The sequence below is a fragment of the Streptomyces sp. NPDC006739 genome, assembly GCF_042869815.1.
Lineage (GTDB): Bacteria > Actinomycetota > Actinomycetes > Streptomycetales > Streptomycetaceae > Streptomyces.
Window position 1 is genome coordinate 57,265 of the sequence record NZ_JBIAGM010000012.1, and the last position, 226,943, is coordinate 284,207.

At 72.1% G+C, this 226,943-nt stretch carries 212 protein-coding genes, 7 tRNA genes, 2 pseudogenes and 1 riboswitch (2 of these 222 only partly in view); of the genes and pseudogenes, 161 read left to right on the forward strand and 60 right to left on the reverse strand.

What is annotated here, in order from left to right; genetic code table 11:
- Together ACFYMM_RS23615 and ACFYMM_RS23620 are read left to right on the forward strand one after the other, a co-directional pair.
- Nucleotides 1-827, forward strand: partial view of a cytochrome P450 gene (locus ACFYMM_RS23615; RefSeq protein ID WP_388389675.1) — the 3' portion only. It extends 505 nt beyond the left edge of the window; only the last 827 of its 1,332 coding nucleotides appear in the window; its start codon lies beyond the left edge, outside the window; it ends in the stop codon at nt 825-827.
- Nucleotides 821-1,705: a hypothetical protein gene (locus ACFYMM_RS23620; RefSeq protein WP_388389677.1), complete on the forward strand. Its 885-nt coding sequence runs from the start codon at nt 821-823 to the stop codon at nt 1,703-1,705. The genes ACFYMM_RS23615 and ACFYMM_RS23620 overlap by 7 nt, the downstream gene beginning before the upstream one ends.
- On the opposite strand, the gene ACFYMM_RS23625 is transcribed toward ACFYMM_RS23620, so the two are convergent.
- Nucleotides 1,672-2,418: a serine hydrolase gene (locus ACFYMM_RS23625; RefSeq protein ID WP_388390074.1), complete on the reverse strand. Its 747-nt coding sequence runs from the start codon at nt 2,416-2,418 to the stop codon at nt 1,672-1,674. The genes ACFYMM_RS23620 and ACFYMM_RS23625 overlap by 34 nt on opposite strands.
- A 119-nt stretch (nt 2,419-2,537) precedes the next feature.
- Between ACFYMM_RS23625 and ACFYMM_RS23630 the strand changes: the two genes are divergently transcribed.
- Entirely contained in the window at nt 2,538-3,266 is a 729-nt protein-coding gene (locus tag ACFYMM_RS23630; protein ID WP_388390076.1) for an SseB family protein, read from the forward strand.
- Between the two features lie 21 nt (nt 3,267-3,287).
- Here the strand turns inward: ACFYMM_RS23630 and ACFYMM_RS23635 are convergent, their stop codons facing one another.
- Complete coding sequence (locus tag ACFYMM_RS23635) at nt 3,288-3,644, reverse strand: DUF1844 domain-containing protein (RefSeq protein ID WP_094216867.1); 357 nt, start codon at nt 3,642-3,644, stop codon at nt 3,288-3,290.
- Between the two features lie 354 nt (nt 3,645-3,998).
- Between ACFYMM_RS23635 and infC the strand changes: the two are divergent.
- From infC to ACFYMM_RS23685, 10 genes and pseudogenes are all read left to right on the forward strand, one after another.
- Nucleotides 3,999-4,710, forward strand: a pseudogene (gene infC / locus ACFYMM_RS23640) (translation initiation factor IF-3).
- Between the two features lie 111 nt (nt 4,711-4,821).
- A complete protein-coding gene (gene rpmI, locus ACFYMM_RS23645; protein ID WP_004933563.1) occupies nt 4,822-5,016 on the forward strand; it encodes a 50S ribosomal protein L35 in 195 nt (64 codons plus the stop codon).
- Nucleotides 5,017-5,114: 98 nt separating this feature from the next.
- The gene (rplT, locus tag ACFYMM_RS23650) at nt 5,115-5,498 is read left to right on the forward strand and encodes a 50S ribosomal protein L20 (protein WP_004002577.1); all 384 of its coding nucleotides are present in this window, start codon (nt 5,115-5,117) and stop codon (nt 5,496-5,498) included.
- A gap of 96 nt (nt 5,499-5,594) precedes the next feature.
- Nucleotides 5,595-6,434: a TrmH family RNA methyltransferase gene (locus ACFYMM_RS23655; protein ID WP_388389679.1), complete on the forward strand. Its 840-nt coding sequence runs from the start codon at nt 5,595-5,597 to the stop codon at nt 6,432-6,434.
- A 50-nt stretch (nt 6,435-6,484) separates the two neighbouring features.
- Nucleotides 6,485-7,624 carry an ATP-binding protein gene (locus ACFYMM_RS23660; protein ID WP_388389681.1) on the forward strand — a complete coding sequence of 380 codons (1,140 nt, stop codon included), beginning with the start codon at nt 6,485-6,487 and terminating at the stop codon, nt 7,622-7,624.
- 129 nt (nt 7,625-7,753) lie between these two features.
- The gene (gene pheS, locus ACFYMM_RS23665; RefSeq protein ID WP_388389683.1) at nt 7,754-8,902 is read left to right on the forward strand and encodes a phenylalanine--tRNA ligase subunit alpha; all 1,149 of its coding nucleotides are present in this window, start codon (nt 7,754-7,756) and stop codon (nt 8,900-8,902) included.
- Nucleotides 8,902-11,460, forward strand: a complete 2,559-nt coding sequence (pheT, locus tag ACFYMM_RS23670; RefSeq protein WP_388389685.1) for a phenylalanine--tRNA ligase subunit beta — start codon at nt 8,902-8,904, stop codon at nt 11,458-11,460. Before pheS ends, pheT begins: the two co-directional genes overlap by 1 nt.
- Nucleotides 11,461-11,648: 188 nt before the next feature.
- Nucleotides 11,649-12,767, forward strand: a complete 1,119-nt coding sequence (locus ACFYMM_RS23675; protein WP_388389687.1) for a PP2C family protein-serine/threonine phosphatase — start codon at nt 11,649-11,651, stop codon at nt 12,765-12,767.
- 245 nt (nt 12,768-13,012) lie between these two features.
- Nucleotides 13,013-14,353 (forward strand): transcriptional regulator, encoded by a 1,341-nt coding sequence (locus ACFYMM_RS23680; protein ID WP_388389689.1) that lies wholly within the window; start codon nt 13,013-13,015, stop codon nt 14,351-14,353.
- A 75-nt stretch (nt 14,354-14,428) separates the two neighbouring features.
- Entirely contained in the window at nt 14,429-14,965 is a 537-nt protein-coding gene (locus tag ACFYMM_RS23685; protein ID WP_388389692.1) for an NUDIX hydrolase, read from the forward strand.
- Here the strand turns inward: ACFYMM_RS23685 and ACFYMM_RS23690 are convergent.
- Both ACFYMM_RS23690 and ACFYMM_RS23695 read right to left on the reverse strand, forming a co-directional pair.
- The gene (locus ACFYMM_RS23690; protein WP_388389694.1) at nt 14,962-15,219 is read right to left on the reverse strand and encodes a hypothetical protein; all 258 of its coding nucleotides are present in this window, start codon (nt 15,217-15,219) and stop codon (nt 14,962-14,964) included. The genes ACFYMM_RS23685 and ACFYMM_RS23690 overlap by 4 nt on opposite strands.
- Nucleotides 15,220-15,415: 196 nt before the next feature.
- Nucleotides 15,416-16,291: a 3-hydroxybutyryl-CoA dehydrogenase gene (locus ACFYMM_RS23695; RefSeq protein ID WP_388389695.1), complete on the reverse strand. Its 876-nt coding sequence runs from the start codon at nt 16,289-16,291 to the stop codon at nt 15,416-15,418.
- Nucleotides 16,292-16,463: 172 nt separating this feature from the next.
- Here ACFYMM_RS23695 and ACFYMM_RS23700 point away from each other — a divergent pair, with 172 nt between their 5' ends.
- Nucleotides 16,464-17,708: a glycoside hydrolase family 10 protein gene (locus tag ACFYMM_RS23700; RefSeq protein WP_388389696.1), complete on the forward strand. Its 1,245-nt coding sequence runs from the start codon at nt 16,464-16,466 to the stop codon at nt 17,706-17,708.
- A gap of 21 nt (nt 17,709-17,729) precedes the next feature.
- On the opposite strand, the gene ACFYMM_RS23705 is transcribed toward ACFYMM_RS23700, so the two are convergent.
- Both ACFYMM_RS23705 and ACFYMM_RS23710 read right to left on the reverse strand, forming a co-directional pair.
- Complete coding sequence (locus ACFYMM_RS23705; protein WP_388389698.1) at nt 17,730-17,924, reverse strand: DUF1918 domain-containing protein; 195 nt, start codon at nt 17,922-17,924, stop codon at nt 17,730-17,732.
- Between the two features lie 19 nt (nt 17,925-17,943).
- On the reverse strand, nt 17,944-18,861 hold the full coding sequence (locus tag ACFYMM_RS23710) for a DMT family transporter (RefSeq protein ID WP_388389700.1): 918 nt from the start codon (nt 18,859-18,861) through the stop codon (nt 17,944-17,946).
- Here ACFYMM_RS23710 and ACFYMM_RS23715 point away from each other — a divergent pair.
- From ACFYMM_RS23715 to ACFYMM_RS23765, 11 genes are all read left to right on the forward strand, one after another.
- Nucleotides 18,860-20,302 carry a PLP-dependent aminotransferase family protein gene (locus tag ACFYMM_RS23715; RefSeq protein WP_388389702.1) on the forward strand — a complete coding sequence of 481 codons (1,443 nt, stop codon included), beginning with the start codon at nt 18,860-18,862 and terminating at the stop codon, nt 20,300-20,302. The genes ACFYMM_RS23710 and ACFYMM_RS23715 overlap by 2 nt on opposite strands.
- Nucleotides 20,303-20,362: 60 nt before the next feature.
- Nucleotides 20,363-20,800, forward strand: a complete 438-nt coding sequence (locus tag ACFYMM_RS23720) for a GNAT family N-acetyltransferase (protein ID WP_388389704.1) — start codon at nt 20,363-20,365, stop codon at nt 20,798-20,800.
- 168 nt (nt 20,801-20,968) lie between these two features.
- Nucleotides 20,969-21,562 (forward strand): histidine phosphatase family protein, encoded by a 594-nt coding sequence (locus tag ACFYMM_RS23725; RefSeq protein ID WP_388389706.1) that lies wholly within the window; start codon nt 20,969-20,971, stop codon nt 21,560-21,562.
- A gap of 32 nt (nt 21,563-21,594) precedes the next feature.
- Nucleotides 21,595-21,984, forward strand: coding sequence for a GtrA family protein (locus tag ACFYMM_RS23730; protein ID WP_388389708.1), 390 nt, complete (start codon nt 21,595-21,597; stop codon nt 21,982-21,984).
- Nucleotides 21,985-22,029: 45 nt separating this feature from the next.
- Entirely contained in the window at nt 22,030-23,058 is a 1,029-nt protein-coding gene (argC, locus tag ACFYMM_RS23735; protein WP_388389710.1) for an N-acetyl-gamma-glutamyl-phosphate reductase, read from the forward strand.
- Nucleotides 23,055-24,206, forward strand: coding sequence for a bifunctional glutamate N-acetyltransferase/amino-acid acetyltransferase ArgJ (gene argJ / locus ACFYMM_RS23740; RefSeq protein WP_388389713.1), 1,152 nt, complete (start codon nt 23,055-23,057; stop codon nt 24,204-24,206). Before argC ends, argJ begins: the two co-directional genes overlap by 4 nt.
- The gene (gene argB / locus ACFYMM_RS23745) at nt 24,203-25,117 is read left to right on the forward strand and encodes an acetylglutamate kinase (protein WP_388389715.1); all 915 of its coding nucleotides are present in this window, start codon (nt 24,203-24,205) and stop codon (nt 25,115-25,117) included. The genes argJ and argB overlap by 4 nt, the downstream gene beginning before the upstream one ends.
- Entirely contained in the window at nt 25,114-26,319 is a 1,206-nt protein-coding gene (locus ACFYMM_RS23750; protein WP_388389717.1) for an acetylornithine transaminase, read from the forward strand. Before argB ends, ACFYMM_RS23750 begins: the two co-directional genes overlap by 4 nt.
- A 7-nt stretch (nt 26,320-26,326) precedes the next feature.
- Complete coding sequence (locus tag ACFYMM_RS23755; RefSeq protein ID WP_388389719.1) at nt 26,327-26,866, forward strand: arginine repressor; 540 nt, start codon at nt 26,327-26,329, stop codon at nt 26,864-26,866.
- A 114-nt stretch (nt 26,867-26,980) separates the two neighbouring features.
- Nucleotides 26,981-27,577, forward strand: coding sequence for an RNA polymerase sigma factor (locus tag ACFYMM_RS23760; protein ID WP_388389721.1), 597 nt, complete (start codon nt 26,981-26,983; stop codon nt 27,575-27,577).
- Nucleotides 27,567-28,331 carry a hypothetical protein gene (locus tag ACFYMM_RS23765; RefSeq protein ID WP_388389723.1) on the forward strand — a complete coding sequence of 255 codons (765 nt, stop codon included), beginning with the start codon at nt 27,567-27,569 and terminating at the stop codon, nt 28,329-28,331. The genes ACFYMM_RS23760 and ACFYMM_RS23765 overlap by 11 nt, the downstream gene beginning before the upstream one ends.
- Nucleotides 28,332-28,343: 12 nt before the next feature.
- On the opposite strand, the gene ACFYMM_RS23770 is transcribed toward ACFYMM_RS23765, so the two are convergent.
- The 8 genes from ACFYMM_RS23770 to ACFYMM_RS23805 form a co-directional block, all read right to left on the reverse strand.
- On the reverse strand, nt 28,344-29,282 hold the full coding sequence (locus ACFYMM_RS23770; RefSeq protein WP_388389724.1) for a serine/threonine-protein kinase: 939 nt from the start codon (nt 29,280-29,282) through the stop codon (nt 28,344-28,346).
- Nucleotides 29,279-31,105 carry an ABC transporter ATP-binding protein gene (locus tag ACFYMM_RS23775; RefSeq protein WP_388389726.1) on the reverse strand — a complete coding sequence of 609 codons (1,827 nt, stop codon included), beginning with the start codon at nt 31,103-31,105 and terminating at the stop codon, nt 29,279-29,281. The genes ACFYMM_RS23770 and ACFYMM_RS23775 overlap by 4 nt, the downstream gene beginning before the upstream one ends.
- A 77-nt stretch (nt 31,106-31,182) precedes the next feature.
- A complete protein-coding gene (locus tag ACFYMM_RS23780) occupies nt 31,183-31,347 on the reverse strand; it encodes a hypothetical protein (RefSeq protein WP_388389728.1) in 165 nt (54 codons plus the stop codon).
- 119 nt (nt 31,348-31,466) lie between these two features.
- The gene (locus tag ACFYMM_RS23785; protein ID WP_388389730.1) at nt 31,467-32,267 is read right to left on the reverse strand and encodes an FAD:protein FMN transferase; all 801 of its coding nucleotides are present in this window, start codon (nt 32,265-32,267) and stop codon (nt 31,467-31,469) included.
- Nucleotides 32,260-33,108 (reverse strand): FMN-binding protein, encoded by an 849-nt coding sequence (locus tag ACFYMM_RS23790; protein WP_388389732.1) that lies wholly within the window; start codon nt 33,106-33,108, stop codon nt 32,260-32,262. The genes ACFYMM_RS23785 and ACFYMM_RS23790 overlap by 8 nt, the downstream gene beginning before the upstream one ends.
- 51 nt (nt 33,109-33,159) lie before the next feature.
- The gene (locus tag ACFYMM_RS23795; protein WP_388389734.1) at nt 33,160-34,542 is read right to left on the reverse strand and encodes a ferric reductase-like transmembrane domain-containing protein; all 1,383 of its coding nucleotides are present in this window, start codon (nt 34,540-34,542) and stop codon (nt 33,160-33,162) included.
- A 61-nt stretch (nt 34,543-34,603) separates the two neighbouring features.
- Nucleotides 34,604-35,065, reverse strand: a complete 462-nt coding sequence (locus tag ACFYMM_RS23800; protein WP_388389736.1) for an FMN-binding protein — start codon at nt 35,063-35,065, stop codon at nt 34,604-34,606.
- A gap of 64 nt (nt 35,066-35,129) precedes the next feature.
- The gene (locus ACFYMM_RS23805; RefSeq protein WP_388389738.1) at nt 35,130-36,482 is read right to left on the reverse strand and encodes a ferric reductase-like transmembrane domain-containing protein; all 1,353 of its coding nucleotides are present in this window, start codon (nt 36,480-36,482) and stop codon (nt 35,130-35,132) included.
- 245 nt (nt 36,483-36,727) lie between these two features.
- On the opposite strand from ACFYMM_RS23805, the gene ACFYMM_RS23810 reads away from it, so the two are divergent.
- On the forward strand, nt 36,728-37,468 hold the full coding sequence (locus tag ACFYMM_RS23810; RefSeq protein WP_388389740.1) for a response regulator transcription factor: 741 nt from the start codon (nt 36,728-36,730) through the stop codon (nt 37,466-37,468).
- Nucleotides 37,465-38,958, forward strand: coding sequence for a sensor histidine kinase (locus ACFYMM_RS23815; RefSeq protein WP_388389743.1), 1,494 nt, complete (start codon nt 37,465-37,467; stop codon nt 38,956-38,958). The genes ACFYMM_RS23810 and ACFYMM_RS23815 overlap by 4 nt, the downstream gene beginning before the upstream one ends.
- A gap of 66 nt (nt 38,959-39,024) precedes the next feature.
- On the opposite strand, the gene ACFYMM_RS23820 is transcribed toward ACFYMM_RS23815, so the two are convergent.
- Nucleotides 39,025-39,609: a pyridoxamine 5'-phosphate oxidase family protein gene (locus ACFYMM_RS23820; RefSeq protein ID WP_388389745.1), complete on the reverse strand. Its 585-nt coding sequence runs from the start codon at nt 39,607-39,609 to the stop codon at nt 39,025-39,027.
- 113 nt (nt 39,610-39,722) lie between these two features.
- Nucleotides 39,723-40,643, reverse strand: a complete 921-nt coding sequence (locus ACFYMM_RS23825) for a hypothetical protein (RefSeq protein ID WP_388389747.1) — start codon at nt 40,641-40,643, stop codon at nt 39,723-39,725.
- A 212-nt stretch (nt 40,644-40,855) separates the two neighbouring features.
- Here ACFYMM_RS23825 and argH point away from each other — a divergent pair, with 212 nt between their 5' ends.
- From argH to ACFYMM_RS23845, 4 genes are all read left to right on the forward strand, one after another.
- Nucleotides 40,856-42,283: an argininosuccinate lyase gene (gene argH / locus ACFYMM_RS23830; protein ID WP_388389749.1), complete on the forward strand. Its 1,428-nt coding sequence runs from the start codon at nt 40,856-40,858 to the stop codon at nt 42,281-42,283.
- Nucleotides 42,284-42,361: 78 nt separating this feature from the next.
- The gene (locus ACFYMM_RS23835) at nt 42,362-43,333 is read left to right on the forward strand and encodes an aldo/keto reductase (protein WP_388389751.1); all 972 of its coding nucleotides are present in this window, start codon (nt 42,362-42,364) and stop codon (nt 43,331-43,333) included.
- 81 nt (nt 43,334-43,414) lie between these two features.
- Nucleotides 43,415-43,966: a TetR/AcrR family transcriptional regulator gene (locus ACFYMM_RS23840; RefSeq protein ID WP_388389753.1), complete on the forward strand. Its 552-nt coding sequence runs from the start codon at nt 43,415-43,417 to the stop codon at nt 43,964-43,966.
- On the forward strand, nt 43,963-45,513 hold the full coding sequence (locus tag ACFYMM_RS23845) for an MFS transporter (protein ID WP_388389756.1): 1,551 nt from the start codon (nt 43,963-43,965) through the stop codon (nt 45,511-45,513). Before ACFYMM_RS23840 ends, ACFYMM_RS23845 begins: the two co-directional genes overlap by 4 nt.
- Here ACFYMM_RS23845 and ACFYMM_RS23850 read toward each other — a convergent pair.
- The gene (locus tag ACFYMM_RS23850) at nt 45,510-46,181 is read right to left on the reverse strand and encodes a lysophospholipid acyltransferase family protein (protein WP_388389759.1); all 672 of its coding nucleotides are present in this window, start codon (nt 46,179-46,181) and stop codon (nt 45,510-45,512) included. The two genes, ACFYMM_RS23845 and ACFYMM_RS23850, sit on opposite strands and share 4 nt — an antisense overlap.
- A gap of 383 nt (nt 46,182-46,564) precedes the next feature.
- Between ACFYMM_RS23850 and ACFYMM_RS23855 the strand changes: the two genes are divergently transcribed.
- From ACFYMM_RS23855 to ACFYMM_RS23865, 3 genes are all read left to right on the forward strand, one after another.
- Nucleotides 46,565-47,734: a glycerophosphodiester phosphodiesterase gene (locus ACFYMM_RS23855; protein WP_388389761.1), complete on the forward strand. Its 1,170-nt coding sequence runs from the start codon at nt 46,565-46,567 to the stop codon at nt 47,732-47,734.
- A gap of 75 nt (nt 47,735-47,809) precedes the next feature.
- Nucleotides 47,810-48,316, forward strand: coding sequence for a sigma-70 family RNA polymerase sigma factor (locus ACFYMM_RS23860; protein WP_388389763.1), 507 nt, complete (start codon nt 47,810-47,812; stop codon nt 48,314-48,316).
- Between the two features lie 44 nt (nt 48,317-48,360).
- Entirely contained in the window at nt 48,361-48,858 is a 498-nt protein-coding gene (locus ACFYMM_RS23865) for a GNAT family N-acetyltransferase (protein ID WP_388389765.1), read from the forward strand.
- On the opposite strand, the gene ACFYMM_RS23870 is transcribed toward ACFYMM_RS23865, so the two are convergent.
- Both ACFYMM_RS23870 and ACFYMM_RS23875 read right to left on the reverse strand, forming a co-directional pair.
- A complete protein-coding gene (locus tag ACFYMM_RS23870; protein WP_388389767.1) occupies nt 48,848-49,273 on the reverse strand; it encodes a hypothetical protein in 426 nt (141 codons plus the stop codon). The two genes, ACFYMM_RS23865 and ACFYMM_RS23870, sit on opposite strands and share 11 nt — an antisense overlap.
- A 1-nt stretch (nt 49,274) precedes the next feature.
- Nucleotides 49,275-49,634: a hypothetical protein gene (locus tag ACFYMM_RS23875; RefSeq protein ID WP_388389769.1), complete on the reverse strand. Its 360-nt coding sequence runs from the start codon at nt 49,632-49,634 to the stop codon at nt 49,275-49,277.
- A gap of 393 nt (nt 49,635-50,027) precedes the next feature.
- Here ACFYMM_RS23875 and ACFYMM_RS23880 point away from each other — a divergent pair, with 393 nt between their 5' ends.
- From ACFYMM_RS23880 to ACFYMM_RS23915, 8 genes are all read left to right on the forward strand, one after another.
- On the forward strand, nt 50,028-51,071 hold the full coding sequence (locus tag ACFYMM_RS23880; protein WP_388389771.1) for a methionine ABC transporter ATP-binding protein: 1,044 nt from the start codon (nt 50,028-50,030) through the stop codon (nt 51,069-51,071).
- Nucleotides 51,068-51,805: a methionine ABC transporter permease gene (locus ACFYMM_RS23885; protein ID WP_388389773.1), complete on the forward strand. Its 738-nt coding sequence runs from the start codon at nt 51,068-51,070 to the stop codon at nt 51,803-51,805. Before ACFYMM_RS23880 ends, ACFYMM_RS23885 begins: the two co-directional genes overlap by 4 nt.
- Nucleotides 51,806-51,870: 65 nt before the next feature.
- On the forward strand, nt 51,871-52,701 hold the full coding sequence (locus ACFYMM_RS23890) for a MetQ/NlpA family ABC transporter substrate-binding protein (protein WP_388389775.1): 831 nt from the start codon (nt 51,871-51,873) through the stop codon (nt 52,699-52,701).
- A gap of 141 nt (nt 52,702-52,842) precedes the next feature.
- Complete coding sequence (locus tag ACFYMM_RS23895) at nt 52,843-53,481, forward strand: GNAT family N-acetyltransferase (RefSeq protein ID WP_388389777.1); 639 nt, start codon at nt 52,843-52,845, stop codon at nt 53,479-53,481.
- Between the two features lie 124 nt (nt 53,482-53,605).
- Nucleotides 53,606-54,826 carry a precorrin-6y C5,15-methyltransferase (decarboxylating) subunit CbiE gene (cbiE, locus tag ACFYMM_RS23900; RefSeq protein WP_388389779.1) on the forward strand — a complete coding sequence of 407 codons (1,221 nt, stop codon included), beginning with the start codon at nt 53,606-53,608 and terminating at the stop codon, nt 54,824-54,826.
- A 343-nt stretch (nt 54,827-55,169) separates the two neighbouring features.
- Nucleotides 55,170-59,129 (forward strand): nicotinate-nucleotide--dimethylbenzimidazole phosphoribosyltransferase, encoded by a 3,960-nt coding sequence (gene cobT / locus ACFYMM_RS23905; RefSeq protein WP_388389781.1) that lies wholly within the window; start codon nt 55,170-55,172, stop codon nt 59,127-59,129.
- A gap of 142 nt (nt 59,130-59,271) precedes the next feature.
- Complete coding sequence (gene cobA / locus ACFYMM_RS23910) at nt 59,272-60,516, forward strand: uroporphyrinogen-III C-methyltransferase (protein WP_388389784.1); 1,245 nt, start codon at nt 59,272-59,274, stop codon at nt 60,514-60,516.
- A gap of 63 nt (nt 60,517-60,579) precedes the next feature.
- The gene (locus tag ACFYMM_RS23915; RefSeq protein ID WP_388389786.1) at nt 60,580-61,398 is read left to right on the forward strand and encodes a TrmH family RNA methyltransferase; all 819 of its coding nucleotides are present in this window, start codon (nt 60,580-60,582) and stop codon (nt 61,396-61,398) included.
- Nucleotides 61,399-61,443: 45 nt separating this feature from the next.
- On the opposite strand, the gene ACFYMM_RS23920 is transcribed toward ACFYMM_RS23915, so the two are convergent.
- Nucleotides 61,444-62,802, reverse strand: a complete 1,359-nt coding sequence (locus ACFYMM_RS23920) for a serine/threonine-protein kinase (RefSeq protein WP_388390077.1) — start codon at nt 62,800-62,802, stop codon at nt 61,444-61,446.
- A 619-nt stretch (nt 62,803-63,421) separates the two neighbouring features.
- On the opposite strand from ACFYMM_RS23920, the gene ACFYMM_RS23925 reads away from it, so the two are divergent.
- The 3 genes from ACFYMM_RS23925 (at nt 63,422) to ACFYMM_RS23935 (ending at nt 65,236) form a co-directional block, all read left to right on the forward strand.
- Complete coding sequence (locus tag ACFYMM_RS23925; protein ID WP_388389788.1) at nt 63,422-63,619, forward strand: hypothetical protein; 198 nt, start codon at nt 63,422-63,424, stop codon at nt 63,617-63,619.
- Nucleotides 63,620-63,899: 280 nt separating this feature from the next.
- Complete coding sequence (locus ACFYMM_RS23930) at nt 63,900-64,847, forward strand: phosphotransferase family protein (protein WP_388389789.1); 948 nt, start codon at nt 63,900-63,902, stop codon at nt 64,845-64,847.
- Between the two features lie 80 nt (nt 64,848-64,927).
- Complete coding sequence (locus ACFYMM_RS23935; RefSeq protein ID WP_388389791.1) at nt 64,928-65,236, forward strand: zf-TFIIB domain-containing protein; 309 nt, start codon at nt 64,928-64,930, stop codon at nt 65,234-65,236.
- Between the two features lie 73 nt (nt 65,237-65,309).
- On the opposite strand, the gene ACFYMM_RS23940 is transcribed toward ACFYMM_RS23935, so the two are convergent.
- From ACFYMM_RS23940 to ACFYMM_RS23960, 5 genes are all read right to left on the reverse strand, one after another.
- Nucleotides 65,310-65,381, reverse strand: a tRNA-Val gene (locus tag ACFYMM_RS23940).
- A 12-nt stretch (nt 65,382-65,393) separates the two neighbouring features.
- Nucleotides 65,394-65,465: transfer RNA gene (locus tag ACFYMM_RS23945), tRNA-Val, on the reverse strand.
- A gap of 37 nt (nt 65,466-65,502) precedes the next feature.
- Nucleotides 65,503-65,574 (reverse strand) — tRNA-Val (locus ACFYMM_RS23950).
- Nucleotide 65,575: 1 nt separating this feature from the next.
- Nucleotides 65,576-65,649: transfer RNA gene (locus ACFYMM_RS23955), tRNA-Cys, on the reverse strand.
- 38 nt (nt 65,650-65,687) lie between these two features.
- Nucleotides 65,688-65,760: transfer RNA gene (locus ACFYMM_RS23960), tRNA-Gly, on the reverse strand.
- A 178-nt stretch (nt 65,761-65,938) separates the two neighbouring features.
- Between ACFYMM_RS23960 and ACFYMM_RS23965 the strand changes: the two genes are divergently transcribed.
- The 3 genes from ACFYMM_RS23965 (at nt 65,939) to ACFYMM_RS23975 (ending at nt 68,879) form a co-directional block, all read left to right on the forward strand.
- Nucleotides 65,939-67,018 carry a chorismate-binding protein gene (locus ACFYMM_RS23965; protein ID WP_388389793.1) on the forward strand — a complete coding sequence of 360 codons (1,080 nt, stop codon included), beginning with the start codon at nt 65,939-65,941 and terminating at the stop codon, nt 67,016-67,018.
- Nucleotides 67,015-67,836 carry an aminotransferase class IV gene (locus ACFYMM_RS23970; RefSeq protein ID WP_388389794.1) on the forward strand — a complete coding sequence of 274 codons (822 nt, stop codon included), beginning with the start codon at nt 67,015-67,017 and terminating at the stop codon, nt 67,834-67,836. Before ACFYMM_RS23965 ends, ACFYMM_RS23970 begins: the two co-directional genes overlap by 4 nt.
- 215 nt (nt 67,837-68,051) lie before the next feature.
- The gene (locus ACFYMM_RS23975) at nt 68,052-68,879 is read left to right on the forward strand and encodes a GNAT family N-acetyltransferase (RefSeq protein WP_388389796.1); all 828 of its coding nucleotides are present in this window, start codon (nt 68,052-68,054) and stop codon (nt 68,877-68,879) included.
- 27 nt (nt 68,880-68,906) lie between these two features.
- Here ACFYMM_RS23975 and ACFYMM_RS23980 read toward each other — a convergent pair whose 3' ends face one another.
- Nucleotides 68,907-69,431, reverse strand: coding sequence for a DsbA family protein (locus tag ACFYMM_RS23980; RefSeq protein ID WP_388389798.1), 525 nt, complete (start codon nt 69,429-69,431; stop codon nt 68,907-68,909).
- A gap of 254 nt (nt 69,432-69,685) precedes the next feature.
- Between ACFYMM_RS23980 and ACFYMM_RS23985 the strand changes: the two genes are divergently transcribed.
- Nucleotides 69,686-70,132 carry a hypothetical protein gene (locus ACFYMM_RS23985; protein WP_388389800.1) on the forward strand — a complete coding sequence of 149 codons (447 nt, stop codon included), beginning with the start codon at nt 69,686-69,688 and terminating at the stop codon, nt 70,130-70,132.
- A gap of 154 nt (nt 70,133-70,286) precedes the next feature.
- Nucleotides 70,287-70,439 (forward strand): hypothetical protein, encoded by a 153-nt coding sequence (locus ACFYMM_RS23990; RefSeq protein ID WP_190046070.1) that lies wholly within the window; start codon nt 70,287-70,289, stop codon nt 70,437-70,439.
- A gap of 95 nt (nt 70,440-70,534) precedes the next feature.
- On the opposite strand, the gene ACFYMM_RS23995 is transcribed toward ACFYMM_RS23990, so the two are convergent.
- A complete protein-coding gene (locus tag ACFYMM_RS23995) occupies nt 70,535-71,095 on the reverse strand; it encodes a CGNR zinc finger domain-containing protein (RefSeq protein WP_388389802.1) in 561 nt (186 codons plus the stop codon).
- Between the two features lie 260 nt (nt 71,096-71,355).
- On the reverse strand, nt 71,356-71,769 hold the full coding sequence (locus ACFYMM_RS24000) for an SsgA family sporulation/cell division regulator (protein ID WP_004002642.1): 414 nt from the start codon (nt 71,767-71,769) through the stop codon (nt 71,356-71,358).
- Nucleotides 71,770-71,969: 200 nt separating this feature from the next.
- Here ACFYMM_RS24000 and ACFYMM_RS24005 point away from each other — a divergent pair, with 200 nt between their 5' ends.
- The 9 genes from ACFYMM_RS24005 to ACFYMM_RS24045 all read left to right on the forward strand — a co-directional run bounded on the left by ACFYMM_RS24005 (nt 71,970) and on the right by ACFYMM_RS24045 (nt 80,500).
- Entirely contained in the window at nt 71,970-72,404 is a 435-nt protein-coding gene (locus ACFYMM_RS24005; protein ID WP_388389803.1) for a TIGR02611 family protein, read from the forward strand.
- 50 nt (nt 72,405-72,454) lie between these two features.
- Nucleotides 72,455-72,526 (forward strand) — tRNA-Val (locus ACFYMM_RS24010).
- A gap of 813 nt (nt 72,527-73,339) precedes the next feature.
- Nucleotides 73,340-74,626: an ABC transporter substrate-binding protein gene (locus ACFYMM_RS24015; protein ID WP_388389805.1), complete on the forward strand. Its 1,287-nt coding sequence runs from the start codon at nt 73,340-73,342 to the stop codon at nt 74,624-74,626.
- Complete coding sequence (locus ACFYMM_RS24020; RefSeq protein WP_388389807.1) at nt 74,626-75,597, forward strand: carbohydrate ABC transporter permease; 972 nt, start codon at nt 74,626-74,628, stop codon at nt 75,595-75,597. The genes ACFYMM_RS24015 and ACFYMM_RS24020 overlap by 1 nt, the downstream gene beginning before the upstream one ends.
- Entirely contained in the window at nt 75,594-76,472 is an 879-nt protein-coding gene (locus ACFYMM_RS24025; RefSeq protein WP_388389809.1) for a carbohydrate ABC transporter permease, read from the forward strand. The genes ACFYMM_RS24020 and ACFYMM_RS24025 overlap by 4 nt, the downstream gene beginning before the upstream one ends.
- A 12-nt stretch (nt 76,473-76,484) precedes the next feature.
- Nucleotides 76,485-77,075: a hypothetical protein gene (locus tag ACFYMM_RS24030; protein WP_388389812.1), complete on the forward strand. Its 591-nt coding sequence runs from the start codon at nt 76,485-76,487 to the stop codon at nt 77,073-77,075.
- 100 nt (nt 77,076-77,175) lie between these two features.
- The gene (locus ACFYMM_RS24035) at nt 77,176-79,911 is read left to right on the forward strand and encodes a Tat pathway signal sequence domain protein (RefSeq protein WP_388389814.1); all 2,736 of its coding nucleotides are present in this window, start codon (nt 77,176-77,178) and stop codon (nt 79,909-79,911) included.
- Between the two features lie 31 nt (nt 79,912-79,942).
- Nucleotides 79,943-80,389 (forward strand): SRPBCC family protein, encoded by a 447-nt coding sequence (locus ACFYMM_RS24040; protein ID WP_388389816.1) that lies wholly within the window; start codon nt 79,943-79,945, stop codon nt 80,387-80,389.
- Nucleotides 80,390-80,428: 39 nt separating this feature from the next.
- Nucleotides 80,429-80,500: transfer RNA gene (locus ACFYMM_RS24045), tRNA-Val, on the forward strand.
- A gap of 55 nt (nt 80,501-80,555) precedes the next feature.
- Here ACFYMM_RS24045 and ACFYMM_RS24050 read toward each other — a convergent pair.
- Nucleotides 80,556-81,281, reverse strand: coding sequence for a 3'-5' exonuclease (locus ACFYMM_RS24050; RefSeq protein ID WP_388389818.1), 726 nt, complete (start codon nt 81,279-81,281; stop codon nt 80,556-80,558).
- A gap of 168 nt (nt 81,282-81,449) precedes the next feature.
- Here ACFYMM_RS24050 and ACFYMM_RS24055 point away from each other — a divergent pair, with 168 nt between their 5' ends.
- From ACFYMM_RS24055 to ACFYMM_RS24070, 4 genes are all read left to right on the forward strand, one after another.
- Entirely contained in the window at nt 81,450-82,016 is a 567-nt protein-coding gene (locus tag ACFYMM_RS24055) for a DUF4365 domain-containing protein (RefSeq protein WP_388389820.1), read from the forward strand.
- The gene (locus ACFYMM_RS24060) at nt 82,013-83,245 is read left to right on the forward strand and encodes a hypothetical protein (RefSeq protein WP_388389822.1); all 1,233 of its coding nucleotides are present in this window, start codon (nt 82,013-82,015) and stop codon (nt 83,243-83,245) included. The genes ACFYMM_RS24055 and ACFYMM_RS24060 overlap by 4 nt, the downstream gene beginning before the upstream one ends.
- Nucleotides 83,246-83,337: 92 nt before the next feature.
- Complete coding sequence (gene thrS / locus ACFYMM_RS24065) at nt 83,338-85,314, forward strand: threonine--tRNA ligase (RefSeq protein ID WP_388389824.1); 1,977 nt, start codon at nt 83,338-83,340, stop codon at nt 85,312-85,314.
- 92 nt (nt 85,315-85,406) lie between these two features.
- The gene (locus tag ACFYMM_RS24070) at nt 85,407-85,964 is read left to right on the forward strand and encodes an HIT family protein (protein ID WP_388389826.1); all 558 of its coding nucleotides are present in this window, start codon (nt 85,407-85,409) and stop codon (nt 85,962-85,964) included.
- Nucleotides 85,965-86,000: 36 nt separating this feature from the next.
- Here ACFYMM_RS24070 and ACFYMM_RS24075 read toward each other — a convergent pair whose 3' ends face one another.
- Both ACFYMM_RS24075 and ACFYMM_RS24080 read right to left on the reverse strand, forming a co-directional pair.
- Nucleotides 86,001-87,647: a hypothetical protein gene (locus ACFYMM_RS24075; RefSeq protein ID WP_388389828.1), complete on the reverse strand. Its 1,647-nt coding sequence runs from the start codon at nt 87,645-87,647 to the stop codon at nt 86,001-86,003.
- A gap of 166 nt (nt 87,648-87,813) precedes the next feature.
- Complete coding sequence (locus tag ACFYMM_RS24080) at nt 87,814-90,015, reverse strand: elongation factor G-like protein EF-G2 (RefSeq protein WP_388389830.1); 2,202 nt, start codon at nt 90,013-90,015, stop codon at nt 87,814-87,816.
- A 228-nt stretch (nt 90,016-90,243) separates the two neighbouring features.
- On the opposite strand from ACFYMM_RS24080, the gene pgsA reads away from it, so the two are divergent.
- From pgsA to ACFYMM_RS24155, 15 genes are all read left to right on the forward strand, one after another.
- Complete coding sequence (pgsA, locus tag ACFYMM_RS24085) at nt 90,244-90,975, forward strand: phosphatidylinositol phosphate synthase (RefSeq protein WP_388390079.1); 732 nt, start codon at nt 90,244-90,246, stop codon at nt 90,973-90,975.
- Nucleotides 90,972-91,880 carry a phosphatidylinositol mannoside acyltransferase gene (locus tag ACFYMM_RS24090; RefSeq protein ID WP_388389832.1) on the forward strand — a complete coding sequence of 303 codons (909 nt, stop codon included), beginning with the start codon at nt 90,972-90,974 and terminating at the stop codon, nt 91,878-91,880. Before pgsA ends, ACFYMM_RS24090 begins: the two co-directional genes overlap by 4 nt.
- Nucleotides 91,877-93,040, forward strand: coding sequence for a glycosyltransferase family 4 protein (locus ACFYMM_RS24095; protein ID WP_388389834.1), 1,164 nt, complete (start codon nt 91,877-91,879; stop codon nt 93,038-93,040). Before ACFYMM_RS24090 ends, ACFYMM_RS24095 begins: the two co-directional genes overlap by 4 nt.
- Nucleotides 93,041-93,094: 54 nt before the next feature.
- Nucleotides 93,095-93,637, forward strand: a complete 543-nt coding sequence (locus tag ACFYMM_RS24100) for a hypothetical protein (protein WP_388389836.1) — start codon at nt 93,095-93,097, stop codon at nt 93,635-93,637.
- Between the two features lie 130 nt (nt 93,638-93,767).
- Nucleotides 93,768-94,682 carry a pyridoxal 5'-phosphate synthase lyase subunit PdxS gene (pdxS, locus tag ACFYMM_RS24105; RefSeq protein ID WP_388389837.1) on the forward strand — a complete coding sequence of 305 codons (915 nt, stop codon included), beginning with the start codon at nt 93,768-93,770 and terminating at the stop codon, nt 94,680-94,682.
- A 7-nt stretch (nt 94,683-94,689) separates the two neighbouring features.
- Nucleotides 94,690-95,301: a pyridoxal 5'-phosphate synthase glutaminase subunit PdxT gene (pdxT, locus tag ACFYMM_RS24110; protein WP_388389839.1), complete on the forward strand. Its 612-nt coding sequence runs from the start codon at nt 94,690-94,692 to the stop codon at nt 95,299-95,301.
- A gap of 48 nt (nt 95,302-95,349) precedes the next feature.
- On the forward strand, nt 95,350-96,102 hold the full coding sequence (locus ACFYMM_RS24115) for a YebC/PmpR family DNA-binding transcriptional regulator (protein WP_365708550.1): 753 nt from the start codon (nt 95,350-95,352) through the stop codon (nt 96,100-96,102).
- Nucleotides 96,103-96,240: 138 nt separating this feature from the next.
- Entirely contained in the window at nt 96,241-96,780 is a 540-nt protein-coding gene (gene ruvC, locus ACFYMM_RS24120) for a crossover junction endodeoxyribonuclease RuvC (RefSeq protein WP_388389841.1), read from the forward strand.
- Nucleotides 96,777-97,382, forward strand: coding sequence for a Holliday junction branch migration protein RuvA (ruvA, locus tag ACFYMM_RS24125; protein ID WP_388389844.1), 606 nt, complete (start codon nt 96,777-96,779; stop codon nt 97,380-97,382). Before ruvC ends, ruvA begins: the two co-directional genes overlap by 4 nt.
- A 26-nt stretch (nt 97,383-97,408) precedes the next feature.
- Complete coding sequence (ruvB, locus tag ACFYMM_RS24130) at nt 97,409-98,476, forward strand: Holliday junction branch migration DNA helicase RuvB (RefSeq protein ID WP_388389846.1); 1,068 nt, start codon at nt 97,409-97,411, stop codon at nt 98,474-98,476.
- A gap of 167 nt (nt 98,477-98,643) precedes the next feature.
- A complete protein-coding gene (yajC, locus tag ACFYMM_RS24135) occupies nt 98,644-99,141 on the forward strand; it encodes a preprotein translocase subunit YajC (protein WP_388389848.1) in 498 nt (165 codons plus the stop codon).
- 141 nt (nt 99,142-99,282) lie between these two features.
- On the forward strand, nt 99,283-101,112 hold the full coding sequence (secD, locus tag ACFYMM_RS24140) for a protein translocase subunit SecD (RefSeq protein WP_388389850.1): 1,830 nt from the start codon (nt 99,283-99,285) through the stop codon (nt 101,110-101,112).
- 3 nt (nt 101,113-101,115) lie between these two features.
- Nucleotides 101,116-102,225, forward strand: a complete 1,110-nt coding sequence (gene secF / locus ACFYMM_RS24145) for a protein translocase subunit SecF (RefSeq protein WP_388389851.1) — start codon at nt 101,116-101,118, stop codon at nt 102,223-102,225.
- Complete coding sequence (locus ACFYMM_RS24150) at nt 102,222-102,761, forward strand: adenine phosphoribosyltransferase (protein WP_388389853.1); 540 nt, start codon at nt 102,222-102,224, stop codon at nt 102,759-102,761. Before secF ends, ACFYMM_RS24150 begins: the two co-directional genes overlap by 4 nt.
- Before the next feature lie 218 nt (nt 102,762-102,979).
- Nucleotides 102,980-105,493: a RelA/SpoT family protein gene (locus ACFYMM_RS24155; RefSeq protein ID WP_388389855.1), complete on the forward strand. Its 2,514-nt coding sequence runs from the start codon at nt 102,980-102,982 to the stop codon at nt 105,491-105,493.
- 76 nt (nt 105,494-105,569) lie between these two features.
- On the opposite strand, the gene ACFYMM_RS24160 is transcribed toward ACFYMM_RS24155, so the two are convergent.
- On the reverse strand, nt 105,570-106,799 hold the full coding sequence (locus ACFYMM_RS24160; RefSeq protein ID WP_388389857.1) for a DUF349 domain-containing protein: 1,230 nt from the start codon (nt 106,797-106,799) through the stop codon (nt 105,570-105,572).
- A gap of 144 nt (nt 106,800-106,943) precedes the next feature.
- Entirely contained in the window at nt 106,944-107,774 is an 831-nt protein-coding gene (locus ACFYMM_RS24165) for a peptidylprolyl isomerase (RefSeq protein ID WP_388389859.1), read from the reverse strand.
- Nucleotides 107,775-107,955: 181 nt separating this feature from the next.
- Between ACFYMM_RS24165 and ACFYMM_RS24170 the strand changes: the two genes are divergently transcribed.
- From ACFYMM_RS24170 to nusB, 18 genes are all read left to right on the forward strand, one after another.
- The gene (locus ACFYMM_RS24170; protein ID WP_388389861.1) at nt 107,956-108,663 is read left to right on the forward strand and encodes an MBL fold metallo-hydrolase; all 708 of its coding nucleotides are present in this window, start codon (nt 107,956-107,958) and stop codon (nt 108,661-108,663) included.
- A 13-nt stretch (nt 108,664-108,676) separates the two neighbouring features.
- Entirely contained in the window at nt 108,677-109,939 is a 1,263-nt protein-coding gene (gene hisS / locus ACFYMM_RS24175; RefSeq protein WP_388389863.1) for a histidine--tRNA ligase, read from the forward strand.
- 193 nt (nt 109,940-110,132) lie between these two features.
- Entirely contained in the window at nt 110,133-110,789 is a 657-nt protein-coding gene (locus ACFYMM_RS24180) for a vitamin K epoxide reductase family protein (protein ID WP_388389865.1), read from the forward strand.
- 43 nt (nt 110,790-110,832) lie between these two features.
- The gene (locus tag ACFYMM_RS24185) at nt 110,833-112,242 is read left to right on the forward strand and encodes a replication-associated recombination protein A (protein ID WP_388389868.1); all 1,410 of its coding nucleotides are present in this window, start codon (nt 110,833-110,835) and stop codon (nt 112,240-112,242) included.
- A gap of 312 nt (nt 112,243-112,554) precedes the next feature.
- Nucleotides 112,555-113,169: a 30S ribosomal protein S4 gene (gene rpsD, locus ACFYMM_RS24190; protein WP_388389870.1), complete on the forward strand. Its 615-nt coding sequence runs from the start codon at nt 112,555-112,557 to the stop codon at nt 113,167-113,169.
- Nucleotides 113,170-113,374: 205 nt separating this feature from the next.
- A complete protein-coding gene (locus ACFYMM_RS24195; protein WP_388389873.1) occupies nt 113,375-113,821 on the forward strand; it encodes a DUF948 domain-containing protein in 447 nt (148 codons plus the stop codon).
- A 7-nt stretch (nt 113,822-113,828) separates the two neighbouring features.
- Nucleotides 113,829-114,185 (forward strand): hypothetical protein, encoded by a 357-nt coding sequence (locus tag ACFYMM_RS24200; RefSeq protein ID WP_388389875.1) that lies wholly within the window; start codon nt 113,829-113,831, stop codon nt 114,183-114,185.
- Nucleotides 114,185-116,857, forward strand: a complete 2,673-nt coding sequence (gene alaS / locus ACFYMM_RS24205) for an alanine--tRNA ligase (RefSeq protein ID WP_388389877.1) — start codon at nt 114,185-114,187, stop codon at nt 116,855-116,857. The genes ACFYMM_RS24200 and alaS overlap by 1 nt, the downstream gene beginning before the upstream one ends.
- Nucleotides 116,858-116,865: 8 nt before the next feature.
- Nucleotides 116,866-117,330, forward strand: a complete 465-nt coding sequence (ruvX, locus tag ACFYMM_RS24210; RefSeq protein WP_388389879.1) for a Holliday junction resolvase RuvX — start codon at nt 116,866-116,868, stop codon at nt 117,328-117,330.
- Between the two features lie 124 nt (nt 117,331-117,454).
- On the forward strand, nt 117,455-119,176 hold the full coding sequence (gene mltG, locus ACFYMM_RS24215; protein WP_388389881.1) for an endolytic transglycosylase MltG: 1,722 nt from the start codon (nt 117,455-117,457) through the stop codon (nt 119,174-119,176).
- Nucleotides 119,157-119,996 (forward strand): shikimate dehydrogenase, encoded by an 840-nt coding sequence (locus ACFYMM_RS24220; RefSeq protein WP_388389883.1) that lies wholly within the window; start codon nt 119,157-119,159, stop codon nt 119,994-119,996. The genes mltG and ACFYMM_RS24220 overlap by 20 nt, the downstream gene beginning before the upstream one ends.
- A 167-nt stretch (nt 119,997-120,163) precedes the next feature.
- Entirely contained in the window at nt 120,164-121,348 is a 1,185-nt protein-coding gene (aroC, locus tag ACFYMM_RS24225; protein WP_388389884.1) for a chorismate synthase, read from the forward strand.
- The gene (locus ACFYMM_RS24230) at nt 121,345-121,860 is read left to right on the forward strand and encodes a shikimate kinase (RefSeq protein ID WP_388389885.1); all 516 of its coding nucleotides are present in this window, start codon (nt 121,345-121,347) and stop codon (nt 121,858-121,860) included. The genes aroC and ACFYMM_RS24230 overlap by 4 nt, the downstream gene beginning before the upstream one ends.
- Nucleotides 121,857-122,948 carry a 3-dehydroquinate synthase gene (gene aroB / locus ACFYMM_RS24235; RefSeq protein WP_388389886.1) on the forward strand — a complete coding sequence of 364 codons (1,092 nt, stop codon included), beginning with the start codon at nt 121,857-121,859 and terminating at the stop codon, nt 122,946-122,948. Before ACFYMM_RS24230 ends, aroB begins: the two co-directional genes overlap by 4 nt.
- A gap of 166 nt (nt 122,949-123,114) precedes the next feature.
- Nucleotides 123,115-124,005, forward strand: coding sequence for a Pro-rich N-terminal domain-containing protein (locus tag ACFYMM_RS24240; RefSeq protein ID WP_388389888.1), 891 nt, complete (start codon nt 123,115-123,117; stop codon nt 124,003-124,005).
- A 74-nt stretch (nt 124,006-124,079) separates the two neighbouring features.
- Nucleotides 124,080-125,186, forward strand: a complete 1,107-nt coding sequence (locus tag ACFYMM_RS24245; protein WP_388389890.1) for an aminopeptidase P family protein — start codon at nt 124,080-124,082, stop codon at nt 125,184-125,186.
- Nucleotides 125,187-125,235: 49 nt separating this feature from the next.
- Entirely contained in the window at nt 125,236-125,802 is a 567-nt protein-coding gene (efp, locus tag ACFYMM_RS24250) for an elongation factor P (protein ID WP_037742222.1), read from the forward strand.
- Nucleotides 125,803-125,804: 2 nt separating this feature from the next.
- Nucleotides 125,805-126,239, forward strand: coding sequence for a transcription antitermination factor NusB (nusB, locus tag ACFYMM_RS24255; RefSeq protein ID WP_388389892.1), 435 nt, complete (start codon nt 125,805-125,807; stop codon nt 126,237-126,239).
- Nucleotides 126,240-126,364: 125 nt separating this feature from the next.
- On the opposite strand, the gene bldD is transcribed toward nusB, so the two are convergent.
- Nucleotides 126,365-126,868 (reverse strand): transcriptional regulator BldD, encoded by a 504-nt coding sequence (gene bldD / locus ACFYMM_RS24260; protein WP_010046440.1) that lies wholly within the window; start codon nt 126,866-126,868, stop codon nt 126,365-126,367.
- A 254-nt stretch (nt 126,869-127,122) separates the two neighbouring features.
- On the opposite strand from bldD, the gene pyrR reads away from it, so the two are divergent.
- The 14 genes from pyrR (at nt 127,123) to ACFYMM_RS24330 (ending at nt 143,834) form a co-directional block, all read left to right on the forward strand.
- Nucleotides 127,123-127,695, forward strand: coding sequence for a bifunctional pyr operon transcriptional regulator/uracil phosphoribosyltransferase PyrR (gene pyrR / locus ACFYMM_RS24265; protein ID WP_388389894.1), 573 nt, complete (start codon nt 127,123-127,125; stop codon nt 127,693-127,695).
- A 101-nt stretch (nt 127,696-127,796) separates the two neighbouring features.
- Nucleotides 127,797-128,777, forward strand: a complete 981-nt coding sequence (locus tag ACFYMM_RS24270; protein ID WP_388389896.1) for an aspartate carbamoyltransferase catalytic subunit — start codon at nt 127,797-127,799, stop codon at nt 128,775-128,777.
- A gap of 5 nt (nt 128,778-128,782) precedes the next feature.
- Nucleotides 128,783-130,069, forward strand: coding sequence for a dihydroorotase (locus ACFYMM_RS24275; RefSeq protein WP_388389898.1), 1,287 nt, complete (start codon nt 128,783-128,785; stop codon nt 130,067-130,069).
- Nucleotides 130,066-130,635 (forward strand): hypothetical protein, encoded by a 570-nt coding sequence (locus ACFYMM_RS24280; RefSeq protein WP_388389900.1) that lies wholly within the window; start codon nt 130,066-130,068, stop codon nt 130,633-130,635. The genes ACFYMM_RS24275 and ACFYMM_RS24280 overlap by 4 nt, the downstream gene beginning before the upstream one ends.
- Nucleotides 130,632-131,789 (forward strand): glutamine-hydrolyzing carbamoyl-phosphate synthase small subunit, encoded by a 1,158-nt coding sequence (gene carA / locus ACFYMM_RS24285; protein WP_388389902.1) that lies wholly within the window; start codon nt 130,632-130,634, stop codon nt 131,787-131,789. Before ACFYMM_RS24280 ends, carA begins: the two co-directional genes overlap by 4 nt.
- Nucleotides 131,782-135,090: a carbamoyl-phosphate synthase large subunit gene (carB, locus tag ACFYMM_RS24290; RefSeq protein ID WP_388389904.1), complete on the forward strand. Its 3,309-nt coding sequence runs from the start codon at nt 131,782-131,784 to the stop codon at nt 135,088-135,090. The genes carA and carB overlap by 8 nt, the downstream gene beginning before the upstream one ends.
- An 83-nt stretch (nt 135,091-135,173) precedes the next feature.
- Nucleotides 135,174-136,280 (forward strand): quinone-dependent dihydroorotate dehydrogenase, encoded by a 1,107-nt coding sequence (locus tag ACFYMM_RS24295; protein ID WP_388390081.1) that lies wholly within the window; start codon nt 135,174-135,176, stop codon nt 136,278-136,280.
- Nucleotides 136,277-137,122: an orotidine-5'-phosphate decarboxylase gene (gene pyrF / locus ACFYMM_RS24300; protein WP_388389907.1), complete on the forward strand. Its 846-nt coding sequence runs from the start codon at nt 136,277-136,279 to the stop codon at nt 137,120-137,122. Before ACFYMM_RS24295 ends, pyrF begins: the two co-directional genes overlap by 4 nt.
- A gap of 277 nt (nt 137,123-137,399) precedes the next feature.
- On the forward strand, nt 137,400-137,723 hold the full coding sequence (locus ACFYMM_RS24305; RefSeq protein WP_003977346.1) for an integration host factor: 324 nt from the start codon (nt 137,400-137,402) through the stop codon (nt 137,721-137,723).
- A gap of 60 nt (nt 137,724-137,783) precedes the next feature.
- Nucleotides 137,784-138,377, forward strand: coding sequence for a guanylate kinase (gene gmk / locus ACFYMM_RS24310; RefSeq protein WP_388389909.1), 594 nt, complete (start codon nt 137,784-137,786; stop codon nt 138,375-138,377).
- Nucleotides 138,378-138,415: 38 nt separating this feature from the next.
- Nucleotides 138,416-138,688, forward strand: a complete 273-nt coding sequence (rpoZ, locus tag ACFYMM_RS24315) for a DNA-directed RNA polymerase subunit omega (RefSeq protein WP_005319902.1) — start codon at nt 138,416-138,418, stop codon at nt 138,686-138,688.
- A gap of 143 nt (nt 138,689-138,831) precedes the next feature.
- Nucleotides 138,832-140,034: a bifunctional phosphopantothenoylcysteine decarboxylase/phosphopantothenate--cysteine ligase CoaBC gene (gene coaBC, locus ACFYMM_RS24320; RefSeq protein ID WP_388389911.1), complete on the forward strand. Its 1,203-nt coding sequence runs from the start codon at nt 138,832-138,834 to the stop codon at nt 140,032-140,034.
- A gap of 249 nt (nt 140,035-140,283) precedes the next feature.
- A complete protein-coding gene (gene metK, locus ACFYMM_RS24325) occupies nt 140,284-141,492 on the forward strand; it encodes a methionine adenosyltransferase (RefSeq protein WP_388389913.1) in 1,209 nt (402 codons plus the stop codon).
- Nucleotides 141,493-141,677: 185 nt separating this feature from the next.
- Nucleotides 141,678-143,834 carry a primosomal protein N' gene (locus tag ACFYMM_RS24330; protein WP_388389915.1) on the forward strand — a complete coding sequence of 719 codons (2,157 nt, stop codon included), beginning with the start codon at nt 141,678-141,680 and terminating at the stop codon, nt 143,832-143,834.
- 113 nt (nt 143,835-143,947) lie between these two features.
- Here ACFYMM_RS24330 and ACFYMM_RS24335 read toward each other — a convergent pair whose 3' ends face one another.
- Complete coding sequence (locus tag ACFYMM_RS24335; protein WP_388389917.1) at nt 143,948-144,493, reverse strand: hypothetical protein; 546 nt, start codon at nt 144,491-144,493, stop codon at nt 143,948-143,950.
- Between the two features lie 254 nt (nt 144,494-144,747).
- On the opposite strand from ACFYMM_RS24335, the gene fmt reads away from it, so the two are divergent.
- The 12 genes from fmt (at nt 144,748) to ACFYMM_RS24395 (ending at nt 155,825) form a co-directional block, all read left to right on the forward strand.
- Nucleotides 144,748-145,680 carry a methionyl-tRNA formyltransferase gene (gene fmt, locus ACFYMM_RS24340; RefSeq protein WP_388389919.1) on the forward strand — a complete coding sequence of 311 codons (933 nt, stop codon included), beginning with the start codon at nt 144,748-144,750 and terminating at the stop codon, nt 145,678-145,680.
- A gap of 52 nt (nt 145,681-145,732) precedes the next feature.
- On the forward strand, nt 145,733-147,151 hold the full coding sequence (locus tag ACFYMM_RS24345) for an RsmB/NOP family class I SAM-dependent RNA methyltransferase (protein ID WP_388389921.1): 1,419 nt from the start codon (nt 145,733-145,735) through the stop codon (nt 147,149-147,151).
- A gap of 67 nt (nt 147,152-147,218) precedes the next feature.
- The gene (gene rpe, locus ACFYMM_RS24350; RefSeq protein ID WP_388389923.1) at nt 147,219-147,905 is read left to right on the forward strand and encodes a ribulose-phosphate 3-epimerase; all 687 of its coding nucleotides are present in this window, start codon (nt 147,219-147,221) and stop codon (nt 147,903-147,905) included.
- Nucleotides 147,906-147,996: 91 nt separating this feature from the next.
- Complete coding sequence (locus tag ACFYMM_RS24355; protein ID WP_388389925.1) at nt 147,997-149,040, forward strand: sugar-binding transcriptional regulator; 1,044 nt, start codon at nt 147,997-147,999, stop codon at nt 149,038-149,040.
- Between the two features lie 56 nt (nt 149,041-149,096).
- Complete coding sequence (locus tag ACFYMM_RS24360; RefSeq protein ID WP_388389927.1) at nt 149,097-149,483, forward strand: ribonuclease domain-containing protein; 387 nt, start codon at nt 149,097-149,099, stop codon at nt 149,481-149,483.
- Nucleotides 149,480-149,839 carry a barstar family protein gene (locus tag ACFYMM_RS24365; RefSeq protein WP_388389929.1) on the forward strand — a complete coding sequence of 120 codons (360 nt, stop codon included), beginning with the start codon at nt 149,480-149,482 and terminating at the stop codon, nt 149,837-149,839. Before ACFYMM_RS24360 ends, ACFYMM_RS24365 begins: the two co-directional genes overlap by 4 nt.
- Nucleotides 149,840-149,940: 101 nt before the next feature.
- Nucleotides 149,941-151,383, forward strand: coding sequence for a GuaB1 family IMP dehydrogenase-related protein (locus tag ACFYMM_RS24370; protein ID WP_388390084.1), 1,443 nt, complete (start codon nt 149,941-149,943; stop codon nt 151,381-151,383).
- A 66-nt stretch (nt 151,384-151,449) separates the two neighbouring features.
- Complete coding sequence (locus tag ACFYMM_RS24375) at nt 151,450-151,902, forward strand: Lrp/AsnC family transcriptional regulator (protein ID WP_388389931.1); 453 nt, start codon at nt 151,450-151,452, stop codon at nt 151,900-151,902.
- A 42-nt stretch (nt 151,903-151,944) separates the two neighbouring features.
- Complete coding sequence (locus ACFYMM_RS24380) at nt 151,945-152,331, forward strand: hypothetical protein (RefSeq protein WP_388389932.1); 387 nt, start codon at nt 151,945-151,947, stop codon at nt 152,329-152,331.
- Nucleotides 152,321-152,785 carry a roadblock/LC7 domain-containing protein gene (locus ACFYMM_RS24385; RefSeq protein ID WP_388389934.1) on the forward strand — a complete coding sequence of 155 codons (465 nt, stop codon included), beginning with the start codon at nt 152,321-152,323 and terminating at the stop codon, nt 152,783-152,785. Before ACFYMM_RS24380 ends, ACFYMM_RS24385 begins: the two co-directional genes overlap by 11 nt.
- A gap of 443 nt (nt 152,786-153,228) precedes the next feature.
- Entirely contained in the window at nt 153,229-154,026 is a 798-nt protein-coding gene (locus tag ACFYMM_RS24390; RefSeq protein WP_388389937.1) for a carbon-nitrogen hydrolase family protein, read from the forward strand.
- An 83-nt stretch (nt 154,027-154,109) separates the two neighbouring features.
- A complete protein-coding gene (locus tag ACFYMM_RS24395) occupies nt 154,110-155,825 on the forward strand; it encodes a flavin monoamine oxidase family protein (RefSeq protein ID WP_388389939.1) in 1,716 nt (571 codons plus the stop codon).
- Nucleotides 155,826-155,840: 15 nt separating this feature from the next.
- Here the strand turns inward: ACFYMM_RS24395 and ACFYMM_RS24400 are convergent, their stop codons facing one another.
- Together ACFYMM_RS24400 and ACFYMM_RS24405 are read right to left on the reverse strand one after the other, a co-directional pair.
- Nucleotides 155,841-156,770: an LLM class F420-dependent oxidoreductase gene (locus ACFYMM_RS24400; protein WP_388389941.1), complete on the reverse strand. Its 930-nt coding sequence runs from the start codon at nt 156,768-156,770 to the stop codon at nt 155,841-155,843.
- A gap of 97 nt (nt 156,771-156,867) precedes the next feature.
- On the reverse strand, nt 156,868-157,554 hold the full coding sequence (locus tag ACFYMM_RS24405; RefSeq protein ID WP_388389942.1) for a DUF5995 family protein: 687 nt from the start codon (nt 157,552-157,554) through the stop codon (nt 156,868-156,870).
- Between the two features lie 173 nt (nt 157,555-157,727).
- Here ACFYMM_RS24405 and ACFYMM_RS24410 point away from each other — a divergent pair, with 173 nt between their 5' ends.
- The 3 genes from ACFYMM_RS24410 to ACFYMM_RS24420 all read left to right on the forward strand — a co-directional run bounded on the left by ACFYMM_RS24410 (nt 157,728) and on the right by ACFYMM_RS24420 (nt 160,808).
- On the forward strand, nt 157,728-158,864 hold the full coding sequence (locus tag ACFYMM_RS24410) for a glycoside hydrolase family 6 protein (protein ID WP_388390086.1): 1,137 nt from the start codon (nt 157,728-157,730) through the stop codon (nt 158,862-158,864).
- 82 nt (nt 158,865-158,946) lie between these two features.
- Nucleotides 158,947-160,212 (forward strand): alginate lyase family protein, encoded by a 1,266-nt coding sequence (locus ACFYMM_RS24415; RefSeq protein WP_388389944.1) that lies wholly within the window; start codon nt 158,947-158,949, stop codon nt 160,210-160,212.
- A gap of 137 nt (nt 160,213-160,349) precedes the next feature.
- Nucleotides 160,350-160,808: an acyl-CoA thioesterase gene (locus tag ACFYMM_RS24420; RefSeq protein ID WP_388389946.1), complete on the forward strand. Its 459-nt coding sequence runs from the start codon at nt 160,350-160,352 to the stop codon at nt 160,806-160,808.
- Here ACFYMM_RS24420 and ACFYMM_RS24425 read toward each other — a convergent pair.
- Nucleotides 160,768-161,982 carry an MFS transporter gene (locus ACFYMM_RS24425; protein ID WP_388389948.1) on the reverse strand — a complete coding sequence of 405 codons (1,215 nt, stop codon included), beginning with the start codon at nt 161,980-161,982 and terminating at the stop codon, nt 160,768-160,770. The genes ACFYMM_RS24420 and ACFYMM_RS24425 overlap by 41 nt on opposite strands.
- 107 nt (nt 161,983-162,089) lie before the next feature.
- Here ACFYMM_RS24425 and ACFYMM_RS24430 point away from each other — a divergent pair, with 107 nt between their 5' ends.
- From ACFYMM_RS24430 to ACFYMM_RS24475, 10 genes are all read left to right on the forward strand, one after another.
- Complete coding sequence (locus tag ACFYMM_RS24430) at nt 162,090-163,328, forward strand: ROK family transcriptional regulator (protein ID WP_388389950.1); 1,239 nt, start codon at nt 162,090-162,092, stop codon at nt 163,326-163,328.
- Between the two features lie 322 nt (nt 163,329-163,650).
- A riboswitch (FMN riboswitch) is annotated at nt 163,651-163,781 on the forward strand.
- Nucleotides 163,782-163,936: 155 nt separating this feature from the next.
- Nucleotides 163,937-164,542: a riboflavin synthase gene (locus ACFYMM_RS24435; RefSeq protein ID WP_388389952.1), complete on the forward strand. Its 606-nt coding sequence runs from the start codon at nt 163,937-163,939 to the stop codon at nt 164,540-164,542.
- Nucleotides 164,539-165,183, forward strand: a complete 645-nt coding sequence (locus ACFYMM_RS24440) for a nicotinamide riboside transporter PnuC (protein ID WP_388389954.1) — start codon at nt 164,539-164,541, stop codon at nt 165,181-165,183. Before ACFYMM_RS24435 ends, ACFYMM_RS24440 begins: the two co-directional genes overlap by 4 nt.
- A complete protein-coding gene (locus ACFYMM_RS24445) occupies nt 165,180-166,484 on the forward strand; it encodes a bifunctional 3,4-dihydroxy-2-butanone-4-phosphate synthase/GTP cyclohydrolase II (protein ID WP_388389956.1) in 1,305 nt (434 codons plus the stop codon). Before ACFYMM_RS24440 ends, ACFYMM_RS24445 begins: the two co-directional genes overlap by 4 nt.
- 25 nt (nt 166,485-166,509) lie before the next feature.
- Nucleotides 166,510-166,995, forward strand: coding sequence for a 6,7-dimethyl-8-ribityllumazine synthase (gene ribH / locus ACFYMM_RS24450; protein WP_388389959.1), 486 nt, complete (start codon nt 166,510-166,512; stop codon nt 166,993-166,995).
- 34 nt (nt 166,996-167,029) lie between these two features.
- Entirely contained in the window at nt 167,030-167,302 is a 273-nt protein-coding gene (locus ACFYMM_RS24455) for a phosphoribosyl-ATP diphosphatase (RefSeq protein WP_059248197.1), read from the forward strand.
- 45 nt (nt 167,303-167,347) lie between these two features.
- A complete protein-coding gene (gene hisG / locus ACFYMM_RS24460; protein WP_388389961.1) occupies nt 167,348-168,205 on the forward strand; it encodes an ATP phosphoribosyltransferase in 858 nt (285 codons plus the stop codon).
- 14 nt (nt 168,206-168,219) lie between these two features.
- A complete protein-coding gene (locus ACFYMM_RS24465) occupies nt 168,220-168,702 on the forward strand; it encodes a PH domain-containing protein (RefSeq protein WP_388389963.1) in 483 nt (160 codons plus the stop codon).
- 223 nt (nt 168,703-168,925) lie between these two features.
- A complete protein-coding gene (locus ACFYMM_RS24470) occupies nt 168,926-170,260 on the forward strand; it encodes a hemolysin family protein (RefSeq protein WP_388389965.1) in 1,335 nt (444 codons plus the stop codon).
- Nucleotides 170,257-171,342 carry a hemolysin family protein gene (locus tag ACFYMM_RS24475; protein ID WP_388389967.1) on the forward strand — a complete coding sequence of 362 codons (1,086 nt, stop codon included), beginning with the start codon at nt 170,257-170,259 and terminating at the stop codon, nt 171,340-171,342. The genes ACFYMM_RS24470 and ACFYMM_RS24475 overlap by 4 nt, the downstream gene beginning before the upstream one ends.
- Before the next feature lie 261 nt (nt 171,343-171,603).
- Here ACFYMM_RS24475 and ACFYMM_RS24480 read toward each other — a convergent pair whose 3' ends face one another.
- Complete coding sequence (locus ACFYMM_RS24480; RefSeq protein ID WP_388389969.1) at nt 171,604-173,469, reverse strand: AAA family ATPase; 1,866 nt, start codon at nt 173,467-173,469, stop codon at nt 171,604-171,606.
- A gap of 429 nt (nt 173,470-173,898) precedes the next feature.
- Nucleotides 173,899-174,519, reverse strand: a complete 621-nt coding sequence (locus ACFYMM_RS24485; protein ID WP_388390088.1) for a uridine kinase — start codon at nt 174,517-174,519, stop codon at nt 173,899-173,901.
- Between the two features lie 258 nt (nt 174,520-174,777).
- Between ACFYMM_RS24485 and ACFYMM_RS24490 the strand changes: the two genes are divergently transcribed.
- The 6 genes from ACFYMM_RS24490 (at nt 174,778) to ACFYMM_RS24515 (ending at nt 181,446) form a co-directional block, all read left to right on the forward strand.
- On the forward strand, nt 174,778-175,734 hold the full coding sequence (locus ACFYMM_RS24490; RefSeq protein ID WP_388389971.1) for a hypothetical protein: 957 nt from the start codon (nt 174,778-174,780) through the stop codon (nt 175,732-175,734).
- A gap of 64 nt (nt 175,735-175,798) precedes the next feature.
- On the forward strand, nt 175,799-177,340 hold the full coding sequence (locus ACFYMM_RS24495; RefSeq protein ID WP_388389974.1) for an amino acid permease: 1,542 nt from the start codon (nt 175,799-175,801) through the stop codon (nt 177,338-177,340).
- Nucleotides 177,341-177,545: 205 nt separating this feature from the next.
- Nucleotides 177,546-178,919: a peptidase C39 family protein gene (locus tag ACFYMM_RS24500; RefSeq protein WP_388389976.1), complete on the forward strand. Its 1,374-nt coding sequence runs from the start codon at nt 177,546-177,548 to the stop codon at nt 178,917-178,919.
- A 113-nt stretch (nt 178,920-179,032) separates the two neighbouring features.
- The gene (locus ACFYMM_RS24505) at nt 179,033-179,191 is read left to right on the forward strand and encodes an SCO1431 family membrane protein (RefSeq protein ID WP_388389978.1); all 159 of its coding nucleotides are present in this window, start codon (nt 179,033-179,035) and stop codon (nt 179,189-179,191) included.
- A gap of 112 nt (nt 179,192-179,303) precedes the next feature.
- Nucleotides 179,304-179,963 carry a TetR/AcrR family transcriptional regulator gene (locus tag ACFYMM_RS24510; RefSeq protein WP_388389980.1) on the forward strand — a complete coding sequence of 220 codons (660 nt, stop codon included), beginning with the start codon at nt 179,304-179,306 and terminating at the stop codon, nt 179,961-179,963.
- A 274-nt stretch (nt 179,964-180,237) separates the two neighbouring features.
- Nucleotides 180,238-181,446: an acyl-CoA dehydrogenase family protein gene (locus ACFYMM_RS24515; RefSeq protein WP_388389981.1), complete on the forward strand. Its 1,209-nt coding sequence runs from the start codon at nt 180,238-180,240 to the stop codon at nt 181,444-181,446.
- Here ACFYMM_RS24515 and ACFYMM_RS24520 read toward each other — a convergent pair.
- Nucleotides 181,409-181,651: a hypothetical protein gene (locus tag ACFYMM_RS24520; RefSeq protein WP_388389983.1), complete on the reverse strand. Its 243-nt coding sequence runs from the start codon at nt 181,649-181,651 to the stop codon at nt 181,409-181,411. The genes ACFYMM_RS24515 and ACFYMM_RS24520 overlap by 38 nt on opposite strands.
- 435 nt (nt 181,652-182,086) lie before the next feature.
- On the reverse strand, nt 182,087-182,524 hold the full coding sequence (locus tag ACFYMM_RS24525; protein WP_388389985.1) for a hypothetical protein: 438 nt from the start codon (nt 182,522-182,524) through the stop codon (nt 182,087-182,089).
- Nucleotides 182,525-182,792: 268 nt separating this feature from the next.
- Between ACFYMM_RS24525 and ACFYMM_RS24530 the strand changes: the two genes are divergently transcribed.
- From ACFYMM_RS24530 to fxsA, 4 genes are all read left to right on the forward strand, one after another.
- Nucleotides 182,793-183,233, forward strand: a complete 441-nt coding sequence (locus tag ACFYMM_RS24530) for an Lrp/AsnC family transcriptional regulator (protein WP_030951019.1) — start codon at nt 182,793-182,795, stop codon at nt 183,231-183,233.
- A 53-nt stretch (nt 183,234-183,286) separates the two neighbouring features.
- Nucleotides 183,287-184,900 carry an amidohydrolase gene (locus tag ACFYMM_RS24535; RefSeq protein WP_388389987.1) on the forward strand — a complete coding sequence of 538 codons (1,614 nt, stop codon included), beginning with the start codon at nt 183,287-183,289 and terminating at the stop codon, nt 184,898-184,900.
- A gap of 541 nt (nt 184,901-185,441) precedes the next feature.
- Complete coding sequence (locus tag ACFYMM_RS24540) at nt 185,442-186,242, forward strand: polyprenol monophosphomannose synthase (protein WP_388389989.1); 801 nt, start codon at nt 185,442-185,444, stop codon at nt 186,240-186,242.
- 93 nt (nt 186,243-186,335) lie between these two features.
- The gene (gene fxsA, locus ACFYMM_RS24545) at nt 186,336-186,890 is read left to right on the forward strand and encodes an FxsA family membrane protein (RefSeq protein WP_388389991.1); all 555 of its coding nucleotides are present in this window, start codon (nt 186,336-186,338) and stop codon (nt 186,888-186,890) included.
- A 141-nt stretch (nt 186,891-187,031) separates the two neighbouring features.
- On the opposite strand, the gene ACFYMM_RS24550 is transcribed toward fxsA, so the two are convergent.
- From ACFYMM_RS24550 to ACFYMM_RS24565, 4 genes are all read right to left on the reverse strand, one after another.
- The gene (locus tag ACFYMM_RS24550) at nt 187,032-187,406 is read right to left on the reverse strand and encodes an RNA polymerase-binding protein RbpA (protein WP_351492306.1); all 375 of its coding nucleotides are present in this window, start codon (nt 187,404-187,406) and stop codon (nt 187,032-187,034) included.
- A 278-nt stretch (nt 187,407-187,684) separates the two neighbouring features.
- Entirely contained in the window at nt 187,685-189,034 is a 1,350-nt protein-coding gene (locus tag ACFYMM_RS24555) for an MFS transporter (RefSeq protein ID WP_388389994.1), read from the reverse strand.
- Between the two features lie 68 nt (nt 189,035-189,102).
- Nucleotides 189,103-189,891: a glycerophosphodiester phosphodiesterase gene (locus ACFYMM_RS24560; protein ID WP_388389996.1), complete on the reverse strand. Its 789-nt coding sequence runs from the start codon at nt 189,889-189,891 to the stop codon at nt 189,103-189,105.
- On the reverse strand, nt 189,888-190,610 hold the full coding sequence (locus tag ACFYMM_RS24565; protein ID WP_388389998.1) for a YitT family protein: 723 nt from the start codon (nt 190,608-190,610) through the stop codon (nt 189,888-189,890). Before ACFYMM_RS24565 ends, ACFYMM_RS24560 begins: the two co-directional genes overlap by 4 nt.
- Before the next feature lie 64 nt (nt 190,611-190,674).
- On the opposite strand from ACFYMM_RS24565, the gene ACFYMM_RS24570 reads away from it, so the two are divergent.
- Nucleotides 190,675-192,186 carry a PLP-dependent aminotransferase family protein gene (locus tag ACFYMM_RS24570; RefSeq protein WP_388390000.1) on the forward strand — a complete coding sequence of 504 codons (1,512 nt, stop codon included), beginning with the start codon at nt 190,675-190,677 and terminating at the stop codon, nt 192,184-192,186.
- Between the two features lie 87 nt (nt 192,187-192,273).
- Here the strand turns inward: ACFYMM_RS24570 and ACFYMM_RS24575 are convergent, their stop codons facing one another.
- Both ACFYMM_RS24575 and ACFYMM_RS24580 read right to left on the reverse strand, forming a co-directional pair.
- A complete protein-coding gene (locus tag ACFYMM_RS24575) occupies nt 192,274-194,001 on the reverse strand; it encodes a hypothetical protein (RefSeq protein WP_388390002.1) in 1,728 nt (575 codons plus the stop codon).
- Between the two features lie 54 nt (nt 194,002-194,055).
- Nucleotides 194,056-194,250, reverse strand: a complete 195-nt coding sequence (locus ACFYMM_RS24580; RefSeq protein ID WP_388390004.1) for a hypothetical protein — start codon at nt 194,248-194,250, stop codon at nt 194,056-194,058.
- 265 nt (nt 194,251-194,515) lie between these two features.
- On the opposite strand from ACFYMM_RS24580, the gene ACFYMM_RS24585 reads away from it, so the two are divergent.
- The 5 genes from ACFYMM_RS24585 (at nt 194,516) to ACFYMM_RS24605 (ending at nt 199,916) form a co-directional block, all read left to right on the forward strand.
- Nucleotides 194,516-194,908, forward strand: a complete 393-nt coding sequence (locus ACFYMM_RS24585; RefSeq protein WP_388390006.1) for an ankyrin repeat domain-containing protein — start codon at nt 194,516-194,518, stop codon at nt 194,906-194,908.
- A 301-nt stretch (nt 194,909-195,209) separates the two neighbouring features.
- A complete protein-coding gene (locus ACFYMM_RS24590; RefSeq protein WP_388390008.1) occupies nt 195,210-196,640 on the forward strand; it encodes a HEAT repeat domain-containing protein in 1,431 nt (476 codons plus the stop codon).
- A 128-nt stretch (nt 196,641-196,768) separates the two neighbouring features.
- A complete protein-coding gene (locus ACFYMM_RS24595) occupies nt 196,769-197,896 on the forward strand; it encodes a glycosyltransferase family 4 protein (protein ID WP_388390010.1) in 1,128 nt (375 codons plus the stop codon).
- On the forward strand, nt 197,893-199,062 hold the full coding sequence (locus ACFYMM_RS24600; RefSeq protein WP_388390012.1) for a glycosyltransferase: 1,170 nt from the start codon (nt 197,893-197,895) through the stop codon (nt 199,060-199,062). The genes ACFYMM_RS24595 and ACFYMM_RS24600 overlap by 4 nt, the downstream gene beginning before the upstream one ends.
- Nucleotides 199,059-199,916 carry an SGNH/GDSL hydrolase family protein gene (locus ACFYMM_RS24605; RefSeq protein ID WP_388390014.1) on the forward strand — a complete coding sequence of 286 codons (858 nt, stop codon included), beginning with the start codon at nt 199,059-199,061 and terminating at the stop codon, nt 199,914-199,916. The genes ACFYMM_RS24600 and ACFYMM_RS24605 overlap by 4 nt, the downstream gene beginning before the upstream one ends.
- A 16-nt stretch (nt 199,917-199,932) precedes the next feature.
- Here the strand turns inward: ACFYMM_RS24605 and ACFYMM_RS24610 are convergent, their stop codons facing one another.
- Genes ACFYMM_RS24610 through ACFYMM_RS24630 form a run of 5 tightly spaced genes read right to left on the reverse strand, consistent with a single transcriptional unit; the run spans nt 199,933 to nt 204,350 of the window.
- Nucleotides 199,933-200,802, reverse strand: a complete 870-nt coding sequence (locus tag ACFYMM_RS24610) for a biotin-dependent carboxyltransferase family protein (RefSeq protein ID WP_388390016.1) — start codon at nt 200,800-200,802, stop codon at nt 199,933-199,935.
- Entirely contained in the window at nt 200,799-201,425 is a 627-nt protein-coding gene (locus ACFYMM_RS24615; RefSeq protein ID WP_388390018.1) for an allophanate hydrolase subunit 1, read from the reverse strand. Before ACFYMM_RS24615 ends, ACFYMM_RS24610 begins: the two co-directional genes overlap by 4 nt.
- Nucleotides 201,422-202,180 (reverse strand): LamB/YcsF family protein, encoded by a 759-nt coding sequence (locus ACFYMM_RS24620; RefSeq protein WP_388390020.1) that lies wholly within the window; start codon nt 202,178-202,180, stop codon nt 201,422-201,424. The genes ACFYMM_RS24615 and ACFYMM_RS24620 overlap by 4 nt, the downstream gene beginning before the upstream one ends.
- Before the next feature lie 23 nt (nt 202,181-202,203).
- The gene (locus tag ACFYMM_RS24625; protein ID WP_388390022.1) at nt 202,204-203,034 is read right to left on the reverse strand and encodes a putative hydro-lyase; all 831 of its coding nucleotides are present in this window, start codon (nt 203,032-203,034) and stop codon (nt 202,204-202,206) included.
- Nucleotides 203,031-204,350, reverse strand: a complete 1,320-nt coding sequence (locus tag ACFYMM_RS24630) for an MFS transporter (protein WP_388390024.1) — start codon at nt 204,348-204,350, stop codon at nt 203,031-203,033. The genes ACFYMM_RS24625 and ACFYMM_RS24630 overlap by 4 nt, the downstream gene beginning before the upstream one ends.
- Before the next feature lie 145 nt (nt 204,351-204,495).
- Here ACFYMM_RS24630 and ACFYMM_RS24635 point away from each other — a divergent pair, with 145 nt between their 5' ends.
- The 4 genes from ACFYMM_RS24635 (at nt 204,496) to ACFYMM_RS24650 (ending at nt 212,451) form a co-directional block, all read left to right on the forward strand.
- Entirely contained in the window at nt 204,496-205,191 is a 696-nt protein-coding gene (locus ACFYMM_RS24635) for a GntR family transcriptional regulator (RefSeq protein ID WP_388390026.1), read from the forward strand.
- Between the two features lie 154 nt (nt 205,192-205,345).
- Nucleotides 205,346-206,872, forward strand: a complete 1,527-nt coding sequence (locus ACFYMM_RS24640) for a hypothetical protein (protein ID WP_388390028.1) — start codon at nt 205,346-205,348, stop codon at nt 206,870-206,872.
- Nucleotides 206,873-206,921: 49 nt separating this feature from the next.
- Nucleotides 206,922-207,800, forward strand: coding sequence for a hypothetical protein (locus ACFYMM_RS24645; protein WP_388390030.1), 879 nt, complete (start codon nt 206,922-206,924; stop codon nt 207,798-207,800).
- A 37-nt stretch (nt 207,801-207,837) separates the two neighbouring features.
- On the forward strand, nt 207,838-212,451 hold the full coding sequence (locus ACFYMM_RS24650) for a hypothetical protein (RefSeq protein WP_388390032.1): 4,614 nt from the start codon (nt 207,838-207,840) through the stop codon (nt 212,449-212,451).
- 71 nt (nt 212,452-212,522) lie between these two features.
- Here ACFYMM_RS24650 and ACFYMM_RS24655 read toward each other — a convergent pair whose 3' ends face one another.
- Nucleotides 212,523-213,056, reverse strand: a complete 534-nt coding sequence (locus tag ACFYMM_RS24655; RefSeq protein ID WP_388390090.1) for a hypothetical protein — start codon at nt 213,054-213,056, stop codon at nt 212,523-212,525.
- Between the two features lie 421 nt (nt 213,057-213,477).
- On the opposite strand from ACFYMM_RS24655, the gene ACFYMM_RS24660 reads away from it, so the two are divergent.
- The 5 genes and pseudogenes from ACFYMM_RS24660 to ACFYMM_RS24680 all read left to right on the forward strand — a co-directional run bounded on the left by ACFYMM_RS24660 (nt 213,478) and on the right by ACFYMM_RS24680 (nt 218,117).
- Nucleotides 213,478-216,312 carry a nitrate- and nitrite sensing domain-containing protein gene (locus ACFYMM_RS24660; protein WP_388390035.1) on the forward strand — a complete coding sequence of 945 codons (2,835 nt, stop codon included), beginning with the start codon at nt 213,478-213,480 and terminating at the stop codon, nt 216,310-216,312.
- Entirely contained in the window at nt 216,309-216,743 is a 435-nt protein-coding gene (locus ACFYMM_RS24665; protein WP_388390037.1) for a roadblock/LC7 domain-containing protein, read from the forward strand. Before ACFYMM_RS24660 ends, ACFYMM_RS24665 begins: the two co-directional genes overlap by 4 nt.
- Nucleotides 216,744-216,752: 9 nt before the next feature.
- Entirely contained in the window at nt 216,753-217,148 is a 396-nt protein-coding gene (locus ACFYMM_RS24670; protein ID WP_388390039.1) for a DUF742 domain-containing protein, read from the forward strand.
- A 24-nt stretch (nt 217,149-217,172) separates the two neighbouring features.
- Nucleotides 217,173-217,361 (forward strand): annotated as a pseudogene (locus tag ACFYMM_RS24675) (hydantoinase/oxoprolinase N-terminal domain-containing protein); the annotation flags it as partial.
- Between the two features lie 150 nt (nt 217,362-217,511).
- Nucleotides 217,512-218,117 carry an ATP/GTP-binding protein gene (locus tag ACFYMM_RS24680; RefSeq protein WP_388390041.1) on the forward strand — a complete coding sequence of 202 codons (606 nt, stop codon included), beginning with the start codon at nt 217,512-217,514 and terminating at the stop codon, nt 218,115-218,117.
- Nucleotides 218,118-218,192: 75 nt separating this feature from the next.
- On the opposite strand, the gene glpK is transcribed toward ACFYMM_RS24680, so the two are convergent.
- The 5 genes from glpK to ACFYMM_RS24705 form a co-directional block, all read right to left on the reverse strand.
- Entirely contained in the window at nt 218,193-219,713 is a 1,521-nt protein-coding gene (glpK, locus tag ACFYMM_RS24685) for a glycerol kinase GlpK (protein ID WP_388390043.1), read from the reverse strand.
- A gap of 97 nt (nt 219,714-219,810) precedes the next feature.
- The gene (locus tag ACFYMM_RS24690; protein WP_388390045.1) at nt 219,811-220,548 is read right to left on the reverse strand and encodes an MIP/aquaporin family protein; all 738 of its coding nucleotides are present in this window, start codon (nt 220,546-220,548) and stop codon (nt 219,811-219,813) included.
- A gap of 382 nt (nt 220,549-220,930) precedes the next feature.
- A complete protein-coding gene (locus ACFYMM_RS24695) occupies nt 220,931-222,577 on the reverse strand; it encodes a GGDEF domain-containing protein (protein ID WP_388390047.1) in 1,647 nt (548 codons plus the stop codon).
- Nucleotides 222,578-222,683: 106 nt separating this feature from the next.
- A complete protein-coding gene (locus ACFYMM_RS24700; RefSeq protein WP_388390049.1) occupies nt 222,684-223,874 on the reverse strand; it encodes a lipid-transfer protein in 1,191 nt (396 codons plus the stop codon).
- Nucleotides 223,871-224,317, reverse strand: coding sequence for a Zn-ribbon domain-containing OB-fold protein (locus tag ACFYMM_RS24705; protein WP_388390051.1), 447 nt, complete (start codon nt 224,315-224,317; stop codon nt 223,871-223,873). Before ACFYMM_RS24705 ends, ACFYMM_RS24700 begins: the two co-directional genes overlap by 4 nt.
- A gap of 138 nt (nt 224,318-224,455) precedes the next feature.
- Between ACFYMM_RS24705 and ACFYMM_RS24710 the strand changes: the two genes are divergently transcribed.
- Nucleotides 224,456-224,992 (forward strand): NUDIX domain-containing protein, encoded by a 537-nt coding sequence (locus ACFYMM_RS24710; protein ID WP_388390053.1) that lies wholly within the window; start codon nt 224,456-224,458, stop codon nt 224,990-224,992.
- 9 nt (nt 224,993-225,001) lie between these two features.
- Here ACFYMM_RS24710 and ACFYMM_RS24715 read toward each other — a convergent pair whose 3' ends face one another.
- Nucleotides 225,002-226,943, reverse strand: the 3' portion of a protein-coding gene (locus ACFYMM_RS24715; RefSeq protein WP_388390055.1) for a glycoside hydrolase family 31 protein. 419 nt of this gene lie beyond the right edge of the window; only the last 1,942 of its 2,361 coding nucleotides appear in the window; its start codon lies beyond the right edge, outside the window — the gene reads right to left on this strand; the stop codon is at nt 225,002-225,004.

Below are 226,943 nucleotides of genomic sequence, written 5' to 3' on the forward strand. Positions count from 1 at the left end.
TCGCCGAGTTCACCACCCCGTTCCCGTACCGGGTGATCTGCGAGATGCTCGGCGTCCCGGTCGCCGACCTGGACCGGCTGCTGCCGCACGTCACCGTGATGATGTCCGCGGGCCGCTTCTCCGCCGAGGAGTCCGTCCGTTCCCACGCCGTCATGTACGAGTACTTCTTCCAGCAGCTGGCGGCGCGCCGCGAGGCCGTCGAGGCCGGGCGGCCCGGCGACGACCTGCTCACCCAGCTGCTCACCGCGCCCCAGGAGATCAGGCTCAGCGACGAGGAGATCGCCGTCTTCGGCTTCGGCCTGATGATGGCGGGCGGCGAGACCACCGCCTCCCACCTGGCGATGTGCGTGCTCCAGGTGCTGACCACGCCGGGCCTGGCCGGCCGGCTGCGCGCCGACCCCTCCGCGATCCCGGGCGTGGTGGAGGAACTGCTGCGCTGGGTGTGGTTCGCCGGCACCGGCGGCCAGCCGCACGTCGCCGTCGACGAGGTGGAACTGGCCGGCCGGGTCCTGCACCCGGGCCAGGTCGTCATCCCGCTGACCGACGCGGCCAACCGCGACCCCGCCGTCTTCCCCGACGGGGACGAGTTCCGCCCCGAGGGCCCGGCGGGCCCGCACATCGGCTTCGGCCACGGTCGGCACATGTGCCTGGGAGCCGCCCACGCGCGCGTGGAACTGCAGGAGGGCCTGGCCGCCGTACTGGACCGGCTGGACGGCCTGGAACTCGCTGTCGACCCGGCCGAACTGCGCTGGCGCGACCGCATGTTCATGCGCGGCGTGTGGGAACTCCCGGTCCGCCTGCGCCCCGCGCGGGAGGAGCCGTGCTGAACCGCTGGGCCCGCTTCGTCAAGGGCAGCTACCCGCCCTGGCCCTCGGTGCCGTTCGCGTTCCTGTGGGCGTACGGCGTCACCGGGCTGTTCGCCGTCGTCCAGCCCGAGGACCCGCCCTGGCGCCCCGGCACCGGCACCCTCGCCTCGGCCCTCACACTCACCGTCACCCTGCTGCTGATGCGCGCCGTGGACGACATCCGCGACCTCGCCTACGACCGCGCCTTCAACCCGAAACGCCCGCTGGCCGCCGGCGCCGTACGCGAGCGGGACCTGCTGGTGCTGTGCGCGGCCGGCGCCGCCCTGGTCCTGGCCCTCAACGCGGGCAGCCCGGCCGCGCTCGCCGTCCTCGCGGTCCAGCTGGCCTACTGCGCGCTCGTCCTGGCCGTCGACCGCGCCCTGGGCTGGCCGCCGGGCGACCGGCTGCTGCTGAGCCTGCTGATCAGCTTCCCGGCCCAGCTCCTCCTGCACCTCTACCTCTACGCCCGCTATCTCCACGACACCTCCGCGCCCGCCGGCGGCGGGGGAGTCCTGGCCATCGTGATCACCGTGCTGGTCACCGTGCACCTGGAGTTCGCCAAGAAGATCACCCGACGGCTGCGCCCCGGCGAGCGCAGCTACGTCACCACGCTCGGCCTCGGCGCCACGGTCGCCGTGGCCCTGGCCGCGCCCCTGCTGTCGGTGGTGCTGCTCCTGGTCCAGGCCCGCCCGGTGACCCTGCTGGTGCCGCTGGCGGTCCTGCCGCTGCTGCTGCCGGCCCGGGCGGCCTGGCGGTTCTGGCGCGGCCGCGCTCCCCGCTGGCCGGCCGCCCTGCCCGCCTACTACGTCCTGTCCACCTTCGCCTGTTACCTGGCGCTGAGCCTGGCGGCCCCCGGCTGACCCGCGGGCGGCGGTGCCGGCCGGGCGAACGACGACACCGCCGCCTTCGCCGCCGCCTCGACCAGCGCGATGCCCTCGGCCCGGCTCGCGTTGCCGTCCGACAGCACGGCGACCAGACAGCCGGTGCCGTCCACCGTCACCCGGCCGATGCTGTTGACGACCCACAGCCCGGTCGTGCCGCGCGGCAGCCAGCCGTTCTTCAGCGCACACGGGCTCCCGTCGCCCGCCGCCGAGACACCCCACCGCTGGTCCGGCCGGACGTTCTCCATCAGTCCGCGCAGATACGCCCGCGAGGCCCCGGTCAGCTTCGAGTCCTCCGGGCGCGCCCCGAAGACCTGCCGGAGCAGGGTGAGCTGATCGGCGGCGGTGGTCCGGGTCAGGCCCCACAGCGTCCCGTCGCCGCCGCCCGTGCCGGTGAGCCCGAACCGACGGTTCGCCGCGTCGAGCCCGTCGGCCCGTCCGATGGCGTCCCACAGCGCCGACGCGGACGCGTTGTCGCTGTCCTCGATCATCGCCGTGGCGTACGCCTCCTCGGCCGCCGTCAGCCGCCGGTCCGTGTCCTGCGCCCGCAGCAGCAGCGCGGCCAGGATGCCGACCTTGACGATGCTCGCCGTGTCGAAGGCGGCGTCGCCGTACCCGGCGCTCCGTCCGGAGCCCAGGTCCAGCACGGCCGCCGACACCCTCGCCGGCGGCGGCACGGTCACCGTGCTCATCGCCCGGCTCAGCGGCCCGTCCCGGTCCGCCGCCCTCCGCGCCACGGGTTCCACCGACGCCTCCTCGCCCGCCGGGCCGCGAACACGGCGCCCGTACCGGCGAGGATAAGGTCGTGAGCGTGGCGAACAAGAACATTCCCGACCCCGGGTTCTCCGACGACGACGGCTCCGCCGACCCCCGGCTGAGCGCCGCCCTCGCCGCCTGGGCCGAGGACCGCACGGCCGTCGGCCCGGTCCTGGAGGCCCTCAGGGGCGCCCGGCTGCTGGTACCCGTGGTGGCCGTGCTCGGGGAGGTCGAGGAGGACGAGAAGGGGCTGCGCCGCGAGAAGAGCAGCGACATGGCCGTCCCCACCCTGAAGGCCGGCTCCCGCACCGCCCTGCCCGCGTTCACCTCAACCGAGTCGCTGGCCCGCTGGGACCCCGCGGCCCGGCCCGTCGCCGTACCCCTGCACCAGGCCCTGCGGGCCGCCGCGCACGAGAAGGCGGACACGGTCGTCCTCGACCTGTCCGGACCGGTGCCCTTCGAACTGACCGGCCCGGCGCTGCTGGCGCTCGCCGAGGGCCGTACGACGACCGACCCGCTCGCCGACCCGGCCGTGGCCGCCGCGGTACGCGCCGCCGTCGCCGCCGAGCCCGCCGTCGAGCGCGCCCACCTCGGCCCCGGGCAGGCCGACGGCACCCTCTTCCTCGTCCTGGCCCCGGCCGCCGTCCCGGCCGAGACCGCCCGCGCCGTCGCCGGGCGGCTCGCGGCCGACGAGACACTGAGGGCCCGCCTGGTGCGCGGTCTCGACCTGGCACTGCTGCCGGCCGGGACGACGCCTCCGGGCGAGCCCCTGTACGTGCGATGAAGGGGTGTTGACACCCCGTGGTCAGCCGTAGACCGGGCCGGTGTACTTCTCGCCCGGGCCCTGGCCCGGCTCGTCCGGCACGATCGACGCCTCGCGGAAGGCCAGCTGGAGCGACTTCAGGCCGTCGCGCAGCGGGGCCGCGTGGAAGGAGCTGATCTCGGTCGCGCTCGCGTCCAGCAGACCGGCCAGCGCGGTCACCAGCTTGCGGGCCTCGTCCAGGTCCTTGTACTTGTCGCCCTCCTCGGTGAGACCGAGCTTCACCGCGGCGGCGCTCATCAGGTTGACGGCGACCGTGACGATCACCTCGACGGCGGGGACCTCGGCGATGTCGCGGGTCATCGCGTCGAAGTCGGTGTTCTCAGGAGGGGTCTCACTCATGCCCCACACGATAGGCGGTCCGCTGCGACGTCCTTCAATTAGCCCTTGTCAAGCGATGCTGCTAATCTGGTGGACGACCGGCCGGACGCGCCCAGACATCCGTCAGCGTGCTCGGCCCACAAGTGGAGGCTCCGATTCTCCCACCCGACCGTCCCCGGGACGGCGGGTCTCCGGTCAGACGGCCACCATCGTTCCGTACGGACGATGGAGCCGTCCGAGAGCGCGCCCCGCGGTGAACGCGGCGGTGCTCCGGTAGTCATTGGAGCCCCGCCTGTGATCGTCCGGGGCATTTTTTGTGCTTCGGCGCGGTTAGGTCTTGACGAAAAGACATACGCGGCTGTCCGCCAGACCGCCGTGTGGTGCTAACCGAGGAGGATCCATCAGCGCCGAGCCCCGCATCAACGACCGGATTCGCGTTCCCGAGGTGCGACTTGTCGGTCCCAGTGGCGAGCAGGTGGGCATCGTCCCCCTGGCCAAGGCACTGGAGCTTGCGCAGGAGTACGACCTGGACCTGGTCGAGGTCGCGGCGAACGCCCGTCCGCCCGTGTGCAAGCTCATGGACTACGGGAAGTTCAAGTACGAGTCGGCCATGAAGGCCCGTGAGGCGCGCAAGAACCAGGCGCACACGGTCATCAAGGAGATGAAGCTCCGGCCGAAGATCGACCCGCACGACTATGACACCAAGAAGGGTCACGTCGTTCGGTTCCTCAAGCAGGGCGACAAGGTCAAGATCACGATCATGTTCCGTGGTCGCGAGCAGTCCCGGCCCGAGCTGGGCTACCGACTGCTGCAGCGGCTCGCGGAGGACGTCCAGGACCTCGGTTTCGTCGAGTCGAACCCGAAGCAGGACGGCCGGAACATGATCATGGTCCTCGGTCCGCACAAGAAGAAGACCGAGGCGATGGCCGAGGCCCGCCAGGCGCAGGAGGCCCGCAAGGCGGAGGCGAAGGCCAACCCCGGCCGCTCGCAGAACCCCGCCGACGCCGACGCCGACGCCCAGGCTGTCGACGCCGAGGCCGCAGACACCGAGGCCGAGGCGCCCGCCGAGGAACACGCGGAGGCGTGATCCCGGGGGACGCGAGTCCCCAAGGATGTAACCGATACAAGAGCGACGCTCCACAGTGCCCGGTTTCACGACCGGGCACCGGAGCGCCACCGACGAGGAGATAACGGCGCTATGCCGAAGAACAAGTCGCACAGCGGTGCCAGCAAGCGCTTCAAGGTCACCGGCTCCGGCAAGGTGCTCCGTGAGCGCGCCGGCAAGCGCCACCTGCTCGAGCACAAGTCGTCCCGCGTGACGCGTCGCCTCACCGGCAACGCCGAGATGGCCCCGGGCGACGCCGCGAAGATCAAGAAGCTTCTCGGCAAGTGACGTCACGGCGCCGCCTGAGCGCCGTACGTCTGGACCGGGACCTCATCGTTTCCGGGCCGTGTGAGTCCACCCACGGCCCCGCTACAAGGAGTTAACAAGTGGCACGCGTCAAGCGGGCAGTCAACGCCCACAAGAAGCGCCGGGCGATCCTCGAGCAGGCCTCCGGCTACCGCGGTCAGCGCTCGCGCCTGTACCGCAAGGCCAAGGAGCAGGTCACCCACTCGCTGGTCTACAACTACAACGACCGCAAGAAGCGCAAGGGCGACTTCCGTCAGCTGTGGATCCAGCGCATCAACGCCGCTGCCCGCGCCAACGGCATCACCTACAACCGCTTCATCCAGGGTCTGAAGGCCGCGAACGTCGAGGTCGACCGCAAGATCCTGGCCGAGCTGGCGGTCAACGACGCGGGTGCCTTCGCGGCCCTCGTCGAGGTGGCCCAGAAGGCGCTGCCGTCGGACGTCAACGCCCCCAAGGCCGCGTGACGCGACTCACCGCGCCGGCCTGGCCGAGGTGACTGTACGGACCCGTGGGTTTCTGCCCGCGGGTCCGTTGCGTTGAGAATGCTGAGAGTGAATGCGATGACTGCCACCCCCGAGCTGATCTCCCCCCGTTCCCCCCGCGTCTCGGCCGCCCGCCGGCTCGCCCGGCGGAACTTCCGGGGCAAGGAGCGGCTGTTCCTCGCCGAGGGACCGCAGGCGGCCCGGGAGGCCGCCGGGCACGGCCTGACGGAGCTGTTCGCCACCATCGAGGCCGCCGAGCGGTACGCCGACATCGTGGGGGAGGCCCGGGACGCCGGCGCCCGTGTGCACCTCGCCTCCGAGCAGGTCATCGCCGACATCTCGACGACCGTCACCCCGCAGGGGATCGTCGGGATCTGCCGGTTCCTGGACACGCCCTTCGAGGAGATCCTGGCCACCCGGCCCCGGCTCGTCGCCGTGCTCGCGAACGTCCGCGACCCCGGGAACGCCGGGACCGTGCTGCGCTGCGCGGACGCCGCCGGGGCCGAGGCCGTCGTCCTGACCGACGCGTCCGTCGATCTGTACAACCCCAAGGCCGTACGGGCCTCGGTGGGCTCCCTGTTCCATCTGCCCGTGGCCGTCGGCGTCCCGGTGGAGGAAGCCGTCGCCGGGCTCAGGCGGGCGGGCGTCCGCATCCTCGCCGCCGACGGCACCGGCACCGACGACCTCGACGACGAACTGGACAAGGGCACCATGGGCGGCCCCACCGCCTGGGTCTTCGGCAACGAGGCCTGGGGGCTCCCGGAGGAGACCCGCGCGCTCGCCGACGCCGTCGTGCGCGTCCCCATCCACGGAAAGGCCGAGAGCCTGAACCTCGCCACGGCCGCCGCCGTATGTCTCTACGCGTCGGCCCGTGCGCAGCGCGCCTCCGGAGGGTGCCGTTCCGTCACCCAGAGCTAGTAGGGTGGCCAGCGCGGGGCCCTGCGCCGTCTGAGAGGTGGGGTACGGGGATGAGGTCGGTCGGCACGAGCACGGCGCCGCAGGGGCGGGACGTGCACCGCGAACCCGCGCCCCGGCACGGCGGCCTCGGCGAGCTGGGCATCGACCCCGACCAACTGCCCGACGGACTCGTCGTCGCCGACGAACACGGGCACGTCGTCTGCTTCAACGCCGCCGCCGAACGCATCACCGCCCGCCCGGCCGCCGACGCCCTCGGACAGCGCCTGGAGAAGGCCCTGCCGTTAGAGGACCTGGAGGGGCGGCGCTGGTGGCAGCTGACCGACCCGTACGGCGGGCTCGCCATCCGGGACCGGCAGCCCGAACGCAACCTCCTCCTGCCCGGCGGCCGGGAAGTCCTCGTCTCCGCCCGCTACGTACGCGACGAACCCACCGGCCCCGTCCGCCGCGTCGTCGTCTCCCTGCGCGACACCGAGGCCCGCCGCCGCACCGAACGCAGCCACGCCGAACTGATCGCCACCGTCGCCCACGAACTGCGCTCCCCGCTGACCTCCGTCAAGGGCTTCACCGCCACGCTGCTGGCCAAGTGGGAGCGGTTCACCGACGACCAGAAGCGGCTGATGCTGGAGACCGTGGACGCGGACGCCGACCGGGTCACCCGGCTCATCGCCGAACTGCTGGACATCTCCCGCATCGACTCCGGGCGCCTGGAGGTGCGCCGCCAGCCCGTCGACATCGGCGCCGCCGTCGGACGGCACATCCAGGCCTACGTCGCCGCCGGCCAGCCCGCCGACCGCTTCCTGCTCCGCATCGAGCAGCCGCTGCCCGCCCTGTGGGCCGACCCCGACAAGATCGACCAGGTGCTCAGCAACCTGCTGGAAAATGCCGTGCGCCACGGCGAGGGAACCGTCACCATCGACGTCACGCCCACGGCGTCCCCGCGCGAGAGCGAGGAAGCCGGCACGTCGGTCACGGTGAGCGACGAGGGACCCGGCATCCCGGAGGAGTCCATGAACCGCGTCTTCACCCGCTTCTGGCGGGGCAGCAAGCGCGGCGGCACCGGCCTCGGGCTGTACATCGTCAAGGGCATCGTCGAGGCCCACGGCGGCACCATCACGGTCGGCCGCGCCACCGGCGGCGGCGCCGAGTTCCGATTTACGTTGCCCGTGAGCACTCCGGCCTATCTGGTCTGAGCGGCCCGCGGGCGCATCCGCACACCTCCGCCCCGTTAGACTCGGCCATTGGCACCTTTGTGTCCTGCACACGGCCACCGGAGTCGGTGACGGGGACCTTCAGCCAGCCAACCGGAAGCACGGGAAGAGATGTCGGCACCGAATAAGTCGTACGACCCGGTAGAGGTCGAGACGTTGAAACCGGAAGAGATCGAGCGCATGCGGGACGAGGCGCTCGCCGCCTTCGCCGCCGCGGAATCCCTCGACGCGCTCCACGAGGCCAAGGTCGCCCACACCGGCCCCGCCTCGCCGCTGGCCCTCGCCAACCGCGAGATCGGCGCCCTGCCCCCGCACGCCAAGGCCGACGCCGGCAAGCGTGTCGGCATGGCCCGCGGCGCCGTCAACAAGGCCCTCGCCGCCCGCCAGGGCGAACTGGAGGCCGAGCGCGACGCCCGGGTGCTGGTCGAGGAGTCGGTGGACGTCACGCTGCCCTACGACCGCGTCCCGGCCGGCGCCCGGCACCCGCTGACCACCTTCATGGAGCGGGTCGCGGACGTCTTCGTGTCCATGGGCTACGAGGTCGCGGAGGGCCCCGAGGTCGAGGCGGAGTGGTTCAACTTCGACGCCCTGAACTTCACCCCGGACCACCCCGCCCGGCAGATGCAGGACACCTTCTTCGTCGAAGGCCCCACGACGCGGTCCGACAGCGGCTCCGCCGCGGGTCACGGCGAGTCCGGTGTCGTGCTGCGCACCCACACCTCGCCCGTCCAGGCCCGCACTCTCCTCGACCGTGAGCTGCCGGTCTACGTCGTCTGTCCCGGCCGCGTGTACCGCACCGACGAGCTGGACGCGACCCACACCCCGGTCTTCCACCAGATCGAGCTGCTGGCCGTCGACGAGGGCCTGACCATGGCCGACCTCAAGGGCACCCTGGACCACATGGTCCAGTCGCTCTTCGGCTCGGACATGAAGACCCGGCTGCGCCCGAACTACTTCCCCTTCACCGAGCCGAGCGCCGAGATGGACATGCTCTGCTACGTGTGCAAGGGCGAGTCCGTCGGCAACCCCGACCGGCCCTGCCGCACCTGCTCCAGCGAGGGCTGGATCGAGCTGGGCGGCTGCGGCATGGTCAACCCGCGGGTGCTGGTCGCCTGTGGCGTCGACCCCGAGAAGTACAGCGGATTCGCCTTCGGGTTCGGCATCGAGCGGATGCTGATGTTCCGCCACAACGTCGAAGACATGCGAGACATGGTCGAGGGTGACGTCCGGTTCACCCGGCCGTTCGGGATGGAGATCTGATGCGGGTCCCGCTTTCTTGGCTGCGGGAGTACGTCGACCTGCCGGCGACGGAGACCGGGCGCGACGTCCAGGAGAAGCTCATCACGGTCGGCCTGGAGGTCGAGACCGTCGAGCAGCTCGGCGCCGACCTCAAGGGGCCGCTCGTCGTCGGCCAGGTGCTGACCATCGAGGAGCTGGAGGGCTTCAAGAAGCCGATCCGCTTCTGCACCGTCGACGTCGGCCGGGCCAACGGCACCGGCGAGCCCCAGGAGATCGTCTGCGGCGCCCGCAACTTCGCCGTCGGCGACAAGGTCGTCGTGGTCCTGCCGGGCGCGGTCCTGCCCGGCGGCTTCGCGATCGCCGCGCGCAAGACGTACGGCAAGACCTCCCACGGCATGATCTGCTCGACCGACGAGCTGGGCATGGGCGACGACGGCACGCACGGCATCATCGTGCTGCCGCCCGAGCACGAGGTGGGCACCGACGCCATCGAGCTGCTGGAACTGGTCGACGAGGTCCTCGACATCGCCGTCACGCCCGACCGCGGCTACGCCCTGTCGCTGCGCGGTGTCGCCCGGGAGACCGCGACCGCCTACGGGCTGCCGCTGCGCGACCCGGCCCTGATCGACGTCCCCGCGCCGAACGCCTTCGGCCACCCGGTCCAGATCTCCGACCCCTTCGGCTGCGACCGCTTCACCGCCCGCACGGTGACCGGCCTCGACCCGGAGGCACACTCGCCGATCTGGCTCAAGCGCCGCCTGCAGAAGGCCGGCATGCGCCCGATCTCCCTCGCCGTGGACATCACCAACTACGTGATGCTGGAGCTGGGCCAGCCGCTGCACGCCTACGACCGGGCCCGCGTCCAGGGCGCGATCGGCGTGCGCCGCGCCGAGGCGGGCGAGAAGCTCACCACCCTGGACGGCGTGACCCGCACCCTCGACGCCGAGGACCTGGTCATCACCGACGACCGGGGCCCCATCGGCCTCGCGGGCGTGATGGGCGGAGCCAACACCGAGATCGACGACACCGAGGGCACCACCACCGAGGTCGTCGTGGAGGCCGCGCACTTCGACGCGCTCTCCGTCGCGCGCACCGCCCGCCGTCACAGGCTGTCCTCCGAGGCGTCCCGGCGCTTCGAGCGCGGCGTCGACCCGCAGGCCGCCTCGGCCGCCGCCCAGCGCACCGTCGACCTGCTGGTGCTGCTCGCGGGCGGCACCGCCGACGCGGGCGTCACCGAGGTCATCGCCCCGTCCGCGCCCCGCACCCTCGCCATCCCGGCGAACCACCCCGACAAGGTGGCGGGCGTCGACTACGGCCGCGAGACCGTCGTACGCCGCCTCCAGGAGATCGGCTGCGACGTCTTTGGAAATTCTGCCGCGTGGAACGCGCCGTTGGGGGGTGGTGGTCGGGCGACGGGCGGGCAGGACGAGCTGATCGTCACCGTCCCGTCCTGGCGTCCCGACCTCACCGACCCCAACGACCTGGCCGAAGAGGTCATCCGCCTGGAGGGCTACGAGAACCTGCCCTCCACACTCCCCAAGCCCCCCGCGGGCCGCGGCCTGACCGAGCGGCAGCGGCTGCACCGCCGCGTCGGCCGCGCCCTGGCCGGCGCCGGCTACGTCGAGGCGCTCACCTACCCGTTCATCGGCGAGCAGGTCTTCGACCAGCTGCACCTGGAGGCCGACGACCCGGCCCGCCGGGTGGTCAGGCTGGCCAACCCGCTCTCCGACGAGGAACCCGCCCTGCGCACCACGCTGCTGCCGGGCCTGCTGGCCGCCCTGCGGCGCAACGACGGCCGGGGCTCCCACGACCTCGCGCTCTTCGAGACCGGCCTGGTCTTCCACCCGCGCGAGGAGCTGAAGGTCGCCGTCCGCCTGCCCGTGGACCGGCGTCCGACCGACGAGGAGATCGCCTCCCTCACCGAGGCACTGCCCGTCCAGCCCCGGCACGCCGCCGTCGTCCTCGCGGGCGCCCGCGAGCAGGCCGGCTGGTGGGGCAAGGGCCGTCCGGCCGAGTGGGCGGACGCCATCGAGGCCGCGCGGTCCGTGGCCCGGGAGCTCGGCACCGAGCTGATCATCCGCAAGGGCCGGTACGGCCCCTGGCACCCCGGCCGGTGCGCCGAGCTGGTGGCCGTCGTCGACGGGGCGGAGCGGGTCGCCGGGTACGCCGGTGAGCTGCACCCCGGTGTCCTCAAGACGCTGGGACTGCCCGCGCGCACCTGCGCGATGGAGCTGAACCTGGACGTGGTGGAGGCGGCGACCGGCGGACCGGTGAAGGGCCCGCGCATCTCGTCCTTCCCGGTGGCCACGCAGGACGTCGCCCTGGTCGTCGACCAGTTCGTCCCGCACGCGGACGTCGAGGAGGCGCTGCGGGACGGCGCGGGCACGCTGCTGGAGTCCATCCGGCTGTTCGACGTGTACGAGAACGCGGAGCAGCTGGGGGAGGGCAAGAAGTCCCTGGCGTACGCGCTGCGGTTCCGTGCCGCCGACCGGACGCTGACGGTGGACGAGGCGTCCGCGGCCCGCGACGCCGCGGTCGCCCTGGCCGGCGAGCGGACGGGCGCGGTGCTCAGGGGCTGATCGCCGCAGGGGTGACCCGGCCCCCTCGGACGACCTGCGTACCTGCGGGCCGACCGAGGGGGCCTCACTCGTTCGGGTGGGAAGTGGCGGCGATCCGGCCCTTCGGGGCCAGGGCGTCGACAGAATCGGACCGGCCTTTCGGGGTCGGTCCGTCTGCTCTGTCAGGGCCCACATGGGGGACCAGAGGCATGATCCGCATCAAGCCACGGGCACCCACCCGGTGGCCATCCCCGGCCGCGCCCGGCCGCCGGCCGCCGGGCCGCGCGCTCTCGCTGGGGCTGCCCACGGTCTGGGGCGCCGTCGCCGTCACCTACAAGCTCGGCTGCCCGCTCGCCCAGCAGAACGGGCTGGGCGCGCGGGTCGTCACCAGCGCCGTGTTCTTCGCGGTCGGAACCGGCCTGATCCTGCACGTCCGCCGGGCCCTGGTGCGTGAACTCCGTCAGCTGCGCAAGGTCGCCGGCGCCGCGCAGAGCGTGCTGCTGCGGCCCCTGCCACCCCGGCTCGACGGCCTGAACGTGGCGGCCGCCCAGCTCTCCGCCGACCGCGGCGCGGCCATCGGCGGCGACCTGTACGAGGCCGTCGCCACCGAACACGGCGTCCGCGTGGTGATGGGCGACGTCCGCGGTCACGGCCTGCCCGCGCTCGGTACGGTGGCCGCCGTCCTCGGCAGTTTCCGCGAGGCGGCCCACGACGAACCCGGACTCGACCGCGTACTGCGCCGGCTGGACCGCGCCCACGCCCGCCATCTGCGCGAACGGGCCCGCGCCGAACACCCGTCGGCCGGCGCCGCGGACGTCGAGAACCCGGTCGCCGAGGAGTTCGTCACCGTCCTGCTGCTGGAGATCGCCCGGGACGGCGAGGTCCGCGCCCTCAACTGCGGTCACCCGTGGCCCTACCTGATCAGCGGGACGCGGGTCGGACTCCTGACCCGAGCGGACCCGCTGCCGCCGCTCGGCCCGTTCCCGCTCCCCGCCGACCTGGACCCCGTGCACTGCGGCCGCCTGCTCCCGGCCGAGTCCCTGGTCCTCTACACGGACGGCGCGGAGGACGCGAGGGACGCCCGAGGCCACTTCTTCTCCCTGCCCACGGCCCTGGCGGCAGCCGTACGCCACCATCCGGTGACCCCCCAGACCATGCTGCGCACGGTCTTCACGTCCCTGCTCCGGCACACCTCCGGCACCCCGACGGACGACGTGGCGGTACTCGTCCTGCGCAACGACCGGACAACGCCGGGGGCGGCTTCCCGAGGGGCGCCGGGGACGGCGCGCCAAGCCCCCACCGGCCCGCAGCCGACCACGAACCGATAGCCCACTCCTTGCCGGCACGCATCTGTGCCTTGCGCCTGCGCCGGCCAGCGCCGACGGCCAGGCCACCGCACTTTGTTCGAGGGGGAGCCGGCGGCCCGGCCGGCCTCTTGCGAGGCATCTCAGTCAACCGGACGAACACGGGGAGCGACAGCGCGCACACGCTGCGGATCCGGGCACTCCGTTCACACCCCGTGTGAAGCCGGACGCACTACGCTGACCGACACCAGGCCACCCGGGGGGCACTCATGCAGCCCAACACTCTGCTCGACGCGATCCTGGACGAGGCGGGGATCTCGCACGCCGGTCTCGCCGCCCATGTCAACCAGGCCGGTCGGGCGCGAGGTCTCGCGCTGCGGTACGAACACACCGCCGTGGCGCGGTGGTTGAAGGGCCAGCGGCCCCGGGGCCAGGTGCCGGACCTGATCTGCGAGGTGCTCGCCGTCCGGCTGCACCGTCCCGTCACCCTCGACGACATCGGCCTGGGCGTGCCCGGCGAGCCGGGTGTGCCGCACGGCACCTCGCTCAACGGGTTCGTCGAGCGGGCCACCGCCCTGTGGCGCTCCGACGAACAGCAGCGCCCGCACGTCCTCGGCGCCCCCGCCGTCACCGGTACCCCCGCGGTGATGCCCGTGTGGGAGTGGGAGAACCCGCCCGAGGACACCGATGTCTCCCGGGGCGGCCGGCACCGCGTCACCGCCTCCGACCTGGCGATGCTGCGCGCCGCCCGCACCCATTACGAGCAGATGTACCGCAAGGCGGGCGGCATCGCGACCCGCACCCGGATCGTCGGGTTCCTCAACGCCGAGGCCGCCCCGCTGCTGCGCGGCAGCTACACCGACGCCACCGGTCGCCAACTGCACCGGGCGACCGGCGGTCTGGTGGCGATCGCCGGTATCTGCGCCTACGACTCCGACGCGCACGGTCTCGCCCAGCGCTACTTCCACCAGGCGCTGCGGCTGGCGAAGGCCAGCGGGGACCGGGGACTTGGCGCGTACGTGATCGCGCTGCTGGTCAACCAGGCGCTGTTCATGCGGGAGTACCGGCAGGCGGTCGCCTTCGCCGAGGCGGCCCTGCGCGCCGCCGGACGGCACATCACCCCCGCCCTCGCCTCCGATCTGTACGCGATGCAGGCCAAGGCGTACGCCCACCTCGGCGACGGCACGAGCGCCCTGTCCTGCATCCGGCGCGCGGAGACCGCCGCCGACCGCATCCGGCGCGGACACGAACCGGACGAGACCGGCTATGTCCAGCCGGGACTGGTCAATGTGCAGGTGGCCGAGGCGCTGCTCAGCCTCGGTGAACTGGCCGCCGCCCGGGAGCACGCCGCGGCCGCCGTCGACAACCCTGCCCACGACCGGGGCCGGGTGCACCGGCTCGCGATGCTCAGCACCATCGAACTGCGCCAGGGGAACGCCGACAACGCGGTGGCGACGGCCGTGCAGATGGCCGAGCAGGCCCGCGGAATGGAGTCCCAGCGCCTGCGCGACAGACTCCGCGCGGTACGCGAGCACCTGGTGCGCAGCGGATCGGCCGGAACCGCCGAAGCCGCCGAACTGATCGACGGGGCACTGCGCGTACCGCTGTAGGCGCTCCGGCGCCCTGTAGGCCTGAGGAGCCGCTGCTGCGATATTGCCACTTACTCAGCGGAAGGTGGCAGAACCGTGCAGTGGACGAAACAGAACGAACAAACTGTGTATGAAAACCGCTGGTTCAGCGTCAATCTCGCGGATGTCGAGCTGCCGGACGGCCGGCATCTCGACCACTTCCTGATACGGCTGCGGCCGGTGGCCGTGGCCACGGTCGTCAACGAGGCGAACGAGGTCCTCCTCCTGTGGCGCCACCGCTTCATCACCGACAGCTGGGGGTGGGAACTGGCCGCGGGCGTCGTGGAGGACGGCGAGGACATCGCGACCGCGGCCGCCAGGGAACTGGAGGAGGAGACCGGCTGGCGGCCGGGACGCCTGCACCACCTCATGACCGTGGAGCCGTCCAACGGCCTCACCGACGCCCGGCACCACATCTACTGGGCCGACGACGGCGAGTACCTCGGACACCCCGTGGACGACTTCGAGTCGGACCGCCGGGAATGGGTCCCTCTCAAGCTCGTTCCCGACATGATCGCCCGTGGGGAGGTCCCGGCCGCCAACATGGCGGCCGCGTTACTCCTGCTGCACCACCTCAGGCTCGCCGATGATTAGTGGGCCAGCGCCTGCCAGATCGTGACGACGAGTGCGCCCAGTGCCGTGAGCGCGGCGACCGAGGGCAGGGGCCAGCGTGCGTGCTCCAGCGAGATCATGCGGGTGTTCAGCTCGTCCAGTTCCTTCGCGGTCTCCTCGGTGCGGTGACTGAGCAGTGCCAGCCCGCCCTCGACGCGGGCGTACGCCACATCGAGGCGGCGGCGTAACTCTGCGAGTTCTCCATGGACCACGGGATGCTCGGATTCGGCGGTCACGGGTCCACTCCTTTCCGTAGTCGAACGTGGTGGTTCCGCATCCCTTGCATGCGCATGAAGAGTGAACTCGCCTGGTGGGCGCGTGGGGAGCGTGTGCGACAGGCATATGCGAGCCCGGCGCGCACACGGGGAGTGAAACAGATGTGCCCGGCACCGAACGCGGTGCCGGGCACGCTCCGTGACGTCGGGTGCGGGATCAGCCGTAGGTGTAGAAGCCGGACCCGGTCTTCCGGCCGAGCCGGCCTGCCTCGACCATGCGCTGGAGCAGCGGCGGAGCGGCGTACAGCGGCTCCTTGTACTCGGCGTACATCGAGTGGGCGATGGAGACGATGGTGTCCAGCCCGATCAGGTCGGACAGCTTCAGCGGGCCCATCGGGTGGGCGCAGCCCATCTCCATGCCGTTGTCGATGTCCTCGCGGCTCGCGATGCCCGACTCGAACATACGGATCGCGGACAGCAGGTAGGGCACGAGCAGCGCGTTGACCACGAACCCGGAGCGGTCCTGGGCGCGGATCGCGTGCTTGCCGAGCACCTTCTCGGTGAAGACCTGGGCGCGGCTGAGGGTGCCCTCGGAGGTGGTGAGCGCCGGGATCAGCTCGACCAGCTGCTGCACCGGTGCCGGGTTGAAGAAGTGGATGCCGACGACGTGGTCGGGGCGCGAGGTGGCGACCGCGAGCTTGACCAGCGGGATGGAGGAGGTGTTGGAGGCCAGGATCGCGTCCGGACGGGTCACCACCTGATCGAGCACTTGGAAGATCTCAGTCTTGACCTGCTCGTTCTCCACGACGGCCTCGATCACCAGATCGCGGTCGGTGAACTGGCCGAGGTCGGTGGTGAAGCTCAGACGCGCCTGTGTGGCGTCCCGCTCCTCCTCGCTGATCTTGCCGCGCTCGGCGGCCTTGGCCAGGGAGTTGAACAGCCGGGTACGGCCGATCTCCAGAGCCTCGCCGGTGGTCTCGGCGACCCTGACGTCCAGACCGGCGCGGGCGCACACCTCGGCGATGCCCGCTCCCATCTGGCCGCAGCCGACGACTCCGACGCGCCCGATGTCTCCCGATGGGATGCCCGTCACATCGTTCCCTTCGCTGATCCACGACCGTATGCGGCAGGTTCTCCCGGGTCGGTGCCTGCTCCGATCGTGCACGTTACTCCCAAGTATCGATGATCGATCGTCCGGGTGCGGGCATCCTGGGCCACGAGACGATCCGCGACCGAGCGGATCCGGAGCGTGAGGGGGTGCGCGGATGGGGCGAGTGTCCCGCCGTACGTTCGCGATGGCGGCGCTGTCGACCCTTTCGGCACTGTCGGCGCCGGCCACGGCCCGTCCCGCGGCGGCCGTGCCGTGGTGCCGGGGCACGGCGGCCAGTGAGATGCGGGGCGTGTGGCTGGCCACGGTCGCCAACCGCGACTGGCCCTCGCGGCCCGGCCTGACGGCGTCGAGGCAGCGCGCGGAACTGATCGCCCATCTGGACCGGGCGGTCCGCGACCGGCTGAACACGGTGGTCTTCCAGGTGCGGCCCACGGCGGACGCGTTGTGGCCCTCGCCGTACGAGCCCTGGTCGCAGTTCCTCACCGGCACCCAGGGCAAGAACCCCGGCTGGGACCCGCTGGGCACGGCCGTCAAGGAGGCCCACGCCCGGGGACTGCAGCTGCACGCCTGGTTCAACCCGTACCGGATCGCCACCCACGCGGACCCCGGCCGGCTGGTCCCCTCGCACCCGGCCCGCAAGCACCCGGACTGGGTGGTGTCCTACGGCGGCCGGCTCTACTACAACCCGGGCCTGCCGAAGGTCCGGGCCTTCGTGCGGACGGCCATGCTCGACGCGGTGGCCAGGTACCCGGTCGACGCCGTCCACTTCGACGACTACTTCTATCCGTATCCGGTGCCCGGCCAGACCTTCGACGACGACGACGCGTACGACGCGTACGGTGGCGACTTCCCCGACCGGGCGGCCTGGCGCCGGGACAACATCGACCGGCTGGTGCGGGAGACGGCCGCCGGCATCAAGCGGACCAGGCCCGGCACCCGGTTCGGGATCAGCCCCTTCGGCGTGTGGCGCAACGCCTCCACCGACCCGCGCGGTTCGGACACCCGGGCGGGCGTGCAGACGTACGACGACCTCCACGCCGACAGTCGCACCTGGGTGCGCGAGCACTGGATCGACTACGTCGTCCCACAGCTGTACTGGCACATCGGCGACCCCGCCGCCGACTACGCCACGCTCGTGCAGTGGTGGGCGGACGTGGCCAAGGGCACCGGAACCCGGCTCTACGTGGGCGAGGCGCTGTACCGGGCGGGGGCGGCGGGGCAGCCGCCGGCCTGGCAGGACCCGGCCGAGCTGTCCCGGCACCTCACCCTGGCCGGCCGCCGCCCCGAGGTGCGCGGGCATGTCTTCTTCGCCGCCAAGGACGTGGCGGCGGACCCGGCGGGAGCGATGGCGCGGGTGGTCGCCGACCACTACCGGAAGCCGGCGACGGCTCCGCGCTGACCCGCTCCCACCCGATGTTCGCTACTTCTGCTCCTGCGGGTGGCGGACCTCGCAGTCGGGACCGGGGGACATGATGGCCTCACGTCCGTCCGGGAAACGGACCCGGTAGGGCGGGTTGCCCCCGGTGCCCATCACTTCGACGATTTCGGTGACCTGGTCGTGTTGGCCGACCACCCTGCCGTGCTGGACAAGCTGGTCGCCCTGGGATGCGCGCATCTTCAGGCCCTCCTTGCGATCACGACCGTTGAGTGACGGCGATGCACACGAGCACCGCGGCGGCCGTCAGGGGAGCGGCCGCCGTGAGGTGCTCGCCCAGCAGCAGCACCGACCACACCAGTGTGAGCAGCGGCTGGGCCAACTGCAACTGGCTGGCCCTCGGGATACCGACGGCCGCCATGCCCCGGTACCAGACGACCAGCCCGAGGAACTGGGAGCCCACCGCCACCCACAGCAGCCCGGCCACCGCGTGGGCGCCGAGGCGCACGGGCTCGTACGACAGGGCCAGCGCGGCGGCCGGCGCCGTCAGCGGCAGACACAGCACCAGCGCCCAGCCGATGACCTGCCAGCCCGGCATCACCCGGGCCAGCCGACCGCCCTCGGTGTAACCGGCCGCGCACACCAGGAGCGCCCCGAACAGAAAGCCGTCGGCGGCGGTGAGGGCGCCGCCGCTCTGGCTCACGGTGAAGGCGATGACAGCCGCCGCGCCGGTCAGGGCCGCCGCCCAGAAGGTGCGCGAGGGGCGGGTGCCCATGCGCAGCGCGGACAGCAGGGCGGTGGTCAGCGGCAGCAGGCCGACCACGACGGCCGCGTGCGCGGTGCTGGAGGTCCGCAGGGCCAGCGTGCTGAGCAGCGGGAAGCCGAGCACCACGCCGCCGGCCACGACGGCGAGCCCCGGCAGATGGCGGCGCTCGGGGGGCCGTACCCCCGTCGCCAGCAGGCAGCCGCCGGCCACGAGCGCGGCGAGAACGCTGCGCACGGACACCAGCGACCAGGGCCCGAAGCCCTCCAGGCCCCAGGCGGTGGCCGGGAAGGTGAGGGAGAAGGCGATGACCCCGAGCGCGGCCTGCAGCGTGCCCGCCGCACGGGGACGCTCTCCGGGGAGGGTGCTGACCGCTATCGGGGCGGAGATAGTAGCGCTACTCTGTGCTCTCATGTACGAGCGTAGCAGTGTGGCGGATCTGGCTGAACAGCTGCGACGAGAGCTGGACCGCTACTCTCCCGGTGGAAAGCTCCCGTCGAGCCGGACGCTGGTCGAGCGGTTCCGGGTGAGCCCGGTGACCGTGTCCCGGGCACTGGCGCAGCTGGCCGCCGAGGGGCTGGTGGTCACCCGGCCCGGCGCCGGAGCCTTCCGCGCCCGCACCCGTGCCACCGCCGCGCCGGCCGGGGACACCTCCTGGCAGGAGGTGGCGCTCAGCGCCGACGGCGCCGCCGACCTCGTACCGCGCACGGTGGACGCCACCGGCGTCACGGTGACCCTCGCCGCCCCGCCGCCCGGTGTGCTGGAGTTCAGCGGCGGCTATCTGCACCCCGCGCTGCAGCCCGAGCGGGCGATGGCGGCGGCACTGGCCCGCGCCGGACGGCGCCCCGGAGCCTGGGGGAGACCGCCGGTGGAGGGGCTGGCGGAACTGCGCGAGTGGTTCGCCCGGGGCATCGGCGGCACCGTCACCGCGGCCGAGGTGCTGATCGCGGCCGGCGGCCAGGCCGCCCTCGCCACCGCCCTGCGCGCGCTCGCCCCGCCCGGCGCCCCGGTCCTGGTCGAGTCGCCCACCTACCCCGGCATGCTGGCCCTCGCCCGTGCCGCCGGACTGCGCCCCGTGCCGGTGCCGGTGGACGCCGAGGGCGTCCGGCCGGAACTGCTCGCCGACGCCTTCCGGGCCAGCGGCGCCCGGGTGTTCGTCTGCCAGCCCCTGTTCCAGAACCCGACCGGCGCCGTGCTGGCCCCCGCCCGGCGCGCCGAGGTGCTGCGCATCGCCCGCGCGGCGGGGGCGTTCGTCGTCGAGGACGACTTCGTACGACGCCTGGTGCACGCGGACGCCGGACCGCTGCCGCCTCCGCTGGCCGCCGAGGACACCGAGAACGCCGACGGCGTCGTCGTCCACGTCGGCTCGCTGACCAAGGCGACCTCGCCCAGCTTCCGGGTGAGCGCGCTGGCCGCGCGCGGGCCGGTACTGGAACGGCTGCGCGCCATCCAGGTCGTCGACACCTTCTTCGTCCCGCGCCCGCTCCAGGAGGCGGCGCTCGAACTCGTCGGCTCGCCGGCCTGGCCCCGCCATCTGCGGGCCGTCTCCGCCGAGCTGAAGACCCGCCGCGACGCGCTCACCACCGCCCTCGCCCTGCACCTGCCCGAACTCACCCTGCCGCACGTCCCCTCCGGCGGCTACCACCTCTGGCTGCGCCTCCCCGACGGCACCGACGAGCAGGCCCTGGCCGCCGCCGCCCTGCGCGCGGGCGTCGCCGTCACCCCCGGCCGCCCCTACTTCAGCGCCGAGCCCCCCGCCGCTCACGTTCGGCTGAGCTTCGCGGCGGTCGCCGGGGTGACGGAGATCGCCGAGGGGGTACGGCGGTTGCGGGCGGCCTGCGACGAGGTGCTGTGAGGTGCGCGGCCCGGTGAAACCGGTTCGACGCCGGAGCCCCGTTCCTGTGAGGATCCCGGGATGAACGACACACCACGCCTGCCCGACGGCTACGAGTTCTCCGCCGACACCGGCCGCGTCGACGTGGACCGCGTCCACCGGTGGCTGTCGACCGACAGCTACTGGGCGGCCGGCCGCCCCCGCGAGACGCACGAGCGCGCGATGGCCTCCTCCCTCAACTTCGGGATCTACGAGACGGCCTCCGGCCGGCAGGTGGCGTACGCGCGCGTGGTGACCGACCAGGCGCTGTTCGCCTGGCTCGCCGACGTCTACGTGGACCCGTCGGTACGCGGCAAGGGCGTGGGCACCGCGCTGGTCGGGAGCGTGCGCGAGCACCTGCGGCCCTACGGGCTGCGGCGCGTCCTGCTGGCCACCCAGGACGCCCACGGCGTCTACGGGAAACTGGGCTTCGGGCCGCTCGAGCGCCCCGAGCACTGGATGGCGTTCCACTTCGAGTAGGACGCCCGGGTTCAGCAGGGCGCCCGGGTTCAGCAGGGCGCCCGGGTTCAGCAGGGCGCCCAGGTTCCAGCGGGACGCCCAGGACACTTCGGACAACGGCAGGCCGCCGCCGGTAACGCCCGGGTCGCACCCCTTGACCTGCCCACACGCGCGGCTCACCATCACCGCATGCCACTTCGGGTCACGTTCGTCGCCGCCGCGCGCAGCTCCTCGCTGCTCGCGGAGCGTTTCGAGGACGACCGGCCGCTGGACCAGGCGGGCTGGGACGAGGTGCAGCGCGTCGTACCGGACCTGCTGCCGCTGGCGGCGGCCGAGCTGCGCTACTGCTCGCCGACGCCCCGCAGCCGGGCCACCGGCGACGCACTCGGGTACGCCCCGCTGGTCCAGCTCGGGCTGCGGGACTGCGACATGGGCCGCTGGCGCGGGCTGACGCTGGGCGAGGCGATGGCCCGTGAACCGGAGTCGGTGGACGCCTGGCTCGCCGACCCGCGCTCCACCCCGCACGGCGGCGAGTCGCTGCTGGAGTTCGTCTCCCGGGTCGGCGGCTGGCTCGACACCCGCCCGGTCGACGACGGCGGCCGGATCGTGGCCGTGGCCGAGCCCTCGGTGGTCCGTGCCGCCCTGGTCTACGCGCTCAAGGCACCGCCGTCCACGTACTGGAACATCGACGTCCGGCCCCTGTCCACGATCGCGGTGACGGGCCGCGCGGGCCGCTGGAACCTCCGCTTCGACGGCACCTCGACGCAGCCCTCCCGTACATAGCCACCGGACCGGAAGAAGGACCTCATTCCCTGATGTCGCGTTCCCTGCTGTCGAGGCAGATCCTCACCTTTGCCGTGGTCGGCGTGATCAACACCGCGACCTACTACGGGCTTTACCTGTTGTTCCTCACGCGGTTGCCGTATCTGGCGGCGCACGTTCTGGCGTTCCTGCTCAGCATGGTCGGATCCTTTTTCCTGAACGCGCGCTTCACCTACCGGACCCGTCCGACCTGGCGGAAGTTCCTGTTGTTCCCGCTGACCAACGCCACCAACTTCCTGGTCACCACGGTGGGCGTGTATGTCATCGTGGACCTCCTGCACGCGGGGAGCCGCTTCGCCCCCCTCCTCGCCTCGGCGGCGGCGATTCCGGTGACCTTCGTCGTCTCCCGCCGGGTCATGCTCCCCGCCAAGGAGATTGCATAAACGTGCAGCGAAACGTATAGTCATGCCATCCAGAGGAGGGTGGACATGGCGGTACGTGCGGCGGTGGCCGGAGCGAGCGGTTACGCGGGGGGAGAGGTCCTGCGGCTGCTCCTCGCGCACCCGCGGATCGAGATCGGTGCCCTGACCGGCAACTCCAACGCCGGACAGCGCCTCGGGGCGCTCCAGCCGCACCTGCTGCCGCTGGCCGGCCGCGTGCTGGAGGAGACCACGCCCGAGGTCCTCGCCGGGCACGACGTCGTCTTCCTCGCGCTGCCGCACGGGCAGTCCGCCGCCGTCGCCGAGCGACTCGGTCCGGACGTCCTCGTCGTCGACATGGGCGCCGACTTCCGGCTCGAGGACGCGGCCGACTGGGAGACGTTCTACGGCTCCCCGCACGCCGGCACCTGGCCCTACGGCCTCCCCGAACTTCCGGGTGCCCGCGCCGCGCTGGAGGGGTCCAAGCGCATCGCGGTACCCGGTTGCTACCCGACCGCCGTCTCCCTCGCCCTGTTCCCCGCGTACAGCGCCGGCCTCGTCGAGCCCGAGGCGGTGATCGTCGCCGCCTCCGGCACCTCCGGCGCGGGCAAGGCCCCCAAGCCGCACCTGCTGGGCAGCGAGGTCATGGGGTCCATGTCGCCGTACGGCGTGGGCGGCGGCCACCGGCACACCCCCGAGATGATCCAGAACCTCAGCGCGGCGGCGGGGGAGCGGGTCTCGGTCTCCTTCACGCCGACGCTCGCGCCGATGCCCCGCGGCATCCTCGCCACCTGCAGCGCCAAGGCGCGCGCCGGGGTCACCGCCGAGTCCGTGCGGGCCGCCTACGAGAAGGCCTTCGCCGACGAGCCCTTCGTCCACCTTCTGCCGGCGGGCCAGTGGCCCTCGACCGCGTCCGTCTACGGTTCCAACGCCGTACAGGTGCAGGTCGCCCACGACGAGGCGGCGGGACGCGTCATCGCGATCAGCGCCATCGACAACCTGACCAAGGGCACCGCGGGCGGTGCCGTCCAGAGCATGAACCTCGCCCTCGGGCTCGACGAGACCACCGGGCTTTCCACGATCGGAGTCGCACCGTGAGCGTCACGGCAGCCAAGGGATTCACGGCGGCGGGCATCGCCGCCGGGATCAAGGAGAACGGCAATCCGGACCTGGCCCTCGTGGTCAACAACGGTCCGCGCCGCGCCGCCGCCGGTGTCTTCACCTCCAACCGTGTCAAGGCCGCGCCCGTGCTGTGGTCCGAGCAGGTGCTCAAGAGCGGCGAGGTGTCCGCGGTCGTCCTCAACTCCGGCGGCGCCAACGCCTGTACGGGACCCAAGGGCTTCCAGGACACGCACGCGACCGCCGAGAAGGCCGCGGCGGTCCTCGGCCGCGGTGCCGTCGAGATCGCGGTCTGCTCCACCGGCCTCATCGGTGTGCTGCTGCCCATGGACAAGCTGCTCCCGGGCGTGGAGACCGCCGCCGCCCAGCTCTCCGAGCACGGCGGCGAGAAGGCGGCCATCGCCATCAAGACCACCGACACGGTCCACAAGACCTCCGTCGTGGCCAAGGACGGCTGGACCGTCGGCGGCATGGCCAAGGGCGCGGGCATGCTCGCCCCCGGCCTCGCCACCATGCTGGTCGTCCTCACCACCGACGCCGCACTCGACGACGACGCACTGGACCGGGCCCTGCGCGCGGCCACGCGCACCACCTTCGACCGCGTGGACTCCGACGGCTGCATGTCGACCAACGACACCGTGCTGCTGCTCGCCTCCGGTGCGGCCGGCGTCACCCCGGAGTACGACGAGTTCGCGGAGGCCGTCCGGCAGGTCTGCGACGACCTCGGCCAGCAGCTGATCCGGGACGCCGAGGGCGCCAGCAAGGACATCAGGGTCGAGGTGGTCAACGCGGCCAGCGAGGACGACGCCGTCGAGGTGGGCCGCTCCATCGCCCGCAACAACCTCCTCAAGTGCGCCATCCACGGCGAGGACCCCAACTGGGGGCGGGTGCTCTCGGCGATCGGCACCACCGGGGCCGTCTTCGAGCCGGACCGGCTGAACGTCGCCATCAACGGCGTCTGGGTGTGCAAGAACGGGGGCGTCGGCGAGGACCGCGAGAAGGTCGACATGCGTTACCGGGAGGTGCACATCGTCGCCGACCTCGCCGCGGGCTCCGAGACCGCCACGATCTGGACCAACGACCTCACCGCCGACTACGTCCACGAGAACAGCGCCTACTCGTCATGAGCACCACGCGCAAGCACACCGCGCTCCCCAAGGCCCAGATCCTCATCGAGGCGCTGCCCTGGCTGGTCAAGCACAACGGCAAGACGGTCGTCATCAAGTTCGGCGGCAACGCCATGATCGACGAGGACCTGAAGGCCGCGTTCGCGCAGGACGTCGTGTTCCTGCACCACGCCGGCCTGAAGCCCGTCGTCGTGCACGGCGGCGGCCCGCAGATCAGCGCCGCCCTGGACAAGCACGGCATCGTCAGCGAGTTCAAGGCGGGCCTCAGGGTCACCACCGAGGACGCCATGGACGTCGTACGCATGGTGCTGGCCGGACAGGTGCAGCGCGAGCTGGTCGGGCTGCTCAACCGGCACGGGCCGCTGGCCGTGGGACTGACCGGCGAGGACGCGCACACCATCACCGCCACCAAGCACCAGCCGGAGATCGACGGCGAGTTGGTCGACATCGGGCGGGTGGGCGAGATCACCGCGATCGACACGGGCGCGATCGAGGCACTGCTCGCCGACGGCCGTATCCCGGTCGTCTCGTCGATCGCCCGTTCCGAGGACGACGGACATGTCTACAACGTCAATGCTGATACGGCGGCTGCGGCACTCGCTGCTGCTCTGGGCGCCGAGACCCTCATGGTCCTCACGGACGTCGAGGGCCTCTACGAGGACTGGCCGCACAGCGACGAGGTGATCAGCCGTCTCACCGCTTCCCAGCTGGAGAAGCTGCTGCCGGAGCTGAGTTCCGGCATGGTGCCGAAGATGGAGGGCTGTCTGCACGCCGTGCGGGGCGGTGTGACCACCGCCCGGGTCATCGACGGCCGGGTCCAGCACTCGATCCTGCTGGAGATCTTCACCGACGAGGGCATCGGCACGATGGTCGTGCCCGACGAGAAGCCGGACGAACAGGGGGCGTCATGAGCAACGAGGAACTGACCGCGCGGTGGCAGGGCGCGCTCATGAACAACTACGGCACCCCGCGGCTGCCCCTCGTGCGCGGTGCGGGCCTGAAGGTGTGGGACACCGAGGGCCGCGAGTACCTCGACTTCGTCGGCGGCATCGCCACCAACGCCCTGGGCCACGCCCACCCGGCCGTCGTGGAGGCCGTCACCCGGCAGATCGGCTCCCTCGGCCACATCTCCAACTTCTTCATGGCCGAGCCCACCGTCGCCCTCGCCGAACGACTCCTGCAGCTCTTCGGACGCGAGGGCCGGGTCTTCTTCTGCAACTCCGGCGCCGAGGCCAACGAGACCGCCTTCAAGATCGGCCGGCTGACCGGACGCACCCACATGGTCGCCACCCACGGCGGCTTCCACGGCAGGACCATGGGCGCCCTGGCGCTCACCGGCCAGCCCGCCAAGCAGGAACCGTTCCAGCCGCTGCCGGGCGATGTCACCCACGTCCCGTACGGCGACGCCCAGGCGCTGGCCGCCGCGGCCACCGAGGACACCGCACTGGTCGTCATCGAGCCGGTCCAGGGCGAGAACGGCGTCGTGGTACCGCCCGCCGACTACCTGAAGGCGGCCCGGGCGATCACCGCCGCCACCGGCGCCCTGCTGGTCCTCGACGAGGTGCAGACCGGCATCGGCCGCACCGGGACCTGGTTCGAGTACCAGGCCCACGACGGCGTGCTCCCGGATGTCGTCACCCTCGCCAAGCAGCTGGGCGGCGGGCTGCCGCTGGGCGCCACCGTCGCCTTCGGCCGGGCCGCCGAACTGCTCCAGCCCGGCCAGCACGGTACGACCTTCGGCGGCAACCCGGTCGCCTGCGCCGCCGGACTCGCCGTCCTCGACACCATCGACGGCGAAGGACTGCTGGAGAACGTCAAGCGGCAGAGCGAGCGGCTGCGGGACGGGATCGAGGCCCTCGGCCACCCGTTGGTCGATCACGTCCGGGGCGCGGGCCTGCTGCTGGGTATCGTGCTCACCGGGCAGCTCGCGCCGCAGGTGCAGCGCGCGGCCCAGGATGCCGGGTTCCTGGTGAACGCGCCCGCTCCCGACGTCGTACGGCTGATGCCGCCGCTGAACCTCCGCGACGACGAGACGGACGCCTTCCTCCAGGCGCTGCCCGGCATCCTTGGGGCAGCGGACCCGGCGAACGGGGACGGACGATCCGGAGAATGAGACGACGATGAGTCAGGCGCAGGACGACGAGCAGACCGCGGGGCCCGCCGTGCCGCAGACCCGCACCGCACGCCACCGCCGGATCGTGGACATCCTCAACCGGCAGCCGGTGCGGTCGCAGAGCCAGCTGGCGAAGCTGCTCGCCGACGACGGGCTGAACGTCACCCAGGCGACGCTCTCCCGGGACCTGGACGAGCTGAACGCGGTCAAGATCCGCAACACGGACGGCGACCTGATCTACGCGGTACCGAGCGAGGGGGGGTTCCGTACCCCGCGCGCCCCGCTGGGCGGGTCGGCGAAGGAGGAGCGGATGCGGCGGCTCTCCCAGGAGCTGCTGATCTCCGCGGAGGCCTCGGCCAACCTGGTCGTCCTGCGCACCCCGCCGGGGGCCGCGCAGTTCCTCGCCTCGGCCATCGACCAGGCCGAACTGCACGACATCCTGGGCACCATCGCCGGCGACGACACCCTGCTGCTGATCAGCCGGGATCCGTCCGGCGGGCAGTCGCTCGCCGCCCACCTGCTGCGACTGGCCCAGAACGGGCACTGACCGGCGCCGGGCCGGGGCCCGCATGCGAGCCCCGGCCCGGCGGCGGAGAATGGGAAGGTGATCTTCCGCAACCCGCGGGCAATCTCCTGGCGGCGGCCAGCCGTATACAGAGGTGTGTCGGGTTTCCGGTTCCCCGTGGGCCGTCTCCCGGACGAGGCTTTGCTGTCCGGGCTGGCCACCGGTGACGCGGAACTCGCGGTCACCTTCGTACGGAGGTTCCAGCACAGGGTCTTCGGTGTCGCCATGGCGGTCACCCGGGATCCGCAGCTCGCCGAGGACGTCGCCCAGCAGACCTTCGAGCGTGCCTGGCGTCACGCCCAGATCTACGACTCGCGCCGAGGCTCGGTCACGACCTGGCTGACGACCATCGCGCACAACCTCGCCATCGACGCCGTCCGCGCGCGGCGCTCGGAGCCGGTGGCGCCGGAGGACCTGGACGCGCTCCTCGGCATCGTCACCGAGACCCCCGAGCGGTGGGCGCTGGCCGACGAGGCCTCGTCCCGGCTGAGGGCGGCGGTGGCGCGGCTGCCGCGGGGACAGGCCCGTGCCCTGGTGATGGCCGGCATCTACGGAATGACGGCCCAGCAGATCGCCGACCGGGAGCGGATTCCGCTGGGCACCGCCAAGACGCGGATCAGAGCGGCGATGGCGAAACTGCGGACCATACTCGCGGCTGAGACGTCTCAGAACCGAGGCGATCATGATCAGTGACCTGACCTGCGGGAAGCTGAGGGAGACCGGTGCCGAGCTGGCGCTGGGGGTGCTGCCCGGCCGGGAGCGGGCCGACGCGGTCGCGCATCTGGACCGGTGCGCGGAGTGCCGGGAGTACGTCGGGCACCTCACCCTCGTCGGCGACGGGCTGGTCGGTCTGCTGCCGGACAGGGAACCGCCGCTGGGGTTCGAGACCCGGGTGGCGCGCCTGCTGATCCGGGACGTGATGACGCACGAGGGGCGCCCCAGGCCGGGCGGGGTAGGCCCCGCGCACCAGGGGCTGCGCGGTGGCGTCCGCAGGATGTGGCTGCGGGTCGCGGCGCTGGCGACCGCGTACACGGTCGCCACCGGGTTCGCGGGCTGGGCGGTCGGCGCCGCCTTCGAGGAGCTGACGGCCGGACCCCCGCCCGCCTCGGAGCCCATGCTGGTCGGTGACATGACCTCGGCAAGCAGCGCCGGGCAGCCCGTCGGCGAGGTCTACGCCCGCCCCGGCGACCACGGCTGGATCTTCATGGCCGTCGACCTCGACGGCTCCGGCACCCCCTACAGCGGCAGGGTCACCTGTGTCCTGGAGCGTCCCGACGGCACGACGGTCAGGGTCGGCCACTTCGCCCTGCGCGACGGGATGGGCCAGTGGGGTGTGACGGCCCACGTCAACCCCGCGGTCCTCGCCGCCCGCCTGATCTCGCCCGACGGCACGGTTCTGGCCAGGGCCCATCTGCAGACGGGCCATGTGATCACCCGGGAGGCGTGAACCCGGCAGGCCTCACAGGGGGGAGGCGGGCAGCGTCGCCCCAAGAGCGGCGGTCAGTTCGGCGACCGTGGGCCGAGCGGCGGGGTCGGTTCGCAGACAGCCGTCGACGGCGGCGGCGAGAGCGGGGGGCAGCCGTCGCCGGGACAGGACCGGCGGGGCGCTCCGCTCCAGCTGCGGATACCGGCCGGCGCGGCCACCGGTGGCCCTGGTGCTCTTCTCGTCCGCCACCGCCCCGGCCCCGTCCTCCGTCGCACCGGACTCGAACGCACCGGACTCGAACGCACCGGACTCGAACGCACCGGGCTCGAACGGACCGTCACCGCAGGCGGCCTCGAACAGCGTGATGCCGATGCCCCACACGTCGGCGGCGGCCGTGAGCGGCCCGCCGCGTGCCTGCTCCGGGGCGAGATAGCGGAACGTGCCCACCCCGGCGGGCGCCGGGCCCGGAGGCCGCGCGGTGCTCAGGTCCAGCACCTTCGCGTGGCCGCGCTCCACCACCACGTTGGACGGCTTGAGGTCCAGGTGCAGCAGGCCCCGGCCGTGGAGGTAGTGGACCGCGGAGCACAGCTGGACCCCGAGGAGCGCCACGTCCACGGCGGCGGGTCGGCGCCGCAGCCGGTGCAGCAGGTGGGACAGCGTCTCGCCGGTCAGTGTCTCCAGGACCACCAGGGGGTCGGGCGCCTCGAACGTCTCGTAGGCGCGGGTGAGGTGCGGGTGGGTGAACTCCCGCAGCCAGCGGCCCTCCTGCAGCAGCCGGTCGCACAGCCACCGTTCGTCACGGCGGTCGGGGCGCACCACCTTGATCACGCACCGGCAGTCCCGTTCCTCGCTCCAGGCGTCGTAGACGTCGAGCCAGCCGGTGCGCGTCAGGTGCGCCAGGACCTCGTAGCCCGGGACCGGCCGGGTGCCGGGAGGCAGGGGTGGGGTCGCCCGGGTCGCGAAGACGGTCACGACAGCACCGTCCGGTGTGCGGGCGTTCCGTTCAGCCGGTGGAGACGGGCGTAGGTCCCGTCGCGTTCGAGCAGCTCGTCATGGGCGCCGTGTTCGACGACCCGGCCGTGGTCGAGGACCACGATGCGGGTGGCGTCGCGGACGGTCAGCAGGTTGTGCGAGATGACGACGGTCGTCCGGCCGGCCATCAGCCGGCGCAGCGGGTCCATGATCCGCCGGCCCGAGCGGACGTCGAGCCCGGTGGTCGGTTCGTCGAGGAGCAGGACCGGCGCGTCCCTGATCATCGCGCGGGCGATCGCCAGGCGCTGGCGCTGTCCGCCGGAGAGTGTCCGGCCGCGCTGGCCGACCATCGTGTCGTAGCCCTCCGGCAGCAGCTCGATGAACTCGTGCGCGTCGGCGGCGCGCGCCGCGGCGACGATCTCCGCCTCCGTCGCCTCCGGCCGGCCGTAGGCGATGTTGTCCCGCACGCTGCCGTGGAAGACGAGTGTCTCCTGCAGGACCACGGCGACGTTCTCCCGCACGTCGGACAGGCACAGGTCCCGCAGGTCGGTCCCGTCGAGCCGGACCGCTCCCCGGTCGGGGTCGTAGAAGCGCAGCTGCAGCTTCGCCACCGTCGACTTGCCGGCCCCGCTGGCGCCGACCAGCGCCAGGGTCTCGCCGGGAGCGGCCTGGAAGGAGACGTCCGACAGGGCCCAGGACGCGGTGTCCGGGTAGCGGAAGCAGACGCCGTCGAACTCGACGGCGCCCCGGGCCCGGCCGGTGTGCCGGGCGCCCGGGGACTCGACGACCTGGGGCCGCTGGTCCAGCAGCTCGATGACCCGCTCGGCCGAGGCGGAGGCCGTGTAGAAGGTGGTGCCGAGGTGGGACAGACCCCGCACCGGGCCGTAGAGCTTGCCGATCAGTGCCAGGAAGACCAGCAGCCCGCCCAGTGTCAGCTGTCCCTGGGAGAGCTTCCAGGTGCCCAGGACCATCACCGCGAGACCGCCGGACACCTCGATGATCTCGACCACGGGGCCGTAGACGGCGCGGATCCGGGCCGAGGCCATCGCCGCCCGGAGCTTGCCGACGTTCTCCGTCTCGAACCGTCGCTCCTCCCACCCCTGCCGGTTGTACGCCTGTACCAGGGCGACGTTGCCCAGCGACTCCTCGGCGATCGCGCTGATCGAACCGCTGCGGCGCCTGCGCTCCCGCGAGGCCTCCTTGATCAGCCGGGAGAAGTGCCGGGCGGCACCCCAGAACAGCGGCACGATGACCAGGGCGAGCAGGGTCAGGTCCCAGCGCAGGTAGACCAGCAGGCCGAGGAAGACGCCCAGCCGGATCACGTAGTAGAGGGCGTCCGCCACGCCCGACAGCAGGAACGTCTCGACCGAGTCGACATCGCCCGTGACACGGGAGAGCACGTCCCCGAGGCGTCGCCGTTCGAAGAAGCCGAGCGACAGCCCCTGGACGTGCCGGAAGACGTCGGCCCGCAGGGAGAGCAGGAAGTGTTCACTGACCCAGGTGGACGTCACGTTGTCGGCGAACCGCAGGATGCCGGAGATGATGACGAGGCCCAGATAGGCAGGCGCGATCCACAGGAACGGCCGCAGATCCCGGGGGACCAGCACATCGTCCACGACGATCTTGAACAGCCAGATCTCCGCGGCGTCGACGGCGGGCCCGGCCAGGCTGAACAGGAGAACGGGGACGAACCAGCGTCGACGACCGCGGGTATAGGGCCAGAACCGCCGGAACACCTCGCGTGGGGACACCGCGGGCGCGGCCGCGACCACGGCGTCGGACGTCTCACCCACCGACAGCAGACGCCGCAGGACGTGGACCATGGCATGCGTTCCTCGGGGAGCGACGGCGAAGCGGACCGGGTCCCCCGGTCTCCGGTCCGCTCAGCCTCGGTGTGTGGTCAGTAGCCGCCGTGGTCTCCGTGGTCGCCGTGGTCTCCGTGGTCGCCGTGGTCGCCGTGGTCTCCGTGGTCGCCATGGTCGCCATGGTCTCCGTGGTCGCCGTTGTTCGACGAGTCTCCGTGGTCACGCCGCATGGCGGGCAGGAGACTGCTGAAGATAGCCATCACATTCCTCCTGAAATCTCGTTCCCTTTGGATACGTCTCAGGAAGGAAGTTGGATGGCGTTTCGGGATAAAAGGGGGAAATTTCTTCAACTTCGAGGCGGTGCTCCGAGGCCGTGCCCTCAGCCCAGCCGGGCCGCAAGCCCCCCGGTGCACCGCACCTCGTCACCGGCGGTGATCAGCAGCGCCTCCACGTCGGGCAGGGACTCCAGCCAGGCCAGCCCCTCCCGCGACCCCATCGCGAACGCCGCCGTCGCCCAGCAGTCGACCCACGTCAGACGCGGTCCGACCACCGTCACCGCCACCAGGTCCGTCACCGCCGACTTCCCCGTCCGGGGATCCACGATGTGCGTGCCCCGCTCGGCCGTGCCGGACGTGGCCACCGCCAGCTCGTCCGCCCCGGCCGCCGAGATCACCGCCGCCAGCCCGCCGGGCCGCAACGGGTCGGACACCCCCACCCGCCAGGACCGCTGTGGCTCGGGCGCGCCGACCAGCTGCACGTCCCCGCCGCCGTTCACGCTGACACCGCTCACCCCGACGGCGGCGATCACCCGTGCCGCCCGCTCGGCGGCCCAGCCCTTGACGATGCCGGTCGGGTCCAGCCGCCCGCCGTACCTCATGCTGAACCAGCCGCCGCTCGCCCGCTCCGCCTCGGCGCCCAGTCCGAGCACCTCGGCCACCTCGGGATCACAGTCGGCCACCGTCGTCTCGCCGCGTGCCAGCCGGGACACCTGACTGTCCTCGCGGTAGGTGCTGAACACCTCGTCGACCCGGTGCAGCCCGGCGACGGCGTCGCCGAGGGCCGCCCGGACCGCGCGAGGATCCCCGCCGCGGACGTCGAAGGAGAAGACCGTCCCCATGACCTCCTCCGCGTGACGCACCGCGGCGGGAGCTTCCGGTGTCGGGGCCACCGTGTCAGCCACCGGCCTGGTCCAGCGCCGACTGCAGCGACTGCTTGTAGCCGGTGCTGGTGTAGGTGGCCCCGGACACGGCGTCGATGTTCGCGGTGCCGGCCGTCACCGCCTCCTGGTTCAGCTTCGGCACGGCGAGCGCGGTCTTCTGGTCGCTGATCCCGCCCTTGGGCGCCTGCACCGCCTCCGCCTTGGTGATCTTGCCGTTGCTGACCGTGACGCGGACCTGGACCGGCCCGTACTGTGTCTGGGCGACCTGACCGGTCACGGTACGGGCCTGTGCCTGGGCGGAACCGGACGACGAACCGGAGCCGGTCGACGAGCCGGAGGACGAACCCGCACCCGCACCCGCACCCGAACTCGAACCCGACGCCGCACCCGAGGTCGAGCCGGCGGCGGTCTTCATCCGGTCCAGCGCCGACTGCAGCGACTTCTTGTACCCGGCGCTGGTGTACGTCGCCCCCGACACCGAGTCGATCCGGGCGCTCTGCGCCGCCACGGTCTCCTGGTTGAGCCTGGGCACGGACAGCGCGGTCTTCTGGTCGCTGGTCCCGCCCTTGGGCGCCTGCACCGCCTCGGCCTGGGTGATCCTGCCGTTGCTGACGGTCAGCCGTACCTGGACGACGCCGTACTGGGTCTGCGTGGCGTCACCGATGACCGTGCCGGCCCCGGCGGCCTGCGCGCCGCCCTGCGGCGACTCCTGTCCCGCGGCGGCCTGTTGGCCGGCCGGGCTGCCCGCCGCCGAAGCGGAGGCCGGGCCCGACGCCGGCTTCAGCGACAGCAGCAGGACGACGCCGGAGACGGTGGCCGCCGTCGCCAGTACGACGCGCCGAATGGGGTGACTCTTCCGCATCTCTTCTCTGCTCCCGTTGTCCCGTCGAGTTCCCGTTCAGGGCCCCGTCGCTCACATCTCGAACGACTCGTGATGGATACGGCGGGCGGGGACCCCCGCGCCGCGCAGTGCTTCGTACACCGACTGCGCGAACCCGGGCGGGCCGCACATGAAGACGTCGTGGCGGTCGATGTCCGGGATCTTCCGCTCCAGGTTCTCCGCGGAGATGTCCGGCCGCTCGCCGTCGGGGCTGTTGACCGCGTACATCAGCCGGGCCCCCCGCTCGTTGGCGATGGTCGCCAGCTCGTCCCACAGGGCCAGGTCCTGGGTGGTGTTGGCCCGGTAGAGCAGGGTGATGTCACCGGCCGCCCCCGGCAGCGTCTCGAACAGCGCCCGCATCGGCGTGATGCCCACACCGCCCGCGACCAGCAGCACCTTGCCCCGGCTGCGGCGCTGGGCGGTCATCGCGCCGTACGGGCCCTCGGCCCACACCCGGGTGCCGGGTGTGAGTTCGCGCAGCCGGGCGCTGTGGTCGCCGATCGCCTTCACCGTGATCCGCAGCATGTCCGGGCGGGGCGCCGCCGACAGCGAGTAGGGGTGGGAGCTGAACCGCATGCCCGGCGCCAGGAACCGCCACCGGAAGAACTGCCCGGCCTCCGCCCCCATCCGGTGCAGCTTGCGCCCGCCGATCAGCACCGACACGATGCCCGGCGTCTCCTCGATGACCGCCTCGACACGCATGCGGTGGCGGAGGTTCAGCCGGATCGGGGTGAGGATCCGGTACCACACCACCAGCGCGGTGACGGTGCCGTACAGGCCGTACCAGAAGGTCTTCGCGGCGGGTTCCAGCGCGAAGTCGTTGCCGGTGGTGATCTGGTGCCAGAACGTCAGGAACACCGCCGCGTACGTCAGTACGTGCACGTGGTACCAGGTGTCGTACGGCAGCCTGCGGCGGATCCCGCCGATCGAGGTCAGCCCGATGACCACCAGCAGACCGGTGCCGATGGCCGCCTTGCCCATGTCGGGCAGCTGGTTGATGGAGTCGATGGTCTGCTGGACGATGTCGCCGAGCGACTTGCCCGCCTGGAGCGCGTACCCCCACATGATGAGGAAGACGTGCGCGAAGACCAGGCAGAGCGTGTACCGGCCGCTCATGGCGTGCCAGCGGGCCACCCGGTCGGAGCCCACCCGCCGCTCCAGCGCGGGCACCCGCGCCATCTGCAGCACGACCAGCGCCATCAGATAGCCGGCGAGCAGACCGGTGATCCGGCCGGCGTTGAGGATCTTGCCGTTCTGGTCGGCGATGGATGGCGTGTTGTGCCACCACAGCCACAGCACGGCCGCCGCGCCCGCCCAGACGGCGAGCAGCAGCGGGACGGCCGGGGAGCGGCGCGGACGGATGCGGCGCATCGTCTGACGGCGGGCGGCGCGTCCGCCTGCGATCGTGGTGGTCACGGTTCCTCCGTGGGGACTTGACCCTTGGCGCCCACTCATACGTGCCCGGGCCGCGGTGTGTTCAGAAGCCCGCCGAGTCCAGTGCGGACTGGAGTGACTGCCGGTAACCGTCACTGGTGTAGGTGGCCCCGGAGACTGTGTCGATCTCGGCGCTCTGCGCGGCCAGAGCCTCTCTCCGCAGCTGGGGGAGTGCGTAGCTGTTGATCTCCTGGTCGCGCGGGTTCTCGTTCGGGTAGCTGACCGCGGTCACTTCGGTGAGCTTGCCGCCCTTCACGGTGATCCGCACCTGGACGGGTCCCCACCGGGTCTGGACCGTGTCCCCGGTGGCGGTCCTCGTCCCCGGGGTGGAGCCGGCCGTCGGGCTCGAACTGCTGCTGACGGCTGGCGACTTGCCGCTGCTCGCCGTGACCAGCCTGGGGCTCGCGTGCGGCTTCAGCGACAGCATCAGCACCATGCCGGAGACGGTGGCGGCACTCGCCAGCACGATGCGGCGCAGGGGGCGGTTCTTGTTCAACGCGTGCACTTCTACTGCCTCACAACTCTCGCGGCTCTCGGGGCCATCCGGGCTTTCACGGCTTTCGCGGCCCTCACAGTTCGAACGACTCGTGGTGGATCCGACGGTCCGGAACCCCGGCGGCGCGCAGCTCCCGGTACAGGTCCTGGGCGAAGCCGTGCGGGCCGCAGAGGTACACGTCGTGTTCGGCGAGCCCGGGGACGGTGGCGGTCAGCGCCTCGGCGGTGATGCTCGGCCGCTCGCCGCGCGCCCCGTTGAGCGCGTACAGCACCTTCGCTCCGCGCCAGCGCGCGACGGCCTCCAGCTCGCCGCCCAGGGCGAGGTCCTCGGCCGTCCGGGCCCGGTAGAGCAGGGTGACCTCACCGGGGAGCGTCTCGAACAGGGCCCGCAGGGGGGTGATGCCGACGCCGCCCGCGATCAGCAGCGAGCGGTGCGTGGTGGCCCGGCCGGCGGTCAGGGAGCCGTACGGGCCCTCCGCCCACACCCGGGTGCCCGGGCGCAGCAGCGGGACGGCCGCGCTGTGGTCGCCGAGCGCCTTGACGGTGATCCGCAGCAGGTCCGGGCGGGGCGGCGCGGACAGCGAGTACGGCGTCGACGCCCACCCCATCCCCTCGCCGAGGAACCGCCAGCGGAAGAACTGCCCCGGCTGCGCGCCGAGTTCGTCCAGCCGCCGGCCCCGTACGACGACCGAGTACACGCCCGGCGCCTCCTTGTGCACGGACTCCACGCGCAGCTGGTGGCGCAGGTTAAGCCGCACCGGCGCGAGGATCCGGTACCGGAGCACCAGCGCGGCCACCCCCAGGTACAGGGCGTACCAGGCGGCCGTGGCCACCGGCTTGCCGTTGAAGTCGTTGCCGAGGGCCAGCTGGTGGAAGAAGGCGAGGAAGACGGCGGCGTAGGTCAGCAGGTGGACGTAGTACCAGAACTCGTAGCTGGTGCGGCGGCGCACGGCCCGGGCCGAGGTGACGCCGACCGCGAACAGGACGACCGTGCCGGCCGTGGCCATCAGCATGTCCGGGTAGTCCAGGACCACCGTCACCGTCTCGTGCACCAGCGAGGCGTGGTCCTGGGCGGCGTACCCCATGAGGGTCAGCACGATGTGCGCGACCAGCAGACAGACCGTGTACCGGCCCGCCATCGCGTGCCAGCGGGCCACCCGGTCCGAGCCGATCCGCCGCTCCAGCAGCGGCACCCGGGCCATCAGCCCGACCAGCACCGCGCAGGAGTACCCGCACAGCAGCCCGGCGATCCGTCCGGCGCCGGTCAGCCAGCCCTCGGCGCCGACCACCGAGCCGGTGTCCGTCCACCACAGCGCGAGGACGGCCGCCGCGCCCGCCCACACCACGGCGAGCAGGGGGCCCGCCGGGGAACTCCGGCGAGCGGGCACCACACCCGGCGCCCTCCGCTGCTCGTACACGGTGGTCATGTGCGCGTCCTTCCTCTTCGTCCGGTACGCCACTGTGCGCGGCCAACCTCTGAGACAGCTCTGAGATGCCGGAACACCCAGCCCACTCAGAGGAAACTCAGAGCCCGGGCGGCCACCCGGCACCCCGCCGAGGGGCGATCCTGGAGGGGCGATCCTGGAGGGGCGAACAGCCCTGGAGAGACGACGACCGGCCCTGTGGGGCGATGAACGACCCTGGTAGGGCGATGAACGACCCTGGAAAGGCGATGACCACGACCCGCTCCGGCCGCCCGGCCCTCACCCGACCCGACGGCACCGCGCTGCGCGTCCTCGTCGTCGACGACGACCCCGACCTCGCGGAGGTGCTCACCGGCGCCCTGCGCTACGAGGGCTGGGAGGTGCGCGCGGCCGGCGACGGCGCCTCGGCGGTGGCCGTCGCCCGGGAGCTGCTGCCCGACGCCGTGGTCCTCGACGTGATGCTCCCGGACACCGACGGCTTCGCCGTGCTGCGCTCCCTGCACGCGGTGAAGCCCGACGTGTGCGTGCTCTTCCTCACCGCCCGGGACGCGGTGGAGGACCGGATCGCGGGCATCACGGCGGGCGGCGACGACTACGTCACCAAGCCGTTCAGCCTGGAGGAGGTAGTCGCCCGGGTGCGCGGACTACTGCGCCGCGCCGGCATGGCCCGGCAGCTGGAGGAGGGACCGCGGCTCGTCGTCGGCGACCTGGTCATGGACGAGGATGCGCGGGACGTGACCCGTGCCGGAGAACTGATCGAGCTGTCCCCGACCGAGTTCGAGCTGCTCCGATTCCTGATGCGCAATCCGCGCCGGGTGCTCAGCAAGGCGCAGATCCTGGACCGGGTGTGGTCGTACGACTTCGGCGGCCGGGCGCATGTCGTCGAGCTGTACATCTCCTACCTGCGCAAGAAGGTGGACGCGGGCCGCGAACCCATGATCCACACCGTGCGCGGGGCGGGCTACGTGCTCAAGCCGGTGGTCCCGTGAGGTTCCGGCGCCGGCCCCGGCTGCGCCGGCTGCCCCGCCCGCGCACCCTGCGGTCCCGGCTCACCGTGGGACTGGTGGTGCTGCTCGCGGTCAGCTGCGCGGCGGTCGGGCTGGCCGCGGTCGTCGAGCTGAACGGCTTCCTCACCCAGCGCCTCGACCAGCAGCTGAGCCAGGTCGGCACCCGGTTCCCGGAGAGCCTGGAACACAAGGGCAAGCTGCCCGACGACCACGACGGCGACGAGCACGGCGACGACCGCAGGCAGGCGAGCGGCACCTTCGGCGCGCGGCTGCTGAAGGGGACGGTGACCAACGCGGCGGTGGTCCGCCCCGGCGGCATCGAGAACCTGATCGGCCGGCTCAGCGACCGGGACCGCGGGCAGCTCGCGAGGGTCGCCACCGACGGCAGGGGGCACACCGTCGACCTCTCCCGGCCGCTGAACCACTACCGGGTCGCCGCGGTCCGGGGCATCGACGGCGACGTGCTGGTCTCCGGTCTGCCGCTGGAGCCGGTGCAGGCCGCCGTGCACCGCCTGGAACTGGTCGCCGGGATCGTCTTCGGCCTCGCCCTGGCCGCGACCGGCGTGGTCGGCGCCCTGTGGGTGCGCTGGTCGCTGCGTCCGCTGAGCCGGGTCGCCGCGACCGCCACCCGGGTCAGCGAGCTGCCCCTGGCCAGCGGCGAGGTCGCGCTGCCGCCGCGGGCCCCCGAATCCGATCCGCGCGGCGAGGTGGGCCGGGTGGCGGCCGCCTTCAACCGGATGCTCGGCCATGTCGAGGACGCGCTCACCAAACGGCACGCCAGCGAGGAACGGCTGCGCAGCTTCGCGGCCGACGCCAGCCATGAACTGCGCACCCCGGTCGCCTCGGTCCGCGGCCACGCGGAGCTGGCCCTGCTGCATCCGGGCCCGGTACCGCCGCAGGTCACCCGGGCCCTGGAGCGCATCGCCGCCGAGTCCTCCCGGATGGGCGAGATGGTCGACGACCTGCTCCTGCTGGCCCGGCTCGACGCCGGCCGGCCCTTGGAGCGCCGCCCGGTCGACCTCACCCATCTGGTGCTGGACGCGGTGACGGACGCCCGCGCCACCGGTCCCGGCCACCGCTGGACCCTGGAACTGCCGGAGGAGCCGGTCACGGTCACCGGCGACACCCACCGCCTCCACCAGGTGCTGGCCAACCTGTTGGCCAACGCCCGTCTGCACACGCCCGTGGGCACGAAGGTGACGGTCTCCCTGGACACCGACGGCACGACCGCGACCCTCGCCGTCCACGACGACGGGCCCGGCGTCCCCGAGGACGTCCGGCCCGGCGTCTTCGAGCGCTTCACCCGGGCAGAACACCGCCGCCGCACGGACGCGCCCGGCGGGGGAGCGGGCCTGGGCCTGGCGATCGTGGCAGCGGTGGTGGAGGCGCACTCGGGGAGCGTGGGACTGGAGAGCGCGCCGGGGGACACGACGTTCACGGTGCGCCTTCCGGCGGCCACGGAGGCCCCGTAGGACGGGGGGGTCCAAAGGGGTCTCGGGGATCCGGGGGATCTAGGGAACCTAGGGGATCTAGGGGATCTAGGGGGACGACGGCAGTGGCAGCGGGAGCCCGGGCAGGCCGTCCATGCTGGTCGCCACGTGCTCCTTCTTCCGGAAGTACTCGCTCAGCGAGGCGTCGTCCTCGCGTGCGAAGCGCTTGCCGTGCAGGTCGCGGTCCTCCTCGTACGCCATGAAGGGCACCGCGTACCCGCAGGTGTCCCGGACGAGTTCGGCGTGGACGACGATGATCGCGCGCAGTCCGTGCGGGCTGGGGTCGATGCCGGGGAAGTGGGCGAGCAGTTCCGTGAAGCGCGGGTCGTCGCGGAAGACCGGTTCGCCCCGGCCGTGTACCCGCACGATGTTCGGCGGACCCTGGAAGGCGCACCACATCAGGGTGATCCGCCCGTTCTCCCGCAGGTGCGCGATCGTCTCCGCGTTGGAGCCGGCGAAGTCCAGGTAGGCGACGGTGAGTTCGTCGATCACCGCGAAGGAGCCCTTGAGGCCCTTGGGGGAGAGGTTGACCGTGCCGTCACCGGACAGGGGCGCGGTCGCGGTGAAGAAGAGGGGCTGTTCCTCGATGAACGTGCGGAGCCGGCCGTCTATGCGTTCATAAGTCTTTCCCATAGCTCGTGATTATCGGCGCGATTCCTTCGCCTGTATAAGGAATTCACCTGTCCGGCTCCACCGCGGCCGCCCCGGCCGGCGCTTCCTCGGGGCGGCCGCGGCTGCCCGTCACGTCACTTGGTGAGCGTGCAGGCGGCCAGGGAGTCCAGGCCGGTCGGCTTGGTCCCCTTGCGGCCGATGGCGGTGGCGATCCGGTCGATGGTGGAGATGCGCTTGTCCTTGAGCGGGCCGAGGATGGCGTTGTTCACGAAGTTCGGTCCGCCCTGGCCCACGGTGTCGACCAGCCGCTTGTTGGCCTCGTCGATCTGCGTCTGCAGCAGGGTCAGGTTGCGGTCCACCTCCGCCTGCGCGGTGGCCGGGATCGCGGGGAGCTTCGACTTCACGTCGGGGCAGGTGATGGTGCCCGGCGAACCGGCGGCGGTGCCGTTCGCCTGCTGTCCGGCCGCCGCGCCGCCGTTGCCCTTGCCTCCGTTGCCGTTGCCCTTGTTCGCGTTGCCCGCGTTGGCGTTACCGGCGTTGGCGTTGCCCGCGTTGGCGTTGCCCGAGCCTGCCGCCGCACCGCCGCCCGCGTTGCCACCCCCCGCGTTGAGCGTGCACGGTGCCAGCGCGTCCAGCCCCGTCGGCTTGGCCGCCGTGCGCCCGATCGCCGTCGCGATGCGGTTGACGGTGGAGATGCGCTTGTCCTTGAGCGGGCCGAGGATGGCGTTGTTCACGAAGTTCGGTCCGCCCTGGCCCACGGTGTCGACCAGCCGCTTGTTGGCCTCGTCGATCTGCGTCTGCAGCAGGGTCAGGTTGCGGTCGACCTCGGCCTTCGCGGAGGCGGGGACCGCGGGTAGCTTCGAGGCGACGTCGGGGCAGGTGATCGTGCCGGGGCCGGCGGCGAGGGTGCGGGCGTTGCTCGTGCCGTTGTCGCTCTTGTCGGGCGTCCCGGCGAGCGCGGTGCCGGCGATGATCGCGCCGGACAGTGCCACTGCGGCAGCGCCGCCGATGATCGCCACGCGACGCTTGTTGTACTTCGGAAGAGCCCTGGACATGCGGATGCCTCACTAGGGTCAGGAGTGGGTTTACCAACGCGGCGCCAGCGTTCGGGGATGAGTACGCGAAAGCGGTTTCATCTGTTCAGCGCCCGCCGAAATTTCCGTCACGCCCGTCCCCTCCGTACCCAGATTGACGAATCATGCAGTGCACTGCATACTCATGCAGTCCGATGTGCGATACCGGCCGACTCTCCCGAGGAGCAACGCAAGTGAGCAGCAACAGCGGTGACGTACGGCTCTGGGGCGGTCGTTTCGCCGACGGTCCCGCCGAGGCCCTGGCGAAGCTGTCCGCGTCCGTCCACTTCGACTGGCGGCTCGCCCCCTACGACATCGCCGGTTCGCGTGCCCACGCGCGCGTGCTGCACAAGGCGGGGCTGCTGACCGGGGACGAGCTGGACCGCATGATCGCCGGGCTGGACCTGCTCGAAGCGGACGTGGCCGCCGGGGAGTTCGTCGGCACCATCGCCGACGAGGACGTCCACACCGCCCTGGAGCGCGGCCTGCTGGAGCGCCTCGGCCCCGACCTGGGCGGCAAGCTGCGCGCCGGGCGGTCCAGGAACGACCAGGTGGCCACCCTCTTCCGGATGTACCTGCGCGATCACGCCCGGATCATCGGCGGGCTGATCGCCGAGCTGCAGGACGCGCTGATCGCACTGGCCGAGGCCCACCCGGACGTGGCGATGCCCGGCCGTACCCACCTCCAGCACGCCCAGCCCGTCCTGTTCGCCCACCATGTCCTCGCGCATGTGCAGTCCCTGTCCCGGGACGGTGAGCGGCTGCGCCAGTGGGACGAGCGGACGGCCGTGTCGCCGTACGGCTCGGGCGCCCTGGCCGGCTCCTCCCTCGGCCTGGACCCGGAGGCGGTGGCGAGGGACCTCGGGTTCGAGCACGGCAGCGTCGGCAACTCCATCGACGGCACGGCCTCCCGTGACTTCGTCGCCGAGTTCGCCTTCATCACCGCGATGATCGGCGTCGACCTCTCCCGGATCGCCGAGGAGATCATCATCTGGAACACGAAGGAGTTCTCCTTCGTCACCCTTCACGACGCGTTCTCCACGGGCTCCTCGATCATGCCGCAGAAGAAGAACCCGGACATCGCCGAGCTGGCGCGCGGCAAGAGCGGACGCCTGATCGGCAACCTCACCGGGCTCCTCGCCACCCTCAAGGCGCTGCCCCTCGCGTACAACCGCGACCTCCAGGAGGACAAGGAGCCGGTCTTCGACTCCTGCGACCAGCTGGAGGTGCTGCTCCCCGCCTTCACCGGCATGATCGCCACCCTCACCGTCCACCGCGAGCGCATGGAGGAACTGGCCCCGGCCGGCTTCTCCCTGGCCACCGACATCGCCGAGTGGCTGGTCAAGCAGGGCGTGCCGTTCCGCGTCGCGCACGAGGTGGCCGGCGAGTGCGTGAAGGTCGCCGAGGCCGAGGGCAAGGAGCTGGACGGCCTCACGGACGAGCAGTTCGCGAAGATCTCCGCCCACCTCACCCCGGAGGTCCGCTCGGTCCTCAACGTCCCCGGTGCCCTGGCCTCCCGTAACGGCCGCGGTGGTACGGCGCCCAGCGCGGTCGCCGTGCAGCTCGCCGAGGTCAAGGCCGACGTGGCCGCGCAGCACGGCTGGGCCGACGCCAAGAAGTAGCAGGTCGTCACGCATGGAACGGGTCTCGCGGGTTACGTTGGTCGGCAGCCGTATGGAGCCGACCGAACGGAACCCGCGATGCCCTTCGCCCGACTGGCGTCAGCAACGACTCCCACCTGCCACCTCGGCCTGGGCCTCGCCGCCGTCGGCCGTCCCGGGTACATCAACCTCGGCCGCGACGAGGACCTGCCGCCCTCGCGCAGCGTGGAGGCGCTGCGCGAACGCACCCGGGAACTCCTCGACGCCGCCTACGCGCAGGGGGTGCGCTACTTCGACGTGGCCCGCTCCTACGGCCGCTCGGAGGAGTTCCTCGCCGACTGGCTGAGGGGCCGCCCCGACGCGGACGACGTGGTGATCGGCAGCAAGTGGGGCTACACCTACACGGCCGGCTGGTCCACCGACGCCGAGCGGCACGAGGTAAAGGACCACAGCCTCGCCACCTACGAGCGCCAGCGCGCCGAGACCGACGAACTGCTCGGCGGCCGGCTCGACCTCTACCAGATCCACTCGGTGACCCCGGACAGCCCGGCCCTCACCGACAAGGAACTCCACGCCCGGCTCGCCGAGGCCGCCGCCGGGGGCCTGACCATCGGCTTCTCCACCAGCGGCCCTGCCCAGGCGGACGCCGTCCGCGCCGCCCTCGCCGTGACCGTCGACGGCGAGCCCCTCTTCCGTACCGTCCAGTCGACGTACAACGCCCTGGAAACCTCGGCCGGTCCCGCCCTCGCCGAGGCGCACGACGCCGGACTCACGGTGATCGTCAAGGAGGGCATGGCCAATGGACGACTGGCCGCGCCGCACGCCCCGGACGTGCTGAGGGCGGTGGCCGAGGAGACCGGGCTGGGCTGCGACGCGGTGGCCCTCGCCGTGATCCTGCGCGAGCCCTGGGCCGGTGTCGTCCTCTCCGGCGCCGCGACCCTCACCCAGTTGGCCTCCAACCTGCACGCCCCCGTGGTCGACCTCGACGAGGACCAGCTCGCCCGGCTCGGCACGCTCGTGGAGGACCCGCGCGCCTACTGGGAGCGGCGCGGACAGCTGCCCTGGCACTGACCGACCCCACGCCCACCGGCCATATGATTCACACATGCCCATGATGAGACATCAATGTCTCACATGGGCTACCCTTGTCTCATGGCCCTCGATCGTGACCACGTGCTGCGCAGCGCGGCCGCCCTGCTGACCCGCAAGTCCACCGCGACCATGGACGAGGTCGCCAAGGCCGCCGGGATCAGCCGGGCCACACTGCACCGCCGCTTCGCCGGCCGCGACGCGCTCGTACGGGCGCTGGAATCGCTCGGCATCGCCGAGTGCGACGCCGCGCTGGACGCCGCCCGGCTCGACGAGGGCCCCGCCCGGGACGCCCTGCGCAGGTTCGTGCGGGAGATCGAGTCCGCCGCCGGACTGCTCGCCTTCCTCTACACCGAGAACCAGCTGTTCGAGGGCGAGGAGCAGAACGAGGGCTGGTCCCGGATCGACGACCGCATCTCCGCCCTGTTCCGGCGCGGCCAGCTGAGCGGCGAGTTCCGCATCGACCTCACCCCGGCCTGGCTCACCGAGGCGCTCTTCGGCCTGCTGGCCTCCGGCGTCTGGGTCGTACAGAGCGGCAAGGGCGCGCCGAAGGACTTCCACCACATGACCGTCGAGCTGCTGCTCGGCGGCGCACTACGGAGAGAGGAATCATGACCAGCACCCTGCGGCCGGCGTTCGTGACGCGGGAGGCGCGGGAGCGTCCGGGCCGCTGGCTCGCGCTGTCCGTCCTCGTGCTCGCCGTGCTGCTGGTGGCCGTCGACGCGACCGTCCTCGGCCTCGCGACCCCCTACATCAGCGAAGACCTCAAGCCGTCCGGCACCCAGCTGCTGTGGATCGGCGACGTCTACTCCTTCGTCATCGCCGGTCTGCTGGTCTCCATGGGCAGCCTCGGCGACCGCATCGGCCGCAAGCGCGTCCTGCTCGGCGGCGCCACGGCGTTCGGCGCGATATCCGTCCTCAACGCCTACGCCGGCACGCCCGAACTGATGATCCTCGCGCGGGCGTTGCTCGGCGTCGCGGGCGCCACCCTGATGCCCGCCACCCTCGCCCTGATCCGCAACCTCTTCCCCGACCCGCGCGAGCGCAGCCTCGCCGTCGGCGTCTGGGGCGCCACCGCCTCCGCCGGCACCGCCCTCGGCCCCCTCGCGGGCGGCTTCCTGCTGGAGCACTTCTGGTGGGGCTCGGTGTTCCTGATCAACCTGCCGGTCATGGCCGCCCTCGTCCTCGTCGGCAGCCGGCTGCTGCCCGAGTCGAAGAATCCCAGCCCCGGCCCCTGGGACCTGACCAGCGTCGTCCTGTCGCTGGTCGGCATGATCGGCACGGTGTACGCGGTCAAGGAGGCCGCGGCACACGGCGTGCGGTGGCAGGCCCTGGCCGTCGGCCTGCTGGGCGCCGGCGCCCTGTACGGCTTCGTCCGCCGCCAGCTCACCATGCCGGTCCCGCTGCTGGACATGCGCCTGTTCCGGCAGCGCGGCTTCAGCGGCGCCGTCCTCGCCGACCTGCTGACCGTGCTGGGCATGTCCGGGCTGGTGTTCTTCCTCTCCCAGTACCTGCAACTGGTCCAGGGATGGCGCCCGTTCCAGGCGGGCCTGGGTGAGCTGCCCGGCGGCGTCGGCGCGGTCGCGGCCGGTCTGGTCGCGGGCCGCGCGGCCCGCCGCTTCTCGGTCCGCGCCGTCGCCTCGGGCGGCCTGGCGGCGGTCGGCATCGCCCTGGCCGCGCTCACCACCCTGAGCCGGTCGACGGGTTACCCGGTCCTCGGCGCCGCGCTCCTGGTCGTCGGCATCGGCGCCGGCCTCTCCTTCACGGTCACCGCCGACGTGATCCTCTCCAGCGTGCCCAGGGAACAGGCGGGCGCCGCCTCCGCGGTCTCGGAAACGGCGTACGAACTGGGCGCCGCCCTCGGCATCGCCCTCCTCGGCACGATCGTGACGGGCGTCTACCGGGACTTCACGGGCCCGGCCGGCACCCCGGAAGCGGCACACGAGTCACTGGGCGCGGCCGTGCGGGAGGCGGCGGGCCTGCCCGCACCGACGGCCCAGGCCCTGCTCGACGCCGCCCGGGAGTCCTTCGTGCACGGCCTGCGACTCGCCTCCGGCGTGGGGGCGGCGGTCCTGCTGGCAACGGCGGCAGCGGCATGGTTCCTGCTGAAGGGCCAGAAACTGGAAACCGCCGCCGCCCAGGGGCGACACCCTGAGGTCTAGGCCGCCTTCGCCTTGGTCGCGTACATGTCCACGTACTCCTGCCCCGACAGCCTCATGACCTCGGCCATCACCGAGTCGGTCACGGCCCGCAGCACATAGCGGTCCCGGTCCATCCCCTCGTACCGGGAGAACTCCATCGCCTCACCGAAACGAACGGTGACCTTGCCCGGCCGGGGAATCCCCGCCCCGCCCGGCTGCAGCTTGTCCGTGCCGATCATCGCGAAGGGAACCACCGGCGCACCGGTCATCAGCGTCAGCCGCGCGATACCGGTGCGCCCCCGGTACAGACGGCCGTCGGGCGACCGGGTCCCCTCGGGGTAGATCCCGAAGACCTTTCCCTCCTCCAGGATCCGGCGTCCGGTCATCAGCGCCGCCACGCCCCCGCTCGCCCCGTCCCGGTCGACCGGGATCATGCCGACGCCGGTGAAGAACCACGCCATCAGCCGGCCCTTGAAGCCCTTGCCGGTGACGTACTCGTCCTTGCCGATGAAGAAGACCTGACGCTTCGTCACCACGGGCAGCACGATCGAGTCGATGAAGGTGAGGTGGTTGCCGGCCAGGATGACGGGACCGTCCCCCGGGATGTGCTCCGCGCCCTCCACCTGTGGGCGGAACATCAGGCGCATGATCGGTCCGAGCACTGCCTTGATGAGCGCGAAGCGGGACAACGGGTCCTCCGATGTCGAGGGTCGGTATGAGTCTGTGCAGGTGAGGACATTACTCGCGGCTCCGGGGGAAGCGCACATCGAGCGCCGCCGGTTCACCGAGGTCTTACGTACTGTTGACGCGGGTTTACCTGCGGTGGCGTGCCGGAGCCCACGGTGACACCCCGGCGGCGATGTGACGGACGTCGCGGGGAGGCCTCCCCGCGCGCCTACCCGCCGCACGCCGGCCGATGCCCCGCCCCGCCCGCCGATCCGACGGACCGTCACCTCTCGCCGCACTCCCGACACACGGCATCACCCGCGTGTTCGAACCTGGGTCTCCCGCCCGTCATGCGCGCGCCCCTACGATCGGCGCGCACTGGACGGGCGAACGGCAGGAGGCGCTCATGGACACCCACGAGTCGGACGAGCGGAAGCGGACCACCGGACGGCGGGCACTGCTCGGCGCCGCGGTGCTCGGCGCGGGCACGGCGGTCCTCGGGCTGCCCGCGACGGCCGAGGCCACGGCGGCGGCCGGCCACGGCGGACGGGGCCTGAAGAGCCTGCCGGTACCCACGGTCATCGGCCACCGCGGCGCCAGCGGCTACCGCCCCGAGCACACCTTCGGGTCGTACGACCTGGCCCTCGACCTCGGCGCCGACGTCGTCGAGGCGGGCGACCTGGTGCCCACCAGGGACGGCCACCTGGTGTGCCGGCACGAGCCGGAGATCGGCGGCACCACGAACGTCGCCGACCACCCCGAGTTCGCCGGCCGCAGGACCACCAAGGTCCTCGACGGCGTCTCCACCACCGGCTGGTTCACCGAGGACTTCACGCTCGCCGAACTGAAGACGCTGCGCGCGATCGAACGGATCCCGGCCAACCGCCCGCACAACACCCTCTACAACGGTCGCTGGGAGATCCCCACCTTCGAGGAAGTCCTGAAGTGGCAGGACGAGCAGACCCGCAGGCGCGGCAGGCAGGTGTGGATCTACCCCGAGACCAAGCACCCCACCTACTTCCGCAAGCTCGGTCTCGGCCTGGAGGAGCGGGTGGCGAAACTGCTGCACAAGTACGGCAAGGACGGCCGCAACTCGCCGGTCATCCTGCAGTCCTTCGAACCGACCAGCATCCAGAAGCTGAACCAGCTGGTCGACAACCCCCTCGTCGTCCTGCTCTCCACGGCCGACAGCCGCCCCTGGGACTTCGTCGAGGCGGGCGACCCGCGCACGGTGGCCGACCTGATCACCCCCAAGGGCCTGCGGGAGATCGCCGGTTACGCGCAGGGCATCGGCCCCACCCTCGACCTGGTCATCCCGAAGAACGCCGACGGCACCCTGGGCAGGCCGACGACACTCGTCGCCGACGCGCACAAGGTGGGCCTGGTCCTGCACCCCTACACCATGCGCAACGAGAACCCCTTCCTGCCCGCCGAGTTCCGCAAGGGCGCCGCCGTGGACGCCTACGGCGATCCCTTCGGCGCGTTCCGGACGTACTTCGCGACCGGCATCGACGGCGTCTTCACCGACAACGCGGACACCGCGGTGCTGGCCCGCGCCGACTTCGTCAACCGCTGAGCCCCGACCGACCCCGTTCGGGGTGACTGACGGCCGCCCGGCAACCCGGCCCCGGGCGGCCGCGTCGTTCCGCATATGACGCACCCCCTGGTCGCCACCCTGCGCCCCCTGCTCACCGCGGAAGCCGCCGCCGAGGCATATGCCTGCTCGGACGAGCCGGGCGACCTGGAACAGGCCGTCTGGCTGCGCCTGCTGGAGCGCCTGGAGAGCGACGGGCCGCCGCCCGATCCGCAGGAATGGCTGCGCCGGGCGGTGCGCGCCGAGGCCCGCCGCAGCCGTCGTACCACCCGCCTGGAGCGGCCGTACGGCACCGAGCCCGCCGACGACTCCCGCCCCGATCCCGAGCAGCTCGCCCTCGCCGCCGCCCGGCGCCGGGCCCTGCGCGACGCGGTCCGCCGGCTGCCCGGCCGCTGCCCCCGGCTGCTGGAGGCGCTGCTGTCCCCCCGGGACCTCACCTACCGCGAGATCGCGGGGGAGTTGGGTATCTCACAGGGCAGTCTCGGGCCGGAACGTTCCAGATGTCTGGGATGTCTGCGCCGATTGCTCACACCGGAGGTTGCGGCCCGCGAAGTGCGGGGATAGGAGTGGGGGACATTGGCGATCAGGTGAGCGGGAGGCGTGCGCACATGGGCATGAGCGTGACCATCTCGGTGGCGACCGAGCAGGACGCGGAGCAGATCTTCAAGCTCCAGTACCTGTGCTTCCAGAGCGAGGCGGCGCTGTACGGCAACTACCGCATCGATCCGCTCGTGCAGAGCCTCGACTCCGTCCGCCAGGAGGTCACCGCCGACTGTGTCTTCGTGGCCCGGCTCGGCGACGAGGTGGTCGGCTCGGTGCGCGGCCGGGTCGCCGAGGACGGCTCCGCCGCCATCGGTCGCCTCTGCGTCCACCCCCGTCTGCAGGGGCACGGCATCGGCGCGCGGCTGCTGCGCGCGGCGGAGGGGGCGCTGGCCCAGGAGCGGGGCGCCACCAGGTTCCGTCTGCACACCGGCCACCGCAGCGAGGGAAACCTGCGTCTGTACCGGCGGGTCGGCTACGAGACGGTGGGCACCTCCGAGGGCACCGACGGCGTACCGATGATCGTCCTGGAGAAGCCGGCGGGGACGTACGCCACTACGGCGTGACGGTCCCGCGCGCCCTGCGCAGCCAGTACAGGGCCGACAGCGGCAGCAGCACCGGGATGAACACGTAGCCCATGCCGTAGTCGGACCACACGGTCGCGTCCGGGAAGGCCGAGGGCTCCACCAGCGTCCACGTACCGACGATCAGCACACCCGCCAGCTCGGCGGCGCAGCACACCTGGGCCGCCCTGCGGGCCGTCTCGCCGCCGCGCACCAGGGTGTAGGTGATGAACCCGTACACCACGCCGGCCACCGCCGACAGCGAGTACGCCAGCGGTGCCCGGCCGAAGTCCGTGGCGATCTGGTACGCCGAGCGGGACACCGCGCCGACGACCATCACGCCGTAGAACCAGACGAGCAGCATGCCCGGCCCGCTGATCAGCCGGGTTCTGGCCGGCTTCTGTTCCGTGGTGCTCATCTCAGCCTCCCCAGATGTCGTACAGCCGCACTTCGAGCACCGCGAGCACCACACCGCCGGCGGCCGCCGTCACCGAGCCCCAGCGGGTCCGCTCGGCCAGCGACATGAGGCCCGCCGCCGGGACGCACGCGAAGGCGCCCAGCAGATACGCCACGAAGATCGTCGTTCCCTGCTCCGGCTTCCGGCCCCGGGCCAGCTGCACGATCCCGATCACCAGCTGCGCCAGGGCCAGCAGCGACACCACGGCCATCCCGATGAAGTGCCAGTCCTTGGTCGGCTGGTCCCGGTAGGCGGCCCAGCCGCACCAGGCGGCGAGCAGCAGCGCGGCGACACCGGTCACCAGTGTCAGGGCATTGAGCATGCGGCGACCTTAATACGGGCCAAAGGGGCCGAGGCCGCCGCCCCCGCCGCCGGGACGGCCACCGTGGCCTCGACCACAACCGTCCAGGACCGTCCAGCATGTGGACTTCGGGTTCTTGGTCGCTTCAATACGTCTGATTTACTGATCGCATGACCACGACGAGCTGCCGCATCCCTGCGACCGAGGCGACCCTGACGCCCGGTGCTCGTTGTACGTGTCGAATGCGCGCCTTCTAGAGGGCCCCCGCACCACCCCCCCGCTCGCGCCCCGAAGCGAGCCGCCGTGGCGCGTCCGTACGCCGTAGCCGTACGTGACCGAGCCGCCCGCGCATGACTTCCCTCCCGTACCAGGGCACACCCACGCCCGCGTACTCGACAGTGACGGAAACCCCCTGTGATCACGACATCAGGCCTGAGCAAGGTCTATCGCTCGCGCGGCCGTGAGGTCACCGCCCTGGACGGCGTCGACCTGCACGTGCGCGAAGGCGAGGTGTACGGCGTCATCGGCCAGTCCGGCGCCGGCAAGTCCTCCCTCATCCGCTGCGTCAACCTGCTGGAGCGTCCGACCGCCGGGACGGTCACCGTCGCCGGTCAGGACCTCACCGCCCTCGCCGGGCGCGGCCCCCGGGCCGGCCGGGAGCTGCGGCAGGCACGCAGCCGTATCGGCATGGTCTTCCAGCACTTCAACCTGCTGTCCTCGCGGACCGTCCAGGACAACGTCGAACTGCCGCTGGAGATCCTCGGCACGTCCGGCGGGGAGCGCTCGCGCAAGGCGCGGGAACTGCTCGACCTCGTCGGGCTCGCCGACAAGGCCAGGGCGTACCCCGCCCAGCTCTCCGGCGGCCAGAAGCAGCGCGTCGGCATCGCCCGCGCCCTGGCCGGCGACCCCAAGGTGCTGCTGTCCGACGAGGCGACCAGCGCCCTCGACCCGGAGACCACCCGCTCCGTCCTCCGGCTGCTGCGCGACCTGAACCGGCAACTGGGCCTGACCGTCCTGCTCATCACCCATGAGATGGACGTGGTGAAGTCGGTCTGCGACTCGGCCGCCCTGATGGAGAAGGGCCGCATCGTGGAGTCCGGCACGGTGAGCGAGCTGCTCGCCCAGCCCGGCTCCGAGCTGGCCTCCGCCCTCTTCCCGGTCGGCGGCGAGGCCACCGGCGAGGACCGCACCGTCGTCGACGTCACCTTCCAGGGCGAGGCCGCCACCCAGCCCGTCGTGTCCCAGCTCTCCCGCACCTACAACATCGACATATCGATCCTCGGCGCGGCCATCGACACCGTCGGCGGCCTGCAGATCGGCCGCATGCGCATCGAACTGCCCGGTCGCTACGAGGACAACGTCGTGCCGATCGGCTTCCTGCGCGAACGGGGCCTCGTCGTCGACGTCGTCGACCGCGCGGGCCGGCGGCCCGAGCCGGTGAAGGAGGGCGCCAAGTGACCTGGCCGGAGATGCAGCCCCTGCTGTCGCAGGCCTGTTGGGACACCCTCTACATGGTCGGCTGGTCCACGCTGATCGCCGTCGTCGGCGGGCTCCCGCTCGGCATCCTCCTGGTCCTCACCGACCGGGGCGGACTGCTCCAGAACGTCCTCGCCAACAGGGTCATCGGGCAGATCGTGAACGTCGCCCGCTCCATGCCGTTCATCATCCTGATGGTCGCCCTGATGACCTTCACCCGCTGGATCACCGGCACCACCATCGGCCGGGAGGCCGCCATCGTGCCGCTCGCCGTCGGAGCGATCCCGTTCTTCGCCCGCCTGGTCGAGACGGCTGTCCGCGAAGTGGACGGCGGGCTGGTCGAGGCCGTGCAGTCGATGGGCGGCAACACCTGGACGATCGTCCGCAAGGTCCTCGTACCGGAGTCCCTGCCGTCCCTCATCGCCAGCACGACCACCACGGTCGTCGCCCTCATCGGCTACTCCGCCATGGCCGGCACGGTCGGCGCGGGCGGCCTCGGCGACATCGCCATCCGCTACGGCTACCAGCGCTTCGAGACCCAGCTGATGTGGATCACGGTGGCCGTCCTCGCCGTCGTCATCTCCCTCATCCAGTTCGCCGGCGACTACGCGGCCCGCTCCCTGCACCGTCGCGGCGGCCGTTCCGGCCCGGCGCCGAAGCTCCGCCTCCTCAAGGCCGAGAAGCCGGCGACCGCGGACGCCGGCGACATCGCCTGAGCCCCCCACGAACGCCCCGCACCACCCACCGCGGGACCGCTCCACCCACAGGAAAGGCACTTTTCGTGCGTAACACCGCAAAGTTCAGCACCGCAGCCCTCGCCGCCGGAGCCCTCACCCTCGGGCTCACCGCCTGCGGCTCGGGCAGCGGCTCCGCCTCCTCCGACTACAGCGGACCGCTGGTCGTCGCCGCGAGCCCGACCCCGCACGCCCAGATCCTGGACTTCGTCAAGAAGAACCTGGCGAAGAAGGCGGGACTCGACCTGGAGGTCAAGGAGTTCCAGGACTACATCGTGCCGAACACGGCGACCGAGGACGGCTCGGTGGACGCCAACTACTTCCAGAACCAGCCCTACCTCGACGACTTCAACAAGAAGCGCGGCACCCACATCGTGCCCGTAGTCACGGTGCACCTGGAGCCGCTCGGCCTCTACTCCCACAAGGTCAAGAAGGCCGACGCGCTGAAGAGCGGCGCCACCGTCGCCGTCCCGAACGACGCCGTCAACGAGGCCCGCGCCCTGAAGCTGCTCGCGGCCGACGGGCTCATCACGCTCAAGGACGGCGTGGGCGACGAGGCGACCCCGCAGGACATCGCCAAGAACCCCAGGAACCTCAAGTTCAAGGAGGTCGAGGCCGCCCAGACGCCGCGCTCCCTGGACGACGTGGACGCCGCGGTGGTCAACGGCAACTACGCCATCTCGGCCGGACTCAAGCCCGCCAAGGACGCCCTCGTCCTGGAGTCCGCGAAGAACAGCCCCTACGGCAACTTCCTCGCGGTCAAGAAGGGCAACGAGAAGGACCCGCGTGTACGGAAGCTGGCCAAGCTCCTCACCTCCCCCCAGGTGAAGAAGTTCATCGAGGACAAGTACCAGGGCTCGGTCATCCCTTCCTTCTGAGCCCATACCACCACGCACCGGGTCCGCTCCCTCACGGGGAGTGGACCCTGTGGTGCGGTCCGGTGCCCGCATGCTGCATGCTGGGCAGTTCAGCAGGCCCTGACGGTCACCCAGCAAATCCAGAAGTCTACGGAGCGGCGCATGACTGGCACCTTCCCCAACATCTCCATCAGCACGGAGCGGTTGGTGCTGCGTCCCCTCGACGAGGACGACGCGCCCGCGCTGGCCGAGATGATGAACGACGAGCAGGTCGGGGCCTGGACCGCCGTCCCGCAGCCCTACACCGAGGCACAGGCCCACCGCTGGATCACCCGGTACGCGCCCGCCGAGCGGGCCGCCGGCCGCGGCGTCGACCTCGCCGTCACCGAGTTCCTCACCCAGCGCCTGGTCGGCATCGTCCAACTCGCCAGGACCGACTGGCACGTACGCTCCACCGAACTGTCGTACATCACCGCCCCCTGGGCCCGGGGCGAGGGCTACGCCTCCGAGGCCGCGCTCGCCACCGCCCAGTGGCTGCTGGGCGACCAGAAGTTCGAGCGCGTCGAACTGCGCACCGCCGCCGACAACACCGCCTCCCAGCAGGTCGCCCAGAAGATCGGCTGCATCAGTGAGGGCGTCCTGCGCGGCGCCTGTATAGCCCGGACCCGCACCGAGGACGGTGCCTGGACCGAGGTGCGCACCGACTACATCGTGTGGAGCCTCCTGCCGGAGGACCTGGAGGGAGCCGGCGACGAACTGGCCGACTCCGGGGGTTTTACGTCGTTCTCCGACTGGAACTGACGACACCGGGGCCCCGCGCCCCCACGGCCGCCGCGCGCCCAGCACCACCACCGGGTACGCTCACGAGGCCCGCCCTCGGGCCCGCTACCTGGACGACCTGAGAAAACCCTGGAGACTGACGACGATGGCCGATCGGGTCACGGTGATCGGCTGGGACGGCTCGCCGCTGACCGACACGGCACGCGCCGCCCTCGGCGCCGCCACCCTCGTCGCGGGCGCGGCCCACCACCTGGCGCTCCCCGAGGTACCACGCACCGCCGAGCGCATCCGCCTCGGCAGCCTCGCCCTGGCCGCCCGCCGCATCGCCGCCCACCGCGGCACCGCCGTCGTGCTCGCCGACGGGGACCCCGGCTTCTTCGGAGTCGTGCGGACCCTGCGCGCGCCCGAGTTCGGCCTGGAGGTCGAGGTCGTCCCGGGCGTCTCCGCCGTGGCCGCCGCCTTCGCCCGCGCCGGAATGCCCTGGGACGACGCCCATGTGGTCGTCGCGCACCGGCGCACCCTGCGCCGCGCGGTGAACGTCTGCCGCGCCCACACCAAGGTCGCCGTCCTCACCTCGCCGGGCGCCGGCCCCGCCGAACTCGGCCTGCTCCTGGACGGCGTCCACCGCACCTTCGTCATCTGCGAGGAACTGGGCACCGAGCGCGAACAGGTCAGCGTCGTCACCTCCGACAAGGCCGCCGACCACACCTGGCGCGACCCCAACCTCGTCATCGTCATCGGCGGCCCCACCGGACCCGGTGCCGCCGGCGAGGACGGCGGCTGGATCGCCGGCCGCGACCCGGGCGCGGGGCCGCGCGGCTGGGTGCTGCCCGCCGAGGTGTACGGCGGCGGACTCGGCGAGGGCGAGACGGACCTGCTCCGCTCCGCCCAACTCGCCCGCCTCGGCCCCCGCGTCGGCGACCTGGTCTGGGACATCGGCTGCCGCTCCGGCGCCTTCGCCGCCGAGGCCGCCCGTGCCGGAGCGGCCGTCATCGCCGTCGACCGGGACCCGGAGGCCTGCGCCCGCACCGAAGCGGTCGGCCGTCACTTCGGGGTCCAGCTCCAAGTCGTCCACGGCACCGCCCCGCACGTCCTGGAGGACCTGCCCGAACCGGACGTCGTACGCGTCGGCGGCGGCGGAGCGGCCGTGGTCCTCGCGGTCGCCGACCGGCGCCCGCAGCGCATCGTCACGCACGCCGGGACCCGCGACGAGGCCGAACGCGTCGGCCGTGACCTGACCGAGCACGGATACCGGGTCGAGTGCGCCCTGCTGCAGTCCGTCGAACTCGACACCCGGGCCTGGACGGAGACCGAGCGGAACGTCGCGTTCCTGCTCAGCGGGGTTCTGGCCGAGCGCGCCCCGTGATCCTGTTGTCGTACCGCGCGCGGTAGGCTGGCCGATCGTTGTACCGCACCAGGTGACCCGGAAGTTCGTTCGTCAATGTCCGGAAAACCCGCCTCTTTTGGGGTGGGTGTGGTACGGCAGAACCCGAGGACGCGCAACGTGGCGCAGTCCACAGCGGGCAGTCGCGGGTCACGCTGTCGCGACGGCGGAACGGCCGGGACAATGCCACTGAATGGCTTTGTCGCCATTTCCGGCGGGTCGTTCGTGCCGCTGGGCACGCACGCTCGTTCTTCACTGGGGCGGTCGGTGCGCCGTTCCGGGTGAGCTGGTCGTAGGAGCACTAACCGATGGGCGAGGGGTACGCATGACCGACACCGGCCAGGTCCCGGCCGAGGGGCTGCCGGAGAGCGCAGGCATGGTGGAACAGCCGGGCGTTGCCGCGCACGGCGCGTACACCTACCTCTCCGAGTCTCCCGCCGAGGACGAAGACCTGCTGCTGCCGGGCGCCCAGGGCGCATGGGGCAACGAGGTCCCGCCGCCCGCCCCGGAGCCGGTCGTCGAGACCGTCCACGAGCCGGGCGCGCACGAGGCGGGCGGCCGCGACAGCGGTTCCGTCGACCTCAGCGGCGTCCGCCTGCCCGACACGGGACCGGTGTCCGTCCCGCCGTCCCCCATCCTCTCCGCGCCGCACGACCCGACGGCGGCCCCGCCGACCCCGCGCCGGCCCCTGCACCTCGGCCCGCCGATCCCGGACGCCTCCGCCAGCCCGGTCCGCTCCCTCGCCGACCGCGGCCCGGCCGGCGCGCCGGTACGGCAGCCGGGCCCGCCGTCGGCCGGTCCCGAGTACCTCGACGTGCCCGCCCACCTCGCTCCGCAGAGCGCGGCACCCTGGGGTGCGGCGCCGGTGGCCCAGGTGGCCGTGCAGGCCCCGGCTGCCGAAACGGTTGCTCCAACGGTGCAGGCCGCTCCCGCTGTTCCGGCGGCTCCAGCGGCCGCGCCCGTCGCGGTCACGGAAGCGGTCGCCGACGCGGCCGGTGCCGCGCAGGCGGCCGTGGCACGGCTCGCCACGCAGACACAGACCACCGCCGCGGCGGCGCCGGCCGAGCAGGCCGCCCGGGCGCAGGAGGACGCGGCGCCGGCCGAGCAGGTCGTGCACGGCCATGACGGGGTGTACGCCGGGGCTGTTCCGACGCCGCAGGGCGCGCCGGCCGAGACCGCTTCCGTCGCCGTGGTGGCGGAAGCCGCCGACGCGTCGGCCGCGGAGGTCCCGGGCGTGCCCGAGACGCCGGTCGGCGGGGAGGGACCCGTGCCCGCCCAGGAGCCGGCGGAGCGGACCCCGCAGGCCGAGACCGGGCCGCCGCAGGCGGTACCGGAACAGGTCGTACCCGAGCAGGCGGTGTCCGAGCAGGCTGCGCCCGAGCAGGTCGTGCCGGAGCACGCGGTGCCGGAGCACGCGGTGCCTGAGCACGCGGTGCCGGAACAGATCGTGCCGGAACAGATCGTGCCGGAACAGGCTCCGCAGGTGCCGGAGGCCGTTCAGGTGCCGGAGGCCGTTCAGGTGCCCGAGGGCGCCCAGCCCGCCGAGGGGGGCCAGGTCCCGGCGCAGCCCGTCGAGGCGGTGCGACCGGAGGCCGTTGCAGAGGCTGTCGACGCGGGCCACGCGCCGGTGCAGACCGTGGAGACCGTGGAGGCGGTCGTGCAGGCCGCCGACGCCGTGCAGCCGGAGGCCGCCGCGCAGGTCGCCCCTGACCAGGTGCCGGTCGAGGCCCCCGCGGTCGCGCAGCCGGCTCCGGTGGGCGACGCCGGCCGGCCGCAGTCCCCCGACCCGGCGGTCCCGGCGCCCGCTCCGGAGGCCGTGGCAGCCCAGCCGCCCGCCGCTGAGGCCCCCCAGCACATGCCCGTCCCCGAGCCCCACGTGCAGCCGCAGGAGCCGGAGGCCACCGCGGCCGTACCGGCTGCGGACGCCGTACCGGCTCCGGACGCCGTACCGGCCGCACCCGACGCCGAACCCACCGCACCTCCCGCCGACGTCATCGCACCCCCCGCCGGTGGCGTCCCGCCCCAGCCCGTGGAGGTCGCCGACCCCGCCGCGCAGGCGCAGGGTCCGCAGCTCGGTCACGGTCACGTCGATCAGCACGCCCAGGCCGCCACCCTCGTCCCCGAGCCGGCGCCCACCGCCGAGGTGATCCCGGAGGCCGCCGTTCAGGCCGAACCGGCCGCCACCGACGTCACCGCGCAGGTGGCCGCCGAGGCCGCCCCGGCGAACCCGGCCCCGTCGGCGCCGGAGCCCGAGCAGCCGCTCGGTCAGTTCGTCGCCGTGGAGGGCTCGGTGCCGACCCCCCCGCAGCTCGCCCCGATCCCGCCGCAGCCCCAGGGACTGCCCGCGCAGGAGCAGGGCGAGGTTCCGCCGGAGGTCACCGCGACGGTCCCCGCACCCCGCGAGGCGGAACCCGCCCAGGCGGCGACCGCCCCGGCCGCGCCGGCCGAGGGCCCCGCCCCCGATGTCGTACAGCACGCGGAGGACCTGGACACCAGGGCCGCCGACCAGGAAGAGAGCACGGCCGCAGTGGCAGAGGCACGACAGTCCACCGGCCCGGCCGCACCCGGCTACGACGACGCCGAGCGCGAGGCCGTCCTGCGCGTGATGCGCGAGCGCCGTGACATCCGCAACGGCTTCCGCGCCGACCCGATCCCGCACGAGGTGCTGCTGCGTGTCCTGGAGGCCGCCCACACCGCGCCCTCCGTCGGCCACTCGCAGCCGTGGGACTTCGTGGTCATCCGGTCCGCCGACACCCGGCGCACCATGCACGAACTGGCCATGCGGCAGCGCGAGGCGTACGCCAAGTCCCTTCCGAAGGGCCGCGCCAAGCAGTTCAAGGAACTGAAGATCGAGGCGATCCTCGAGACGCCGGTGAACATCGTCGTCACCGCCGACCCGACCCGCGGCGGCCGCCACACCCTCGGCCGGCACACCCAGCCGCAGATGGCGCCGTACTCCGCCGCGCTCGCGGTGGAGAACCTCTGGCTCGCCGCGCGCGCCGAGGGCCTCGGCGTCGGCTGGGTCAGCTTCTTCGACGAGCGCGAGATGGTCCGCGCCCTCGGCCTGCCCGAGCACCTCGAGGTCATCGCCTATCTGTGCGTGGGCTACGTCGACGAGTTCCCGGACGAGCCCGAGCTGATGCAGGCCGGCTGGTCCAAGCGCCGGCCCCTGTCGTGGGTGGTGCACGAGGAGACGTACGGTCGTCGCGCGCTGCCCGGCGAGGACCCGCACGACCTGCTCGCCGAGACCGTCGCCGGCATCCGCCCGCTGGACGCCAAGGCGCTCGGCGAGGCCTGGGAGCGGCAGAAGCGGATGACCAAGCCGGCCGGCGCGCTCGGCATGCTGGAGATCATCTCCGCGCAGCTGTCCGGACTGTCCCGGCAGTGCCCGCCGCCGATCCCCGAGCCCGCCGCCGTCGCCATCTTCGCGGGCGACCACGGCGTCCACGCCCAGGGCGTCACCCCCTGGCCGCAGGAGGTCACCGCCCAGATGGTGGCCAACTTCCTCGGCGGGGGAGCGGTCTGCAACGCCTTCGCCGGCCAGGTGGGCGCGGAGGTGTGCGTCGTCGACGTCGGTGTCGCCGCCGACCTCCCCGCCACGCCCGGCCTGCTGCCGCGCAAGATCCGTGCGGGCACGTCCGACATGACCACCGGCCCCGCGATGACCCGCGAAGAGGCCAAGGCGGCCATCGAGGTGGGCATCGAGACCGCCCGTGACCTGGTGGCGGCGGGCAACAAGGCACTGCTGACGGGCGAGATGGGCATCGCCAACACGACGGCGTCCGCCGCGCTCATCTCCGTCTTCACCGGCGCCGACCCCACCGAGGTCACGGGCCGGGGCACCGGCATCAACGACGAGACCCTGGCCCGCAAGACCGAGGTCGTCCGCCGCGCCCTGGAACTCCACCAGCCGGACCCAGCCGACCCGATCGGCGTCCTCGCGGCCATCGGCGGCTTCGAGCACGCGGCCATGGTCGGCCTGCTCCTCGGCGGCGCCTCGCTGCGTACGCCGGTGATCCTGGACGGCGTCAGCGCCGGCGCCGCCGCGCTGGTCGCCCGCGCCATCGCCCCCGAGGTCCTCGCCGCCTGCATCGCCGGCCACCGCAGCGCGGAGCCCGGTCATGTCGCGGCCCTGAACAAGCTGGGCCTGCGCCCCCTGGTCGACCTCGACCTCCGCCTCGGCGAGGGTACGGGCGCGCTGCTGGCGCTGCCTCTGGTCCAGAGCACGGCGCGGGCCATGCACGAGGTGGCGACGTTCGACTCGGCGGGAGTGACCGAGAAGTAGGTGCCGCAGGGGAGGGCGGTCCGGCTGTTCAGCTGCCGGACCACCCGTGCCCCGTGCCCTGCCCACAGCTAAAATCCGCACGTCAGGGCCGCTCCGACGGTGCAGCGCGCCCACCACACAGCTGCACGAGGAGCCGCCCCTCATGGCCGAACACCCCGCCTATCCCGTAGGCCTCCGCCTCACCGGCCGCCGCGTGGTCGTCCTCGGCGGCGGCCAGGTCGCCCAGCGCCGCCTCCCGGCGCTCATCGCGGCGGGCGCGGACATCGTGCTCGTCTCCCCGGAGGCGACCCCCTCCGTGGAGGCGATGGCGGACGGCGGCGAGATCGCCTGGCTCAGGCGCCCCTACGCGGACGGCGACCTCGCCGAGGCCTGGTACGCGCTCATCGCGACCAGCGACCCCGAGGCCAACTCCCTCGCCTCCGCCGAAGCGGAGCGGCACCGCGTCTGGTGCGTCCGCTCCGACGACGCCGACGCCGCGACCGCATGGACCCCGGCCACCGGCCACAGCGAGGGCGTCACGGTCGCCGTCCTGACCACCGACGCGCGCGGTCGCGACCCCCGCCACACCGCCGCCATCCGCGACGCGGTCGTGGCGGGCCTGCGCGACGGCACCCTCGTCGCCCCGCACCACCGCACCCGCACGCCCGGCGTCGCGCTGGTCGGCGGCGGTCCGGGCGACCCGGACCTGATCACGGTGCGCGGCCGCCGGCTGCTCGCGGAGGCCGACGTCGTCATCGCCGACCGACTCGGCCCGCGCGACCTGCTCGCCGAACTGCCGCCGCACGTCGAGGTGATCGACGCGGCGAAGATCCCGTACGGCCGGTTCATGGCCCAGGAGGCCATCAACAACGCGCTGATCGAGCACGCGAAGCAGGGCAAGTCCGTCGTACGGCTCAAGGGCGGCGACCCCTTCGTCTTCGGCCGGGGCATGGAGGAGATCCAGGCGCTCGCCGACGCCGGGATCCCCTGCACGGTCGTCCCCGGCATCTCCAGTTCGATCTCGGTGCCGGGCGCGGCGGGCATCCCGGTCACCCACCGGGGTGTCGCGCACGAGTTCACCGTGGTCAGCGGCCATGTCGCCCCCGACGACGAGCGCTCCCTGGTGGACTGGCCGTCGCTGGCCAGGCTGACCGGCACCCTCGTGGTCCTGATGGGCGTCGACAAGATCGGGAAGATCGCCGAGACGCTCGTCGCGCACGGCAAGGCCCCCCAGACTCCCGTGGCCCTGGTCCAGGAGGGCACCACGGCCGCCCAGCGCCGGGTCGACGCGACCCTCGCCACCGTCGCCGAGACCGTCCGCGCGCAGGAGGTGAAGCCGCCCGCGGTCATCGTCATCGGCGAGGTCGTCGGAGTCGGGCCCGGCCCGTCCGGGCGACCGTCCGAGTAACCGCGGGTAACACAACCGTTCCGAGCCGTTGGCACCACACCCAGGACAAGGCAGTATCACCCTGTGGCCGATCTCATCACCGTTGAGGACCCCGCCGACCCGCGTCTGCGCGACTACACGGGCCTGACCGACGTCGAGTTGCGCCGCAAGCGCGAACCGGCCGAGGGCCTGTTCATCGCCGAGGGCGAGAAGGTCATCCGGCGGGCCAAGGAAGCGGGCTACGAGATGCGCTCGATGCTGCTGTCGGCCAAGTGGATCGATGTGATGCGGGACGTCATCGACGAGCTGCCGGCTCCGGTGTACGCGGTCAGCCCGGACCTCGCCGAGCAGGTCACCGGCTACCACGTGCACCGCGGCGCCCTCGCCTCCATGCAGCGCAAGCCGCTGCCCACGGCGGCCGAACTGCTGCGCTCGGCCCGCCGGGTGGTGGTCATGGAGTCGGTCAACGACCACACCAACATCGGCGCGATCTTCCGCTCGGCCGCCGCCCTCGGCATGGACGCCGTACTGCTCTCCCCGGACTGCGCCGACCCCCTCTACCGCCGCAGCGTGAAGGTCTCGATGGGTGCGGTCTTCTCCGTGCCGTACGCCCGCCTGGACAGCTGGCCCAGGGGCCTGGACTCGGTCCGGGAGGCCGGGTTCACGCTCCTCGCGCTCACCCCGGACGAGAAGGCCAGGAGCCTCGACGAGGCCGCCCCGCACCGGATGGACCGGGTCGCCCTGATGCTCGGCGCCGAGGGCGACGGCCTGTCCACCCAGGCCCTGGTGGCCGCCGACGAATGGGTCCGCATCCCGATGTCCCACGGCGTCGACTCCCTCAACGTGGGCGCGGCGGCGGCGGTCGCCTTCTACGCCGTGGCCACGGGCCGGCCGGAGGCCTGAGTCCCCTCGGGCCCCTGGACGCGAGGCGGCGCCGTACGGCTCTCCTCACTGCTGGTCCTGCGGGAACGGCAGCCGTGCCGGGGCGTCGACGCCCTGCGTCGGCTCGACGACCCTGGCCGGACCGCCCAGCCCGTGCGGCGGCCCCTGGCAGCCCTGGGCCAGCGCGATACCGAGGGCGACCAGCAGGGTCACCACGACGAACACGAACAACCGCTGCCGCAGCAGCCGCGGATTCGCCGGGCGCCGCCCGGTGCCCGTGGGGCGCGGTGCCGGACGCCCCGTGCCGCTGCGCGGACCGGGACGGGTGCCGTTGCCGGAGCGCGAGCCACCGCGCGGGGCCGGGGTGAGACGCGCCCCGGCCGGCCGGCCGCCGCCGGCTCCGGCGCGCGAGGCGCCGCCCCCGCGCGCGGGCGAGCCGCCACGCGCCGGACCGCCACCGCGCGGCACCGGAGTGCCGGGGGAGGACTGCGTACGCCGCTGGGTCCGCTGCGGATCCGGATAGGTCTCCATGAGCCGTCCGGTGGGCCGGTCCGCCTCCCCGGCACGCGGCGCGGGCGGCCGTACGTCGTTCAGGCCCTGGGCCTCGCGGGCCGCGATCTCCTTGAGCCGCAGCGACAGTTGGAGCGTGCTGGGCCGCTCCTCCGGGTCCTTGGCCAGACAGGCCCGCACGAGCGGAGCGAGCGCGTCCGGAACACCGAGCAGATGCGGTTCCTCGTGCACCACCCGGTACAGCATCACCTCGGAACTGCCGTGCCCGAAGGGCGAGTCGCCGGTCGAGGCGTACGCCAGGGTCGCGCCGAGGGAGAACACGTCCGTGGCCGGGGTCACCGCGGCGCCCCGCACCTGCTCGGGCGCGAGGAAACCGGGGGAGCCCACCGCCGTACCGACGTGGGTGAGGGTGGAGGCACCGGTCGACCAGGCGATGCCGAAGTCGATGATCCGGGGCCCCTTGGGGGACAGCAGGATGTTGGACGGCTTCAGGTCCCGGTGCACCACGCCGGCCTCGTGCACCGCGACCAGCCCCTCGGACAGGGCCGCGCCGATCGCCGCCGCCTCGGCCGCGAGGAGCGGACCCTCGTCGGCGACCTTGTCGTGCAGGGAGGGACCGGGGACGTACTGGGTGGCGAACCAGGGCCGGTCGGCGTCCAGGTCCGCCGCGACCAGCCGCGCGGTGCACCCGCCCCGGATGCGCCGGGCCGCCGAGACCTCACGGGCGAAGCGGGAGCGGAACTCCTGGTCCTCCGCCAGATCCGGCCGGATCACCTTCAGCGCGACCCGCTGCCCCTTCTTGTCGGAACCGAGATAGACCACGCCCATCCCGCCCGCGCCGAGCCGTCTGTGAAGCCTGAACGAGCCGACGACGCGCGGGTCCTCGCGCCTCAGGCGCATCATCGCCATGTTCATCCCCGCTGCCCGGTCCGTGTGACGTGGCACAGCTTACGTTTCCACGGCCCGCCGCGCGCAGAGGCCGCGCCCTCTCCGGCCGATGGATTGTCCGTGCGGGGCGGCGGACTTGAGGAGTGGTCAGGAAGGCGCCGTACACGGTGGCTTTGGGGCAGCCGTGGTTCCAACCGGCTGTCCGGGCAGGGGGATTGGAAACATGAGGGGTCGCGGCGTGGAGACGGTCGTGGACGTCGGCGGCATCGCCCGGACGTACCTGGTGGTGGCGGTCGTGGGCGGCCGCCGGGTGGCGTCGGCGGTGCGCCGTAGTGCGGTCGAAGTGAGCGAAGTCACTCGCCGGGGCCCCCAGCGGCCGGGGCCCGTGAGGGCGGCCCGGAAACACCCTGAGGGCCGGGCGGGCCCTCAGGGAAGACCCCGAGACCCGGGGCCGCGTCTCCACCCAGGGGAGTAGACCGCAGGTGGCGGCTCATCCTCCGGGAGGCCCGGCAATCGGTACGAGGGCATGACGACCCCCGCCCCCCACGAGCCTAGATTTGAGGTCAAGCGGCGGGTGCAGCACTCGTCCCCCGAGGTCAGACACTCGCCGCTGCCGACGACAACCGAAAAGGTCAGGAGAGGGACCATGGCCCACCCGGCACCGCGGACACTGCTTCGCACCCAGGGGCGCACAGCGCTCCGCCCCCGCCGTACGGGCCGCCGCCACCCCCTGGTGGCGACGCTCATGGCCCTTCCCCTGGCGGCCCTGCTCCTCGTCGTCTTCGACGGCTGGGACACGGTGGCCACACAGGCGTCGTCCGTGGGAGTGATGCTGGGGCGCTGAGCGGCGACCCCAGGCCCGGAAGAGCGGTCCGGGCGGGGACATCCATCCATGAAACCCCGTGGGGACGGGGGTACGGCGGACGGCACAAATGCCGGCGCAGCTGGGGAGCTGCGCCGGCATTAACCTTTTTCCGGCAGGGGCGGCGACGGGCGACGAGGTCCCGCCCGGGGGCGGCCAAGCCGTGGCAGGGGCGGTCAGGTCCCGGGCAGGGAAGGGCGACCGGGCGGGACGGCCGCCCCGCGCCCCCCTCCTCCCGCCGTCCCCCAGTCGAGAGACCCGAGTGACCCCAGACCTGCCGACGCGGCTGACCGCGAAGGTCCGAGCCGCCGCCCACCCCGGCGGAGCCGAGTGCGCCTGCGCCGCGGGGACCCTCGCCCACCGGTCCGACGTCACCGTCGTCCGTCACGCGGACACGGTCGCCAAGGCCCATGCCCCGGACACCGCCCCCACCGACCTGGCCCTCCGTCTGGCCACGGCCGCCCGCCTCCCGGACATCCTCCTGGCCCCGCTCTCCGAGACCCCGGCCTACCTCGACGACCGCCTGGTCACCCTCTGGCCGTACGGCACCCCCGTCGACCCCGACGTCCCGGACGCTGCCCCCTGGGAAGCCGCCGCCGTCCTCCTCGCCGGTCTCCACCGGGCCCCGGTCCCCGCCGCCTCCGCTCCGCCCGTCATGCGCGGCCCCCTGAAGGCCGCCCACGCCGTCGCCCGCCTCCGCACAGCCGTGACCCGGCACGCCCACCCCGCCGCACAGCCCGTCCTGGGCGCCTGGGCGGCCCTGCCGGCCTGGGCCCGCGCGGAGGCGCCCATGCCGGGCCCGGCCGCCCTTAGCCACGGCGACCTGCACCTCGGCCAGCTCGTCCGGCACCCGGCACCGTACGGCCCCTGGCGGCTGATCGACGTGGACGATCTCGGCACCGGCGTACCGGCCTGGGACCTCGCCCGCCCCGCCGCCTGGTACGCCTGCGGACTCCTCCCGCCCGACGAGTGGACCCGTTTCCTGACCGCCTACCGCGCGGCCGGCGGCCCGGCCGTACCGGCGCACGGCGATCCCTGGCCCGCGCTGGACGTCCCGGCCCGGGCCCTGACCGCCCAGACCGCGGCCCGCGCCCTCACCAAGGCGCTCACCGTCGGCCGCCCGCTGGACGAGGTGGAGCGGGCCCTGGTGGACGGCTGTGCCCGAATGGTGTCGGTACCCGCGCAGTTGGCGCCCGGATCCCCCGCGTAGGGTGCAACCGACCGGGTCCGGACGGAGTCTGTCCTGGGGAAACACGAAGCAGGACCGAACGGCGAGGAGTTGAGCCGAGCATGCAGTGTCCGAAGTGCCATGCGCCGATGCACACCTACAACCGCAACGGCGTCCAGATCGAGCAGTGCAGCGGCTGCCGCGGCATCTTCCTCGACTACGGCGAGCTGGAGGCGCTGACCCGTCTGGAGTCCCAGTGGTCCCAGCCCGTCCCGCCGCCCCCGCCCGCCCCGCAGGCGTACCCGGCCCCGCCCGCCCCCGCCTGGGGCGCCCCGCACGGCGGCCACCAGGGAGGCCACTACGGCGGCCATGGCGGTCACGGCGGACACCACCGCCACAAGAGCTTCGGTCACATGCTGTTCTCGTCCTGACGCCGACTCCGCCGCTGCCGCGGACACGACGAAGCCCCCGGCCGTGGGTACGGGCCGGGGGCTTCGGAATGCGTGGACGATACTGGGATTGAACCAGTGACCTCTTCCGTGTCAGGGAAGCGCTCTCCCGCTGAGCTAATCGTCCGGGGGTGCCGCGTGCGCGATACTGGGATTGAACCAGTGACCTCTTCCGTGTCAGGGAAGCGCTCTCCCGCTGAGCTAATCGCGCGGGTCCGGATCTTGACCGAAAGTACCGGAAGATCCAGTGGACGATACTGGGATTGAACCAGTGACCTCTTCCGTGTCAGGGAAGCGCTCTCCCGCTGAGCTAATCGTCCTTGGAGGTGGAGACGGGATTTGAACCCGTGTAGACGGCTTTGCAGGCCGTTGCCTCGCCTCTCGGCCACTCCACCAGGAGTGCAGGGGACCGGGAAGACCCCTTCTTCCTTCGAGCGGACGACGAGGCTCGAACTCGCGACCTCAACCTTGGCAAGGTTGCGCTCTACCAACTGAGCTACGTCCGCCTGTCGTTTCGGTTCGCTCACGCGTCCCGGCGACGTGTTGAACTCTAGCGGATTCCCGGGCCAGCACAAAAACGCGTTTGCGCAGCGTGCTGCGGTGCGCTCCGGGGACGACGTGGTCAGGGCCGCCCCGGGGACACGTCCGGGTCGCCCCGGGGACACCCGCCATAGACTCGACCACGTGCGCGACCTCCCTCTTGACGTCCCCTCCGGCCCCTCCGAAGGCCTGCCGCCCCTCGCCCGCTTCGGCGGCCGGGTCGCCACCGGCCTCCTCGACGTCACCGGTGACCCGGCCGCCCTGGAGTCCACCGGCTTCTGGGCGGTCTGCGCCGACTTCGAGGGCGGGCTCACCTGCGCCCGCTTCGCGGACGTGCGCGAGGAGCCGGTGCCCGCCCCGGTGCCGGGCTCCTGGCACGGCCCGGCCGTGGGCGACTGGACCTCCTCCCTCGACCGCGCCGCGTACACGGCGGGCGTCCGCCGCATCCGGGAGCACATCGCGGCCGGCGAGGTCTACCAGGCCAACCTGTGCCGTGTGCTCAGCGCCCCGGTTCCGCCCGACGCCGACGTGGACGCCCTGACCGCGCTGCTGGCGCGCGGCAACCCGGCGCCGTACGCAGGAACGATTCGCCTGCCGGGGTACGGCGTGGAGGCGGCCACCGCCTCGCCCGAACTGTTCCTGCGGCGCAGCGGCCGGAGCGTCGAGTCGGGCCCCATCAAGGGCACCGGACGGACCGAGGCGGACCTCCTGGAGAAGGACTACGCCGAGAACGTGATGATCGTGGACCTGGTCCGCAACGACATCGGGCGTGTCTGCGCCACCGGCAGCGTCAGCGTCCCCGACCTGTGCGCCGTCGAGAAACACCCGGGCCTGGTCCACCTGGTGTCGACGGTGCGCGGCGAGCTGCGCGACGGCGCCGGCTGGCCCGAGCTGCTCGCCGCCGCCTTCCCACCGGGCTCGGTCACCGGCGCGCCCAAGTCGAGCGCCCTCAGGATCATCGACGCCCTGGAGACCGCGCCGCGCGGCCCGTACTGCGGCGGCATCGGCTGGGTGGACGCCGACCGGGGCGTCGGCGAGCTGGCCGTGGGCATCCGCACCTTCTGGATCGACCGTGCGGACGGTGTCCTGCGCTTCGGCACCGGCGCCGGCATCACCTGGGGTTCCGACCCGGAGGGGGAGTGGCGCGAGACCGAGCTGAAGGCGTCCCGGCTGCTCGCGGTAGCGTCGGGAGAGTACGACGAGAGCGGAGGGGGTCCTTCATGAAGATCTGGCTGGACGGCGAGCTGCGGGACATGGAGTCCGCGCGTGTCTCCGTCTTCGATCACGGCCTGACCGTGGGAGACGGCGTCTTCGAGACGGTGAAGGCGGTCGACGGGAAGCCGTTCGCGCTCACCCGCCACCTCGACCGGCTGACCCGCTCGGCCCGTGGCCTCGGTCTGCACGACCCCGACCACGACGAGGTCCGCCGCGCCTGTACGGCCGTCCTGGCGGCCAATCCGATGCCGCTGGGCCGGCTGCGCATCACCTACACCGGAGGTCACGGTCCTCTCGGCTCCGACCGCGGCGGTCACGGCCCGACCCTGGTCGTCGCCCTGGGCGAGACCAGCCGCCGGCCCGACTCGACCGCCGTGATCACGGTCCCCTGGACCCGCAACGAACGCGGCGCGCTCACCGGCCTGAAGACCACGTCGTACGCCGAGAACGTCGTCGCCCTCGCCCGCGCCCACCAGGAGGGCGCCTCCGAGGCGCTGTTCGCCAACACGGTCGGGCAGCTGTGCGAGGGCACGGGCTCGAACGTCTTCGTCGTCCTGGGCGGCGAGATCCACACGCCGCCGATCGCCTCCGGCTGCCTGCCCGGCATCACCCGGGCCCTGGCCGTGGAGTGGATCGGAGTCCGCGAGAGCGACCTGCCGCTGGAGGTCCTGGCCGGGGCCGACGAGATCTTCCTGACCTCCACGCTGCGGGACATCCAGGCCGTGCACCGCGTCGACGACCGCGAACTGGTCCCCGCCCCCGGCCCGGTGACCGCCAAGGCGATGCGGATCTTCGAGGAGCGAGCGGGCCAGGACCTGGATCCCTGAGGATCGGGAGCGGGAGACGGGCGGTGCGGTGGCGGTGGTGCCGGTGCGAGTGCCCGGTGCCGTGCCGGTGCGGGGGCCGTTGCGGTCGGCGCTGCGATGGGGTGAGCGCCGTGGTCGGGTGAGCGCCGTGGTCGGGTCCGGCGCGGTCGGGGCGCGGCGGCCGTGACCGGGTGCGTATCCGGCTGATCGGATGCGGCGGTCAGGGTAGAACACTGATGATGACCACGACCCTGCGGCCGACCGAGCCGCTCCAGCGCGATGCCGGCGGGGCACTGTCCCGCCACTTCCAGGTGTGCGTGAACAGCCGTCCCGTCGGAGCGGTACGGCTCTCCACCCACCCCGACTTCGGGTCCGCCGTCGCCCGGATCCAGGACCTGCGCATCGAGGAGCCTGACCGCGGGCGGGGCCGGGGCGCCGTCGCCGCCCTCGCCGCCGAGGAGGTGGCCCGCGGCTGGGGCTGCCGCATGGTCGAGATCGCGGTCCCCGCCGACGCCCCGGCTGCCCTGCGCCTCGCCACGGCACTCGGTTACGTCCCCCGCAACCGCGGCATGCGCAAACATCTCGGCGGTACGGCGCCCGAACTGCCCCCGGGCACCCGGAGCAGACCGCTGACCCGGGACGAGTACGGGTCCTGGCGGCGGCACGGCATCGAGGGATACGTCCAGAACTGGGTGATGCGCGGCGTCCCCGAGGCCGAGGCCCTGGCCAAGGCGGAACGGGACACCGACCGCTTTCTGCCGCAGGGCCTGGCCACGCCGGGCACGCTGATCAGCGTCCTGGAACATGACGGCGCCCGCGTCGGCACCCTGTGGCTCGGCTTCACCGACGAGTTCGCGTACGTCTACGACGTCGAGACCGACGAGGCCTCCCGCGGCCGGGGCCACGGCCGCTCGCTGATGCTGCTGGCCGAACAGCAGGCCGTGGCCGCCGGGAAGCGCGCCCTCGCCCTCAACGTCATGGCCGGCAACACGCGGGCGGAGCGCCTGTACGAGTCCCTCGGCTATCTGCCGGTGAGCTGCACCATGTACAAGAACCTGATCTGAGGCCCGAGTCCGGGGCCGAGTCCGGGGTCAGGCCTTGCCCGGCTGCCCGGCCAGCAGCCGGTCCGCGATCTCCTCGACGCGTTCGCGCAGGCCCTCCTGGCTCTTGCCGCCGTCGAGGCGTTCACCCCCGATGACGTACGTCGGCGTACCGGTCACCCCGATCGCCTTGCCCTCGGCCTGGTCGGCGTCGACGATCAGGATGTGCCGGCCGTCGATCAGCGCGGTGTCGAACTCCTCGGCGTCCAGCCCGATTTCCCTGGCCACGTCGACCAGGAAGGGTTCTCCCTCACGGTCCAGTTCCTCCACCCGGCCCAGCACCGCCTCCACATACGCCCAGCCCTGCCCCTGCGCCAGCGCCTCCTCGGCGGCCTGAGCGGCGGCGAACGCGTGCCGGTGCTTCTCCAGCGGGAAGTGCCGCAGCCGCAGCTCCAGCCGGTCGCCGTAGCGGGCCCGCAGGGCACGCAGGTCGTCCAGGGCAGTGCGGCAGTCGGGGCACTGGAGTTCGCACCAGATGTCGAGAACGGGCGCGTCTGCGGGGGAGGAGTCGCTCATGGCCACCAGTCTTCCAGGCCGGGAGCGAGCGACCCAATCGGAGCGTACGGCGGGCGGGGCGCACGGCGGGCGGAGGGCACGGCGCCCCCTGGCACCCAGGGAGGAGGCGACCCGGAGATGTCCCTGATGTCCGGCCGGGCCATGGCATCCCGGGGACCGGGCGGTGCACGATGGACGTGTACGAGGCGCGCCTGCCGTGCCGTAGCCGCGGCGTGTGCCGCACCCGCCCGCCCGAGCCTGCCCAGGAGGACCGGATGATCGCCGAGACAGTCTGCTCCGCCGTCTCCGCGGCCGGCCTGGGCATCGCCGTGGTCACGGCCTACCGCAGGCGCTTCCTGGCGGCGGCCCGCGTCGCCGCGTACTCGCTCGTGCCCGTGGGCCTGGTCATGACCGGAGTCGTCGGCTGGATCGCCGGCACCGCCTTCAGCCCGACGGCCTGGGCCGGATTCGGGGTGCTGGGCGTGGCCTGGTTGCTGTTCGCGACCACACGGGCCGTGGAGCGCCGACGCGGCGGCTCCCGGGCGGAACGCAGAGCCGCGAAGACCCCGGCCCGGCAGGACCCGGTGGCGCCCACGGCCTCGGCGCCCTCCCTGGGCCCGGGGGCCCGCCCCGCGGCCCGTCCCGCCGCCGCTCCGCGCGCCACCGGCTCCGCCGAGGACTTCAGCGACATCGAGGCCATCCTCAAGAAGCACGGCATATGACGGACCACGGGGTCATATAACGTCGTAGGGCCGCCCGGAATCGATCATGGATCGCCAGTAACCGGACCGGACCTCATGGAATCCGGCGAACACCCGGACATTCCGGGTGTGTTGATCGCGTACGGGGTGCAGGCTGGGCCATCATCGCCGCGAGATGCTGGACACGCCACAGAGCGAGGCCGCGCCGCCGAAGGACGAGCCGCGCGGATGCCTCTTCGCCCTTTCCCAGCCACCGCTGATGATCTTCCTTGCGGTGATCGGGTGTCTGCTCCTCATGGCGGCGCTGCACGACCTGCTGTTGCTGTGAGCCGTACACGCCCGTCCCGGCGCCACCCGCCGGGACCGGCGTCGGCACCGGGATCGGTAGATCGGTATCGGTACCGGCGAGACGCCCACGACGCGTCAGCCCGCGGCCTCCTTGCGCCGGGCCCGGTAGGCGGCCACGTGCAGCCGGTTCCCACAGGTACGGCTGTCGCAGTAGCGGCGTGAGCGATTGCGGGAGAGGTCGACGAAGGCGCGCCGGCAGTCCGGGGCCTCGCAGCGGCGCAGCCGCTCCTGCTCCCCGGCCACCACGAAGAAGGCGAGCGCCATCCCGCAGTCCGCGGCGACATGGTCGGCCACGGAGGCTCCGGGGGCGAAGTAGTGCACATGCCAGTCGTAGCCGTCGTGGTCCGTGAGCCGGGGGGTGGTGCCGGCGGCGGCGACCAACTCGTTGATCGTCGCGGCTGCGGTCCGGGCGTCCTGGGTCGCGAAGATCCCCGCGAACCGTCCGCGCACCTTGCGCATCGCCGACAGATCGAACTCCGAGAGGACCCCGACATCGCTTATCTCGTGGCTTCGTACGAAATCGGTGAGAGCCGCCACATCGGGCAGTCCGTCCGCGGCGGTGTCGTCCTCCGGCGCGGTGTTCACCAGATCCACCACGGTGTCGAGGGCGCACCGGGTGTCGTGGGTGATCAGCACGTTTCGCTCCCTGGCCTGGGGTCGGGCGGACGCCCGCCGATGCTGGCCGATGGTAGCGACAACCATGCCTGCAGCCACCCGCACCACCGGGCCCCGCGCCTGGGAGTTCGCGGGCGCGCGGGATCCCGGCGACGGCACGCGAACGCGACGCCGTCCTCGCGAACACTCACGGTGACGGCGTCGGTTCTGCCGTATGCGGTTGTCCTGGCCCGAGCCGTCTCCCCGAGTGGACGGCGCCGGGCGGCTTCGAGGGCCGCGACCTAGCTTTCCGCCAGGATGTGCGACAGCTCCTGATCGAGATCGAAGTGCCGGTGTTCCGTGCCGGGGGGCACGGCGGCATCCGTCCGCTTCAGGAAGGACTCCAGGGCCCGCGCCGGGGCCTCCAGCAGGGCCTCACCCTCCGGGGAACTCAGGGCGATGCAGACAACGCCCTGACCGTGACTGCGGGACGGCCAGACGCGCACGTCGCCGGTGCCGGTGGGCCGATGCAGCCCCTCGGCGAGGAGGTCGCGGGCGAACACCCACTCGACGGTCTCCTCGGCTCCGGTGTGGAAAGTGGCGTGCACGGCGTAGGGGTCGGCCGTGTCGTACCGCAGGCCTGCGGGGACAGGCAGGGAGGACTCGCTCGACACAACGAGGCGCAGGTGCAGCTCGCAGCTGACCGTGGTGTTCATAAGCGCCAGGGCCTTTCGCTCAGTGTGCGCTCGGGGATTCGCACGTCGGCGAAATCGACATGCCACCTACGGTGCCGTTGTAAACCCCTCTGAGTGTTTTGCGTGCCTTTAGGTAACTCTTACGGCCCAGAACCTCTTCGCGCGGTACGGCCATTGAGGTGACTGGTTCCCGTTCGGTAAAGAAGGTAAAGTTTCGCCGTATGAATACGGAGAGTAGCGAGCCGAGGGAGATCGCCGTGGCGCCGGAGGACCGCCCGGAGCAAGGGCTGGGATCGCGGGCGCCCGAGTTCGTCAAGGCGCGCCGCGCCCTCCACCTGAGCTGGCAGGTGGGCGTCTTCGTGATCGGCCTGGCGGTCGTCGTCGCCGGCATCGTCATGCTGCCGCTGCCCGGACCCGGCTGGGTCGTGATCTTCGGCGGCATGGCGATCTGGGCCACCGAGTTCGTCTGGGCGCAGCTCGTGCTCCGCTGGAGCAAGCGCAAGGTCACCGAGGCGGCCCAGCGGGCCCTCGACCCCAGGGTGCGCCGCCGCAACATCACGCTGACGGTGATCGGGCTGGCGGTCGTGGCCGTGCTCGTCGGGATCTACGTCTGGAAGTTCGGCGCCGTGGCGCCCTGGAAGGTCAAGGGCCAGTAGGCCGATGGCCGAAGCACCCCCTGACATGGGGTAATGTACTTCCTGCGCCCGGGCGATTAGCTCAGTGGGAGAGCGCTTCGTTCACACCGAAGAGGTCACTGGTTCGAACCCAGTATCGCCCACCCGGACCACGGCCCACCTGCGAGCGAGCAGGTGGGCCGTCGGCGTGTACGCGGCGGGTGATCAGGCACCTGACGGGGCGGCCTGCGGCCACTTCCGGCGGCAGGGGCGGCGTCGAGATTTCACCGACTGCTTCGCTCCGGGTGGACCGGCGGAGGGTGTCCTGGGTGTCCCCCCGTACTGCGCGGTGTGCTGGGGCGACTCCGGCGCCGCGTCACGGTTCGGGCCGTCGGCCCTTCCGCCGGAACCCGCCTGGTCGGCCCACCCCGAGCCGGAGACGCGCACCAGGCGCCCACCTGCACCCCAGGCACCCACGCGCGCCGCAGCCGCCCACGCGCGCCGCCGTCACTCACGCGCGCCGCCGTCACTCACGCGCGCCGCCGTCACTCACGCGCGCCGCCGTCACTCACGCGCGCCGCCGTCACTCACGCGCGCCGCCGGTACCCACGCGCGCCGCCGACAATCGGTGGCACCGCCGACAGCCGGTGGCGATCGAGCGGGGCGGCCCGGAGAGGCGGGGCGCTGACGCTTCGCGGGCGGGGGCCCGGCCGGCCCGGGGGCAATTTCGGTCCGGCCCCGGGTGCGCCACGCCCGCCCCCTCACGTTCGACCGACCGGCCGCAGCCCCGTCACCTGGGGTATCGCCCGCCCCGCCGGTCGGCGGCCCGTCCGCGGTCCGCCGCAGGCTCCCGCCCGTTCGTAAGAAAATCCTGTCCGAATCATTGACGCACCCCCGGCCCCTCCGTAACTTGTGCCAGCAAGCGCTTACTTGAAACGATTCATGCAGGGCGACTACGCTCCGGGGAGGGCCCAACTGTGGGGACCAGCAGGAATGTTGAGAGGCGTACGATCCTGAAGGCGGCCGGTGCGTCGGCGGCCGCGCTGGGGCTGGCCGCGACCACGGGGTGCGGCGGGGACAGCGGTTCCGGGGACGGTACGGTGACGATCCGTTACTCCTGGTGGGGCGCCGAGGAGCGGGCGAAGAAGATCAACCAGAGCATCGGGCTCTTCGAGAAGAAGTATCCGAAGATCAAGGTCAAGACCGACTTCCAGACGTATGCGTCCTTCTGGGAGAAGTTCCAGACGCAGGCCGCGGGCGGAAATCCGCCGGACGTGTTCCAGAATGCCGTCGGCTTTCTTCGGAAGTACGACAAGAGGGGGATTCTGCTCGATCTCAAGTCCCAGGTGCAGGCGGGCAATCTGAGCCTCGATCACTTCCGGGCGGGGGTCACCAAGGTCGGGGAGGTCGACGGCAAACAGCTCGGTGTTCCCGTCGGTTCCAACACCATGGCGCTGGTCGTCGACAAGAAGGTCTTCCAGAAGGCGGGCGTCGAACCGCGGCCGGGCTGGACCTGGGACGAGTACTTCAAGGCCCTGAAGACCATCCATGACAAGACGAAGGTCCCCGGGGACACCGGCTACTTCACCATCATGTACCTCTACGACCTCTACCTCCGGCAGAACGGAAAGGCATTCTTCACCAAGGACGGCCTCGGCTTCGACCAGGCCGATCTGACGGAGTGGTGGCAGGACGGCTACAACCGCGTCAAGGCCGGCATCGTCACCGACCCGAAGGTCGTCCAGCAGGACCAGCCCAAGTCCTCCCTCTCGGCCGGTCACGGCGCCGCGGAGTTCACCTGGGACAACTTCACCGTCCGCTACTCGGCGGAGGGAGACAGCACCTACGGCCTCGCCCCGATCCCCACCACGGACGGCAAGCACACCGGCCAGTACCTCGCCTCCCTGATGCTGAGCGCCTCGGCCCACACCTCGCACCCCAAGGAAGTCGCCCAGTTCATCGACTTCATGGTCCACGACCCCCAGGTCGGCACGATCATGGGCTACGACCGGGGCATCCTGGCCAGCACCGAGCAGTACCGGGCGTTCAAGCCGACGGACCCGGTGAACAAGGAGATCGCCCAGTACGAGGACGACACCGCCAAGGCCGGCGTCCTCGGCACGATCACCCCGCACCCCTCCGGTGCCGACACCATCGAGGCCGCCTTCCTGCGCATCGGCGGCGACCTCGGACAGGGCAAGACCTCGGTCACCGCCTCGGTGAAGCAGTTCTTCACCGAGGCAGAGGCCGCCTTCCAGGCCTGATGGGATCTGCCGTGACGCTCGTCAAGGACTCCGTGCCCGCCACCCGCAAGACCCGCTCCGCCGCCCCCGCCGCCGACCGGCGGCGGGGGCGCCGCCGGGAGAACCTCGCCGGCTACCTCTTCATGTCCCCGTGGATCGCGGGATTCCTGCTGCTGACCGCGGGCCCGATGGTGGCCTCGCTGTACTTCGCGTTCACCGACTACAACCTCTTCAACACCCCGAAGTGGGTCGGGTTCGACAACTTCACCAAGATGTTCCACGACCCCCGGTGGCAGAAGTCGGTCGAGGTGACCGCCAAGTACGTCGTCATCGGCACCCCGATCAAGCTCCTGCTCGCCCTCGGCGTCGCCCTGCTGCTCGCCCAGAGCCGCCGCGGACAGGCCTTCTACCGGGCCGCTTTCTACGCCCCCTCGCTGATCGGCGCGAGCGTCTCGGTCGGGTTCGTGTGGCGGTCGCTCTTCTCCGACGGCGCCATCGTCGACCGTACCCAGACCTTCCTCGGCTTCCACGTCGGCGGCTGGGTCGGCAACGCCGACTGGGTGCTGTACAGCCTGGTCGCGCTCACCGCGTGGCAGTTCGGCGCGCCCATGGTCATCTTCCTGGCCGGGCTCAAGCAGGTGCCCCGGGAGCTGTACGAGGCCGCCGAGATGGACGGCGCCGGACCGTTCCGGAGGTTCTGGAACATCACCCTGCCGATGATCTCCCCGGTGCTCTTCTTCAACGTGCTGCTGGAGACCATCCACTCCTTCCAGATCTTCGGTTCGGCGTACGTCGTCTCCAACACCTACTGCGGTCCCGCCGACGCCACCCTCGTCTACACCTGTTACCTCTACCAGCAGGGCTTCAAGAACTCCCAGATGGGCTTCGCCGCGGCGATGGCCTGGATGCTGCTGCTCGCGGTGGCCCTGGTGACGGCCGTCCTGTTCTGGTCCCAGAAGAAGTGGGTGCACTACCCGGAGGACGCCCGATGAGCGTGACCACCAGCAAGCCCCTGAGCGCGGGCGCGGGACGCGGGCGCACCGGCTCGCTCGTCTGGCACATCGGCGCGCTGCTGATCCTCGCGGTGATCCTCTACCCGGTCGTCTGGGTCATCGGGGCCTCGTTCAAGCCCAGCAAGGACATCATCAACAGCCTCCAACTGTTCCCCTCCCACCCGATCCTGTCCAACTTCAAGGGCCTCGCCGACGGCATCGCCGACATCTCGATCTGGACCTTCTTCGAGAACTCCCTCTTCTACGCCCTCGGGTCCGTCGTCGGCATCCTCATCTCCTGCTCCCTGACCGCGTACGCGTTCGCCCGGATCAGGTTCGCCGGCCGGAACCTGCTGTTCAGTCTCATGATCGGCACGCTCCTGCTGCCGTACCACGTGCTGCTCATCCCGCAGTACGTGATGTTCCAGAAGCTGCACTGGATCAACACCTACACCCCGCTGCTGATCGGCAAGTACCTCGCCACCGAGGCGTTCTTCGTCTTCCTCATGGTGCAGTTCATGCGCAACCTGCCCCGGGAGCTGGACGAGGCGGCGCGCATCGACGGCTGCGGGCATCTGCGGATCTACTGGTCCATCGTGCTGCCGCTGTGCCGGCCCGCGCTCATCACCAGCGCCATCTTCACCTTCATCAACGCCTGGAACGACTTCATGGGCCCGCTGATCTACCTCAACGAGCCCGGCAAGTACACCGTCTCCCTGGGCCTGATGATGTTCCGCGACTCCGACGGCGTGGCCGCCAACTACGGCGGGATGATCGCCATGTCGCTGGTCGCGCTGCTGCCCGTGCTGCTGTTCTTCCTCGCCTTCCAGCGGTATCTCATCGACGGCATGGCGACCTCCGGACTGAAGGGCTGAGGCGGATCTCCCATGGCCGAAGCACGTGTCAAGGCGCGCAAGGAGTCCGTGTTCGCCGAGCGGTTCGGCCTCTTCGCCGAGTGCCTGCTGACCGGCGTGTGGATCGCGGTGGCCTCGCTCGGCGTGGTCACCCACCTCGCCGCCTTCGCCGCCGGCGCCCGGCACCTGCGGCGCCGCATCGCCCATGAGGGCGGCGGACGGCGGGAGTTCGCGGCCGACTTCCGGGCCGCCCTGCGCGGCGGCTGGATCGCCGGGCTGCTCGGATGGGTCGCGGCCGGCCTGGCCTGGACGGACGTCCAGGCCGTGCGGGCCGGTCTGCCGGGCGGTCCGCTGGTCGGTGCCGCCGGACTGTTCGCGCTGATCGGCGCCGCCGTCGCCGGGATGCGCGCGGCGGCCGTCTGGACGCCGGGCGACAGCTGGCGCGCCCTGCTCGCCGAGGCCGGCCGCCGTACGGTCCTCGACCCCGCCGGATCCTTCCTGCTCGTCGGCGGAGCGGTTCTCGTCGGCTGTTCCGCCCTGCTCATCGCGCCGCTCGCGGTCCCGGTCCTCGGGGCCGTCGCGGCGGCGGCGGTCGCCGTGGAGGAGCGCCACCGCCGCCGCTGACCAGCGGCGGCCCCCACCCGGGGCGGCGCACCGGCGCCGTACCTCGCTCTGTCATGCCCCTGACCATCCCATACGTACATTCCGTACGAAAGGACAGGCCATGTCCCCCATTCCCCGCAGGTCCCTCCTCAAGGCAGCCGCGGCCGCCGGAGCCGCCGCCCAGTTCAGCTGGGCACTGGGCAGCCGGAACGCGCAGGCCGCCCCCAGAGCCGGCACCGCCGACGCGGACCCGGTGACCCTGGACTGGCTGGAGGACGGCGGGCTCGGCGCCGCGCCGGGCTCCACGGTCGGCGTGCCCTGGCCGATGGGCACCTACCAGGAGGACCAGGCCTTCGCGCTGACGGACGCCGACGGCAAGGCCGTACCCGTGCAGACCTGGCCGCTCGCCTACTGGCCCGACGGCTCCCTCAAGTGGACGGCGCACGCCGTCGGTTCGGGCTCCGGCAAGCTCACCCTCACGGCGGGCACGCCCGCGGCCCCCGACAAGAAGGTCACCGTCGACCGCAGCGGCGGCACCATCGACGTCTCCACCGGCGTCATCACCGTGCGGATCGGCAAGAACGGCTCCACGATCGTCAAGTCCGTCACCCGGGGCTCGACCGAGATCGCCAGGAACGGGCGGCTGGTCCTCGTCCGCCAGCCCGAGATCGAGGACGAGGACCAGGGCACGGTCAGGACCGAGCGCTTCGACGGCGCGATCGACTCGGTCACCGTCGAACAGGACGGCCCGGTCCGCGCCGTCGTCCGCGTCGACGGCAAGCACCGCAAGGGCGACCGCGGCTGGCTGCCGTTCTCCCTCCGCCTCTACTTCTACGCGGGCGCCGACTCCTTCCGCATGGTGCACACCATCACCTACGACGGCACCCAGGAGCCGGGCAAGGCCGCCGGCGACTTCATCCGCGGCCTCGGCGTCCGCTTCTCCGTGCCCCTGCGGGACGCCGCCTACGACCGGCACGTCCGCATCGGCGGCGAGGGCACCGGCCTGCTGCGCGAGGCCGTCCAGGGCATCACCGGCCTGCGCCGCGACCCGGGCGCGGCCGTGCAGGAGGCCCAGTACGCGGGCCAGAAGCTGCCCGATCCCTCCACCTGGGACCAGCGCGTCACCAGCCGCCTCCAGTACATCCCGCACTGGGGCGACTACACCCTCTCCCAGCTCTCCGCCGACGGCTTCACCCTGCGCAAGCGCACCAAGAAGGGCCACGGCTGGATCGCCGCCGGCGGCGGCAGGCGGGCCTCCGGCTTCGGATACGTCGGCGGCGTCAGCGGCGGTCTCTCCTTCGGTCTGCGCGACTTCTGGGAGAAGTTCCCCGCCCAGCTCGACATCCGCGGCGCGGACACCGACGAGGCCACCGTCACCCTCTGGCTCTGGTCGCCCGAGGCCCAGCCCATGGACCTGCGCTTCTACCACGACGGCATGGGCCAGGACACCTACGCCGAACAGCTCGAAGGCCTCAACATCACCTACGAGGACTACGAGCCCAAGTTCGGCACCCCCTACGGCATCGCCCGTACCTCAGAACTCCTGTTCTGGGCCAACGACGCCACGCCCAGCCCCGAGACCCTCGCCGAACAGGTCGCCGCCGTACGCGTCCTGCCGCAGCTCGCCGCCCCGCCCGGACAGCTCATCAAGGCCAAGGTCTTCGGCCCCGGCCTCTACTCCCGGCCCGACCGCTCCACGGCCGCCAAGGCGAAGATCGAGGACCACCTCGACTTCCTCTTCACCTACTACAAGGACCAGGTGGAGATGCGCCGTTGGTACGGCTACTGGGACTACGGCGACTTCATGCACACCTACGACACCGTGCGGCACCAGTGGCGCTACGACGTCGGCGGCTACGCCTGGGACAACTCCGAGCTGTCCCCGGACATCTGGCTCTGGTTCGCCTACCTCCGCTCCGGCCGCGCCGACATCTTCCGCTTCGCGGAGGCGCTGACCAGGCACACCGGCGAGGTCGACGTCTACCACATCGGCCAGTGGGCGGGACTCGGCACCCGGCACGGAGTCCAGCACTTCGGCGACAGCGCCAAACAGCAGCGCATCGCCAACACCACCTACCGCCGCTTCTACTACTTCCTCACCGCCGACGAACGCGTCGGCGACCTCATGCACGCCAACGTCGACTCCGACGAGACGTTCCTCGTCCTCGACCCCCAGCGCAAGGTGCGCACCGGTCCCTACACCCCGGACCCGCACGCCCTCTCCATCGGCTTCGGCACCGACTGGAGCGGCCTGGTGTCCGCCTGGCTGACCGAGTGGGAACGCAAGGGCCCCAAGTGGGAGAAGGCCAGGGCCCGGGTCCTGTCCACCATGGAGACCATCGCCGCCCAGCCCAACGGCTTCGTCCAGGGCAGCGGCCTGTACGACCTCGCCACCGGCAGGTTCGCCGTGGCCGACACACCGGTGGTCTCCGTCTCCCACCTCTCGGCCGTCTTCGGTCTCAACGAGCTGTGCGCCGAACTCATCCACCTGGTCGACCTGCCGAAATTCAAGGAGGCCTACCTCGACTACTGCCGCTACTTCAACGCCACCAAGGCCGAGCAGAAGGCCCGCTACGGCTCCGACTTCGGCACCCTGCTGCTCTTCCAGGGCCACTCGCGCCTGGACGCCTACGCCGCCGTACAGACCGGCGACGCGACGCTCGCCCAACGCGCCTGGACCAAGTTCTACGGCTCCGACGGCTACACCGAGTCCTCGCCGTGGAAGACCGAACCGCTGAGCGGCCCGGCCACCCTGGTCGCGGGCAGCGAGGCGAGCTGGGTGTCCAGCAACGACACCGCGCTCTACGGCCTCGCCGCCATCGAGAACCTGTCCCTGCTCGGCGACAGGATGCCGTAACCGCCGACGGCCGTGCGGGCAGACTCGGGTCATGGACTGGAACCACTACCGCTTCCTCAGTCTCTGGCCCCTGCCCGCACCGCCCGCCGCCGTGTACACCGCCCTGGAGCGGGCCGAGGACTACCCCCGCTGGTGGCCCCAGGTGCGCGCGGTCACCCGGCTCGACGACACCACCGGCGTGTTCACCTTCCGCTCGCTCCTCCCGTACGACATGACCCTCACCGCACGCGAGACGCGCCGCGACCCGGCCGCCGGGGTCCTGGAGGTCGCCATGACCGGTGACATCGACGGCTGGGCCCGCTGGACGGTCGCCGCCCGGGGGCCGGGGGCACTGGCCCGCTACGAGCAGGTCGTCGATGTCCGCAAGCCGCTGCTGAGGCGGCTGGCCGTGCCGGGACGGCCCGTCTTCCGCGCCAACCACCGGCTGATGATGCGGGCCGGACGCCGCGGCCTGGCCGCGTACCTGGAAGCGGTTTGAAGGAAAGCCGCCAAGGCCTGTATGGTTCAGTGCGTTCCCGGGCGATTAGCTCAGTGGGAGAGCGCTTCGTTCACACCGAAGAGGTCACTGGTTCGAACCCAGTATCGCCCACCGGGAAAGGCCGGTCCGCAGCAGCGGACCGGCCTTTGTCATGCCGCGGCTTCCGTCACGCGGCGGCGGGCAGCTCCGGCCGCAGCGGCCACGCCTGGTCCACCGTCTCCTCCGAGCCGCTGCGCGCGAACCAGGCCTGCAGACCGCGCGCCTGCGCCGCGTGCCAGCCCACCTGGAGCGCGTGCAGCTCGCTCGGCGTCAGCCGCTCCAGCCGGGTCGCGAAACGCCGCCCGAGCGCCCGTACGACCTCCAGCGCGGCCAGCGCGTCCGCCCCCGCGTCGTGCGCGCCGTCCAGCGCCACACCGTAGTGCGCGCACAGGTCGGTCAGCGTGCGACGGCCCTTGCGGTACCGGTCCAGATGCTTGTCCAGGACCCGGGGGTCCAGCACCCGCAGCGGCGACGACTCGAACCACCTGTCCAGCGAGGAGGCGCGGTGCCGGCGCAACTCGCGGTCCAGCAGCGTCAGATCGAACGGCGCGTTCATCACCACCAGCGGCCGGGACATCGCCGCCTGCTCCGTCAGCTCCTCGGCTATCTCGTACATCACCGGCGCCGGCCACCGACCGTGGAGCTGCAGATGCTCCTCGGTCAGCCCGTGCACCGCCGTCGCCCCCTCCGGCACCGGCACCCCCGGATTCACCAGCCAGCGAGTCACCCGGGGCCGGCTGCCCGGGGCATCCTGGACCACGACGGCGGCCGACACGATCCGGTCGGTCTCGACGTCCACGCCCGTCGTCTCCGTGTCGAAGGCGGCCAACGGCCCCTCGTACCAGCACGTCATGCGACCACAACTCCTCGTTCACCCACGGCAGCTGACGTTCCGTCTTCTGCCCGTTTGGTGATACCCGGGCCGTTTGCGCCGTACGCCGGAAGGACACAACAGGAGTACGGGTCTTTGCAGTTCAGCGGCCCGCAGCGGGGAAACTCTTGGCTTGGAAGGCTGTTGGTCATGGCGATAGCCCAGCCCGAGCGGGGCGGGCTGCTGCCCGAACGCATCGGCCCTCAGCGCGGCACTCTCGCCACCACCGCCTGCATGGAGACACTGCAGGTCGGCTATCTCCACGCGGTCGCGGCGGCGGCCGGCTGCTCGCTGTCCCAGCCGTTCCCGGACAACGGCATCGACTGGCACGTCAGCCACAGCGCGCCCGGCCACACCGTCGACGACGAGGTCACCATCAAGGTGCAGCTCAAGTGCACCTACCAGATCGCGCCCAACCCCCCGGGCCGCTTCTTCTCCTTCACGCTCGACAACGACCACCTGCGCAAACTCGCCCGCACACCCGTCTCGGTGCACAAGATCCTCGTCGTCATGCTGGTGCCCAGATCCCAGGACGACTGGCTGCGCGCCAGCCACGACCGGCTCGACCTCAGGCACTGCTGCTACTGGGTCGACCTCGCCGGCCACCCCGTCACCGGCCGGCACCGGACCACCGTGCGGATACCGACCTCGCGCATCTTCGACGACCGGGCGCTCTGCGAGATCATGACCCGGGTGGGAACGGGAGGCAGACCATGAGGCACCCGCCGTACGGCGAACCCCTGCGGGAAGCCGGGCCACACCCCGCCGGCACCCGGGCGAACCGGCCTCCCGGACCCGCCGAGGCGGACCCCGCCGACATGAACCCCGCCGCCGTGAACCCCGCCGACGTCGACCCGGCCGTGCTCAGCGCCCTGCTGCACCGGCACGGCTGGCAACGGCGCGGGGGAGCGGCCGGGCGCTACGGCCGCTGGACGCCGCCCGGACCCGGCGCCGCCACCAGCCTGCTGGTGCCCGAGAGCCGGGCCTTCCCCGACAGCGACGACCTGCTCGGCGAGGCGCTCCTCGCCCTCTCCCGCAGCCGGACCCCCTCCGCCCACGAGATCCTGGTCTGCCTGGCCGTCCCCAGCGACGAGATCCGCTGGTGGCGCGACGCCCCCGCCGGTCCCGGAGACACGGCCGCCTGGACGGTCGGGGAACAACTGCGCACGGCCGCCCGCCAGCTGCTCCTCGCCGGGGCGCTCGCCACCCGCGCGCGGGCCGGCTACCACGGCGCCCGGCACCGGCGCCCGGCCACCGCGCTGCTGGAACACGTCCTCGTCGGCCCGGCGGCCGGTGGCCGCCGGCTGACCGCCTTCGTGCCCGTGGCCACCGCCCGCCCCCTGGCCGTCCGCCTCCACCAGGCCCTCTACGCCGCCCGCGAGGCCATCGACTACCAGCGCGCCACCGGCGGCATGGACGCCTTCGACGGCGCCGTCGAGGCGGGCGTCAGCCGTGAGCTGGCCGAGGCGCTGATCACCCTCGTGCGCGGCACCGAGGGCGCCCGGATCGCCGTCGAGTGGGCACCCGCCGCCGGCATCCCCGAGGACTGCGCCGCCTGGGCCGAGCCCGTCGAGTTCTCACCGGGCGACCTGCCGGTCCTGCGCCAGGCCGGGGCCCGCTATCTGCGCGAGGAGCCGCCGCTGCCGGTGCGGATCACCGGCGTCGTGGTCCGGATGCGCCGCTCGGGCCCGCGCGGCCCCGGCGCCGTACGGCTGCGGGTGCTCACGGGCGCCGACGTGCCGCATGTGCGCGTCACCCTCGACGAGGCGGACTACGGCGTCGCAGGCCACGCCCACCTCGTGGGACTGCCGGTGTGCGTGCACGGGCGGCTGGAGAGCCGGGGCGGCTTCCGCAGGCTCACCGGCGCCTCGAACGTGGTACCCGTGCAGGTGGACGACGCCGAGCGGGACCGGCTGCTGAAGTCGCTCCAGGAGGACCTCGACTAACCGTTTCGCGGTCGACGGGGTCGGGTCGGTACGATCCGAGGTGCGCGCGCTCCTGGTATGGCGCCGCACCCACCTTCAGTCAGGAGAGACCGGTGTCAGACGTCCGTGTGATCATCCAACGCGATTCCGAGCGGGAAGAACGCGTGGTGACGACGGGCACTACGGCCGCCGACCTCTTCGCCGGCGAGCGCTCGATCATCGCCGCGCGAGTCGCCGGCGAGCTGCGGGACCTCACCCACCGGGTCGCGGACGGCGAGACCGTCGAGGGCGTCGAGATCACCTCCGAGGACGGCCTGAACATCCTGCGCCACTCCACCGCGCACGTCATGGCGCAGGCCGTGCAGGAGCTGTTCCCCGAGGCCAAGCTGGGCATCGGCCCGCCGGTCAAGGACGGCTTCTACTACGACTTCGACGTGGAGAAGCCGTTCACGCCCGAGGATCTCAAGGCCATCGAGAAGAAGATGCAGGAGATCCAGAAGCGGGGCCAGAGGTTCGCCCGCCGGGTGGTCACCGACGAGGCGGCTCGCGAGGAGCTGGCCGCCGAGCCGTACAAGCTGGAGCTGATCGGCCTCAAGGGCTCCGCCTCCAGCGACGACGGCGCGGACGTAGAGGTCGGCGCGGGCGAGCTGACCATCTACGACAACCTGGACGCCAGGACCGGCGAGCTGTGCTGGAAGGACCTGTGCCGCGGTCCCCACCTGCCCTCCACCCGGCTGATCCCGGCGTTCAAGCTGATGCGCAACGCGGCCGCCTACTGGCGGGGCAGCGAGAAGAACCCGATGCTGCAGCGCATCTACGGGACCGCCTGGCCGTCCAAGGACGAGCTGAAGGCGTACCTGGACTTCCTCGCCGAGGCCGAGAAGCGCGACCACCGCAAGCTCGGCAGCGAGCTGGACCTGTTCTCCATCCCGGAGCAGATCGGCTCCGGCCTCGCCGTCTTCCACCCCAAGGGCGGCATCATCCGCCGGGTGATGGAGGACTACTCGCGCCGCAGGCACGAGGAAGAGGGCTACGAGTTCGTCTACACCCCGCACGCCACGAAGGGGAAGCTCTTCGAGACCTCCGGGCACCTGGACTGGTACGCCGACGGCATGTACCCGCCCATGCAGCTCGACGAGGGCGTGGACTACTACCTCAAGCCCATGAACTGCCCCATGCACAACCTGATCTTCGACGCCCGGGGGCGTTCGTACCGCGAACTGCCGCTGCGGCTCTTCGAGTTCGGCACGGTGTACCGGTACGAGAAGTCGGGCGTGGTGCACGGCCTGACCCGCGCGCGGGGCTTCACCCAGGACGACGCGCACATCTACTGCACGCGTGAGCAGATGTCCGAGGAACTGGACAAGACGCTCACCTTCGTCCTCGGGCTGCTGCGCGACTACGGCCTGACCGACTTCTACCTGGAGCTGTCCACCAAGGACCCGGAGAAGTTCGTCGGCTCGGACGAGGCCTGGGAGGAGGCGACCGAGACGCTGCGCCAGGTCGCCGAGAAGCAGGGCCTGCCCCTGGTCCCCGATCCGGGCGGTGCCGCCTTCTACGGCCCGAAGATCTCCGTCCAGACCAAGGACGCCATCGGCCGTACCTGGCAGATGTCGACGATCCAGCTCGACTTTAACCTGCCGGAGCGCTTCGACCTGGAGTACACCTCCGCCGACGGCTCCAAGCAGCGCCCGGTCATGATCCACCGCGCGCTGTTCGGTTCCATCGAGCGGTTCTTCGCGGTGCTCCTCGAGCACTACGCGGGCGCGTTCCCGGCCTGGCTCGCCCCGGTCCAGGCGGTCGGTATCCCGATCGGTGACGGGCACGTCGAGTACCTGGAGAAGTTCGCCGCGGCGGCCAGGAAGAAGGGCCTGCGGGTCGAGGTGGACTCCTCCTCGGACCGTATGCAGAAGAAGATCCGCAACGCCCAGAAGCAGAAGGTGCCCTTCATGGTCATCGCGGGCGACGAGGACATGTCGAACGGTTCGGTGTCCTTCCGCTACCGCGACGGCTCGCAGGAGAACGGCATCCCGCTCGACGAGGCCATCGCCAAGATCGTGAAGGTGGTCGAGGAGCGCGCGCAGGTCTGATCCGGCGCGCACGCGAAACGGTCACCGGCCGGCCCCGGCCGGTGACCGGCTCCCGCCCGCCCCGGCGACACGCCGCGAACGGGCGAAGCCATATGCTGCTTTGCATGACGAGTGAGCCGGAGCAGCAGATCGGAGTGGGGACGCAGGACGCGTTCCAGCGCCTGTGGACGCCCCACCGGATGGCGTACATCCAGGGCGAGAACAAGCCGAGCGGTCCCGGGGCCGACGACGGCTGCCCGTTCTGCTCCCTGCCGGCGAAGTCCGACGAGGACGGCCTGATCGTCCGGCGCGGCGAGCACGTGTACGCGGTGCTCAACCTCTACCCGTACAACGGCGGCCACCTGATGACGGTGCCCTTCCGGCACGTGGCCGACTACACCGAGCTGACCGGTCCGGAGACGGCCGAGCTGGCCGAGCTGACCAAGCAGGCGATGACCGCTCTGCGTACGGCCTCCGGCGCGCACGGCTTCAACATCGGCATGAACCAGGGCGCGGTCGCCGGCGCCGGCATCGCCGCTCATCTGCACCAGCACGTCGTGCCGCGCTGGGGCGGCGACACCAACTTCATGCCGGTGGTCGGCCACACCAGGGTGCTGCCGCAGCTGCTCGCGGACACCCGGAAGATGCTGGCGGAGGCGTGGCCCGCCTGACCGCGGACGCCGGGTGCCCCGTGGAAGGGGCACCCCTCACGCGTCGTAGAGGTCGGCCTTGCGCGGGGTCGGGTCCTGCACGGCGGTGCTGAGGAACGCGGACCGGGTGCCGAACTTCTCCGTGTCCACGCCGTTGTCGGCCAGGACCCGGATCGCGGCCGAGTGCACCACCCGCAGCACCGGGGTGGCCGCGCGCAGGGCGTCGTCGGCCATGAAGCGGTGGCGCCAGGGCTTGTCGGCCCAGACGTGCCGCAGACCGAACGGCTCGGGCAGGGCGAGTGAGCCACCGAGCCAGTTCAGGGCCGGCGGATACCAGGTCAGCGGGGCCCGTGCGGCGAGCCGTACCACCTCGTCGGTGGTGACCAGCGGCAGCTTGACCGTGCGGGTCTCCCAGGGCTTGAAGGACTTGGCGACCTCCTTGGTGGGGGCCTCCGGCTTCGAGGTGAACAGGGAGTCCACCGGGCCCAGGGCGTGGCCGGTCACCTCGATGCGCAGCGTCTCGTGCAGCACGGTGACCGTGATCAGCATCGTGATGATCAGCTGTCCGTCCCACAGCGTCCACTGCACACCCAGGTAGTGCCGGTCGCCGCTGCCGAACTGCTGCTTGTTGCAGATGTCCTGTATCGCGTGCGACTTGACCTGGTAGGCCTCGACGTCGGTGCCCTCCGGCCGGGCGACAGCGGCGGCGTTCTCCCCGATCGGCGTGACGATCCAGTGCCGTATCGAGGGCTTGGTGAAGCCGCCGGTGTTCAGCGGGCCGCGTTCGAGCATGCGCAGCTGGTCGTGGATGGACCGGATGACGTCCCAGCTGCGGAAGGGGTGGATCTCCCGGGTGGGGTCGGCGGGCACCAGGTCCTCGGCGAGCTGCCAGGCACCCCAGCGGGTGCCCATGCCGAGTATGCCCTTGGGGCCGGCGTAAAAGACGGAGTTGGACTGCTGTTCGGCGCTGAGCTTGGCGAGCGACTGGCGCAGCTGCTCGGCGGCGGTCTCGCCGGGACTTCGCGGCACGGTCTCGGGGACCTTGGCGCCGACGCTGCTGCCACCGGCCAGCCCGTCCCAGCGGGCCCGCAGGTCGTTCGCGGTGTTCTCGCAGATCCGCCTGGCCCAGAACCAGCCGAGGACGGGGGCGACGACGGCCCCGCGCGCGTACCACCCCCAGAACCCGGAGAACGGCATCTTCAGGAAGAAGATCACGGCGAGGGCGCCGACTCCGACGAGCAGGGCGGTGGCGAGGGCTCCGGCCCGCTGGCTGTCCCGTCGGACGACGAGGGTGCGCAGCTGGAAGACGAGCAGCCAGACGACGAGTCCGGGCAGGAACAGCAGGCCGCACAGCACCATGACCATGCTCAGCCGGTTGTCGCGCTCGCGGCGGATGTTGTTGGCGGCCAGGCAGTGCTCGACCACCACCTGCGGGTCCATGCCGAAGGACTGGATGAGCGGCTTGCGGCCGGGACCGAGCATGCGGTCGACGACGGCGCGGGAGAACGCCTCGCCGAGGTTCGGCTTGAGGAGGGATATCCGGCCCGGCTTGACGGTGGACTTGTGCCACTCGGTGTCGGCCTTCGTGATGTCCTCGAACACGTTGTCCCGATAGGCCGCCGAGGCCAGCGCGAAGGTCGCCGCCTGACTCCCGTCGCCCGAGATGGGCACCTGTGGCCCGTCCCACTCGGTTCCAACCGACATACCCGCCCCCGATCGCCGCCGGTGTCGCTCCTGCGGCCTTCCCGACTTCCAGGCTCCGCACACCTGTTGAACAGCGTATCCGCAGCCACCGACATCCGTCGGCGGACGGCCGAAGCCGCCCGCCGACCCCTTCAGGGGCACGAACCACCGGACACCGGCGGCCCGTTCACTGCTGGTCCTCCCCGGCCTGCGCGCGGATCCGTTCGGCGATCTGCGGCGGCATCGGCTCGTGCCGCGCGTAGGCCCGGTTGAATCGGGCGGTGCCGTGCGAGAGAGAGCGCAGATCGACGGCGTACCGGCCGATCTCGAACTCGGGCACCTCGGCCCGTACGAGAGTGCGTCCGGAGCCCACCTGTTCGGTGCCGATCACCCGGCCGCGCCGGCCCGACAGGTCGCTCATCACGGCGCCCACGTAGTCGTCGCCGACCAGCACGGTCACCTCGGCCACCGGTTCCAGCAGGTGGATCCTGCTGTCCGCGGCGGCCTCGCGCAGCGCGAGCGCGCCGGCCGTCTGGAAGGCGGCGTCGGAGGAGTCGACCGAGTGCGCCTTGCCGTCGAGCAGGGTGACCCGCACGTCGATGAGCGGGTACCCGGCCGCGACTCCCTTGGCGGCCTGCGCCCTCACGCCCTTCTCCACGGAGGGGATGAACTGCCTGGGCACGGCGCCGCCGACGACCTTGTCGACGAACTCGATGCCCGAGCCGCCCGGCAGCGGCTCCACCTCGATCTCGCAGATGGCGTACTGGCCGTGCCCGCCGGACTGTTTGACGTGCCGGCCGCGCCCGGTGGCCCGGTGCGCGAACGTCTCGCGCAGCGAGACCTTGTGCGGTACGACGTCGACCTGGACGCCGTAGCGGCTGCGCAGCCGTTCCAGGGCGACGTCCGCGTGGGCCTCGCCGAGACACCACAGCACCACCTGGTGGGTGTCCTGGTTCTGTTCCAGGCGCATGGTCGGGTCCTCGGCGACCAGGCGGCTCAGCCCCTGGGAGAGCTTGTCCTCGTCCTGTTTGCTGTGCGCCTGGATGGCGAGCGGCAGCAGCGGGTCGGGCATCTCCCACGGCTCCATCAGCAGCGGATCGTCCTTGGCCGAGAGCGTGTCGCCGGTCTCGGCGCGGCCGAGTTTCGCCACGCAGGCCAGATCGCCGGCGACGGCGTGCGTCACCGGACGCTGCTGTTTGCCGAACGGTGTGGACAGGGCCCCGATGCGCTCGTCGACGTCGTGGTCCTCGTGACCGCGGTCCGCCAGACCGTGCCCGGAGACGTGCACCGTCTGGTCGGGGCGCAGCGTGCCGGAGAAGATCCGCACCAGGGAGACCCGGCCGACGTAAGGGTCCGAGGCCGTCTTGACGACCTCGGCGGCCAGCGGGCCGTCGGGATCGCAGGTCTTCAGCTCGCGCGGGGCGCCCCCGACCGTCGTCACCTCCGGGGCCCGGCGCTCCAGCGGGGTGGGGAAACCGCCGGTGATCAGTTCCAGGAGCTCGACGGTGCCGAGGCCCTGCCTGCCGCCCTCGGCCGCGGGGGCGGCGGCCAGGACGGGGAAGAAGGCGCCGCGGGCCACGGCCCGCTCCAGGTCCTGGATCAGGGTCTTGACGTCGACCGGCTCACCGCCGAGGTAGCGGTCCATCAGGGTCTCGTCCTCGCTCTCGGAGATGATCCCCTCGATGAGCCGGTTGCGGGCCTCCTCGATCCGCGGCAGCTGCTCCTCGCCCGGCTCGGACTCCTTGCGCTCGCCGGTGGAGTAGTCGAACAGCCGCTGCGACAGCAGCCCGGTCAGCCCGGTCACGGGCGCGTGCCCGTCCGGGGCCGGCGCGCCGTGCAGGGGCAGGTAGAGGGGCAGTACGGCGTCGGGGTCGTCGGCGCCGAACGCCTCGGCGCAGACCCGGGTCATCTCCTCGAAGTCGGCGCGGGCGGCTTCCAGGTGGGTGACGACGATGGCCCGCGGCATGCCGACGGCCGCGCACTCCTCCCAGACCATGCGGGTCGAGCCGTCCACCCCGTCCGAGGCGGAGACGACGAAGAGGGCCGCGTCCGCCGCGCGCAGACCGGCCCTCAGCTCTCCGACGAAGTCGGCGTATCCGGGGGTGTCGAGCAGATTGATCTTGATGCCGTCCCATTCGACGGGCACCAGCGACAGCTGGACCGAGCGTTGCTGGCGGTGTTCGATGTCGTCGTAGTCCGAGACGGTGCCGCCGTCCTCCACGCGGCCCGCCCGGTTCACCGCCCCCGCGGTCAGCGCGAGGGCCTCCACCAGAGTCGTCTTGCCCGAACCGGAGTGGCCGACCAGCACCACATTCCGTACGGACGCGGGGTGGTCGGCCGCCGTAGCCCTGCCGGCGGCCCCGGGGTGGGTCTGTACCTTGTCGCCCATGGCCTTGCCTCCCGTGCACGGTGAGGTCACTGTGGGCGCGGACACGCGGGACCGCGTGCTGGCGGCTCCGGTGACGCCCGCGGTCCTTCGAGCTTTCCACTCCCGTCACGCTGCGTCCATACGACGGACGCCGCTCGCCCCGGGCGCGGGCCGAGGGGCGCCCCGTCGGCCGGATCCCGCCGCCGGGTGCGGGTGCCCGACGGTCGCACACGCGCGCGCGTGGCTACGATGGGCCAGCCGGCGGCCACCAGGGCCGCGGCCACACCGACCGTCGGGAAGGCCATGCTGAACAAGTACGCGCGTGCATTCTTCACGCGTGTCCTCACACCGTTCGCCGCGTTTCTCATCCGGCGGGGCGTGAGCCCCGACACGGTCACGCTCCTCGGCACCGCCGGGGTGGTCGCGGGCGCGCTGGTCTTCTACCCCATGGGCGAGTTCTTCTGGGGCACGGTCGTGATCACGCTGTTCGTCTTCTCCGACCTGGTCGACGGCAACATGGCCCGTCAGCTGGGCCGCTCCAGCCGCTGGGGCGCCTTCCTCGACTCCACCCTCGACCGGGTCGCCGACGGCGCGATCTTCGGCGGCTTCGCCCTGTGGTACGCGGGCGGCGGGAACGACAACGTCCTGTGCGCGGTCTCCATCTTCTGCCTGGCCAGCGGCCAGGTGGTGTCGTACACCAAGGCGCGCGGCGAGTCGATCGGACTGCCGGTCGCCGTCAACGGGCTCGTCGAGAGGGCCGAGCGACTGGTGATCTCGCTGGTCGCGGCCGGTCTGGCGGGCCTTCACACGTTCGGCGTCCCGGGCATCCAGTACCTGCTGCCCGTCGCCCTGTGGATCGTCGCCGTCGGCAGCCTGGTGACGCTGGTCCAGCGGGTGGTGACCGTGCGCCGCGAGTCCGCGGAGGCCGAGGCGGCGGCCGCGCACGAGAACGCGTCCCAGGGGAGCGAGGCGGCGCAGTGAACACCGCCGACCGGCTCACGGACGCGCTGTACGGCGCCGGCTGGAGCACCGTCAAGAAGCTGCCCGAACCGGCCGCGGTCCGGCTCGGCCGTACCATCGCCGACCTCGCCTGGAAGCAGCGCGGCAAGGGCGTCCTGCGGCTGGAGAGCAACTACGCGCGCGTGGTGCCCGGCGCGGGCCCGGAGCGGCTGGCCGAGCTGTCCCGCGCCGGCATGCGCTCCTACCTGCGCTACTGGATGGAGTCCTTCCGGCTGCCCGCGTGGAGCGCGGACCGGGTCAGGAACGGCTTCGACCCCAAGGACCTCCACCACCTGACCGACGGCCTGGCCGCCGGCCGGGGCGTCGTCCTCGCCCTGCCCCACCTGGCCAACTGGGACCTGGCCGGTGCCTGGGTCACCACCGAGCTGCAGACGCCGTTCACGACGGTCGCGGAGCGGCTCAAGCCGGAGACGCTGTACGACCGCTTCGTCGCCTACCGCGAGGGCCTCGGCATGGAGGTGCTGCCGCACAGCGGCGGCTCGGCCTTCGGCACCCTGGCCCGGCGGCTGCGCGACGGCGGGCTGGTCTGCCTGGTCGCCGACCGGGATCTGTCCGCGTCCGGCGTGGAGGTCGAGTTCTTCGGCGAGCGCGCCCGGATGCCCGCCGGCCCCGCCCTCCTCGCCCAGCAGACCGGGGCGCTCCTGCTGCCCGTCACCCTCTGGTACGACGACTCGCCCGTGATGCGGGGCCGTGTGCATCCCCCGGTCGAGGTGCCCGGGACAGGTAGCCGGGCCGAGAAGACGTCCGTCATGACACAGGCGCTGGCCGATGCCTTCGCCACCGGGATCGCCGACCATCCGGAGGACTGGCACATGCTGCAGCGGCTGTGGCTCGCCGATCTCGACCCCGCGAGGACGCCGTCGTGAGGATCGGCATCGTCTGCCCGTACTCCTGGGACGTGCCGGGCGGCGTCCAGTTCCACATCCGCGATCTCGCCGAGTACTTCGTCCGGCTGGGCCACGAGGTGTCCGTCCTCGCCCCCGCCGACGACGACACCCCGCTGCCGCCGTACGTGGTCTCGGCCGGGCGGGCCGTCCCGGTGCCGTACAACGGCTCGGTGGCCCGGCTGAACTTCGGGTTCCTCTCGGCCGCCCGGGTCAGGCGCTGGCTGCACGACGGCGGGTTCGACGTGGTCCACATCCACGAGCCGACCGCGCCCTCGCTGGGCCTGCTGACCTGCTGGGCGGCGCAGGGGCCCATCGTGGCCACGTTCCACACCTCCAACCCGCGCTCCCGCGCGATGATCGCCGCGTACGCGATCCTCCAGGCGGCGCTGGAGAAGATCAGCGCGCGGATCGCCGTGAGCGAGTACGCCCGGCGCACGCTCGTCGAGCATCTGGGCGGGGACGCGGTGGTGATCCCGAACGGCGTCGACGTGGACTTCTTCGCGCGGGCCGAGCCCAACCCGGCCTGGCAGGGCGACACCATCGGCTTCATAGGGCGCATCGACGAGCCGCGCAAGGGCCTGCCGGTGCTGATGAAGGCCCTCCCCAGGATCCTCGCCGCCCGCCCGCGGACCAGGCTGCTGGTGGCCGGCCGGGGCGACGAGGAGGAGGCGGTGGAGACCCTCCCCGCCGAGCTGCGCTCCCGGGTGGAGTTCCTCGGCATGATCAGCGACGAGGACAAGGCGCGCTTCCTGCGCAGCGTCGACCTGTACGTGGCGCCCAACACCGGCGGTGAGAGCTTCGGGATCATCCTGGTCGAGGCGATGTCGGCGGGCGCGCCCGTCCTCGCCTCCGACCTGGACGCCTTCGTCCAGGTCCTGGACCGGGGCGCGGCCGGCGAGGTCTTCGCCAACGAGGACGCGGACGCCCTCGCCGAGTCCGCCGTACGCCTGCTGGGCGACCCGTCCCGGCGCGCCGAACTGCGCGAGCGGGGCAGCGCCCACGTCCGCCGTTTCGACTGGTCGACGGTGGGCGCGGACATCCTGTCGGTGTACGAGACGGTGACGGCGGGCGCGGCGGCGGTGGCGGCGGACGAACGCTCGGGACTGCGGGCCCGCCTCGGCCTGGCCCGGGACCAGTAGCTCCCCCGCCCGGGGAGCGGGGCGTGGGGGAGCGTCCCGGTAACCTTGCCGCCCGTGACCGTAACCCTCGTCTGGATCCTCGTCGCGCTGGTGGCGATCGGGCTGTACCTGAGCTGGACGGCCGGGCGGCTGGACCGGCTGCACTCCCGGATGGACGCGGCGCGGGCCGCGCTCGACGCGCAGCTGCTGCGCAGGGCGTCCGTCACCCAGGAACTGGCCACCTCGGGCGTCCTGGACCCCGCCGCCTCGATCGTGCTGTACGAGGCCGCGCACGCGGCCCGGCAGGCCGAGGAGGAGCAGCGTGAGGTGGCGGAGAGCGAGCTGAGCCAGGCCCTGCGGGCGGTGTTCGGGGAACCGCAGCAGGTCGAGGCCGTCAGAGAGGCCCCTGGAGGCGACGCGGCGGCCCATGAGCTGGCCGAGGCGGTACGCCGGGTGCCGATGGCCCGGCGCTTCCACAACGACGCCGTGGGGGCCGCCCGCAGGCTCCGTGAGCACCGCAAGGTGCGGTGGTTCCGGCTGGCCGGCCACGCCCCCTTCCCGCTGGCCTTCGAGATGGACGACGAACCCCCCGCGGCCCTGGTGGAACGGGTCTCCTGAATGGGTCGCCCGGGCAGGCCCGGCGGGAAAAGGATCCACCGGCTTCCCATTGGCCCTTGCTGTGGCCTTGTCCCCTCGCGTTTCCTCGGTGCTGAAGACAAATCCTCTTTCCCTTCAGTGAGGTCACCCCGTGTCCACCACGATCCCCACCCCCGCCCAGACCCCCGAGACCGGCACCGCGCGCGTGAAGCGCGGCATGGCCGAGCAGCTCAAGGGCGGCGTGATCATGGACGTCGTCACGCCGGAGCAGGCGAAGATCGCCGAGGACGCGGGCGCCGTCGCCGTCATGGCCCTGGAGCGGGTCCCCGCCGACATCCGCAAGGACGGCGGCGTGGCCCGGATGTCCGACCCGGACATGATCGAGGGCATCATCGAGGCCGTCTCCATCCCGGTCATGGCCAAGTCCCGCATCGGCCACTTCGTCGAGGCCCAGGTCCTGCAGTCCCTCGGCGTCGACTACATCGACGAGTCCGAGGTCCTCACCCCGGCCGACGAGGTCAACCACTCCGACAAGTGGGCCTTCACCACCCCCTTCGTGTGCGGCGCGACCAACCTCGGCGAGGCCCTGCGCCGCATCGCCGAGGGCGCCGCGATGATCCGCTCCAAGGGCGAGGCCGGCACCGGCAACGTCGTCGAGGCCGTCCGCCACCTGCGCCAGATCAAGAACGAGATCGCCCGGCTGCGCGGCTACGACAACAATGAGCTGTACGCCGCCGCCAAGGAGCTGCGCGCTCCCTACGAGCTGGTCAAGGAGGTCGCCGAGCTGGGCAAGCTCCCGGTGGTCCTCTTCTCCGCCGGCGGCGTGGCCACCCCGGCCGACGCCGCCCTGATGCGCCAGCTCGGCGCCGAGGGCGTGTTCGTCGGCTCCGGCATCTTCAAGTCCGGCGACCCCGCCAAGCGCGCCGCCGCCATCGTGAAGGCCACCACCTTCTACGACGACCCGAAGATCATCGCGGACGCGTCCCGCAACCTCGGCGAGGCCATGGTCGGCATCAACTGCGACACCCTCCCCGAGACCGAGCGCTACGCCAACCGCGGCTGGTAATCCCCTCATGTCCGACGAAACACCTGTCATAGGCGTCCTGGCCCTCCAGGGCGACGTACGGGAGCACCTCATCGCCCTGGCCGCGGCCGACGCCGTGGCCAGGCCGGTCAGGCGCCCCGAGGAACTCGCCGAGGTGGACGGCCTCGTCATCCCCGGCGGCGAGTCCACCACCATCTCCAAGCTGGCCGTCCTCTTCGGCGTGATGGAACCGCTCCGCGCGCGCGTGCGCGCCGGCATGCCGGTCTACGGCACCTGCGCCGGCATGATCATGCTCGCCGACAAGATCCTCGACCCGCGCTCGGGCCAGGAGACGATCGGCGGCATCGACATGATCGTCCGCCGCAACGCCTTCGGGCGGCAGAACGAGTCCTTCGAGGCGGCGGTCGACGTCCGGGGCGTCGAGGGCGATCCGGTGGAGGGCGTCTTCATCCGCGCCCCCTGGGTGGAGTCCGTCGGCGCCGAGACCGAGGTGCTCGCCGAGCACGACGGCCACATCGTCGCGGTCCGCCAGGGCAACGCGCTCGCCACGTCGTTCCACCCGGAACTGACCGGCGACCACCGGGTGCACGGTCTCTTCGTCGACCTGGTGCGCGCGAACCGGACAGCGGAGTCCTTGTAGGATCGCAGGCGTCGTTGCAGAGATGGGTTACGCGAAGGAGACAGGCAGATGTCCGGCCACTCTAAATGGGCCACGACGAAGCACAAGAAGGCCGTGATCGATGCCAAGCGCGGCAAGCTCTTCGCGAAGCTGATCAAGAACATCGAGGTCGCGGCGCGCATGGGCGGCGTGGACCTCGAAGGAAACCCGACGCTCTACGACGCCGTCCAGAAGGCGAAGAAGCAGTCGGTCCCGAACAAGAACATCGACTCCGCCATCAAGCGGGGCGGTGGTCTCGAGGCCGGCGGCGCCGACTACGAGACGATCATGTACGAGGGCTACGGCCCGAACGGCGTCGCGGTGCTCATCGAGTGCCTCACCGACAACCGCAACCGCGCCGCCTCCGACGTCCGCGTCGCGATGACCCGCAACGGCGGCTCGATGGCCGACCCCGGCTCGGTGTCCTACCTCTTCAACCGCAAGGGCGTCGTGATCGTCCCCAAGGGCGAGCTGACCGAGGACGACGTGCTCGGCGCGGTCCTCGACGCGGGCGCCGAGGAGGTCAACGACCTCGGCGAGTCCTTCGAGGTGCTCAGCGAGGCCACCGACCTGGTCGCGGTCCGCACCGCCCTCCAGGACGCCGGGATCGACTACGACTCCGCCGAGGCCAACTTCGTCCCGACCATGCAGGTCGAGCTGGACGAGGAAGGCGCGAAGAAGATCTTCAAGCTGATCGACGCGCTGGAGGACAGCGACGACGTGCAGAACGTCTTCGCGAACTTCGACGTCAGCGACGAGGTCATGGAGAAGGTCGACGCGTAGCGCTGCCGCGAGCTGAGTGGTTCGGCGGGCCGAGGGGACACGTCCCACCGGCCCGCCGCTGTTGTCAGTGGCTCCGGATAGCCTGACGGGAGTCAAAGATCGCCGTCCCCGGAGCAAGGGGCGCGGGGAGGGGGCGCGGTGCGCGTACTGGGGGTGGACCCCGGGCTGACCCGGTGTGGGGTCGGCGTCGTCGAGGGGGTCGCGGGACGCCCGCTGACCATGCGTGGCGTCGGCGTCGTCCGCACGCCCGTGGACGCCGAGCCGGCCCACCGCCTCGTCGCCATCGAGCAGGGCATCGAACAGTGGCTGGACGAACACCGGCCTGAATATGTCGCCGTCGAGCGCGTCTTCAGCCAGCACAACGTCCGTACGGTGATGGGCACCGCCCAGGCCAGCGCCGTGGCGATGCTCTGCGCGGCCCGCCGGGGCATCCCGGTCGCCCTGCACACGCCGAGCGAGGTGAAGGCCGCCGTCACCGGCAGCGGCCGCGCCGACAAGGCCCAGGTCGGCGCCATGGTCACCCGTCTGCTCCGGCTCGACGCGCCCCCGAAACCCGCCGACGCCGCCGACGCCCTCGCGCTCGCCATCTGCCACATCTGGCGCGCCCCCGCCCAGAACCGACTCCAGCAGGCCGTCGCCCTGCACGCAGCCAGAACCCCGAAAGGCCGTACGGCATGATCGCCTTCGTGAGCGGCACGGTCGCCGCACTCGCCCCGGACGCCGCAGTGGTCGAGGTCGGCGGTGTCGGCATGGCCGTCCACTGCACGCCGAACACCCTGTCCACGCTCCGCCTCGGCCGGCCGGCCAAGCTCGCCACCTCCCTCGTCGTACGCGAGGACTCGCTCACCCTGTACGGCTTCGCCGACGACGACGAGCGCCAGGTCTTCGAGCTGCTGCAGACCGCGAGCGGCGTCGGCCCCAGACTCGCCCAGGCGATGCTGGCCGTGCACGCTCCGGACGCGCTGCGCCGGGCCGTCGCCACCGGGGACGAGAAGGCACTGATCGCCGTCCCCGGCATCGGCCGGAAGGGCGCCCAGAAACTGCTGCTGGAGCTGAAGGGCCGGCTCGGTGAGCCGATCGGCGCGCCCGTCGTCGGCACGCCCGCCGTCAGCGGCTGGCGCGACCAGCTGCACGCCGCGCTGATCGGCCTCGGCTACGCCACCCGCGAGGCCGACGAGGCCGTGGCCGCCGTGACCCCGCAGGCCGAGGCGGCCGGCCCGACGCCCCAGGTGGGCCAGCTGCTGAAGGCCGCCCTGCAGAACCTGAACCGCGCCCGCTGACCGACCCGACCTCCGAGGCACATCACATGAACTGGGACGACACGACCGACACCCCCGCCGAAGAGCGGCTGGTGGGCCCTGTCGCCGACCGTGAGGACCAGGCCGTCGAGGCCGCCCTGCGCCCCAAGGACCTGGGCGAGTTCATCGGCCAGGAGAAGGTCCGCGAACAGCTCGACCTCGTCCTGCGCGCCGCACGCGCGCGGGGCGCCACCGCCGACCACGTACTGCTCTCCGGCGCGCCCGGCCTCGGCAAGACCACCCTGTCGATGATCATCGCGGCCGAGATGGGCGCCCCCATCCGCATCACCTCGGGCCCCGCCATCCAGCACGCCGGCGACCTCGCCGCGATCCTCTCCTCCCTCCAGGAGGGCGAGGTCCTGTTCCTCGACGAGATCCACCGCATGTCGCGGCCCGCCGAGGAGATGCTGTACATGGCGATGGAGGACTTCCGCGTCGACGTCATCGTCGGCAAGGGCCCCGGCGCCACCGCCATCCCCCTGGAGCTGCCCCCGTTCACCCTGGTCGGGGCCACCACGCGCGCGGGTCTGCTGCCGCCCCCGCTGCGCGACCGCTTCGGCTTCACCGCGCACATGGAGTTCTACGAGCCCACCGAACTGCGGCGGGTCATCCACCGTTCAGCGAGCCTCCTGGACGTGGAGATCGACACCGACGGCGCCGCCGAGATCGCGGGCCGCTCCCGGGGCACGCCCCGCATCGCCAACCGCCTGCTGCGCCGGGTACGCGACTACGCGCAGGTCAAGGCCGACGGGATCGTCACCCGCGAGATCGCCGCGGCCGCCCTCGCCGTGTACGAGGTCGACGCCCGGGGCCTGGACCGCCTCGACCGCGCGGTACTGGAAGCCCTGCTCAAGCTGTTCGGCGGCGGTCCGGTGGGCCTGTCCACCCTCGCCGTCGCGGTGGGGGAGGAGCGCGAGACCGTGGAGGAGGTCGCCGAGCCCTTCCTGGTCCGCGAGGGCCTGCTGGCCCGTACCCCGCGCGGACGGGTCGCCACCCCCGCCGCCTGGGCGCACCTCGGGCTCACCCCGCCCCGCACGGCCGCGGGAAAGGGACAACAGGACTTGTTCGGGGCGTGACGGCGAGGGCATTGGCCGGGGCAGGAACCCAGGTGCCATGCTGAGCGTTGTTCCATGCGCGCGGACTCGCTTAGACTCCGCCGATGCCGCCCTTGCGGGCGGCGCAGCCCACACCCCCATCCCATAGGCCGCTCTCCGTCGCGGTCGCGCGAAGGAAACTCCGTCCCGTGAATACCTTGACCCTTCTCCCCTTCATCGTTCTCATCGCGGCCATGTTCCTGATGACGCGCTCGGCCAAGAAGAAGCAGCAGCAGGCCGCCAACATGCGGAACGAGATGCAGCCCGGTTCCGGCGTCCGCACGATCGGGGGGATCTACGCGACGGTCAAGGAAGTCAACGAGGAGACCGTCCTCCTCGACGCCGGCCCGGGCGTGGACCTCCTCTTCGCGAAGAACGCGATCGGCGCCGTCCTCAGCGACGACGAGTACAACCGCATCGTGCACGGCATCGAGCACGACCTGAAGTCCGACACCGACATCGTCCCCGACGATGCCTCCTCCCTCACCGAGACCGACGAGCCCGCTGCCGCCGACGCTGCCGCCGCCTCCGACGACAAGGCCGTCGACCTCGGCAAGAAGGACGAGGCCGAGGAGAAGGCGAACGCCGCCGAGGCCACGTCGGACGAGGAGCCGAAGAAGACCGACGGCGAATCCGGCGCGAAGTAGTCACGTCCCGGGGAGCACGCCGCGATAGGTTCGCGGCCCGAGCACCCCGGGCGCGTCTGTTTCCCGGACGGGATCCCGACACCATGTCATGGCCGACCGCGCCGACCCGGCGCGGGGCGGCCCGAGAGGGAGTACGAGAAGGTGGCAGCACCTAAGAAGGGCCGGAGCGCGAGTTCCCAGAGCAAGCCGGGGCGCACGCTGGCCCTCATCCTGATCGCCATCGGGGCGCTCACCGGAGGCATGTTCATCTCCGGGAACACCACCCCGCGTCTCGGCATCGACCTTGCCGGCGGTACGAGCATCACGCTCAAGGCTAAGGCCGACCAGGGGTCCGCGATCAACAAGGCCAACATGGACACCGCGGTCGACATCATGAACCGCCGGGTCAACGGCCTCGGCGTCTCCGAGGCGGAGGTGCAGACCCAGGGGAACGACAACATCATCGTCAACATCCCCAAGGGCACCAACTCCAAGCAGGCGCAGCAGCAGGTCGGCACCACCGCCAAGCTGTACTTCCGCCCGGTCCTGGCCACCGAGCCCAGCACCGGGGCCCCGACCCCGAGCCCGTCGCCGAGCGCCTCCTCCGGTGGCAGCACCGCGCCGAGCCCGTCGGCCAGTGCCTCCTCGAAGCAGAAGGCGTCCTCGTCCTCCACCGGGTCCCCGAAGACCACCGGGTCCCCGACGGCCACGGCCACCTCGCAGGGCCGCCCGGTCACCGACGCGCTCAAGGCCGGCTCCACGCCCTCGTCCTCCGCGTCCGCGAGCCCCAAGACCTCGACGGGCTCCAAGACCTCCACGGGCAAGGCCTCCGCGAGCCCGTCCACGGCCCCTTCCGGCGGCATCGCCGCCGACGCGGCGAAGCTCCAGGCCGAGTACAGCGCCCTGAACTGCGCCAAGCCCGCCGCCCGGGCCACCGCCGGCAAGAACGCCAAGCCCGGCGAGTCCACCGTGGCCTGCGGCCAGATCAAGAAGGTCTGGTACAAGTACCTGCTCGGCCCGGCCGCCGTGGACGGCACCGAGGTGAAGAAGGCCCAGGCGGTCTTCGACACCCAGGGCGGTTCCGGCTGGCAGGTCCAGATGAACTTCAACGGCAGCGGATCCAAGAAGTTCGCCGACATCACCGCCCAGCTGGCCAAGCAGCAGCAGCCGCAGAACGAGTTCGGCATCGTCCTCGACGGCGAGGTCGTCTCCAGCCCGTACGTGCAGCAGTCCATCACCGGCGGCCAGGCACAGATCTCCGGCAGCTTCACCCAGCAGGAGGCCCAGAGCCTGGCCAACATGCTGTCCTACGGCGCCCTGCCGCTCTCCTTCCAGGAACAGAGCGTCACCACCGTGACCGCCGCCCTCGGCGGTGACCAGCTGCACGCGGGCCTGCTCGCCGGAGCGATCGGTCTCGCGCTCGTCGTGATCTACCTGGTGGTCTACTACCGCGGCCTGTCGCTCGTCGCGATGGCCTCGCTGCTGGTCTCCGGCATCCTCACCTACGTGATCATGGCGCTGCTCGGCCCGGCCATCCACTTCGCACTGAACCTGCCCGCGGTCTGCGGTGCGATCGTGGCCATCGGTATCACCGCGGACTCGTTCATCGTGTACTTCGAACGCATCCGGGACGAGATCCGCGAGGGCCGCACCCTGCGCCCCGCCGTGGAGCGGGCCTGGCCGCGTGCCCGGCGCACCATCCTGGTCTCCGACTTCGTGTCGTTCCTCGCCGCCGCCGTGCTGTTCATCGTCACCGTCGGCAAGGTCCAGGGCTTCGCGTTCACCCTCGGTCTGACCACCGTGCTCGACGTGGTCGTGGTCTTCTTCTTCACCAAGCCGCTGATGACCCTGCTCGCCCGCCGCAAGTTCTTCGCGGACGGCCACAAGTGGTCCGGCCTCGATCCCAAGGGCCTGGGCGCCAAGGCGCCGCTGCGCCGTACCCGCCGTCCCGCCGGTCACGGAGCCGGCCCTGTCGAGACGAAGGAGGCCTGATCGATGTCGAAACTCGGCAACCTCGGCGCCCGACTGCACCGCGGCGAGATCAGCTACGACTTCGTCGGCCACCGCAAGATCTGGTACGGCGTCTCCATCCTGATCACCATCACGGCCATCCTGGGCCTGGCGGTGCGCGGCCTGAACATGGGCATCGAGTTCAAGGGCGGCGCGGTCTTCACGACACCGACGCACATGAGCACCTCGGTGACCCAGGCGGAGACGTTCGCGAAGGAGGCCTCCGGCCACGCCGCGATCGTGCAGAAGCTCGGCAACGGCAGCCTGCGCATCCAGATCGCCGGCCTCGACACCGGCAAGTCCGACCAGATCAAGCAGACGCTGGCCAAGGACCTGAGCATCGACCCGGAGAAGCTCGCCGCCGACCTGGTCGGCCCCAGCTGGGGCCAGCAGATCGCCAACAAGGCCTGGGAGGGCCTGGCGATCTTCATGGTCCTCGTGGTGATCTACCTGGCGATCGCGTTCGAGTGGCGCATGGCCGTCGCGGCACTGGTCGCGCTGATCCACGACATCACGATCACGACCGGTATCTACGCCCTGGTCGGCTTCGAGGTCACCCCCGGTACGGTCATCGGTCTGCTGACGATCCTCGGTTACTCGCTCTACGACACGGTCGTCGTCTTCGACAGCCTCAAGGAGCAGACGAAGGACATCACCAAGCAGACCCGCTGGACGTACAGCGACATCGCCAACCGCTCGATCAACGGCACCCTGGTCCGCTCGATCAACACCACGGTGGTCGCGCTGCTGCCGGTGGCGGGCCTGCTGTTCATCGGCGGCGGCTTCCTCGGCGCCGGCACCCTCAACGACATCTCGCTGTCGCTGTTCGTCGGCCTCGCGGCCGGTGCGTACTCCTCGATCTTCATCGCCACACCGCTCGTCGCCGACCTCAAGGAACGCGAGCCGCAGATGAGGGCCCTCAAGAAGCGCGTCCTGGCCAAGCGGGCACAGTCCGCGGCGGAGGAGGAGCTGCCCGGGACCCGCTCCGTGCACGGTGACGAGGACGAGGACGCCGCACCCGCCGTCGTCGGCCCCCGCAGCCAGACCGCGTCCCGCAACCGCGGCCGTGGCCGACCCTCCGGGAAGCGCCGATGACCGACATCGAAGAACTGCTGTCCAGCCGCATCCGGGACGTGGCGGACTACCCGGAGCCGGGCGTGATGTTCAAGGACATCACCCCGCTCCTGGCGGACCCGGCGGCGTTCACCGCCCTCACCGACGCCCTCGCGGAGACCGCCGAGCGCACCGGCGCCACCAAGGTCGTCGGGCTGGAGGCCCGCGGCTTCATCCTGGGCGCGCCGGTCGCCGTCCGCGCGGGCCTCGGCTTCATCCCCGTACGCAAGGCGGGCAAGCTCCCCGGAGCCACCCTCCGCCAGGCCTACGACCTGGAGTACGGGTCGGCCGAGATCGAGGTGCACGCCGAGGACCTGACCGCAGGTGACCGGATCCTCATCGTGGACGACGTCCTCGCCACGGGAGGCACCGCCGAGGCCGCGATCCAGCTCATCCACCGGGCCGGGGCCGAGGTCGCCGGTGTCGCGGTCCTGATGGAACTGGGCTTCCTGGCCGGCCGGGCCCGACTCGAGCCAGCCCTGGACGGGGCACCGCTGGAGGCTCTCCTCCAGGTCTGATCCAGCCTGTCCGGGTCCACTCACGCGGACGGCCGTCCCCCGCACCACGGGACGGCCGTCCGCGTTGTCGCGGGCAGCTGGAATCCGGCGGAGGTCCCACTTGTTTCCCGAGTAGACGGTCCTCACATCCGTCTGAGGGCGATGCCGAAGCTCAGGCTCGCTACCATGGGGTCTCCGGAGCCTGACCGGGGGACCCGGATCGCGCACGAGGAGTCCTCTTGCCAGACGAGGCCCAGCCACTGACCGCCGCCAAGCCCGAGCCCGCCTCGGCTTCCGCGGCCAAGCCCGCGCCGAACGCGTCGCACGCGAAGAACGACACCCGCGGGACGGTCGAGCACGCCCCGTCCGCGCCCGTCGAGAAGACTCCCGAGGCCTCGCGCCCCAAACCCCCGCCCGTGCGCCCCTCGGCCGGCCAGAGCGCCCGCACCGGCTCCTCCAACCGCGTCCGGGCCCGGCTCGCCCGGCTCGGCGTGCAGCGCGCGAACCCGTACAACCCGGTGCTGGAGCCGCTGCTGCGGATAGTGCGCAGCAACGACCCGAAGATCGAGAACGCGACCCTGCGGCAGATCGAGCGCGCCTATCAGGTGGCCGAGCGCTGGCACCGGGGACAGAAGCGCAAGAGCGGCGACCCGTACATCACGCATCCCCTCGCGGTCACCACCATCCTCGCCGAGCTGGGCATGGACCCGGCCACCCTCATGGCCGGCCTGCTGCACGACACGGTCGAGGACACCGAGTACGGCCTCGACGACCTGCGCCGCGACTTCGGCGACCAGGTCGCCCTGCTCGTCGACGGCGTCACCAAGCTGGACAAGGTCAAGTTCGGCGAGGCCGCGCAGGCCGAGACCGTGCGCAAGATGGTCGTGGCCATGGCCAAGGACCCACGCGTCCTGGTCATCAAGCTCGCCGACCGCCTGCACAACATGCGCACCATGCGCTACCTCAAGCGCGAGAAGCAGGAGAAGAAGGCGCGCGAGACCCTGGAGATCTACGCGCCGCTCGCCCACCGCCTGGGCATGAACACCATCAAGTGGGAGCTGGAGGACCTCGCCTTCGCGATCCTCTACCCGAAGATGTACGACGAGATCGTCCGGCTGGTGGCCGAGCGTGCGCCCAAGCGTGACGAGTACCTCGCCATAGTGACCGACGAGGTGCAGGCCGATCTGCGCGCCGCCCGCATCAAGGCGACCGTCACCGGCCGCCCGAAGCACTACTACAGCGTCTACCAGAAGATGATCGTCCGCGGTCGCGACTTCGCGGAGATCTACGACCTGGTGGGCATCCGTGTCCTCGTCGACACGGTCCGGGACTGCTACGCGGCCCTCGGCACCGTGCACGCGCGCTGGAACCCGGTCCCCGGCCGGTTCAAGGACTACATCGCGATGCCCAAGTTCAACATGTACCAGTCGCTGCACACGACGGTCATCGGCCCCAACGGCAAGCCGGTCGAACTGCAGATCCGCACCTTCGACATGCACCGCCGCGCCGAGTACGGCATCGCCGCGCACTGGAAGTACAAGCAGGAGGCCGTCGCCGGTGCCTCCAAGGTGCGCAGCGACGCGCCCAGGTCGTCCGGCAAGGGCAAGGACGACCACCTCAACGACATGGCCTGGCTGCGCCAGCTCCTCGACTGGCAGAAGGAGACCGAGGACCCCGGCGAGTTCCTGGAGTCCCTGCGCTTCGACCTGTCCCGCAACGAGGTCTTCGTCTTCACGCCCAAGGGCGACGTCATAGCGCTCCCGGCCGGGGCCACCCCGGTGGACTTCGCCTACGCGGTCCACACCGAGGTCGGCCACCGCACCATAGGAGCACGGGTCAACGGCCGCCTCGTCCCGCTCGAATCCACCCTGGACAACGGCGACCTGGTGGAGGTCTTCACCTCCAAGGCGGCCGGTGCGGGGCCGTCCCGCGACTGGCTGGGTTTCGTCAAGTCGCCGCGCGCCCGCAACAAGATCCGCGCCTGGTTCTCCAAGGAGCGCCGCGACGAGGCGATCGAGCAGGGCAAGGACGCCATCGTCCGGGCGATGCGCAAGCAGAACCTGCCGATCCAGCGGATCCTCACCGGCGACTCGCTCGTCACGCTGGCGCACGAGATGCGCTACCCCGACATCTCCGCGCTGTACGCGGCGATCGGCGAGGGCCATGTCGCCGCGCAGAACGTCGTACAGAAGCTGGTGCAGGCGCTCGGCGGCGAGGAGGCGGCCACCGAGGAGATCGACGAGAGCGTGCCGCCGTCGCGCGGCCGCGGCCGCAAGCGGCGCTCCAGCGCCGACCCGGGCGTCGTCGTCAAGGGCGTCGACGACGTGTGGGTCAAGCTTGCCCGCTGCTGTACGCCGGTGCCGGGCGACCCGATCATCGGTTTCGTCACGCGCGGTAGCGGTGTATCGGTTCACCGCAGCGACTGCGTCAACGTGGAGTCACTGTCCCGTGAGCCCGAGCGGATCCTCGACGTCGAGTGGGCGCCCACCCAGTCGTCGGTCTTCCTGGTCGCCATCCAGGTCGAGGCGCTGGACCGCTCCCGGCTCCTCTCGGACGTCACCCGCGTCCTGTCCGACCAGCACGTCAACATCCTCTCCGCGGCCGTCCAGACCTCCCGCGACCGCGTGGCCACCTCCCGCTTCACCTTCGAGATGGGCGACCCCAAGCACCTCGGCCACGTCCTGAAGGCCGTCCGGGGCGTGGAGGGCGTCTACGACGTCTACCGCGTCACGTCGGCGCGCAGCCGTTCGTGACAGCGCACGCCAGAGGCCCCGTACGACGCCGTACGGGGCCTCTCACGTGAACGGGCTCGGCGCTGCCAGCCGGCTGCTAGCCGCCGAACTCCTGCAGACCCTTCAGAGCCTGGTCCAGAAGTGCCTGACGGCCCTCCAGCTCCCTCTCCAGCTTGTCGGCCCGGGCGTTGTTGCCCTGGGCGCGCGCCTGCTCGATCTGGCCCCTCAGCTTGTCCACGGCGGCCTGGAGCTGACCGGTGAGACCCTCGGCACGCGCGCGCGCCTCCGGGTTCGTCCGGCGCCACTCGGTCTCCTCGGCGTCCTGGAGCGCCCGGTCGACCGCGTGCATCCGGCCCTCGACCTTCGGCCGCGCGTCACGCGGCACATGACCGATGGCCTCCCAGCGCTCGTTGATCGAACGGAAGGCGGCCCGGGCTGCCTTCAGGTCCGTGATCGGCAGGAGCTTCTCGGCCTCCTCGGCCAGCTCCTCCTTCAGCTTGAGGTTCTCCGACTGCTCCGCGTCCCGCTCGGCGAAGACCGAGCTGCGGGCGGCGAAGAACACGTCCTGGGCGCCGCGGAAGCGGTTCCACAGGTCGTCCTCGTGCTCGCGCTGGGCGCGGCCCGCGGCCTTCCAGTCCGCCATCAGCTCGCGGTAACGGGCCGCCGTGGGGCCCCAGTCCGTCGAACCGGACAGCGCCTCGGCCTCCGCGACCAGCCTTTCCTTGGTCTTGCGGGCGTCCTCGCGCTGCGCGTCCAGCTGCGCGAAGTGCGCCTTGCGCCGCTTGGAGAACGCCGAGCGGGCGTGTGAGAAACGGTGCCACAGCTCGTCGTCCGACTTGCGGTCCAGCCGCGGCAGCCCCTTCCAGGTGTCCACCAGCGCCCGAAGCCGCTCACCGGCCGCCCGCCACTGGTCGGACTGCGCCAGCTCCTCCGCCTCGGCGACCAGCGCCTCCTTGGAGTGCCGGGCCTCGTCCGACTGCTTCGCCCGCTGCTGCTTGCGCTCCTCGCGACGGGCCTCGACCGTCTCCACGAGCTTGTCCAGCCGCGCCCGCAGCGCGTCCAGATCGCCGACCGCGTGGTGCGCGTCGACCTGCTCGCGCAGGTGCCCGATGGCCACCTGCGCGTCCTTCGCCGACAGGTCGGTGGTGCGCACTCGCTTCTCGAGGAGGCCGATCTCGACCACCAGGCCCTCGTACTTGCGCTCGAAGTAGGCCAACGCCTCCTCGGGGGAGCCGGCCTGCCAGGAACCGACGACCTGCTCGCCGTCGGCCGTACGCACGTACACGGTCCCCGTCTCGTCGACGCGGCCCCACGGGTCGCTGCTCACAGCGCCTCCTCCACATGATGCCTGCGGAGGGCCTCAGCACCCCCGGGCATCGTCCACAGTTTCGTCACGGCCAACATAGGCGACCAGCGGGTTGCCTGTCCGCATCCAGCGCGACCGAAATTCCGCTGTCCGCCGGTCAGGACCTCAGGACTTCGTGACCGTCGCCTTGTTGATCACGACCGTCGCGTTCGGGGCGCCGTCGCCCTGGCCCGTGCTCTCGCCCGCGGCGGCGATCTTCTTCAGGACCTTCAGGCCCCCCGCGTCGATCGTGCCGAACGGCGTGTAGCTGGGCGGCAACTGGCTGTCCTGGTAGACCAGGAAGAACTGGCTGCCGCCGGTGTGCTTCTGGCCGGTGTTGGCCATCGCCACCGTGCCCGCCGGATACACGTTGCCCTTGAGGCTCTTGTCCTTCAGATTCTCGTCCGGGATCGTGTAGCCCGGCCCGCCGCTGCCGGTGCCCGTCGGGTCGCCGCACTGCAGCACGTAGATGCCGTTGGTGGTGAGCCGGTGGCACTTGGTGTGGTCGAAGAAGCCCTTGCCCGCCAGGAAGTCGAACGAGTTCACGGTGTGCGGGGCCGCCGACGTCTTCAGCGCTATGCCGATGTCACCGCAGGTCGTGGCCAGCGTCATCGTGTACTTCGCCGACGTGTCGATCGTCATCGACGGCTCGCTCTTCCAGCTCAGCTTCTGCACCGAGCCCGCGGCGGGCTTCTGGCAGGGGTCCGGAGCCTTGCTGGGGGCCTTGCTCGGCGAGGCGCTGGGCGTGGTGTCCGAGGCGGCGCTGGACTTCTTGCCGTCGTTCTTCAGCACCCCGGTCGTGTACAGCGCGACGCTGCCGATCACGATCACGCCGAGGACCGACGCGATCACGGAGTTGCGCATGCGTGCCTTGCGCCGCGCGGACGTACGCCGCTGCTGCTGCCGCAAGAACTTCTCCCGGGCGAGCTGACGCCGCCGCTGCTCCTGGGTGACCACCGGGTTCTCTCCTCATGCGTGTCGTGTTGCCGACCGGTACGCGTGCGTCCTGTGAGCCGACAGCCGCGTGTAGCCCCGTACCGTATATGGGTTCGCTGAGGAAACGGCAGCGCCGGTAGGCTCTGATCCCAGGCGCGACCCCCTGGGACGCGCACCCGTATCGACACAACGAAGGACGATCGTGCTCATTGCCGGGTTCCCCGCCGGGGCCTGGGGGACGAACTGTTATCTCGTCGCCCCCGCCGCCGGTGAGGAGTGCGTGATCATCGACCCGGGCCACCAGGCCGCCCAAGGCGTCGAGGAAGCGCTGAAGAAGCATCGGCTCAAGCCCGTCGCCGTCGTCCTCACCCACGGCCACATCGACCATGTGGCCTCGGTCGTCCCGGTGTGCGGTGCCCACGAGGTACCGGCCTGGATCCACCCCTCGGACCGGTACATGATGAGCGACCCCGAGAAGGCTCTCGGACGCTCCATCGGGATGCCGCTCATGGGCGAACTGACGGTGGGGGAGCCGGACGACGTCCGGGAACTGACCGACGGCGCGCGGCTCGCGCTGGCCGGGCTGGAGTTCTCCGTCGCGCACGCTCCGGGCCATACCAAGGGGTCGGTGACCTTCCAGATGCCCGAGGCCGCGGACATCCCGTCGGTCTTCTTCTCGGGCGATCTGCTCTTCGCCGGCTCCATCGGACGCACCGACCTGCCGGGTGGCTCCACGGAGGACATCCTCGAGTCGCTGGCCCGCGTGTGCCTGCCGCTCGACGACTCCACCGTGGTCCTGTCCGGACACGGTCCCCAGACGACCATCGGCCAGGAGCGCGCCACCAACCCCTATCTGCGGCAGGTGGCCGCCGGCCTCGGGAGCGCGGACGCTCCCCGACGAGGAATGTGACGAGAGACATCCCGTGAGCACCTTCAAGGCCCCCAAGGGCACATACGACCTGATCCCGCCGGACAGCGCGAAGTTCCTGGCGGTCCGCGAGGCCATCGCGGCCCCGCTGCGCAACTCCGGCTACGGCTACATCGAGACCCCCGGCTTCGAGAGCGTCGAACTGTTCGCGCGCGGGGTCGGTGAGTCCACCGACATCGTGACCAAGGAGATGTACGCCTTCGAGACCAAGGGCGGCGACCAGCTCGCCCTGCGTCCCGAGGGCACCGCCTCCGTGCTGCGCGCCGCGCTGGAGGCCAACCTGCACAAGGCGGGCAACCTCCCCGTCAAGCTCTGGTACTCCGGCTCGTACTACCGCTACGAGCGTCCCCAGAAGGGCCGCTACCGCCACTTCTCCCAGGTCGGCGCCGAGGCGATCGGCGCCGAGGACCCGGCCCTGGACGCCGAGTTGATCATCCTGGCCGACCAGGCGTACCGCTCACTGGGACTGCGCGACTTCCGCATCCTGCTGAACTCGCTCGGCGACAGGGAGTGTCGTCCGCTGTACCGGACCGCGCTCCAGGAGTTCCTGGGCGCCCTCGACCTGGACGAGGACACGCGTCGGCGCGTCGACATCAACCCCCTGCGAGTGCTGGACGACAAGCGCGAGTCGGTGCAGAAGCAGCTGACCGGCGCGCCCCTGCTGCGCGACTACCTGTGCGACGCCTGCAAGGCGTACCACGAGGAGGTCCGCGAGCTGATCACCGCGGCGGGCGTGGCCTTCGAGGACGACCCGAAGCTGGTGCGCGGACTGGACTACTACACGCGCACCACTTTCGAGTTCGTGCACGACGGACTCGGCTCCCAGTCCGCGGTCGGCGGCGGCGGACGCTACGACGGCCTCTCGGAGATGATCGGCGGCCCCGCGCTGCCGTCCGTGGGCTGGGCCCTCGGTGTCGACCGTACGGTGCTGGCCCTGGAGGCGGAGGGCGTGGAACTGCGACTGCCCGCGTCCACCAGCGTGTTCGCGGTGCCGCTCGGCGAGGAGGCCCGCCGGGTGCTGTTCGGCAAGGTCACGGAGCTGCGCAAGCTGGGCGTCGCCGCCGACTTCTCCTACGGCGCCAAGGGCCTCAAGGGGGCGATGAAGAACGCCAACCGCAGCGGGGCCCGCTACACGGTCGTCGCCGGCGAACGCGACCTCGCCGAGGGCGTCGTCCAGCTCAAGGACATGGAGTCCGGCGAGCAGTCGGCCGTCGGCGTGAACGAGATCGTGGCGGAACTGGAGTCCCGGCTGGGCTGACGCCCACGGGCGGTCAACCCCAGGGGTGCCGGTTCACCCTGTCAGCCGATGCCCGGGCAGAGGCCTGAACCGAACGGTCAGGCCTCACCGTGCGTACGTCCTTATGTCCAGCGAACGGTGGACACACATGTGCGTGCGGCACAATGACCCCTGCCCGAAGATGGTCCGACTCTCAAGTGACGGAATCGGCGTGATGAGCAAGACGACAGTCAAGGACGTCTCCACCGAGCCCGGGCCCGACCGAGCCGCCGACGCGGCGCGATCGGTGGGCGGCAGCCGGGCCTTCGCCCTGCTGCTGGTGATCACCGGTGCGGCCGGTCTGCTCGCCGCCTGGGTCATCACGATCGACAAGTTCAAGCTCCTCGAGGCCAAGGTCGAGGGCAAGACCTTCACCCCCGGCTGCAGCCTCAACCCGGTCGTCTCCTGCGGCAGCGTCATGGAGTCCAAGCAGGCCGCGGTCTTCGGCTTCCCCAACCCGATGCTCGGCCTGGTCTGCTACGGCATCGTCATCTGCGTCGGCATGAGCCTGCTCGCCCGGGCCCGTTTCCCCCGCTGGTACTGGCTGACCTTCAACTTCGGCACGCTCTTCGGTGTCTGCTTCGTCACCTGGCTGCAGTTCCAGTCCCTGTACCGGATCAACGCCCTGTGCCTGTGGTGCTCGCTGGCCTGGGTCGCCACGATCACCATGTTCTGGTACGTGACCTCGTCCAACGTCCGCAACGGCCTGCTCCCCGCCCCGAACTGGCTGAAGAGCTTCTTCGGCGAGTTCACCTGGGTGGTTCCCGTGCTGCACGTCGGCATCATCGGCATGCTGGTGCTGACCCGCTGGTGGGACTTCTGGACGAGCTGACAGCGCCGACCGCGTTGTCAGTGCGGTGATTTAGGGTTTCAGCGTGGAGCCCGACCTGTTCACCGCAGCCGCAGAAGACCGCCAGGAGAAGGACCCGACCGGAAGTCCCCTGGCGGTCCGGATGCGCCCGCGCACCCTGGACGAGGTGGTGGGCCAGCAGCACCTGCTCAAGCCGGGCTCGCCCCTGCGCCGGTTGGTCGGCGATGGCGCGGACCAGAGGGGCGGGGCCGCAGGCCCCGCCGGCAAGGGCGGTGGTGGGAGACGGGTGGGACCCGCCGGACCGTCCTCGGTGATCCTCTGGGGCCCGCCCGGCACCGGCAAGACGACCCTGGCGTACGTCGTCTCCAAGGCCACCGACAAGCGCTTCGTCGAGCTGTCGGCGATCACCGCGGGCGTCAAGGAGGTCCGCGCGGTCATCGACGGCGCCCGCCGCGCCACCGGCGGCTACGGCAAGGAGACCGTCCTCTTCCTGGACGAGATCCACCGCTTCAGCAAGGCCCAGCAGGACTCCCTGCTCCCCGCGGTCGAGAACCGCTGGGTGACGCTGATCGCGGCGACCACGGAGAACCCGTACTTCTCGGTGATCTCCCCGCTGCTGTCCCGCTCCCTCCTCCTCACCCTCGAACCCCTCACCGACGACGACGTCCGGGGGCTCCTGAGAAGGGCGCTGAGCGACGAACGCGGCCTCAAGGACGCCGTCGCCCTCCCCGAGGACACCGAGGACCACTTCCTGCGCATCGCCGGCGGAGACGCCCGCCGTGCCCTGACCGCCCTGGAGGCCGCCGCGGGGGCAGCCCTCGACAAGGGCGAGTCGGAGATCTCCCTCACGACCCTGGAGGAGGTCGTCGACCGGGCGGCCGTCAAGTACGACCGGGACGGCGACCAGCACTACGACGTGGCCAGCGCCCTGATCAAGTCCATCAGGGGCTCGGACGTCGACGCGGCCCTGCACTACCTGGCCCGCATGATCGAGGCCGGCGAGGACCCCCGCTTCATCGCCCGCCGTCTGATGATCTCGGCGAGCGAGGACATCGGCCTGGCCGACCCGAACGCCCTGCCCATAGCCGTCGCCGCCGCCCAGGCCGTCGCCATGATCGGCTTCCCCGAGGCCGCCCTCACCCTGAGCCACGCCACCATCGCCCTCGCCCTGGCCCCGAAGTCGAACGCCGCGACCACGGCGATCGGCGCCGCGCTGGAGGACGTGAAGAAGGGACTGGCGGGTTCCGTCCCGCCGCACCTGCGCGACGGCCACTACAAGGGCGCCGCCAAGCTCGGGCACGCGCAGGGATACGTCTATCCGCACGACCTGCCCGAGGGCATCGCCGAGCAGCAGTACGCCCCGGACGCCCTCAGGGACCGCGAGTACTACACGCCGACCCGGCACGGCGCGGAGGCGCGGTACGCGGACGCGGTGGAGTGGACGCGGAAGCACCTCGGGAGGAAGCGGTCCTGAGCACCCTGTAGACTTCCTCGGAGTGTCGAGTCCCGCGCAGTCAGAGCGGGACAGCCGACCGGAACCCCCAGCGGGTTCCAGGAGCGTCGCGCACCGTCGATAGGTGTCGCGGGCAGCCCACCACCACTCGTCGTACGACGGGACCGGTCGGTGGGCCACTCGCGTGCTGCACGTATGTGCCCAGACCAGGGGAGCGGCTGCCCACCCAGTCCAGCAGTCCGTCAGGACGAGGACGGGGCGGGTTTCCTCGGCTGCGGATGCGACCTCCCTCAACCCTGACAAGCCGAAAATAACGGAAAGAGACACAAGACAGTGGCGAACCAGTCCCGCCCCAAGGTCAAGAAGTCGCGTGCCCTCGGCATCGCGCTGACCCCGAAGGCCGTCAAGTACTTCGAGGCCCGCCCCTACCCGCCGGGTGAGCACGGCCGTGGCCGCAAGCAGAACTCGGACTACAAGGTCCGTCTCCTGGAGAAGCAGCGTCTGCGCGCGCAGTACGACCTCTCCGAGCGTCAGCTGGTCCGTGCCTACGAGCGCGCCTCCAAGGTTCAGGGCAAGACCGGTGAGGCCCTGATCGTCGAGCTGGAGCGCCGTCTCGACGCGCTGGTCCTGCGTTCGGGCATCGCCCGCACGATCTACCAGGCCCGTCAGATGGTCGTTCACGGCCACATCCAGGTCAACGGCCAGAAGGTGGACAAGCCCTCCTTCCGCGTCCGCCCGGACGACGTCATCCAGGTCCGCGACCGGTCCAAGGACAAGACGCTCTTCCAGATCGCCCGTGAGGGTGGCTTCGCCCCCGACGGCGAGACCCCGCGCTACCTGCAGGTGAACCTCAAGGCCCTGGCGTTCCGCCTGGACCGCGAGCCGAACCGCAAGGAAGTTCCGGTCATCTGCGACGAGCAGCTCGTCGTCGAGTACTACGCCCGCTGACCAGCGAGCCCGGCCCGTCGTCCCCCCGCCCTCCGGGCGGATGGGGCGGCGGGCTTTCGCATGCGCGCAATGCGGTACGGACCCCTGCCCGCAGCGCGATAGGCTCGCCTCGGAGATGGCTTCCACACTGACCGGGCCCGTCGACGGAGCCCGACGTGGTGAAGCCCGACGCTGCCGAGAGAAACGCTGCCGAAAGAGGTGCCAGGTGTCCGGTGGAGAGGTGGCCGGGATCCTGGTGGCCGTCTTCTGGGCGATCCTGGTCTCCTTCCTCGCCGTCGCACTGGCGAGGCTGGCCCAGACGCTGAAGGCGACCACCAAGCTCGTCGCGGACGTGACCGACCAGGCCGTCCCCCTGCTCGCCGACGCCTCCCAGGCGGTGCGCTCCGCGCAGACCCAGATCGACCGCGTCGACGCGATCGCCTCCGACGTCCAGGAGGTCACGTCGAACGCCTCCGCCCTGTCGACCACCGTCGCCTCCACCTTCGGCGGGCCGCTGGTCAAGGTCGCGGCCTTCGGCTACGGCGTGCGCCGCGCCCTGGGCGGCCGCAGGGAGGACGTGCCCGAGAAGGCACCGGGGCGTACCGTGATCGTGGGCCGGACCGTGCCGGCCGCGCGGCGGGGCAAGCGAAACTTCCGTGGGAAGAGGGACTGACCAAGCGATGTTCCGCCGTACGTTCTGGTTCAGCACGGGTGTCGCCGCCGGTGTGTGGGCCACCACCAAGGTCAACCGCAAGCTGAAGCAGCTGACGCCCGAGAACCTCGCCGTCAGCGCGGCCAACAAGGCGCTCGAGACGGGGCACCGGATCAAGGACCGCGCGGTCGGCTTCGCGCTCGACGTCCGCGACAACATGGCCCAGCGGGAGGCCGAACTGGGGGAGGCGCTGGGCATCGACACCGACCCCGAACTCCCCGCGGCCCGGCGGTACACCGCCATCGAGAACAACCGCAGTACCCCCAAGTACCCCGAGCACATCGAGAACACGACGTACTCGTACAACCGGAATGAGGACCACTGATGGAGTCGGCCGAGATCCGCCGCCGCTGGCTGAGCTTCTTCGAGGAGCGCGGTCACACCGTCGTCCCTTCGGCGTCGCTCATCGCGGACGACCCGACTCTGCTGCTCGTCCCGGCCGGCATGGTGCCCTTCAAGCCGTACTTCCTGGGTGAGGTCAAGCCGCCCTTCGCCCGCGCCACCAGCGTGCAGAAGTGCGTGCGCACGCCCGACATCGAAGAGGTCGGCAAGACCACCCGGCACGGCACCTTCTTCCAGATGTGCGGCAACTTCTCCTTCGGCGACTACTTCAAGGAAGGCGCCATCACCTACGCCTGGGAGCTGCTCACCACGCCCCAGGACAAGGGTGGTTACGGCCTCGACCCCGAGCGTCTGTGGATCACCGTCTACAAGGACGACGACGAGGCCGAGCGCATCTGGCACGAGGTCGTCGGGGTGCCCAAGGAGCGCATCCAGCGCCTCGGCATGAAGGACAACTACTGGTCCATGGGCGTCCCCGGACCCTGCGGACCCTGTTCCGAGATCAACTACGACCGCGGCCCCGAGTTCGGCGTCGAGGGCGGCCCCGCCGTCAACGACGAGCGGTACGTGGAGATCTGGAACCTCGTCTTCATGCAGTACGAGCGCGGCGAGGGCATCGGCAAGGACAACTTCGAGATCCTCGGCGAGCTGCCCAGCAAGAACATCGACACGGGCCTCGGCATGGAGCGCCTCGCCATGATTCTGCAGGGCGTGCAGAACATGTACGAGATCGACACCTCCATGGCCGTCATCAAGAAGGCCACCGAGCTGACCGGCGTGGCCTACGGCGACGCCCACGACTCCGACGTCTCGCTGCGCGTGGTCACCGACCACATGCGCACCTCGGTGATGCTCATCGGCGACGGCGTGACCCCCGGCAACGAGGGCCGCGGCTATGTGCTGCGCCGCATCATGCGCCGCGCCATCCGCAACATGCGGCTGCTGGGCGCCACCGGTCCGGTCGTGCTCGACCTGATCGACACGGTGATCGCCATGATGGGTCAGCAGTACCCGGAGCTGGTCACCGACCGCGAGCGCATCGAGAAGGTCGCCGTCGCCGAGGAGAACGCATTCCTCAAGACGCTGAAGGCCGGCACCAACATCCTCGACACCGCCGTCACCGAGACCAAGGCCTCCGGCGGCACGGTCCTGGCCGGCGACAAGGCGTTCCTGCTCCACGACACCTGGGGCTTCCCCATCGACCTCACCCTGGAGATGGCCGCCGAGCAGGGGCTGTCCGTGGACGAGGACGGCTTCCGCCGCCTGATGAAGGAGCAGCGGGAGCGCGCCAAGGCCGACGCCCAGGCCAAGAAGACCGGGCACGCCGGCGCCGGCGCCTACCGTGAGATCGCCGACAGGACCGGCGAGACCGACTTCATCGGCTACGCGGACACCGAGGGCGAGACCACGATCGTCGGCATCCTCGTCGACGGCACGTCCTCGCCCGCCGCCACCGAGGGCGACGAGGTCGAGATCGTCCTGGACCGCACCCCGTTCTACGCCGAGGGCGGCGGCCAGATCGGCGACACCGGCCGGATCAGGGTCGACTCCGGTGCCGTCATCGAGGTCCGTGACACCCAGAAGCCGGTTCCCGGGGTGTACGTCCACAAGGGTGTCGTCCAGGTCGGCGAGGTGACGGTCGGCGCCAAGGCACACGCCTCGATCGACCACCGCCGCCGCAAGGCCATCGCCCGCGCCCACTCGGCCACCCACCTCACCCACCAGGCCCTGCGCGACGCCCTCGGCCCGACGGCCGCCCAGGCCGGTTCCGAGAACCAGCCCGGCCGCTTCCGCTTCGACTTCGGCTCGCCGTCCGCCGTTCCGACGGCCGTGATGACCGACGTCGAGCAGAAGATCAACGAGGTGCTCGCCCGCGACCTCGACGTCCACGCCGAGATCATGGGCATCGACGACGCCAAGAAGCAGGGCGCCATCGCCGAGTTCGGCGAGAAGTACGGCGAGCGGGTCCGCGTCGTGACCATCGGCGACTTCTCCAAGGAGCTGTGCGGCGGCACGCACGTGCACAACACCGCCCAGCTCGGCCTGGTCAAGCTGCTCGGCGAGTCGTCGATCGGCTCGGGTGTGCGCCGTATCGAAGCCCTCGTCGGTGTCGACGCCTACAACTTCCTCGCCCGCGAGCACACGGTCGTCGCCCAGCTCCAGGAGCTGATCAAGGGCCGCCCGGAGGAGCTGCCGGAGAAGGTCTCCGCGATGCTCGGCAAGCTGAAGGACGCCGAGAAGGAGATCGAGAAGTTCCGCGCCGAGAAGGTGCTGCAGGCCGCCGCCGGTCTCGTCGAGTCCGCGAAGGACATCCGCGGGGTCGCCGTGGTGACCGGCCGGGTACCGGACGGTACGACCCCCGACGACCTGCGCAAGCTGGTCCTCGACGTGCGCGGCCGCATCCAGGGCGGACGGGCCGCCGTGGTCGCCCTCTTCACGGTCAACAACGGCAAGCCCCTCACGGTGATCGCCACCAACGAGGCCGCCCGCGAGCGCGGCCTCAAGGCCGGCGACCTGGTCCGCACGGCCGCCAAGACCCTCGGCGGCGGCGGCGGCGGCAAGCCGGACGTCGCCCAGGGCGGCGGCCAGAACCCGGCCGCGGTCGGGGAGGCCGTGGACGCCGTCGAGCGTCTTGTCACCGAGACGGCGAAGTGAGCGATCTCATGCGCAAGGGGCGTCGACTCTCGATCGACGTCGGGGACGCCCGGATCGGGGTCGCCTCCTGCGACCCCGACGGGATTCTCGCCACTCCGGTGGAGACCGTCCCGGGCCGGGACGTCCCCGCCGCGCACCGCCGGTTGCGTCAACTGGTGGAGGAGTACGAACCGATCGAGGTCGTCGTCGGTCTCCCCCGCTCCCTCAAGGGGGGCGAGGGCCCGGCCGCGGTCAAGGTCCGCGCCTTCGCTCAGGAGCTGGCCAAGGGCATCGACCCGGTGCCGGTACGCCTGGTGGACGAGCGGATGACGACCGTGACGGCCAGTCAGGGACTGCGCGCCTCGGGGGTGAAGTCGAAGAAGGGCCGGTCCGTGATCGACCAGGCCGCCGCCGTCATCATTTTGCAGCAGGCCCTGGAATCCGAACGGGTGTCAGGTAAAGCACCCGGCGAAGGCGTCGAAGTGGTCATCTGATCGCGATACGGTAACGTTCCGCGCGATGCGCCGGTGTTCGAACAGCCGGAGCACAGCAAGAGGCGGAACGGAAGCCGGCCCACCTGCCGCGCGACCGTCGGCCTCGCGGCTCTATTGGGGATCGATGACTGAGTATGGCCGGGGCCCAGGCTCCGAACCGTGGCATCCGGAGGACCCGTTGTACGGGGACGGCGGATGGGAAGGGCAGCAGGCCCACGTGGGTCATCAGCCTGCCTACGGCGGCCAGCAGCACCATCCACAGCAGGCGCAGCACGGTGACTGGGGCCAGGAGCAGCAGTCCGGGTACGACCAGCAGCAGTACCAGTACTACGACGAGCAGGGCCGTCTCCACCATGCCGACGGCCAGGGACACCAGCAGTACGACCAGCAGTACGCCGGCCATGCCCAGCAGCAGTACCACCACCAGGGCGGCTGGGACGCGACCGGCGCCCACGGCCATGTCCCGTACCCCGCCGACCCGGGCGACCCCTACGGCCAGCAGCCGATGGCGTACGGCGGCGAACAGCCCGACTTCTACGGCACCGAGGACGCCTATCCGCCGCCGGAGCCGCCCGGTCGCAGGCGTCCCGAGCTGGACCCGCACCCGGACCCCGAGGCCGAGACCGACTGGGACCCGGGCCCCGACCAGGGTGAACACGCGTTCTTCGCGGGTGGCGGCGAGGACGACGAGGACGACTTCGACGACGACCCGAAGGGCCGGCGCGACCGGCGGGGCAAGGGCGCCAAGGGCGGCAAGCCGAAGAAGAAGAGCCGCAACGGCTGCGCCTGCCTGGTGGTCTGCCTGGTATTCGGCGGCGGCCTGGGCACGGTCGGATACTTCGGGTACCACTTCTACCAAAATCGTTTCGGCACGCCCCCCGACTACACGGGCTCCGGTCTCGCCGAGACCGTCACCGTCCAGATCCCCAAGGGTGCGGGCGGCCTGGAGATCGGCCAGTTGCTGGAGAAGGCCGGCGTCGTCAAGAGCGCCGGCGCGTTCGTCTCCGCGCAGAAGCAGACACCCGGCGGCGACAATGTCCAGGCGGGTGCCTATCTGCTGAAGAAACAGATGTCCGCGGCCAGCGCGGTACGGATGATGCTCGACCCGAAGAGCCAGAACAACGTGATCGTCACCCCGGGCGAGCGGGCCGCCGCCGTCTATGTGGCACTCGACAAGAAACTGGAGCTTTCCGCGGGAACCACCAGGAAGGTGGCCCGCGCGGAATACAAGAGCCTCGGTCTGCCCAGTTGGGCGCAGAACAACAGCAAGATCATGGACCCGCTGGAGGGCTTCCTCTATCCGGACACCTATCCCGCGGCGAAGGGCATGAAGCCCGAGGTGATCCTGAAGCAGATGGTCGCCCAGGCCAAGGAGCGGTACGCGGCCTACGGCCTCGCGGCGAAGGCCCAGGCGCTCAACCTGGACAGTCCGTTCCAGCTCATCACGGTCGCGAGCCTGGTCCAGGCCGAGGGCAAGACGCACGACGACTTCCGCAAGATGGCCGAAGTGGTCTACAACCGGCTCAAGCCCACGAACACCGAGACCAACCAGTTGCTGCAGTTCGACTCGACCTTCAACTACCTCAAGGGCCAGAGCAACATCCACATCAGCGAGTCCCAGATCAACAGCAACCGGGACCCGTACAACACCTACACCCAAAAGGGCCTTCCGCCCGGTCCGATCGGAAACCCCGGCCCGGACGCGCTCAAGGCGGCATTGAATCCGACGCACGACGGCTGGATCTATTTCGTGGCGACCGACGGTGTGAACAACACCGAATTCGCCAAGACCTACCAGGAATTCCAGAAACTCAAGGAAAAGTTCAATGCCAGCTCGGGCAATTGACGCCCGCCGGGCCGCCGTGCTCGGTAAGCCCATCGCCCATTCGCTGTCCCCGGTGCTGCACCGGGCGGCGTACGACGAGCTCGGTCTGGCCGGCTGGTCGTACGAGCGCTTCGAGGTCGACGAGGCCGCCCTGCCCGGCTTCCTCGAAGAGCTCGGGCCCGAGTGGGCGGGGCTGTCGCTCACCATGCCGCTGAAGCGGGCGGTCATCCCGCTGGTCGACGAGATCAGTGAGACCGCCGCCTCGGTCGACGCGGTCAACACGCTCGTCCTCACCGAGGACGGCCGTCGCCTCGGCGACAACACCGACATCCCGGGCATGGTCGCCGCCCTGCGCGAGCACGGCATCGAACAGGTCGACTCCGCCGCCGTCCTCGGCGCCGGCGCGACCGCGTCCTCCGCGCTCGCCGCCCTGGCCCGGATCTGCACCGGGGAGGTCGTCGCCTACGTCCGCAGCGAGGCCCGGGCCGCCGAGATGCGGCGCTGGGGCGAGCGCCTCGACGTCGACCTCCGTACCGCCCACTGGTCGGACGCCGCCGAGGCGCTGCACGCCCCCCTGGTGATCGCCACCACCCCCGCCGGCACCACCGACGCGCTCGCCGCCGCCGTACCGGAGCGGCCCGCCGCCCTCTTCGACGTGCTCTACGACCCCTGGCCGACCTCCCTCGCCGCCCGCTGGTCCATGTACGGCGGCGCCGTCGTCGGCGGCCTGGACCTGCTGGTCCACCAAGCGGTACTCCAGGTCGAACAGATGACCGGACGCGCCCCGGCCCCGCTGGAGGCCATGCGGCGGGCCGGGGAGAAGGCGCTCGCCGGGCGCTGAACGCCCTTCTCACACGTCCGCCTGCTGGACCGGCCGCCGGATCCGGGCGGCGGACGTGGGAGGATCGGAGGTGGCGGGCCCGGGCCGCGCACCCGGTCGCGCCGTCGCCGTACGCGAGGATTCGCGTACGCAGGGCAGTACCGGGGCGCGAGCACTGAGGAGCATCGTTGAGCAGGTTGCGTTGGCTGACCGCGGGGGAGTCCCACGGACCCGCGCTTGTCGCGACGCTGGAGGGCCTTCCCGCCGGCGTGCCGATCACCACGGAGATGGTGGCCGATCACCTGGCGCGGCGGCGGCTCGGCTACGGCCGCGGTGCGCGGATGAAGTTCGAGCGGGACGAGGTCACCTTCCTCGGCGGTGTCCGCCACGGCCTCAGCCTCGGTTCCCCGGTTGCGATCATGGTGGGCAACACCGAGTGGCCGAAGTGGGAGCAGGTCATGGCGGCCGACCCGGTGGACCCGGAGATCCTGGCCGGGGTGGCCCGCAACGCCCCGCTGACCCGCCCGCGCCCCGGACACGCCGATCTCGCCGGTATGCAGAAGTACGGCTTCGACGAGGCCCGGCCGATCCTGGAGCGGGCCTCCGCCCGTGAGACGGCGGCGCGGGTCGCGCTCGGCGCGGTGGCACGGTCGTACCTGAAGGAGACCGCGGGCATCGAGATCGTCTCGCACGTGGTCGAGCTGGCCTCCGCCAAGGCCCCCTACGGGGTCTACCCGACCCCGGCGGACGTCGCGCGGCTGGACGAGGACCCGGTGCGCTGCCTGGACGCCGACGCCTCGAAGGCGATGGTCGCGGAGATCGACCAGGCCCACAAGGACGGCGACACGCTCGGCGGCGTGGTCGAGGTGCTGGCGTACGGCGTCCCGGTGGGCCTCGGTTCGCACGTGCACTGGGACCGCAAGCTGGACGCCCGGCTCGCCGCCGCGCTCATGGGCATCCAGGCGATCAAGGGCGTCGAGGTCGGAGACGGCTTCGAGCTGGCGAGGGTGCCGGGCTCCAAGGCGCACGACGAGATCCTCACCACACCCGAGGGCATCAAGCGGGCCTCCGGCCGGGCCGGCGGCACCGAGGGCGGCCTGAGCACGGGCGAGCTGCTGCGCGTCCGCGCCGCGATGAAGCCGATCGCGACCGTGCCGCGGGCGCTGCGGACCGTGGACGTCGCCACGGGCGAGCCCGCGCAGGCGCACCACCAGCGTTCGGACGTGTGTGCCGTGCCGGCGGCCGGCATCGTCGCCGAGGCCATGGTCGCGCTGGTCCTGGCCGACGCGGTGGCCGAGAAGTTCGGTGGCGACAGCGTGCCGGAGACCCGCCGCAACGTGCGGTCGTACCTCGACAACCTCCCGGTCCGATGACCGGCCCCGCCGTCGTCCTGGTCGGTCCGATGGGTGTCGGCAAGTCCACGGTCGGGCAGCTGCTCGCCCAGCGGCTGGACCTCGGCTACCGGGACACCGACGACGACATCGTGGCCGCCGAGGGCCGCAGCATCGCCGAGATCTTCGTCGACGAGGGCGAGGCGGCCTTCCGCGCCGTCGAGAAGCGGGCGGTGCGCCGGGCGCTCACCGAACACGACGGGGTCCTCGCCCTGGGCGGCGGCGCGATCCTCGACGCGGACACCCGCGGCCTGCTCGCCGGGCACCAGGTGGTCTACCTCTCCATGGACGTCGAGGAGGCCGTCAAGCGCACCGGCCTGAACGCGGCCCGCCCGCTGCTCGCGGTCAACCCGCGCAAGCAGTGGCGCGAGCTGATGGAGGCCCGCCGGCACCTGTACGAGGAGGTGGCCACGGCGGTCGTGGCCACCGATGGCCGTACCCCCGAAGAAGTCAGCGAAGTCGCCCTGGACGCACTGGAGTTGAAGGAAGCATGAGCGAGGCAGTGACGCGGATCCAGGTCGGCGGGGCGGCGGGCGGCGAACCGTACGAGGTGCTGGTCGGCCGGCAACTCCTCGGCGAGCTGGGCGCCCTGATCGGTGACCGGGTCAAGCGGGTGGCCGTCATCCACCCCGAGGCGCTCGCCGAGACCGGCGACGCCCTGCGCGCCGACCTGGCCGGCCAGGGCTACGAGGCCGTCGCCGTCCAGGTGCCGAACGCCGAGGAGGCCAAGACCGCCGAGGTCGCCGCCTACTGCTGGAAAGCGCTCGGCCAGTCCGGCTTCACCCGCACCGACGTCATCGTCGGCGTCGGCGGCGGAGCCACCACGGACCTCGCCGGATTCGTGGCCGCGACCTGGCTGCGCGGGGTGCGCTGGATCGCCATCCCGACGACCGTCCTCGCCATGGTGGACGCGGCCGTCGGCGGCAAGACCGGCATCAACACCGCCGAGGGCAAGAACCTGGTCGGTGCCTTCCACCCGCCCGCGGGCGTGCTCTGCGACCTCGCCGCACTGGACTCCCTGCCCGTCAACGACTACGTCTCGGGCCTCGCGGAGATCATCAAGGCCGGTTTCATCGCCGACCCCGCGATCCTGGAACTCATCGAGGCCGACCCCGAGGCCGCCCGCACCCCGGCGGGCCCGCACACGGCCGAGCTGATCGAGCGCTCGATCCGGGTGAAGGCCGAGGTCGTCTCCTCCGACCTGAAGGAAGCGGGCCTCAGGGAGATCCTCAACTACGGCCACACGCTCGGCCACGCCATCGAGAAGAACGAGCGCTACAAGTGGCGGCACGGCGCGGCCGTCTCCGTCGGCATGCACTTCGCCGCCGAACTCGGCCGCCTGGCGGGCCGGTTGGACGACGCGACGGCGGACCGCCACCGCACGATCCTGGAATCCGTGGGCCTGCCGCTGCACTACCGCCACGACCAATGGCCGAGGCTCCTGGAGAACATGAAGGTCGACAAGAAGTCCCGTGGCGACCTGCTGCGCTTCATCGTCCTCGACGGGCTCGCCAAGCCGACCGTGCTGGAAGGCCCGGACCCGGCCGTGCTGCTGGCCGCCTACGGAGAAGTCGGGCAATAGCTCCTGAGCTGCTCCTTCCGTCCGATTCCCGTTGCCCGGACGGGCACTTCGGGCCGCCCCCGGTCGTTTCACCCATGACCGACCGGGGACGGTACCGTTCGGTAGGGAGCGGGGGGAGACCTCCGCTGCCAGCGTCGATCGCCTGTACGAGACGGAGTGGCACCGGATGCAGCACGCAGTGGGGTCTCCGCTGCCGCCGCCCCACCAGCCGGGGCAGGGACCGGGCGTCGGCTGGTCGCCGGCCGCGCACCAGCCGGGAGCCCACCAGGCTTCCGTACCCGTGCCCCCGCCGCCACCGGCGCCGGGCTTCCCCGGGACCGGACCGGGCACCGGCACCCCCTCGGGAGCCGTGCCGCCCGTGCCCCCGCAGCCGCCGGCCCCCCAGCACGCCCCCGCCGCGCCCGCGCCCGACTCCACCGGTCATGTGCCGCTGCCGCCCGGCGGCCCGGTCGGCGTCCCCAGCCCCCCGCCCGCGGCCACCTCCGTCCCGGACCCGACGGCCGTCACCCTGGCGGTGCTCCTCATCGGCCCGGCCGGGGCGGGAAAGACCAGCGTCGCCAAGTACTGGGCGGACCGCCGCCGGGTGCCCACCGCGCACATCAGCCTCGACGACGTCCGCGAATGGGTCCGCTCCGGCTTCGCCGACCCGCAGTCCGGCTGGAACGACAACTCCGAGGCCCAGTACCGCCTGGCCCGCCGCACCTGCGGCTTCGCCGCCCGCAACTTCCTGGCCAACGGGATCTCCTGCGTCATCGACGACGCCGTCTTCCCGGACCGCCCGGTCGTGGGCCTCGGCGGCTGGAAGCGCCACGTCGGCCCCGGCCTGCTGCCGGTCGTCCTCCTCCCGGGCCTGGACATCGTCCTGGAACGCAACGCGGAACGCACCGGCAACCGTCGCCTCACCGACGAGGAGGTGGCCCGCATCCACGGCCGCATGGCCGGCTGGTACGGCTCGGGCCTCCCGATCATCGACAACTCCCAGCTGGACGTCCCGGGCACGGCCCGCGTCCTGGACGACGTCCTGGCCAGGGCGATCGCAAGCCCCCCGAACTGGTAGCCGCGGGATCGCCGTCGACCCCACTCGGCCCTCACCAAACAGCACAAATCCGGCAAAACTCCTACGCTCGTCTCATGTCAGAGGTGTACGCGACCCGCCGAACCCGGTTGAGGGAACGCTGCCAAGCCGGCGGCAGCCCTTCCGCGCTGATCTCCCGCCCCGCCAATGTGCGCTACCTGGCGGGGGCGGCCCCGCAGGGCGCCGTCCTGCTCCTGGGCAGACGCGAGGACCTGCTCGTGTGCCCCGGCCCCCTGGAGGACCGCCCGGCCGAGGGGCGCCCGGACGACGCCCTGCGCGTGCACGTACTGCCCGCGCCGGGGGGCGACGCCGCCGTGGCGGCCGCCGACCTCGCCCAGGAGCAGGGCGCGGACGCGCTCGCCGTGGAGGAACACCACCTCACCGTCTCGCGGCACCGGGCCGTCGCCTCGGTCGCTCCGCGTCTGCGGCTGGCCGACCTCGGCGGCGCCGTGGAGCAGCTGAGGGTGGTGAAGGACGAGGAGGAGATCTCCTGTCTGCGCATCGGCGCCGAGATCGCCGACCAGGCGCTCGGTGAGCTGCTGGAATCCATCCTGGTCGGCCGCACCGAACGGCACCTGGCCCTGGAGCTGGAGCGGCGTCTGGTCGACCACGGGGCCGACGGGCCCGCCTTCGCGACCTCGGTGGCGACGGGACCGAACTCGGGCCGCCGCGGCCACCGGCCCACCGACCGGCGGGTGGAGGAGGGTGACTTCCTGTCCGTCTGCCTCGGTGCGACCTACCGGGGCTACCGCTGCGAGATCGGCCGTACGTTCGTCATCGGCACCTCGCCGGCCGACTGGCAGATCGAGCTGTACGACCTCGTCTTCGCCGCTCAACGTGCCGGACGGGAGATGCTGGCGCCCGGCGCCGCCTACCGTGACGTGGACCGCGCGGCCCGGCAGGCACTGGACTCCGCCGGGTACGCGCAGGGCCTCCCGCCGCTCACCGGACACGGCGTGGGACTCGAAATCGACGAGGACCCGCAGTTGGCCCCCTCGGCCATGGGTAAACTGGACGCTTGCGTGCCGGTCACCGTCGAACCGGGGGTCCACCTCCCGGGCCGGGGCGGTGTCCGGATCGATGACACGCTCGTCGTCCGCCCCGAGGCGGACGGCGGACCCGAGCTACTCACCATCACGACCAAGGAGCTGCTCGCGCTGTAGGAGTGCGTGCCCCGGGGTCGTCCACGTCAGTCCAGGAGATTCCGCAACCGTGGCTTCCACGAACGACCTCAAGAACGGCCTGGTGCTCAAGCTCGAAGGCGGCCAGCTCTGGTCCGTCGTCGAGTTCCAGCACGTCAAGCCCGGCAAGGGCCCGGCATTCGTGCGCACCAAGCTCAAGAACGTGCTGTCCGGCAAGGTGGTCGACAAGACCTTCAACGCCGGCGTCAAGGTCGAGACGGCCACTGTCGACAAGCGCGACATGCAGTTCTCGTACATGGACGGCGAGTACTTCGTCTTCATGGACATGGAGACGTACGACCAGCTGATGGTCGACCGCAAGGCCGTCGGCGACGCCGCCAACTTCCTGATCGAGGGCTTCACCGCCACCGTCGCCCAGCACGAGGGCGAGGTGCTCTTCGTCGAGCTGCCGGCCGCCGTCGAGCTGGTCGTGCAGGAGACCGAGCCGGGCGTGCAGGGCGACCGCTCCACCGGTGGCACCAAGCCCGCCACCCTGGAGACCGGCCACCAGATCCAGGTCCCGCTCTTCATCACCACCGGTGAGAAGATCAAGGTCGACACCCGTACGAGCGACTACCTCGGTCGGGTGAACAGCTAACCGTGGCTGCCCGCAACACGGCCCGCAAGCGCGCCTTTCAGATCCTCTTCGAGGGCGACCAGCGCGGCGTGGACGTCCTGACGGTCCTCGCGGACTGGATCCGGCTCTCCCGGACCGACACCCGGCAGCCGCCGGTGAGCGAGTACACGATGCAGCTGGTCGAGGGCTACGCCGAGCACGTCAAGCGCATCGACGAGCTGATCGCCCAGTACGCGGTGGGCTGGACGCTCGACCGGATGCCCGTCGTCGACCGCAACCTCCTGCGCCTGGGCGCCTACGAGCTGATCTGGGTCGACGAGACCCCGGACGCCGTCGTCCTGGACGAGGCGGTGCAGCTGGCGAAGGAGTTCTCCACGGACGAGTCTCCCGCCTTCGTCAACGGCCTCCTGGGCCGCTTGAAGGAGCTGAAGCCGTCGCTGCGCCGGGACGAGGCGTAAGCCGGCAGCGCAGGGCGTGAGCCGGTAATACAGGTCGAACCGACGCCGGGGCGGCCGGGACCGTGAGGGTCCCGGCCGCCCCGGCGGCACGTTTCTGCTGAGTCCTCGCCGAGCCCTCGGAGGGCTCAGCCCTCCTCGTGGGTGGCCACGGCGCGGCGCGCGTCCGCGTCCAGCACGCCCCAGCTGATCAGCTGCTCGGTGAGGACCGAGGGCGACTGGTCGTAGATGACGGCGAGGGTGCGCAGGTCGTCCTGGCGGATGGAGAGCACCTTGCCGTTGTAGTCCCCGCGCTGCGACTGGATCGTCGCCGCGTACCGCTGCAGCGGGCCCGCCTTCTCGGCCGGCACCGTGGCCAGCCGCTCCAGGTCGAGGACCAGCTTCGGCGGCGGCTCGGCGGCGCCGCCGGGGGTGGTGCCCGGCAGCAGCTCCTGCACGGGAACGCCATAGAAATCGGCCAGCTCGGCAAGGCGCTGCACGGTCACGGCGCGGTCACCGCGCTCGTACGAACCGACCACCACGGCCTTCCAGCGCCCCTGGGACTTCTCCTCGACACCGTGGAGGGAAAGGCCCTGCTGGGTGCGGATGGCCCGGAGCTTGGCCCCGAGCTGTTTGGCGTATTCGCTGGACATATGGCTCCCCGGACACTGTGTCGACGCGGCTGGCTTTGTTTCCACGCCGCGCGGCTGGTAACTCACTGTGAGGTTACGCAGCGTGACTCTGGTGCGTCAAGCCGAATGGTCCACACCGACTCTTCCGTGGTAGTGACGGTCGCTTACGCCAACCGGGTGATCAGGGGCGTCGTGGCGACCTGCTAGGGTGGATGGCGCAAATCCGACGTCCTTTAAGGTCCGTCCCGTGAGGCGGAGAAGGAGGTCCGTTTCGTATGGACACGCAGCACTCCGATGCCCGGCCCGTTCTCGAAGGTCCCGACATCGCGCGGGTTCTGACCCGCATCGCCCACGAGATCGTCGAGCGCGCCAAGGGCGCCGACGACGTGGTGCTCCTCGGCATTCCGACCCGGGGCGTCTTCCTCGCCCAGCGGCTCGCCGCCAAGCTGGAGCAGATCACCGACCGCAAGATGCCCGTCGGCTCCCTCGACATCACCATGTACCGCGACGACCTGCGCATGCACCCGCCGCGTGCGCTGGCCCGCACCGAGATCCCCGGTGACGGCATCGACGACAGGCTGGTCGTCCTCGTGGACGACGTGCTCTTCTCCGGCCGCACGATCCGCGCCGCCCTCGACGCCCTGAACGACATCGGGCGCCCGCGCGCGGTCCAGCTCGCGGTCCTCGTCGACCGCGGCCACCGCGAACTGCCCATCCGCGCCGACTACGTCGGCAAGAACCTCCCCACGTCGCTGCGGGAGACGGTCAAGGTCCAGCTCGCCGAGGAGGACGGTCGCGACACCGTGCTGCTCGGCGCGAAGCCGGCCGCCCCGGGCGAGCAGCAGTAGCGCTCCGGCGTACGGCGCCGCCGTACGCCCGCAGGGTGCGCCCCCGCGCGCCTTCTGCCCGGAATCTCCCCATACCTGAACTGCCTTACGGAGCCTGACAGATGCAGCGTCATCTCATCTCGGCCGCCGACCTGACCCGCGACGACGCCGTCCTGATCCTCGACACCGCCGAGGAGATGGCCCGGGTCGCCGACCGGCCGATCAAGAAGCTGCCGACCCTGCGCGGCCGCACGATCGTCAACCTCTTCTTCGAGGACTCCACCCGCACCCGGATCTCCTTCGAGGCCGCCGAGAAGCGGCTGTCCGCGGACGTCATCAACTTCTCCGCCAAGGGGTCGAGCGTCTCCAAGGGCGAGTCCCTGAAGGACACCGCGCAGACCCTGGAGGCGATGGGCGTCGACGCCGTCGTCATCCGGCACGGCGCCTCCGGAGCCCCCTACCGGCTGGCCAACTCCGGCTGGATCGACGCAGCCGTCGTCAACGCGGGCGACGGCACCCACCAGCACCCCACGCAGGCCCTGCTGGACGCCTTCACCATGCGCCGGCGCCTGGTCGGCCGGGACGCCGGTCTCGGCCACGACCTCGGCGGCAAGCGCATCACCATCGTCGGCGACGTCCTGCACAGCCGGGTCGCCCGCTCCAACGTCGATCTGCTGCACACCCTCGGCGCCGAGGTCACCCTGGTCGCCCCGCCCACCCTGGTGCCGGTCGGCGTCGGCAGCTGGCCCTGCGAGGTGTCGTACGACCTCGACAGCACACTGCCGAAGTCCGACGCCGTGATGATGCTCCGCGTGCAGCGCGAGCGCATGAACGCCGCCTTCTTCCCCACCGAGCGGGAGTACTCGCGGCGCTACGGCCTCGACGGCGACCGCATGGCGAAGATGCCCGAGCACGCCATCGTGATGCACCCCGGCCCGATGGTCCGCGGCATGGAGATCACCGCCGAGGTCGCCGACTCCGAGCGCTGCACCGTCGTCGAGCAGGTGGCCAACGGCGTCTCGATCCGGATGGCCGTGCTGTACCTGCTGCTGGGCGGCAACGAACCCGCCGTCACCCACGCCCGTACCACCGAGGAGAAGTAAGAAGCATGAGCAAGATCCTGATCCGTGGTGCGAAGGTGCTCGGCGGCGAGCCGCAGGACGTGCTGATCGACGGCGGGACCATCGCCGAGGTGGGCGTCGGGCTCCGCGCCGAGGGCGCCGAGGTCGTCGAGGCCGGCGGCAAGGTGCTGCTGCCGGGCCTGGTCGACCTGCACACCCACCTGCGGGAGCCGGGCCGCGAGGACTCCGAGACCGTCCTGACCGGCACGCGCGCGGCGGCGAGCGGCGGCTACACGGCCGTGTTCGCCATGGCCAACACCTTCCCGGTCGCCGACACGGCCGGCGTCGTCGAGCAGGTCTACCGGCTGGGCCGGGAGCACGGCTACTGCGACGTGCAGCCCATCGGCGCCGTCACGGTCGGCCTGGAGGGCAGGAAGCTCGCCGAGCTGGGCGCGATGCACGAGTCGGCCGCCGGGGTCACCGTCTTCTCCGACGACGGCAAGTGCGTCGACGACGCCGTGATCATGCGGCGCGCGCTGGAGTACGTGAAGGCCTTCGGCGGGGTCGTCGCCCAGCACGCGCAGGAGCCGCGGCTGACCGAGGGCGCCCAGATGAACGAGGGCGTCGTCTCGGCCGAGCTGGGGCTGGGCGGCTGGCCCGCGGTGGCCGAGGAGTCGGTCATCGCCCGGGACGTCCTGCTCGCCGAGCACGTCGGCTCCCGCGTCCACATCTGCCATCTGTCGACCGCCGGCTCCGTGGAGATCGTGCGCTGGGCCAAGTCCCGGGGCATCGACGTCACCGCCGAGGTCACCCCGCACCACCTCCTGCTCACCGACGAGCTGGTGCGCACGTACAACCCGGTCTACAAGGTGAACCCGCCGCTGCGCACCGAGCGGGACGTGCTCGCCCTGCGCGAGGCGCTCGCCGACGGCACGATCGACATCGTCGCCACCGACCACGCCCCGCACCCGCACGAGGACAAGGACTGCGAGTGGGCAGCGGCCGCCATGGGCATGGTCGGCCTGGAGACCGCGTTGTCCGTGGTCCAGGCGACCATGGTGGAGACGGGCCTGCTGGACTGGGCCCAGGTCGCCGAGCGCATGTCGTTCAGGCCCGCCGCGATCGGCGGGGCCACCGGCCACGGCCGTCCCGTCTCGGCTGGTGAGCCCGCCAACCTCACGCTCGTCGACACGGAATACCGTGGGCAGGTGGACCCCGCGGGCTTCGCCTCGCGCAGCCGCAACACTCCGTACGAGGGGCGTGAGCTGCCGGGCCGTGTCACCCACACGTGGCTCCGGGGCAAGGCCACGCTCGTCGACGGGAAGCTGACGTGACACCTGTAATCCTGCTGGCCGCCGAGAAGAAGTCGGCCGAGGTCACCGACTGGGCCGCGCGCATCGGCTGGCTCGTCGGCCTGGCCCTCTTCGTCGCGCTCGTCTACTGGCTGATGCGCGAGGGCTGGAAGTGGCGGGGCACGCTCCAGGGCGACCTGCCCGAGCTGCCCACCGCGCCGGCCGACCCGGGTCCGGCCAGACTGACCCTGAGCGGCCGCTACCACGGCTCCACCACCGCCGGGCAGTGGCTGGACCGCATCGTGGCCCACGGCCTCGGCACCCGCAGCCGGGTCCGGCTCACCCTGACGGACGCGGGCCTGGACGTCGTACGCCCCGGGGCGAGCGACTTCTTCGTCCCCACCGCCGCACTGCGCGAGGCCCGGCTCGACAAGGGCATCGCCGGCAAGGTCCTCACCGAGGGCGGACTGCTGGTGGTGACCTGGGCGCACGGCGACAAGCTGCTCGACTCCGGCTTCCGCTCCGACCACGCGGCCGAGCACCACGCGTGGGTCGACGCCGTCAACTCCATGATCAATACAACCACCACGGAAGGCGCCGAACGATGACGACCTCCACCAGGGGAAGCTCCTCCCACCGGAACAGGGCGCTTCCCGCCGTACTCGTCCTGGAGGACGGCCGCAGCTTCCGCGGCCGCGCCTACGGGGCCGTGGGGGAGACCTTCGGCGAGGCCGTGTTCTCCACCGGTATGACCGGCTACCAGGAGACCCTCACCGACCCGTCGTACGACCGGCAGATCGTCGTCGCGACCGCCCCGCAGATCGGCAACACCGGCTGGAACGACGAGGACGACGAGTCCCAGCGCATCTGGGTCTCCGGCTACGTCGTGCGCGACCCCGCGCGCGTGCCGTCCAACTGGCGGGCCAAGCGCTCCCTGGACGACGAGCTGGTCGCGCAGAACGTCGTCGGGATCTCCGGCATCGACACGCGTGCGCTCACCCGCCATCTGCGCGAGCGCGGCTCCATGCGGGCCGGGATCTTCTCCGGCGAGGCGATCCCCGCCGAGGCCGAGCTGCTCGCCCGCGTCCAGGCCCAGCCGCACATGAAGGGCGCGAGCCTCTACGAGGAGGTGGCGACGAAGGAGGCCTACGTCGTCCCCGCCATCGGTGAGAAGAAGTTCACCGTCGCCGCCGTCGACCTCGGCATCAAGGGCATGACCCCGCACCGCATGGCCGAGCGCGGCATCGAGGTGCACGTGCTGCCCGCCACCGCCACGGCGGAGGAGGTGTACGCCGTCGGCCCGGACGGGGTGTTCTTCTCCAACGGTCCCGGCGACCCGGCCACCGCCGACGGTCCGGTCGCGCTGATGACGGCCGTCCTGGAGCGGAAGACGCCGCTGTTCGGCATCTGCTTCGGCAACCAGATCCTCGGGCGCGCCCTCGGCTTCGGCACCTACAAGCTGAAGTACGGCCACCGGGGCATCAACCAGCCGGTCCAGGACCGGACGACCGGCAAGGTCGAGGTCACCGCGCACAACCACGGGTTCGCCGTGGACGCGCCGCTCGACCAGGTGAGCGAGACGCGGTTCGGGCGCGCCGAGGTCTCCCACGTGTGCCTGAACGACGACGTCGTGGAGGGGCTGCAGCTGCTCGACCAGCCGGCCTTCTCCGTCCAGTACCACCCCGAAGCGGCGGCCGGCCCGCACGACGCCGCCTACCTGTTCGACCGCTTCGTATCTTTGATGGAGGGCCAGCGTGCCTAAGCGCACCGATATCCAGTCCGTCCTGGTCATCGGCTCCGGCCCGATCGTCATCGGCCAGGCCGCCGAGTTCGACTACTCCGGCACCCAGGCGTGCCGCGTCCTGCGCGCCGAGGGGCTGCGCGTCGTCCTCGTCAACTCCAACCCCGCGACGATCATGACCGACCCGGAGATCGCCGACGCCACCTACGTCGAGCCGATCACCCCCGAGTTCGTCGAGAAGATCATCGCCAAGGAGCGCCCGGACGCGCTGCTGCCCACCCTCGGCGGTCAGACGGCGCTCAACACGGCCATCTCGCTGCACGCGGCCGGCACCCTCGACAAGTACGGCGTCGAACTGATCGGCGCCAACGTCGAGGCCATCAACAAGGGCGAGGACCGCGACCTGTTCAAGGACGTCGTCGAGGAGGTCCGCAAGAAGATCGGGCACGGCGAGTCGGCCCGCTCGGTCATCTGCCACTCGATGGACGACGTGCTCCAGGGTGTCGAGACGCTCGGCGGCTACCCGGTCGTCGTCCGCCCCTCCTTCACCATGGGCGGCGCCGGCTCCGGCTTCGCGCACGACGAGGAGGAGCTGCGCCGCATCGCCGGGCAGGGCCTCACGCTCTCACCGACCACCGAGGTGCTCCTGGAGGAGTCCATCCTCGGCTGGAAGGAGTACGAGCTGGAGCTGATGCGCGACAAGAACGACAACGTCGTGGTCGTCTGCTCCATCGAGAACTTCGACCCGATGGGCGTGCACACCGGCGACTCGATCACCGTCGCCCCGGCGATGACGCTCACCGACCGCGAGTACCAGGTCCTGCGCGACATCGGCATCGCCGTGATCCGCGAGGTCGGGGTCGACACCGGTGGCTGCAACATCCAGTTCGCGGTGAACCCCGAGGACGGCCGAGTGATCGTCATCGAGATGAACCCGCGCGTCTCGCGGTCCTCGGCACTCGCCTCCAAGGCCACCGGCTTCCCGATCGCGAAGATCGCGGCGAAGCTCGCGGTCGGCTACACACTGGACGAGATCCCCAACGACATCACGCAGGAGACGCCGGCCTCCTTCGAGCCGACCCTCGACTACGTGGTGGTCAAGGCCCCTCGATTCGCGTTCGAGAAGTTCCCCCAGGCTGACTCCACGCTGACCACCACCATGAAGTCGGTCGGCGAGGCGATGGCCATCGGCCGCAACTTCACCGAGGCCTTCCAGAAGGCGCTGCGCTCGCTGGAGAAGAAGGGCAGCCAGTTCACCTTCGTCGGCGAGACCGGCGGCAAGGACCAGCTGCTGCGCGAGGCCGTCCGGCCCACCGACGGCCGGATCAACACGGTCATGCAGGCCATCCGCGCGGGCGCCACGCCCGAGGAGGTCTTCGAGTTCACCAAGATCGACCCCTGGTTCGTCGACCAGCTGTTCCTCATCAAGGAGACCGCCGACGAGCTGGCCGAGGCGCCCGAGCTGACCCGCGAGCTGCTCGCCGAGGCCAAGCGGCACGGCTTCTCCGACCAGCAGGTCGCCGAGATCCGCGGACTGCGCGAGGACGTCGTGCGCGAGGTCCGGCACGCGCTGGGCATCCGGCCCGTCTACAAGACGGTCGACACCTGCGCCGCCGAGTTCGCCGCGAAGACGCCGTACTTCTATTCCTCCTACGACGAGGAGACCGAGGTCGCGCGCCGCGAGAAGCCCGCGGTGATCATCCTGGGCTCCGGTCCCAACCGGATCGGCCAGGGCATCGAGTTCGACTACTCCTGCGTCCACGCCTCCTTCGCGCTGAGCGAGGCCGGCTACGAGACCGTGATGGTCAACTGCAACCCGGAGACCGTCTCCACGGACTACGACACCTCCGACCGCCTGTACTTCGAGCCGCTGACGCTGGAGGACGTGCTGGAGATCGTCCACGCCGAGCAGCAGGCGGGCCCGGTGGCGGGCGTGGTCGTCCAGCTGGGCGGACAGACCCCGCTCGGGCTGTCGCAGGCGCTCAAGGACAACGGCGTGCCGATCGTGGGCACCTCGCCGGAGGCCATCCACGCCGCCGAGGACCGCGGCGCCTTCGGGCGCGTGCTCGCCGAGGCGGGCCTGCCGGCCCCCAAGCACGGCACCGCCACCACCTTCGCCGAGGCCAAGGCCATCGCCGACGAGATCGGCTACCCGGTCCTCGTCCGGCCCTCGTACGTCCTCGGCGGACGCGGCATGGAGATCGTCTACGACGAGACCCGGCTGTCCTCCTACATCGCCGAGTCGACCGAGATCAGCCCCTCCCGGCCGGTCCTCGTCGACCGCTTCCTCGACGACGCGATCGAGATCGACGTCGACGCCCTCTACGACGGCGAGGAGCTGTACCTCGGCGGTGTCATGGAGCACATCGAGGAGGCCGGCATCCACTCCGGCGACTCGGCGTGCGCGCTGCCGCCGATCACCCTGGGCGGCTTCGACATCAAGCGGCTGCGGGCCTCCACCGAGGCCATCGCCCGAGGCGTCGGGGTGCGCGGCCTGATCAACATCCAGTTCGCGATGGCCGGCGACATCCTCTACGTCCTGGAGGCCAACCCGCGCGCCTCCCGTACGGTCCCCTTCACCTCGAAGGCGACCGCGGTGCCGCTCGCCAAGGCCGCCGCCCGGATCTCGCTGGGCGCCACCGTCGCCGAACTGCGCGCCGAGGGGCTGCTCCCGGCGAACGGCGACGGCGGCGAGCTGCCGCTGGACGCGCCGATCTCCGTCAAGGAGGCGGTCATGCCGTGGTCGCGCTTCCGGGACATCCAGGGGCGGGGCGTCGACACGGTCCTCGGCCCGGAGATGCGCTCCACCGGCGAGGTCATGGGCATCGACTCGGTCTTCGGCACGGCGTACGCCAAGTCGCAGGCCGGCGCCTACGGCCCGCTGCCCACCAAGGGCCGCGCGTTCATCTCGGTCGCCAACCGCGACAAGCGCTCGATGATCTTCCCGGCGCGCGAGCTGGTCGCCCACGGCTTCAAGCTGCTCGCCACCTCCGGCACGGCCGAGGTCCTCAAGCGCAACGGCATCAACGCCACCGTCGTGCGCAAGCAGTCCGAGGGCACGGGCCCGAACGGCGAGCGGACCATCGTCCAGCTCATCCACGACGGCGAGGTCGACCTCATCGTCAACACCCCGTACGGCACCGGCGGCCGCCTCGACGGCTACGAGATCCGTACGGCGGCCGTGGCGCGATCGGTGCCCTGTCTGACGACGGTCCAGGCGCTCGCCGCCGCCGTCCAGGGCATCGACGCCCTCAACCACGGCGGAGTGGGCGTGCGATCGCTCCAGGAACACGCGGAACACCTGACCGCGGCCCGCGACTAGCAGCCGACGAGGGGGACACCGGAAACGGTGTCCCCCTCGTCGGTGTCCCCCTCGTCTTGATGCTCTTCCTCGAGGACACCTACATGTACAAGCTCTTCTTCCGGCTGGTCTTCCAGCGGATGGACCCGGAACGGGCCCACCACCTCGCCTTCCGCTGGATCCGCCTCGCCGCGCGCGTCCCGGTGCTGCGCGTGTTCGTCGCGGCCGCCCTCGCGCCCCGCCACAAGGAGCTGCGCACCGAGGCCTTCGGACTGCGCATGCACGGCCCCTTCGGCCTCGCCGCCGGCTTCGACAAGAACGCCGTCGCCGTCGACGGCATGTCGATGCTGGGCTTCGACCACGTCGAGATCGGCACGGTCACGGGGGAGGCGCAGCCGGGCAACCCGAAGAAGCGGCTGTTCCGGCTGGTGCCGGACCGGGCCCTGATCAACCGCATGGGCTTCAACAACGACGGCTCGCTGACCGTGGCGGCCCGCCTGGCCACCCGCCGGCCGGTCTTCAGGACCGTCCTCGGCGTCAACATCGGCAAGACCAAGGTCGTCCCGGAGGCCGAGGCCGTCGGCGACTACGTGAAGTCGGCCGAGCGACTCGCTCCGTACGCCGACTACCTGGTCGTCAACGTGTCGTCGCCCAACACTCCCGGACTGCGCGACCTGCAGGCCACCGAGGCGCTGCGCCCGCTGCTGACGGCCGTGCGCGAGGCCGCCGACCGTACGGTGGCGAACCGGCGCGTCCCGCTGCTGGTGAAGATCGCCCCTGACCTCGCGGACGAGGACGTCGACGCCGTCGCCGACCTCGCCGTGGAGCTGGGCCTGGACGGCATCATCGCCACCAACACCACCATCGCGCGCGAGGGACTCGGTTTGAAATCCCAACCGTCGCTGGTGAAGGAGGCCGGCGGGTTGTCCGGCGCACCCCTCAAGGAACGCTCCCTGGAGGTCCTGCGGCGCCTGTACGCGCGTGTGGGCGACCGGATCACCCTGGTGGGCGTCGGCGGCGTGGAGACCGCTGAGGACGCCTGGCAGCGCATCCTGGCGGGCGCCACGCTGGTCCAGGGCTACAGCGCCTTCGTCTACGAGGGCCCCTTCTGGTGCCGGGCCGTCCACAAGGGCCTCGCCGCCCGGCTGCGCACCAGCCCCTACGCCACCCTCGCCGACGCGGTCGGCGCCGATGTGAGGAGGTCCGCATGAAGCCCCTGGAGCCCTTCGGTGCCCGCCTGCGCCGCGCCATGGACGAGCGCGGCCCGCTGTGCGTCGGCATCGACCCGCACGCCTCGCTGCTCGCCGAGTGGGGCCTCGGCGACGACATCGCGGGCCTGGAGCGGTTCAGCCGCACGGTCGTCGAGGCGATGGCCGACCGGGTCGCCGTCCTGAAGCCGCAGAGCGCGTTCTTCGAGCGCTTCGGCTCCCGCGGCCTCGCCGTCCTGGAGAAGTCGGTCCAGGAGGCGCGCGCCGCCGGTGCGCTGGTCGTGATGGACGCCAAGCGCGGCGACATCGGCTCCACCATGGCCGCGTACGCCGAGGCGTTCCTGCACCCGGACGCCCCGCTGTTCTCGGACGCCCTGACCGTCTCGCCCTACCTCGGGTACGGCTCCCTCAGCCCGGCCCTCGCGCTGGCCCGGGAGAGCGGCGCGGGCCTGTTCGTGCTGGCGCTCACCTCCAATCCGGAGGGCGGCGAGGTCCAGCACGCCGTCCGCGCCGACGGGCGCGGTGTCGGCGCCACCATGCTGGCCCACCTGGCGGCCGAGAACGTGGGGGAGGAGCCGCTGGGCTCCTTCGGCGCGGTCGTGGGCGCGACGCTGGGCGACCTGTCCTCCTACGACCTCGACATCAACGGCCCGCTCCTCGCGCCGGGCATCGGCGCCCAGGGGGCGACCCCGGCCGACCTCCCGGGGGTGTTCGGGCCGGCGGTGCGCAACGTCGTGCCGAACGTCAGCCGGGGTGTTCTGCGTCACGGTCCCGAGGTCGGGGCGCTGCGGGCGGCGGCGGAGCGATTCGCGCGGGAGATCCGGGCCGCCGTCGGGCCCGCCTGACCCCTCGCCGGGGCGGCTCGAGTGTGAATACATCCTCAAATCCGGGGAAGAATGTCTGAAATGTCAGGCCTGGCGGAGGCTGACCAGGACTTTTCCGCTGTTCTCGCTGACTATGGCGGACTTGACCGCTAGTCTCCGAGCAGTGGGGGCCCCTCCCGCGCTTTCAAAGCAGTGGGGGGCAACGGGCGAGCGTGTTGCTCGTGGCTCCCCAGGTGTGGGGCGACTAGGTTCCTCACCGGTCCGTATCCGACAGTTCGACATCCGAGGTGACGTAGGCGTGGCTCTTCCGCCCCTTACCCCTGAACAGCGCGCAGCCGCGCTCGAAAAGGCCGCCGCGGCTCGCCGGGAGCGGGCCGAGGTCAAGAATCGACTCAAGCACTCCGGCGCCTCTCTTCACGAGGTCATCAAGCAGGGCCAGGAGAACGACGTCATCGGCAAGATGAAGGTCTCCGCCCTGCTCGAATCCCTGCCGGGCGTGGGCAAGGTCCGCGCCAAGCAGATCATGGAGCGTCTGGGAATCTCCGAGAGCCGCCGCGTGCGCGGTCTCGGTTCCAACCAGATCGCCTCCCTGGAGCGCGAGTTCGGCAGCACCGGCTCCTGAGTCCGGGTTCCGCGGGACCGGGAGTCCCGGGCACTCCGGGATTGCTGGAATAATCGCTGCATGGCTGCAACATTCCGGGGGACGACCCCCGAGCCCCCGGACGTACGTCCGCGGCTGACCGTGCTCTCCGGCCCCTCCGGGGTCGGCAAGAGCACGGTCGTCGCTCATATGCGCAAGGAACACCCCGAGGTGTGGCTCTCGGTGTCGGCGACGACCCGTAAGCCGCGCCCGGGTGAGCAGCACGGTGTCCACTACTTCTTCGTCACCGACGAGGAGATGGACAAGCTGATCGCCAACGGTGAGCTGCTGGAGTGGGCCGAGTTCGCGGGCAACCGCTACGGCACGCCCCGCACGGCCGTGCTGGAGCGGCTGGAGAACGGCGAGCCGGTCCTGCTGGAGATCGACCTCCAGGGCGCCCGGCAGGTCCGCGAGTCGATGGCCGACGCCCAGCTGGTCTTCCTGGCTCCGCCGTCCTGGGAGGAGCTGGTCCGCAGGCTCACCGGTCGCGGCACCGAGCCGCCCGAGGTGATCGAGCGTCGCCTGGAGGCGGCGCGGATCGAGCTGGCGGCCGAGCCGGAGTTCGACGTGACCCTGGTCAACACCTCCGTCGAGGACGTGGCCCGCGAGCTGCTAGCCTTGATGGACGTTGTGTGATCGTGTCTGATCTTTTCCCACCTTTCGGAAGGTAGAGCGTGTCCTCTTCCATCACCGCGCCCGAGGGCATCATCAACCCGCCGATCGACGAGTTGCTTGAGGCCACCGACTCCAAGTACAGCCTCGTGATCTACGCGGCCAAGCGGGCCCGCCAGATCAACGCGTACTACTCGCAGCTCGGCGAGGGTCTCCTCGAGTACGTCGGTCCCCTCGTCGACACCCACGTCCACGAGAAGCCGCTCTCGATCGCCCTGCGCGAGATCAACGCGGGTCTGCTGACGTCCGAGGCCATCGAGGGCCCGGCGCAGTAGTATCGTCGGTTCGCAGTTGACTTATCCACAGGCCCGGCAGCGCGACTGCCGGGCCTGTGGTCTGCTCGGAGACGTGGGGGCCGCCCCCGCTGTGATGCAGCATGGAGTCGAGTCGTAGCGTTTTCCGAGTCCGGGGAGAGACGGTGGACAAGCCCAAGGTCGTTCTGGGGGTCAGCGGTGGCATCGCCGCGTACAAGGCCTGCGAGCTGCTCCGGAGGCTGACGGAGTCCGGCCACGACGTGCGTGTCGTGCCCACCGCCTCCGCGCTGCACTTCGTCGGCGCCGCCACCTGGTCCGCCCTCTCCGGCAACCCCGTCTCCACCGAGGTCTGGGACGACGTCCACGAGGTCCCCCATGTCCGCATCGGGCAGCACGCCGACCTGGTGGTCGTCGCCCCGGCCACCGCGGACACCCTCGCGAAGGCGGCCCACGGCCTCGCCGACGACCTGCTCACCAACACCCTCCTGACCGCCCGCTGCCCGGTGGTCTTCGCGCCCGCCATGCACACGGAGATGTGGGAGCACCCGGCCACCCAGGCGAACGTGGCGACCCTGCGCGGACGCGGCGCCGTCGTCATCGAGCCCGCCGTCGGCCGCCTCACCGGCGTCGACACCGGCAAGGGCCGCCTGCCCGACCCGACCGAGATCTACGCCGTCTGCCGCCGGGTGCTGGCCCGGGGCGTCTCCGAGCCGGACCTCAAGGGCCGGCACGTCGTGGTCAGCGCCGGCGGCACCCGCGAGCCCCTCGATCCGGTCCGCTTCCTCGGCAACCGCTCCTCCGGCAAGCAGGGCTACGCCCTCGCCCGTACGGCGGCGGCCCGCGGCGCCCGGGTCACCCTGGTCGCGGCCAACACCGGTCTGCCCGACCCGGCCGGCGTGGACGTCGTCCAGGTCGGCACGGCCGTCCAGCTGCGCGAGGCCGTGCGCGAGGCCGCGGCCGACGCCGACGCGGTGGTCATGGCCGCCGCCGTCGCCGACTTCCGCCCGGCCGACTACGCGGCCGGCAAGATCAAGAAGAAGGACGGCGAGGACCCGGAACCGGTCGTCCTGGTGCGTAATCCGGACATCCTCGCGGAGATCTCGGCCGACCGCGCCCACCCCGGACAGCTGATCGTCGGCTTCGCCGCGGAGACCGACGACGTCCTCGCCAACGGCCGGGCGAAGCTGGCCCGCAAGGGGTGCGATCTCCTGGTGGTGAACGAGGTGGGGGAGCGCAAGACCTTCGGTTCCGAGGAGAACGAGGCCGTCGTGCTCGGCGCCGACGGCAGCGAGACCCCCGTGGCGCACGGTCCCAAGGAGGCCCTGGCCGACACGGTCTGGGACCTCGTGGCCGAGCGTCTGGGCTGAGGTGTTCCGGCCGGGGACACGGCCGTTGCACGGTTCACCCGAACATCACATCGCCGCGTGGCGGCTCTGGTCATTGTCGAGGACCATTGGGCAGAATGCCCGTGCCGCAGGTCACAGCACTCCCGAGAGGCGAGACAGGTGGGCCGGCGGCGATGCGCGACCGATAAACTGTCCTCGGACGAGGCGGGAGCAGCCTCCGACCCGTCCGCCAATGATCAGCCAGCAGCCGCTGCAACCCCAGGGAGCGTTGTGTCCCGTCGCCTGTTCACCTCGGAGTCCGTGACCGAAGGTCACCCCGACAAGATCGCTGACCAGATCAGCGACACCATTCTCGACGCGCTTCTGCGGGAGGACCCCACCTCCCGGGTCGCCGTGGAGACGCTGATCACCACCGGCCTCGTGCACGTGGCCGGCGAGGTCACGACCAAGGCCTACGCGGACATCGCGACCCTGGTCCGCGGCAAGATCCTGGAGATCGGCTACGACTCCTCGAAGAAGGGCTTCGACGGCGCCTCCTGTGGCGTGTCGGTGTCGATCGGCGCGCAGTCCCCGGACATCGCGCAGGGCGTGGACACGGCGTACGAGAACCGCGTCGAGGGTGACGACGACGAGCTGGACCGGCAGGGCGCGGGCGACCAGGGCCTGATGTTCGGCTACGCCTCGGACGAGACCCCGACCCTGATGCCGCTGCCGATCTTCCTGGCGCACCGCCTGTCCAAGCGCCTGTCCGAGGTCCGCAAGAACGGCACCATCCCCTACCTGCGCCCCGACGGCAAGACGCAGGTCACCATCGAGTACGACGGCGACAAGGCCGTCCGCCTCGACACGGTGGTCGTCTCCTCCCAGCACGCCTCGGACATCGACCTGGAGTCGCTGCTCGCGCCCGACATCCGCGAGTTCGTCGTCGAGCCCGAGCTGAAGGCGCTCCTGGAGGACGGCATCAAGCTGGACACCGAGAACTACCGGCTGCTGGTCAACCCGACCGGCCGTTTCGAGATCGGCGGCCCGATGGGCGACGCCGGCCTGACCGGCCGCAAGATCATCATCGACACCTACGGCGGCTTCGCCCGCCACGGCGGCGGCGCCTTCTCCGGCAAGGACCCGTCCAAGGTGGACCGCTCGGCCGCCTACGCGATGCGCTGGGTCGCCAAGAACGTGGTCGCCGCGGGCCTGGCCTCCCGCTGCGAGGTCCAGGTGGCCTACGCGATCGGCAAGGCCGAGCCGGTCGGCCTCTTCGTCGAGACCTTCGGCACCCACAAGGTCGAGCCCGAGAAGATCGAGAAGGCGATCGACGAGGTCTTCGACCTCCGCCCGGCCGCCATCATCCGCGACCTCGACCTGCTCCGCCCGATCTACGCCCAGACGGCGGCCTACGGCCACTTCGGCCGCGAGCTGTCCGACTTCACCTGGGAGCGCACGGACCGCGTGGACGTACTGCGCAAGGCCGCGGGTCTGTAAGGGGTCCTCGGCGGCCCCGAGCGCCGCGCCCGACTGCCGCCAGGCCCGGCTTCCCCTGGGGGGAAGCCGGGCCTCGGCGTGTTCCGGGGCGGGCGGGTGGCTGCTGCCGGGGTCCCCGGCGTGCCGGGGTGCGGCCGCACGCCCGGCCGGCGGTCGTTGTCAGTGGCGTTTGGAAGAATGCAGGCGTGAGCAGCGAGAGCCGGCAGGGGGGCGGCGGGGCCGAGGGGGGTCCCGTCGGGGAGCAGCTCGCGCTGGTCCGGGAAGGGGTGCGCGAGGGGCGGGCCAAGGCGCCCCGGGCCAAGCCGCGGACCTGGCGGGGGGCCGCGCTGGCCGGGGAGCTGCCGGTGGCGCGGGTGCTGGTCGACAAGGGGGTGCTGCATCTCGACCGGTACTTCGACTATGCCGTGCCCGAGGAGCTGGACGCGGACGCGCAGCCGGGGGTGCGGGTGCGGGTGCGGTTCGGGGCCGGGCGCGGGCGCGTCCGGGACGGGCGCCGCGAGGGCGGCGGGCTCATCGACGGATTCCTGGTCGAGCGGCGCGCCGAGTCGGACTACTCCGGGCCGCTGGCGGCCCTCGCCCAGGTCGTGTCGCCCGAGCCGGTGCTCGGAGAGGAGCTGCTGGGCGTCGCCCGCGCCGTCGCCGACCGGTACGCGGGAAGCCTCGCCGATGTGCTGCAGCTGGCCGTGCCGCCGCGCAGCGCCCGCGCCGAGAAGCGGCCGTCCCCGGCGCCGCTGCCACCGCCCGAGGCACCCGAGGCCGGGTCATGGGCGCGGTACGAGCAGGGGAGCGCCTTCCTGGAGTCGCTCGCCTCGGGAGGCGCGCCGAGGGCCGTGTGGACCGCGCTGCCGGGTCCGGAGTGGAGCGAGGAGCTGGCACGGGCCGTCGCCGCGACGCTCGCCTCGGGGCGCGGCGCGCTCGTCGTCGTACCGGACGGCCGGGCCGCCGCGCGGGTCGACGCCGCGCTCACCGCGCTGCTCGGGCAGGGACGGCACGCGCTGCTCACCGCCGACGCCGGACCCGAGAAGCGGTACGGGCAGTGGCTGGCGGTGCGGCGGGGATCCGTACGCGCCGTCGTCGGTACCCGGGCGGCCATGTTCGCGCCCGTGCGCGACCTCGGGCTCGTCGCCATCTGGGACGACGGCGACGACAGCCACAGCGAGCCGCACGCACCGCAGCCCCACGCGCGCGATGTGCTGCTGCTGCGCGCCGCCCTCGACAAGTGCGCGTTCCTGCTGGGCAGTTGGAGCTGCACGGTGGAGGCGGCGCAGCTAGTCGAGACCGGCTGGGCGCGGCCCCTGACCGCCGGGCGGGAGCAGGTGCGGCGGGCCGCGCCCCTCGTGCGGACCGTCGGCGACGGCGACCTCGCCCGGGACGAGGCCGCCCGCGCCGCCCGGCTGCCCACGCTCGCCTGGCAGGTGGTCCGGGACGGGCTGCGGCACGGACCGGTGCTGGTGCAGGTGCCCCGGCGCGGGTACGTGCCGCGCATGGCCTGCGCCCGGTGCCGGGCCCCCGCCCGTTGCCGGCACTGTTCCGGTCCGCTCCAGTCCCAGGACGCCGGAGCGCTCGGGTGCGACTGGTGCGGGCGTGCGGAGAACGCCTGGCACTGCCCGGACTGCGGTGGCTTCCGGCTGCGCGCCCAGGTCGTCGGCGCACGCCGGACCGCCGAGGAACTGGGGCGCGCCTTTCCGGCCGTACCGGTGCGGACCTCGGGGCGGGAGCACGTGCTGGACACGGTGCCGGGCACGCCCGCGCTGGTCGTCAGCACCCCGGGCGCCGAGCCGGTGGCCGAGGGCGGCTATGCCGCGGCCCTGCTGCTGGACGGCTGGGCGATGCTCGGGCGGCCGGACCTGCGGGCCGGCGAGGACGCGCTGCGCCGGTGGATGGCGGCCGGCGCGCTGGTCCGCCCGCAGGGGGAGCGGGGGACCGTGGTCGTCGTCGCCGAGCCGACCCTGCGACCCGTGCAGGCGCTGGTGCGCTGGGACCCCGTCGGGCACGCCGTGCGGGAGCTGGCCGAGCGGGCCGAGCTGGCGTTTCCGCCGGTGTCGCGGATGGCGGCGGTGTCCGGGCCGGCCGAGGCCGTCACCGAGTTCCTGGACGCCGTCGAACTGCCCTCGGACGCCGAGGTGTTGGGACCGGTGCCGATTCCGTCCACCCTTCCCGGCCGGCCTCGGCGGACCGGCGCCCCGCCGCCCGGGGAGCACTGGGAGCGGGCACTGGTGCGGGTGCCCCCCGGGAGCGGGGCGGCGCTGGCCTCGGCCCTGAAGACGGCACAGGCCGCGCGGATGGCGCGGGGAAGCGGGGAAGCGGTGCGGGTGCGGATCGACCCGCCGGACATCGGCTGACGCACACCGTCACGGAGGACGGACGCACACCACGGCGGACGGCCCGCAACCGCCGGGACATGCGGCTGCCCTCCCGCACCGGGTGCCGGGAGGGCAGGTGAGGTGAGGGCGGGTCAGCCGTTGCGTGGGCCGGGCAGGGCCGTCGTCGGCCTGGGCTCGTCGCGGAGCGCGGGGCTGCCGGCGGTCGGCTGGGTCGGCATGGAGCGGGCCGCCGGAACCGTCGGCACCGCCGGCAGGCCGGTGTTCACGTTGAGCGTGCGGGTGCCCGCCGGCTCCGTGCCGCGTTCGGCCTCGGCGGCCGCCTGGGCCGCGGCGCGACGGGCGCCGTAACGGCGGTGCACCGCCTGCTTGGTGACCCCGAGCGCGGAGCCCACCGCGTCCCACGAGAAGCCGAGCGAGCGGTCGAAGTCCACGGCGGCCGTGACCAGGGTTTCGACACTGTCCCGCAGCTCCTGGGCGAGACGGACCGTCGGGGCGGGGGCGCGCCCGTAGACGACGAAGCCCGTGGACGGACCGGAGCGGCGCGGACGGTAGACGTTGCCCAACTGGGCGGTGAGCGTGCGCAGTGCGTCCACCTGGCGGCGGACCCGCTCGATGTCCCGCACCAACAAGTGCAGGCTGGCCCGGGCCTGGGCGTCGTGGGTTGCGTGGTCGGCCATGAACAAGCCTCTCGAACCGGCGTTGAAAGGAAGGGGACCGCGACGGCGGCCCGTTGTGGTCAATCTTTCTTGACCAACGCCTGTGCGCTCCGCTGGTAACGGGCTGGGGGCGCGTGGGCATATGCCCACGCCGGTTCTCCCGCCCGCGCGCACCACCGTCGCCGTCGGCGGCTCTCCCGTCGTGGCCGCAGACCCATGGTCATAGACTTGTGCGTTGCCCGCACCGACGCCGACCGAGAGGCCCGCACCCGCCCATGAAGCTCGTCTTCGCCGGTACCCCCGAGGTCGCCGTTCCCGCCCTGGACGCCCTGATCGCCTCCGGGCGGCACGAGGTGGCCGCCGTCGTCACGCGGCCCGACGCTCCGGCCGGGCGGGGGCGCAGGCTGGTCGCCTCACCGGTGGCCGAGCGCGCGGCGGAGGCCGGGATCGAGGTGCTCAAGCCGCTCAGGCCGCGCGAGCCGGACTTCCTGGAGCGGCTCAGGCGGATCGCACCCGACTGCTGCCCCGTCGTCGCCTACGGCGCCCTGCTGCCGAAGGCGGCCCTCGACATCCCCGCCCACGGCTGGGTCAACCTGCACTTCTCGCTGCTGCCCGCCTGGCGCGGGGCGGCCCCCGTGCAGCACGCCGTCATGGCCGGGGACGAGATCACCGGGGCCGCCACCTTCCTGATCGAGGAGGGCCTGGACTCCGGGCCCGTCTACGGGACCGTCACCGAGGAGGTCCGGCCCACCGACACCAGCGGCGACCTGCTGACCCGGCTGGCGTTCGCCGGCGCCGGGCTGCTGGCGGCCACCATGGACGGCATCGAGGACGGCACCCTGAAGGCCGTACCGCAGCCCGCGGACGGCGTCACACTCGCCCCGAAGATCACGGTCGAGGACGCCCGGGTGGAGTGGTCCGCGCCCGCCCTGCGCGTCGACCGGGTGGTGCGCGCGTGCACCCCGGCCCCCGGCGCCTGGACCACCTTCCGCGGCGAGCGGCTCAAGCTGATCCAGGCCGTGCCCGTGCCCGGACGGACCGATCTGGCGCCGGGGCGCCTCGCGGTGGGGAAGAACAGCGTGCACGCCGGGACCGGGTCGTACGCCGTCGAGCTGCTGTGGGTGCAGGCCCAGGGCAAGAAGCCGATGCGGGCCGCCGACTGGGCCCGCGGCGTGCGCATCGCGGACGGGGAGACGCTCGGCGGCTGAGGCCGACGTAGGCTGAAACGCGTACCCCTTCCACACCCGGAGCACCTTTTTCGTGAGCGAGCCCTCCCGGCGGCCCCGTAAGCCCGCCAAGCCCTACCGCCGTCCCCAGAAGGACCCCGTCCGCATCCTCGCCTTCGAGGCCCTGCGCGCGGTGGACGAGCGGGACGCCTACGCCAACCTCGTCCTGCCGCCCCTGCTGAGGAAGGCGCGGGAGAAGGGCGACTTCGACGGCCGGGACGCCGCCCTCGCCACCGAACTGGTCTACGGCACACTGCGCCGGCAGGGGACGTACGACGCCGTGATCGCCGCGTGTGTGGACCGGCCGCTGCGGGAGGTCGACCCGCCGGTGCTGGACGTGCTCAGCCTCGGCGTGCACCAGCTGCTCGGGACGCGGATCCCGACGCACGCCGCCGTCTCCGCCTCCGTCGAGCTGGCCCGGGTCGTCCTCGGCGACGGCCGGGCGAAGTTCGTCAACGCCGTGCTGCGCAAGGTCGCGCAGCACGACCTCGACGGGTGGCTGGAGAAGATCGCGCCGCCCTACGACGAGGATCCCGAGGAGCATCTCGCCGTCGTCCACTCGCACCCGCGCTGGGTCGTCTCCGCCCTGTGGGACTCGCTCGGCGGCGGCCGGGCCGGCATCGAGGACCTGCTGGAGGCCGACAACGAGCGGCCCGAGGTGACCCTGGTCGCCCGCCCCGGCCGCGCCACCACCGGGGAACTGCTCGCCGAGGAGGCCGCGGTGGCCGGCCGCTGGTCGCCGTACGCCGTGCGGCTCGCCGAGGGCGGCGAGCCGGGCGCCATCGACGCCGTGCGCGAGGGGCGGGCGGGCGTCCAGGACGAGGGCAGCCAGCTGGTCGCCCTCGCGCTGGCCAACGCGCCCGTCGAGGGACCGGACGCGAGGTGGCTCGACGGATGTGCCGGGCCGGGCGGCAAGGCCGCGCTGCTGGCCGCCCTCGCCGCCGAGCGCGGGGCGGTCCTGCTCGCCGCCGAGAAGCAGCCGCACCGCGCCGGGCTCGTCGCCAGGGCACTGGCCGGCAACCCGGGGCCGTACCAGGTCGTCACCGCCGACGGGACCCGGCCGCCGTGGCGCCCCGGCAGCTTCGACCGCGTCCTGATGGACGTGCCCTGCACCGGCCTCGGCGCCCTGCGCAGACGCCCCGAGGCCCGCTGGCGGCGCCGCCCCGATGACCTCGACAGCTTCGGGCCGCTGCAGCGCGCCCTGCTGCGCACCGCCCTGGACTCGGTGCGGGTCGGCGGGGTCGTCGGCTACGCCACCTGCTCACCCCACCTCGCCGAGACCCGGGCCGTCGTCCAGGACGTCCTCAAGCAGCACCCGGACACCGAACTGGTCGACGCCCGCCCGCTGCTGCCCGGCGTACCGGCGCTCGGTGACGGTCCCGACGTCCAGCTGTGGCCGCATGTGCACGGCACCGACGCCATGTACCTGGCGATCGTGCGCCGCACCGGCTGACCCCTCCCGCGGTGACGGTGGGTGGACCGAGGCGAACAACCGTGCAAGAACATGGGAGGCTTGGGTCATGGCCGTGCAGATCAACCCCAGCATCCTGTCCGCCGACTTCGCCCGCCTCGCGGACGAGGCGAAGGCGGTCGACGGCGCCGACTGGCTCCACGTCGACGTCATGGACAACCATTTCGTCCCGAACCTCACGCTCGGCGTGCCGGTGGTGGAGTCCCTGGCCCGGGCGACGGACACCCCGCTGGACTGCCACCTGATGATCGAGAACGCGGACCGCTGGGCTCCCCAGTACGTCGAGGCGGGTGCCGCGTCGGTCACCTTCCACGTGGAGGCGGCCGCCGCACCGGTGCGGCTCGCCCGTGAGATCCGCGCCAAGGGCGCCCGCGCCTCCATGGCGCTCAGGCCCGCGACGCCCATCGAGCCGTACGAGGACCTGCTCCCCGAACTCGACATGCTGCTGATCATGACGGTCGAGCCCGGCTTCGGCGGGCAGGCGTTCCTGGACATCATGCTCCCCAAGATCCGTCGCACCCGCGAGCTGATCGCCAAGCACGGACTCGAACTGTGGCTGCAGGTCGACGGAGGTGTCTCGGCGTCGACGATCGAGCGGTGCGCGGAGGCGGGAGCGGACGTGTTCGTCGCCGGTTCGGCGGTGTACGGGGCGAACGACCCGGCCCAGGCGGTACGCGCGCTGCGCGACCAGGCGGAGGCGGCCACCGCCAAGGCCTCCTGGGCATGCGACCACTGAGCCACGGATACGTGAACAGCTGACGTGAACGGCCCCCGTCAGGGCGGTTCAAGCGCGCCGAATCTGCAAGGATGAACGGCGAATCCAGAGTGTGAACAGCAGTGAGGAGATCGCCGTGTCGGGTATGTCGGCGGGCCGGTCAGCCATGCGGATGGGACCCGCTGAGCTGGTGCAGGCGGCGGCCATGGCCCGCCGCTTCTACCTTGAGGGCAAGTCCAAGATCCAGATCGCGGAGGAGTTCGGCGTCAGCCGCTTCAAGGTGGCCCGGGTGCTGGAAACCGCTCTCGAACGGGATCTCGTGCGTATCGAGATCCGCGTCCCGGCCGAACTGGACGCCGAGCGCTCGGACGCGCTCCGCGCCCGCTACGGCCTCAGGCACGCCGTCGTGGTCGAGTCCCCGGCCGAGGCCGAGGAGACCCCCGACCCCGAGAACCTGGGGGAAGTGGCCGCCGACCTGCTCGGCGAGCTGGTCAACGAAGGAGACGTCCTGGGCCTGGCCTGGGGCCGGTCCACCATTCACATGGCGGCGGCCCTCGACCGGCTGCCGCCCTGCACGGTGGTGCAGCTGACGGGCGTGTACGACGCCGGGACCGCCGAGCGCGGCTCGGTGGAGGCGGTGCGCCGCGCCGCCCAGGTGTCCGGAGGCGACGCCCACCCCATCTACGCGCCGATGCTGCTGCCGGACGCGGCCACCGCGGCGGCGCTGCGCCACCAGACGGGGATCGCCCGCGCCTTCGAGTACTTCGACAAGGTCACGGTCGCCTGTGTCTCCATCGGCTCCTGGGAGCCCGGCATCTCGACCGTGCACGACATGCTCAGCGACGAGGAACGCGCGCACTACGCCTCGCTCGGCGTCGCCGCCGAGATGTCCGCGCACCTCTTCGACGCCGAGGGCCGGCGGGTCGGCCGGGACCTGGGCGAGCGGTGCATCACGGTCAAGGCCGACCAGCTGCGCCGTATCCCCGAGGTCGTGGCGATCGCCGGCGGCCAGCGCAAGGCGGCCGCGATCGACGCGGTGCTCAGGTCCGGGTTGGTCACCAGCCTGGTCACGGACACCTCGGCCGCGGACTACCTGATGACGGCGGGCCCCACGCCGAGGCTCGCGCTCAACCGGGCGGACCCGGACGGGCACTGACGGCGGACCGGCACCGGGGGCGCGCCGTGAGGGGTGGCCGTGGCAGCATCGACGGCATGCCGCCGCGGTTCGTCCCCCGGGTCCTGGCGGGCCTGCTGGTCTGTCTCGCCGTCCTGCTGACCGGATGCTCGCCGTCGTCCACCGCCGGCCCGCACGGGGCCGGCGGCCCGGCCACCGAGCGGGAGTCCCGGCTGCCGCCCGAGGCGCGGCAGACCCTCGCGCTCATCGACCGGGGCGGCCCCTTCCCGTACGCCCGGGACGGCGCCGTCTTCGGGAACTTCGAGGGCCGGCTGCCCAGGCACCCGCGCGGCTACTACCACGAGTACACCGTGCCGACGCCGGGCTCGCGCGACCGCGGGGCCCGGCGTCTGGTGACGGGGCAGGGCCACGAGATCTACTACAGCGATGATCACTACAACTCGTTCCGGGCGGTGCTGAGATGAGCGACGACCTGACCGGCAGGCATGTCGTCACCCTGGACCTCGACGGGGTCACGGACAAGGCGGGGCTGATGGCGCGGTGCGTGCGCGCGCTGGAGCTGCCCGAGTGGTTCGGCCGGAACTGGGACGCGCTGGCCGACAGCCTCTCGGACCTGTCGGTGTGGCCGCGGGAGGCCGCCGGCAGGGGGCTGCTGCTCGTCGTGCGGGGCTGGCGGGGATACGCGACGGCGCGGCCCGAGGAGTGGGAGATCGCGCGGGAGGTGTTCGCGACGGCGGCCGACCGCACCGTGGCGCTCACCGTGGCGCTCACCCTGGAGGTTCCTCCTAGGCGGCCCCCGGCCGGCCTGGACGTTCTGTGAGGGCATGACATCGCGGACGTCATGGGACAATGAAGTACGTGCTCTTTCCCCCTGGCTGACCTGTCCGGGGGCCACCTCTGAACGACTGGGATGTGCAGCACGTGCGTTTCCTCAACGACAACCGGCCCGCGTACGACCTGACCTACGACGACGTGTTCATGGTGCCGAGCCGCTCGGCCGTCGGCTCGCGTCAGGCAGTGGACCTCGCCTCCCCGGACGGCACGGGCACCACCATCCCGCTCGTCGTCGCCAACATGACCGCCATCGCCGGCCGCCGCATGGCCGAGACGGTGGCCCGGCGAGGCGGACTGGTGGTCATCCCGCAGGACATCCCGATCGACGTGGTCAACGACGTCATCTCCTGGGTCAAGAGCCGTCATCTGGTCCTCGACACCCCGATCGTGCTGTCCCCGCACCAGACCGTCGCCGACGCCCTGTCCCTGCTGCCCAAGCGGTCGCACAACGCCGGTGTGGTCGTCGACGAGGACTTCCGCCCGGTCGGCGTCGTCACCGACCGGGACCTGACCGGCGTCGACCGCTTCACCCAGCTCGCCGAGGTCATGTCCCGCGACCTGCTGCTGCTCGACGCGGAGATCGACCCGCGCGAGGCCTTCCACACCCTGGACGCGGCCAACCGGCGCTACGCCCCGGCCGTCGACGCCGCGGGCAAGCTGGTCGGCATCCTCACCCGCAAGGGCGCCCTGCGCGCCACCCTGTACACCCCGGCCACCGACGCCCAGGGCAGGCTGCGCGTAGCGGCCGCCGTCGGCATCAACGGCGACGTGGCCGGCAAGGCCAAGCAACTGCTGGACGCGGGCGTGGACACCCTCGTCATCGACACCGCGCACGGTCACCAGGAATCGATGATCAACGCCCTCAAGGTGGTGCGCGCCCTCGATCCCCGGGTGCCGATCGCGGCCGGCAACATCGTCTCCGCCGAGGGCGTCAAGGACCTCGTCGACGCGGGTGCCGACATCATCAAGGTCGGTGTCGGCCCGGGCGCCATGTGCACCACCCGCATGATGACCGGCGTGGGCCGGCCGCAGTTCTCGGCGGTCCTGGAGTGCGCGGCCGAGGCCCGCAAGTACGGCAAGCACGTGTGGGCCGACGGCGGCGTCCGGCACCCCCGTGACGTGGCGATGGCCCTCGCGGCCGGGGCCTCCAACGTGATGGTCGGCTCCTGGTTCGCGGGCACCTACGAGTCGCCGGGCGACCTCCAGCACGACGCGAACGGCCGCCCGTACAAGGAGTCCTTCGGCATGGCCTCCGCGCGCGCGGTGCGCAACCGCACCTCGGACGAGTCGGCCTACGACCGTGCCCGCAAGGCGCTGTTCGAGGAGGGCATCTCCACCTCCCGCATGTTCCTCGACCCGGACCGTCCGGGTGTGGAGGACCTGATCGACTCGATCATCGCGGGCGTCCGCTCCTCCTGCACCTACGCCGGTGCCCGTTCCCTGGCGGAGTTCGCCGACAAGGCCATCGTCGGCATCCAGAGCGCGGCCGGGTACGCGGAGGGCAAGCCCCTGCACGCCAGCTGGAGCTAGGACCGCCCGGCACACCGACAGCACCGGCACCACCGTCCGCACCACCCGAGAAGTGATCAACCCACTGTGCTGAACGATCTCGACGAACGCATCGTGCACGCCCTCGCCGAGGACGCCCGCCGCTCCTACGCGGACATCGGGCAGCTGGTCGGCCTGTCCGCCCCCGCCGTGAAGCGCCGCGTGGACCGGCTGCGCGCCATCGGCGCCATCACCGGGTTCACCGTCCGGGTGGACCCGGCGGCGCTCGGCTGGGAGACGGAGGGGTTCGTCGAGATCTACTGCCGGCGCAACACCTCCCCCGAGACCATCCAGCGGGGCCTGGAGCGCTACCAGGAGGTCGTGGCCGCGTCCACCGTCACCGGCGAGGCGGACGCGGTCGTACAGGTCTTCGCCTCCGACATGCGCCACTTCGAGCGGGTGCTGGAACGCATCGCCGGGGAACCGTTCGTGGAGCGCACCAAGTCGGTACTGGTGCTGTCACCGCTGCTGCGCCGCTTCTCCTCGGGCGCGCCGGGCTGACTCCCACCCCTCGGGGCCGCCGCCGGTGATCACGGCTTCGAGGTGAATCTGCGCGATTCGGCGTACGGCGGGACGATCGCGATGGTGTGGTTGCCGCAGGAGGTGCTGGCGGACGTGGAGACACCGAGAGACGTACCGGCACGGACACTGCCCGAGAGGGAGGCCACCCGGACCCCCGCTCCCGAGGAGCCGCGGAGCACACCGGTGGCGGACGCCCCCGCACTGCCCACCCGGGTGCGCCAGGCCTCCCTCGCCGCCGGACTGCGCGAGTCCCCGCCGTCCCGGGACGCCGGGCCCGGCGGGGAGGCCGACGCCGAGGAGATGCGGGCGGTCTTCGGCGCCTTCCAGCGGGGCTTGGAGCGTGGCCGCAAGGGCCTGCCCAGGACCACTCACGCCGACGAAGGGACGGGCGCCGACGATGCGCGGTGACGACCAGACCCCCGGGGAACCCGAGGGCCCCGAGCCCTCCGGGCACGCCGCACCGTCCGCCGGAGCCCCCGGCACGGATCTGGGCTGGCTGCTCGACGACCTCGTGGCGCGTACCGACCACGTCCGCCAGGCCGTGCTGCTCACCGCCGACGGCCTCCCGCTGAGCTCCTCGGACGGGATGCGCCGACGGGACATCGAACACCTCGCCGCCCTCTGCTCGGGCTTCCACTGCCTGGCCCGCTCGGCCGGCGAGCGGTTCGCGGCCGGACAGGTGCGCCAGACCATGGTCATGCTCGACGACGCCTACCTGTTCATCACCCCGGCAGGGCACGGCAGCCGCCTGGCCGTGCTCAGCGAGGTCCGCACCGACGTCGGACGGCTCGCCCACGAGATGGCCCTGCTCGTCCGCCGCCTCGGCCGCCACCTGGACGCGGCGGCCCGCTCGGCCCCCTGACCCGAGGCGAGCCGGCGGCGCCGACGGGACGACGGGACCGGCTCGACGGTGCGCCCCCGCGTCCTGTCGTGGGTGGGTCTGCGTGCCTTGCCTCGGGGAGTGTCCCCGCACCCTGCCCCGGGGGGCCCGCACCCTGCCTCGGGTGTTCCGGCGTCTTGTTGTGGGTGGGTCTGCGTGCCTTGCTTCGGGGGGTGTCCCCGCACCCTGCCCCCGGGGGGCCCGCACCCTGTCCCGGGTGGGCCCCGCGCCCTGCTGCCGGGCGCGCCCCCGCACGCCGTCCCGGGCGCCGCTGCCGTCCGGGCGCGCAACGAATCGACGCACGGTCCCCGAATCACGCAACAAACCGCTCACCGGCGCGCAACGGCTCCTTCTTGTCCGGCCGAGCGCGCCGACCGTACCGTCTATCTGGCCCCCCGTAACCCGCTGTCCGGTGAGGAATCCGCATGCGCACCGCCCTGCTCCAGAGCTCCGGCCGCCCCGGCTCCACCGTCGAGAACCTCAAGGTCCTCGACGAGGCCGCGGGCCGGGCCGCCGCCGCGGGTGCCGCGCTGCTCGCCGCGCCGGAGATGTTCCTCACCGGGTACGCGATCGGCGACGGCATCGCCCGCCTCGCCGAACCCGCCGACGGCGACGCGGCCGACGCGGTCGCCGAGCTGGCGTCCCGGCACGGACTGGCGATCGCCTACGGCTACCCCGAGCGCGACGGCGACACCGTGTACAACTCCGCCCAGCTGATCTCCGCCGACGGCACCCGGCTTGCGAGCTACCGCAAGACCCACCTCTTCGGCGGCTTCGAGCGCGACCACTTCACGCCGGGCGGCCGGCCGGTCGTCCAGGCCGAGCTGGACGGTCTGACCGTCGGCCTGATGATCTGCTACGACGTCGAGTTCCCGGAGAACGTCCGCGCCCACGCCCTGGCCGGCACCGACCTCCTGATCGTGCCGACCGCGCAGATGCACCCCTTCCAGTTCGTCGCCGAGTCCCTCGTGCCCGTGCGGGCCTGGGAGAACCAGATGTACGTCGCGTACGTCAACCGGGTCGGCCGGGAAGGGGAGTTCGAGTTCGTCGGGCTGTCCACGCTGGCCGGCCCCGACGGGGTCGCCCGCACCCGTGCCGGCCGCGCCGAGGAACTGCTCCTCGCCGACGTGGACCCCGCCTTCCTCGCCGCCTCCCGCGAGGCCAACCCGTACCTGGACGACCGGCGCCCAGGCCTGTACGGGTCCCTGATCCGCGTCCCCTGAGCTTTCCCCCGGCTTCCCCAGAGCTTCCCCCAGAGCTTCCCAGAGCTTCCCCCGAGTTCTTTCGCGCAAGGAGTCCGTACCCCATGACGTCCACGGTGCCCAACGCCGTCGAGCACGCCGACGACCAGCAGCCGCCGATCACCATGTTCGGTCCGGACTTCCCCTACGCCTACGACGACTTCCTCGCCCACCCGGCGGGCCTCGGCCAGATACCGGCGACCGAGCACGGCACTGAGGTCGCGGTCATCGGCGGCGGCCTGTCCGGGATCGTCGCCGCGTACGAGCTGATGAAGATGGGCCTCAAGCCGGTCGTGTACGAGGCCGACCGGATCGGCGGCCGGCTGCGCACCGTCGGCTTCGAAGGCACCGGCACGGAGGGGCTGACGGCGGAGATGGGCGCCATGCGCTTCCCGCCCTCCTCCACGGCCCTCCAGCACTACATCGACCTGGTCGGCCTGCGGACCCGTCCCTTCCCCAACCCGCTGGCGGAGGCGACCCCCTCCACCGTCGTCGACCTCAAGGGCGAGTCGCACTACGCCGAGACGATCGACGACCTGCCGCAGGTCTACCGTGACGTGGCCGAAGCCTGGAACAAGTGCCTCGACGAGGGCGCCGACTTCTCCGACATGAACCGCGCCATGCGCGAGCGCGACGTCCCGCGCATCCGGGAGATCTGGGCCAGGCTGGTCGAGAAGCTCGACAACCAGACCTTCTACGGCTTCCTCTGCGACTCCGAGGCCTTCCGGTCCTTCCGGCACCGGGAGATCTTCGGCCAGGTCGGCTTCGGCACCGGCGGCTGGGACACCGACTTCCCCAACTCCATCCTGGAGATCCTGCGCGTCGTCTACACCGAGGCCGACGACCACCACCGCGGCATCGTCGGCGGCTCCCAGCAACTGCCGCTGCGCCTGTGGGAGCGTGAGCCGGAGAAGATCCTCCACTGGGCCCACGGCACCTCGCTGGCGAAGCTTCACGACGACGGCGCGCCCCGCCCGGCCGTGACCCGGCTGCACCGCACGGCGAACAACCGGATCACCGTGACCGACGCGAACGGCGACATCCGCACCTACCGGGCGGCGATCTTCACCGCGCAGTCCTGGATGCTGCTGTCGAAGATCGCCTGCGACGACTCGCTCTTCCCGATCGACCACTGGACGGCGATCGAGCGCACCCACTACATGGAGTCCTCGAAGCTCTTCGTCCCCGTCGACCGGCCCTTCTGGCTCGACAAGGCCGTCGACGACAGGGGAAACCCGACCGGCCGGGACGTCATGTCGATGACGCTCACCGACCGCATGACGCGCGGCACCTACCTCCTCGACGACGGCCCGGACAGGCCCGCCGTCATCTGCCTGTCCTACACCTGGTGCGACGACAGCCTGAAGTGGCTGCCGCTGTCCGCGAACGAGCGGATGGAGGTCATGCTGAAGTCGCTCGGCGAGATCTACCCGAAGGTCGACATCAGGAAGCATGTCATCGGCAACCCGGTGACCGTCTCCTGGGAGAACGAGCCCTACTTCATGGGCGCGTTCAAGGCCAACCTGCCCGGCCACTACCGCTACCAGCGGCGCCTGTTCACCCACTTCATGCAGGACCGGCTGCCCGAGGACAAGCGGGGCATCTTCCTGGCCGGCGACGACATCTCCTGGACGGCCGGCTGGGCCGAGGGCGCCGTCCAGACCGCGCTGAACGCGGTCTGGGGCGTCATGCACCACTTCGGCGGGCAGACCGACGCGTCCAACCCGGGACCGGGTGACGTGTACGACGAGATCGCGCCGGTCGAACTGCCCGAGGACTGAACCCCCGCCGGGCCGTCACACTCCGGCGGCCCGGGCCTTCTCGTACACCTCCGCGGCGACGTCCTGGAGTTCCCGGCCGTCGCGCGGTGTGGTCTGGAGGTCGACGAGGATCTCCTCCAGGCCGATCGCCGCGTGGGTGACCAGGTCCTCCACGATCTGGTCGGGGCTGCCCTGGAAGGGGGCGCGGTCCGGTGCGTCGTACGGCTTCGCCGTGTGGACGGCGTTCACCCTGAGGACCGTCTCGATCGGCTCCTTGCGTCCCCGCTCCGCCGCCAGGTCCTGCACCCGCTGCCACTGCGTGGCCAGCTGCTCGACGCCCGTGCCCACCGGCAGCCAGCCGTCGGCGTGGTCGACGAGCCGGGTCAGCGCCTTCTTGTTGCTCGCGGCCAGCAGGATCGGGATCGGCCGGGCGGGTTTGGGGCCGACCACCGCGGACTCGATCTTCGTGAGACGGCCGTCGTAGCGCACCGGGTCCGGCCCCCACACCGCGCGGCACACCTCGATGATCTCGTCGAGCACCTTGCCGCGCTCGGCGATCGGGCGCACCCCGGAGGCCGCGTACTCGTCCAGCGACCAGCCCGTGCCGAAGCCCGCGACCACCCGGCCGCCGCTCGCCGCGTCCAGCGAGGCGAAGGCCTTGGCCAGCTGGAACGGCTGGTGCAGCGGGGCCACGAGCACGCTGGAGCCGAGCCGGACCCGCTCGGTGACGGCCGCCGCCAGGGCGAGCGTGACCAGCGGGTCCGCCACCCCCCGGTAGGCGTCCGGCCAGGGCAGGCCCTCGATGCCGTAGAGCCCCTGGCCGGCGGGTTCGGGGTACAGCGCCCGCTCGTACACCCACAGGCTGTCGTATCCGATCCGCTCGGCCGCCCGTGCCACGTCGGGCACGTCCCTGCCGATGTCGTACTGCCGGTTCTGCGGAAGACTGAGTCCGAGCCGGGTCGCCATGTGCCGAATGCTCCTTCGCGGTCGGTTGTCTGTTCACTTACAGCGGTGGCGGGGGAGTTCCGCCGGGGCGAGCCGGGGACGGCCGGATCGGGCGGCCTCAGTCGGTGAGCGGGGTGAGCAGGATCCGGCCCGCGAAGCCGACGGCCGCGTCCAGGCGGTCGGCGAACTCCTCGGCGACGTCGTCGAGCCGGCGCAGCGCCCACAGCGCCCGCGCCGTGGACCAGGCCGCGTCCCGGGCCCGCTCCAGACTCCAGGAACCGAGCAGATGGGTGAGCGGGTCGGCGATCTGGAGCAGGTCGGGGCCCGGCATCAGATCCTCGCGGATGCGTTCCTCCAGCGCCCCGAGGAGATCGCCCACGCGGTCGAACTCGTCCTCCAGATCGGCCGGTTCGCAGCCGAGCGTACGACAGGTGTCCACCACGGCGAGCGCCAGGTCGTGGCCGATGTGCGCGTTGATGCCCGCCAGCGCGAACTGCAGCGGCCGTACGCCGGGATGGCGGCGCAGCTGGAACAGGGGCCGCCAGCAGGCGGGCGGCCGGCGGTCCTCGGCGGCCGCGTCGACGGCGGTCAGATACCGCTCGGCGAACCGCACGTCCAGCGCGCTCGCCGCCCGTGGATCGGGGAACCCACCGGCGTCCAGCCGCCGGCCGACCTCCTCGGTGACGGTCAGGTAGACGCGGTTGAACACGGCGACCCCGTCCCGCTCGGGCAGCGCCGCGTCCAGGGCCCGCAGCCGCGAGACGACGGCGTCGACCGGGGTGCTGAGGTGTTCCAACTGCGCCATGGGGGAAGGGTCCCAGCCCCGGGCCGACGGGAGTGCCGACCGGCCCGGCGCTTCCCCGGAACGGGGGAACGCCGGGCGGGGGACGAGGGGGGAACAGCACCGTGTCAGGCTTGCGTTCCCGGCGCCTGGCCGCGCGACGGGCCGAGCGCAGGCGGGCCGCCCGGCGCGCCGTGATGGTGGCGGCGGCCTCGGTGGTGGTCGCCGTCGGCACGGTGGCCGGGATGATCTCGGCGCTCGACGGCCGACCCGGCGCGTCCCGCCCACCGACGAGCCAGGCGCTGCCGCCGTCCGCGTCCGCGGCCGTCACCCCGTCCCCCGGGACGTGGCGGGAGCCGGGCCCCGGCGCCGATCCCTCGCCGCCCCGGCCCCGGCCCCGGCCCCGGACACGGACGCCGATGCCGATGCCGACGCGGCGGCCGCGGCAGCCACCCGCCGTGTCCCCGCTCCTCTACCGCCACCCCGGCTCCCAGGTGCTCGACTGGGTCCGCGCCCATCCCGACGATCCCCGCGCCGCCGTCATCTCCGCCCGTATCGCGGACCAGCCGGCCGCGGTGTGGTTCGCCGACCCCGACCCGGCGGCCATCGCCGCCCGGGTGCGCGCGGTCACCTCGGCGGCGGCCGCGCGGGGCCGCGTCCCCGTGCTCGTGCCGTACGCCGTCCCGGACCGCGACTGCGGCGGCGCCTCCCGGGGCGGGGCGCCCGACCTGGTGGCGTACGACGCCTGGATCGACGCCTTCGCCCAGGGGCTGGGCTCCGGTGAGGTGATCGTCGTACTGGAGCCGGACTCGATCGCCCAGTCCGGCTGCCTTCCGCCGGCCGAGCGGTCCGCCCGCTTCGCCTCGCTGGCCCGCGCGGGCCGGGTGCTGAAGGCGGCGGACGCCCACGCGCGGGTGTACTACGACGCGGGCCACTCCGGCTGGAACCCGGCCGCCCGGCAGGCGGCCCTGCTGGCGCGGGCGGGCGCCGCCTCGGCCGCCTCGTCCGACGGCGTGTTCAGCAACGTCTCCAACTTCCGCGCCACGGCCGACGAGATCGCCTACGACCGCCGGGTCCTCGACGTCCTCGGCGCCTTCGGCGGCCCCGCGAGCCTCGGCGCCGTGATCGACACCAGCCGCAACGGCAACGGCGCGCCGCCCGACGGTCAGTGGTGCGACCCGGCGGGCCGCAGGATCGGCCGGCCCCCGACCCTCAGCACCGGGCAGGCGCGGATCGACGCCTACCTGTGGGTGAAGCTGCCGGGGGAGTCGGACGGCTGCGCGGGCGCCGCAGGGACGTTCACGCCGTCGTACGCCTACGACCTCGCGCGCTGACCATTGCCAGGGAAACGAGGTGGTTCTACGCTCACACGGTCTTACTCATGAACTGCGTTCACATGGATGATCGGAGTGCTCTGTGAGTGGAAGACCCCGACTGACCGTGCTCCTGGCCGCCGCGGCGACCTTCGCCGCCGTACTCGTCCCCTCCGCCGCCGCGCACGCGGCGCCCAGGGTCCCGCACACGGCCGTCCTCGACGGCGCCCGTCTCCAGCAGATCCGTCTCCGCCTGGACCGTGGAGATCCTCAACTGGCCCGGGAAATGGGCGAGTTGAAGACCCGCGCCGACGCCTGGCTGGGCCAGGGCCCCTGGACGGTGGTCGACAAGCCGAAGCCCGCACCCGGCGGCGACGTGCACGACTACCTGAGCCAGGCCCCCTACTGGTGGCCCACCACCACCCCGACCGCCGACAACCCCTGGGGCTGTCCCTACGTCCAGCGGGACGGACAGCGCAATCCCGAGGTGGACAGCGGCACCGACCGCCAGGACGCCGAGAAGGTCTTCGACTCCTCCTACGACCTCGCGCTCGCCTGGTACTACACGGGCCGGCCGCAATACGCCGAGAAGGCCGGACAGGTCCTGCGGACCTGGTTCCTCGACCCGGCCACGCGGATGAACCCCGAGCTGAACCACGCCCAGTTCATCCCCTGCAAGTACGACGGGCGGGCCATCGGCATCATCGACTTCTCCCAGTCGTACACCAGCGTCGTCGACGCGCTGGCGATCCTCGGTACCGGGGCACCCGGCTGGCAGGCGGCCGACCGCGCCGGCATGGACCGGTGGAACTCCGACTTCCTCGGCTGGCTGGAGAACAGCGAGTTCGGCAAGGAGGAGGGCGCGGCCGCCAACAACCACGGCACCTTCTACGACATGCAGCTCGCCGCCCTCGCCTACGCGACCGGCGACACCGCCCTGGCCCGGCGCACCGTCCTGGACGCGCGCGCGAAGCGGATCGACCCGCAGATCGCGGGCGACGGCGGTCAGCCGCAGGAGCTGGCCCGGACCAGGAGCTGGCACTACTCGACCTTCGACCTGGTCGCCTACACCCGGCTCGCCGCCATCGGCCGCCACGTCGGGGTGGACCTCTGGTCCTACCGGGGGCCGGACGGCCAGAGCCTGTTCAAGGCGGTGGACTATCTGCTGCCCGCCGCGACCGGCGCCGGCGCCTGGCCGCATCCGGAGCTGGAGTTCCACCGCTACGCGGCGAGCGACGTGGTGCACGCGGCGGCGGACGCCGGGGACGTGGCGGCGCGGCAGGCCGGGGCGCGGCTGGAGGCCCCGCCCGGCGGCGACCTGTGGGCGCTGCGGCCGGCCGCCGAGCAGCTGGACTCCATCGCGGGCTGACCGGCGCTGTCCGGCGAGGCCCCGGCAGGTCCGGGCCTCGCCGGGGCCCTGCCGGCACTCCCGACCGGGGCTCCTGAGCGGTCGCTTAGTATGAGGTGTCCCCGCCACCTCGCCCATGCCGCCCAGGAGCCCCTCCCGTGACCGTCGAAGCCCCGACCGCCCCCGCCCTGTCGTACGGCCGGCTCGTCCCCGTCACCGTCCACTTCGACGACCTCGACGCGCTCGGCATGCTGCACAACGCCCGCTACCCGCTGATGGTCGAGCGCGCCTGGACCGACCTGTGGAGCGGACACGGCGTCCGCTTCGACGGCGACTGGGCGGCCGCCGGTGACGCCTGCAACGTGGTCAAGGAGCTGCGGATCAGCTACGACGCCCCGGTCACCCGCCCCGGCGACTACGCCGTCCACCTCTGGCTGGAACGGCTCGGCACCACCGGCCTGACCTACGGCTTCCGCTTCTGCTCGGCCGACGGGGCGGTCACCTACGGCCAGGGCACCCGGGTCCTGGTCCGGCTGGACCCGGCGACACTGCGTCCCGCGCCGTGGAGCGAGGCCTTCAGGGCCGTGGGCCGGGAACTGCTGCGGCCGGCCGGCTGACGTCGGCGCGGGCGCCGCGCCCACCGCCCCGCAGCACGCTCGCGAACGCCATGATCCCGCAGGCCAGCACGGTCACCAAGCAGAACGACACCATCAGACTGGTCGCCTGGGCCACCCCGCCGATCAGACCGGGCGCGATCAGCCCGGAGGTGTAGGTGATCGTCGCCACGCCCGCGATGGCCTGGCTGGGGTTGGGGCCGCTGTGCCCGGCCGCCGCGAAGCACAGCGGTACGACGACGGCGATGCCGAGGCCCATCAGCGCGAACCCGGTCATCGCCACCGCCGGCTGCCCGGCGAGGACGATCAGCAGCCCGCCGAACACCGCGAGGAGACCGCTCGCCCGGACGGTACGCACCGTGCCGAAGCGGTTGACCAGCATGTCCCCGGCGAGCCGGGCCACGGCCATGGTCAGCATGAAACCCGTCGTCGACGCCGCCGCGAGCCCGGCCGAGCTGTCCAGCCGGTCGCGCAGGAACACCGCGGACCAGTCGAGGCTGGCCCCCTCCGCGAACACCGCGCAGAACCCGACCGCCCCGATCAACAGCGCCGACCTGGGCGGCAGGGCGAACCGCGGCGGCGGCTCCTCGTCCTCGGCGGGCTGCAGGTCCAGCACCCGGCCGGAGAAGAACACACCGAGCAGGGTGAGCGTGGCGGCGGCCAGCGCGAAGTGCACCCGGGCGTCGGCGCCGAGGTGCGCGGCGAGCGTGCCGCCGGCCGAGCCGGTCAGCGCGCCCGCGCTCCACATGCCGTGCAGCCCGGACATGATCGACCTGCCGAGCAGCCGCTCGACCTCGACGCCCAGCGCGTTCATGGCCACGTCCGCCATGCCGGCGGTCGCGCCGTAGGTGAACATCGCCAGGCACAGCGTGTACAGGTTGGGCGCCAGCGAGGGCAGGACCAGCGACAGCGTCCACAGCGCGATCAGTGCCCGCAGGGCCGTACGGCTGCCGAAGCGGTGGCTGATCCGGCCCGCCAGCGGCATCGCGCAGGAGGCGCCGAAGGCCGTGAACGCCAGCGCGAAGCCCAACTGGCCGGTGCTCAGCGAGGCGTGCTCCCGGATCCACGGGACGCGGGTCGCGAACGAGCCGGTGACGGCGCCGTGCACGGCGAACACGGCCGCCACGGCGAACCGGGCGCGCCGGACCTCGTTCCGGTCGTACCCCGCCTCACTCATGCTCCGGGCCCCTTCCGTCGAATGACGCGTAAACTATCAGGGACCCTGCCTGATAGATAGGGCGTTTATGGCCGCCCGCCGAGCGGTCGTCTGGGAGGATTCCGGTCATGCCCGCATCACCCAGCACCGCCCGGGCCATCAACGACCGGCTCGCCCTGCGGCTGTTGCAGCACGAGGGACCCTTGACGGCCGGGCAGTTGAAGCAGCTGACGGGACTGTCCCGGCCCACGGTCGCCGACCTCGTCGAACGGCTCACCGCGTCCGGACTGATCACGGTGGTCGGCGAATCCGGGGAGCAGCGCCGGGGGCCCAACGCCCGGCTGTACGGCATCGTCGCCGAGCGGGCCCACCTGGCCGCGCTGGACGTGCGCACCGAGGGCGTCGCCGTGCTGGTGTCCGACCTGCTCGGGCAGGTCCTCGCCGAGGCGTCCGTGCCGATCGACGGGGACACCGGGACCGGGCCCGCGGTGGAGCAGGCGGTGGCCGCCGTGGAGCGGGCCGTGAAGGAGGCCGGGGCCGAGCGCCTGCACACCGTCGGCATCGGGGCGCCGGGCCTCATCGACCCGGCCACCGGCGAACTCCGCGCCTCCATCGGCCTGCCCGTCTGGCACCGGCGCCTGGTCGCGGCGCTGCAGGAGCGGCTGCCCGAGGCCCGGGTCACGGTCGAGAACGAGACCAACCTGGCCGCCCTGGCCGAACAGCGCGAGGGCGTCGCGCGGGACCGGGACACCTTCGTCCTGCTCTGGCTGGGCCACGGCACCGGCGCCGCCGTCGTCCTGGACGGCACCCTCCGCCGCGGAGCCTCCGGCGGCACGGGCGAGATCGGCTTCCTGCCGGTGCCGGGGACGGGGGCCCTGCCCTCGGCGACCGACTGCGAAGGCGGCTTCCACTCACTGGCGGGGGCGACCGCGATCGCCGAACTGGCTGGGCGGTTCGGCCTCGCGGCACCGACCGAACCGGACGGACCGGGCGCGGCGACGCTGGTGCGCGAGGCCGTGACGGCCGTGACGGCCGTGCGGGACGCGCCGCGGGAGCGGGCGGGGGCCGGGCCCGGGGCGGCGGCCGCCGCCCGTTTCCTCGACGCCCTCGCCGACCGCGTCGCCGTCGGGGTCGCCTCCGCGGTCGCCCTCCTGGACCCGGGGTGCGTGGTCCTCGGCGGGGAGGTCGGGCAGGCCGGGGGAGCGGTACTCGCCGAACGGGTCGAGGAGCGGATCCGCCGCATCTCGCCCCTGCCCACCGAGGTCCGGGCCGGCGGCCTCGGCGGGGCGGCCGTACTGCGCGGGGCTCTGCTGACCGCACGCGAGCGCGCCCAGGACGAACTGTTCGGGCCGCCCGTCAGGCCCTGACGGTCCGGCGGGGCCATGCGGTCCGGAGGCCCTGACGACCTGGCTGATCCTGCCGGTGCGGCAACCCTGACGGTCCTCCAGATCCTGTCGGTCCAGGAGGCCCTGACGGCCCGGGAGATCCTGACGTCCGGGAGACCCGGCGGCGGGCAAGGGCCGTCGTCACCACCGCCGGGCCCGTCCACGGGACCCCGAAAGGACTAGACCAAAGAGTGTCGTGTTCAGGGCGGGTTGAGAAGTCCAGTGACGGCGCTTGTGAGCCAACCCACATCCGTCCCCCGCATGGACGCCGAAGGGGCGTGGCACACTGGCCCTGTACCAGAAGCAGCGCACTCCGGGGTCGGTGAAAGTCCGAACCGGCGGTTACAGTCCGCGACCCGGTCGCTTCCAGCGGCCGGTTGACCAGGTGAAATTCCTGGACCGACGGTTAAAGTCCGGATGGGAGGCAGTGCGCGGCGGGCCGTCACTCCTGTGTGCGCGCCGCCGTATCTGGGCTCGTCCCCACCGGACGGGTCCCTTTTCGGCGTCGTCCCCGGTGTGTCAACCCGCTCATTCTGTCGTCATCGACAGGCCCCGGAGTCCGTGCCCCAAGAGGCAGGAGGACCCGGGAAGTGTTCACCGGAATCGTCGAAGAGCTGGGTGAGGTCACCGCCGTCGAGGAACTCGGCGACGCCTCCCGCTTCCGGCTTCGTGGCCCCGTCGTCACCGAGGGCGCGCAGCACGGCGACTCCATCGCCGTGAACGGAGTCTGTCTCACCGTCGTCGACCACGAGGGCGACGAGTTCACCGCCGACGTCATGGCGGAGACCCTGGACCGCTCCAGCCTCGGTGTCCTCACCGTCGGCTCCCGCGTCAACCTCGAACGCCCCACCGCCGTGGGCGCGCGCCTCGGCGGCCACATCGTGCAGGGACACGTCGACGGCACCGGCGAGGTGCTGGAGCGCAGGCCCTCCGACAACTGGGAGATCATCAAGATCTCGCTCCCCGCCGGCCTCGCCCGCTACGTCGTCGAGAAGGGCTCCATCACGGTCGACGGCATCAGCCTCACCGTCGTCGACGCGGGCTCCGACCACTTCACCGTCAGCCTCATCCCCACCACCCTCGCCCTCACCACGCTCGGCCACAAGCAGCCCGGCGACCCGGTCAACCTCGAGGTGGACGTCATCGCCAAGTACGTCGAGCGGCTGCTCGCGGCCGGTCAGGGGGCCGACCGGTGAACTGGCTCAACTCCGAGGCGTTCGTCCTGTTCGGCCAGCACATCAAGTGGTCGGACATGATCGGCAACATCATCGGCCTGCTCGGTCTGGCCTTCGGCTGGCGCCGCTCCCTGTGGACCTGGCCCACCCAGTTCCTCTCCGGCCTCATCCTCTTCGCCGCCTTCGCCACCGCCCACCTCTCCGGCAGCGCGGGCAAGCAGATCGTCGTCATGGTCGTCGCCGGCTACGGCTGGTGGCAGTGGAACCGCGGCAGGGCCCAGGGCGGCGACGGCCACATCACCGTGCGCTTCGCCACCTGGCGCGAGCGCGGCGCCCTGATCGGCGCCGCCGCCGTCGGCACCGTCGCCGTGGCCCTTCTCTTCAAGGCCTACCCGTCCCTGTCCTGGGACCCCTGGCCGGACGCCTACATATTCGTCGGCACCATTGTCGCCATGTACGCCCAGGCGCGCGGCATGGTCGAGTTCTGGTTCGCCTGGCTGCTCGTCGACCTGGTCGGCGTGCCCCTCAACTTCGCCAACGGCTTCGCCTTCTCCGGCTTCGTCTACGTCATCTACGGCGCACTCGTCCTGTGGGGCATGCGCGACTGGTGGCTGCGCTCCCGCAAGGCGTCGCGGCCCGTCCTGGAAGGAGCGCCGGCATGACGGCGGCACCGATTCTCCACCGCACGGATCCGAACCGCACGGACGACATCGAGGACTGGTCGCTCGACCCCGTCGAGCAGGCCATCGCGGACATCGCGGCCGGCCGCCCCATCGTGGTCGTCGACGACGAGGACCGCGAGAACGAGGGCGACCTGGTCGTCGCGGCCGAGAAGGTCACGCCCGAGATCGTGGCCTTCATGATGAGCGAGTGCCGCGGTCTGATCTGCGCCCCCATGGAAGGCGAGGAACTGGACCGGCTGCGACTGCCGCAGATGGTCGACGACAACACCGAGTCCATGACGACCGCCTTCACGGTCTCCGTGGACGCCTCCGGCGCGCACGGCGTGACCACCGGCATCTCCGCCGCCGACCGCGCCACCACCCTCCAGCTCCTCGCGAGCGGCACCGCCGGGGCCGGCGACTTCGTCCGCCCCGGCCACATCTTCCCGCTGCGCGCCAGGCCCGGCGGCGTCCTGACCCGCAACGGCCACACCGAGGCCGCCGTCGACCTCGCCCGCCTCGCGGGCCTGCGCCCGGCCGGCGCCATCGTGGAGATCGCCGGCGAGGACGGCCGCATGCTCCGCCTGCCCGAACTGATCCCGTTCGCCCGCAAGCACGGCCTGACGATCATCTCCATCGAGGACCTGATCGCCTACCGCCGCGGCGCCGAGCCGACCGTCCGCCGCGAGGCCGAGACCCGTCTGCCCACCGTGCACGGCACCTTCACGGCCTACGGCTACCGCTCCGCCGTCGACGGCGTCGAGCACGTCGCCCTCGTCCACGGCGAGATCGGCGACGGCGAGGACGTCCTGGTCCGCGTCCACTCCGAATGCCTCACCGGCGACGTCTTCGCCTCCCTGCGCTGCGACTGCGGCCCCCAGCTCGACAGGGCCCTGGAGCGCATCCAGGCCGAGGGCCGGGGAGTCGTCGTCTACCTGCGCGGCCACGAGGGACGCGGCATCGGCCTGCTGTCCAAACTGCGGGCGTACGAGCTGCAGGAACAGGGACGCGACACCCTCGACGCCAACCTCGAACTCGGCCTGCCCGCCGACGCCCGGGACTACGGCGCGGGCGCGCGGATCCTCGCCGACCTCGGCGTCCGAGGCGTCCGCCTGATGACCAACAACCCCGACAAGGCCGACGCCCTGCTGCGCCACGGCCTCAAGGTCACCGGACGCGAGCCGATGCCGGTGCAGGCGGGCGAGCACAACCTCCGCTACCTGCGCACCAAGCGGGACCGGATGGGGCACGACCTGCCCTGGCTGGACACCGCCCCCCTGACCACCTGCAGCAACCAGTAATCGCACCCCTAGGAGACGAGAGAACGTGAGCGGCAAGGGCGCACCGGAGCTGTCCGTACGCAACGTCGGAGACCTGCGGGTCGCCGTCATCGCGGCGCAGTGGCACGAAAAGGTGATGGACGGCCTGGTGAACGGCGCCCTGCGCGCCCTGCACGACCTCGGCATCGACGAGCCGACCCTGCTCCGGGTCCCCGGCAGCTGGGAACTCCCGGTGGTCGCCAAGGTCCTCGCCGGCCGCGGCTACGACGCGATCGTCGCCCTCGGCGTCGTCATCCGCGGCGGCACCCCGCACTTCGAGTACGTGTGCCAGGGCGTCACCCAGGGCCTCACCCAGGTCTCCGTCGACACCGGCGTCCCCGTCGGCTTCGGTCTGCTCACCTGCGACACCGAGGAGCAGGCGCTGGACCGGGCCGGAATCGAAGGCTCGGGCGAGGACAAGGGACACGAGGCGGTCACCGCGGCGGTGGCGACCGCGGCCACCCTCCGCTCAGTATCCGAACCCTGGCACTGACGGAACCGGTCTGTGGCATAGGCTGAGCGTCACCATGTCCAAGAAGACGTTCGAGCAGCTCTTCACCGAGCTGCAGCACAAGGCCGCCCACGGCGATCCCGCCACCTCCCGCACCGCAGAGCTGGTCGGCAAGGGCGTCCATGCCATCGGCAAGAAGGTCGTCGAGGAGGCCGCCGAGGTGTGGATGGCCGCCGAGTACGAGGGCAAGGAGGCGGCCGCGGAGGAGATCTCGCAGCTGCTCTACCACGTCCAGGTGATGATGGTCGCCCGCGGGATCTCCCTGGACGACGTCTACGCCCACCTGTAATCCAGTTCACCCGCCCCACCCCTTCGCACAAAGGAAGCCGACCACATGCTGCGCATCGCCGTCCCCAACAAGGGTTCCCTGTCCGGCCCTGCGGCGGAGATGCTGCATGAGGCCGGCTACCAGCAGCGCCGCGAGTCCAAGGAACTGCGGATCGTCGACCCGGGCAACGAGGTCGAGTTCTTCTACCTCCGCCCCCGCGACATCGCGATCTACGTCTCCTCCGGCCGCCTCGACATCGGCATCACCGGCCGCGACCTGCTGATCGACTCGGGCGCCGACGCCGAGGTGATCCTCCCGCTCGGCTTCGCCCGCTCCACCTTCCGCTTCGCCGCCAAGCCGGGCACCGCGACCGGAGTCGAGGACCTCAAGGGCAAGACGGTCGCCACCTCCTACGAGGGGATCGTCGAGGGGCACCTCGCCGAGCACGGCATCGACGCCTCCGTCGTCCACCTCGACGGCGCCGTGGAGACCGCGATCGAACTGGGCGTCGCCGAGGTCATCGCGGACGTCGTCGAGACCGGCACCAGCCTGCGCAACGCCGGCCTGGAGGTCTTCGGCGAGCCCATCATGAAGTCCGAGGCCGTCGTCATCCGGCGCACCGGCGCCGACGGCGACGAGGCCGCCGAGCCGAAGGTCCAGCAGTTCCTGCGCCGCCTCCAGGGCGTCCTGGTCGCCCGGACGTACGTGATGATGGACTACGACTGCCGGGTCGAGCAGCTGGAGAAGGCCGTAGCCCTCACCCCCGGCCTGGAGTCCCCGACCGTCTCCCCGCTGCACAACGAGGGCTGGGTCGCCGTCCGCGCCATGGTCCCGGCCAGGGAGGCCCAGCGGATCATGGACGACCTCTACGAGATCGGCGCCCGGGCCATCCTGACCACGGCCATTCACGCCTGCCGCCTCTGAGGGACCGCACGGCCATGCCCGCCCCGACCCCGGTGCCTGATCCCACCCCCGTGCCCGACCTGCCCGTCACCTTCCGCCCCGGCCTCACCCGCGCGATCCTGCTCACCGCCGGCGTCGCGATCTTCCTGGTGATCTCCGCGGTCGCGCTGCTGCTGGAACAGCTCGGGCCGGGGGAGCGGCTCAGCTTCATCGTCACCGGGGCCCTCGTCTTCTGGGTGCTCGCCCGGCTGGCCCGGGTGAGGGTGGTCGCCGACGACACGGGTGTCACCGTGGTGAACATCGCCGGCGAACGGCGGCTGGCCTGGGCGGAGATCCTCCGGGTGAACCTCCGCCCGGGTGACCCGTGGGTGTTCCTCGACCTCAGCGACGGCACCAGCCTGCCCGCGCTCGGCATCCAGCCGGGCATCGCCCGAGCGCGTGCCGTCGCCGACGCGCGGGCCCTGCGCACCCTGGTGGAGCACCGCGCGGCCCGCGACCCCGAGCGGGATCAGGGCTGATTCCGGGCCGACTCGGGGCGGACTCGGGGACCTCCACCCTGCCGCACCGGGCCGTGTCTTGATTAATCTGGTGGCGGAGGTGTTCTCGTTGCGCCTCCACCCCTGTCGTGCCGGCCGGTGCACAGGGGTTCCTGCTACCCGAGGAGTGACCCTCTCCGGCGATGGACGGATCGTCCTGTAGTACCTGCGCCGCCCCCTCCCGTGTCGTGGAGGCGGCGGCATCATGAGCACCCCCTTGCTGCTCCTCGGAGCGGCATTCCTGCTGATTCTCGCCAACGGCTTCTTCGTGGCGGCCGAGTTCGGCCTGGTGACCGTCGAGCGCCCGGACGCCGAGAAGGCCGCCGCCGAGGGCGACAGACGCGCCGGCACGGTCGTCGAATCCCTCAAGGAGCTGTCCTTCCAGCTCTCCGGCACCCAGCTCGGCATCACCATCACCTCCCTCGTCGTCGGCATGCTCGCCGAACCGGCCCTGGACCGGCTGCTGCGCGGCCCCTTCGCCGCCACCGGCATCCCCGACGGCGCCGTGTCCGGCGTCGCCGTGGTCGTCGGCATGCTGCTCGCCTCGGCGATCCAGATGGTGATCGGCGAACTCGTGCCCAAGAACTGGGCGGTCTCCAAGCCGTTGCAGGTCGCGCGCTTCGTCGCCGGCCCCCAGCACCGCTTCGCCCGTCTGTTCCGCCCGGTGATCGCCACCCTCAACACGGTGGCCAACCGGCTGGTACGGGCCCTGGGCGTCGAGCCCGCCGAGGAGCTGGCCTCCGCCCGCACCCCCGACGAACTGGTCTCCCTGGCCCGGCACTCCGCCCGGGCCGGCGCCCTGGAACAGGACACCGCCGACCTCTTCGTGCGCACCCTGTCCCTCGGCGACCTGACCGCACAGCACGTGATGACCCCGAGGGTGAAGGTCAGCGCGCTCCAGTCGTCGGCGACGGCCGAGGATGTGGTCAACCTCACCCGCGCCACCGGCCTGTCCCGGTTCCCCGTCTACCGGGACAAGATCGACGAGATCGTCGGCATGGCCCACCTCAAGGACGCCCTCGCGGTCCCGGTCGGCGACCGGCTGCGCACCCCGGTGGGCCGCATCGCCCGCAGGGCGCTCCTGGTTCCCGAGACCCTGCCGGTCCAGCCCCTGCTGACGCGGCTGCGCAGCGAACAGCCCATCGCGGTCGTCGTCGACGAGTACGGCGGCACGGCGGGTGTGGTCACGCTCGAGGACATCGTCGAGGAACTCGTCGGCGAGGTCCGCGACGAGCACGACGGCCGGGAGGTGCCCGAGCTGGCCTCCGCGCCGCCCGAGGACGGCCGCCCCGCCTGGGACGTGGACGGCAGCTGCCGCGTCGACATCCTCCAGCGCATAGGCCTCGACGTGCCCGAGGGCCCCTACGAGACCATCGCCGGCCTGGTCGCCGACCTGCTCGGCCGTATCCCGGCCCCCGGGGACCGGGCCGAACTGCCCGGCTGGCGGTTGTCGGTCCGCCAGGTCGGCCACTACCGCGCCGAGCGGGTCCGCCTGGTGCGGACGGCCCCCGTGGTGAACATCATGGAGGCAGCGCGATGAGCGTCCTCCAACTGGCCCTCGCCACCCTGCTGGTGCTGGCCAACGGCTTCTTCGTCGGTGCCGAGTTCGCGCTCGTCTCCGTGCGCCGCAGCCAGATCGAACCGCTCGGCACGGCCCGGGCCCGGCAGGTCCTGTACGGCCTGGAGCGGCTGCCGCAGATGATGGCGGCCGCCCAGTTCGGCATCACCGTCTGCTCGCTGACCCTGGGAGCGGTCGCCGAGCCCACGGTGGCCCACCTGCTGGAACCGCTGTTCGCGGCGGTCCGGCTGCCCGACGGCGTGATCCATCCGCTGGGCTATGTGATCGCCCTGGCGGCGGTGGTCTTCTTCCACCTCGTCATCGGCGAGATGGTCCCGAAGAACCTCGCGATGGCGGCACCGGAGAAGGCCGCGCTGTGGCTGAGCCCGGGACTGGTCGCCTTCGCCCGCCTGTGCAGGCCGATCACCGTGGCGCTCGGCGCCTGCGCCCAGGGCATCCTGCGGCTCTTCCGCGTGGAGCCCAAGGACGAGGTCGAGGCGGTCTTCACCAGCGAGCAGCTCAACCGCCTCGTGGAGGACTCCGGCCAGGCCGGTCTGCTCGACCCCGAGGAGCAGGAGCGCCTGGAGGACGCGCTGGAGCTGGGCTCGCGCCCGGTCACGGACGTGCTCCTGCCCCGTGAGTCCCTCGTCACCGTGCCTCCGTCGGTCACCCCGGGGCAGATCGTCGAGCTGACGGCCCGCACCGGCTACTCCCGCTTCCCGGTCGCGGCGGACAGCGGCGCCTTCATGGGCTACCTGCACGTGAAGGACGTACTCGACCTGGAGGACTCGAAACGGGCGGTGCCCCAGCACATCTGGCGCCCGATGGCGACCCTGCGGGCCGAGCTGCCGCTCGACGACGCGCTCACCGTGATGCGGCGCGCGGCCACCCATCTGGCCCAGGTGGCGGACGCGTCCGGCAAGATCCTCGGCCTGGTCGCCCTGGAGGACGTACTGGAACTCCTGGTGGGCGAGGTACGGGATCCGGCGCACCGCAGGGCACCGGAGGCGACCGTCACCGAGCCACGGGCAAGCGACGAACCTGAGGAGGCGATGGCCACCTAGTGCTGTGACCGGAAAGGTTTGCCGAGAAGCTCGCGGCGTCCGGTGCTGGGGGGCACCTCCCACGCCGTTCAGGCAGTGGGGGAACACATCGCAAGGCGGAGCGTCGCCCGCGTACTGGATGTACTCGGGTGATGCGACAACGCGGCGTGGGGGTACCCCCGGCCGAAGGCTGGGGGAGTGCCGTGCCGGGCGTCGCGAGCCGGTGAACCCTTCCGGTCGCAGCACCAGCCGCCGCCCTCACCCGGTCGATCCCGCCGGCGCCTACAGGGCCGACGGATCCTGCGGTCCCCGCCCCGACAGCACCTCGCCGTAGGCCTGCATCAGGTCGGGGAGCCGCAGGGTCGCCAGATCGTCCCGGGACAACACCCCGGGGTAGGCGGACAGCCGGAGATCCCGGTACGCGCAGCTCTTCTCGTACAGCGTCCGCAGGAACCGCCCGTTGCCCAACTCGTCGATCCAGCCCTGGTCGACGACGTGTCCGGCGATGGACCGCAACTCGTCCAGCGCCTCCTCGTCCCATCCGTCGCCGTTCTCCGCCGCGAGCACCTCACCGATCGAGGTGAGTTCGAGCGGCCGGTAGGAGGGGAAGTCCACGCGGGTCGTGAACCGCGAGGACAGCCCGGGGTTCGCGGCCAGCAGCCGGTCCATGCCCTCCGGGTAGCCCGCGAGGATCACCACCAGGTGGTCGCGGTTGTCCTCGGCCCGCTTCAGCAGCACCTGCAACGCCTCGTCGCCGTACGCGTCCCCCTTGCCGTACCCGGAGTTGGACAGCGAGTACGCCTCGTCCACGAACAGCACCCCGCCGATCGCCGAGTCGATCAGCTCGTTGGCCTTCACGGCGGTCTGCCCCAGGTACTCGCCCACCAGATCGGCCCGCTGCGCCTCCACCAGATGGTCGCCACCGAGCAGCCCGAGCGCGTAGAAGACACGGCCGAGGATGCGGGCGACCGTGGTCTTGCCGGTGCCCGAGGGGCCGGAGAACACGAAGTGGCGTTTCGGCGGCTGTACCGGCAGTCCCTGCCCGGTCCGCAGCCGCGCCATGTTCAACTGCGCCGACAGCGCCTTGACCTGGCGCTTCACCGGCTCCAGACCCACCATGCGCTCCAGTTCGGCGAGCGCCTCGGCCAGCAGATCGGGGTCGGTGGGGCCGGCGGGCAGCGGCGAGGAGGTGGCGAAGCTCTTGTGGCGCACCGTGGGGTCGCTCACCGACGGCAGGGGACCCGCCGTCGGCGGCTCGGGCTCGGGCAGCCGCAGGTCACGGCCCTCGGAGCCGAACAGCGGATCGAACACGTCGGGGCCGTCCATGACGTCCTGGCCCGCACCGGTGAGCGTGATCGAGGCGAGGTCGGCCGCGTCGTCGTACCCGTCGCCCTCGGCGATCGCGGCGAGCCGGGCGGAGGTGTCCATGAAGGCCGCGTCGACGCGGTGCACGGCCCGGTACAGGGGAAGCGCGGCGGCCGACCGCCCCGTCCCCTCGTGCGCCCGGGCCAGCCAGTACCGCAGCTCCTTGCGCTGCGGCTGCTCGCTGCGGCAGCGCATCAGGGCCGCCGACAGCAGCGGCTCGGCCTGCCCGTACATCTCCAGCCGGACCCGCGCCATGCCGCTGAACAGTCCGGCCTCGATGCCGAGCATGGGATCGTCGAGCAGCGGGTCGGTGTGCCGTACCAGCTGCTCCCAGTCCTTGACGAGATAGGCCCGGCACGCGTGCAGGAAGCGGACCTGCGCGTCTGCGTCCACCGGCGGCAGACCCGCCAGGGCCCGGTCCAGCTCCGGGACGTGCCGGCCGTCCAGCCAGTGCGAGGCGTGCGCGAGCAGCAGGTCGCGCGGGCTCTCCAGCACCGGCTGCACCCACCAGCCCAGCCAGTACCAGGAGTTGAGGGTACGGCGGTGCCGGGTGCGCTGCTCCCCGAACCGGTCCCGGTGCCGGAACATGCGCAGCAGCGCGGTCGTCGTGTCGATGCGCAACGCGTGCAGTCCGAGCCAGGCGTCCGCCATCCCGGGATCCATCCGCACCGCGATGCGGAACTCCTCCTCCGCCTGCGGATAGGCGCCCATCGTGTAGGCGTCCACGCCTCGCAGCCAGGCGAGGTCGGCCGGGGCGTCGGGGCCCTGCGTGCCGAAGTCCATCACGTCCCCCACAGACCGTGCCCCCGTTGGTTCACCGCCGGGCAGTCACCAGACGGCCGCCTTGGTCGAACCGCTGTGCCGCGAACCGGAGTTGCAGGTGCGCGAAGCAGCCGTTCGAAGGTCGCACCGAGGGCATCGTACCTGCGCGGAGACCGCCCGCCGAAGGGTGCCGCACAGGCCGTTTGACGAGGTGGGGGCGGAGGGGGCGCCGACCATCCGGTGACTCAGGGTGACGAATCGGCGCGCGCGGCGGCCGTGGAACGGGCTCCGGGCAGAACGAAGCCCCCGATCACGGGGGAACAACCGGGGGCTTCGCGACTGAGGGCGGCTCCGAATGGCCGCACATTGAGAACGTAAGACCTGTACGGCCCCCGGGTCAAGCGGAGTTGGAGCACTCGGAGAAGTTGAAAGACGAGGCTCTTCACAAGTTCAGCACACAGCGGACGGTCCGTCACGATGGGTGACTTCGTGGTCCGGACCAGGAAGCCCAGCGGGCCCCGTGAGCACCTCGTACCCCTTCGGTGACTGCAGCACCAGAAGATCGGCGTACGGCCGTGAGGGGTCAGCGGCGAAGTGCGCGCGCTCCGCCTCGACCCAGCCCGCCCAGAACTCCCGCTGCCCCACCCCGTCCCGCAGGCGCCCCCGGGCCCACGACTCCTCGCGCGGCAGTTCCATCCACAGCAGCCGCGCCAGATGGGGGCGCAGCGCGCGGCGGCCGGCGCCGACGCCCTCGACGAGGATCACCGGAGCGGGCGGCAGTGCGCGGGCCGGGCCGAAGCTCCGCTCGTTCCAGTCGTAGGGGGCGTAGTGCGCGGTGCGGCCGTGCCGCAGCGGTTCGACCACCTCGGTCAGCAGGCGTCCGGTCCAGTCGAAGAGCCGCTCGTGGCTGGCGATGTCGTCGAGACGCAGGACCGGCGCGCCGCCCAGGGCGGCGGCCAACCGCCCGGCGAACGTGGACTTTCCGGAGCCGGCGTGCCCGTCGACGCCGACCAGCCGGACCGGGCCGCAGGAAGGGGGGAGCCCGCGCAGCAGGGCGGCGAGGTCGTGAATGGCGATTCCCGAGGTGTGGTGCTGTGTGGGGTGTTTTCCGGAAACATTCTAGTAGTGCCGCATAGTGGCCCGGCCGGCGGCCCCGGGGAACCCGGAAAAGGTCACAACTTGAACTACCGGCCGGCCGCCGGTCTAAATCATCGATTCGTGATCCGAATCCGCTGACCGATATGTCGAATTCGGCGTTCCCGGTGTGCCCGCCGCTGAGTAAGGTGCCTCCTGCGCAACTGTGATGCGTCTGGGGACGGACAGGGGAAGATGGCCGCGGAGTTATTCGAAGGGCAGTACGTATGGCATCCGGCGGCCGACGACCGCGTCCTCGCGAGCGTATGCGTCGACGTGCGCGCCGGCCGTTATCTCAGCGCGTCCGAGGCCCTGGCCGAGACCCGCGCCGACTTCGCCCTGCGGGCCCACCGCTCCCTGGTCCTCGCCTCCGAGGCGGCCGGCACCGATCTGGTCGAACGCTGGCTCGCCGAGGAGCCGACCCCCGAGGCGACGCTGATGTGGGCCCGGGTGGCGGTGCAGCGGGCGGTGCGGGCCGCCGACGCCCACGACGAGCGGGCCGAGGCACTGGAGCGGATCGCGCTGGCCGCCTGCGACCGGGCCTCCGCGCTTGCCCCCGACGACCCCACGCCCTGGGTCGCCAAACTGGCCATGGCCCGGCTGCACCGGCTGCGCGACCCCGCGCCGCACGGCCTGCTCACCGCCCCGCCCGGCCCCTGGCGGCTGTTCGCCCACGTCCTCAACCTCGACCCCTGGCACCGCGAAGCACATCACCGCTTCCTGTCCTGCTTCTTCACCCGCTACGGCGGCTCGGTCAACGCGGCCTGGGACGTGGCCGCCTTCCTGAGTCAGCGGGCCCCCGCGGACTCCGCGCTGCGGCTGCTGCCCCTGGTGGCCCTGGTGGAGAGCTACAACCCGACCCAGTTGCTCGCCGACCGCGTCTGGGAGCAGCCGCAGTGGCGCTCCACCGCGCTGGCGATCTACCACAACTGGCTGCCCACGATCCCCGGCTACCGCTTCACGCCGGTGCTCGACCTGGCCTACCTCGCCCACGCGCTGGTCATGGCCCAGCGCGAGTTCGAGGCCCGGGCGGTCCTCACGGCGATGGGGCCGTACGCCTCACGCATGCCCTGGAGCGCCTTCGGCGACCCCGCCGAGCAGCTCTCCCGGGCCCGGCGCACCTGCGGCCTGCCCGTGCCCGGACCCGCCTGAACCCGCACCTGCCCTGCCCCTGAACCCGCACCTGCCCTGCCCCCTGTGAGAGAAAGGCCGATCTGTGTCGGAACGGACATCGAACCCACGGGCGAAGGCCCGCGGGGGAGAAGACGCGGTCGTGCTCGACGACGACGCGACACTGCATGCGATGGGTTATCCCCGAAAACTCACCCGCCGATTCCAGGCGTTCGACAATTTCGCGATCTCCTTCACCATCATCAATATCCTCTCGGGAATCTTCTCGTCCTTCGGATACGGCATGAACGCGGGCGGTCCGCGCATTCTCGTGTTCGGCTGGATCGGTGTTTCCGTGATGGTGCTCTTCATCGGCGCCGCCATGGCGGAGGTCGCCTCCGCCTATCCGACGAGCGGGGCGCTGTATTTCTCCGCCGGCAAGCTCGCCAAACGGCACAAGGGCGCCTGGTCCTGGTACACCGGCTGGCTCAATTTCGTCGGGCAGATCGGCGGCACCGCCGCCACCGGCTACGCGGCCGCCACCTTCATCCAGGCCTTCATCGCCCTGCAGTGGTCCTCGTACGTGCCGACCGCCCACCAGACGGTCCTGATCACCGCCCTGGTCATCGTGGGCCAGGGGCTCGCCAACACCTACACCGTCCAGCTCGTCGCCGTGCTGAACCGGATATCCGTATGGTGGCTGCTGATCGGACTGGTGGTGATCGTGAGCACACTGATCGTGATGCCGGACCATCATCAGTCCGCGTCGTTCGTGACGCATTTCGTGAACAACACCGGGTTCAGCAACGGCCTTTACGGCGGCATGCTCGGTCTGCTGGTCACCAGCTGGACCTTCACCGGGTTCGACGGCAGCTTCCACATGTCCGAGGAAACGGTCCGGGCGACGGTCAACGCGCCCAAGGGGATCACCCGGTCGATCGGCTATTCGGCGATCACCGGCCTCATCCTGATTCTTGCACTGGTCTACAGCATTAGCGACTACGGCAAGGTGGCCGGCTCCTCCGCGCCGCCCGTGCAGATTCTGATCGACGGGCTCGGCATGGGCTGGGCCAAGGCGCTGCTGCTGGTCGTGATCGGCGCGATGCTCTTCTGCGGCCTCGCCAACCTCACCAGCAACACCCGGCAGATCTTCGCCTTCTCCCGGGACGGCGCCATGCCGGGCTCGCGCTGGTGGCACTCGGTCTCGCCGCGCACCCGTACACCGGTCAAGGCGGTGTGGCTCGCGGTGGGCTGCTCGCTGGCCCTGGTGCTGCCGGGCTGGTGGTCGCACACGGCGTTCACGGCGATCGTCAGCGTCAACGTCGTCGGGCTCTTCCTCGCCTACGCCGTCCCGGTCTTCCTCCGCCTCCGGCTCGGCGACGAGTTCCAGCCGGGCCCCTGGAACCTGGGCCGCTGGAGCAAGCCGATCGGCTGGGTGGCGGTGATCTGGATCCTGCTGAGCAGCATCCTGTTCATGCTCCCGCAGGCCTCACCGATCACCACCGACTCCTTCAACTACGCCCCGATCGCCCTCGCCGCGGTCCTGCTCATCGCCACGATCTGGTGGTACGCCACGGCCCGCCGCCGCTTCCAGGGCCCGATCAGCTACGGCCGCCCGGACGAGGTGGCGGCCATGGACCTCATCTGACGGCTCCGGCGGGTTTCGGCGGGGGCGGGGTCCGGCAGGGAGGGTGTGCCTTCCGGCCCCCGCCCTCCCGCCGGAGCGCCGTCATTGGGCCAGACCAATATTGGTGGGCGTGGCACGGGCCGAAGTGCTGGCAGGGGCATGGCGGCTGCTTCATAGTGGGCGGACCGGATCAGTTCCGACTCGGACACCTGGGGGGCGCGCGCCCATGAGCAGAGCCGAACAGCCGTCCCGCAGAACCGTTCTGGCCGCCGCGGTCGCCGCCGCCGTCGCCCAGGGGGCGTCACCCGCCGCGGCCGCGGTCGCCCCGGCCGCCGACGCCGCCCGGGCCGACCCCGCCCAGGTGCCCGGCCGCCCCGTCGACTACCACGCCTGGACGACGTACGTCGACTGGCAGAGCGGTGCCGGGCAGGGCGTCCGCGCCGTCGCGGGTCGGCGGCCCGGCGTCGTCATCGGCACTCCCGCGGGCCGTACCGAGTACACCGACCCGCACACCCACACCACCGCCACCTGGGACTACGCCACCTGGACCGGTCCGGTGCACCAGCTCGCCGTACCCGCCACCGAGGCCATCGCCTCCTGGAACGCGCACACCCCCGACGGCACCTGGCTCCAGGTCGAGCTGCGCGGCACGTACACCGACGGCACCGCCACCCCCTGGTACGTGATGGGCCGCTGGGCCGCCGGCGACCAGGACATCAAGCGGACCTCCGTGGACGGCCAGAGCGACGGCCGGAGCACCGTCTGGACCGACACCCTCGCCATCGACGACGCCACCACCGGCCTGCGCCTGGCGTCGTACCGGCTGCGGCTGACCCTCTACCGCAAGCCCGGCACCGAGGCCACCCCCACCGTCTGGCGGCTCGGCGCCATGGGCTCCGACGTCCCCGACCGCTTCACCGTCCCCGCCTCCTCCCCGGGCCTCGCCCAGGAGCTGGGCGTCCCGCGCTACTCGCAGGAGATCCACAAGGGCCAGTACCCCGAGTACGACAACGGCGGCGAGGCCTGGTGCAGCCCCACCTCCTCGCAGATGATCATCGAGTACTGGGGCGGCCGGCTCACTCCCGGGCAGCTGGCCTGGGTCGACCCGTCCTACGCCGACCCGCAGGTGGACCACGCGGCCCGGTTCACCTACGACTACCAGTACCAGGGCTGCGGCAACTGGCCGTTCAACGCCGCCTACGCCGCCACCTTCAAGGACCTCCAGGGTGTGGTCACCCGGCTCGGCTCGCTCACCGACCTGGAGACGCTCATCGCGGCCGGCATCCCGGCCATGACGTCCCAGTCCTTCCTCAAGGAGGAGCTGACCGGGGCCGGTTACGGCACCTCCGGGCACCTGATGACCGTCATCGGCTTCACCGCGGGCGGCGATGTGATCGCCAACGATCCCGCCTCCGCGAGCGACGAGGCCGTGCGACGCGTCTACCTGCGGCGGGAGTTCGAGAACATCTGGCTCAGGACCAAGCGGTACAACGCGAGCGGCAAGGTCGTCTCCGGCACCGGTGGCGTCTGCTACCTCTACTTCCCGGCCCGGCCGAGCCCGCGCCAGAGCAAGGCGCTCGCCGCGGTGGGCGTCTGCTGAACCGGTCGAACCCGCCTGTGACCAACCTCTCCGTCACGAAAGCCGTCATGGGTGGCAAGGTGGACGAAACGGTGGGGGGAGTCCACCCGCACAGCAGACCTTGGCGAGACACCATGACCGCACCCGCACCCGCACCCGCACCCGCAGCCACCGCCGCCCGCCCACGCACCGGCGGTCCCGACGACGACGGCCCGAAGATCCTCGAGCACGTGGCGGGCTGGATCCTGGTCGCGGTGGTCGCGATGCTGGTGACCCGGCTCGGCCTGATGTGACGTCGTCGGCGGGACTTTGGGCCCCCTGGTGAGGGCGCTTCTTCGACCAGGCGTCCGACGCTGTTCTGACATACTGCCGATGTCCCGCCGCCCGTTGAGACCAGGGTCGAAATTGAATAGCAGTCCACAGCGTGCCGTGCCCCGTTCCCGGCCGCGCGGAACCGAGCGTTCCGTGGCGCGTCGTGCCGAACTCATCGCCATCGGGCGGAGGTTGTTCGCCGACACGTCCTACGACGCGCTGTCCATGGACGACATCGCCAAGCAGGCGCATGTCGCCAAGGGGCTGATCTACTACTACTTCCGGTCCAAGCGCGGCTACTACCTGGCGATCATCCAGGACTCCGTCGCCGACCTGGTCACCTTCGCCGCGAGCGGCCTGGAACTGCCCGCCGTCGACCGCGTGCACCGCACCATCGACAGTTACCTGCGCTTCGCCGAGCACCACCAGGCCGCCTACCGCACCATCGTCAGCGGCGGCGTCGGCTTCGACACCGAGGTGCACGCCATCCGGGACGGTGTGCGCGAGGCGATCGTCGTGACCATCGCCGAGGGCGCCTACGGCCGCAGTGACATCACCCCGCTGGCCCGTGCGGGTCTGTTCGCCTGGGTGTGCAGCGTCGAGGGCGCCACCCTGGACTGGATCGACCGCCCCCTCCTGTCCCGCGACACCATGCGCGAGCTGCTGGTGAAGACCCTCGGCGGAGCCCTGCGCGCCATCGAGGAGATGGACCCCTCCTACCCGACTCCCCGGGACGCCCGCCGCGACGCCTGACGCGGCCGGGCACGCTGCCCTCGACGCCCCCGTCACAGGCACGGTTCGGGCCGTTTTCGAGGCGCCCTGAAGCCTCGGGTGGAATCTTCAAGTGAGCGGTCGTTAACTGGTGACGGACGGTCGCTGATCGGGCATACTCACAGCGCACAGCCGCTGGTCAGCAGCTTCCGCGACCCGGGAGCGCACACCGCGGCCGAACCGGAACCACCGGGCGGAGCCGCCCCACCCGAGGCGCGCGTCCGCCGATGTGCCCGACAGGGAGGAGACCGACGCCATGTCCGACCGCGACCCGCAGCCGGTGGAGCGTCAACTGCCCACGGAAGAGGCGAGGGACCTGATCTCGCTCGTCCGTGAGATCGCACAGCGCGAGATCGCGCCGAAGGCGGCCGAGGAGGAGGACGCCGGACGCTTCCCGCGCGAGGTCTTCACCCTGCTCTCGCGGTCGGGGCTGCTCGGCCTGCCCTACGACTCCGAGTACGGCGGCGGCGACCAGCCGTACGAGGTGTACCTGCAGGTCCTGGAGGAGCTGGCGGCGGCCCGCCTCACCGTCGGCCTCGGCGTCAGCGTGCACACCCTCGCCTCCTACGCCCTCGCCGCCTACGGCACCAAGCAGCAGCAGGTCGAACACCTGCCCGCCATGCTGAGCGGCGGCCTGCTCGGCGCCTACTGCCTCTCCGAGCCGTCCTCCGGCTCGGACGCGGCCTCCCTGCGCACCAGGGCCGTACGGGACGACGGCGGGTCCCCCCGCGCGAGCGCGGCCGGGCGCGGCGGTGACTGGGTGATCAACGGCACCAAGGCCTGGATCACCCATGGCGGCATCGCGGACTTCTACACCGTGATGGCACGCACCGGCGAGGAGGGCGCGCGCGGGATCACGGCCTTCCTGGTGCCCGGCGACGCCGAGGGCCTCAGCGGCGCCGTGCCGGAGAAGAAGATGGGCATGAAGGGCTCACCGACCGCCCAGGTCCACTTCGACGGCGTACGGGTGCCCGACGAGCGGCGCATCGGCGAGGAGGGGCAGGGCTTCGCCATCGCCCTGGCCGCGCTCGACTCCGGACGGCTCGGCATCGCGGCCTGTGCGATAGGCCTGGCCCAGGCGGCCCTGGACGAGGCGGTCGCCTACGCCACCGGCCGCCTGCAGTTCGGACGGCCGATCTCCGACTTCCAGGGCCTGCGCTTCATGATCGCCGACATGGCGACGCAGATCGAGGCCGGGCGGGCGCTGTACCTCGCGGCGGCACGGCTGCGCGACGCCGGCCGCCCGTTCGCCAAGCAGGCCGCCATGGCCAAGCTGCACTGCACCGACACCGCGATGAAGGTGACCACGGACGCCGTCCAGATCCTCGGCGGCTACGGCTACACCGCCGACTTCCCGGTCGAGCGCTACATGCGGGAGGCCAAGGTGCTGCAGATCGTCGAGGGCACCAACCAGATCCAGCGGATGGTCATCGCCCGCCATGTGGCGGGACCCGAGGGTCGCTGAACTGGCCCAGGGTGACCAGCGGGGCCGCCAGCCTGACCCACTCCGGGTCGTGGCGGCCCGGCACGGTGCGCCCCCGGTCGGTCCAGACGCGCATCAGGTCGCTGTAGATGGGCGGGTCCTGCGGCAGGGACGGCGGAACCGATTCTGCCGGCGGCGGGACGAACACGCGGCGCTGACGCCAGGTCGCCGAGTACGTGGGGGTCATGTCCGGGCAACGCGGGGGGAGCCGGACAGGTCACCGCCCGGCGGAATCGCGCGTGAGTTCCGGGCGTCCCCGACCGGGAGCGACGGCGCCGGCCCTGCGCTGGTGCCGCGGCAGGTGACGTTTGCCCGTTGAGGAGCGGCGTCCGGTGCGTGCTCTGGGGTCCCCCCCCGGCCGGAGGCTGGGGGAGTGCCGACCGGAAGTCCTCGTACTGGACGTACTTGGGCTTTCGGCCGGTGCGGCGAAGGAGGTCCCCCCGCCCGAGGCGGCGAAGCCGGTTCGAGGGCGGGGGCGCGTGCCGGGCGTCGCGACGGGGCGAACGTTGCCTGTTGGGGCACTAGGCGGACCCGGACCCGTCGGCCCCGGGCGCACCGGACCTGCACCACGGCGATCCGCCGGCCATGGCGCAGGGCGGCCGCTGGGGCGCGGTGAGGTGATTCAGGCCGCTTCGCGGCGCATCGCCGGTACGCGCATCGGGCGCGAGCCCGGGCCGCCGACGTGCGAGAAGGGCTGCGTCCGCCAGTTCAGACCCTGGGGGAGCGTGAGCAGTAGGGCGGTGTCCTGCTCCTGGGGCTCGACGGACTCGTCCGCCGGCCGGGCCTCGGCCGCCGTACGGCCCGTACCGGCACAGACCGTGAGGCCGAACGGGTTCCACGGCGACGCGCACAGCGCGTGCTCCGGCAGGACCTCCTCGTCCGCCAGCAGCGCGATGGGCTGCGCGCAGTCCGGGCAGATCACCCGGTACATCTCGAAGGTGTCGTAGGCGTCGAGTTCCTCGATGTCGTAGGCGTCGGGTTCGACGCCCTCCGGCTCGGGCTCGACGACCGGCTGCTGCCGCTTGGACGTGGTGCGACCAGGGCGCTGAAGACTCTGCATGGGATTCTCCCCCTCGGGCTGGGCCGTGAAGGCACTGCGGCCTCGACCACAGCAAGCACTTCCCGCCCCGTCTCGGCGGTAATCACGAGAACATCACGGAGCCCGCCCGGGTGATGTGGCGTTCGTCACATGCCCCCCGCAGGTGCCCGGTGCGGCGGATTTGTCCCTCGGACGGCTCACCGCCGGCTCTCGGCCACATCACGAACCGGCCCCGACCTGGGCTGCTCGGGTATCGGAGGAGATCAGGCGCACTGTAGGTTCTTGCGCCATGGAGGAGCTGGACCGTCAAATCGTGCAGCTGCTCGTCAAGGACGGGCGGATGAGCTACACAGACCTGGGCAAGGCCACGGGTCTGTCCACGTCGGCCGTGCACCAGCGGGTGCGCCGGCTGGAACAGCGTGGCGTCATCCGCGGCTACGCCGCGGTCGTCGACCCGGAGGCCGTGGGCCTGCCGATGACGGCGTTCATCTCGGTGAAACCGTTCGACCCCAGCGCCCCCGACGACATCGCGGACCGCCTGGCCGGCGTTCCCGAGATCGAGGCCTGCCACAGTGTGGCGGGCGACGAGAACTACATCCTCAAGGTGCGCGTGGCCACCCCGCACGAACTGGAGGAACTGCTCGCCCGGGTGCGGTCGCTGGCGGGTGTGTCCACCCGGACGACCGTGGTGCTGTCGACGCCGTACGAGGCCCGGCCGCCGAAGGTCTGACCCGCCCGCCCCCGCGTGCGGCGGATCCCTCCGCGCGCGAGAGACTGTCGGTCATGAGTGAACGCCCCGCCGACCCCAAGACCGTCCTCCTGCGCCGCGGCGAGGTCCACAGTCCCGCCGACCCCTTCGCCACCGCGATGGTCGTGGAGCGCGGCCAGGTCGCCTGGGTCGGCTCCGAGGGCGCCGCCGACGCCTTCGCGGACGGCGTCGACGAGGTGCTCGACCTGGACGGCGCCCTGGTCACCCCGGCGTTCACCGACGCCCATGTGCACACCACCTCCACGGGCCTGGCCCTGACCGGCCTGGACCTGTCCCACGCCCCCTCCCTCGAAGCGGCCCTGGCGCTCGTCCGGGACTTCGCCGCCGCCCGCCCGCACGACCGCGTCCTGCTGGGCCACGGCTGGGACGCCGCCCGCTGGCCGGGCGGCCGGCCCCCGGCCCGCGCGGAACTGGACCGGGCCACCGGCGGACGCCCGCTCTACCTGTCCCGCATCGACGTCCACTCCGCTGTCGTCACCACCGCCCTGCTGGACCTGGTCCCGGGCGCGGTGACCCGCGAGGACGCGCCGCTCACCGGCGACGACCACCACGCCGTACGGGCCGCCGCGTTCGCCGCCGTCACCCCGGCCCAGCGCGCCGAGGCCCAGCGCGCAGCCCTCGCGCACGCCGCCTCACTCGGCATCGGGTCCGTGCACGAGTGCGGCGGGCCGCAGATCTCCTCCGAGGACGACTTCACCGGCCTGCTGCGGCTCGCCGCCGAGCAGCCGGGCCCGCGGGTGATCGGCTACTGGGCCGAGCGGGACGGCGACGGCGTCGACCGGGCGCGCTCCCTGGGCGCCGTGGGCGCGGCCGGCGACCTCTTCGTCGACGGCGCCCTCGGCTCGCACACCGCCTGCCTGCACGAGCCCTACGCCGACGCCGGGCACACCGGCACCGCCTACCTGGACGCGGCCGCCGTCGCCGCCCACGTCGTCGCCTGCACCGAAACAGGTCTGCAGGCGGGCTTCCACGCCATCGGCGACGCCGCCGTGACCGCCGTCGTGGAGGGCGTGCGCGCCGCTGCGGAGAAGCTCGGCCTCGCCCGCGTCCGCGCCGCCCGCCACCGCGTCGAGCACGCCGAGATGCTCACCCCCGAGACGGTCGCCGGCTTCGCCGAGCTGGGCCTGACCGCCTCCGTGCAGCCCGCCTTCGACGCCCTGTGGGGCGGTGAGGACGGCATGTACGCCCAGCGCCTGGGCGCCGGGCGGGCGCGGACCCTGAACCCGTTCGCGGCCCTGCTGCGGGCCGGGGTCCCCCTCGCCTTCGGCTCCGACAGCCCGGTCACCCCCCTCGACCCCTGGGGCACGGTCCGCGCCGCCGCCTTCCACCGCACGCCCGAGCACCGGGTCTCGGTGCGCGCCGCCTTCACCGCGCACACCCGGGGCGGCTGGCGGGCCGTAGGCCGGGACGACGCAGGTGTCCTGGTACCCGGCGCGCCCGCCGACTACGCGGTTTGGCGTACCGACGAGCTGATCGTCCAGGCCCCCGACGACCGGGTCGCCCGCTGGTCCACGGACCCCCGTTCCGGCACCCCCGGCCTGCCCGACCTGACCCCGGGCCGTGACCTGCCGGTCTGCCTGCGCACGGTGGTCGGCGGACGGACGGTGTTCGTACGGCCGGGCGAGTGATCTCCCGGGGTGGCGCGGTCCCGGTCGCCCGCCGCCGCCCCGTCGCGCGACCTGCGCATCCTCCCCGCTGACCAGGAGTTTGGCGCTGTTCGCGCAGGTGGGACACGTGTTGACAGTCAGCGGCCGGGGGCCGGTAGGTTCGGCGGCGTCCACCACCGGACGCCCGACCGGGGAGCCTTTCGCGCAACTCGTCGCAGCGCCGCTGGGTCAGGGACGGTGTGCCGCACCGGGGCACCGTCACTGGGAGCCAGGCTCAGCGCCCGCGCCGACGAGGGATCGTTCCGGCCGGTCGGGAAGGTGTGACCCGGGTGGGGCCCGGACGCTCAGTAGACAACGGCTTTCGGTCGACCCGCAGCCAGCGGGTCCCAGGTCGGCCCGAAGGGCGCCGGGCCCCCATCCGCAGTGGCAGATCTCGGGTACCATAAACCAGGTTCTTACCCCACTCTTGGGGAATCGACACCACCAAACGAACGGGCTGTCACACCACCCCCCTCTGTTCCCACTATGGTGGAGCCCTGCGTACGAACACGAAGGGGCAGCAGTGAACCACGGCGACGGGACCCTTGAGGCCAACACCCAAGGGAGGCAGTTCGGTCCGCTCGGCACGGCCTTGGTGATCATTCCGACCTACAACGAGGCGGAGAACATCAAGTCCATCGTCGGCCGGGTACGCAAGGCCGTCCCCGAGGCGCACGTACTCGTGGCGGACGACAACAGCCCGGACGGCACCGGCAAGCTCGCCGACGAACTGGCCGCCGAGGACGACAACGTCCAGGTCATGCACCGCAAGGGCAAGGAGGGCCTCGGCGCCGCCTACCTCGCGGGCTTCCGCTGGGGCCTGGACAACGGCTACGGCGTGCTGGTCGAGATGGACGCCGACGGCTCCCACCAGCCCGAGGAGCTGCCCAGACTGCTGACCGCGCTCAAGGGCGCCGACCTGGTGCTCGGCTCGCGCTGGGTGCCGGGCGGCCGGGTCGTCAACTGGCCCAAGTCGCGGGAGTTCATCTCGCGGGGCGGCAGCCTCTACTCCCGCCTCGCCCTCGACCTGCCCCTGCGCGACATCACCGGCGGCTACCGCGCCTTCCGCCGCGAGACCCTCGAGGGCCTCGGCCTCGGCGAGGTCGCCTCCCAGGGCTACTGCTTCCAGGTCGACCTGGCCCGCCGCGCGGTCAAGGCCGGCTACCACGTGGTCGAGGTGCCCATCACCTTCGTCGAGCGTGAACTCGGCGACTCCAAGATGAGCAAGGACATCCTCGTCGAGGCCCTGTGGCGGGTCACCGCCTGGGGTGCGGCGGACCGCGTCGCCAAGCTCAAGGGCAAGGGCAAGGGCACGCGCGCCTAGCGTCCGGTCGGGCCCGGCCCGCGTGACCGCGCGGGCTCCGTCGTCGATCATCCCCTTATCCCGCCCTGAGCCCTGCCCAGGCACACTGGGGGCATGACGACTGGCGCTCAGACCCCTCCGTCCACCACCCGGCCCCGGCGTTCCGGGCTGCGCAGGTACCTGCCGCTGGGCGTCGCCGCCTGGCTGGTCCTGGAGATCTGGCTGCTCACCCTGGTCGCCGGAGCGGCGAGCGGGTTCGCTGTGTTCCTGCTGCTGGTGGCGGGTTTCGTCGCCGGGTCCGTGGTCATCAAACGGGCGGGCCGACGGGCCTTCCAGAGCCTCAACGAGGCACTGCAGCGGGGCGGCTCACCGGAACGCGGCGGCGGCAACGGCCTGATGATGCTCGGCGGTCTGCTGCTGATGATCCCGGGCCTCCTCTCCGACGCGGCCGGCCTGCTGCTCCTGGTGCCCCCGGTGCAGAAGGGCGTCAGCCGCTGGGCCGAGCGCACGCTCGACCGCAAGCTCCGCGCGGCCGCCCCGGGCAGCCTCGGCGACGCCTTCCAGCAGGTCCGCGTCCACCGCCCCGACGGCAGGGTGGTGCAGGGCGAGGTCATCAGGAACGAGCCGGGGGACGCCCCCTGGGAGCAGCGCCCACCGCTGACCCACTGAACCCTCCCGGATTGCGCCCGGCGGCTCGCCGCCGGGCGCAATCCGGGCCGGACACAAAACCGCGGGCGCCGTACGTCATACCTGACGTACGGCGCCCGCGGTTACTCACGTTGCGCTGTATGTGGCCCAGCCCCGAAGGGACTACGCGCTCTTGCGGCTGTCCCGGGGGTGAATCGCGATGTTCATCGCCCCGGAGCGCAGAACCGCCAGACGCTCCTCGAGGACCTCTTCGAGTTCCTCGCGGGTGCGCCGCTCCATCAGCATGTCCCAATGCGTACGCGCGGGCTTGGCCTTCTTCTCCTCAGGGCCGTCGCCGTCCACGAGGAGTGCAGGGGCTCCGCAGACCTTGCACTCCCACTCCGGCGGGATCTCCGCCTCGACCGAGAAGGGCATCTCGAAGCGGTGCCCCTTCTCGCATGCGTACTCCACGGCCTGGCGCGGGGCCAGGTCGATACCGCGGTCCGTCTCGTAGCTGGTCACCACGAGGCGCGTACCGCGAAGAGCTCGCTCACTCATGAATCGTGCCTCCCGGGCTTGTCGCCCACAGGACAGGTGTCGCTGTCGTCGTCATCCGGTCAACGTCCGGTCGGCGGTAAAGATTCCCGTTCCGGGTCCCGTTCCGGGTCATGCGTCGCCGTCGTAGCCGCCCCTTGTTGTACCCACCAGCGCCCGGTTTGTCACATCTGCTAGCAGATGTCACCCAGCGTTTCGGCATCTTTGACGCGCAGTAACGGTCCGCCTGGCAGGCCAAACGCGTACACTACCGCCCTTTCGTGTTGAGTGCTAAATCAGTGCTAAATCTTCTCCGGAACCGGGTTCCCCGCCTCGCTGACCGCCCGCCGCACCGGGACCCTCGCCAGCAGCACGAATCCGATGGCGAAGAACGTCACCAGCGAGATGATCGCGGAGCGGTAGCTTCCGGTCAGCTGGTAGGTGATCCCGAACAGCAGCGGCCCCAGCCAGCTCATCCCGCGGTCGCTCATCTCGTACGCCGAGAAGTACTCGGCCTCCTTGCCGGGCGGCACCAGGTGGGAGAAGAGCGAGCGGGACAGTGCCTGGCTGCCGCCGAGCACCAGCCCGATCGCGCCGGCCAGCACGAAGAACCCCAACGGCGCCCCGGCCGGCAGGAAGTACCCGGCCCCGAGCGTGACCGTCCAGGCGACCAGCGACCCGAGAACGGTGCGCTGCGCGCCGTAGGTCCGCGCCAGCCGCCCCATCGCCAGCGCGCCCCCCACCGCCAGCACCTGCACCAGCAGCACGGCCACGATGAGCGTCGACTGGCCCAGTCCCAGCTCCTGCGAGCCGTAGACCGAGGCCTGCGAGATCACGGTCTGGATGCCGTCGTTGTAGACGAGGTAGGCCAGCAGGAAGGCCAGGGTCAGCGGGTGCCGGCGCATGTCCCGGACGGTGGCGGCCAGCTGCCGCAGGCCGGGGGCGGTGGCGCCCGCCACCGCCCGCGCGCGCCGGTCGCGCAGCCGCCTGAGCGGTACCAGGGTGAAGGCGCCCCACCACAGGCCGGCCGCGGCCAGACAGACGCGGACCGCCGCCGTCTCGGACAGGCCGAAGGAGCCGTGCGCGGAGTACAGGACCAGGTCGGCGACGAGGACCAGGGAGCCCGCCGCGTAGCCGAAGGCCCAGCCCCGGGAGGAGACGGCGTCGCGCTCCTCGGGCGGGGCGATCTGCGGCAGATAGGAGTTGTAGAGCATCATCGCCACGGACTGGGCCGCGTTGGCGACGATCAGCAGCAGGCCGCCGAGCAGGTACCGGTCGCCGTCCAGGAAGAACATGCCCGTCGTCGCGGCGGCCCCGGTGTACGCGGCCGCCCCCAGCAGCGGCTTCTTGCGGCCGCTCCGGTCCGCCGCGCTGCCCACCAGGGGCATCACCAGGACCGCCAGGATCACCGAGAGGGACACGGAGTAGGCGAAGAAGGAGCCCGCCCGGACCGGGACGCCCAGCGGATGCACGAAGCCGTCCGCGTCCGCCGCCGACCGGGCGACCGAGGTGAGGTAGGGCCCGAGGAACACGGTCAGGACGCTCGTGGAGTAGACCGAGCACGCCCAGTCGTAGAAGTACCAGCCGCGCTGCTCGCGCCGCAGTGCCACGGCCTCGTCGGCCGCCTGTGCCCGCACGGTGTCGGTGTCCACCCGCGCCCTCGCTTCCCCGCCCAAGTGCCGTGCGCGGGGCAGGGACGCGGGGACGGGGCGCGCGGTGCTCAGCCCGCGGGCACCCAGACGCCCCGGTCCTCCATGACCGCGCGCAACGTGTCGATGTGATCGGTCATGATGCCATCGACGCCCAGGTCCAGCAGCCGGTGCATCCGCCGGGGCTCGTTGATCGTCCACACGTGCACGTGCAGCCCGCGCGCGTGGGCGGCGCGTACGAAGCGCTCGTCGACCACCGGGACGCCCGACTGGGCCTCGGGCACCTGGGCGGCGACGGCCGAGCGCCGCACCGCCGTCGGCAGCCCCCAGGAGCGCAGCCGCAGGCCCAGCACGCCCCGGGTGCCGAACGAGGTGGCCAGACGGGGGCCCGCCAGCCGCTGCGCGCGCAGTACCCGCGCCTCGGAGAAGGAGCCCACGCAGACGCGGTCCCAGGAGCCGGTGCGCTCGATCAGCTCCAGCAGCGGCCGCAGGGCCGGTTCGGCCTTGATGTCGACGTTCCAGCGGACCTCGGGGAAGGCCTCCAGCAGCTCCACGAAGAGGGGCACCGGTTCCCGGCCGGCCACGCGCGCGTGGCGCACGTCCTCCCAGGGCAGGTCGGCGATGCGGCCCGCGCCGTCGGTGACCCGGTCCAGGGTCGCGTCGTGGAAGGCGACGAGCCTGCCGTCCGCCGTGGCGTGCACGTCGGTCTCCATGTACCGGTAGCCCAGCTCGGCCGCGCGCCGGAACTGGGCCAGGGTGTTCTCCAGCCCGTCGGCGGCCCCGCCCCGGTGGGCGAAGGCGAGCGGGCCGGGATGGTCCAGATAGGGGTGGCGTACGGGCCGGGGGAGCGTCGGGGTCACGGACGCAGTATGACCCTCTCCGGTGTCCCGGTGGCAACGACCGTGCTGCCCCCGGATGCCTCCGGGACGGCGAACACCCGCAGGAACAGCTGGGCCAGCGGGCCGATGGCGAGCGCGTAGAGCAGGGTGCCCACGCCGATGGTGCCGCCCAGGGCGAAGCCGGTGGCCACGACCGCGATCTCGACGGCCGTCCGCATCAGCCGGATCGAGCGGCCGGTGCGCCGGTGCAGCCCCGTCATCAGGCCGTCGCGCGGGCCCGGACCGAAGCGCGCCGAGATGTAGAGGCCGGTGGCCGCGCCGTTCAGCAGGATGCCGGCCAGCATCAGGGGGACGCGCACGGCCAGGCCGTGGGCGGCCGGGACGAGGGCGAGGGTGGCGTCCATGACGAGGCCGATCACGAAGACGTTGGAGACCGTGCCAAGACCCGGGCGCTGGCGCAGCGGGATCCACAGCAGCAGGACCGCCGCGCCGACGACGATCGTCACGACACCGATGGTCAGGCCGGTGAGTTCGGCGAGTCCCTGGTGCAGCACGTTCCAGGGTTCGAGGCCGAGGCCCGCCCGGACGAGCAGGGCGGAACTCGCGCCGTACAGCGTGAGCCCGGCGTACAGCTGGGTCAAGCGGCGCCCGAGGCGGCCGCGCGGTGAGACGGCGGACGGGACGCGTGGTGAAAAGACGGACAAGAGGTGCCCCCCTGGTGGTGATGTGGCCTGGCTCATGACACTCTGTGGCGGGGGATGGCACACCATCCATGGCCAATTCGGGGAAGGTGGACTGATCTTCATGGCGCAGTGGACCTCGGCGATGGGTGCCGCGCAGCTCGCCCGGCTGCTCAACTCCCAGCAGGACCGCCCGGCCGGACCCGGCACCCGGCGCCCGCCCGCCTACCGGGCGCTCGCCGACGGCATCCGGCTGCTGGTGCTCGAAGGACGCGTGCCGGTGGCCGCCCGCCTGCCGGCCGAACGGGAACTGGCCCTGGCCCTGTCCGTCAGCCGCACCACGGTCGCCGCCGCCTACGAGGCCCTGCGCACCGAGGGCTTCCTGGAGTCCCGGCGCGGAGCGGGCAGCTGGACGGCCGTACCGGCGGGCAATCCGCTTCCCGCGCGCGGGCTGGAGCCGCTGCCCCCGGAGGCGCTCGGCTCACTGATCGACCTCGGCTGCGCGGCGCTCCCGGCGCCCGAACCATGGCTCACCCGCGCGGTGCAGGGCGCCCTGGAGGAGCTGCCGCCGTACGCCCACACCCACGGCGACTACCCGGCCGGGCTGCCGGCCCTGCGCGCGATGATCGCCGAGCGCTACACCGCGCGCGGGATCCCCACCATGCCCGAGCAGATCATGGTGACCACGGGTGCCATGGGCGCCATAGACGCCATCTGCCATCTCTTCGCCGGCCGTGGCGAGCGCGTCGCCGTCGAGTCGCCCTCCTACGCGAACATCCTCCAGCTGATGCGGGAGGCGGGCGCCCGGCTGGTCCCGGTCGCCATGGCGGAGGGCCTGGCCGGCTGGGACATGGACCGCTGGCGCCAGGTGCTGCGCGAGGCCGCGCCCCGGATCGCCTACGTCGTCGCCGACTTCCACAACCCCACCGGTGCCCTCGCCGACGAGGACCAGCGGCGCCGCCTGGTGGACGCGGCGCGCTCCGCGGGGACCGTGCTGGTCGCCGACGAGACGATGAGTGAGCTGTGGCTGGACGAGGACCTCGGAGACGCGGCGATGCCGCGGCCGGTGTGCGGCTTCGACCCGGCCGGCTCCACGGTGATCACCGTCGGATCGGCCAGCAAGGCGTTCTGGGCCGGGCTGCGCATCGGCTGGGTGCGGGCCGCGCCGGACATCGTCCGCAGCCTGGTCGCCGCCCGCGCGTACGCCGATCTGGGCACCCCCGTGCTGGAGCAGCTGGCGGTCAACTGGCTGTTCAGCACCGGCGGTTGGGCCCAGGCGGTCGATCTGCGCCGCGCCCAGGCCCGGGAGAACCGCGACGCCCTGGTGGCGGCGGTCCGCCGGGAACTGCCCGGCTGGGAGTTCGAGGTCCCCCAGGGCGGCCTCACCCTCTGGGTCCGGGCCGGCGGTCTGTCCGGCTCCCGGCTGGCCGAAGCGGGCGAGCGGGTGGGTGTCCGGGTCCCGTCCGGCCCTCGCTTCGGCGTCGACGGCGCCTTCGAGGGCTATGTCCGCCTGCCGTTCACGGTGGGCGGAGCGGTCGCGGAGGAGGCGGCGGTGCGCTTGGCGGCGGCGGCCCGGCTGGTGGAAACGGGCGGGGGCAACACGGGCGCCGAGGCGCCGCGCACGTTCGTGGCGTAGCGGGGGCGGGGCGTAGTGGGTGACCTGGCGTAGGAGGGGCTTGGGACGTAGGGGCCCATCCCTCCCCGCGCGCAGGTGCTCAGGCGCTCAGGAGCTCTCGGCCACCGCGGCCGCCTCCATGGCCAAGGGCTGCTTTTCCACGGACACGGTCTGCTTCTCGACGGCCACCGGCTGCCTCTCCACGGTCACCGGGGCCGTCTCGACCGCCATCGGTGGCGTCTCGGCCGCCATCGGTGCCGCCTCGACCGCCTCGGAGGCCTCGGAGGCCTCGACCGCCTCTGGGGCTGCGCCCTCCTCATCGGCCGGTGTGGTGCGCGCGGGCAGCAACTGCAGCACCGCCTGCCGGTCGGCCTCGCTCGTCGCCTCGTCGTACGGGTCAGGGGTGCACGGCACCTGGAGCCGGTACACCGGTCCATGCCCCAGCCGCGCGTACCCCCGTCCCGGCGGGACATGGGTGAGCGGGGTGGTGTGCGGCGGCGCCCCCAGCACCGCCGCCAACTGCTCGGGCCCGGCCGGCCCGAGCACGACACGCGCGCGTGTGTGCTGCCGTACCGCGTCGCACAGCACGTCCGCGCTGTCGAAGTGCTCCGCCACGACCACGGTCACCTGGACCGAGCGCCCGTGCCGCAGTGGCACCCGCAGCAGCGTCTGCGGATCCTTGCGGCCGTCCGCCGCCGCCAGGTGCGCGAACGTGCCGGGGCGGTCCACCAGGATCCACAGCGGGCGCCGAGTGTCGTCGGGCGGCGGGTCGCCGGCCTGCCGGGCCCGGTTGACCGCGATCAGCCGACGCTCCGTCTCGTGGGTGGCCCACTCCAGGCTGGCCAGCGCGCCCAGCAGCCCGCACTCGACGGCCAGGACCCCGTCCCGGCCGGTCAGGCAGGCGTACTCCCCGGTGCCCCCGCCGTCGACGATCAGCACATCGCCGTACCGCAGTGCCTGGAGGGCCAGCGAGCGCAGCAGGGTGGAGGTCCCGCTGCCCGGCTGCCCCAGTGCCAGCAGGTGCGGCTCGGTGGAGCGGATGCCGGTGCGCCAGACGACCGGCGGAACGTCGCGCTGTTCCTCGCCGTAGGAGAGCGGAAGCGTGCGCTGGACCTCGGTCGGGTCGGTGAAACCGAGCACCGTCTCGCCCGGCGCCGTGACGAAGCGCTGTGCGGTGATGTCGGTGGGCAGCGGGGCGAGGGCGGTCACGGTGAGCTGGTTGGCCGCCTCCTCCCACGTGAAGTGGTACTCGCGGCCCCGCCCGGCCTTCGCGGTCAGCAACTGTTCGATCCGCGCGCGGGCCTCGGGTTCGCCGTCAGGGAAGTAGGCGGGGTAGTGGATCACGAGGTGGACCACGCGGCCCGCGTCGTCGAACCCATGGGTGGCGAAAGCCTTCTCCCACTCCCCGCCGTGCGCGTACAGCGGCGCCGGGTCGTCGGCGCTCGAGAAGTACGGCACCAGGGCCTCGTACAGGGACCGGAGCCGCTGGGTCTGCGACTCGTCGGGGCCCTCCGGCGCCGGCGGGGTGCGGTCGCGGCCCTGCCAGGCCGCCGCCGCCATCAGGGCGATGGCGGCGAGCAGCGGTCCGTACGGCGTCAGCGCCACGACCAGGAACAGCGACGCCGTCACGAACATCAGCGGCCCGCGCTTGTCCTTCGGTGTCTGCGCCCACCTGCGCCGTCCGGCCGAGGCCAGCCGGCGCAGCCCGCGGCTGAGGGTGATCAGCGGGTGGAGCACATCGGTGGCGCTGTCGGCCGCCGTCCGGGCCAGCTCCCGGCTCCTGGCGATCTGTGCGCTGCCGTTGCTCAGAATGCGGGGGAGAGGGCGCCGTGCCACTGCTGTCTCCTGGTGGTGCGTACGGGTGGGCGCGTACGGGTGGGGCGGGCGGCGTCAGAACTTGATGCCGCCGAGGAGGCTCGCCAGACTCTCGCCGCCGGCCTTGATGCTCGGAGCGATGCCCGTGCTGGCCAGGTAGAAGCCGAACAGGGCCGAGGTGCAGGCGTGCGAACCCTTGAGGCCGTCCTTGCGGAAGAAGAGGAAGACGACGGTGCCGAGCAGCATGACGCCTGAGATGGAGAGGATCATTTGAGGTCTCCTGGTGTCGGGAGGGGACAGTCACCATGAGTACTTCCAGGATCACAGGATGTATCCATACGACAAAAGGTGCAACTGGGTGAATAGGGGACGATTTCCCTCGATTGACGGAGTCCCTCTCGGCCCGGTCGGCCCGGCCCGACGCTCTCGGCGGAGTCTTCCGTGATCTTTACCTCGGGCACATCGGGTCATGTGAGGCGGGAGCCAGTACCCTTGCGATTCACCTGAACGGTTGTAACGAGAGGCGGTCCGGCCGATGAGCGAAGCCCCCGACCCCGAGGTCGTGGAGCTGGCGACCAAGATCTTCGACCTGGCCCGCCGGGGCCGGACGGAGGAACTGGTGGCGTACGTCGACGCGGGAGTCCCGGCCGACCTCACCAACGACCGCGGCGACAGCCTGGTGATGCTCGCCGCGTACCACGGCCACGCCGACGCCGTCCGTGAACTGCTCGCCCGGGGAGCCGAGGCGGACCGGATCAACGACCGGGGCCAGACCCCGCTCGCCGGGGCCGTCTTCAAGGGTGAGACGGAAGTGATCAAAGCCCTTCTGGAGGCCGGCGCCGATCCCGCCGCCGGAACGCCCTCGGCCCTCGACACCGCGCGCATGTTCGCCAGGACGGAACTTCTCGAATTGTTTGGCGCACACTGATCCGAACGCTCTGACCAGGCACGACACACACAACGGGGGAGGCGGTAAAAGGCCGCCGGAAATACGGTCGCGGCAGGAGAAACCCGCGAGTCATCATGGCGTCGTGATTCACGGACGCGGTGGCTGGGCAGGTGTTGCCGCACCACGCGGGCCGTGATGCGGTCCGCATGGGCCACCTACGAGAGGCAGAGAGAAATGGTCTACAGCAAGCAAGAGACGGCGGGCGCCCCGACGTTGTGTCACGCGGCCAGGTAATGCGTGTTCCCCGGTTGCGTCGACGCTTGATGTGAGGCTGTTTCCCATGTTCGATCCGGTCATAGCGCCCAGCGGTACGCTGCTCGGCCTGCTCCAACGCGGCCGTGGCGACGGCACACTGCACGCGCTCACCGCCCCGCGCGCCGAAGCGCTGGCGGCCCTGAACCACTGTGTGCTGCGCGACCCCCGCCACGACTGGCAGGTGGAGAACCGCTCCCTCTACTACGCCCGCCTGTACCTGGACCTCAACGGCGAACTGGACGCCATCGAGGCGCACCTCTTCGACCCCGAGGACGTCCTCGACGCCGACGAGTCGCGTACCGGTCTGGCACTCGCCGTCCTCGGGCACCTCGCCTCCTACGGCAGGCTCGACGCCCTCGAACTGCTGCGCAGGTACGCCGCCCACGGCTCCAACTGGGCCTGGGCCCTGGACGAACTCGCGCTCCGTGACGACGACGCGGCGCTGCGTGCCCTGGCGGCGCCCGTGCTGGCCCGTTTCGCCACCGACGCCGAGGGCGAGGCCGAGCTGGCCGTCGCCGTACGGGACGCCTTCGAGCCGCGGCCGTGGCGCCTGTGGGCCGAGGATCCGCGCGAGTCGGTCGCCGCACGCGTGCGTGCCGCCCAGGAGGCCGGCTGTTTCGACCGCTGGCAGCGGCAGATGACCCCCGGCGGCCCTCGTCCCGGATGGAGCGTGCGAGCCGTGTTCGAGTGGGCCCAGCAGGGCGTCGAACGCGGGGCCGCGCTCCATGTCCCGGCCGCCCGCTGTCTGGTCGCCGTGGCCGGCCCCGAGGACCGGCCGGAGATCCTCCAGGCCGCCAAGGACGGCACGGAGGGGGCGCGCTGCACCGCCCTGCGCTATCTCGCCGAGAGCAACGACCCCGACGCCCTCGACCTGATCGAGACCGCCGTCCACGACGGGACGGCGCCCGTGGTGGAGGCGGCCGTCGGCGCCTTCGAACGGATGCGCAGCATCAGAGCCGTCGACCGCGCGCGCGGGTGGGCCCACCGGCCCGACGCCCTCGGCGCCGCCGCCGGACGCATGCTCGCCTGCCGTGGCGGAGCCCACGACAGCGACCTGGTCCTCGGCGCCCTGCGCGAGGCCGTGCGCGGCGAAGGACCCGACGCGCCGACCCTGTGGACCCTCGTCGACGGCGCCGGACGCCTCGGCATCGGCTGCGCCGCCCCCGTCCTGCGCCATGTCTACCGGGAGACCGCCTCCTCCCATCTGCGCGGCCGCGCGGCCCGTGCGCTGGCCGCCACCGACCCCTCCTTCGCCACCGGCTTCGCCGTCGAATGCCTCTGGGACTGCGAGGAGACCACCCGCGAACTCGCCGCCCGGCACGCCGAGACCGGTGACGCCCGGGTCGTCGAGCGGCTGCGCCGGCTCGCCGCGGATCCGGCCGAGGAGGCCGAAGTACAGACCGCCGTACGCAGCCGGATCGGACCGGACGGAGCGGGTCGGATGAACGCCGGGTGACCCGTGGGGCAGGAGGGCGTGGACGCCGCCCGACCTGCCCGGGTGCGCAGTGCGATGCTCATGGGACGTTCCCCGTCCGGAAAGATCCACGTTGACGCGGCCACGTCCGGCGCGGCGACAACACCGGTATGCGTGTCGTCATCGTGACCGAATCCTTCCCCCCCGACGTGAACGGCGTGGCCCACTGCGCGCTCCAGACCGCCCGGCACCTCGTGGATCGCGGTCACCATCCGCTCGTCGTCGCGCCGGCCACCGCGGCCGGCCACCAGCCCGACGCCCCGGCGCCGTGCCCCGTCATCCGTGTCCCCTCCCTCCCGCTCCCCGGCTACCCCCAGGTCCGCGTCGCCCTCCCCAGCCGACGCGTCGCCGCCGCCCTCACCGAGCACCGCGCCGACGTGGTGCACCTGGCCAGCCCCTTCGTCCTCGGCGTCCGCGGCATGACCGCCGCCGCCCGGCTCGGCATCCCCGCCGTCGCCGTCTACCAGACCGACCTGGCCGGATACGCCCGTACGTACATGGGTGCCGGCGGGGCCGCGGCCTGGCGCCGGATCCGCTCCGTCCACGCCGCCGCCGACCGCACCCTGGCCCCGTCCAGCGCCGCACTGCACGACCTGGAGACGCACGGTGTGCCCCGGGTGCGGCTGTGGCAGCGCGGCGTGGACACCGTCCGTTTCCGTCCCGGCCACCGTGACGAGGCGCTGCGCCGGGAACTCGCCCCGAACGGGGAGCTGATCGTCGGCTACGTCGGCCGGCTCGCCCCCGAGAAGCAGGTCGAACTTCTGTCCGGGGTCTGTGGCACGCCGGGCGTACGGGTCGTCGTCACGGGCGACGGCCCCAGCCGGCCCCACCTCGCCGAGGCCCTGCCGGGCGCGGTCTTCCTGGGCCGCCGCACCGGCGACGAACTGGCCCGGATCTTCGCCTCACTGGACGTCTTCGTGCACACCGGCCCCTTCGAGACCTTCTGCCAGACCGTCCAGGAGGCCATGGCCAGCGGTGTCCCGGTCGTCGCGCCGGCCGCCGGCGGGCCGCTCGACCTGGTCGCCCATGGCCGCACCGGCCTCCTGGTGCCGCCCCGCGACGCCCTCGCGGTGCGGGACGCGGTGCGGTCCCTGGCCGCCGACCCCGCGCTGCGGGCCGCCTACGGCACGGCCGGGCGCGCCACCGTCGAGGGGCGCACCTGGGCCGCCGTCGGCGACCAGCTGATCGCCCACTACGAGGACGTGCTCACCGCACGCCGGACGGCGGTGGCGGCGTGAGCGGCGAATCACTGCGGATAGTCCGGCTCGCCAACTTCGTCGCACCCGCCTCCGGCGGCCTGCGCACCGCCCTGCGCGAGCTGGGCCGGGGCTTCCGGGCGGCGGGCCACGACCCGGTGCTGATCGTGCCCGGCGAGCGGCACACCGACCGCGACACCGAGCAGGGCCGGGTCATCACCCTGCCCGGGCCGCTGCTGCCCGGCACCGGCGGCTACCGCGTCCTGACCGACAGGCGGCGCGTGGCAGCCCTGCTGGAGGAGCTGGCCCCGGACCGCCTGGAGGTCTCCGACCGTACGACCCTGCGCTGGACCGGCCGCTGGGCCCGCCGGGCGCGCGTCCCCTCCGTGATGGTCTCCCACGAGACCGCCGACGGGGTGCTGCGCACCTGGGGCCTGTCCGAGAACCTCTCCCGGCGGGCCGCCGACGCCCTCAACACCCGCACCGCGCACGTGTACTCGCGGGTGGTGTGCACCACCGAGTTCGCCGAGCGCGAGTTCGTGCGGATCGGCGCGCGCAACGTCGTACGCGCCCCCCTGGGTGTCGACCTGACGGAACGGCACCCCTCGCTGCGCGACGCCGGGCTGCGCGAGCGGTACGCGCGCGTGGACGAGACGCTGCTCGTGATGTGCTCCCGGCTGTCCGTGGAGAAGCGGCCTTCGACGGCCCTCGACGCTCTGGAGGCGCTGCTGCGGCGCGGGCGGCGGGCGGTCCTCGTGGTGGCCGGGGACGGGCCGCTGCGGGCGCGGCTCGAACAGCGGGCGCGGGAGCGGGGGCTGCCGGTGACCTTCCTGGGGCACGTCGCCGACCGGGGCCTGCTGGGCGCCCTGCAGGCCGGTGCCGACGTGTGCCTGGCGCCCGGACCTGCCGAGACCTTCGGGCTGGCCGCGCTGGAGGCCATGGCCTGCGGCACGCCCGTGGTGGCGAGCGCGTCGTCCGCGCTGCCGGAGGTGATCGGCTCGGCGGGGGCCACGGCTGCCGACCGGGGGGAGGCCTTCGCGGATGCCGTGGACACGCTCATGGAACGCGCCGTGGCCGAGCGCCGGGAGGCGGCACGCGCGCGTGCGGAGTGCTTCGGGTGGGGAGCGGCGGTGGAGGCGTTTCTGGCGGCGCACGACGCCGAGGCGACCGCCCCGTCCGCTCGTCCCGTCCCGGAGGGCGTGGCATGAGACCCCTCCGCTTCGTGGCGCTCGGGGACTCGCTGACCGAGGGAGTGGGCGACCCCGCGGGGGACGGCCGGCGAGGCTGGGCCGCGCTGCTGGCCGGCGGTCTCGCCGAGGACGCCGGCCGGACCGTGGAGTTCACCAACCTCGCGGTCAGCGGTGCCCAGACCCGGGACGTCCTGGAACGGCAGGCCCCGGCCGGCCTGCGACTGCGTCCCGACCTCGCGTCCGTCGTCATCGGCGTCAACGACACCCTGCGCCGCACCTTCGACATCCACACGGTGGCCGCACGCCTCGACCAGGTGTACGCGGCCTTCACCGGCCAGGGCGCGACGCTGCTGACGGCCTGCCTGCCCGATCCCGGCGCGATGCTCGGTCTCCCGGGCGCGCTGGCCGGCCCGCTGGCCCGGCGGCAGCGAGCGGTCAACGCGGTCGTCCACGCCCTGTCCGAGCGGTACGGCGCTCTCCATCTGCACGCCTCCCAGGGCGCCTGGCTCACCGACCGCGCATTGTGGAGCGCGGACCGGCTGCACCCCTGCGAACGCGGACACCGGCAGTTCGCCGTCCGCTTCCACGCGCTGCTCACCGAAGCGGGCCTGGCGACCGGGCCGCCGCCGTCGACCGAGCCGGAGTTCCCCGCGCCGACCAGAGCGGCCACCCTGCGGTGGCTCGCCACGGCCGGCACCGCCTGGGCGGTCCGGAGGTGCACCGACCTGCTGCCGCAGCTGCTGCGGCTGGCCGCCGACGAGATGCGGCACCGCGCGCGGGGCACCAGCGCCCGCCTGGACCTCAGCGCATCCGCCGCCGTGTCCGCGGCGCTGGCCGCGCTGTCCGTGGTGGAGTGGCCGGACCCGGCGTGAGGCGTGCCCGGCCGGTTCAGCGGCGGCGTACGGCCACGAAGCGCACCGCGGTCCCCGGGACCGCCTGTGCGGCCGCCGGGAGGTCGGCGGCGCGGACCACCGCGATCACCGGGTAGCCCCCGGTGGTCGGGTGGTCGGCCAGGAAGACCACCGGGCGGCCGTCCGGCGGCACCTGGACGGCACCGAGGACCATGCCCTCGCTGGGCAGTTCCCCCGGCCGGGCCCGCTCCAGGGCGGGTCCCTCGGTGCGCAGCCCGATGCGGTTGCTCGCCGACGACACCCGGAAGGTGCGCGCGGTGAGGTCGCGCAGGGCCCGGGGGGTGAACCAGTCGTCGCGCGGGCCGAGCGTGACCCGCAGGACGAGTTCTTCCGGCGGACACGGCTGCGGGGCGACGTCCACGCGCGCGGGCGCACCGGCCGGCGGCCCGAGGGGAAGCACGGTGCCGTCCGCGAGCGGCGCGGGGCCCAGGCCGGACAGCAGGTCCGTGGACCGGCTGCCCAGGACCGGCTCCACGGCGATGCCGCCCCGGACGGCCAGGTAGGCGCGTACTCCGCGGACGGCCGGGCCCACCTCCAGCACCTCGTCGGCGGGCACCACGACCGGGGCGCCCCAGGCCGCCGGGCGTCCGCCCACCGTGACGGGGCAGGGCGCGCCGCCGACCGCCACGGTAGTCGTGGAACGCGGCCGCACGGCGCAGCCGTTCAGGGTGGTCTCCAGGACGGCCGCGCCCAACGGATTGCCGGCCAGTCGGTTGACGAGCGCGGCCGCGGGCAGGTCCAGCGCCCCCGAGCGGGGCACACCGAGATGCGCGTATCCCGGCCGTCCCCGGTCCTGCACGGTGGTCAGCGCCCCCGCTCGTACGACCACCAGCGCGCGGTCGCTCATACGCCCTTCACCGCCCCCGCCGGTACGAAGCGCACTCGCGTCCCGGGCGACAGCAGCGCGGCCGGCACGCGCGCGGGGTCCCACAGCACCGCGTCCGTGGTGCCGATCAGCTGCCAGCCGCCCGGCGAGGAACGCGGGTAGACGCCCGTGTACGGGCCCGCCAGCGCCACGGCGCCCGCCGGGACGGCCGTGCGCGGGGTGGCCCGGCGCGGCACGTCGTAGTGGGCGGGCAGGCCGGTGAGGTAGCCGAAGCCGGGGGCGAACCCGCAGAAGGCGACCGTGAACTCATTGGCCGCGTGGATCCGCGCCGCCTCCCGCTCGGGCACCCCCCAGTGGGCGGCGACCTCGGCGAGGTCCGGGCCGTCGTAGCGCACAGGTAGTTCGACCAGTTCGGCAGCGGGCGGGGGAGCGGGCGGCACCGGCGAAGAGGTCAGTTCGGATGCCAGACGGACCGGGTCGTCGAGGCCGTCCAGCAGGACCGTGCGCGCGGCGGGGACGATCTCCCGGACGGCCAGGGAGCCCTCCGCGCGGCGCCGTACCAGCTCCGCGTGCAGGGCCCGGGCCTCCTCACCCGAGGCGACCTCGACGAGCAGCGCCCCGTCGCCGACGGGCAGCGCCCTCATGCGAAGGCCTCCACCGTCACGCCCGCCGCCACCAGCCGTTCGCGCACCCGGCGCGCCAGCTCCACCGCACCGGGCGTGTCCCCGTGCAGGCACAGCGAACGGGCGCGCACCGCGACGCGCGCGCCGGAGTGCGCGGTGACCGCGCCGGAGCGTGCCAGGTCCACCGAGCGCTCCACGACGGCCTCGGCATCGGTCAGCACGGCGCCGTCGAGGCCGCGTGGCACGAGCGTGCCCTCGTCCGTGTAGGCGCGGTCCGCGAACGCCTCCGTGACGGCGGGCAGTCCCGCCCTGCCGGCCAGCTCCAGCAGGCGGGAGCCGGGCAGGCCCAGCACGGGCAGCGAGCCGTCCGCCAGCAGCACACCGTCGACCACCGCGCGGGCCTGCTCCTCGTCGTGCACGACCCGGTTGTAGAGCGCGCCGTGCGGCTTCACATACGCCACCCGCGCGCCCGCCGCCCGGGCGAAGACCTCCAGGGCGCCGATCTGGTAGGCGACTTCGGCCGCCAGTTCGGCGGGCGGTACGTCCATCGCGCGCCGCCCGAACCCGGCCAGGTCCCGGTAGGAGACCTGGGCGCCGATCGTCACACCGCGCTCGGCCGCCAGCTCGCACACCCGGCGCATGGTGGCCGCGTCCCCGGCGTGGAAGCCGCAGGCCACGTTGGCGCTGGTGACGACGGACAGCAGCCGTTCGTCGTCGGTCAGCCGCCAGCGACCGAAGCCCTCGCCGAGGTCGGCGTTCAGATCGATCGAGGTCATGGAGGTTTCTTCCGATTCTTCTCTCAGGCCACGCGGTACTGCTCGTCGCGGGCGTCGGTGAGGAACATCTGGCCCGGTGCGTGCGTGATGGCGAACGGCGGGCGCGAGGCCATCACGGCCGCCTGCGGGGTCACCCCGCAGGCCCAGAACACCGGAATGTCGTCCGGGCCGGCGTCCACCGGGTCGCCGAAGTCCGGCCGGGCGAGGTCGTCGATGCCGAGTCCCGCCGGATCACCGCAGTGCACGGGAGCGCCGTGCACCGCCGGGAGCAGCCGGGTCTCCCGGATGGCGGCCGTCAGGTGTTCCGGCGGCACCGGGCGCATGGAGACCACCATCGGCCCGCGCAGCCTGCCCGCCGGCCGGCACTGACGGCCGGTGACGTACATCGGCACGTTGCGGCCCTGTTCGACATGCCGGATCGGCACGCCCGCGTCGCTGAGGGCCCGTTCGAAGGTGAAGCTGCACCCGATCAGGAACGACACCAGGTCGTCCCGCCAGTGCTCCCGCACGTCCGTCGGCTCCTCGACCAGCTCGCCGTCCCGCCAGACCCGGTAGCGCGGCAGGTCGGTGCGCAGGTCGGCGCCGTCCGCGAGGACGGTGGTGGCGGAACCGGCGTCGGTGACGTCGAGCACCGGACAGGGTTTGGGATTGCGCTGGCAGAACAACAGCATGTCGTACGCCCAGTCGGCCGGAACGCAGATCAGGTTGGCCTGGGTGTGACCCGCCGCGACCCCCGCCGTGGGACCGGCCAGGCCCTCCCGGAAGCGGGTCCGCGCGGTTTCCGGGCTCCACGCGTGCGCGTGCTCGTCGACCAGGGTCAGCGGACGGTCCTCGGTGCCGTTCAGCCGGGTCATGCCAGCTCCGTCCCACGCGTCTCCGGCAGACCGAGCAGCGCCAGCGCCGCCAGGCCGTAGCCGATCGCGCCGAAGACCAGCGCGCCGCCCACTCCCCAGCTGTCGGCCAGGAAGCCCACCAGGGTGGGGAACACCGCGCCCACCGCGCGGCCCGTGTTGTACGTGAAGCCCTGTCCGGTGCCGCGCACCGCGGTCGGGTACAGCTCGCTCAGGTAGGAGCCGAAGCCGCTGAAGATGGCCGACATGCAGAAGCCGAGCGGGAAACCGAGCACCAGGAGCAGGGTGTCGGCGCCGTGGGGGATGTTCGCGTACGCCAGGACGCAGACCGCCGACAGAAGCGCGAAGAGCCAGATGGTGCGCCGGCGGCCCAGCCGGTCGGTGAGGTGACCGCCGGTCAGATAGCCGAGGAAGGCACCGGAGATCAGGAACGTCAGATAGCCGCCGGTGCCGACGACCGACAGACCGCGCTCGCTCTTGAGGTACGTCGGCACCCAGGTCGCCAGCGTGTAGTAGCCGCCCTGCACGCCGGTGGACAGCAGGCTCGCGAAGACCGTCGTGCGCAGCAGCCCCGGTGATCCGGCCGTACCCGGCCGGAAGATCGCGGCGAACGAGCCGCGCCCCGGGCTCCGTTCACGCACCGCCCTCGCCTCCGGGGCGTCGTGCACGCGCCGCCGCAGCCACACCACCAGCAGCGCGGGCAGCGCGCCGGTCCAGAACATCACGCGCCAGGCCAGGTCGTCGCCGAGGAAGGAGAAGACCAGCGTGTAGACGATCGCCGCCAGGGCCCAGCCGACCGCCCAGGAACTCTGGACGGCGCCGAGCGTACGGCCCCGGTGCCGGGCGCTCGCGTACTCGGCGACCAGGATCGCGCCGACCGCCCACTCCCCGCCGAAACCGAGACCCTGCAGGGCACGGAAGACCAGCAGGGTCTCGAAGTTCGGCGCGAAGCCGCACGCCACGGTGAACACGGCGTAGGTGATCACGGTGATCATGAGGGCCCGGACCCGCCCGAACCGGTCCGCCACCATGCCCGCCACCGCACCGCCGACCGCGGAGACCACCAGGGTGACCGTGGTGAACAGGCCGGTCTGACCGCTGTCCAGGCCGAAGTACGCGGAGAGCGCGACCATGCTCAGCGGCAGCGTGAAGTAGTCGTAGGAATCCAGGGCATATCCGCCGAAAGCTCCGGCGAAGGCGTGGCGGCCTTGCGGGCCGAGGGCGCGCAGCCAGCCGAACGCGCCGTCGACGGCGGTGTGTTCACCTCCGGCCGGGTGCCGGTCGGAGTTCAGGGCCTGCGGTGGAGGGGTCGTGCTCATGGGCACCTCGCAGTTGAGGGACGGAGGTTGCGGGAGATGAGCGGTGTCGTGAGCTGTGTGCTGCGTGCAGCACCGTAGAGGATCGTTCAACGATCCTTCAATACCCCTGTTGTCTCGTTCCGGTGTCTGCGGTTGAATTCCGGGCATGGCAGAGCAGCTCGCGGGACTGGCCGACGACCGCGCCCTCCTGGGGCGCACAAGCACCGCCGAACGGGTCTCGGACATCCTCAGAAGCCGTATCGCCGAGGGCTACTTCCCGCCGGGCACCCGTCTGTCGGAGGACAGCATCGGCGGTGCCCTCGGCGTCTCCCGCAACACCCTGCGCGAGGCGTTCCGGCTGCTCACCCACGAGCGCCTGCTCGTCCACGAGCTGAACCGCGGGGTGTTCGTCCGGGTCCTGACCGTCGAGGACGTCGAGGACATCTACCGCACCCGGGCCCTCGTCGAGTGCGCCGTGGTCCGCGGGCTCGGCGAGCCGCCGTACGCGCTGCGGGAGCTGACCGCCGCGGTCACCGAGGGACAGGTGGCGGCCGTCGCCAATGACTGGAAAGCGCTGGGTACGGCCAACATCCACTTCCACCGGGAACTCGTCGCCCTGGCCCGCAGCGAACGCACCGACGAGCTGATGCGCAGCGTCTTCGCCGAACTGCGCCTGGCCTTCCACGTCGTCGACGACCCGCGCGCGCTGCACGAGCCCTACCTCGCCCGCAACCGCGAGATCCTCCAGTGCCTGGAGGCGGGCGACAGACGCACCGCCGAGCGCCTGCTGGAGACGTACCTCACGGACTCGCTCGAGCGGGTCGTGGAGGTCTACCGACGCCGCGTGGACGGCGCCCCCTAGAAGGCTCACCAAGATCTTCATGAGCCTTCCAGGCAGGAGGGGAGCCGCGCGCCCGGCACCCACCGGCCCGCGCCCGCACGGGCTCCGCGGGACCCCGGCGGAGCCACCGGCGTCGTTTGGGCCGTTGTCAGACCGAGGACCTAGTCTGTGCACCGTGACTTCGCCTGCATCGACGGACAGCGTTCCGCCCCAGCTCAGCGCGGGGCCGCGCCCGGCGCCGGGCCCGGCCGCCGACGAGGGGCTGGCGCGTCGGCTGCGCGCGCTCGCCTGCACCGCGCCGCTGCACGACCTCGACGCCCGCAAGGCGAACCTCGCGGGCGAGTACTCGGTGTACGGCATGGCCGAGGTGGCCCTGGCCGCCATCGACCTGGTCACCCTCAACATGGACTTCGACACCGGCGCCGAGAACGAGCAGATCGTGGCCCGGCTCATCCCGCGCATCGCCGCCCAGGCCCCCCGCCGGCCCGTGGCCGAGCACGAGCGCGTGGCCCGCTGGGTCATGGAGAACCTGATCAACGTCGGCAGCGTGGACCGCGGCTTCCGCGCGGTGTACGGCACCTTCGCACCCGACGGCACCTACGTCCGCCGTGACTACGACTTCAAGCTGATCGAGGAGGTCCCCGGCCCCGGCGGCACGGTCTACCTGCGCACCACCGACGAGGCGGTCAACGTCTTGGTCGGCGCCCTGGACACCGACGTCACCAGCGCCCAGATCGCCGCGGAGGTCAAGCTGGAGGTGCTGATCAACCGCGGCCGCCTGGCCGACGCCCAGCTCGCCGCCGAGCAGGCCCGCTATCGCACCGTGCAGTACTCGGAGACCCTGCGCCGCGCCCTGGAGGCGACCCGGCGCAACGTCCGCGCGGTGGACTGGCTCAACGCCGTGCCCGACATGATCGCCGAGGCCCTGGACCACGTGGCCGACCGCTACCGGCACGAGAACGCGATCCTCACCAACATCCGCAAGGCCCGCGACGAGACCGAGGACGCCGAGCACAAGCGCCGCGCCGCCGAACTGGTCGACATCGTCAAGGACTGCATCCGCCGCCACACCCAGCTGCAGTCGCGCCTGCTGGAGGCCGGCCCGCTCTTCCGCGCGGAGCAGGACCGGCAGGCCTTCGCCACGCCCCTGACGACGTCCGGAACAGACCTGTACGGCCATCTCGTCGCCCCGCTGCTGCCGCTGCCCGTGGAACAGGCCATCCGGGTCACGGACGCCTTCTTCGCGCGCGGGACCGGACTGCGCACCCCGGTGTCGGTCCGGGTCGCCGATCTCGTCGACATCCTGCTGACACCACCGCTGGAGCGCGAACACCTGGGCGCCGAGATGCCCGAACCCGACCTGATCGCCACCCCGGACGACAGCCGGTTCAGCGAGGAGCAACTGGCCACGGCGACGCAACTGCTGGACCTGCCGGCCGACGCGCCGCGCCGGTTGTCCGGGCTGCTCGCCGAGGCCCGGCGCCAGGACCCCGAACTGCCCTACCTGGTGGCCCTGCTGGCGGTGCACGCGGCCAGCCCCCCGGTCGGCACCGCCTACCGGCAGGGCGAACAGAAGCTGCTGTTCGCCGTCGACGACGGCACCGAGCTGGACGATCCCGAGTTCGGCGGGGCCGATCTCATCGTCGGAACCGCCCTGTTGGACGCGGCCGGGATGGCCGCGGACAGGACCGAGGCGGCGTGAACCGAGCCGACCGCATGTACGCACCCGAACGCAGCAAGGAGCCCCGACCGTGACCGAGCACGCCGAGTGGAGTGAGGCACCGGCCCCCGCCACGCCGGCGACCAGTGCCGTCACTCCCGCCGACGCCGCCGACGCGGCGCGGCTCGTCGCCTTCGGACTGCAGCCCAAGCTCCAGCCCGCACGCGACCAGGAGTACACCGAACTGCTCCGCCGCCACCGCGACGACCCGGCCTTCGCGCGGCTCGCGGACGCCGTGGCCGCCGGTCTCGGACTCATCGTGCTGGAGGTGTCCCCGCGCGCGGGGATGGCCGTGACGGCCGCCGAGGACTCGGTGTTCGCCGTGCGCATGGGCGACTACGCGCGTCGCACCGCCGCCGACTCCGGCGACCGGTTCCTGCACGGCCTGGCCCATCTCGCCGTCGCCGCCCTGGCGTTCCCGCGCCCGGAGGACCTGGCCGACGACGGGTACATCGGCAGGGTCACCGTCAACGGCGTCGACGCCTTCGTACGGCAGGCCTGCCGCCGTCTGGAGGAGCGCGCCGAGCAGCAGGGCGAGAACACCGACCCGGCCACCGACGCGCCCGGTCTCGAGGCGGCGTGGCGGATCTGGGCCAGACGCAGCGCGACCGGCGCCACCAAGGACGCCCGCCGGCCGGCCGCCTCGACCACGGGCATCGTGGCCAAGGCCGTGGGCTTCCTCACCGACTCCGGGTTCCTGCAGCGCACGGGCGACGAAGGCGGCGGCACCTACCGCACGACCGCCCGCTACCAGCTCCAGGTACGCGACATGGCCGCCAGCGCCGCCATGGCCGAACTGCTGGAACTGGGCGTCGTCCCGGTCACGGACGGCACCGCCAGCCTGCTGCCCGCCGAGGACACCGCCGACCTGGACCTGGTGGCCGACGCCGGGCTGCCCTTCCACTCCTGAACCCTCCCGATCTGCCGAAGACTTACGAGAGTCCGCCATGTACGAGCTGTCCCGGGTCCGCCTCTACTCCATCGGGCCCGCCGGCGCGCGCTACGCCGACACCGTGCTCGACCTGCGCGGTGTGGGCGAGCCCGTGCCCGACCCCGCGCCCACCCAGGCGGAGTTCTTCGAGGAGGAGCCCGTCGGCCCGCCGCGCCGGCCCGCCCCCGCCGGTGTGCTCTTCCTGGAGAACGGCGGCGGCAAGTCCGTCCTGCTCAAACTGATCTTCTCGGTGATGCTGCCGGGCCACCGCAACACCCTCGGCGGCGCCAGCTCCGGCGTGCTGCGCAAGTTCCTGCTCGCCGACGACTGCGGACACGTCGCGCTGGAGTGGCAGCACGTGCTGACCGGCGAGTGCGTGGTCGTCGGCAAGGTCAGCGAGTGGCGCGGACGGCAGGTCTCCAACGACCCCCGCAAGTTCGCCGAGGCCTGGTACTCCTTCCGGCCCGGCCCCGGCCTCAGCCTGGACAGCCTCCCCGTGGCCGAGTCCACCGCCGTACGCCCGTCCGCCGAGGGAGTCTCCGGCGCCCAGGGCCGCCGCCGCACCATGAAGGGCTTCAGGGACGCCCTCACCGAGTCCGGCAAGGCCTACCCGCACCTGGAGGTGCACTGGGAGGAGACCCACGACCGGTGGATCGAGCACCTCGGTGACCTGGGCCTGGACCCCGAACTCTTCCGCTACCAGCGGGAGATGAACGCCGACGAGGGTGAGGCCGCCGGTCTCTTCGCGGTCAAGAAGGACTCCGACTTCACCGACCTGCTGCTGCGCGCCGTCACCGACACCCGGGACACCGACGGACTCGCCGACCTGGTCAGCGGCTTCGGCAACAAGCTGGGCCGACGGGCCGAACTGATCGCCGAACGGGACTTCACCGCCGGATCCGTCGACCTGCTCGGGCGGATCGTCGAGGCCGCCGGGACGCGCTCACGCGCGCGTGACATCCACACCGGCGCCGAGCGCCGTACCCGCACCCTCGCGCGTCGGCTGTCCGCGCGCGGCGTGCGCGAGCGGACGCGCGCCGCCGACCTCGCCCAGCGGGTCACGGCCGCCGCCCACGCCGTCACACACTCCGAGGGCGCCCGGGAGCGCAGCGCGCTGATCGCCGCCGAACTCGCCTACCGGCATGCCTCACTGGCGCTGGCCGCCGGCGAGAAGTCCGCCGCCGCGCAGAAGCGTGAACTGGCCGACGCGCGGACCCTGCACTCCGCCTGGCAGGCAGCCGAGGCCGTGCTGCGGCACCGCGCCGCCGCCGACCGGGTCGCGCGCGTGGCCGCCGCCATCCAGGAGGCCGAACGGGACGCGGCCCCCGCGCTCGCCGCCCGCGCCAAGGCCGCCGTGGACCTCGTACGAGCCCTGCACGTGGCCGCGGGCGGCGCCGAGGCACTCGCCAACGAGGAGGAGGAGCGCTCGGCCGCCCTCCAGGAGGTCAGCGACCGCGCGCACCGGGACTCGACGTCCGCCGCCACCGAGGCGCAGCGCGCCCGCAGCGAGGCCGGGCACCTGCGGCAGCGGCTGAGCGAGGTCGAGCAGGAGACCGCCGAGGCGGTCCGCGCGGGCTGGCTCGACGACAGCGCGCCGGACGCGGATCCCGCACGGGCCGCCCTCGCGGCCAGCGACGCCGAGAAGACGGCGGTCGCCGCCTGGGACACGGCCCGCGAGGCCTCCCGCAAGGCCACCGAGTACGCGCGGGAGGCGGCCTCGGCCGAGTCCCGCGCGGAGCTGACGGCGGCCCGCGCGGCGGACGCCGCGACCGCGGCACGGCGGTCCTACGAGGCGGAACAGCGGCTCGCCGAGACGCTGGCGGCCGAGGAGCGGCTCATCGAGCTGCTGGGCCTCACCGGCGGCACCCGGCCCTCCGTCCCGCGGCCCCGGCACGAGGGCGAGAGCGACGGCGCCCGGGCCGAGGGCCTGCTCACCCCCGAAGACCTGGACCGGTTCGCCGACGAGCTGCGCGAGCTGCTCGACGACGCCGTCTCCTCCGCCGAGCGTCAGCTGTTCGAGCTGCGTACGGCCGCCGCCGACGACGCCCGCATCCTCGGCGCGCTCGGCGACGGCGGACTGCTGCCGCCCGGCCCCGACGTCCTGGCCACCGTGGAGTTCCTCGGCGAGCACGGCATCCCGGCGCTGCCCGGCTGGCGCTACCTCGCCCAGGCCGTCGACCCCGCCGACCACGCGCGCGTGCTCGCGGCCCGCCCCGAACTGGTCGACGGCGTGATCATCACCGACCCCGCAACCCACGCGCGCGCCCGCGAGACCCTCGGTGACGCGGCCCTGTTGCCGCGCTCCGCCGTGGCCGTCGGCACGGCCGCCGCCCTGCTCGCCCCCACCCCGGCCGAGGACGCCACCCCCGGTGACGTGTTCCTCGTACCGCCGAACCCGGCCATGCACGACGAGCACGCCGCCGACGAGGAGCGGCAGGCCCTGCGCGCGCGGGCGACCGAGCGGGACGAGGACATCCGTACGCTCGCCGCCCGGCTCGGCAAGGACCGCGAGCTGGCCGCACGGCTGGCCTCCTGGCGCACCGGGTGCCCCGCCGGACGGCTCCCGGAGCTGGCGGAGGCGGCCCGGGAGGCGACCGCGTTCGCCGAGGAGTCCGAGGCCGAGCTGGCCGAGGCACGGACCGTGCGCGCGGAGGCCGAGGAGGCCGCCGCCGAGGCGGCGCAGGTACGCGACGAGCGGCAGGAGTCCGCGCAGAGGGCCCGGCGCGCCGCCGACGCCCTCGCCGGACTGGCCTTCCGGCTGCGCGAGCGGGCCGGCTGGCAGGTCAAGCTGCGTGAACTCGCCGACGACGCCACCGAGTCCGAGGCCCGCGCCCAGCTCTGCCTGGAGCGCGCCCGCGCCGCAGACGAGGACCGGCGCGCCGCCCAGCGCGCCGCCGACGACGCCCGCCGCACGGCCCGCGCGCTGCGCGCCGAGCGCGCGGAGATCGCGGGCGCCCCCGACGACGTACCGGAGGCCGGTCCCGACGCGCCGAGGACGTCGCTGCCCGCCCTGCGCGAGGCCTACCGGGCCGCCTCCCAGGTGTACGAGAAGGTCGGCGTCGGCGCCGACCTGCGTGCCGAGCAGGCCCGGGCGGAGAGCGACGAGAGCGCGGCCCGCGCCGAACTGGACCGGCTCAGCAACAAGGTCCGCACCCGCGCGGAGCAGCTGCTGCAGTCGCCCGACGGCTCGGACGGACCGTCCCGGCAGGCCGCCGCCGCGCGCGCCGAGGAGCTGGTGCAGCTCCTGGAGACCCGCATGTCGACCGCGAGCGAGCAACTCGGGCGGCTGCGCGGCGAGGCCGAGCGGCAGTCCCCCGAGGAGGGCGAGGCGCACACCGAGCTGCCCGACGAACTCGTCCCGCGCGACGCCGAGCACGCGCAGGCTCTCCTGCGTACGGCGACGGCCGAACTGGCCTCCCGCGCCGAGGCGTTGGCCCAGGCACGGGAGGCGCACGCCGAGCTGCTGGCGGCCCACCGGGCCGCCGAGGACGCGGCCGGCGGCTTCGACGAGATCGCCGCGATGCTCCGCGACCTGCTGCGCGAGCACCCGACCGAGGAGGACCAGGAAGAGCCGGAGCCGTACCCCGGCAGCCTGGAGGAGGCCCGGCAGTCCGCCGCCGAGGCCCGCCGCTCCCTGCGCGGCTGCGCCGCCGACCTGTCCGCCGCCGAGGCGGCCCTGCGCGAGACCGGCGACGTCCTCGTCCGGCACGCCAACTCCACGCGCTACGAACAGGTCCGCACCCCGGCCCGGCAGCAGATCCGCGAGCTGCCCGCCTCGGCACTGCCCGAGCACGCCCAGAAGTGGGCCGACGCCTTCGCGCCCCGACTGCGGGTCCTGTCGGACGAACTGGCGCAGCTGGAACGCAACCGGGACTCGATCGTGGACCGGCTCAGGGGACTGGTCGAGTCCGCCCTCGCCACCCTGCGCTCCGCCCAGCGGCTGTCCCGCCTGCCCGAGGGCCTCGGCGAGTGGTCAGGGCAGGAGTTCCTGCGCATCCGCTTCGAGGAGCCCGACCACGCCACGCTCATCGAGCGGCTCGGCGAGGTCATCGACGAGGCCACCCGGGCCGCCGTGAAGAAGAACTCCGACCTGCGCCGCGACGGCATGTCCCTGCTGCTGCGCGGGGTCGGCGCCGCGCTCGAACCCAAGGGCGTGGCCGTGGAGATCCTCAAGCCGGACGCCGTCCTGCGCGCCGAGCGCGTGCCCGTCGGGCAGATGGGCGACGTGTTCTCCGGCGGCCAGCTGCTCACCGCCGCCATCGCCCTGTACTGCACGATGGCCGCTCTGCGTTCCAACGACCGGGGGCGGGACAAACACCGGCACGCGGGCACGCTGTTCCTGGACAACCCGATCGGCCGTGCCAATGCGACCTACCTGCTGGAACTGCAACGGGCCGTGTCGGACGCGCTCGGAGTGCAACTCCTGTACACCACGGGCCTCTTCGACACCACGGCGCTGGCGGAGTTCCCGCTCGTGATCAGGCTGCGCAACGACGCTGACCTGCGCGCCGGCCTGAAGTACATCAGCGTCGAGGAACACCTGCGCCCAGGACTGCCCGCCCAGCCCCGGGCCGGGGAGGCGGCGCACAGCGAGATCACCGCGACCCGGATGTTCAGGAAGCCCGCCTAGGGCCCCTGGCGGAGCACACCAGCCACGGCCACGATCCCGGGCCGGACCGGCACAGCGTGCCGGTCCGGGTGTCAGGGGTGCGACAACTGCCCGGCGCCACCACGCCGGCGTATACGCTCCTGCTCGCGCAGCGTGGCCCGCTCCTGCCGCCGGGCGACCCGCCGCTCACGGCGCAGGGACCGCGCCGTACTGCTGGGCTCCGACACCACCCCGTTGCGCTGGTTCCACACCTGGCGCGTCACCCATACGTCCACGGCGCCCCAGGTCGCCACCACGGTGCTGGCCACGCTGCTGATGACCATGGGAAAGGCCAGCCACGACCCGGCCATCGTGCACAGGAACGCCACCACGGCCTGGATCAGCGTCACCGAGATGATGAGAACCGCCCGCACCGCCGCCGTACGCACCGGATCGGGCATCCGGCGCCGACGCGCCGGTTCCTCGACCCACAACGGCTGATAGGGCGACGGCCGGGGCGCGCCCTCCACGTCCTTCCCGCGCCCGCGCGCCGGAATGTCGCGATCCGGTGCCCTGCCGCTCCGCCGCGCCATCAAGCGCACCGCGCCGCCGTCCTCAGGCGCCTCGCGCCGCTCTGCCGTGCCCATCAACGTGTCACTCCCCACCGCCAGCAGACCGCTCGCCCCGGCGTCCGACGACACCGACTCCCCAGTGGCTGCCCGGCTTGCGCTCTTTTACGCCGCCGGGGTGCGGATTGCGGCTCCTGTGGCCGATTCCGCCCCCATCTCCCACAGAGAAAGACGAACGACATCCCGTGAAGATTCCCCACAGCCGTAAAATTTCGGCCAACCGGCGTGTCATGCCGATTCGTTCGACCCGAGTTCCGCCCACCGGAATTCCGGTGGCAATCTCCCGCAATGCCCGGACAACTCGCCATGTCTCGCCGCTCGTGCGAAAGTTCATCCCCCGGACATGTCTTCGAGTTATCTGTGAGGCGGTAGTAGGCTCGCGCCGTTTGTTGACGCACCTGAGTACCCCCGGCCGGCGGGGGTCGAGCTGGGGGAGGCCATGCGCTTTCGCGGGAAGTCGATCCGCCGGAAGATCGTGGCGCTGCTTCTCGTGCCGCTGGTGTCCCTGACCGCCGTCTGGGGCTTCGCAACGGTACTCACGGGACGCGAAGTCACCCAGCTGTTCCACGTCTCCGACCTCGTGCAGGACATCGGCTACCCCACCGAGGACAGCGTCCGCGTCCTGCAGCAGGAGCGCCGCCAGACCCTCGTCTACCTCGCCGACCCCAGGGCCGCCGACGCGCTCTCCGCGCTGCGCCGCACCCGCACCCGCACCGACGCGGCCATCACCAAGATCCGCAAGAACGCCGAGAACCACCACATCGTCGACGGCATGGACGCGGACGACACCGAGCACCTCACCGCGGTCCTGGACGCCTTCGACGGCATCGACTCCCTGCGCCGCAGCGTCGAGCAGGGCACGGTCGACCGTGCCCAGGCCCTCGACCTCTACAACCGCCTCGTCGACCCCTGCTACGCCCTGCTCGACACCCTCGACGGCATCGACGACGTCGACATCGACCAACAGGCCCGAGCGCTCGTCAACATCACCCGCGCCCGCGAACTGCTCTCCCGCGAGGACGCCCTGCTCGGCTCCGCCCTGGTGGTGGGCAAGCTCCGCCACGACGAGACCCGTGCCGTCTCCGATCTCGTCGCCCAGCGCACCCTCCTGTACGACATCAGTCTGCCGCTGCTGCCGGCCGCCGAGCGCGAGCGCTACGAGACGTTCTGGAAGAACGCCACCACCGAACCGCTGCGCGTGGCCGAACAGGCCGCCATCGACACCGACGCCGGCACCCCGCGCGAGGTGACCGCCCAGGGCTGGGACACCGCCGCGGCCGGTGTCCTCAACGACCTCGCCACCCTCGACGACCAGGTGGGCGACCGGTTCCAGGACCGCGTGCACCCGGTCGCCGTCGGCGTGATCGTGCAGGCGGCGGTCGCCGGCGTCCTCGGACTCGTCGCCCTGCTGCTCTCCCTCTTCCTCTCCGTCCGCGTGGGCCGCGCCCTCGTCCGCGATCTGCGGCAGCTGCGCCTCGACGCGCACGAGGCGTCCGGAGTCCGCCTGCCCAGTGTCATGCGCCGCCTCTCCGCGGGCGAACAGGTCGACGTGGAGACCGAAGTGCCCCGCCTGGAGTACGACAAGAACGAGATCGGCGAGGTCGGCCAGGCCCTCAACACCCTCCAGCGGGCCGCTGTCGAGGCCGCCGTCAAACAGGCCGAGCTGCGGTCCGGTGTCTCCGACGTCTTCGTCAACCTGGCCCGCCGCAGCCAGGTGCTGCTGCACAAGCAGCTCACCCTGCTCGACACCATGGAGCGCCGGACCGAGGACACCGACGAACTCGCCGACCTCTTCCGGCTGGACCACCTCACCACCCGTATGCGCCGGCACGCCGAGGGCCTGGTGATCCTCTCCGGTGCCGCCCCGTCGCGGCAGTGGCGCCGGCCGGTCCAGCTCATGGACATCGTGCGCGCCGCCGTCGCCGAGGTCGAGGACTACGAGCGCATCGAGGTCCGCCGGCTGCCGCGCGTCGCGGTGACCGGCCCGGCCGTCGCCGACCTCACCCATCTGGTGGCCGAACTCCTGGAGAACGCCACGGTGTTCTCGCCACCGCACACCGCCGTCCAGGTCGTCGGCGAACGGGTCGCCAACGGCTTCACCCTGGAGATCCACGACCGGGGCCTCGGCATGACGGCCGAGGCGCTGCTGGACGCCAACCTGCGGCTCGCCGAGACGCCGGAGTTCGAACTCTCCGACACCGACCGGCTCGGCCTGTTCGTGGTCAGCCGCCTCGCCCAGCGCCAGAACGTCCGCGTCTCGCTGCAGCCCTCTCCCTACGGCGGCACCACCGCCGTCGTGTTCATCCCCGAGCTGCTGCTGAGCGACGACGTCCCCGACACCAACGGCATCGGCTTCCGCCTCGACCGCGAGCGGCCCGCTAAGGGGACCGAACCGGCGCAGGGCCACGCGACCGCCCTCACCCAGGTACCGGCGCAGCTGCCCGGGCTGCCGTCCTCGCTGCTCGACGGGCCGGTCGAACTGGAGGCACCCGTCGATCTCGACGCCCTCGACGACTTCCCGGGTGCCCTGGGCAGTGAGGACAGCGAGCGCGGCGGACTGTTCCGCCCCCGTCGCTCCCGCCCCCGCCCCGACGACCAGAGCCCGCTCCGGTTGGGCGAGCCGCATCAGCCGGACTCCGCCGGCGCGGACGGCCCCGGTGCCGCCGACCGCTCCGACGCCGCCGTACCGCTGCCCAGGCGGCGGACGCCCAAGCTGGTCAGCTCGCACGGCAGGCCCGTCACCGAGCAGCGCTCCCGCCGCGAAGCGCCCGACGAGCAGCCCCCGGCCGGCGCCGGCCCACACCTCGCCGACCCGGGCGGACCTGCCCCGCTGCCGGCCCGGCGCCGCGGTGAGGCGCCCCGCGACCGGGTCACCGGGCACGCCGACGCCGTCGACGAGCGCACGCCACCCCGGGCCGGCGCGGACGACTCCTCCGCGCCCCCCGCGCTGCCCCGGCGAAGCTCCCGCCCCGCGATCGCCCCCGCCGGTGATCCCCGCGCCACCCCGCCGCCGGGTGGCGGCACGCCCCGGGAGACCGGCACCGGGCCGCTGCCCAGGCGCGTCCGGCAGGCCAACCTGGCCCCGCAGCTCAGACAGGACCCCGAACCCCGCGCCGAGCGCGAGACGGATCCCGCCGAGCGCGATGCCGACGAGGTGCGCAGCCGGATGGCCTCGCTCCAGCGCGGCTGGCGGCGCGGCCGCGAGGAGAACGCCGCGATCGACGGAGTCCGGAACAGCACAGCACAAGGAACGACTAAGGGGGACGGTCGATGACCGCACCGAAGGCGACCGGCCACACGGCGACGAACAACGGCGAGCTGAACTGGCTCCTGGACGACCTCGTCGACCGGGTCGCCAGCATCCGCAAGGCCGTCGTGCTCTCCGGCGACGGCCTGCCCACCGGGGTGTCCAAGGACCTGACCAGAGAGGACAGTGAGCATCTGGCCGCGGTCGCGTCCGGGTTCCACAGCCTCGCCAAGGGCGTGGGCCGCCACTTCGAGGCGGGCAGCGTCCGGCAGACGGTCGTCGAGCTGGACGACGCGTTCCTGTTCGTCACGGCCGCCGGCGACGGCAGCTGCCTCGCCGTCCTCTCGGACGCCGACTCCGACGTCGGCCAGGTGGCGTACGAGATGACGCTCCTGGTCAAGCGGGTCGGCGTGCATCTGGGCACCGCTCCACGCACCGATCTGCCCGCAGGCGGGTAGTGGGATGACATGAGCGCAGAGGGTCAGGGAAGAAGTCACTGGTTCGACGACGAGGCCGGACCGGTCGTCCGTCCGTACGCCATGACGCGTGGCCGCACCACCAGCGCGGCCCAGCACCGCCTCGATCTCATCGCGGTGGTCGTCGCGGAAGCCCGGGCGGACGACCCGGAAGCCGACCAGACGCTGTCGCCGGAGCACGTGGACATCGTCGAGCTCTGCCGTGACGCGCCGCAGTCGGTCGCCGAACTCGCAGCCGAACTCGATCTGCCCATCGGAGTGGTGCGGGTCCTCATCGGAGATCTCGTGAACGAGGAACTCGTCCACGTCACGCGGCCGGTACCCCCGGCGGAACTGCCGGACGTGAGTATCCTGCGCGACGTGATCAACGGCCTCCGGGCGCTGTGACCGGCGTGGAAGCGGAGTAGTGACGTGACAGGCTGGCAGTGCTGGGTCGACCGGGGCGGCACGTTCACCGACATCGTCGCGCGGCGCCCGGACGGCCGCCCGCTCACGCACAAGCCGCTGTCCGACGACCCCGCCCATTACGCCGACGCGGCCGTCGCCGGCGTCCGCGAACTCCTGCACGGCTCCACGGACCCGGTCGACGCCGTCCGCGTGATCGAGGACTTCGGCCTCGACGCCGTCCAGGCCTACACGCGCCATGTCCCGCGCGCGGTGGTCGACGCCGCCCCACCACCGGCCGAACCCCTGGTGGCGGCGGTTACGGCCGACCGTCACCCGACCCCCGTCAAGCAGGAGAAGAGATAGATGATCTTCGGGCGTTCTGAGCGCGGCAAGCCCCCGGTCGAGCCCGTCACGCTCAAGATCCTCGTGGCCGGCGGTTTCGGCGTGGGCAAGACCACCCTAGTCGGCGCGGTCAGCGAGATCAGGCCGCTGCGCACCGAGGAACTGCTCACCGAGGCGGGGCGCCCGGTCGACGACACCACCGGGGTGGAGGGCAAGCACACCACCACGGTGGCCATGGACTTCGGCCGTATCACCCTGCGCGAGGACCTGGTGCTCTACCTCTTCGGCACGCCCGGTCAGGAGCGGTTCTGGTTCATGTGGGACGAGCTGACCGAGGGCGCGCTCGGGGCGGTGGTCCTCGCCGACACCCGGCGTCTGGAGGAGTGCTTCGCCGCCGTCGACTACTTCGAACGGCGCTCGATACCCTTCCTCGTCGGTGTCAACTGCTTCGAGGGTGCCGCCCGTTATCCCGCCGACGCCGTCCGGCAGGCCCTCGACCTCGACGAGGACGTACCCGTCGTCCTGTGCGACGCCCGCGACCGCGAGTCCGTCAAGGAGGTGCTGGTCGGGGTCGTCCAGCACGCGATGGCGCACACGGCGGACCGTCGTCGGACCCTCACCACCTGATCCACCGGCACGGCCCGCACCCCCGCCGACAGGGGTACGGGCCGTGGTCCCATGGGGAAACGCCCCGGTGGACGGTCAGTTGTCGCCCTCCTCCAGCCAGCCGAGGCTCTTCTCCACGGCCTTGCGCCAGTTGCGGTACTCACGGTCGCGCACCGGAGCCTGCATCGCCGGGGTCCACTCCGCGTCCCTCTGCCAGTGCGACTTCAGTTCGTCCAGGTCGTTCCACACGCCGGTCGCCAGACCTGCCGCGTAGGCGGCGCCCAGACAGGTCGTCTCGGAGACCCGGGGACGGATGACGGGCACGCCGAGCACATCGGCCTGGTGCTGCATCAGCAGATGGTTCTTCGTCATCCCGCCGTCCACCTTCAGGGTGGTGATCCGCACCCCGGAGTCCTGGAACATGGCGTCCACCACCTCCCGCGTCTGCCAGCTGGTCGCCTCCAGCACGGCGCGCGCGAGGTGTGCCTTGGTGACGTACCGGGTCAGTCCGGTGACGACCCCGCGCGCGTCGGACCGCCAATAGGGCGCGAACAGCCCGGAGAAGGCGGGCACGATATAGGCGCCGCCGTTGTCCTCGACACTCGCCGCCAGCGTCTCGATCTCGTCGGCGTCACGGATGATGCCCAGCTGGTCCCGGAACCACTGGACCAGTGCGCCCGTTATCGCTATGGATCCCTCCAGGCAGTACACCGGCGCCTCACCGCCGATCCTGTAACCCATCGTCGTCAGCAGCCCGTTCTTGGACGGCACCGGCCGGGTGCCGGTGTTGAGCAGCAGGAAGCTGCCGGTGCCGTAGGTGTTCTTCGCCGTGCCGACGTCGTAGCAGGCCTGCCCGAACACGGCGGCCTGCTGGTCGCCCAGCGCCGATGCGACCGGCACGCCGGCGAGCTGGCCGACGGCGGTGCCGTAGACCTCGGCGGAGGACCTGATCTCGGGCAGGACCGCCTCGGGGACGTTCATCGCGGAGAGGATGGAGGTGTCCCACTGGAGAGTCTCCAGGTTCATCAGCATGGTGCGCCCGGCGTTCGTCACGTCGGTGACGTGCCGGCCGCCTTCGGTGCCACCGGTGAGGTTCCAGATCAGCCAGGAGTCGATGGTCCCGAAGGCGATCTCGCCGCGCTCGGCCCGGTCCCTGAGTCCCGGTACGTTGTCGAGCAGCCAGGCGGCCTTGGGGCCGGAGAAGTAGCTGGCCAGCGGCAGTCCGGTCGCCTCGCGGAAGCGGTCCTGGCCGTGCGGGCCGCCCAGCTCGTGACACAGGGCGGCGGTGCGGGTGTCCTGCCAGACGATCGCGTTGTGCACGGGCTTGCCCGTGGCGCGGTCCCACAGGACGGTCGTCTCGCGCTGGTTGGTGATACCGAGGGCGCTGAGCTGGTCGGCGCGCAGCCCGGCCTTGGCGAGGGCGCCGGCCACCACGGCCTGCATCTTGGACCAGATCTCGGTGGCGTCGTGCTCCACCCAGCCCGGCTTGGGGAAGATCTGGCGGTGCTCGCGCTGGTCGACGGCGACGATCGCACCGCCGTGGTCGAAGACGATGCAGCGGCTGGAAGTGGTGCCCTGGTCGATTGCGGCGACGTACTTCTCGGCGGTGTCGGTCATGGCTGCCCCTGGGTCTCTGGTCACAGGTCGCTGGTCACAGGTCGCGGGTCGCTGGTCGGTCGTCGTGGGTCGTTTGCCGCGGGGTCGGGTCGCCGGATCAGAAGGCCACGTTGTAGACGAGGCCCGCGAGGGCCCCGCCGATCAGCGGGCCGACGACCGGGATCCACGCGTAACCCCAGTCGGACGTGCCCTTGTTCGGGATCGGCAGCACGGCGTGCACCAGCCTCGGGCCGAGGTCACGGGCCGGGTTGATGGCGTAGCCGGTGGGGCCGCCGAGTGAGAGTCCGATGCCGACGACCAGCAGGGACACGATCAGCACGGTGGTTCCGGACTGGCCGAGCCCCTTGGTCAGCCCGAAGGCGAGGACCGGAAGGACGAGCGCCATCGTCGCGATGATCTCCGTGACGAGGTTGGCGACCGGGTTCCGGATCTCCGGGATGGTGGAGAAGACGCCGAGCGTCGGGGTCGGTTCCTCCGCCGAGCCCTCCTCTCGGACGTTGGCCTGGAACTGGGCGAGGTAGACCAGATACGCCAGGACGGCACCGAGCATCGCGCCGACGAACTCGCCCAGCAGATAGACCCAGACCTTGCCCCACTTGCCGGTGTCCACGGCGATGCCGATGGTGACGGCGGGGTTGAGCTGTCCGCCGGAGAGGGGAGCGGCGGTGTACGCGCCCGCGAGGACACCGAAGCCCCAGCCGAACGCGATGACGACCCACCCAGAGGCCCGGGCCTTGGAATGTCTGAGCGTGACGGCGGCGCAGACCCCCGCACCGAAGAGGATCAGGATCGCGGTGCCGATGACCTCGCCGACGAAAATGTGTCCGTTGCTCATGGCGGCTCCTAGACGCCGGCCCGGGGATCGACCCCGGCCGTTCTTGCAGGAACGGTTCCCTTGGCGACTTCAGCCGTAGGCAGGGAGGGTCCCGCGCCCCGCCCGGCGTCCGTGACGAGCGTGCCGTCGCAGGCCGGATCGCGTGTGGGGAGCGGGCGATGGCGCAGCAGAAGCCCGCGACGCGGTGCCTGATAACGCCGTGAATGTACGGCGCTGCCGACCGACACCGGGAAGTGTTCACCGGCGCCCTGGGACCGTCAAGGTCGCCGACGGCAACGGTGACAGCCGCCCGCCGAGCCCCTGGTCGGGGTGGCGCAGCCACGCGGTTCACGCACCCGGCCGCTCAACCGGCGCGCCGGTGCCCGCCGTTCAGCCCAGGGGTTCAGCCCAGGGGCTCAGCGGCGGCGTACCCCGCCGGGGCTGACGCCGCCGAGCCGCGCCGGACCTCGTGCCCGCTCAGCCCCGCCCGCCCGAGGACCCAGCTCGCCCCGCGCAGGGCCTTCGCGGCCTTCTTCAGCGGAGCGAGCTGCGCGGCCGCCTGCCGGTGATCGGTGACGCTGTCCGGCGCGCACACCACCGTGGCCACGGACAGGGTGACGGACCGGCCGCCCGCCGACCAGGGTGCGTCGAGCACGGCACCGACCAGCTGATCCAGCCCGGCCTCCTCGGCGAGCACCAGGAAGTCGTCGCCGCCGATGTGCCCCACGCGCGCGTGTCCCGCCACCGCCTGCTGCAGTGCCCACCCCACCGAGCGGATCAGTTCGTCGCCCGCGGCGAACCCGGCACCGTCGTTGACCTGTTTGAAGTGGTCGACGTCCAGCCAGCTCAGCGCGAACGCCCGCCCCTCGGCGATCCACCGGTCCAGCTCGCCGGTGATCGCGTCCGAACCCGGCAGCCGGGTCAGCGGGTTGAGCCCGGCCGCCTCCTCCACCCGCGTCTCGGCCAGCGCCCGAACGAGGTCCGCGAGCCGTACCACGCCCACGCACCGCCCGTGCCGGTCGACGACCGCGACGTCGTCCGAGGTGCGGTCCCGGCCGCCGACCGCGACCACGTCCAGGACCTCCCAGGCGGTCGCGTCGACCCCGACCGCGCGCGGCGCGTCGCCAAGTTTGAAGGCAGGCCGGTCCGCGTACAGGGCGTGCCCGTAGCGGCCCGACATCGACAGCAGGAAGCGGGAGCGGTGCACGGAACGGACGGGCACGCCGGCCTGGTCCACCAGGAGGACCCCGGAGATGTCCGGCGAGCCGGTCAGCAGCGCCCGTACCTGCCCGGCCGACGCGGTGACCGGCAGCAGCGCGGCGGGCCGCACGAACTCCCGCACCGACGGCCCGGACCGCGGCACCGTGACGGCACCGGGGGAGCGGGGCGGAACGTATACGTCCGCCGCCGGAATCCGGGCCGGCGGCGCGAACAGCTCACCCTGGGCCAGCTGAGCGCCCGCCGACCGCGCTGTGGCGCACTGCAGTTCCGTCTCCACGCCCTCCACCGCCACCAGCGCTCCGAGCTGCTCGCACAGTGTCCGCATCGCCCGGACCGCGGCCGGCCGGGTCAGCAGCGAGGCGTCCAACTTGACCAGGTCCGGGGCGAGGTCGGTGAGCAGCCGCAGGGGTACGTCCCCGTCGCCGATGCCGTCCGCGCTGATCCGGAACCCCTGGCCGCGCAGTTGGGTCACCGCCTCCAGCAGCGCTCGCTGGGGTACGTGTGTGCAGGGCGGGACGATGTCGAGCGTCACCTCCCAGGGCATCCGTCCCGCCGCGCGCACGGCGTCGTACAGCGGGGTGAGGCCGCCGAGATCGGCGAGCGTGGCGGCGAACACGTTGAGGTGCAGCGGCAGGAGTGTCTCCTTGCGAGCGGCCGCGCGCAGGGCCAGCACGGCGAGGCGACCGTCGAGTTCGGGGTCCCGGCGGGCCTCGGCCAGAATGTCACCGGTCTCCGGGCGGGCGAGTATCTCCAGTGCCGCGACCGCGCCGGTCGTGAGGCTGACCACCGGCTGGAAGGCGAATCGGAGAGTATCCGTCCAGGAGTGCACGGCAGCATGATGGCGCCGCCCGTGGACGCCCAGGCCCAGTTCATGAGACGTTCACGCAGCATTCCGGGTTGATCACACCGCGTGGACGGCCGGCCCGCCGCTTGTGTCACCGCACCGCGACCACCGCCGACCCATGGCCGAACAGCCCCTGGTTCGCGGTGATCCCCGCGCGTGCGCCGGGGACCTGCCTCTCGCCCGCGGCGTCCCTCAACTGCCAGGTCAGTTCGCAGACCTGCGCGATCGCCTGGGCCGGTACCGCCTCACCGAAGGAGGCGAGCCCGCCACTGGGGTTGACGGGTATGCGACCACCCGGTGTCGTGGCGCCCTCCCGGAGCAGCTTGGCGCCCTCGCCCTCGTCGCACAGCCCCAGATCCTCGTACCACTGCAGTTCCAGCGCCGTCGACAGGTCGTACACCTCGGCCAGCGACAGGTCCTCGGGACCGATGCCGGCCTCCTCGTAGGCGGCCCGTGCGATCGAGGCCCGGAAGGTCGCACCGGGCGGGTGCACCGCTGCCGCGCAGTCCGTGGCGATGTCCGGCAGATCCAGCACGGTGTTCGGGTAACTGGGTGTCACCGTGGACACCGCCCGGATGCGGACCGGCCGCTTCACCCCGTGCCGGTGTGCGTAGTCCAGGCTGGACAGCACCAGGGCGGCACCGCCGTCGGAGGTGGCGCAGATGTCGAGCAGCCGCAGCGGATCGGCCACCACCGCGGAGGCGGCGACCTCCTCGGCGGTGACCCGCTTGCGGTAGCGCGCGTACGGATTCAGCGCCCCCATGGCGGCGTTCTTCACCTTGACCAGGGCGAAGTCCTCCGGGGTGTCTCCGTGCAACTCCATCCGCCGCCGCGCGTACAGGCCGAAGTACGTCGGATTCGTCGCCCCCAGGAGGCGGAAGCGCAGCCAGTCCGGGTCGTCGGGGCGGTCACCGCCGGCGGGCCGGAAGAACCCCTTGGGCGCCGCGTCCGCTCCCACCACGAGCACGACGTCCGCGAGTCCGGCGAGGATCTGCGCCCGCGCGGTGGCGACCGCCTGCGCTCCGGAGGCGCACGCCGCGTACACGCTGGTGACGCGCGCCCCCTGCCAGCCCAGGGCCTTGGCGAACGTCGCGCCCGCCACGTAGCCCGGATACCCGCCACGTACCGTGTCCGCCCCCACGACGGAGCCGACGTCGGGCCACTGCAGGTCCGCGTCCGCCAGGGCCGCTCGGGCCGCCGCCGTCCCGTACTCGACGAAGCCGCGCCCCCATTTGCCCCAGGGGTGCATGCCCGCGCCGAGCACCGCCACGTCCGCCGTCATGCCCCCACCCCCGTCGGCCGCCAGTGCCAGGTCGTCCAGGTCGTCCCGGGGTCCTCGTGGAGCACCCCGGGCACGACCTCCATCTCCATGCCCACCGTCAGACCGGCGACGGTGATCCCGGGGACCGCCTGTCCCAGCACCACGATCCGCTCGGACTCCAGCTCCACAGCGATCAACGCGTACGGCTCCCACGGAAGTTCCGGATCGCTCACATACGGTGACGGAGGCCGGTACCGACTGTCGGTGTACGACCAGATCCGTCCCCTGCGCGACAGCGGGACCTCGGCCAGATCACCGCCCGGGCACCGCGGATTGCGGCAGTGGACGTCCTCGCGCGGAAAGAAGACCGAGGCACAGGCCGAGCAGCGGGTGCCCAGGAGCCGGAAGCCGTCGCCCTCGCCGGTGAACCACCCGGCCACAGCGGGTGTGCGTGTACGCGTCACAGTTCCTCCGGGCCAAAGAAATCTGACGGAACGTCAGAAGTCTGCCACGGGCCACTGGAAAAGGGCAGGCCGCCCGCGGCCGTCCCGCGAGGACCGCTTCCGGAAGAAGTCCTTCCTGTGATCGGATACAGTCCGCGCGTGTCCGAAATCAAGCACTCAATCGCCAACTTCGCGCCGAACTCGCACTGTTCGACCTGCGGAGCGCCCTACGGAGAGGGCGTCTCCGGCTGGCCCCGCACCTGCCCGTCCTGCGGGACCGTCGCCTACCGCAACCCCCTGCCGGTGGCCATCGCCCTGCAGCCCGTGTACGACACCAAGGGCACCGCCCTGGTCGTCATCACCCGGACCATCGCCCCCGCGCGCGGGGGGACGGCCCTTCCCGGTGGCTACATCGACGACCGTGAGGACTGGCGGCAGGCCGTCGTGCGCGAACTCAGGGAGGAGACGGGCATCGACGTCGCCGCCCGTGACGTGCGGCTCGTGGACGCGATGAGTGCGCCCGACGGGCACCTGCTGCTCTTCGGTCTTCTGCCGGAACGGCCCGCCGAGGCACTGCCCGACTCCGCCGTGACACACGAGACAACGGGCTGGCACCTGCTGCGCAGGCCCGAGGAACTCGCCTTCCCCCTGCACACCGTGGCCGTGCGGGCCTGGTTCGAGGGCCGCTACGTCTGAGACCCGCGCTCAGCCCAGCCCCCGCACCCGCACCGGGCGGCCCGGTGAGCCCCCGCCGCGCTCCCCCTCCCGCTCGACCACCACGTCCCGGCCCTGCCGGCGGGTGACGTAACGCTCGATCTCCGGCTCCTCCCAACCGTCGCCCGCGTCCGGCACGACCAGTCCGCCCCCGGTCCGCCCACGGGCGGGCGCCCACACCTCCAGCTCCAGCCCGCCGTCCGCCCCCCGCACGGGCAGGACGGCACCCGCGCGCGCGAACACGGGTATCCGCGACAACGGCGCGTCGACGAGAACCCGCCCCGGGCCCTCGTAGACCTGCTCCGTCACCGTGTCGTACCAGCGCCCCCGAGGCAGCTGCACCGCACGCCGGCCGGTGCCCGGGGCCAGCACCGGCGCCACCAGCAGGCAGTCGCCCAGCAGGAAGGCGTCCTCGCAGTCACGCAGCGCGCGGTCCTCCGGCTGCCCCCACCACAGCGGCCGCACATAGGGCGCGCCCGTGCGCCGCGCCAGGTGCGCCAGCGTCATGAAGTACGGCAGCAGACGGCGCCGTTCCAGCAGCGCCACGCGCGCGTGCTCCAGCACCTGCGCGCCGAACTCCCAGGGCTCGCGGCGACCCGCCCGCAGGCTCGCGTGCGTGCGGAAGAGCGGCAGGTACGCGCCGAGCTGGAACCAGCGCAGATACAGCTCCGGCGAAGGGCTCCCGTCGAAGCCGCCCACGTCCGGCCCCGAGTACGGCACCCCGCACAGCCCGAGCCCCAGGACCAGCGACAAGGACGCCCGCAGCCCCGGCCAGCCCGTCGCCACGTCCCCCGACCACGTGCCCCCGTAACGCTGCAGGCCCGCCCAGCCGGAGCGGGAGAACACGAACGGCCGCTCCCCGGGATTCAGCTCGCGCAGCCCCTCGTAACCCGCCTGGGCCATGCAGAGCCCGTACACGTTGTGCGCCTCCCGGTGGTCGCCGCCGCGACCCTCCAGGCAGTGCCGGGCCGAACGCGGCAGCGTCGGCTCACCGAAGGCGTTGAAGGACGTCGGCTCGTTCATGTCGTGCCAGAAACCGGCGAAGCCCTGCCCCAGCCGCTCCTCGTAGAGCCCGCCCCACCACTTGCGCACGCGCGCGTTGGTGAAGTCCGGAAAGACCGACTCCCCGGCCCACGCCACACCCCGCACCGTCCGCCCCGAGGCATCCCGCACGAAGGCGTCCACCGCCGCCCCGCTCTCGTACACCGCGTTGCCGGGCGCGGCCCGCACCGCCGGATCGACGATCGACACCAGCCGGATCCCGTCCCGCCGCAGCTCCTCGGCGAGCACCGGCAGCTTGGGAAAGCGCTCCTGGTCGACGGTGAACACCTGTCGTGCGTCGTAGTGGTCGATGTCCAGATGGACGGCGTCCAACGGCAGGCCGCGCTCCTGGTAGCCCGACACGATCCGCCGCACCTCCTGCTCGCTCCCGAAACCCCACCGCGCGTGATGGTGTCCCAGCGCCCAGGCGGGCGGCAGCGCGGGCGCGCCCGTCAGGGAGGCCCAGGCGTGCAGCACGCGCGCGGGGGTGCCCACGATCACCCAGCAGCGCAGCGGACCGCCCTCCATCCGCAGCTCGCACCGGCCGGCCCGGTCGTGCCCGGACCCGGCACCCTCCTCACCCTCCCGCAGCGTCACCGTCCCGTCCCACGAGGTGTCGTGGAACACCAGATGCGTGGCCGCGTCGGCCACCACCAACTGCACCGGCACGGTCAGGTACAGCGGATCGTCCCCGGGACCGAACGCACGCCCGGGATCGGTGTGCCACAGCCGGTACCTCCCGTCGCGCAGCCGCGGCCCCGACGCACGGCCGCCCAGGCCGAAGAAACGCGCGTCCGCGGCCACCTCCGACCGCTGCATCCACCGCGCCGTACCGCCGTCGACCGGTTCCCACCACCGCGGCGGCAGATCCCGCCGCAGGCTCACCCCGCCG

Coding starts and splice junctions, on each gene's coding strand:
- ACFYMM_RS23625 (WP_388390074.1), bottom strand. CDS start 2,418: ATGAGCACGGTGACCGTGCCGCCGCCGGCGAGGGTGTCGGCGGCCGTG.
- ACFYMM_RS23635 (WP_094216867.1), bottom strand. CDS start 3,644: ATGAGTGAGACCCCTCCTGAGAACACCGACTTCGACGCGATGACCCGC.
- rpmI (WP_004933563.1), top strand. CDS start 4,822: ATGCCGAAGAACAAGTCGCACAGCGGTGCCAGCAAGCGCTTCAAGGTC.
- ACFYMM_RS23655 (WP_388389679.1), top strand. CDS start 5,595: ATGACTGCCACCCCCGAGCTGATCTCCCCCCGTTCCCCCCGCGTCTCG.
- ACFYMM_RS23660 (WP_388389681.1), top strand. CDS start 6,485: ATGAGGTCGGTCGGCACGAGCACGGCGCCGCAGGGGCGGGACGTGCAC.
- pheS (WP_388389683.1), top strand. CDS start 7,754: ATGTCGGCACCGAATAAGTCGTACGACCCGGTAGAGGTCGAGACGTTG.
- pheT (WP_388389685.1), top strand. CDS start 8,902: ATGCGGGTCCCGCTTTCTTGGCTGCGGGAGTACGTCGACCTGCCGGCG.
- ACFYMM_RS23675 (WP_388389687.1), top strand. CDS start 11,649: ATGATCCGCATCAAGCCACGGGCACCCACCCGGTGGCCATCCCCGGCC.
- ACFYMM_RS23680 (WP_388389689.1), top strand. CDS start 13,013: ATGCAGCCCAACACTCTGCTCGACGCGATCCTGGACGAGGCGGGGATC.
- ACFYMM_RS23700 (WP_388389696.1), top strand. CDS start 16,464: ATGGGGCGAGTGTCCCGCCGTACGTTCGCGATGGCGGCGCTGTCGACC.
- ACFYMM_RS23705 (WP_388389698.1), bottom strand. CDS start 17,924: ATGCGCGCATCCCAGGGCGACCAGCTTGTCCAGCACGGCAGGGTGGTC.
- ACFYMM_RS23715 (WP_388389702.1), top strand. CDS start 18,860: ATGTACGAGCGTAGCAGTGTGGCGGATCTGGCTGAACAGCTGCGACGA.
- ACFYMM_RS23710 (WP_388389700.1), bottom strand. CDS start 18,861: ATGAGAGCACAGAGTAGCGCTACTATCTCCGCCCCGATAGCGGTCAGC.
- ACFYMM_RS23720 (WP_388389704.1), top strand. CDS start 20,363: ATGAACGACACACCACGCCTGCCCGACGGCTACGAGTTCTCCGCCGAC.
- ACFYMM_RS23725 (WP_388389706.1), top strand. CDS start 20,969: ATGCCACTTCGGGTCACGTTCGTCGCCGCCGCGCGCAGCTCCTCGCTG.
- ACFYMM_RS23730 (WP_388389708.1), top strand. CDS start 21,595: ATGTCGCGTTCCCTGCTGTCGAGGCAGATCCTCACCTTTGCCGTGGTC.
- argC (WP_388389710.1), top strand. CDS start 22,030: ATGGCGGTACGTGCGGCGGTGGCCGGAGCGAGCGGTTACGCGGGGGGA.
- argB (WP_388389715.1), top strand. CDS start 24,203: ATGAGCACCACGCGCAAGCACACCGCGCTCCCCAAGGCCCAGATCCTC.
- ACFYMM_RS23750 (WP_388389717.1), top strand. CDS start 25,114: ATGAGCAACGAGGAACTGACCGCGCGGTGGCAGGGCGCGCTCATGAAC.
- ACFYMM_RS23755 (WP_388389719.1), top strand. CDS start 26,327: ATGAGTCAGGCGCAGGACGACGAGCAGACCGCGGGGCCCGCCGTGCCG.
- ACFYMM_RS23765 (WP_388389723.1), top strand. CDS start 27,567: ATGATCAGTGACCTGACCTGCGGGAAGCTGAGGGAGACCGGTGCCGAG.
- ACFYMM_RS23775 (WP_388389726.1), bottom strand. CDS start 31,105: ATGGTCCACGTCCTGCGGCGTCTGCTGTCGGTGGGTGAGACGTCCGAC.
- ACFYMM_RS23780 (WP_388389728.1), bottom strand. CDS start 31,347: ATGGCTATCTTCAGCAGTCTCCTGCCCGCCATGCGGCGTGACCACGGA.
- ACFYMM_RS23790 (WP_388389732.1), bottom strand. CDS start 33,108: ATGCGGAAGAGTCACCCCATTCGGCGCGTCGTACTGGCGACGGCGGCC.
- ACFYMM_RS23805 (WP_388389738.1), bottom strand. CDS start 36,482: ATGACCACCGTGTACGAGCAGCGGAGGGCGCCGGGTGTGGTGCCCGCT.
- ACFYMM_RS23810 (WP_388389740.1), top strand. CDS start 36,728: ATGACCACGACCCGCTCCGGCCGCCCGGCCCTCACCCGACCCGACGGC.
- ACFYMM_RS23820 (WP_388389745.1), bottom strand. CDS start 39,609: ATGGGAAAGACTTATGAACGCATAGACGGCCGGCTCCGCACGTTCATC.
- ACFYMM_RS23825 (WP_388389747.1), bottom strand. CDS start 40,643: ATGTCCAGGGCTCTTCCGAAGTACAACAAGCGTCGCGTGGCGATCATC.
- ACFYMM_RS23835 (WP_388389751.1), top strand. CDS start 42,362: ATGCCCTTCGCCCGACTGGCGTCAGCAACGACTCCCACCTGCCACCTC.
- ACFYMM_RS23840 (WP_388389753.1), top strand. CDS start 43,415: ATGGCCCTCGATCGTGACCACGTGCTGCGCAGCGCGGCCGCCCTGCTG.
- ACFYMM_RS23845 (WP_388389756.1), top strand. CDS start 43,963: ATGACCAGCACCCTGCGGCCGGCGTTCGTGACGCGGGAGGCGCGGGAG.
- ACFYMM_RS23855 (WP_388389761.1), top strand. CDS start 46,565: ATGGACACCCACGAGTCGGACGAGCGGAAGCGGACCACCGGACGGCGG.
- ACFYMM_RS23860 (WP_388389763.1), top strand. CDS start 47,810: ATGACGCACCCCCTGGTCGCCACCCTGCGCCCCCTGCTCACCGCGGAA.
- ACFYMM_RS23865 (WP_388389765.1), top strand. CDS start 48,361: ATGGGCATGAGCGTGACCATCTCGGTGGCGACCGAGCAGGACGCGGAG.
- ACFYMM_RS23870 (WP_388389767.1), bottom strand. CDS start 49,273: ATGAGCACCACGGAACAGAAGCCGGCCAGAACCCGGCTGATCAGCGGG.
- ACFYMM_RS23875 (WP_388389769.1), bottom strand. CDS start 49,634: ATGCTCAATGCCCTGACACTGGTGACCGGTGTCGCCGCGCTGCTGCTC.
- ACFYMM_RS23895 (WP_388389777.1), top strand. CDS start 52,843: ATGACTGGCACCTTCCCCAACATCTCCATCAGCACGGAGCGGTTGGTG.
- cbiE (WP_388389779.1), top strand. CDS start 53,606: ATGGCCGATCGGGTCACGGTGATCGGCTGGGACGGCTCGCCGCTGACC.
- cobT (WP_388389781.1), top strand. CDS start 55,170: ATGACCGACACCGGCCAGGTCCCGGCCGAGGGGCTGCCGGAGAGCGCA.
- cobA (WP_388389784.1), top strand. CDS start 59,272: ATGGCCGAACACCCCGCCTATCCCGTAGGCCTCCGCCTCACCGGCCGC.
- ACFYMM_RS23920 (WP_388390077.1), bottom strand. CDS start 62,802: ATGAACATGGCGATGATGCGCCTGAGGCGCGAGGACCCGCGCGTCGTC.
- ACFYMM_RS23925 (WP_388389788.1), top strand. CDS start 63,422: ATGGCCCACCCGGCACCGCGGACACTGCTTCGCACCCAGGGGCGCACA.
- ACFYMM_RS23935 (WP_388389791.1), top strand. CDS start 64,928: ATGCAGTGTCCGAAGTGCCATGCGCCGATGCACACCTACAACCGCAAC.
- ACFYMM_RS23970 (WP_388389794.1), top strand. CDS start 67,015: ATGAAGATCTGGCTGGACGGCGAGCTGCGGGACATGGAGTCCGCGCGT.
- ACFYMM_RS23975 (WP_388389796.1), top strand. CDS start 68,052: ATGATGACCACGACCCTGCGGCCGACCGAGCCGCTCCAGCGCGATGCC.
- ACFYMM_RS23980 (WP_388389798.1), bottom strand. CDS start 69,431: ATGAGCGACTCCTCCCCCGCAGACGCGCCCGTTCTCGACATCTGGTGC.
- ACFYMM_RS23985 (WP_388389800.1), top strand. CDS start 69,686: ATGATCGCCGAGACAGTCTGCTCCGCCGTCTCCGCGGCCGGCCTGGGC.
- ACFYMM_RS23990 (WP_190046070.1), top strand. CDS start 70,287: ATGCTGGACACGCCACAGAGCGAGGCCGCGCCGCCGAAGGACGAGCCG.
- ACFYMM_RS24000 (WP_004002642.1), bottom strand. CDS start 71,769: ATGAACACCACGGTCAGCTGCGAGCTGCACCTGCGCCTCGTTGTGTCG.
- ACFYMM_RS24005 (WP_388389803.1), top strand. CDS start 71,970: ATGAATACGGAGAGTAGCGAGCCGAGGGAGATCGCCGTGGCGCCGGAG.
- ACFYMM_RS24020 (WP_388389807.1), top strand. CDS start 74,626: ATGGGATCTGCCGTGACGCTCGTCAAGGACTCCGTGCCCGCCACCCGC.
- ACFYMM_RS24025 (WP_388389809.1), top strand. CDS start 75,594: ATGAGCGTGACCACCAGCAAGCCCCTGAGCGCGGGCGCGGGACGCGGG.
- ACFYMM_RS24030 (WP_388389812.1), top strand. CDS start 76,485: ATGGCCGAAGCACGTGTCAAGGCGCGCAAGGAGTCCGTGTTCGCCGAG.
- ACFYMM_RS24035 (WP_388389814.1), top strand. CDS start 77,176: ATGTCCCCCATTCCCCGCAGGTCCCTCCTCAAGGCAGCCGCGGCCGCC.
- ACFYMM_RS24040 (WP_388389816.1), top strand. CDS start 79,943: ATGGACTGGAACCACTACCGCTTCCTCAGTCTCTGGCCCCTGCCCGCA.
- ACFYMM_RS24050 (WP_388389818.1), bottom strand. CDS start 81,281: ATGACGTGCTGGTACGAGGGGCCGTTGGCCGCCTTCGACACGGAGACG.
- ACFYMM_RS24055 (WP_388389820.1), top strand. CDS start 81,450: ATGGCGATAGCCCAGCCCGAGCGGGGCGGGCTGCTGCCCGAACGCATC.
- ACFYMM_RS24060 (WP_388389822.1), top strand. CDS start 82,013: ATGAGGCACCCGCCGTACGGCGAACCCCTGCGGGAAGCCGGGCCACAC.
- ACFYMM_RS24070 (WP_388389826.1), top strand. CDS start 85,407: ATGCTGCTTTGCATGACGAGTGAGCCGGAGCAGCAGATCGGAGTGGGG.
- ACFYMM_RS24075 (WP_388389828.1), bottom strand. CDS start 87,647: ATGTCGGTTGGAACCGAGTGGGACGGGCCACAGGTGCCCATCTCGGGC.
- ACFYMM_RS24080 (WP_388389830.1), bottom strand. CDS start 90,015: ATGGGCGACAAGGTACAGACCCACCCCGGGGCCGCCGGCAGGGCTACG.
- pgsA (WP_388390079.1), top strand. CDS start 90,244: ATGGGCCAGCCGGCGGCCACCAGGGCCGCGGCCACACCGACCGTCGGG.
- pdxT (WP_388389839.1), top strand. CDS start 94,690: ATGTCCGACGAAACACCTGTCATAGGCGTCCTGGCCCTCCAGGGCGAC.
- ACFYMM_RS24115 (WP_365708550.1), top strand. CDS start 95,350: ATGTCCGGCCACTCTAAATGGGCCACGACGAAGCACAAGAAGGCCGTG.
- ruvA (WP_388389844.1), top strand. CDS start 96,777: ATGATCGCCTTCGTGAGCGGCACGGTCGCCGCACTCGCCCCGGACGCC.
- ruvB (WP_388389846.1), top strand. CDS start 97,409: ATGAACTGGGACGACACGACCGACACCCCCGCCGAAGAGCGGCTGGTG.
- secF (WP_388389851.1), top strand. CDS start 101,116: ATGTCGAAACTCGGCAACCTCGGCGCCCGACTGCACCGCGGCGAGATC.
- ACFYMM_RS24150 (WP_388389853.1), top strand. CDS start 102,222: ATGACCGACATCGAAGAACTGCTGTCCAGCCGCATCCGGGACGTGGCG.
- ACFYMM_RS24180 (WP_388389865.1), top strand. CDS start 110,133: ATGAGCAAGACGACAGTCAAGGACGTCTCCACCGAGCCCGGGCCCGAC.
- ACFYMM_RS24200 (WP_388389875.1), top strand. CDS start 113,829: ATGTTCCGCCGTACGTTCTGGTTCAGCACGGGTGTCGCCGCCGGTGTG.
- alaS (WP_388389877.1), top strand. CDS start 114,185: ATGGAGTCGGCCGAGATCCGCCGCCGCTGGCTGAGCTTCTTCGAGGAG.
- ruvX (WP_388389879.1), top strand. CDS start 116,866: ATGCGCAAGGGGCGTCGACTCTCGATCGACGTCGGGGACGCCCGGATC.
- mltG (WP_388389881.1), top strand. CDS start 117,455: ATGACTGAGTATGGCCGGGGCCCAGGCTCCGAACCGTGGCATCCGGAG.
- ACFYMM_RS24220 (WP_388389883.1), top strand. CDS start 119,157: ATGCCAGCTCGGGCAATTGACGCCCGCCGGGCCGCCGTGCTCGGTAAG.
- ACFYMM_RS24230 (WP_388389885.1), top strand. CDS start 121,345: ATGACCGGCCCCGCCGTCGTCCTGGTCGGTCCGATGGGTGTCGGCAAG.
- aroB (WP_388389886.1), top strand. CDS start 121,857: ATGAGCGAGGCAGTGACGCGGATCCAGGTCGGCGGGGCGGCGGGCGGC.
- ACFYMM_RS24240 (WP_388389888.1), top strand. CDS start 123,115: ATGCAGCACGCAGTGGGGTCTCCGCTGCCGCCGCCCCACCAGCCGGGG.
- ACFYMM_RS24245 (WP_388389890.1), top strand. CDS start 124,080: ATGTCAGAGGTGTACGCGACCCGCCGAACCCGGTTGAGGGAACGCTGC.
- bldD (WP_010046440.1), bottom strand. CDS start 126,868: ATGTCCAGCGAATACGCCAAACAGCTCGGGGCCAAGCTCCGGGCCATC.
- pyrR (WP_388389894.1), top strand. CDS start 127,123: ATGGACACGCAGCACTCCGATGCCCGGCCCGTTCTCGAAGGTCCCGAC.
- ACFYMM_RS24270 (WP_388389896.1), top strand. CDS start 127,797: ATGCAGCGTCATCTCATCTCGGCCGCCGACCTGACCCGCGACGACGCC.
- ACFYMM_RS24275 (WP_388389898.1), top strand. CDS start 128,783: ATGAGCAAGATCCTGATCCGTGGTGCGAAGGTGCTCGGCGGCGAGCCG.
- carA (WP_388389902.1), top strand. CDS start 130,632: ATGACGACCTCCACCAGGGGAAGCTCCTCCCACCGGAACAGGGCGCTT.
- ACFYMM_RS24295 (WP_388390081.1), top strand. CDS start 135,174: ATGTACAAGCTCTTCTTCCGGCTGGTCTTCCAGCGGATGGACCCGGAA.
- pyrF (WP_388389907.1), top strand. CDS start 136,277: ATGAAGCCCCTGGAGCCCTTCGGTGCCCGCCTGCGCCGCGCCATGGAC.
- gmk (WP_388389909.1), top strand. CDS start 137,784: ATGGCTGCAACATTCCGGGGGACGACCCCCGAGCCCCCGGACGTACGT.
- ACFYMM_RS24335 (WP_388389917.1), bottom strand. CDS start 144,493: ATGGCCGACCACGCAACCCACGACGCCCAGGCCCGGGCCAGCCTGCAC.
- fmt (WP_388389919.1), top strand. CDS start 144,748: ATGAAGCTCGTCTTCGCCGGTACCCCCGAGGTCGCCGTTCCCGCCCTG.
- rpe (WP_388389923.1), top strand. CDS start 147,219: ATGGCCGTGCAGATCAACCCCAGCATCCTGTCCGCCGACTTCGCCCGC.
- ACFYMM_RS24360 (WP_388389927.1), top strand. CDS start 149,097: ATGCCGCCGCGGTTCGTCCCCCGGGTCCTGGCGGGCCTGCTGGTCTGT.
- ACFYMM_RS24365 (WP_388389929.1), top strand. CDS start 149,480: ATGAGCGACGACCTGACCGGCAGGCATGTCGTCACCCTGGACCTCGAC.
- ACFYMM_RS24385 (WP_388389934.1), top strand. CDS start 152,321: ATGCGCGGTGACGACCAGACCCCCGGGGAACCCGAGGGCCCCGAGCCC.
- ACFYMM_RS24390 (WP_388389937.1), top strand. CDS start 153,229: ATGCGCACCGCCCTGCTCCAGAGCTCCGGCCGCCCCGGCTCCACCGTC.
- ACFYMM_RS24395 (WP_388389939.1), top strand. CDS start 154,110: ATGACGTCCACGGTGCCCAACGCCGTCGAGCACGCCGACGACCAGCAG.
- ACFYMM_RS24400 (WP_388389941.1), bottom strand. CDS start 156,770: ATGGCGACCCGGCTCGGACTCAGTCTTCCGCAGAACCGGCAGTACGAC.
- ACFYMM_RS24405 (WP_388389942.1), bottom strand. CDS start 157,554: ATGGCGCAGTTGGAACACCTCAGCACCCCGGTCGACGCCGTCGTCTCG.
- ACFYMM_RS24410 (WP_388390086.1), top strand. CDS start 157,728: ATGGTGGCGGCGGCCTCGGTGGTGGTCGCCGTCGGCACGGTGGCCGGG.
- ACFYMM_RS24425 (WP_388389948.1), bottom strand. CDS start 161,982: ATGAGTGAGGCGGGGTACGACCGGAACGAGGTCCGGCGCGCCCGGTTC.
- ACFYMM_RS24430 (WP_388389950.1), top strand. CDS start 162,090: ATGCCCGCATCACCCAGCACCGCCCGGGCCATCAACGACCGGCTCGCC.
- ACFYMM_RS24445 (WP_388389956.1), top strand. CDS start 165,180: ATGACGGCGGCACCGATTCTCCACCGCACGGATCCGAACCGCACGGAC.
- ACFYMM_RS24455 (WP_059248197.1), top strand. CDS start 167,030: ATGTCCAAGAAGACGTTCGAGCAGCTCTTCACCGAGCTGCAGCACAAG.
- hisG (WP_388389961.1), top strand. CDS start 167,348: ATGCTGCGCATCGCCGTCCCCAACAAGGGTTCCCTGTCCGGCCCTGCG.
- ACFYMM_RS24465 (WP_388389963.1), top strand. CDS start 168,220: ATGCCCGCCCCGACCCCGGTGCCTGATCCCACCCCCGTGCCCGACCTG.
- ACFYMM_RS24470 (WP_388389965.1), top strand. CDS start 168,926: ATGAGCACCCCCTTGCTGCTCCTCGGAGCGGCATTCCTGCTGATTCTC.
- ACFYMM_RS24475 (WP_388389967.1), top strand. CDS start 170,257: ATGAGCGTCCTCCAACTGGCCCTCGCCACCCTGCTGGTGCTGGCCAAC.
- ACFYMM_RS24480 (WP_388389969.1), bottom strand. CDS start 173,469: ATGGACTTCGGCACGCAGGGCCCCGACGCCCCGGCCGACCTCGCCTGG.
- ACFYMM_RS24490 (WP_388389971.1), top strand. CDS start 174,778: ATGGCCGCGGAGTTATTCGAAGGGCAGTACGTATGGCATCCGGCGGCC.
- ACFYMM_RS24500 (WP_388389976.1), top strand. CDS start 177,546: ATGAGCAGAGCCGAACAGCCGTCCCGCAGAACCGTTCTGGCCGCCGCG.
- ACFYMM_RS24505 (WP_388389978.1), top strand. CDS start 179,033: ATGACCGCACCCGCACCCGCACCCGCACCCGCAGCCACCGCCGCCCGC.
- ACFYMM_RS24515 (WP_388389981.1), top strand. CDS start 180,238: ATGTCCGACCGCGACCCGCAGCCGGTGGAGCGTCAACTGCCCACGGAA.
- ACFYMM_RS24520 (WP_388389983.1), bottom strand. CDS start 181,651: ATGACCCCCACGTACTCGGCGACCTGGCGTCAGCGCCGCGTGTTCGTC.
- ACFYMM_RS24525 (WP_388389985.1), bottom strand. CDS start 182,524: ATGCAGAGTCTTCAGCGCCCTGGTCGCACCACGTCCAAGCGGCAGCAG.
- ACFYMM_RS24530 (WP_030951019.1), top strand. CDS start 182,793: ATGGAGGAGCTGGACCGTCAAATCGTGCAGCTGCTCGTCAAGGACGGG.
- ACFYMM_RS24535 (WP_388389987.1), top strand. CDS start 183,287: ATGAGTGAACGCCCCGCCGACCCCAAGACCGTCCTCCTGCGCCGCGGC.
- fxsA (WP_388389991.1), top strand. CDS start 186,336: ATGACGACTGGCGCTCAGACCCCTCCGTCCACCACCCGGCCCCGGCGT.
- ACFYMM_RS24550 (WP_351492306.1), bottom strand. CDS start 187,406: ATGAGTGAGCGAGCTCTTCGCGGTACGCGCCTCGTGGTGACCAGCTAC.
- ACFYMM_RS24565 (WP_388389998.1), bottom strand. CDS start 190,610: ATGAGCCAGGCCACATCACCACCAGGGGGGCACCTCTTGTCCGTCTTT.
- ACFYMM_RS24570 (WP_388390000.1), top strand. CDS start 190,675: ATGGCGCAGTGGACCTCGGCGATGGGTGCCGCGCAGCTCGCCCGGCTG.
- ACFYMM_RS24580 (WP_388390004.1), bottom strand. CDS start 194,250: ATGATCCTCTCCATCTCAGGCGTCATGCTGCTCGGCACCGTCGTCTTC.
- ACFYMM_RS24585 (WP_388390006.1), top strand. CDS start 194,516: ATGAGCGAAGCCCCCGACCCCGAGGTCGTGGAGCTGGCGACCAAGATC.
- ACFYMM_RS24590 (WP_388390008.1), top strand. CDS start 195,210: ATGTTCGATCCGGTCATAGCGCCCAGCGGTACGCTGCTCGGCCTGCTC.
- ACFYMM_RS24595 (WP_388390010.1), top strand. CDS start 196,769: ATGCGTGTCGTCATCGTGACCGAATCCTTCCCCCCCGACGTGAACGGC.
- ACFYMM_RS24605 (WP_388390014.1), top strand. CDS start 199,059: ATGAGACCCCTCCGCTTCGTGGCGCTCGGGGACTCGCTGACCGAGGGA.
- ACFYMM_RS24610 (WP_388390016.1), bottom strand. CDS start 200,802: ATGAGCGACCGCGCGCTGGTGGTCGTACGAGCGGGGGCGCTGACCACC.
- ACFYMM_RS24615 (WP_388390018.1), bottom strand. CDS start 201,425: ATGAGGGCGCTGCCCGTCGGCGACGGGGCGCTGCTCGTCGAGGTCGCC.
- ACFYMM_RS24620 (WP_388390020.1), bottom strand. CDS start 202,180: ATGACCTCGATCGATCTGAACGCCGACCTCGGCGAGGGCTTCGGTCGC.
- ACFYMM_RS24625 (WP_388390022.1), bottom strand. CDS start 203,034: ATGACCCGGCTGAACGGCACCGAGGACCGTCCGCTGACCCTGGTCGAC.
- ACFYMM_RS24630 (WP_388390024.1), bottom strand. CDS start 204,350: ATGAGCACGACCCCTCCACCGCAGGCCCTGAACTCCGACCGGCACCCG.
- ACFYMM_RS24635 (WP_388390026.1), top strand. CDS start 204,496: ATGGCAGAGCAGCTCGCGGGACTGGCCGACGACCGCGCCCTCCTGGGG.
- ACFYMM_RS24650 (WP_388390032.1), top strand. CDS start 207,838: ATGTACGAGCTGTCCCGGGTCCGCCTCTACTCCATCGGGCCCGCCGGC.
- ACFYMM_RS24655 (WP_388390090.1), bottom strand. CDS start 213,056: ATGGGCACGGCAGAGCGGCGCGAGGCGCCTGAGGACGGCGGCGCGGTG.
- ACFYMM_RS24660 (WP_388390035.1), top strand. CDS start 213,478: ATGCGCTTTCGCGGGAAGTCGATCCGCCGGAAGATCGTGGCGCTGCTT.
- ACFYMM_RS24665 (WP_388390037.1), top strand. CDS start 216,309: ATGACCGCACCGAAGGCGACCGGCCACACGGCGACGAACAACGGCGAG.
- ACFYMM_RS24670 (WP_388390039.1), top strand. CDS start 216,753: ATGAGCGCAGAGGGTCAGGGAAGAAGTCACTGGTTCGACGACGAGGCC.
- ACFYMM_RS24680 (WP_388390041.1), top strand. CDS start 217,512: ATGATCTTCGGGCGTTCTGAGCGCGGCAAGCCCCCGGTCGAGCCCGTC.
- glpK (WP_388390043.1), bottom strand. CDS start 219,713: ATGACCGACACCGCCGAGAAGTACGTCGCCGCAATCGACCAGGGCACC.
- ACFYMM_RS24690 (WP_388390045.1), bottom strand. CDS start 220,548: ATGAGCAACGGACACATTTTCGTCGGCGAGGTCATCGGCACCGCGATC.
- ACFYMM_RS24700 (WP_388390049.1), bottom strand. CDS start 223,874: ATGACGGCGGACGTGGCGGTGCTCGGCGCGGGCATGCACCCCTGGGGC.